The sequence below is a fragment of the Aeromonas sp. ASNIH1 genome (assembly GCF_002934285.1).
In the GTDB taxonomy this organism is placed as follows: Bacteria; Pseudomonadota; Gammaproteobacteria; order Enterobacterales; family Aeromonadaceae; genus Aeromonas; species Aeromonas caviae.
In genome coordinates, this window is record NZ_CP026228.1 from 3135855 (window position 1) to 3363714 (window position 227860).

The following is a 227860-nucleotide window of genomic DNA, read 5'->3' on the forward strand; positions in this document are numbered from 1 at the left end:
TGGCGGCCTTGAGTGCACAACTGATCCAACCCGGCCAGCCGGCCACCCTCACCAAGGAGAACTCCATGAATGAACTGCTGAAAAAGCTGCTGGCCAAGCTCGGCATCGAGCTGACCGGTGACCCGACCGACGAGCAACTGCAGAAGGCGCTCACCGAGCTTGACAGCCTGCAGGCCAGTGCCAAGAAGGCACCGGAGCTGGAGGCCGCGCTCTCGGCCGAAAAGGCCTCGCTGGCCGCGCTCAAGGCGCAGCCGGGTGGCCAGGTTGACCTGGCGCAATACGTGCCGGTGGCGACCTATAACGCCCTGGTCGCCCAGGTGGCGGCCCTGACCGCCCAGGTGGACACCACCGACGCCGCGACCCTCATCAAGGAGGCCCGCACCGCAGGCAAGGTGGTGGCGGCCGAAGAGGAGTACCTGACCGCCTTCGCCGCCCAGAAGGGGGTGGCCGCCCTCAAAGCCCTGCTGGACCCGCGTCCGGCCATCGCCGCGCTCACGGCGAGCCAGACCGCCGCCGTCACCCTGCCGGAGAAGAAGGGCGAGGCCGTGCTCTCGGCCGAGGACAAGTACGCCGCCGACCAGCTCGGCATCAGCCACGAGGACTTTGCCAAGGCCAAGGCCTGAGCAAGCCCCGTTTCACGCGAAGGCAGTTCCGTTTAACCAGAGAAGGAATAGACCATGGCCATGATTACACCCGCGCTGCTGCAGTCCCTCTTCACCGGCTTCAAGAAGAACTTTGAAGACGCCAAGAGTGAGGCGCCGAGTCAGTACACCAAGATCGCCACCGTGATCAAATCGACCACCAAGTCCAACACCTATGGCTGGCTCGGCAAGTTCCCGTCCCTGCGCAAGTGGATCGGGGATCGGGTGATCGAGTCGATGAAGGCGCACGGTTACCAGATCGTCAACGAAGACTTCGAAGCCACCGTGGGGGTCGATCGCAACGATATCGAGGACGACGAGCTGGGTATCTATGCCCCGCTGTTCGCCGAGATGGGGCGCTCGGCCGGGGTGCATCCCGACGAGCTCTGCTTCGGCCTGCTGGGGGCTGGCTTTACCACGCCCTGCTACGACGGCCAGTATTTCTTCGACACAGACCACCCGGTCTACCCCAAGGCCGATGGCACCGGTTCCCCGACGATGGTGGCCAACCTGGTGGTGGATGGCGCCTATACCGGCGAGGCCTGGTATCTGCTCGATACCAGCCGCGCCCTCAAGCCCGTGATCTTCCAGGATCGCAAGTCGCCGCAGCTGATCGCCATGACCAAGGTCGATGACGAGGCGGTGTTCACCCGCAAGGAGTTCCGCTACGGGGTGGATTGCCGCGATGCTGCCGGCTTTGGCTTCTGGCAGCTGGCGTTCGCCAACAAGCGGGCGCTGACTCCCGACAACCTGTGGGATGCCTTCAGCCGGATGCGGGAGTTCCAGGCGGACGGTGGCCGCAAGCTCGGCATCAAGCCGACCCTGTTGGTGGTGCCGGCGTCGCTTGAGAAGCTGGCGACCCAGATGCTGGAGCGCGAGCTCTCCGAGAGCTCCAGCAACGAGCTCAAGGGCAAGCTGGAACTGGTGGTGGCTGACTACCTGTAAGCGCTGTTTAACGGCGGGGTTAAACGAGCGCAGTGCGGGCGTTTAACCCCCGTTTAAACCGGATCCTGGATGGAACGAGACAGAGGGAAACATGAGATGGAACACGAGATGGAACAGGCTATTCGAGTTGGCATCACATCAACAGTTCGTCAGCTCTATTATCGCGCGGGCCTGGCGATTGCACCTGGTAAGTCTGAATTGGCTGTGTCGCCTGTGCAGTGCGAGACCCTGGAGGCCGATCCGCGCCTGGTGGTCACCCGCCTGGGTCAAAACGTCGCCCTCGCGCCGGCTGATGCACCGCAGACGGACGGGGATCTGGACGCAGCAGTGGGCGGCCTGACCGGCTCGGGCTACCTGGCGGGCGTCGCCACGCTGGATGGCAAGGTCACCCCGTTGGTCGAGATGAAGGTCGATGAGCTGCGCGAACTGGCCGTGGAGATGGCGATCCCGGGCGCCGCCAGCATGAAGAAGGCCGAGCTGGCGGCTGCCATTGCGGCGACCGAGGTGCAATACCCGGTCAAGGACGAGGCTGGCGCTACCACCGAGCCGCCTGCCGACCCTGTGGCCGAGGGCGCCTGATATGTACGCCAGCGTCAGCGATATGGTGACCCGCTTTGGCGAGGCGGAGCTATTGCGCCTCGCCATGACCCCGGCCGGCGAGCTGGACAGTGCGGCCATCACCATCGCACTGCAGGACGCCGGCGCCCTGATCGACGGCTACCTGGCGGGGCGCTATCCGCTGCCACTGGCTCATGTCCCGAGCGCCCTGGTGCCCATCTGCGCCGACATTGCCCGCCACCGCCTCTATGGCGAGCAGGCGCCTGAGCAGATTGCCAAGCGTAACGAGGCGGCCCTGGCCTTCCTCAAATCGGTGGGCAAGGGGGAGCTGGCGTTGGGGCTGGCGGCCGATGGCGAGCAGGTGGAGAGCCAGAATCTGGCCCAGCTGCAGTCTGATGGTCGGGTGTTTGGCCGGGGAACTGGGGGCTTCCTATGAGTGCCCCCACGCCTGAACTCGACTACCTGGCGGCGGGGGAGCGGCTGCGCGAGCTGCTGCTGCCCTTGAAAGCCCAGGGGCTCAAGGAGGTGTTTGTGGCCACCGACATGGCGGCCGCCGCCAACCTGGCGCAGCACACCCCGGCCATCCATGTGATTTACCAGGGAGAGCGAGAGAGCGAGACCAGCCAAAGTGGGCGGCAAAGCGCGTTCGATCAGGTTTGGCTGCTGGTGTTGGTACATAGAGCCACCCCCAAGGAAGCCAGTGCCGGGGTGTGGCTGGGGCGTATGTTGCAGGCCGTGGCCGGTCGGGCCTGTGGTGACAGTGCCTTTCGGCGTGAAACCGCACCGGTCAAGCCGAGTTACAAGGGGGGGGTGGTCTATCTGCCCCTTGCCTTTAAGACGACAGTGAAATTCAAGGGAGAACGGTTATGAGTGAAACACTGCACCTGGAAGGGGATCTCTATATCGAGACCTTCACCAACAACGCCTCGAACGGGGTGATTGGCCCGGTGGACGTCAACAGCCTGGAAGTCAAACCGGACAGCGAGAAGATCAGTATCCCGAGCAAGCGCAAGCACAAGCTGGGTCAGGCGCGAGAGAGCTACTTCGTGGCCAAGCCCGCCACGGTCAACATCAAGACCAGCGAGATCCCGCCGGTGTTGCTGGCCGCCGCTTTTATGGGGCTGGAGAGCCCCATCAACCAAGGGGCGGGGACGCTGACTGAGGTGCCGGTGACCCTGCTGGCGCACCCCAAGTGGGTGAGCCTGGGCAAGACCAACCTCTCGGCCACCGGCCTGGTGGTGAAGGAGGGGGCCACCTCCTTGGTGCTCGGTACCGATTTTGAGATCAACTATGCCCTGGGGCTGCTGCGGGCCACCAAGGCGGGGGCGGTGGCAGATGGCGGCCCGGTGACCGTCAGCGCCAGCTATAACGCCATCACCGGCACCCGCATCGCCGGCAACGTGCAGCCGGAGGTGAAGGCGAAGCTGACCCTGGATGGGCGCAGCGTGATCAGTGGGGAATCCATACTGCTGACGGTACCCCGCGCCAGCTTGTCCCCCAAGAAGGCGGTGGACTTCCTCAGTGACAAGCCCATCGAGATCGAGCTGGAAGGGGAGCTGCTGGCCCTGGATGGTGAGGATGCGCCTTTCTACGTGGACCGGCCGGAGACGGTGTAAGGGGTGGATAGCAGAACGGCGGGGAGACCCGCCATTTTCCATTTTTAGCAGTGAGTGTTGGGCCCATAAAATGGATCTGGTTCAGTGTTGCACTTCACAATTGAATCCAACATTCTGTCAGTGACACAAGTTTGGTGATCAAAAGGAGTGTGCGCAGTGACAAAGTTCGAGAGTAAATTGATCAACGGTTTTTCAGCCAGTGAAGTGACTAACCTCCGGCTCAAAAAGGAAATGGGTATAACGTCGAATGCTATGGCGCAGTATATGGTCTATAAAACCAAGCTTGACGGAAAAACCTACTATTGCTGCTGGTCTGGAGGGAGGCTTGTTGATGGTGATGCTAGCTTGACTCAAGTCGGTCGGGCAGCGCTTGAAACACTCATCAGTCTCCCTGTGGGAAATGATACTTTGGTACTGCAAGAACTCCGGGTAGGCCAGACTGAATTGCGAGACAAGGTAAAAGCTACTTTTCGTAAGTTGCCATCAGGTTCGAAGGTATGTTTCTTCGGAGATATGGCTGGGGAGTTAGATGGGAAAATGCACCAAGCATTTAATGTCACTGGCACTATTGACATCAGTGAATAGCAGAGTTGCTTGATTGAAATATTTGTTGTACGCCTGTGAAACATACAGTAATTCACAATAAATCCTCCTAATTTGCCATCCCTTTACCATGGGGCATATCTGAATCTCTCAGGAATGCCCTATGTCCACCTCTTCCACCCTCAAACTCGCCCTGGAGCTGGCGGCCAAGGTCACCGGCCGCGAGGATCTGGCCGCGCTGGCGGGGCAGGTGGAGGAACTGGGGCCCCTCTCGACCGAGACCGCCGCCGAGACCGAGCGCCTGGCGCAAACCCTGGAAACCCTGACTCAGCAGCGTGACCTGATCGCCCAGTTCGAGGCCAGTGGCCGCGCCCTGACCCAGCTCGAATTGGCCACTGTGCTCTCCCGTGACCGCTTGGCCGAACTGCGCCGCGAGCAGCAGGGGGCGGCGGGTAGCGCTCGCCAGCTCACCGACCAGGAACGGCTGCTGGCCTCCGAGGTCAAGCAACTGGAGCGCCAACTTGTCGCCCAGGCAGCCAGCCATAGTCGCCTGCATGCAGGTCTCTCCCAAGCCGGGCTCGATACCCGCAACCTTGCCCAAGAACAAAACAGACTGCAGCGCGAACTGCGCGAGAGCGCGGCCCAGACCGAACGGCTGGGGCGTTCCCTGGTGCAGGGAGCGCAAGGCGCTGGCGGCTTCCAGGGAGCCATAGGTAGCCTGACCGGCCGCCTGGTGGCCATGGCCGGTACCTGGTTCGGTATCCAGACCCTCACCACCCAACTGATGGCCATGTTCCAAACTGGCGATCAGGCCGAGCGGCTCAGTGTGCAGCTCAAGGCGGTGATGGGGTCGATTGCCGGCGGCAAAGAGGCGTCTGCCTGGATCCAGGACTTCGCCAAGAACACCCCGCTGCAGCTCGACGAGGTGACCCAGGTCTTCGTGCGCCTCAAGGCCTTTGGCATCGACCCCATGAATGGCGCCATGCAGGGCATCGTCGATCAGGCCTACAAGTTGGGCGGCGGCTTCGAGGAGGTGCAGGGTATCTCCCTGGCGCTGGGCCAGGCCTGGGCCAAGCAGAAGCTGCAGGGCGAAGAGATCCTGCAATTGATAGAGCGCGGTGTGCCGGTGTGGCAGCTGCTGGAGCAGGTCACCGGCAAGAATACCGCCGAACTGCAGAAGCTCTCGGAAGCGGGAAAACTCGGCCGGGACACCATCCAGGCCCTGATGAACGAGATCGCCGCCCAGTCGAGCGGGGCAGCGGCCAACAACATGAGCCTGCTCTCGGGGCTTATCTCCAACGCCCAGGACAACCTGGCCAAGTTCTACCGCATGGTGGCGGAGAACGGGGCGCTGACCTGGCTCAAGAACCAGCTGGCCAGCCTCAACCGTGAGTTCGACCAGATGGCCCAGGATGGCCGTCTGCAGGCGTGGGCCCAGCGGCTCTCCGATGGCATCGTTGGGCTTGGGGAGTCCATCAAGGCCTTTATCCAGACCGTCTATGCCTGGCGGGATGCCCTGCTGGTGATGGCCCAGGCCTGGTATGGCCTGAAAATCGCGGGCTGGATTGCCGATCTGCGAGGCCTCTATGGCCAGTTCATCGCCCTGCCGGCGGCGACGGCCACGGCGGCGGGGGGCATGACCACGGCAGGGACGGCGGCGGCCGCCGCCTCTATCGGGGTACAAGCCCTTGGGATGGCGATCAAGGGGTTGCTGGCCGCCGTCACTGTCGAGTCGATATTCCAGATCATCCGCCTGGCCACCGCCCTCAAGGAGTGGATGCAGGCCGAGCTGGCGCTGCGAGAATCCCAGGCGTTGCGTGCGCAGACTCAGGCCCAGCTCAATGGCCAACTGGCGGCACTCTCTGCCGAGCTGGGGGTGGCCATCACCAGCATGGCAGACCTCGATCGCCTGGTCGCCGAGGGCAAGGTGCATTACGACGAGGCGACCGGCAGTTGGCGAGCGGGGGCCGCCGCCGTCCAGGCGCTCGGTACCGAGGCCAAGCAGACCCGCGACTACCTGGATGAGATCAACGCCGTCGCCAGGAAAACGGCGGCAGAGCTCCCCGCCACGCTGGGCAAGGCAGCCCAGACCCTGGGGCTGGACTTCGAGCGGGCCAATGGCCGCATCGGCGAGAGCTTCAAGGAGACCCTCGGCGCCCTGGATACCCTGGTGCAGCACAGTGGCTCCAGTTCGGCGGCCTGTGAGGAGTACCTGGCGGCGGCGTTCAACCAGGCGAAGAACAAGGCCGAGATCGATGCGGTGATCGAGCGTATGCAGGCGATGGCCAAGCAGGGTCAGCTCACCGGGGATGGCATCACCCGCTCGATGGCCATCGCTGCCGACGCCATGAGCAAGGTGAAGGGAGGCAGCGGCGATGCCAAACAGGCGGTGGCGGCGATCGGCGATGGCTTCGACACGGCGGCCGCCAAGGCCAAGAATGCCACCGATGCCATGCGCTCCGGCCTTCGCGGCGTGCAGAAAGAGGCAGAGCAGACCGGTAATGCCGTGGCCTCGGCAGGTGGTGGGGGCGGTGCGGGCGGTGGCCGGGGGGAGGTGACCCGCAGCGTGGGCGCCGGCTCGTTCTTCTACAAGACCGTGGACATCAACAACTTGCGGGGCAATGCCGATGCCCTGGCCAACACCCTCGCCGGCGTGGAAGAGGAGCTGGCCCGCTACAGCCAGAAGGTCAGGGACATCCCTGCCTATAGCGAGTGGAGCAAGTGGTACGCAGAGAAGTTCCAGAAGGAGATGGAGGCCATGCGCACCAAGCTCCAGCAGGAACTGAGCAAAGCCCAGGCCAAGGAAGCAGAGAAGGCGCAGACCACCACCTCGGCCGCCAGTCAAGCCGGGCCATCTTCCCAAACCTCGTTCACCCAGGGGCAGCCCCAGCGGATCATCATCGAGCTGAGATCAGGCTCCGCCCGGGCCGAAGTTCAGGCCGATGAGGCCAATGCTGCCGCCCTTATCAACCTCCTTAAACAGCAAGGATTGCGCTCATGAACGTCACCTTAAACGGGCTGCTCCTGCCCGATGATCTCGTTTGGCGCGACGAGTTCGATTGGTCGCCCGTCGAGCAGGTTGTCACGCCGACGCTCTCAGGCGCTCTCCTGGTCGAGGAAACGGCCACCCCGGAGGGACGCCCCATCACCCTGGTGGGCCATGCCCCCCGCACCACGGTGCTCTTGCTTAAAGCGCTGGAGGCGCAGGTGGCCCAGCTGATGACCCTCACTTTGCTCGATGGGCAGCAGCGGGAGGTGGTCTGGCGGCGGCCTGGTGTCGTGGCTACCCCCCTGATCGAGATGGCTGACCCCGAGGCGGGTGAGCCCTATGCCCTGACTCTTAACTTCACCGAGGTGATCCGATGACCATTCATTCCGGCGACATCAAACTGATGGCCAGTCAGCGGTTGACTGACACCACGGACGGCGGTGGCCGGGTGACCGGCCGCGAGATCGTGAGCGGTGAGCACAACAGCCTGTTTCCCGATGTGAGCGATCTAGACCGCGCCTATGGGGATGTCAGCCTGCGCAAGGCGTTCCTGACGGTGCAGACCGACAACACCGACACCTACTACGGCGCCAACACCACGGTGCTGCTGCCGCCGAGTGACCCCAGCGTGGGCCTGTGCCTGATGAGCACCGGGGATCACCACGATACCCGCGCCGAGGCCCGCGACGTGCTGGAGCGCTACCTGGCCAGGGGCCCGAAGTGGCGCGGCTTTCTGTACGACACCCAGTTGGAAGGGCAGCGGGCGATCCGCTTCTTCCAGCGGGTCGAGGTGCGCCTGCCGGAGGTGGGGGAGACCCTGGTGCTGGTCGGCAACGAGGGCAAGGCCGGCGAGTTCGAGCAGTACGTGCGAGTGCTGGAAGTGACCCAGCAGCTGGCCAAGTTCCAGGTGCCCAACGTGCCCGAGTTCACCCGCAACGTGGTGACCTGCAAGCTGGCGGATCCGCTGCGCTACACCTTCGAGGGGGAGCAGCCGACCCCCTATGACGTGGTGACCAACGTCAAGACCGCCCTGCGCGAGACCGTGGTGGCCGATGCGGCCAACTACTTCGCCACCACCAAGCTGGCCGAGGCGGTGAACCTGGGGGCCATGCAGGTGCGGGCCAAGACCATCTTCACCCAGCTGGTGCCGGCGGCCCGCAGTGAAACCCCGGCGGTGGACCTTACCGCCGCCGGCGAGCTGGCCAGCCTGGTGGATTCCGGCAAGGGGCTGGTCACGTTCAATACCGTGGTCAGCATCGCCCCGAGCCGGGGCCTGTTCCTCGGCACCGGCGTGAAGCCGGGCACCCTGACCATCACCATCGGCGCCGCCGTTATCACCGACAAGGGCGGCGAACTGGTGGTGGCGGGGTCGGTGATCGGGTCCATCGACTACGGCCGGGGGCAGATGGAGTTCAACGCCCAGTGCCCGAACTACGGCGCCGCGAGCAAGGCCGTCAGCTTCTGGCCGGCGGCCCGCCCGTCGCGCATCGCCGACACGGCCCAGATCGAGATCAAGGCCAACAACCGGGGCTATGCCTACACCATCACCCTGCAGCCGACCCCGGCACCGGGCACCCTGACGGTGTCGTACATGGCGCAAGGCAAATGGTACGACTTGAAAGACAACGGCCGTGGCGAGCTGTTCGGGGCGGATAGGTCCTACGGGTCCGGCGTGGTCAACCACGCCACCGGATCGGTCATGCTGACCCTGGGGGCGCTGCCGGACGTGGACACGGCGATCCTGTTCAGCTGGGCCACCCCGGTCAACTACACCAACCGCAGCGGCCAGCCCATCAGCATCAGCAAGAGCGCCTGGCAGCTGCCCCACACCGGCATCACCCCCAAGAGCCTGATCCTGACCTGGGGCGCTGGCCTGACCGCCAACGATGCGGTGGGGGATGGGCGGATCCGGGGCGACATCACCGGCACCATCAACTACGCCGAGGGCATCATCGACCTGGAGCACATCACTCTGCCGGCGCTGGGCCAGGAGTACGTGGCTCAGTACCAGTACGGCGAGCCGGTGACCGAGCGCCACATCGAGCCGGGGCGCCTCTCTACCCCCGGCCAGGTGGGGCACCTCTCCATCACCCTGGACGGGGATGGCGGCGGCGCCCACAACCTCACCCCGGGGTCGGTGCGTGTCAAATTCAACGCGCTCTACGCCATCGTGGCAGCGTCTGAGCGGATCCTCTCCATCGAGAAGAAGGACCCCATCATCACGCTGCAGGACGATGGCCAGGGCAACCTGATGGACGCCAGCGGCAACGTGCTGGGGGCCATCGACTACAACGCCGGCACCCTGCATTTCATGCCGGACGGCACCGCCCTGCTGCCCGAACCCACCTATGCCTGGGTGCCGGCGGGCAGCCACCAGGATCCGGTGACAGGCACCTGGTATACCGACATGCGCTGGACCCTGACCGGGATCCAGTACGTCAACACCGCCTACACCTTCCCCGATGGCGAGGGGGGCTGGGTCGATGTGACCTACCGCAACAACAACAGCGCCCTGGCCCAGAATGCCACCCTGACCGCCCAGGCGCTGCGCATCGACGTGACCCCGGGATTCTCCGAGGCGATCCTGGAGGGATCGATGCGCTTCACCCTGGGCGGGTCCACCTACGTGGACCGGCAAGGGCTGCTCTACCGCGACCCGGATCCGGCGACCGGCGCCGGCATCCAGGCGGGCACCATCGACTACAGCAACGGGCTGGCGGTGCTGGCCGACTGGGCGGCGGGGCAGGGGGCCCAGCCGTCGCTGCAGTCCCTGGCCACCTCGTTCAATGTCCAGTCGGTGGATATGGTGACCTTCCGCACCCCGGGCGCCCCCGTGGCCCCGGGCAGCCTCTACATCAGCGCCAACACCGCCACCGGTCGGCGCATCGAGGCGACGGCGGATGGGGACGGCTATTTCACCACCGCCGACATGGATGGCCGGGTGAACTACCAGACCGGCGTGGTGACGGCGCGCTTTGGCCGCAAGGTAACGGCCGCCGGCAACGAGGCCGAGCCCTGGTATGACGCCGAACTGGTGGGGGAGGACGGCAAGATCTGGCGGCCGATCAGCGTGGTGGCCGACACCATCCGGTTCAACTGCGTGGTGTTCAGCTATCTGCCGCTCAATGCCGATCTCATCGGGCTGGATCCGGTGCGGCTGCCGTCAGACGGCCGGGTGCCTTTCATCCGCAAGGGCTACATCGTGGTGATCCACAGTACCCGCAAGGCGGCGTTCCCCATGGGGGTGTCGGCGGGGCAGCAGCTCAACACCGGTCGGGTGCGGCTGGCCTACGCCCATGTGGAGGACAAGGACGGCAAGCAGCTGGCCACGTCGCTCTACAGCGTCAACCTCGACAGCGGCGTGGTGACGCTGGCCAACCCGCTGAGCCTGACCGGCTACGCCGAACCCCTCTACGTGGTGCATCGCGTCGAGGACATGAGCCTGGTCACTGACGTGGAGATCTCGGGCCGCCTGCAGTTGGCCAGGCCCCTGTCCCACGACTACGACCCCGCCGACACCCTGGTGTCGAGCGCGCTCATCATCGGCGACTTGTGGGCGCGTTATACCGGCCTGTTCGATCAGAAAAGCTGGACCAATGTCTGGTCTGACTACCTCATCGGCGACCAGTCCACGGCGCAATACAACGACACCGACTACCCGATCCAGGTCACCAACCGCGCCACCCTGCAGGAGCGCTGGGCCATCATCTTCCAGACCAGCACCACCTTTGTCCTGGTCGGGGAGCATGTGGGCCAGATCGCGGTGGGGGATGTGAACACCGACCTGGCCCCCATCAACCCCAACAACGGCCAGCCCTATTTTCGGCTGGATCACCGTGGCTGGGGGGCAGGCTGGTCGAGTGGCAACGTGCTGCGCTTCACCACCCAGGCGGCGGCGTACCCGCTCTGGGTGATCCGCACCATCCTGCAGTCGGTGGCGGCGCAGGAGACCGACAAGTTCGAGCTGCAGCTGCGCGGCAACGTCAACCGTTAACCGGGTGGGGCAATCTGCCCCACCCTGATTAATCCAACTGGAGACCACCATGGCTACTTTTCCCGTGAAATGGTACGCAAGCGACATGCAAGGCGCCCCGAGTCTGGGCGATACCGCAGATGGCGCCCTGGCCGCGCTGCTCAAGGCGGTGCTGGTCACCGGCTTTGGCACCCTGACGATTAACGCCCTGTCGTTTGATGCCGCCAAGGGGTGGGCGGTGGCCACCTTTAGCGGCGGCCATGCCTATCTGCAAGATTCAGTTATCCAGGTCGATGGGGTATCGCCTGCCGCCTACAACGGCGAGCATCGGGTGATGCAGGTCAGCACCAACCAAGTATGGTTTGAGCTGGATAATGGCAACCCTGGCGCCCCAGGCACGGGCGCAGCCATGACCATGAAGGTGGCGCCGCTGGGCTGGACGATCACCCACGAAAGCGGGGACGGTAAGGTGTTTATTGTACGCCCCGCCAACGTCAGCGAGTCGGGGAACGTATCGTTTCGGATTGATAACACGGCCTTTACCGGATGGACAGGGACATATAGCAGCTCAACTCAATATCTGGCCAAAATAGCCATGGTTGAGGATGTGGTGGATATCAACACCTACACCACCATATACGAGCACCGTTGGCCCGCGACCCAGCGATATGCATCCAAAGTCTGGGATCTGATTGGTGATCAGCAGTTGTTTTACTGGTTGCCAGCTATTAGCAACTACAACTATCAAACCGTCTATTGCGCTGGCTATATCCGTTCTATCAGACCTGGCGATCGTTATCATGCGGTAATTTGTCACTACGCCACCACCAACGCCGCCGATCCGAATGCAGCTTGGTCAAACAGGGATATGAACAGCCCCAATAACTTGGGTACGTCACTCACCACCTTTGACCAGACAGGACAGCGAGCCATCGCCCGCCCCTATCACCAGCTGTTTGGTACAACCTCCTGGTGGTTAAAAGGGGTATTTGGCCGATTTGGGACTGGTTTACCGATCCCCAATGGCCCTGATAATGGATTCTACTTCTCTACCGACCCCTGCATGGTGCTGGAAAACGGCAGCCATCTGCGCGGTTATATGCCAGGGTTGATCGTTCCGTTTGCTGATGCCACTGCCTGGCACCGTAAAAACTTTGGCGACCTGCCCGCTTTGCCTGGCAAAAAGGCCCGCTTTATTCGTGGCCTGTATCAGTCAAACGTCTACACCACCGATCCGCGTTCACTGATTGGGTTTGATATCACCGGCCCCTGGAGGTAGTAATGTTTTTGCCAACAGCTGGCTATCTGATGGTGTCTATAGCCAACACGCGAGTTTACACGCCGTCACTTGATGTAAGCGCCACCGATGATCCAGGTTGGCCAGATAACTTTGCCCAGACCCAAGGTATTGGCTCATTCAGATATACGTTAAATACATCTGGTGCAGCTGATACCGGTTTGTGGGATGGTGCGCTAATTCCATTTCGCCCTTTGGGGTTCACCTTCTATCTGCGTGGCTGGTGCAACTGGTGGATGGGCGATGATGTCAGCATGGATTGGGAGTTTTTTGACAGTAGCAACAATGTGGTCGCCGCTTTGCGTATTAGAAAGGATGGCGAGCTAAGAAGTGGCTTATGGTATGGCCCATCGCTTAACTCGCTCACCAAAACAGCCCAGCGCGGTGCTTATCCCAATACATCCGGGGATGTAAAAATAAATGCTGACGGGATTGTGTTTACCCATCAGACATTAACGGATGGCGAGAACCAATCCTTTTCATTCCCCTGCAATATGGCGAGCGTAGTGGCAATGCGCTTCACCAATTTACGGGGAAAATCAACCTATACAACAGCAGGAAGTCCAGTAGGTGGATGCCACTTAAAAATAAAAGTGGCGCCGCCAGTACCTGATGGTGAATTGGCTGGGATAACGACCGAGCAATTCAACGCCCTTAACTACCCGGTTGTTTTGCCAGCAGGCGCGGCCATCACCCATCAAACAGGGGTAGGGGTAACAGCAACAGGGTCTGCCCCGGCCTACCTTGGTGCTAGTGGGGTTTTACCTGGGCAAACAGGGGTATGGCTTGATGGCGCAGCGGTTCTAGCCAGACTGACCTACTTGAATGGCGTGGCCAGCCTGACCGTGCAGGGTGAAACGGTATCGGCGGTCACAGATGCGCCATTTCTCTACATGACGGTGTTAAATACCCAATTACTGGTCTGTAGTGGCGACAAGGTTATTTTGCGCTCGCCAAAATTTGGCACCACCGCTCTGGGTGATTCATACGTTGAGATTGCCCCTGGTCAATCTGTGGCAAGGATCATCACCTCGTTTAACTTCATCCTCCCACAACTGGCGGTGTTAGCGCTCAGGATCCCCTGCACGGCCATCCCTGCCAACCAGGAGCCACGGAGCCAGTTCCAGCCGCAAGATGTGGCCTGGCGCGGCACACCGCCGATGTATGCGGGGCCGGTCAATCTAAGGCAACAGACCCAGTACCCACTCTGCAAGGGGCGGGATTACTACTGGATCCGCGATGGGGTGCGCAATGTGGAACAGGGCTATATCGAGAGCACGGTGACCATCAACGGGGTGGGGGTGCGGCGCCGGGTGCTCTGCTTTACCCAGGATGGCGAACTGGTTGGCGAGACCTACAGCCGCGCATCGGATGGGGTCTATCGGTTCGATCTGCTGTGGCTGAACAAGCGTTATATGCTGGTCGCCCAGGACGATCCGGCGTTCGGCCCCGCCGATTACAACGCCGTGGCGGCCGACTACCAGCTCCCCACCCCCTATGCCCCCGGTGAGGGGGTCGGCCTGGCCTGATAGGGCCGTACCAGGAGGTACTATGTTCACGTATGCAGATGCCCTGCGCACCAGCCGCGCCCAGCTGCTGGCCAGTGCCATCGACCAGGGCAGCGCGGGGCCCGCGACCCTCAAGATCTACACCGGCACCCGCCCCGCCCCGGGGGCGGCCGTCACCAGCCAGGTGCTCTTGGTGACGCTGCAGTTCACCTACCCTTGCGCCCAGAGCGTGACGGGCGGGGTGCTGACGCTCAAGCCCCTGGCCGAGCAGATGGTCACCGCCAGCGGGGTCCAGTCCTGGGGGCGCATCGCCAACCGGGACGGGGGCTTTGTGGCGGATCTCGACGTGGGGCCACCGGAGAGCGGTGCCGACATCGAGATCCCCGCCAGTGAGCTGTTCACCGGCGCCATGGTGCGCATCAACGACGCCATCTTTACCGAACCCTAACCGCTCCCCGTGAGCCACGAGGTCAGCATGGCCAGAACCGACGCCCGGCTGGAGTTGCAGAAGGCCCGCAAGGCCACCGCCGCGCTGGAGCTGAACCCGCTCCAGGTGCAGCGCTATGCGGCCGTGCTGCGGGGCACCAGTCTGCCGCCCAGCCTGACCTGCTCCCCGGGCCTGGTGCTGCCGAGCGCACTGCAGGGGACGGGGCCAGAGACCCAAGCCAGCCTGGTGGTGACGCCGGTTTACCCCGCAGCCATGCTGGCCACGGCCCCGCAGCCGGTGGTCGAGATCGGCGCCGCCGTGGTCATTGAGGCGACCCTGGCCAGCACGGCCCGCCCCCTGCTGCCTGCCATCGAGGCCGGCCACGACATCAACGTGTTTCGGGGGCCGAGCCACACCAGCGCCGACCATTTCGAGCGGGCCGGCTTGGTGACCCGGGCGGTGCAAAGCGACTGGCAGCAGCCAGCCCTCGTTTCTGCCCCCTGTCAGAACCATTGGCAAGAGGCCAGCCCCTTGCAGGCCGAGTGGGCCGGTCTGGCCGAACAGCTGCCCCGGGAGGATGGCACCGTGCGGGTGCCGTTCGACGAGGGGATGGCCCTCGGCGCAAGCAACGGCCATGGCTTCGACAGCCTGCCACCCGGCCATGCCGTGACCCGCTCGCTCTGGGTCGAGGGGGCGCCGGTGGGGCGCTGGCAGGTGAGCGGGTTTCGCAACCCCCCGCGCCAGGACAAGGAGTGGCAAGCCGACCGCTGGCAGGAGGCCACCCCGCTCGGTTTCACCCTGGGCGGCCAGCGCTGGCAGCTCGGCCTGCAGCTGCACAAGGGCTGGCTGTCGCGCTGGGAGGAGGCGATGCAGCCCCCCTGGGGGACCAGTCCGCCGCCCAAGCCGCCCATCAAGCCGGAGCGGCCAGATAAACGTACCAAGGCGCTGGTGTTTGGCCGACCCCGGGGGGATGCCTCCTTGGAGTTTGTTTGGTTCGGGCAGGCCCATATCGTTATTCCAACCCGGAGGGTTTACCTGGTGAGCAACGCAGCAAGCATTGTGCGAGTCAGGGATGGGACAGACATTCCCGCCACCTCGCTGAGCATTGAGCTCGATACCGACTCCTGGGCTTGGCAGTTCACGGCCCAGATCCCGCGCATTGCGGCAGCAGAAATGACGGACGAGGAGGAGGTGAGCATCCATGTCAACGGTCAGCAGTGGGACTGCGTGTGTGATGGCTGGCAGTCGAGCCAGAGCTTTGCCCGCGAGTCGGCCACCCTCACCGGGCGCTCTCGCACCGCCTACCTGTCGCCGACCCATGTATTGGCGCAATCGGTGAGCGAGAGCGCGGCGGCCACCATGGCCCAGTTGGCGGAGGCCCTGCTGCCGTTCGGCTGGACCCTGGACTGGCAGGCGCCGGATTGGCTGGTACCTGGCGGCTTCTTCAGCCTGGACAATCAGACTCCCATCGAGGCGATCAAGTACCTGGCCGAGGCGGCGGGTGGGTTCGTGCTGCCGCACCAGCGCGATCGGCACCTGATCATCAAGCCGCGTTATCCGACCGTGCCCTGGCAACTCGACGGAGCGCTGGCCGACGTGGCCATCCCCCGCGCCATCATCACGACGCTGGGCAGCGACTTCCAACCGGGGCAGGCGGCGAACGGCATCTATGTCAGCGGTGGTCATCAGGGCATCAGTGCCCGGGTGCTGCGCCAAGGCACGGGAGGGGAGCGACAGGCACCGGCCATCACTCACCCGCTGGTGTGCGATGTGGTGGCGGCCCGTGCCCAGGGTGTGTTGGGGCTGGCCAAGACCATGCCAAGGCGCACCCAGACCATCCAGCTGCCGTTGTCTGCCGATACGGGTCTCATCCTGCCCGGGGCGTTGCTCGCGGTGGATGGCTGGAAGGGCTTTAACCGAGGCGTCAGGGTCGCGGTTGAATTGCAGGGCCGGGCCATGACGGTACGCCAGCAACTGAGTGTGGAGCGATTTGTATGAACCTGTTCAAGCAGTTCCAGTCGCTGATCCCCGGTGCCGACCCGTTGCTGGTCGGTACCGTCAGCGCAACGACGGGTACCAGTACCACGCTGGAGACGCCAGGCGGGGGCGTGGTGATCGTGCGAGGGGGAGGGGTGGCCATCGGCCAGAAGGCGTTTTATCAGGGAGGCGCCATCATTGGGCCCGCACCTGATTTACCAACCTATGAAATCGAGGTTTAAACCCCTGTTAAACGTTGGCTTTTTCTGGCGATATGGCAATCAGTGGTTAGGCTTTATTTGTTCAAGGAGGATATCGCTATGAAGAATGTGAAAGGATTCACATTGCTTGAACTGATGATAGCGGTCAGTTTGGGCGTCATTTTACTCGGTATTGGGGCCCCGGCTTTATCCAGCTTGCTCAGCGGAAACGCTCTGCATTTCGAGTCCCGTAACATACTGAAAAACATGAGATTCGCTCGTAGTCAAGCAATTGACAATCAGACGGTAGTGACTGCGTGTTTGGCTGATGCCAACGACAATTGCGTAACGGCAGACCCCTCGCATTTCTTGGTGTTCATTGACGACAATGCAAATGACGTCCTGAACAATGGAGAGCAGGTTTTGGTAAGAAGTGCAGATTTCCCCAGCTCACTGACAGCAACTAACAGCATCACCTCTAAATAGCTGTTCCGAATAGTAGATCACCGGAGGAAGGGAACTCAGTCCAGTTTGTGCGATCTGATTAGTCGCTAAACAAAACAAGCCACACCCAAAGGACTGAGTTGATGCCTATCCTACCACCTCTGCCACGACCACAACGGCGCCGCATTCACAAAATCATCCATGCCACCCGTGATAAAGGACATGCTCGTCGCTTGATGGCCATCTTGCTGTTACATGAAGGACGCACGATCACCGATGTTCATCACCTTACCGGCGCTGCGCGCTCGACCATCGGTCGTTGGCTTCGGTGGTATCGAGATGAAGGCATAGATGCGCTAGAAGCCTTACCGGCTGGCCGTGCCCCAGTCTTACCTATCGCCAAGATTGTCACCCTACTGGTGCTGCTCATGCAGTTTTCTCCGCAAGATTTTGGTTATCAGCGCAGCCGTTGGTGTACTGAACTATTGGCTATAAAAATCAATCGGTTAACAGGGCTCAATGTGGCAGCCTCCACGCTCCGCCGATGGTTACCTCGTATGGGCATTGTCTGGCGCAGGCCCGTGCCGACCTTGCGGATAAAAGACCCAGCCTATCAGGAAAAAATGGCGAATATCGACGCCGCGCTGGCCCGCTGTGATGCCGATAATCCGGTGTTTTATGAGGATGAAGTCGATATAGACCTCAATCCCAAATTAGGAGCCGACTGGATGTTCAGAGCGCAGCAAAAGCGGGTTGTCACACCGGGGCAGAATGCCAAGCATTATCTGGCAGGCGTTCTCCACGCAGGCAACGGAAGGGTACTTTACGTCAGCGGGATCAAGAAAAACTCATCGCTGTTTATTGCCATGCTGGAAAAGCTGCGCCACCACTACCGACGAGCCAAAACCATCACGTTGATCCTCGATAACTACATCATTCACAAAAGCAAACAGACCGAGCGATGGTTGAAGAAGAATCCCAAGTTCTGCCTGGTGTTCCAGCCAGTTTACAGCCCTTGGGTTAATCACATAGAACGGCTATGGCACAAGTTACATGAAACCATCACGCGCAATCATCAATGCAGAGGGATGGCAAACCTGCTGGCCCGAGTGAAACACTTCATGGATACCGTGTCTCCTTTCCCGGGGAATGGCTATGGCACAGCGAAGGTGTAGCACTATTGGGATCAGTTATTTAGCACTTTCAGCCCGGATGGTACTCGGGATATCGATGATGAAGATGAACATTTCATCAGCCTCTGTATCTCAGGTAATGCACAGGTCAATCTTGTGACGCCACCAAGTGGCCGAACCCGTCAAGAAACTCAAGCATTCATCTGCCAATAGCATCTTTCATTCTCGGCGGAATCTGCATCGCCGAGAATGATAAATACCATGCTCCAGTCGATAGTCATTTTCCCCGTAAGAATTTCTCATTTTTCGCGGCGGGCTACACCTGGATATCCGCTGCCGCTTCCTGCAGGCAGCCCGCCCCCATCAGGTTGATTGCGGGAATGTAGAACTTGAATGTCGCCATGATGGACTCCGTATGATTAGCCATTAAGTGGTATTCGGGCGCCAACATAACAGCGTCGGAGGGGATGAGAAGGGGTCAATGGTATCTCGTTTGCAACTTTGTGGACTCGATCGCGCTCTTTAAATGGACGGTCGCTCAAGGCTTGAAAAGGGATGGGAGAGCAAAAGGAGCGTAAAAACGTTTTTCAAGAAATTCATCATCTTAGCAAACGTTTCGCGCCATTTTTGTCAGCTTTGAAGCGCAGAAGTGTGAGGCGCATCAAGGAATTGGAAAGCGCTTTCGACCATAGTTGGCGCCTCCCCGGATGAGGGGACACCGGCTTGAAAGTACCGTAAAGAATCACCTTAACTGCACTCGGCTGCCATGCGGCGGGGCGCAACCAGGAGTCCACTATGTCTGATGTATTTCACTTGGGTTTGAAAAAAGCGGATCTGCAAGGCGCCACCCTGGCGATCGTCCCCGGTGACCCCGAGCGCGTGAAGCGCATCGCAGAACTGTTGGACAACCCGGTGCACCTGGCCAGCCATCGTGAATTCACCACCTGGCGCGGCGAGATGGACGGCAAGGCCGTGATCATCTGCTCCACCGGTATCGGTGGCCCGTCCACCTCCATCGCGGTGGAAGAGCTGGCCCAGCTGGGTATCCGTACCTTCCTGCGCATCGGCACCACCGGCGCCATCCAGCCGCACCTGAACGTGGGCGACGTGATCGTCACCACCGGCTCCGTGCGCCTCGACGGTGCCAGCCTGCACTTCGCGCCGATGGAGTTCCCGGCCGTGGCCGACTTTGACTGCACCACCGCCCTGGTGAACACCGCCAAGGAGCTGGGCTCCAAGCTGCATGTGGGCGTCACTGCTTCTTCTGACACCTTCTACCCGGGTCAGGAGCGTTACGACACCGTATCCGGCCGCGTGGTACAACGTTTCCAGGGTTCCATGAAAGAGTGGCAAGCCATGGGCGTGCTGAACTACGAGATGGAGTCCGCAACCCTGCTGACCATGTGTACCAGCCAGGGCCTGCGTGCGGGCATGGTGGCCGGTGTCATCGTGAACCGTACCCAGCAGGAAATCCCGAACGCCGAAACCATGGCGAAAACCGAATCTGATGCCATCAAGATCGTGCTGGGCGCCGCCCGCAAGCTGATCTGATAGCACCACACCGAGTGGGGGGTGGGGGCCGTTGCGAAAGCGCGGCCCCTATCTTTATCCGCCGTTTGCCTCTTTTGCCTTCCTGGCCCTGCTTTCCCCCTTCTTCGTTACCCCTGTTGCCCCGTCATGGCCGCCAGTGCCTGCGCAAAGGGCGCTTCACAGCGGATCTGTACCGCTTCGCCGCTCACCGGGTGCACAAAACCGAGTTCACTGGCGTGCAGCATCAGTCTGAGGGCCCGTTCGCAGCCGGGCGGGAGCAGGCCGCCATAGAGATCGCATCCCAGGATGGGGTGGCCCAGCCACTGGCTGTGGATGCGCAGCTGGTGGGTGCGCCCGGTTTCCGGTACCAGCCTGACCCGGGTCAATGGCACCGGCTGGCCTGCCCCCTCCAGGGTGAGCCACTCCATCACCCGATAGCGTGAGCGGGCGGGTTTGCCGCTGGCGGCGCAGATGCTCATCAGCGGGAACAGCGCCGGATCCTTGGCGATGGATGCGTCGATGACGCCCTCATCCGCCGCCAGATGGCCGCAGAGCAGTGCCTCGTAAGCCTTGCTCACGGTGCGCTGGCTGAACTGGTGGCAGAGCAGGGCGTTGATGCTCTTGTTTTTGGCCACCACCATGACGCCCGAGGTGCCAAAGTCGAGGCGGTGCACCAGGGTGCAGTCGGGGTAATCCTGTACCAGCCGGTAATGGACCGAATCGAGGTTCTGCGGGTTCTTGCCCGAGAGGCTCAGCAGGCCGCTCGGCTTGTTGATGAGCAGCAGATGCGCATCCTCAAACAGGATCTCGATGGTGGCGGCGCAGGGCGGAGCAACAAAGGTGTCGATGATGGTGGACATGGGGCAACCGGACGATGAAGGGGGAGGGATCATACCCGAACGATGGCGGCGCGGCGAATCTGGGTGTCCGCTCCCAAGGCATATCGCCAAGTACTTGATCTCGTTGGTTGAGGCGTTTTGTGACTCCCTCCTGAGTTCATCTGCCCATCTCTTGCTAAGGTATGGCTCCCTGTCATGTTGTAAGGAGTCTGTCCATGGCGTTGCCCGTTATTCTCGATTGCGATCCCGGCCACGATGATGCCATCGCCCTCATTCTGGCGCTGGCGAGCCCCGAGCTGAAGGTGCTGGCGGTCACCACCAGCGCGGGCAACCAGACCCCGGACAAGACCCTCAACAATGCCCTGCGCATCCTGACCCTACTCGGCCGCGACGACATTCCGGTGGCGGCGGGGGCTGCCAAGCCTCTGGCCCGTGAGCTCATCATCGCCGACAACGTCCACGGCGAATCGGGGCTGGACGGCCCAGAGCTGCCGGATCCCGCCTTTGCTCCCCGGGCGATGAGCGCCCTTGAACTGATGGCAAGGTGTCTGCGCGAGAGCCCGGAGCCGGTCACCCTGGTGCCGACCGGGCCGCTCACCAACATTGCCCTCTTGCTGGCTGCCCACCCCGAGCTCAAGCAGAAGATCGCCCGCATCGTACTGATGGGGGGCGCCGCCGGTGCGGGCAACTGGACCCCCGCGGCGGAATTCAATATTTATGTGGATCCCGAAGCGGCCGATATGGTCTTCAAGTCGGGGCTGCCCATCACCATGTGCGGGCTGGACGTGACCCACGAGGCCCAGGTGATGGACGAGGATATCGAGCGGGTACGCGCCATTCCCAACCCGGTGGCGCAGTGCGTGGCACAGCTGCTCGACTTTTTCATGATCTATCATCGGGATCCCAAGTGGGGATTTGCTGGCGCGCCGCTCCATGACCCCTGTACCATCGCCTGGCTGCTGGCGCCCTCCCTGTTTCACGGGGTGGAGTGCCGGGTCGATATCGAAACCGGCGGAACCCATACCCTGGGCATGACGGTGGTGGATCGCTACGACCTGACCGGCAAACCGGCCAATGCCCTGGTGCTGCTGGGGCTCGACAGAGTCGGTTTCATCGAGTTGCTGGTGCAGCGACTGCGCTCATTTGGTTGACATCCTGGACATCGGATAAGGGGTTGGGAATGTGGAAAGGGACGTTGGCGCTGCTGACATGCATGCAACTGACGGGTTGCGCGACCCCGTTCGAGAAGATGTGGCAGGGGCTGGCGACCTGCGAGCTGGACACCCTTCATCTCGACATCGAGACCGGGCGCCCGGCCAATCCGCAGCTCGCCATGTATACCCCTGACAAGGTGAGCGAGGGCTTTGCCTGGTACAAGGTCCATCAGGAGTTGCACGGCCTGCCCATCGTCGGTTTCCTGGTGCCGGCCTCCACCTTCGAGGTACATGCCCTCTTCGTGGATACCCCCATCGCCAATGCCCGCAGGCTGACACATAACGCCTATGGCAGCGAATTTTCCGACGAGAGGCTGCATGACGAGGGGATGGCCCCCCTGTTGCTGCGCGACCCCAACAATCCCAAGCGCTCCATCATCGACTGCACCCGGGGTGAGTCGGCGGAGCCGCTGCCGGAAGAGTCTTTCGGCGAAGGGGAGTGAGCCCGGGGGAGGGCAACGGGATATCAGGCCAGACAAGAAAGGGGCCAGCCGCAAGGCTGGCCCCTTCTCTATGGGAGCAGACCCGGGTCCGGGGTGTCAGGGATACCCCAGGGTCTGCCTGATGACGGGAAGCTGCGCAGCAATCCAGGCCGGATTGATGGGCCCCCAGTCGCTGATGCGGTAGTGCCCCTGCAGATGGCGAGCCCCCTCGGTCTGCTCGAAGGCGCACTGGATGTCGAGCTCCGCCAGGGCGCTGAGGGTGTCCTGGGCGGTGCGGCGCGGCATGCCGGTCGCCTCCATGATGGCGGGCACGGTGTCCGTGCCCTGACTGATGAGGTGAGCCACGTAGAGCCGGCGATAGAAGCTGGTGCGGGTCTTGCTCGGCTCGCTCATATCTCGTCCTCGAGGCGATCGAAGTAGCGCCAGGTGGCGATGGCCGCCTTGCCCATCACCAGGGCCCAGACACCGAACCAGAACCAGCGGAAGAAGCTCCAGGTGGAGGCATCGGGCTCGGTGCTCGCGATCTTGGTGACGTTGGGGAACATGGAGAACATGTTCACGCGCCAGCCGTAGGAGGTGATGATGGCCAGGCGTTTTTCGAACTCCATGGACTTGGCCTTGGCCTGGACGTCGGCGGCGTTGAACTTGAAGTAGAAGGGCCAGCCCCATTCGGTGTCTTCATTGCGAAACACCCGGATCTTCTCGCCGGGGCGCTCGGTGTAGATGTAATAGACGTCGGTGGTGGGGCCGTCAGCCGGGTTCTTCTGGCTGATGGGGCCATCCTTGTCGGTGCGCTTCACCTCCACCCCGGTGATGGTGGCGATGGTGTGCTCCGGCAGATAGAAATCGAGCCAGAGTGCGGAGAGCAGGGCGATGAGGCCGAGCATGATAAAAGCGGGTTTCTTGAACTTCAGGCTCATGATGATCTCTCGATGAGGGGGAGTGACGTGCCTCTACCATACCCACATTTGCGAAGGCAGCCCAGCCCCCAATGACACCTTGATGGCAAAAACCCGTTTTAAACAGGAGGCGTGAAGGGGGAGGGGCAAGTGCGGGGCCTGCGCCGGGCCCCGCGGTATCGAAGAGATCCTCGCAGTATCAGAGCTGGAACTGGGCGAGCTGCCTGCGCTGCTGCTCGGCGAGCTGTGACAGTTCGTGACTGGCGGCGGCACTCTGGCTGATGCCGGCGGCGTTCTGGTTCACGATCTCGTGGATGTTGGTTAGGTTGCGGCTGATGTCGGCGGTGACGCAGGATTGTTGTTCTGCCGCGGTCGCCACCTGGGCGTTGGCACCGTTGATCTGGTTGACCGCATCCGTGATGCCCCCCAGCAATGCCTGTACCTCGGCGGAGAGCTGCTGGTTGTGGCCGAGGATCTCCAGGGTCTGCTGCACGCCGCTGTTGGCGGAGAGGGACTGGCTCTGCAGCTGCTCGATGATGGCCTGGATCTCCTTGGTGGAGTCCTGGGTACGGGCAGCCAGCAGGCGCACTTCGTCGGCCACCACCGCAAAGCCGCGGCCGCTTTCACCGGCGCGGGCCGCCTCGATGGCGGCGTTGAGGGCCAGCAGGTTGGTCTGCTCCGAAATGCTCTGAATGACTTCGATCACCTTGCCGATCTGCTCGGACTGGGACTTGAGCCTGGCCACCACAGTCGCGGCGTTCTCCAGACTGCCCGCCATGCGGCCGTTGGCCTCGATGCTTTCGGCAAACAGGGCCAGCCCCTGTTCGACCCGACTGTTGGCATCCCGGGCCAGCTCGTCGGCCAGGGCGGCGTTGTGGTTGACGTTGTCGGCGGTGCTGGCCAGCTCGGTGACGGCGGAGGCCACCTGTTCGGTCTCACCACGCTGCTGCTGGGCGTTGACCTCTGCCTGGGTCATCACAGCGGCAAGCTCGGTGGCGGCGGAGGCCACATTGCCGCTGATGCCGGTCAGGGTCTGGATGGTGTTGGCAAGCTGGCTCAGGGTCCGGTTGATATCGCTGGCGAGCTGGCCCAGCTCGTTGTTGCCTTCGGCATTGGCACGCACGTTGAAGCGGCCGAGGGCGACGGCGTGCATCACCTCCTGCAACTGGCCGATGGGCTGCACGATGCGCCCGGAGATCCACCAGCCACCCAGCAGGGCCGCGATCAGGGTGCCCCCCATCAGCAGCAGGGTGCGCAGCAGGGTCGCGCGGTAGTGGGCCTGCTCCTCGGCAATCTCAGTCTGGGTCAGCTGATTGATGTGGACGGACATGGCATCGATCTGCTTGATGAGCGCCTCCCCCAGATCGCGAAAGTGCAGGCGGGCCTGCTCATAGGCGGCGGGATCGCCACTGCCTTGGTACTTGGCGGTCAGCAGGGGCAGCATGCTGCTGCGGGTATGGCCGAGGTAGGCCTGCAGGGCGGCCGCGACCTGACGGTTGTCCTGCTCGGCACCGGTGACAACCAGTCTGGTCAGGATGGCGCCAATCTCCTGCTCGGCGGCGGAGAGCTGGGCCGGCAACTGGGCGAAGAGGGCCTCATCGTAGAGGCCGTAGATGGCGTTGGTGCGCAGCCGGTAGGTGGCGTGGATCAGGGCCGCGATGTCGTCCTTGTGGCGGGTGACGCTGGCGGTAGTTTCATTCATGTCCTGAATGGCACCGTCGATTTCCTGTTTGCTGATCACGGCCATCAGCAGCATCAACAGGCTGGCGAGCAGGAGAGGGATAAGCACTTGAAGACGAATGGACAGATTATTCAATGACATGAAAGATCCTAACCCGAAAGAGGAGTGAAGCGGCATCTTACACAGGCGCGACAATCCTTGTCACAGGGTTTTTAATGCTAAATTCTTGCTGAATGAAAAGGTTTTTCTTGTGTTAAAAGAGTGTGATAGGCAAGATCGTCTGCTTGTTACCCTGGAGGTGTAGTGTGTCCGACTGGATTGATCCCGCCATCTTGGCGCTCTTTATTCCCACGTTCTTTTTTGTCTCAGTAACCCCCGGTATGTGCATGACCCTGGCGATGACCCTGGGCATGAGTCTGGGGGTGCGCCGTACCCTGCACATGATGTGGGGGGAGCTTGTCGGCGTCGGCCTGGTCTCCGTGTTGTCGGTGGTCGGGGTGGCGGCAGTCATGCTCAATTACCCGGCCCTGTTCTCCGCATTCAAATATGTAGGTGGCGCCTACCTGGTCTGGCTTGGCATCCAGATGTGGCAGGCCAAGGGCAAGATGGCCATCCCGGCGGATCTCTCGGCGGGTCAGCAGACCAGCCCCATGGGACTGGCCGTGCAGGGTTTCGTGACCGCCATCGCCAACCCCAAGGGGTGGGCCTTCATGGTCTCCCTGCTGCCCCCCTTCATCAATGCGGCCAAGCCGATGGCACCCCAGATAGGGGCCCTGGTCGCGCTCATCCTGGTCATCGAGTTCTCCTGCCTGATGCTCTATGCCAGCGGTGGCCGCACCTTGCGCCATTTCCTCGCCAAGAGCGGCAATGTCACTCTGATGAACCGGATAGCGGGCTCTCTCATGCTGTTTGTCGGGGTCTGGCTGGCCTTCGGCTAAACACCCGCTCCATCTGCCGCCCTATGTGACGCCATGGGGCACCTGAAGAGACATCATGCAAAAAGGCCACCTCCCTGCCCGGGAGGTGGCCTTTTACATGGGCCCGTTTTTTCATGAACCCACTTTTCATGGACTCATGAGGTCAGTCGGTCAGGCAGTCCGGATCGAACACGTATTCCCCGGCCAGCCAGCGCAGGATCTCGTTCACGCAGGCCTGATCTTGGAACGGCAGGTAGCGGCTCTTGAGGTGGATGACCTGCTCGGGGGTGAGCTGGGCCAGACCGATGTCCTGGAAGAGCGGCAGGTCGGCCTGGATCATGGCGGAGATCTGCGGCCCGCAGGTAGCGTTGAGGGAGGCGTGCAGCGCCTTGTCAGGATCGTACTGCTTGCCGAGCTTGTAGCTCATGGGCAGGGTGGCGAGCGGCAGGGCAGAGAGGGCCGCCTGTTTCATGGGATTGACCGCATGGCCGCTCACGAGATCTGCCAGCTCTGCCGGACGGTTTTCGAAGGCGCGCAGGTGCAGGAAACTGCTCGCCTTGCTGCCGTCATTGACCGGATAGTTGTCCCACAGGAAGGGCTTGCGATGGAGCCAGTCGGCGGCCTGTTTGAGGTGGGCAGCCGGATACTCGGTGGAGCAGACTTTGGGGCCGGTCCAGAAGACATCGATGCGCTTGTCGAGCCCCTGACCCAGATCCTGCAGATAGTGGGGGGGCATGGCACCGAACACCTTCTCCAGCACCGGATCCGTGCTGTAGTAGCTGGGGCAGAACAGCAGGCGGCCTGCGTCGGTGTGGGCCGCGATGTCGTGGGCGATGGTGAGCTGCCAGTGGGCGAGATCCGGGGTGTCCCCCTTCATGTCGTCAAACAGGATCGCCAGGATATCGGGCTTGAGCGCCTCCTCGATGAGCCTCACCTTCTCCAGCAGGGCGGGTCGCTGGCGGGCATAGTCGTGATGGGCCCCCATGGGGCTCAGGCCCACCCCGAAGGCCAGACCGTTCTCCCGGCACTGGCGGGCGAGCTGGCACAGGGCTTCAAGCTGGTCGGCGGGCCAGGGTGTGGCCCAGTGCTTGCGCAGGTAGCCGTCTTCCTTGGGGGCGTAGAGGTAGCAGCCATAGCCGTGGCGGGGCAGCCACTGGGCGTAGCGGGCACGGGCTTCCCAGCTCCAGCCCTTGCCAAAGAAACCCTCGATGAGGCCAAGCTTGGGCGAGGGAGGATACAGACCGGACAACAGGGTTTGATAAGGCATGGTTCACTCCCTTCTCACACAAATGCGGGCTACGATGGCCGGCGCCTAGACGGGGTCTTCTTCCAGGAAGCGCACCCCTATCTTGCGGGGTTCACCCTCTTCCATTTCCGCCACCGTCCAGAGCAGTCCCTGCCAGGCGACATGGTCACCGACCACCAGATTATCGCCCAACTGATGGGCAATAAAATCGCCGAGGCTCTGATCCGCCACCTCGCTCACATCCAGCCCGTAGAGCGGGGCGAGATCCACCAGCCTGGCGTTGGCCTCCAGCAGGAAGTCACCGAAGAAGCGCGGGCCCAGATCCTGCTCCGGCGCCTGGCTGAAGAGCTGACCGAGGGCGGGCAGGTCGTGCTCGTGGCCGATGACGCAGAGGATGTCATCGGATTGCAGGCAGGTACTGCCCGAGGGGTGGAGCAGCTCCTGGCCGCGGAACAGGGCGCAGATGCGGGTGCCCTGAGGCATGCGCAGCTCCCGCAAGGGGGAGCCGATGCACCACTTCTCGGCGCTCAGGCGATAGACGAAGGTCTCCCACTGGCTGTCGAGATCGATTTCCAGCCCAGAGCGGTTGATGGGAGAGGGCGGTGCGGGCACCTCCACTCGCGCCAGCTTTGATGCCAGCGGCAGCGAGCTGCCCTGCAGGATCAGCGAAACCAGCACCACGAAGAAGGCGACATTGAAGTAGAGCTGGGCATTGGGCAGCCCTGCCATCATGGGGAAGACCGCCAGGATGATGGGCACGGCGCCGCGCAGCCCCACCCAGGAGATGAACCAGCGCTCGCGCGGCGCGAAGTTCTTGAACGGCAGCAGTCCAATCCAGACCGACACCGGACGGGCAAACAGGATCATCCACATGGCCAGGGCCAGCGCCGGCAGGGCGATGGGCAGCAGCTTGTGGGGCGAGGCGAGCAGCCCCAGCACCAGGAACATGCCGATCTGGCTGAGCCAGGTCAGGCCGTCCAGCACGGAGAGGGTGGTGCTGCGGCTGCGCAGGGAGAGGTTGCCAAGCAGCAGGCCGGTGAGGTAGATGGCGAGGATGCCGCTGCCCCCCACCGCCGTGGTGAGGGCGAAGATGAGCAGGCCGCCGCTCACCGTGAGCAGGGGATAGAGACCGGGGGCGAGCTTGGCACTGTTGATGAGCTTCCACAGCAGCCAGCCCCCCGCAAGGCCGATGCCAGCGCCCAGACCAAACTGCTTGACGAGTTGCAGCAGCAGGAAGCCGGCATCCAGCCCCTGCTGGGCGGTAGCCAGCACCTCGATCAGGGTGACGGTGAGAAAGACCGCCATGGGATCGTTGCTGCCCGATTCTATCTCCAGGGTGGCGCTGACCCGCTCGTTGAGGCTGCGCCCGCCGAGCAGGGAGAATACCGCCGCCGCATCGGTGGAGCCGACGATGGCACCGATGAGCATCCCCTGCATCAGGTTGAGGTCGAACAGCCAGGCGGCGGCGAGGCCCGTGAGGCCGGTGGTGATGGCCACCCCGACCGTGGCCAGCGAGAGCGCGGGCCAGAGCGCGACCCGAAAGGAGGAGACCCGGGTGCGCATGCCGCCGTCCAGCAGAATGATGGCCAGTGCCAGGTTGCCCACCAGGTAGGCGACCGAGTAGTCGGCGAAGTGGATGCCGCCGGGACCATCCTCACCCGCCAGCATGCCGACGGCGAGGAAGATGACCAGAATGGGGATGCCGACTCTGGAGGAGAGTGCGCTCAACAGGACACTGGCGCCCACCAACAGGGCACCGATGAAGAAGAAACTGTTGACGGTGGTGGCATCCAATGGCGAACTCCTTATGTCGGGCTGCAAAACAGGCACATTATATGCAGATTGACCCCCTTTGTGTGGCTTAATTGTGCATTGTTTTGCAGTTTTTTACGTTTGTTGCGCAGTTTTCAAGCAGGGCGAGGGCGGAGTGCCCGCGCGGGAAAGCGCAGGGAAAGGGGGCAATGGATGGGGCTTTCAGTGCAGGCCGAGGGGGGCGGCAGAGGGCGAAAAAATACCGTGGACGGGAAGGGGGCAGGAGCGCCGACGGGCTCCTGCGAGGGGGTCAGTCGTCGTCGTCCTTGACCTCCCGGATCTTGTCCTTGTACTTGGGCAGCTGTTTCTCGAGCTGCTTCATGTCCTTGATGGCGTTGAGAAACAGGCCGAGCAAAAACAGCAGCGGCAAGCCTATCCATAACCACAAGCTCATCAGAATCTCCTTTCGTGGTGTGCCGGGGTGACATAGCAGGCCAGGATCTCGTCGAGATGAGCCAGGATGCACTCCTTGCCTTCAATATCCGCCCGTTCCAGACAAAGCGCCAGCGCCGCCGGATCCAGGGCCAGCCCGTCGGATTCGGGCGCGAAGCTCAGGTGCCAGGGCTCGTAGGCCACCCCCTGATCCGGTTGCTCCCCTTTTGCATAGGGCAGGAAGAAGCCGAAGTCGTTCATGTGATCGTCCAGCCATTCGCGCAAATCGGCAAACCAGCCGCCCGCCTCGTACTCCCAGGGTTCCAGCGCGAGCCGGGTGCCGGCGGGCAGGCAGTCCGGATCGTAGATGTCGAGATCCGTGCCCCAGTGATGGCGGCTGGTGCCGGGCAGGGCGCTCCAGTGCAGGATGGCGTGCAGTCGCTCGGTCTCGCCCAGTTGCAGGGCATCGAGGGGCTGGTTGTGCGCATCCAGCAGAGGGCGCTCCCCGCGCCATTTGCCGTTCCAGATGGCGAGCTGGCGCTCGAAGCCGCGCCAGCTGGAGGCCGCCTGCAGGTTGAAACCGGCATGGGCGGCAGCCACCTGCATGTCGTTGAAGGCCGCCGCGGTGGCGGCGGTCAGACGATGGGGGCCGCGCCCCACCAGGATGAGGTGGCTCTCATCCAGCCCAAGCAGTTGATCCTGATTCATGGTCTGGTCTCTCTTGTCCGGAGCACCGCTCATGCCAGCAGTCGTGCCAGCACCCCTTGGTACATGTCCGCCAGCAGATCCAGATCGTCCGCCTTCACGCACTCGTTCACCTTGTGGATGGTGGCGTTGACCGGGCCGAGCTCGATGACTTCCGCCCCGGTGGGAGCGATGAAGCGCCCATCGGACGTGCCCCCCGTGGTGAGCAGGGCCGGCTGCTGGCCGTTCACTGCCGCCACGGCGGCGACGGTGGCTTCCAGCAGGGCGCCGGTGTCCGTCAGGAAGGGCTGGCCGGAGAGGGTCCACTTCAGCTCGAAGTCCAGGCCGTGACGGGTCAGCAGCGCCTCGACCCGCTCGCGGATAGCCGCATCGGTGAGCTCGGTGCTGAAGCGGAAGTTGAACTGGACCTGCAACTCCCCCGGAATGACGTTGGAGGCGCCGGTGCCGCCCTGGATGTTGGCGATCTGGAAGCTGGTGGGGGGGAAGTAGGCGTTGCCTTTGTCCCACTCGATGGCGGCGAGCTCCGCCAGCGCCGGTGCCGCCTTGTGGATAGGGTTGTCCGCCAGATGGGGGTAGGCGACGTGGCCCTGCACCCCGCGCACCAGCAGATCGCCGGTGATGGAGCCGCGACGGCCGTTCTTCACCACGTCCCCGACCTGGGCGGTGGAGGAGGGTTCGCCGACGATGCACCAGCGGATCTTCTCGTTGCGTGCCTCCAGGGTGTCGATGACGCGTACCGTGCCGTTGATGAAGGGCCCCTCTTCATCCGAGGTGATGAGAAACGCGATGGAGCCCTTGTGGTCCGGGTGCTCGGCCACAAAGCGCTCGGTCGCCACCACCATGGCGGCCAGGGACCCCTTCATGTCGGCGGCGCCCCGGCCATGGAGCATGCCGTCCTTGATGGTCGGCTCGAATGGCGGGGTGTCCCACTTCTCCAGGGGGCCGGCGGGTACCACGTCGGTGTGGCCGGCGAAGCAGAAGAGGGGACCCTCGCTGCCACGGCGTGCCCAGAGGTTGGTGGTGTCCTCAAAGACCATGGGTTCGATGACGAACCCCAGGCGCGCGAGGCGCTCCGCCATCAGGGTCTGGCACCCTTCATCCAGGGGGGTCACGGAGGGGCGGCTGATCAAATCCTTGGCCAGTGTGATGACGTCCGACATCGGTGTTCCTTAACAGAAAAAGTTAACGGGAGAAGAGGGATTGATAGAGGTCTGCCTTGAAGCCCAGGGTCAGGGTACCGTCCTGGTCCAGCAGCGGGCGCTTGATCATGGCCGGGTGGGCCAGCAGCAGGTCATGGGCCTTGGCGGTGTCGAGCCCCTGTTTTTCTGCTTCCGGCAGGGCGCGGAATGTGGTGCCACGGGTGTTGAGCAGGGCTTCCCAGCCCAGCTTGGCGAGCCAGAGATCGAGCTGTTCCGGGCTCAGACCGTCGGCGCGGTGATCATGAAAGCGGTAATCGATACCCGCCTCCTCCAGCCACTTGCGGGCCTTCTTGATGGTGTCGCAGTTCTTGATGCCATAGAGGGTGGTGGCCATGGGGGATCCTTTGTCTGCGGGCCGGCGGCCCTGAAATCGTGCAAGGGCCCGATTCTGGCATTGTGGCCCCCCCATGGCAACGCTCATGGCCGGATGGGCTGGTTTTACCAGTCAGGCCGAGTGGAGAAGGGAGGGGGCCGCGCGCCAGCACACGCTGGTCTGGGACGGGATGCGCTGCGGCATCAAAGGGGGAGACCGAGGGAGGAGGCCCTTATGCTGCACACCTGGCCGGATAGGACGACAGGGGGCAGGGAGCCTCACAGGGAAGCACACCTGGCCGGATGGGGCCGCTGGGGCCGGGGAAGAAACGGCGGGGGCCAAAAACCAGAACGCGCCTGCTGGTCTGGGCGCGTTCCGGATTCAGGGGGCGGCACTCAGTGCAGGGTGGTCCACTCGTGATCGAAGACCCGTGCCCGCTCCCAGGGGGCATCCGGCAGGCTGGAGGAGAGGCCGGCGTATTTGCCCACGTCATCCATCACGATGGCGGAGAGAATGGGCAGGTGATTTTCGGTGCAATACATGCGGATGCGTTGCAGCAGGGTACGCAGTTCATCCTGGCACTGCTCCAGCCCGGCCTGCCTGGCCAGTTTGGAGTAACGAATGGTGGTGCGTTCCTTTGCAGACTCGACGAGGATGTCCCACAGCTTGCAGTCGCAGGTCGGGGTGCCTGCGGTGGCTTGGTTTGTCATAACTCTCTCCGGTGCGAAATGGTCGCTCTGTGTCGACGGGCATCTTGGCCAGTTCACCCCGGCGGGATGTTGATCCAACGCAAACAAAGTGGCGGTTGTCGGTCAGGGATACCCTGGGGAGCATTCTAGATCCAGTTCCTTGATGTTAAATGTCGTTTTTAATTTTATTTTCGGAATAAAAATCTACAACCGTTTGCTTTTTCCATCTTTATTGATGGTGATCAAGAGGAAAGGGGAGATCCCCCACTAAATTGCGCTTCTCGATAATCTTGTCAGGAGTGCACCTTGGAACTCGTCTTCGTCTTGCTCGTGCTGATCGCCGTGGTCTACGGCATCGTCAAGGATTACAACCCGCAGGCGGTGTTGGCGCTGGCGGGCATGGCCCTCTTTGCGGTGGCCTACTGGCTGGGATTGCACCCATTCTGCCCGCTGACAAGAGCACCGGCTTCGCCCTGTTCGACCTGTTCGAGGTGTTCAAGGGGATCTTCTCCTACCGGGCGGCGGGCCTTGGCCTCACCATCATGGCGGTGGCGGGCTTTGCCACCTACATGTCCCATATCGGCGCCTCCCAGGCCCTGGTGCGGGTGGCGGTCAAACCGGTGGCGGGCATCCAGTCCAGCTACCTGATGCTGGCCATCTGCTACCTGGTGGCGGTCTTCGTCTCCCTGTTCGTCACCTCCGCCACCGGCCTTGGCCTGCTGTTGATGGTCACCATGTACCCTGTGATGCGCAACCTCGGCATCAGCCCGGCTTCCGCCTGCGGCGTCATCGCCACCTCCCAGGCGTTCGAAATCGGCCCGACCCAGACCAACGCCATCTTCTCCGCCGGTCAGTCCGGAATGGATCCCACCAGCTACTTCGTCGATTACCAGATCTGGCTGGTGGCCCCCATGCTGCTGGTGACCATGGTGCTGCACTTCTTCTGGCAGCGGCACTGTGACCGCCAGGAGGGCTGGGATCCGGCCCTGCATCGCGGCGAGCACGCGGAGCTTGACGAAAAAGGGGCGGACGAGGTGGCCGCGCCAACCTGGTACGGCCTGCTGCCCATCATCCCCTTCGTACTGATGATGACCTTCTCCAAGCTCCTGGTGACCAGCATCAGCGTCAGCGTGGAGGTGGCCATGCTGCTGTCGGTCTTTATCGGCATGCTGTGCGAGCTGCTGCGCACCCGCTCGGTGCGCACCGCCTTCGCGGGGCTCTCCAGCTTCCTCGACGGCATGGGCAAGGTGTTCGGCCCCGTGGTGGCGCTCATCGTCTGTGCCGAGCTCTTCGCCGAATCCCTCAAGGCCATCGGCGCCATCGATACCCTGCTGCACTCTGCCAGCAATGCCGGCATCGGCAGCGGCCTGATGACCCTGGTGATGGTGGGGCTCATCATGGTGGCGGCGGTCATCATGGGCTCGGGCAACGCAGCCTTCCTCAGTTTCTCCTCCCTGGCCCCCGCGGTGGCAGCCAAGTTTGGCGTGCCAGCGGTGACCATGCTGCTGCCGATGCAGCTCGCCTCGAGCATCGGCCGCACCGTCTCCCCCATCGCGGCGGTGCTCATCGCCTGTGCGGGCATCGCCAAGGTCTCTCCCTTCGTGGTGGTCAAGCGCACCAGCGTGCCCATGGCGGGGGCCCTGGTGACGGCGCTGCTCCTCAACTATCTGCTGTTCATGTAAAGGCTCTGGTGTAGTAGAGGCGGCGGCCAGTTGATCCACGCTGGCCGACCGCCGTTGACGAGGCGGCGTCGAGTGCCCGCCCACTCTTATCGTTGCAAAAACAGTCTGTGTTTTACGCAGATTGTTCCATGGAGAAGACAATGAACGACCTCACGCGCCCGTTTTCCCTCGATACCTATCTGGCGGATCTCGCCCCGCTCATCAACCTCGACTGCGGCACCCGCACCCCGGCCGGGGTGGCCCGGGTCGCCGACATCATGACCGAGAAATATGAGGCCATCGGCTGGCAGGTGACCCGCCACCAGTTCGCCGCCGAGTGCGGCCCCTGCCTCGAGGCAACCAATGCCCCGGGGGCGGATCACTACGACGTCATGCTGGTGGGCCACATGGACACCGTCTTCCCCGAGGGGACGGCGGCCAAGCGACCGCTGAAAATCGAAGGCAATCAGGCCTTTGGCCCCGGCGTCTCGGACATGAAGAGCGGCCTGCTCTCTACCTGGTATGCCTTGAAAGAGCTGGACCCGGCCGTGCTGGCCAGGCTCAAGGTGCTGGTTTGCTGCAACTGCGACGAGGAGATTGGTTCCCCCTGGTCCAAAGAATGGCTGGTGAAAAAAGCCAAACAGAGCGGCTGCGTGCTGGTGGCCGAGGCGGCCCGCCCGAGCGGGGATCTCATCAGCGCCCGTAAGGGCAATGCCAAGTACCGCATCACCTTCCACGGCAAGGCCTCCCACGCCGGTTCGGCGCTGACCGAAGGGGTCTCAGCCATCACAGAGCTGGCTCATTGGGTGCTCGCCATCAACGAACAGGTCAACCTCGACACCGGCACCAGCATGAACGTCGGCGTGGTACAGGGCGGTACCGGCGTCAACGTGGTGCCCGACTTTGCCGAGGCGATCGTCGATCTGCGCTTCTGGAGCAATGCAGAGGCGGCAGCGGTGCACGAGCGGCTCACCTTCATGGCCAAGAACCCCTTCCTCACGGGCTGTCGGGTCGAGGTGGATCGCCAGAGCTTCAAGCCCGCGATGCGCCCGAGCGGCGACACCGAGGCCCTGATGGCACTGGTGGAGGCGGCAGGCAGGGAGGAGGGAGTCCCCTTCACCTGGCTGGAGGCCGGTGGCGGCTCCGATGCCAACTTCACCGCGGCGGCCGGGGTGCCGTCCCTCGATGGCTTCGGCCCCATGGGGGGCGGCTTCCACTCGGAGGCGGAATTCCTGCTGCTGGAGAGCATCGAGCCGCGCATCCGCCTGCTTAAGCGGGTGCTGGGCAAGCTGGCCAAATAGGTCAACGTTAAGGACAAGCAAAACGGGAGGCCAGCGCCTCCCGTTTTTTATGTGTCGCCCTCGTGAGAGGTCATTCCTCGTCCTCCAGCAGATAGGCAAGGTGCTCCTGGCGCGCCACCTGCCAGTGGCCGAGCGTCAGCGGCGCCGCAAACCCGGGGCCGTCGGTCACCATGGTGTGGTACTCCCCCTGCTCGCCGCAGGCATCGAAGCCATCCCGATCCGCCAGTTGCTGCAAATCGCTGAGGGTGCCAGCATCGAGCCTGCGCCCCACCCACTCGGGGGCCAGCACCCGGGTATCGACGCAGGAGAGGTGGGCGACGATGCCGCGGGCCAGCATGTCCGCCAGCAATGCCTCGCGGGGTTGTTGCCAGAGCGGGGTGTGAACGGTGAGCCCCAGGGGGCGACAGCGCTCGCGGATCCAGTTCGGCGCGCCCCCCACGCTGTCGATGTCGCCGGTGACGACCCCATCGAGTTGCCACTCCTCTTTCAATGCCGCCAGGGCCCGCTCATAACCGAGATCGAAGGGCGCTTCGATGGTGACCAGCTGATGGGGCAGTGCGAGGGCCGCCGCCTGACGGCGAACCTGTGACAGGGGATGGGCGAGAAAGCGGGGTGCTGGCGGGGCAAAGGTGATCAGGGCCACCACCTGATGGCCCGCTTCCCGGGCGTGGCAGAGGGCCTGCATGGCATCTTTGCCGCCGCTCCAGAGCAGGATGACGCGAGACATGGGGGATTTCCGCAAAGAAAAGAGGGGCCATGCTACCCAGAGTGGGGGGCGATGGCAAAGCGCGGGTCGGAGATGCGGGGATAAAAAAGCGGCTCCCACGGGGGAGCCGCTCGCACTGGATGCCTGTTACAGCAGGATGCTGGTCAGGATGAAGCCCAGGGTACAGGAGGTCACCACCCCGATGAGGCCCGGAATGATGAAGCTGTGGTTGATGATGAACTTGCCGATGCGGGTGGTGCCGGAGCGGTCGAAGCCGATACAGGCGAGATCGCTCGGGTAGGTCGGCAGCACGAAGTAGCCGTAGCTCGCCGGCAGGAAGGCGATGAGCAGCTTGGGTTCGACCCCCAGCGCCAGCCCCATGGGGGCGATGGCGGTGAGCGCCGCGGCCTGGCTGTTCACCAGCTTGGAGATGAGGAAGAGCACCAGGGCGTAGGTCCAGGGCTGGGCCTGTACCACGTGGGCCAGGGTCTCCTTGAGCAGCGGCATGTGGGCCTGGAAGAAGGTTTCGCTCATCCAGGCGACCCCGAACACGGAGAAGATGGCGACCATGCCCGCCTTGAAGACGGCGCCGTTGGCGATCTCCCCCGGCTTGACCTTGCAGCGCATCAGGATGATGGCGCCGGCGATCAGCATCATCATCTGGATCACCAGGTTCATGGAGAGGGGGCCCGTCTTCTCCTTGATGGTGAAGACGGGGCGCAGCGCCTCATCGGCCCCCAGCAGCACCACGGCAGCGATGGCGGCGAAGAAGATCCAGGTGGACCAGTAGGCCTCTTTCGGGAACTTGGTGTTGAGCAGGGTTTCACCACCGCCGTAGATGAAGTCCCGCTGGGCAGGGTCCTTGATCTTGGCCTGGAACTCCTCGTCCTTGTCCAGATCCTTGCCGCGGCGCAGGCTCCACAGGGCCGCCATCATGACACCCATGAGAGAGGAGGGGATGGCGACCATCAGGATGTCGAGCAGACCGTAGGCCTGACCCACGCCGTGAGCCGCCGCCAGGATGGAGACCATGGAGACCACGGCCACCGAGACCGGCGAGGCGCAGATGGCCATCTGGGAGGCAACGGACGCCACTGCCATGGGGCGCTCCGGGCGGATGTTCTTCTGCAGCGCGATGTCGGCGATGATGGGGAACATGGTGTAGACCACGTGGCCGGTGCCGCACAGGAAGGTGAGGGTCCAGGTCGTGAGCGGCGCCAGCAGGGTGATGTACTGGGGGTGGCGGCGCAGCAGACGCTCGGCCACCTGCATCATCAGGTTGAGACCGCCGGCGGTCTGCAGGGTGGCGGCGCAGCCAATGACCGCCAGTATGGTCAGCATCACCTGTACTGGCGGCTCGCCCGGCACCAGGCCGAAGACGAAGGTCAGCAGGAACAGACCGATACCGCTGATAAGACCCAGCCCCATGCCCCCGAAGCGGGTACCCAGCAGCAAGCAGCCGAGTACCACCAAAAATTCCATCAAGATCATTCCATTACCTCGTGTGTTTTATCCATGTCCCCATCGGCCAGCTGCCCGGGATCCGCTGTCATCAATTACCCCTGAAGGGTTAATGGATATTTTGTCACCCCTAAAGGGGTAAAAAATTGCGTTGCTTCAACAACCGGCTTTTTTCCGATTTAAGTGCATAAAAACTACGGTTCAGCCCTTGAACAGGGGGCCGCTTCCTGGCCCACACCAGATAAATGACGGGAAAGATGGGGGAGCGCACAGGGTTGGGCATGCAAAAGGCGGGAATAACGGGGGCAGGAAGAGCGAGGCAGGTATAAAAAAGCCGACCCCGGGGGTCGGCTTTTGCACGGTGCGAGTGGGCGGGTCGCCTTAGAACTCGGCGGTGCGGGGAGTACGGGGGAAGGGGATCACGTCGCGCACGTTGCCCATGCCGGTCACGTAGACCACCAGGCGCTCGAAGCCCAGACCGAAGCCGGAGTGGGGCACGGTGCCGTAGCGACGCAGATCACGGTACCACCAGTAGTCTTCCTTGTTCAGACCCATCTCGGCCAGACGGGCATCCAGCACCTCGAGACGCTCTTCACGCTGGGAGCCGCCGATGATCTCGCCGATCCCCGGGGCCAGTACGTCCATGGCGGCAACGGTCTTGCCGTCGTCGTTGAGGCGCATGTAGAAGGCCTTGATGTCCTTCGGGTAGTTCTTCACCACCACCGGGGACTTGAAATGCTCCTCGGCCAGGTAGCGCTCGTGCTCGGAGGAGAGATCGATGCCCCAGGAGACCGGGAACTCGAAGCTCTTGCCGCAGTTTTGCAGCACGTCGATGGCGTCGGTGTAGTCAATCTGGGCGAAGTCGGAGGCGACGAAGCGCTCCAGACGGCCGATGGCGTCCTTGTCCACGTGCTGGGCGAAGAACTCCAGATCGTCGCGGCGCTCGGTCAGCACGGCGTTGAAGACGTACTTCAGCATGGCTTCGGCCAGGGCGGCGTTGTCTTCCAGATCGGCGAAGGCCACTTCCGGCTCCACCATCCAGAACTCGGCCAGGTGGCGGCTGGTGTTGGAGTTTTCGGCGCGGAAGGTCGGGCCGAAGGTGTAGACCTTGGACAGGGCGCAGGCGTAGGTTTCGACGTTCAGCTGGCCGGACACGGTCAGGAAGGTCTCCTTGCCGAAGAAGTCCTTGTCGTAGTCCACCTTGCCTTCGGGGGTGCGCGGCAGGTTTTCCATGTCCAGGGTGGAGACGCGGAACATCTCGCCGGCCCCTTCGGTGTCGGAGGCGGTGATGAGGGGCGCCGCGATCCAGAGGTAGCCCTGTTCGTGGAAGAAGCGGTGAATGGCCTGGGAGAGGCAGTTGCGCACCCGGGTCACGGCACCGACGATGTTGGTGCGGGCACGCAGGTGGCCCTGCTCGCGCAGGTACTCGATGCTGTGGCGCTTGGCAGACATGGGGTAGGTGTCCGGATCTTCGACCCAGCCCACCACCTTGACCTCGGTGGCCTGCAGTTCGAACGCCTGGCCGCTGCCCTGGGACTCGACCACGGTGCCGGTCACTTCGACGGAGCAAGCTGTGGTCAGACGTTGCACTTCATTCTCGTAATTGGCCAGGGTATTGGGGGCGACGGCCTGCACCGGATGGAAGCAGGAGCCATCGGAAACGGCCAAAAATGAGATCCCCGCCTTGGAATCGCGGCGGGTCCGGATCCACCCTTTCACAGTCAGGGTGGTGCCGACCGAATACTTACCGGCCAGCACATCAACTACGGATGCGTGCGTCATCGAAATATTGTCTCCAGCTTGTTCTTGCAGCGCTATTTGCAACACTAGGGGTCTGGCCCGGGCGCAGTTGGCCCACCATGGCAGACTAAGCCGTTCATCTTACCCGCGCAGGTTTGATAAACAAGCAAAAATGTCGGACCCTTGCGGGGATTTCCCCATGCATCGTGCATGGATCATGGCGGCTGGACGAGGGTGAGGGTGAAGGAGCGCAGGCGGGGGCCGGATGGCTGGATACGGGTGTTGCAGGGGCTGGTGATCCTCTGCTGGGGCGGCTTTGTCGCCCTGCTCTCCCTCTATCACTTCGCCCGGCCAGAGGTGGCTTACGGCTTTCTGGTCTATGGGGGCGTCAAAGTGCGCCAGAGCTGGGACCCCCTGCTTACCCCCTGGCTGGAGCGCGGGCTCTGGGGTTGCTGCCTGCTGACCCTGGTGGTGCTGGTGCTGGCCCGTGGCCGCAGCCGCCGGCAGGAAGATGCCCGCCACGTCAATCTCTTCATCCTGCTGCTGATCCTGGTGGCCTGCCTGCTGCTTTACTACCGGGGCTGAGGGCCGTCGCCGTCATCCATCCCCTGAGAGGCGGGGCGCTTGCCTATCTGGCGCTCCACGCTGTCGAGCATCTGGTTGTAGGCGAGCGCCACCCGGCCAATCTCGTCCCCTTCATCCCCCTCCAGCCTGTGGCCGAAGTCGTTGCGATCGGTGGCCTCCTCCATGGAGCGGGTCAGCTGGTTGAGAGGGCTGACTATCCAGGTGCGGATGACCCAGAGGGTGAGCAGGAGTCCCAGCCCGAAGATGAGGGTGAGGCTCAGGGCCGAGGTGAGGATGTTCTGCTCCACCCGGGTAAACAGGGTGTCGAGGGAGTAGTCAAAACGCACCGCTCCCAGTACGGTGTTTTCCGGCACCTGGTGGCAGCTGGTGCAGTCGGTACCGCGAAAATCCTTTCTGGCCAGCAGCGGGCGGGTCACCACCAGCCGGCTGTGCATGCCGTCATGCTCTACCTCCAGGCTCCCCTTGCCCGCCAGCGCCAGGGCATCGTACCTGTCCTTCGGGGCCTCGACGTCACGGCCCGGCCCGTACTGCTTGTTGACCGCCGCCCCGCGCACGATGCGGGCATCTTCCACGTGGGCGTGATGGAGAAACTTGGCGCGCAGGGTATCGCGGGCGTCCATCTTGCCGGTCAGCATCAGCATGTTGAGGCCGTCGAAGTAGGCCTCGGTCTGCTCGCGGCTCTGTTCCTTGATGAGGGTCAGGATGAGGTCACGCTCGCGCACCGCCTGATAGGCCGCAGAAAACACCAACACCATGGAGAAGATGAAGAGCAGGAAGAAGTTGATCTTGGCAGCAATGGAGAGGCGCATGGGACTGGTACATCTGTTGGGTAAAACCCGCGCAGTCTACTCTCCTCGCCGGACGGGTTTTGGTGTCTTGCTCACATTCTGATGAAAAAGCGCCGAAAGGCCCTGCGTTCTCATGCAGGGCCCGTTCATCCGGACTCAATATTCGCCGCTGGTGATGGCCTCGTGGATGGCGCCGGTCAATACCCGCAGCTCTTCAGGGGTGATGACGAAGGGGGGCATCAGATAGACCAGCTTGCCAAACGGCCGGATCCAGGCGCCCAGTTCGACGAACTTGCGCTGGATGCGCGCCACGTCCACCCGCTCCTTCATCTCCACCACCCCGATGGCGCCGAGTACCCGCACATCCGCCACCGCCGGGTGCTGGGTCAGTTCCACCAGTTCGGTTTTGAGTTGGTGTTCGATGGCTTGCACCCGCGCCTGCCAAGGTGAGGCGAGCAGCAATTCGATGGAGGCGTTGGCCACGGCGCAAGCCAATGGGTTGCCCATGAAGGTCGGTCCATGCATGAAGACGCCCGCCTTGCCGTCACACACGGTGCGAGCCACATGCTCGGTAGTGAGCGTGGCCGACAGCGTCAGGTAGCCGCCGGTGAGTGCCTTGCCCAGGCACATGATGTCGGGGCTGATCCCCGCCCAGTCACAGGCAAACAGCTGGCCGGTGCGGCCAAAGCCGGTGGCGATTTCATCTGCTATGAGCAGCACGCCGAACTCGTCGCACAGGGCGCGCACCCACTGCAGGTAGCGGGGGTGATAGAAGCGCATGCCGCCCGCCCCCTGGACGATGGGTTCGAGCACGATGGCGGCAATTTCCTCGTGATGATCCGCCACCAGAGTGGCCAGCTCCACCACGCTCTGCTCGTCCCACTGGGCGTGGAAACGGCAGCTGGGCGCTTCGACGAAATGGTGTTCGGGCAGGAAGCCCTGGTAGAGCTCGTGCATGCCGCCATCCGGGTCGCACACGCTCATGGCGCCGAAGGTGTCGCCGTGATAGCCGCCCCGAAGGGCAACGAATTTGGCGCGGGGCGTCCCTTTGGCATGCCAGTACTGCTGGGCCATCTTGAGGGCCACCTCCACCGCCACCGAGCCGGAATCCGCCAGAAAGACCCGATCCAGCCCCTTCGGGGTGATCTCCACCAGCTTGCGGCAGAGCTCGACCGCCGGGGCATGGGTCAGGCCGCCAAACATCACGTGGGACATCTTGCCGAGCTGGGCGGTGGCGGCCGCGTCCAGTTCCGGCACCTGATAGCCGTGAACGCAGGCCCACCAGGAGCTCATGCCATCCACCAGCTCGCGCCCGTCCGTCAGGGTGAGGGTCACCCCTTTGGCGCTGGCCACTTCATAGCAGGGCAGGGGATGGGTGAGGGAGGTATAGGGGTGCCAGACGTGGTGCAGGTCGAATTCTTGATTGGTCATTTTGTGTTCTGTTGTCAATTGATTTGATCTGGTCGGTGTTGACAGTCTACGCGTGCTCTCTACACTAGCCAACAATTTCAGCCACTTGGCTTCGCGCACGCCCTGGCGTCGCGCTGTCCAGCTGGCGGGTCTTGCGGCGAACGCTCTCTTGAGCGCGGCGCAGGATCCCACCAATAACAACCGGAAGCCATGTATGAATGCTCTTACCGCGGGTGCCCACGCCCTTCGTCACGACTGGACCCTGTCCGAGGTTCAGGATCTCTTTGCCCTGCCATTCAACGATCTGCTGTTCCAGGCCCAGACGGTGCACCGTGCCCATTTCGACCCGAACGAGGTGCAGGTGAGCACCCTGCTCTCCATCAAGACCGGGGCCTGTCCGGAAGATTGCAAATATTGTCCCCAGAGCGCTCGCTACCACACCGGGCTCGAGACCGAGCGGCTGATGGAGGTGGAAAAAGTGCTGGAGCGGGCCCGGGAGGCCAAGGCCAACGGCTCGTCCCGTTTCTGCATGGGGGCGGCCTGGCGCAATCCGAAAGAGAAGGACATGCCCTACATCCTGCGCATGATTGAAGAGGTGCGCGGGCTCGGCATGGAGACCTGCATGACGCTGGGGATGCTGACCGCCGATCAGGCGGCGCGTCTCGGGGCGGCGGGGCTCGATTACTACAACCACAACCTCGACACCTCGCCGGAGTTCTACGGCGACATCATCACCACCCGCACCTATCAGGACAGGCTCGACACCCTGGAGCATGTGCGCGGCGCCGGCATGAAGGTCTGCTCCGGCGGCATCGTCGGCATGGGGGAGCAGGCGAAAGATCGGGCGGGCCTCCTGATGGCGCTCGCCAATCTGCCCCGCCACCCGGAGAGCGTGCCCATCAACATGCTGGTCAAGGTGAAGGGGACGCCCCTGGAGAACCAGGAGAACCTGGACCCGTTCGAATTTATCCGCACCATCGCCGTGGCGCGCATCATGATGCCGGCCTCCCACGTGCGCCTCTCCGCCGGGCGGGAGAAGATGAACGAGCAGATGCAGGCCATGTGCTTTATGGCCGGGGCCAACTCCATCTTCTACGGCTGCAAGCTGCTGACCACCCCCAATCCGGACGAGAACAGCGACATGCATCTCTTCAAGCGCCTTGGCATTCGCCCCGCCCAGCGGGCCCAGAAGCCGGATCAGGTTCAAGAGGAGGAGCTGCTGGCCGAGGTGAACCGCCAGAGCGAGCCGAGCGAACTCTTCTACGATGCCACCCGTTCCCGCGCTGATGTCCTCCGTCCATGATGACGCCCGTTGTTACCGGCCCCTTTGCCCTGGGGCAGGCGCTGGCCGAGCGTGAACAGGCCACCCTGCTGCGCCGACGCACCCCGGTGGAGGTGGCGAGCGGCGGGCGGATCCGGGTCGGGGGGCGCGATTACCTCAACGTCTCTGGCAACGACTACCTGGGCCTTGCCGGTCACCCCGCCATCAAGGCCGCCTTCACGGCGGGGGTGGCGCAATATGGCGCGGGGGCAGGTGCCTCGCCCCTGGTGACCGGCTACAGCCGCGCTCACCAGCAGCTGGAAGAGACGCTTGCCGACTGGCTCGGCGTGGAGGCGGTGCTGCTGTTCAACTGCGGCTTCTCCGCCAATCAGGCGGTGCTCAAGGCCCTGCTCGGCAAGGATCACCTGCTGTGGCAGGACAGGCTCAACCACGCCTCCTTGCAGGAGATGGGGAGCCAGCTCCCCTGCAAGATGAAGCGCTTTTGCCACAACGACATGGCGGCCCTTGAGCGGCTGCTTGAGCCAAACCGGGGCCTGATCGTCTCGGAAGGGGTCTTCAGCATGGACGGGGATCAGGCCCCCTGGGCTGAGCTGGCCACACTCGCATCCCGAAGCGGCAACTGGCTGATGATTGACGATGCCCACGGCCTCGGCGTGCTGGGTGCCGAGGGGCGCGGCACCCTGGCGGCCCAGGGGGTTGCTCCTGCCAGCGTGCACATCCAGATGGGGACCTTCGGCAAGGCGCTCGGGGTGGCCGGCGCCTTTGTGGGTGGCAGTCGCGAGCTGGTGGAGTACCTGGTCAATTTTGCCCGCCACTATGTCTACAGCACCCATATGCCCCCCGCCCAGGCGTGCGCCGTGCGCCAGAGCATCGAGCTGGTACGCGTAGCCGACGAGGCCCGTGCCCACCTGGCTCGCCTTGTCGCCCGGTTCCGGCAGGGGGCGCAGGCGCTAGGCTGGCGGCTTGGGGCAAGCGATACCCCCATCCAGCCGCTGCTGGTGGGGGAGAGCGTCGCTGCCCTGCAACTGGCCGAGCGGCTGCGGGAGTGCGGTGTCTGGGCCGGCGCCATCCGCCCGCCCACGGTGCCGGTCGGCACGGCGCGCCTTCGCATCACCCTGTGCGCCGCCCATGGCGAAGATGACGTGGATCGCCTGCTCGAGGCCCTGGGACCCCGCCCATCCACCGACGAGAGAGGGGGCGCCCATGGTGCATGAGCGTTTCCAGTCGGTGGACAAGGCACAGCTCGCCCGCCGCTTCGGGGCGGCGGCCCGCCACTATGACGCCCACGCCCGCTTCCAGCAGGAGGTGGGGCAGTCGCTGCTGGCGCGCATGGACGAGGGGGGCGTGAAAGAGGTGCGCTCAGGGGCCGGGCTGGATCTGGGCTGCGGTACCGGTTTCTTCCTGCCTGCCCTGGCGCCGCGCTGCGAGACGCTGACCGGGCTGGATCTCGCTCCCGGCATGCTGGCCCAGGCGGCCCTTCGCGGCAGCGGAGCCCGCCTGGTGTGCGGCGATGCGGAGGGGCTGCCCTTTGCCGACCAGAGCCTGGACTGGGTCTTCTCCAGCCTGGCCCTGCAGTGGTGCGAGCGGCCGGCCCAGGCCTTTGCCGAGCTCAACCGGGTGCTCAAACCCGGTGGACAGGTCTTCTTCTCGACCCTGCTTTCGGGGTCACTGTGGCAACTGCGGGAGGCCTGGCGGGCCGTGGATGGTCGTGACCATGTCAATCGCTTCCTGACGTTGCCTCAGTTGCAGCAGGCGGCCCGTGACGGGGGCTTCGAGGCCCCGGCACTCTGCCCGCTGACCTGGTCCCTCGCCTACCCGGCGCTCAGCGGACTGCTGCGCGACCTCAAGGGGATAGGCGCGAGCCAGGTCAACGACGAGCGGTCTGCGGGCCTGGGTCATCGCCAGCGCCTGGTGCGACTGGGGGAGGCCTACGAGCGCCACCGTCAACCGGACGGCCTGCTGGCCGCCAGCTACGAGGTCTGCCTCGGGCGCCTGGTGCGGCGCTGACACAAAAAGACCCGGCGCACCCACCCCTTCAGCGGCAGGACGCGCGCCTGCCTTTCACCATGGATATCGGGGCGCCTCTGCGCCCCTGCACTGCATCGAGGAATCATCATGGGGACATCCTATTTCATCACGGGCACGGACACCGACGTGGGCAAAACCCTGGTGGCCCGCACCCTGTTGCTGGCGCTTGCCGCCAGAGGCATTCGCTGCGCCGGGTACAAACCGGTGTCGGCGGGCTGCACCCGCACCCCGGAGGGGCTTCGCAATCTGGATGCCTTGCTGTTGCAGCGGGCGGCCACGGTTGCGCTGCCCTACGAGCAGGTCAATCCCTATGCCTTCGAGCCGCCCATCGCCCCCCATATCGCCGCCCGTGAGCGGGGGGCGAGCATCCCCTTCGAGGGGCTGTCCGCCGGCTTGCGGGAGATTGAGGGAGCTGGAGCCGATCTCGTCATTGTCGAAGGGGCGGGGGGCTGGTTCCTGCCGCTGGATCATCAGCGTCTGCTCTCGGAGTGGGTCGCCCAGGAGCGGCTGCCGGTGATCCTGGTGGTGGGGGCCAGGCTGGGCTGCCTCAACCATGCCCTGCTCACCGTCAGCGCCATTCGCCAGCAGGGGTTGACCCTGGCGGGCTGGGTCATCAACCGGGTGGATCCGCACATGAGCCGCTACGAGGAGAACCTGGACACCTTGAAAGCCATGTTGCCGGCCCCATTTCTGGGGGAGCTCCCCTTCGTGGACGCGGTGAATGAGGTGGATTTGCACCACTGTCTCGATGTGTCGCCCTTGCTCTGAGGCCAGACATTCAGCAAACATTCATCGAGTCTGTCTATTATCTGGGGCAAGTGTGGCATCGGTCGCCCCTGGGGCGCCCCGAACCATGCATCCATATCTCACAAGGAGTCAATATGAAGCGAATTATGCTATTCCTGGTGACCAACCTGGCCGTCATGCTGGTGCTGGGGGTGGTACTCAATATCCTGTTCTCGGTTCTGGGGATCAACAAGTCCAGCATTTCCGGTCTGTTGGTGTTCTGCGCCGTGTTCGGTTTTGGGGGTTCCTTTATCTCCTTGCTGATGTCCAAGTGGATGGCCAAGCGCAGCTATGGCGTCCAGGTCATCGAGCAGCCCCGCAACGAGACCGAGCACTGGCTGGTGAGCACTGTTGCCCGTCAGGCCCGTGAGGCTGGCATCAAGATGCCGGAAGTGGGGATCTACGACTCCCCCGAGATGAACGCCTTTGCCACCGGCGCCCGCCGTGACGACTCCCTCGTCGCCGTCTCCTCCGGTCTGCTCTACAGCATGAGCCGCGACGAGGCGGAAGCCGTGCTGGCCCACGAGGTGAGCCACGTGGCCAACGGCGACATGGTGACCCTGACCCTGATCCAGGGGGTGGTGAACACCTTCGTGATGTTCTTCGCCCGCATCGTGGCCGGCGTCATCAGCAACTTCTTCAGCTCCAACAACGAGGAAGAGAGCAGCAGCACCGGCGGTTTCGCCTACATGATCACCGTGTTCGTGCTGGAGATGGTGTTCGGCGTGCTCGCCTCCATCATCGTCATGTGGTTCAGCCGTCAGCGCGAGTTCCGTGCCGACGCCGGTGCCGCCAAGCTGGCCGGCCGCGACAAGATGATTGCCGCGCTCCAGCGTCTCGCCCGCGGTGCCGAGCCGCAGATGGAGGGTTCCATGATGGCGTTCGGCATCAACGGCAAGCGCTCCATGAGCGAGCTGTTCATGAGCCACCCGCCCATCGAGCAGCGCATCGCCGCCCTGCGTGGCTGATAGCCAGTCATCTAAAGAAAACGGCTGCCCTCGGGCAGCCGTTTTGCATTCCGGGGACGGGGTTTTGCCCCCCGATCACCCTATTTGATCACCAGATCCGTCAGGGGCACGGCGCAGCAGGCGAGGATCTTGCCCTCGGCCCGCTCGGCGGCGCTGATGGCGGGGGCATCGGGGTGATCCACCTCGCCCGAGACCAGGGTCTGCTTGCAACTGCCGCAGATGCCGGCACGGCAGCTCCAGGGCAGCTCTACCCCCTGCTTGTTGGCCTGATCCAGCACGGTGCCCTGGTTGTTGCCCGCAAACTCCCGCTCGCCGATACGCAGTTGCACCGCCTGATGGGGGCGGGCCACCGAGAGCAGGGCCCCGCCAAAGCTCTCCTGCCGAATGCGTGCGGCCGGTACGCCGCGCGCTGCCACTTTTGCCGCCGCATCGGCCATAAAGCCGTGGGGGCCGCAGATGAACACCTCCCGCTCCTGCAAACCCCGGATCCGGCCCAGGTGATCGTCATTCAGACGGCCGCTGAGCCCCTGCCAGTGTTTGTCAGGCTGGCTCAGGATCAGGGTGAGGGTCATTCCCTGCTGCGCCATGGCGTGCAGCTCGCTGGCGGCAGGAATGTCTGCCTCGCTGCGACACAGGTGCATGAAGTGGACGTCACCGAGCTCCCCCCGTAGTGCCAGAGTGCGGGCAATGGAGAGCATGGGGGTGACACCGGATCCCGCCGAGAGCAGCAGCAGCCTGCGCTCGGACCCTAGGTGAAACTCGCCGGCCGGGGGGGCGGCCAGCAGGTGATCGCCCACGCGCAGCTCATGGTGCAGCCAGGGGGAGAGGCGGCCATCGGCCAGCTTCTTGACGCTGATGCTGTAACGTTCGGGCCGCTCCGGCGTGGAGCTCAGGGTGTAGCGGCGTTGAACCCGTGTGTTTTTGATATCGAGGCTGATGGGCAGGTGCTGGCCAGGCAGGTAGTCGGGCAGGGGCTCGCCGTCGGCGGCTTCGAACCAGAAGGTTTCCAGATCCCGGGCCAGGGGTTCCCGGGCGACGCACACCAGCTCCCGCTTTTTCGGGGCCGCGTTGGGGTAGACCGGCGCCCGGGCCCGCTCCAGCACCTCGATCTCGCTGCCCGCCTCAATCCACCCCTCGTTCAGGGCCACCAGATTCTGGCCGAAGTAGACCTCACCATCTTCGCCACGGCGGTAGCGGGTGAGGGTGGCCAGCGGCTCTTTCAGGGCATTGAAGCGCTCCGTGCCTGCCTCCACCGTGGTCATGATGCAGCGGCTGCACGGCTTGTCCACCCGAAACTCCACCTCGCCGATGCGGATCCGCTTCCAGCCATCCTCTTCGAAGGGGCGGGTGCCGCTCGCCACCAGGTTGGTACGAAACTGGCTCATCTGGTGCAAGGCATCGGATCTCAGGTTGAGATCCTCAAGGGAAGCCTGGCTGATGAGCAGCAAGGGGTAGCCGTCCGCAAAGCTCACCCGGGTGCCGGTCTTCTCCCGAAAACGATCGGATGCCTCCCCGAGCCAGAGCAGGCGCACCGGCTCCCTCGCCACCCGGCTCAGCCACTCATCGGCGTCGGGCCCGGTGTGCAGGGCGGTAAAGCGATCCCCCCAGACACCGGTGTGCTGAGGGGCGCGACTGAACGCCGCCTCCATGAGGGCAAGGGGGGGAAGACCTGGATAGCGCAGTTGCAGCCCCCCCTCGACAGGGGTGGCCACCACCTGCTGCAACTGGGGATGGGTGCGGGCGGTGATAAAGGTGCCATCCGGTTTGACCACCATGTAGCGGCGATCCCCGGCAAGTCCCTCCTGGGTCACCTGGGCGCGCTCCAGCGGCATGCCTGCCGTCGATTTGATGGGGTAGAGATGTATGCTGGCGAGGGTCGGCATGTCCTGGTCCTTGTGCTGTGGCGATTCCTGTGAAGAGGGGAAGATAACGATTCCTGTCCCGGGCGGCAATCTTCTCCTGCTGCCCACGTCGAGGGCGGCGAGGGGGCTCGGGCGACAGGCCCGAATGGCTGCGGGGTGTGACGGGGATCCGGTTGTGAAGGGGGCGACCCATAAAGCGCAACATTTATTGATCCTGATCCACCATGTCGTACAAAAAACGGCCCATCATCGAGCCAGCTTCCAGTTTCTGACGCTTTCGCTTCTTCCCTCTCCGGCCACCGTCTGCCCAGGCAACACGGTATCAAGCGCATTCGGATGGGGCCTGTCACACAAAAGAAGAAAGCAATGTATGAGCAAACAACTGGATATGACCCCACAGCCGGATCTCTCCCAGAAAACGGGAACAGGCCCGGTCCGTACCCGGCTGCCCGTCTGGCGGCCGGCCCTGCCACCTTGCAACCATGCCTGCCCGGCTGGCGAGAACATCCAGGCCTGGCTTGCCCTGGCCGAAGCGGGCCGCTTTGAGGCGGCCTGGCAGCGCCTCATCGAAGAAAATCCCCTGCCTGCGGTCCACGGGCGGGTCTGTTATCACCCCTGCGAAAGCGTCTGCAACCGTGCCCAGGTGGATGATGCCGTCTCCATCCACGCCATCGAGCGTTTCCTCGGCGACGAGGCGCTGGCCCGTGGCTGGCAGCCTGCGCCCCCCGCACCCGCCAGCGGCAAGAAGGTGCTGGTGATCGGTGCCGGTCCCTCCGGCCTCTCCTGCGCCTGGCACCTCAATCGGCTCGGCCATCAGGTGGAGATCCGCGAAGCGGGGCCGCTGGCGGGCGGCATGCTGCGCTTCGGCATTCCCGCCTACCGCCTGCCTCGCGATGTGCTGGATCGGGAGGTGGCCCGGATCCTGGCGGCCGGGGTGACCCTGACCCTCAACCACAAGGTGGAGGACGTGCTGTGCGAGCGCGACGAGGGGGGCTTTGACGCCGTCTTCATGGCCATCGGCGCCCATCTGGCCAAGCGGGTCGATATTCCGGCCCGGGAGGCGGGCAAGATCCTCGATGCGGTGAGCTTCCTAGAACAGGCGAGTCTGGCCGAAGAGAAAGGACTACCACCGCCCAAACTGGGGCGGCGGGTGGCCATCTACGGCGGTGGCAATACCGCCATGGACGCGGCTCGCACCGCCCGCCGCCTCGGTGTGGAAGAGGCGATGATCATCTACCGCCGCGACCGGGACCATATGCCGGCTCACGCTTTTGAAGCCGATGAGGCCGAGGAGGAGGGGATCAAGATCAACTGGCTGCGCACCATCCGCCAGCTCGACAGCACCAATATCGAGGTGGAGGTGATGGCGCTGGATGCAGAGGGCAAGCCGGTGCCCACCGGCAAGTTTGAAACCCTCGAAGCAGACTCCCTCATTCTGGCGCTGGGTCAGGAGGTCGACCTCTCTGTGCTGGAGAGCATCCCCGACGTGCGGGTCAACAAGGAGGGAGTGGTACAGGTTGGCGATAACCTGATGACGGACGTGCCGGGTCTCTTTGCAGGCGGCGACATGGTGCCCTCCGAGCGCACCGTCACCATCGCCACCGGCCACGGCAAGAAGGCGGCGCGCCATATGGATGCCTGGCTGCGCGGTCGCCTCTACCACAAGCCGCTCTCCCATTTGCAGGCAGGGAAGCCGCTGGTAGGGCCCGAGCAGTTGCAACTCTGGTTCCAGACCCACGCCCCGGCCAGCAGTCAGCCGGTCAAACCTCCCTCGGCGCGGGATGACTTTGGCGAGATCATCGGTGGGCTGGATGAGGTGGCCGCCCGCTACGAGGCTGCGCGCTGCTACTCCTGCGGCAACTGCTTCGAGTGCGACGGCTGCTATGGCAGCTGTCCCGAGCAGGCCATCGCCAAGCTGGGGCCGGGTCTGGGGTATCAGGTGGATGCCGAGCGTTGCACCGGCTGCGGTGCCTGCCATGACCAGTGCCCCTGCCACGCCATCCTGCTGCGCCAACCGGAGGAGTACCAATGAAACATGAACTGATCATGGTTGACGGCAACGAAGCCGCGGCCCGGGTGGCGTACCAGCTGAGCGAAGTGTGTGCCATCTACCCCATCACCCCGAGCTCGACCATGGCCGAACTGGCTGACGCCTGGGCGGCAGAAGGGCAGACCAACCTGTGGGGCAACATCCCCACAGTGGTAGAGATGCAGAGCGAAGGGGGAGCGGCCGGCACGGTGCACGGCGCCCTGCAGGCGGGGGCGCTCGCCACCACCTTCACCGCCAGCCAGGGGCTGATGCTGATGCTGCCCAACATGTACAAGATCGCCGGCGAGCTCACCTCGGCGGTGTTCCATGTGGCGGCCAGATCGCTCGCGGCGCAGGGGCTGTCGATTTTTGGCGACCATCAGGACGTGATGGCGGCGCGCAGCACCGGTTTTGCCATGCTTGCCTCCGGCTCGGTGCAGGAGGCGCAGGACCTGGCCCTGGTCGCCCACAGCGTCACCCTGCAATGCCGGGTGCCCTTTATCCACTTCTTCGACGGTTTTCGCACCTCCCACGAGGTGAACAAGATAGTCGCCCTGCACAAAGATGAAATTCGGGCGCTTATCGACAACGACTGGGTGCGTGCCCACCGTTCGCGGGCCCTCAACCCGGATCATCCGGTGATGCGCGGCACCGCCCAGAACCCGGATACCTATTTCCAGTCCCGCGAGAGCGTCAACCCCTTCTACGAGGCGGTACCGGCGCGGGTGCAGCAGTGCATGGAGAGCCTCGGCGAGCTGACCGGCCGCCACTACCGGCTGGTGGAGTATCACGGCGCGCCCGATGCCACCGATGTCATCGTGCTGATGGGCTCGGGGGCGGCCACCGCCCGCACGACGGTGGATTGGCTCAACCAGCAGGATCGCAAGACCGGGGTGCTGGTCATTCGCCTCTATCGTCCCTTCCCGGTGCAGGCGCTGCTCGACGCGCTACCGCAGAGCGTGCGGCGCATGGCGGTGCTGGATCGTACCAAGGAGCCGGGGGCAGGCGGCGAGCCGCTGCTGCTGGATGTGCAGAGCGCCCTCATCGACGGCTTGCAGCGCGGCCTTATCAAGCGGCTGCCGTGGCTCAGTGGTGGCCGCTATGGCCTCTCTTCCAAAGAGTTCACCCCTGCCATGTGCGCGGCGGTGTTCGAGGAGCTGGCATCCGACGCGCCGCGCCCGCGCTTTACGGTGGGGATTGTCGATGACGTGTCGGGCCTCAGTCTGGCTTGGCACCCCATCGGCGATCTGGAACCTGCCAGCCGGGTGCGCGCGCTCTTCTTCGGTCTTGGCGCCGACGGCACGGTGGGCGCCAACAAGAACAGCATCAAGATCATCGGCGAGCTGGAGGGCTTCCACGCCCAGGGCTACTTCGTATACGACTCCAAGAAGTCGGGTTCGCGTACCGTCTCCCACCTGCGCTTTGGCCCCGAGCCCATCGACGCCCCCTGGCTTATCGAGCAGGCGAGCTTTATCGGTTGCCACCAGTGGGGCTTCGCCCTGTCGGTCGATCTGCTGGAGCATGCCGCAGAAGGGGCGACCCTGCTGCTCAATGCTCCCTATGAGCCTGAGCGGGTCTGGGCCGAGCTGCCCGAGCGGCTGCGCGCCCGCATCCGCGCCCTCGATATCCGCCTCTACTGCATCGATGGCGATCGGGTGGCCGAGCGTAACGGCATGGGCAATCGCATCAACACCATCATGCAGACCTGCTTCTTCGCGTTGGCTGGCATCTTGCCGCGGGATGAGGCGATTGCGCTGATCAAGGAGAGCATCGAGAAAAGCTATGCCCGCAAGGGGCCCGAAGTGGTTGAGCGCAACTTCGCGGCGGTGGACGACACTCTGGCTCATCTCCATCAGGTGGCCATCCCGGCCGGTGATGAGCAGATCAGCGATTACCCGCTGCCGCTGGCACCGGGTGGCAGCGAGTTTGTCCAGCGGGTCACTGGCGAGATGCTGGCGGGGCGCGGCGATCGCATCCCCGTCTCCATGCTGCCGGTGGATGGCACTTACCCCACCGCCACCAGCCGCTTCGAGAAGCGGGATATCGCCCGCGAGATCCCGATTTGGCACTCCGATATCTGCATCCAGTGCGGCAACTGCGTCTTTGTTTGCCCCCATGGGGCGCTGCGGGCCAAGTTCTACCATCAGGACTGGCTGGCGAGCGCCCCCGAGGCGGCGCAGTCGGTGCCCGTCACCGCCAAGGGCTTCCCCGACAGCCGCTACACATTGCAACTCTATCCGGAGGATTGCACCGGTTGTGGCCAGTGCGTGCAGGCCTGTCCGGTGCGGGTCGGGGCGGATGAGAGCCATGAAGGCGAGCGCGCCATCACCATGATGGACAAAACGCCCCATCTGGCTGGTCAGAAGCAGGCCCTGCGCTGGTTCGAGAGTCTGCCCTGGCCTGCTCGCGAGCGGGTGGATTTCTCCACCGTGCGCGGCACCCAGTTCCTCGAACCCCTGTTCGAGTTCTCCGGCGCCTGCGCCGGCTGTGGCGAGACCCCCTATCTCAAGCTGCTGACCCAGCTGTTTGGTGATCGCATGCTGGTGGCCAACGCCACCGGTTGCTCCTCCATCTACGGCGGCAACCTGCCGACTACCCCCTGGGCCAAAAACGGTGAAGGGAAGGGGCCGGCCTGGTCGAACTCATTGTTTGAGGACAACGCCGAGTTCGGCTTTGGTTTTCGCCTCACCGCCGATCAGCACCACGGTCAGGCAGTGGCAGCCTTGCAGGCGATGAAGGGGGAGATCGGGGAAGCGTTGGTCGAGTCGCTGATCAGCGCCCCCCAGCGGCTGGAGTCGGAGATCCGCGCCCAGCGGGGCCGAGTGGCGCAAGTGCGGGAGCGGCTGGAAGAGGTGAAGTCCGGCAAGGCTCGCGAGCTGCTCTCCTTGATTGATCAGCTGGTGCGCCGTTCGGTCTGGATAGTGGGCGGCGATGGCTGGGCCTATGACATCGGCTCATCGGGGCTCGATCATGTGCTCGCCTCCGGGCGTGATGTGAACGTGCTGGTGATGGATACCGAGGTCTACTCCAACACCGGCGGCCAGATGTCGAAATCGACCCCGCTCGGTGCAGTCGCCAAGTTCGCGGCGGGAGGCAAGACGCTGGCCAAGAAGGATGTGGCGTTGCAGGCCATCTCCTACGGCAACGTCTATGTGGCCCGCATCGCCTTTGGTGCCAACCCGCAGCAGGCGCTACAGGCGTTGCGTGAGGCCGAAGCCTATCCGGGCCCGTCGCTGATCATCGCCTACAGCCACTGCATCGCCCACGGCATCGACATGGAGCAGGGATTGGCCCAACAGAAGCGTGCGGTCGATTCGGGCCACTGGCCGCTGATGCGCTACAACCCGGTACTGCGCAGCGCCGGGCAGAACCCCTTCAGCCTCGACAGCCTGCGCCCCTCCATCCCCCTTGCCGAATATCGGCAGCAGGAGACCCGTTATAGGGTGCTGGCCCAGAGCCATCCACAGGAGGCCGAGCGGCTGATGCAGGTGGCGCAACAAGTGGCGTGGCAGAAGTGGGCCACCTACGAGGAGATGGCCACCCGCGAGGCCAGCCATTTCCATCCGCCGGTGTGATCATGGGATGAAACAGGTAAGACAAAGCGGGCCATTGGCCCGCTTCGTTTTCCGGTGCCAAGGGAAGTGGCCGTTGCCGCGCCTTGGGGCGGCCAACAAAAAGCCCGGCGTCGGGCCGGGCTGGCAGGATAAGTTGCTTATCCAGGTATTCGTCGAGGCGTCTAGTGTGGATGTTGTTTGAGGATGTCGTATATCTCCTCTTTCAGTTTAAGTTTCTGTTTTTTCAGATCCTTCACCTCGGAGCTGTAGTCGCTGGCGTGGTGTTTCTCCAGCTTTCTGATCTCCGCATCCAGGTCGTTGTGCAAGTCAAACTTCTTCTGGAAATGGACATCACTGCTCTTCAGTTTCGAGATGAGATCTCTGTACTCCGGAAACATGTAATGAAGCCTCCTTGTTGTCGTTTGATTGTGCCTGCAAGACCAAAGTACCCCTTACTGCCGGGGAGAAACGTGATCCCGATCCAATTCGGGGCCACGGATTTGCTGCATGGGAAGGGCGATTTTTAACTGTTTGAATTACAAGATGATTGCCTGCTGACCCAGGGGCAGCAGAGGAAAGAAGCGGGATCCGCTTCACATTCGGGAGAGGGGGTCTGCAACGGGGCGGGCAACAGAAAGGGGCGCGAGGCCCCTGACTGGAAACGGGTGAGCCGTTTACTCTTTTTTCTTTTTCTTCTCGGGCAGGGGCTTGCCGTCTCTGGCAATCACCTTGCCTGCCTCGAAACCGATCTGCGCCGCCAGCTCTTCCAGATCCGGCGCCTTGGCCTCGTTGCCGATGGCGTACTGGTAGTTGGCGATGGAGATCTTCTCCGCCACCGGTGTGCCCGGGACGATGGGCTCGCGCCAGCCCTGGCCGATGTGGGCCACCAGGGTGCCGTTCATGATGAGCTCTCCGACGATCTCCTGGGTGGGGATGCCCTTGCCGTAGGTGAGGCCCTGCGGGTGCTTCTTGCCGACCAGGGGCTCTTGGCTTGCGGGCATCAGCTTGGTGCGGATCAGCCACTTGGGCGATTTGGTCTTGCCCACCGCCTTGCCGGTCTGGTACTCGTTGATCTTGATGGTCTTGATCATCTGGGCCGTGAACTCCTTGGTCAGGGCCTTCTGGGCTTCGCTGGTCTCGTCGATGACGATGGGGGCCACATACCAGGTCTGGGGAGCCTGCGCCTTGGGGGTCGCCGGGGCGGTTTGCGCCATGGCGAGCGGGCTGAGCAGGATGGCCGTCAACAAGAGTCCGATTTTCTTCATGGTGATTCCGCTTATGTTTCGACAAGAATTTTGTTTTGCCAGCGACGACTGCGCCAGCGCCAGAACATGGCCAGACCGCGCACCCACTCGTCGCAGGCGAGGGCCAGCCAGATGCCTACCAGGCCATAGCCCTGCATGATACCAAGGAAATAGGCCAGGGGAACGGCAATGCCCCACATGGAGACGAGCGCCATGTAGAGCGGGAAACGGGCATCCCCGGTGGCGCGCAGGGCGTTGATCACCACCAGATTGAAGGTGCGACCGGGTTCGAGGATGAGGCTGATGAGGAAGAGCTGCGCCACCTGGGTGATGATGTCGGCGTCGTCGGTGAACAGGCTGATGATGGCGCGGCCGTTGAGGGCGGCGGCGATGGCGATGACGGCGGTGACGATGAGGCCGAGTTTCAGGCTCTTCATCAGTTGGCGATAGGCTTGATCGAAGCGTCGGGCTCCCGCCAGGTGGCCGATGATGATCTCGTTGCCAAGGCCGATGGAGAGGCCGAACAGCAGGATGAACAGGCAGATCTGGAAGAAGTAGGACTGGGTCGCCAGCGCCTTGTCGCCGAGCAGGCCGACGAAGGCGGTCACCACCATGAACTGCAGCATCCAGGAGAGGTTCTCCCCCGCCGCCGGCAGACCGATGTGCAGTACCTTGTCCAGCATGGCGCGGCTTGGGCGGACGATCTCGGGCAGACGCAGCCGGATGCCGGTCTTGCGTGCCACCAGCCACACCAGCAGCACCACCCCGACGATGCGCCCGGCCACCGTGCTGATGGCGACCCCGGCGACCCCGAGCTGGGGCAGGCCGAACCAGCCATAGAGCAGCAGCAGGTTGCCGACGAAGGTGATGAGGTTGACGATGAGGGTCACGTACATCGCCTGACGGGTGTGGCCGTGAGCGCGCAGGGTGGCGGCCAGGCAGAGCGCCGCCGCTTCCGGCAGCAGGCACAGGCCGATGATCTGCAGGTAGAGGGTGGCATCGCTCATCAGGTTGGCGGGCAGGTTCATCAGCGCCAGCATGGTACTGGCCCCGGCGATGACGCCGACCGCGGCCACCAGTCCCACCAGCAGGTTGAAACCGATGGCGGTGTGGATGACGACGCGGGCTTTTTCCTTGTCTCCCGCCCCCAGATACTGGGTGATCACCACGCTGGTGCCGATGCTGACGAAGCTGAACAGGGTGATGGCGAGATCGAAGACCTGGTTGCCCACCGCGAGGGCCGCCACCCCCTGATAGGAGACGTGGCCCACCATGAAGGTGTTGAGGGCCCCGGTCAGAAAGTGAAGGGCCAGATCGATGAACAGTGGCCAGGTCAGGGCGAAGAGGGAGCCCGGGCCCGCGTGGGATTGAGTCTGCATGGGATATCCAGGTGCTGGCGATGGCCCTCGTCAGGGCCAACTGGAGGGGCATTTAACACCAAGCGGGGGCGGGGTGCAATCCTGGCCGCAGGAGGAGGGGACCTGCGACCAGGGGATGTGTCTCAGACCGGCGTGGCGCCGGCCTCCTGCTCGCTGGGGCGGGTGAGGCGCGCCGAGTCGGGCAGGTCGTCATCGTGCGGCCAGCGGGTGAGCAGGGCATCCGTGGTGCTCTCCACCCCCTCGTCGTCCCGGAACACCGGTTCCCGGTAGCAGCGGGTCATGCGCAGGGCCTGATACATGTCGGGGCAGAGGATGATGCCATCCTCGCCGACCCGGATCCCGGCCTGCTTGAGCCACAGGCTCATCTGGCCGTGGCGACCGGCCATCACCATGTGGATGCCGCGCCGTTTCAGATCCTTGTGCAGCTCCCCCAGCATGCTCATCACGCTGATGTCCTGATGGGTGAAGCAGGCCACCGCATCCACCACCAGGCATTTGGGGCTGTGGGGATCCTGCACCAGCAGCGCCAGTACCCGCCGTTTGAAGTAGGGGGCGTTGAAGTAGGTGAGCGGCGAGTTGAAGCGATAGACCAGGATGCCGGGAATGGCCTTGGCCTGCTCGTTGTCTCCCAGGGTGCGTACGACCCCTTCGTCGTCCATGCCGAGCAGCTGGTCGGTGGGGCGCATCACGTTGCGTAGGAACTGGAACAGCCCCAGCAGGACCGCGAGGGTGATGCCCGGAATGACCCCCATGGTGAGCACGCTGACAAAGGTCACCAGGGCGAGCCAGAAGGCGGCGCGGTCCGAGTCGCGCAGAGCCCAGAGGCCGCGAAAATCCGTGAGCGACAGGGAGGCCATCACCAGCACCACCCCGAGGGCGGCGGTGGGGATGTATTGCAGCGGCGCCGTCAGGTAGAAGGTGACCAGGGCGATGACGGCGGCGGCGATGATGGATACCAACTGGCTCTTGCCGCCGTTGGCGTCGTTCACCGCGGTGCGCGAATCCGCCCCGCTGATGGCAAACCCCTGGGAGGCGGCCGCCGCCAGGTTCGCCATGCCCAGCGCCCTAAACTCCTTGTCCGCATCAATCTCGTAGCCGTTCTTGGCGGCGAAGCTGCGGGCGGTGAGCATCATGGAGACGAAGCTCACCATGGCGAGGTTGAGGGCGGGCAGCACCAGCTCACGGATAAGCCCGGGGGGAAAGTCCGGCATCTGGAAGGCGGGCAGCCCCGAGCCGATGGTCCCCAGGGTGGCGATGTCGACGCGGCCGAGATTGAACAGCCACACCAGGGCCGCCGTCACCACCATGGCCACCATGGAGGAGGGCCAGGCCGGTCTGTAGCGCTTGGCCAGCAGCAGGGTGAGCAGAGCGGTCAGGCTCATGGCCAGGGTGGGCAGATGGGTCTGGGTAATGTAGCTGGTGCCGTTCAGGATCCGCTCTATCAGGTAGCGCTCGCTGAAGGTGAAACCGAAGATCTTGGAGAGCTGGCCCACCATGATGGTGATGGCCACCCCGTTGAGCAGCCCCATCAGGATGGGGCGGGAGAGAAAGTCTGCCAGCACCCCCAGCTTGAAGCGGCTAGCGATGAGGCACCAGAAGCCGGTCATGGCGGTCATGGTCATCACCAGTTGCCAGTGACGGGTGGGATCCCCGGCGGCGAGCGGCGTTACCACGGCGGCGATCACCGCGCAGGTGGCGGCATCCGGACCGACGATGAGCTGACGGGAGGTGCCAAAGAGGGCATACACCACCATGGGCAGGATGCAGGAGTAGAGGCCGACGATGGCGCCTACCCCGGCGAGCTCCGAATAGGCGATGGCCACGGGCAGGGCCACGGCCGCGACCGAGAGGCCAGCGCGAAGATCCGGCATCAGCCAGGCCCGCTGGTATTGCAGCAAGGCGGCGAGCCCCGGCAGCCAGCGCTCGAGAGAGAAGAAGTCGCGCATTATTTAACCCATTGAGTTACAAACATCTTTTTCTTAGTGTGCCCAAGGTCGTCGGCCCTTTGCAATCCGCTCATGGCCAGTTCACCACAAGGTCAGGCCAGATGCGTTGCCACTCCTTGGCCCTGACCCGTTCGCTAAAGATACGGCTCTCCTGGCGACAGCGCGGATTGGGGCTCACCACCAGGGACCAGTTGGGGGCAAAGCCGTAGGGGGCCAGCCACTCGAACGCATCATCTGCCAACAGGCGGACCCCGATGCAGGTGGGTATTTCCACCCAGTGGCTGAGGGCCGAGAGCGAGCTGGCAAAAGGAGGCACCTGCTGGCGCAGATGCATGCGGGCCTGGTTGCGCACCTCCCACAACTGGCCCGGCATCCTGGCGGCGAGCCAGGCTTCGTGATCGGCCTCCTTCAATCCAGTCGGATCAGCGCTGTCCAGATAGATAAGATCGATGTCGTTGAGCGGGGTGGGTTCGGCCTTGTGATGGAGGTGATCCCAGATGAGGTTGCGCACAAACCCCGCCCCCAGGGCCCAGTCGGGCAGCGCCAGCTCCCGCGCAGCCCGGAGGCAATCCATGCGCGGGTGATCAGCTCGCAGCAGGGCCTCGGTGCAGGCTCGCAGGTGCGCCTCCCGCAGCGGCCCGGCTTCAACCGGCATTGCGGCGCAACCAGACGTCGATGTAGCTGCAGCTCGGCACTATGGTGAGCCCCTCAGAGAGGGTCCAGTCGTAGAAGCGGCGGGCCAGCTTGTCGGCAATCCCCTGTCCGCGCAGCTCGGGGGGAACCTGGGTGCTGTAGGCGTCCACCGTGGTGGCGTCCAGCCGGCGATAGGCAAGGCGGGAGAGCTTGCCGTCCACGGTGCAGACAAACTGCTGCTGATCGGCCTGGTGAAGGATGTCGCTCATCGGGAGTCCTCTCTGGGTGAATGGGAAGATCAGAACATGGCGGACAGGGTTTGCCAACGCCATTCTTTGCGCCCATGGCGGGCTCGCTTACACTGGCCGGCCTGCGAATGGTCGCAAGGCAAGGTATAGAACATTGAGAGAGGATGGATCCGTCATGGCCTTCGCCACCCTGGACGAGCTGATAGGCAACACCCCGTTGCTGGCGCTGCGCCGCATCAATCCGCACCCCGGCGTCACCCTGCTGGTGAAGCTGGAGGGCAACAACCCCGCCGGCTCTGTCAAGGACAGGGCGGCGCTGAACCTCATCAGGCAGGCAGAGGCGAGTGGTCACTTAGCGCCAGGAGCCCGGCTCATCGAGGCCACCTCCGGCAATACCGGCATCGCGCTGGCCATGGTGGCGGCGTCCCGGGGTTACCGGATGCGACTCATCATGCCGAGCAACATGAGCCAGGAGCGGCGCGACGCCATGCAGGCCTACGGCGCCGAGCTGGTGCTGGTGGAAGAGGGCATGGAAGCGGCGCGAGACCTCGCCCTGGCCATGCAGGCGCGGGGGGAGGGGCTGGTGCTCGATCAGTTCAACAACCCCGCCAACCCGGATGCCCACTACCGCTCCACCGGCCCCGAGATCTGGCGCCAGAGCGGCGGGGCTGTCACTCACTTCGTCTCGGCCATGGGCACCACGGGCACCATCATGGGGGTCTCCCGCTACCTCAAGGAGCAGAACCCGGCGGTGGCGGTGATCGGCCTGCAACCGGCCGAGGGGAGCCAGATCCCCGGCATTCGCCGCTGGCCCGAGGCCTACCGGCCCGCCATCTTCGAGCCTGCGCGGGTCGATGGGGTGCTGGATGTGACACTGGAAGAGTCCCTCGTCATGATGCGCCGCCTGGCGCGGGAAGAGGGCATCTGCTGCGGCGTCAGCTCGGGTGGCGCCGTGGCCGGGGCCTTGCGGGTGGCGGCAGAGATCGGGCAGGGGGTGGTGGTGGCGATCATCTGCGATCGGGGGGATCGCTACCTCTCCACCGGGGTCTTCACCCCCGATGCCTGACGGGCAAGGGGCCTGCTACTCCCAGGCCCGCTCCAGCAGGACCAGCAACTGTTCCCTGTCTGCATCCTTGCGGTTGTAGAGCAGGGCGCCGTCGTTGATGGCGAGATCCCGGATCCCGGGCAGCAGCGCCTTGTCGGTGAGACCCGCCTCCCGCAGGGTGCGGGGCAGCTTGACCGTCTGCCACAGGGTATCGCGCAGTGTCTGCAACGCCTCGATGGTGGCCTGGGGTCTCCCCTCGGCCGGGGTCGCGGCAAAGCGCTCCGGCCCCACCAGGGGCAGCAGCAGGCGGGCGAGCTCGGGGTCGATGCCGGGCCGGTTGTAGTCGAGCACGGTGGGCAGGAAGAGGTTCATGCAGAGGCCATGGGGCAGGTGGCAGCGCGCCCCCAGACTGTGGCCAAGGGCGTGCACCAGCCCCACCATGGAGTTGGAAAACGCCATGCCCGCCAGGGTGGAGCCCTCCGCCAGTTGCAGCCGCAGACCCTTGTCTGTCGGGTGGGCCAGCACCCTGGGCAGGGCGGTGGCAATCTTCTCCACCGCCATCAGGGCCAGGGCGTCACTGACCGGGTTCTTGCCGTTGCCGATGAAGGCCTCGATGGCGTGGGTCATGGCATCCATGGCGGTGGCGGCGGTGATGGGCAGCGGCAGCCCCAGGGTGAAGCGGGGATCCAGCACCGCCAGCCGGGGCAGCAGGAAGGGGGAGGTGAAGGGCACCTTGCGCCCGCTCCCTTCATCCTTGATCACTGCCACCAGGGTCACTTCGGAGCCGGTCCCCGCCGTGGTGGGGACCACCGCCAGGGGGTTGAGGGGACGGGTCAGGCAATCCGCTCCGGCATAGTCGAGCAGCCGCTCGCCCCCCAGGGTCGCCAGTATGTTCACCGCCTTGGCGGTGTCGATGACGGAGCCGCCGCCAAGGGCCAGCAGGCTGTCACAGCCCAGCTCCCGGTAGTGGCGGGCGATCCGCTCCACCACGGCGGTGGAGGAGTCTGCAGGGATCTCGTCCCAGATGGCGGCGACCGGCAAGGCCCCTTCGGCCATCACATCGGCCAGCAGGGTGGCGAGCCCACTGCCGCTGACCCCCTTGTCGGTGAGAAGCAAGGGGCGGCCAGCTCCCAATCCCCTCAGGGCATCCGGCAACTGTTCCAGTGCCTGCTCCCCCGCCATCAGCTTGACCGGGCAGAAAAAATCGTAATAACGGCTCATCCCGTTCTCCTCGTGTTCAAGCGGTCAGCAGACCCAGATAGATGTGGCAGGCCCGCGCGAGCTTGCGATGCGGGTCCGGGTAGTGGCGAAGCAGGGGCCGCGCGATGAAGGCGGGCAGGATCAGGCTCTGCAACTGCTCAAGCGCCCGCACCAGGTGCATGGCCGCGTCGAGATCCCCCTCCACCAGCAGCCGGTTTTCGCAAAAGGCCTGGTTGATGCCGAGGCGAAAGCTGAGGGCGCGAAAGGCGACGGCGGGGTGCTTGAAGCGCACCCGCAGGGGGTGGGGGCCGTCATGGGCACAGGTCGAATGCGCCCTGCCAGCCTCCTCACCGCAGTGCCAGCGCCCCGCGAACTTGTAGAGACTCAGCCCCCGGGTCATGCCGTTTACCTCCAGCCTGATGGTGAGGCCATCCGGCAGGGGGGCAAGCTCGCGGCGCACCGCCTCGTCGACCCGGGCGGCGCGGCACAGGGTGCGGCCGATGATCCAGAGCAGGCTGCCAATCCAGAGGCGCCTGCCGGTGGCAAGCAGGGCGTCAGGGCGCATGAGAACCTCCGCTGATGGCGGACCAGAAGAGGGCGAAGGCGCTCTCCTGCCAGTGGGGGTCTTCCCCCAGTTCAGGCTGATCGACAAAGAGGGAGGCGCAGGCCAGAAACTGGCCCTGGCACACCTCCAGCATCAGGGCCGGCGGGGCCGACATCAGCTCGCCGCTGGCCTGGCCCCGGGCGAGCAGGCTCGGCAGAAAATGCAGGGTCTCCGCCAGGATCTGGCTGCGCAGGGGGCGGGCCAGCAGGGGGGAGTGGAAAAAGCCCAGCACGAACCTGAGCTCACGGGGGTGGGCCTGCATCCAGCCCATGGCCTGGTGCCAGTAGTGGCGGGCCTGCTCCTGGAGCGGCAGGGCGGCATCGGCCTCGGTGATGGCGGCGCCAAGGCGCAGCTTGATGTCCTGGTAGAGGCTCTGGATCAGCACCTCCTTGCTGGGAAAATGATGAAACAGGGTGCCATTGGCCACCCCGGCCGCCTTGGCGATGCGGGCGGTGGCGGCGCCCTGCAGGCCATCCTCCGCGCACAGGGCCAGGGCGGCATCCAGGATCTGGCGGCGTTTGTCGGTCATGGTCTCTCGCATCTCGCCTCCTAGCGCAGGAACAGGGCCATCATCAGCCGCTGGTACCAGCGCCGATAGGGGGGGTGAATGAGGGAGCCTGTGCTGAAGCGCCCGCGACGCAGCACGGTTTTCGCCTTGGAGAAGGTGAGAAACCCCTCGCGGCCGTGATAGTGGCCCATGCCGGAGGGACCGATGCCGCCGAAGGGGGCATCGTCCGCCGCCACCTGGAACAGACTCTCGTTGATGGCCATGCCCCCGGCGTGGGTCTCCCGGATGAGGCGGCGCTGCAGCGTCTCGTCCAGGCTCATCAGATAGAGCGCCAGGGGGCGGGGCCGGGCCGCCACATAGGCCAGGGCCTCCTCGATGTCGTCATAGGGCACCAGGGGCAGCAGGGGGCCGAAGATCTCCTGCTGCATCACCTGGCAGTGGCCGGGTACCTCGGTCAGCAGGTGGGGCACCAGTTTGCGGGTGGCGTCATCCCGGGCGGGCGTGACGCAGGGGTGGATCTGGGCACCGGCCTGCCTCGCCTCCTCCAGCCAGGCGGTGAGCCGCTCGTACTGGGGGGCGTTGATGATGGCGCCATAATCCGGGCTCTCGAGCCCTTTGGGGTAGAGGCGGCGAAAATGGGCCTGATAGGCCTCGATGAAGGCCTGCTCCTGCCCCCTCGGCAGCAGCACGTAGTCGGGGGCCACGCAGATCTGGCCGGCGTTGAGGCTCTTGCCGAAGATCATCCGCTCCACCGCCAGTGCCAGGGGCATGTCGGGAGCGATGAGACAGGGGCTCTTGCCGCCGAGCTCCAGGGTGAGGGGGGTGAGCTGGGGGGCGGCCGCGGCCATCACCAGCCGACCCACCGCCGTGGAGCCGGTGAAGATGAGATGGTCGAAGGGGAGGGCGCTGAAGGCGGCCGCGATCCCAGCATCCCCCTCGATGACCACCACCTCGTCATTGCCGAGGGCCTCATCGAGCAGGGTGCGCAGCACGGCGTTGGTGTGAGGGGTGAACTCGGAGAGCTTGATCATGGCGCGGTTGCCGGCGGCGAGGGCGCCGATGAGGGGCCCGAGGCTCAGCATCACCGGGAAATTCCAGGGCACCATGATGCCGACCACGCCGAGGGGCTGATAGTGCACCTCGACCCTGGCGGGGGCCAGCAGCAGGCCGGAATGACGGCGCTCCGGTTTCATCCACCCCTTGAGCCGTTTCTGGGTGTAGTTGATCTGCATGACGCAAGGGAGCACATCGGCGATCAGGCTGTCGTAATCGCTGCGCTGGCCGTAGTCCCGGGCCAGGGCCTGACACAGTGCCTGCTTGTGGCGCAGCAGCCCCTGCTTGAGGGCATCAAGTCTGGCACGGCGGGACGCCAGATCCGGCATGGGGGTGGCCTGGGTGGCCTGCCTGAGCCGATGCAGTTGCTCGGGGAGGGAGAACTTGTCCGGTGAGGCGGGGGTGACGGTGGTGTCCATGGCATGCTCCGCACGAAAAGTGACCGACTGATTAGTCGGTCCAAATCTAGCGATTCGTTGCCGACTTGTAAACCGGGTGAGGGCAGAGGGTGGCTGCCAGTGGGCAGCGTTGTCCGGAACTGTGTCCGGGCTCCCATTTTTGAGGCATCCGGATTGGTCTTCTATCCAATAAGGGGTAATTGTGGGGCACCAACTCGGAGGGAGAACCGCACATGACCAGGGAATTGCATAGCCTGCTGGCCCGGCTGGATGACGTGATCGCGCGCATGCCGGACAGTTTCAATACCTATGAGTTTGCCCAGAAGCTGGCGCTGCAACATCAGCAGGAGTATTTCGCCGCGGGCTACTCCCTGGCGGGCCAGGAGAAGAACCTGCTGCGCCTGCTCCACGAGAAGATTGCCCTGGCGCTGGCGAGCCATGAGGGCGTCATCGAGGGGGCCCTGCTGCCCTGCATGACCCCCTGGGGAGAGCGCGCCACCTCGCCCCGCTGGCACCGCAAGCACTGACCCGACAACAACATGAAAAGGCCCCTCGGGGCCTTTTCATGTTGGGGGTCGCACCTACTGGACCAGCCTGCGGGCCTGCCAGTAGCGGCTGTTCCAGTAGACGTTGTCGAGGCGCGAGCGGATCACGCCCTTGCTGGTGGAGGCGTGGATGAACTCACCTGCCCCGGTGTAGACCCCGACGTGGTACTGCTGCCAGCCGGTCTTGAAGAAGACCAGGTCCCCGTGTTGGAGACGGTATCTGTCCACCGGGCGGCCGAGGCTCGCCTGGGATTCCGTGGTGCGGGGCAGGGTGAAGCCCAGCACCTGGCTGTAGGCGAGCTGGGTGAAGGCGGAGCAGTCGAGACCGGCGCGGCTGGTACCGCCCATGCGATAGGGCACGCCGCGCCACTGCTGATAGAAGTTGTCGAATGCGCCGCTCTGGCGCACGGGAGGGGGAGGCTCCGGCGTGCTGGAGCAGGCGGCGAGAAGCAGGGCCAGCAGGGGCAGCAGGGGCAGCAGCAAGGTGCGAAACATCTCAACTCCTTGATAGGGCACGGGGTTCATCATAGACGATGATCCTGCCTGGAACCTGAATGACAACGGCATTGACGAGTGGCCGCCTGTGGGGGCAGCCACTGGATCACCCCGCCGGTTTGGGGGTAATGAGCGGCGTCAGCAGCTCGGCAATCTTGTAGAAGGTCTGCACCCGCGTGGTGCTGGGGCGCCACACCAGGCCTATCTCCCGATAGGGTTTCTCCCCGGGCAGGGGGATGGCGACCAGGTCCGTGTTGTCGAGGATGCCCGCATCTATGGCCATCTGGGGCAGGAAGGTGGTGCCAAGACCGGCCCCCACCATCTGCACCAGGGTGTGCAGGCTGGTGGCGGCGAACGGGTTGATCTTGCTCTTGTCCCGCAGCCGACAGGCGCTCACCGCGTGCTCCGTCAGGCAGTGCTCCCGCTCCAGCAGGAAGATGCTCTGGTTGGGCAGCTCCTTGTAGTCGAACGGCATGTGCAGGCCCGCAGCCATGTGGGAGGGCATCACCATGTGGAAGGGATCCTGGCCGACGGTTTTGCTGTGGAAGCCGCCGATCTCCACCGGCAGCGCCAGGATCAGCAGATCGAGCTGCCCCTGCTCCAGCTGCTTGAGCAGATTGGTGGTGGTGTCTTCCCGCAGCAGCAGCTCCAGATCCGGATAGGCCTTACCGCACACCTGCAGCAGCTTGCTCAGCAGGAAGGGGGCGATGGTGGGGATGCAGCCCAGGCGCACCGTGCCGTGCATGACGCCCCCCTGCTGCTGCCCCAGCTCCATCAGATCCCGGGCGTCGGAGAGCAGGTTGCGCGCCCGCGCCACGATTTCCATGCCGACCGGCGTCATGATGAAGCTCTTGTGATCCCGCTCCACCAGTTGCAGGTTCATCATGTCCTCCAGGGTCTGGATCCCGGTACTCAGGGTCGACTGGCTGACATGGCAGGCCTTGGCGGCGCGGTTGAAATTCTTGTGCTCGTCCAGAGCGACCAGATACTGGAGCTGCTTCAGGCTGGGCCAACGTTGCATAGGAGAAACCCGATCGATGCTATCTATTTGATTTGATTAATCTACCATCGAGAAGCCCCGTTGTCGTCGACAAATCGGTGCCCCCTGGCAGGCGCACTGCCTCACGCACATGGGGTGGCCTGCGCCGATGAGCTGGTCACCCCTCATTGGTCAGGAGCTTATCCCCTTGTGCCGCGCCATTGAAGGGGCGCCGCCATGGGATGTGACGGGGATCGGCCTTCGGGTGGGGCGCCCAGCGCGCAGGAGCGGCCATAAAAAAACGCGCCGGTGGGCGCGTTTTTGCAGAAGGGGGGCGGACTATTCGTCGAAGATACCGAAGTGATCCTTGGCGAAGTTGACCCGCTGCTCCACGTTCATCTTGACCTGACCCAGCTTCTCGATGGTCTTGAGGTTGGGCACCAGGCCGCGACCGTTGGCGATCTGGATGGCAAGGCCCGGACGGGCGTTGAGCTCCAGCAGCATGGGGCCGCGGAACTTGTCCAGCACCATGTCGGTCCCGATGTAGCCCAGACCGGACATCTCGTAGCAGGAGGCCGCCAGGTTGAGCAGGGTGTCCCAGTGGGGCACCTTCAGATCATAGAGATCCAGTCCGGTGTCCGGGTGGTGGCGCAGCGGGTTGCCAAACTGCACCGCCCGCAGGGCGCGGCCGGTGCGCAGGCACAGGCCCACCCCCACGGCGCCCTGGTGCAGGTTCGCCTTGCCGTCGGAAGCCGAGGTGGAGAGGCGCATCATGGCCATCACCGGGAACCCCTTGAAGATGATCACCCGGGCATCGGGGACCCCTTCGAAGGAGTAGCCGTCGAACACGTCGTCGAAGTTGATGAGGCCTTCGACCAGCGCCACGTCGGGTTTGCCGCCGAGGGAATAGAGCCCCGCCAGGATGTTGGAGACATGACGCTCCAGATCCTGGCCGTTGGCGGCGCTGCCGTTGGGCTTGTAGAAGAGGCCGTCCTCCTGGCGCAGGATCACCAGGATCCCCTTGCCGCCGGAGCCGCGGGCCGGCTTGATGCAGAAGCCCGGCCAGTCCTTCACCAGCTCGGTGATGCGAGTCACGTCGTGCTGCTCGCGGATGGTGCCGATGAGTTCAGGCACCGTCACCCCCGCATCCAGCGCGATGCGCTTGGTCTTGAGCTTGTCATCCACCAGCGGATAGAGGCGGCGCGGGTTGTAGCGGCTGATGTAGGAGTGGTTGCGCTTGTTCATGCCGAGGATGCCTGCCTTGGACAGGCTCCACGGACTGGTGTATTTCTGCCAGAACCACATCTGTTACTTGTCCTTACCCGGGGTGGCACCAGACTTCATCTCGTCCACCAGCGGCTTGAAGCGCTTGAGCTCGCTCAGCTTGTAGCCGGTGTAGTTACCCATCAACAGCACGGTCGCCATCAGCACCAGCTGCAGGCCGAGGAAGTTGAAGGTGAGGTGACGAATGAGCTCGTTGTCCATGGCCAGGTAGGCGATGACCGCCACCAGCAGGGAGCCGCCGCCCTGGCGGAACACCTCTTTGGGACCCTCTTCTTCCCACAGGATGGACATGCGCTCGATGGTCCAGGAGAGGATGATCATCGGGAAGAAGGTGATCTTCATGCCGTCGGTCAGCCCCAGCTTGAAGGCGAACGCAGAGAAGATGCCGATCATCGAGATCACCATGATGATGATCGCCGATATTCGGGCCACCAGCAGCAGGTTCAGCCTCGAGAGGTAGGAGCGGATCACCAGGCCGGTGCCGACGATCAGCAGGAAGCCGATGAGGCCGGTGACCAGCGAGGTCTGGATGAAGGCGACCGCGATCAGCACCGGCATGAAGGTGCCGGAGGTCTTGATCCCCACGATGACCCGCAGGAACACCACCATCAGCACGCCGATGGGGATGAGCAGCAGACCCTTGAACAGGGCTTGCTCTTCCAGGGGCAGGCTGTGGATGGAGAAGTTCATCATCTCAGATTTTTCGAACTTCTGGGCCAGGGCCACGTTGACCGGTTGCTCCTGCTCGATCATCGAGAAGGTGACGCGGGAGTTGTGACCGCCGGTGACGTCCAGGAGGGCGCCGGAGTTGTACTCCCACAGCAGCAGGTTGGCCGGTTGACCCTGTTCACCGCTTTGCGGGTTGAACAGCTTGTAGTCGGTCGGGCTGTTGAAGACCTGCAGGTAATCCACCAGCTCCTGACGGCGACGGCCGTCTTCCAGGCTGAGGGCGTGAACCACCCGGGCCGGGACGTCCGCGTTGTTGAGCAGCTCGGCAATCAGATTGGCGCGGCTCTTGTGGGACTTGAGCAGCTCGGCGTTCTGTTCCTGCTTCTCGATCTCCTTGATGATCTCGCGGGTCAGGGTGTAGCCGTCGGCGGAGCGCTCCTGGGCGCGCTCCAGGATCTGCTTCATGGCCGTGGCGTAGGGCTCGCTCTCGATCTGCTTCTCGATGGCGGGCGGCTGCGGGTTGGCGGCGGGCTTGGCATGGGCATCGGCCATCATGTCGACCCGGTAGTAGAGCTCCTGACGGCCGGAGGCGGTGCGGATGGACCACTCGGCGCGGGCATCCCCGTCTTTTTCCACGAACGACAGGCCATAGCCCGGGCTCGCGGCGTTCTCGTTCATCAGGGTGAAGCCGGGCTGGGTGCCCGGAATGGCCAGGGAGGCGATCACCGGCTCGCCGGTGGCCTCGAATTCGAGCTTGGCTTCGATGGACCAGATCTGGCGCTTTTCACCCGGCGTGAGCGGGACGTCCAGCGCGATGTGATGATAGAAGGTCATCCCCAGGCCGACGATGTAGAGCAGGGCGACCAGCAGATAGAACGGCTTACGGGAAACCATGGATTATTTCACATCCTTGAGCTTGGGTTTGGGTTGGATATATTCGCGGGCCACGTCGACCACGGCGATGTCTTTGAGGAATTCACGGCCCAGCAGCACGGGGAAGGTCATGTCGCTGCGGTCCTTCAGGGTAAATTCGGCCTTCTCGGTCATGTCGCCGATGCGCACGGCGAGGCGGACCACGGGGCGACGGTCGAGATCGTCGGCGGAAGCCTGACGGACCCGCACGTGACGCACCAGGGGCGCTTCAATCTGGATCTTGTCGTCCATCTCCTGGTGGCTCAGGAAGAAGCGCACCCAGTTCTTGCCGTTGCGCTCGAAGATGGTGATCTCCTGGGCGCTGATGGAGGAGGTGGTGGCGCCGGTGTCGACCCGGGCCTGGAAGGCGTCGTTGGCGGCGTCAACCCAGATCCACTCCGCTTCACCCACCAGCAGCTTGCCATCGACGGTGTGGCCCTGGCTCGGCGCCGGGCACTTCTCGGTGGGAATGGGCATGGCCTTGGGCGGCTCGGGAGGCAGGGTAGCCAGCTTGCTGTCGACTTTCTTCACGGACTCTTTCATGTTGGTGACATCGGTGTTGAGCTGAACCAGCAGGTGCTGTTGCTGCACATACTGCTTCTGTTGCTGTTCCATGGATGTTTGCAGACGTTGCTCGCTCAACGAGATCTCGTTGCGCAGCTCGGCCAGCGTCAGGGTCGGGGCCGGGGGGGCTTTTTCCATACTGACACACCCGCCGAGACTGAGCAGGGAGAGCAGGGTCATTCCTTTTAATTTGCTTTTCATGTCATTCATTTAACTGTGCTTCCTGGAATTGGGTCAGTGTAACTTCCACAGCCGCCATCGGCTAGTCTTTGGCCTTTCTGGCGATCAGTACGGCACGTTTGGGTGCCGGGTATCCTTCGACCGTGAGTGCAGGATTGTGTGGATCCAGATAGTCACTCAGGGACTCGTTAATCATCCAGTCGGTACGACGCTGTTCGTCGGTGCTGGTCATATTCTCGTCGACGATGCGCACATCGGTGAACCCGCAGCGCTCGACCCAGCGTGTGAGGGCCGCGCTCGAGGGGAGGAACCAGACGTTGCGCATCTTGCCGTAGCGATCGGAGGGCATCAGCACCTGGTTTTCGTCGCCGTCCACCACCAGGGTCTCGAGCACCAGCTCCCCATCGTCTTTGAGCTGGTTGCGCAACTGCTCGATGTGCTCGATGGGGGACTTGCGATGATAGAGCACCCCCATGGAGAAGACGGTGTCAAAGGCCCGCAGATCCGGCAGCTCCTGGATACCGAGCGGCAGCAGGTGGGCGCGCTGGTCGTTGCCTGCGAAGTGGCGAATGGCTTCGAACTGGCAGAGGAACAGCGGGCTCGGGTCGATGCCGACCGCCAGTTTCGCCCCTTCCCCCACCATGCGCCAGAGGTGGTAGCCGCTGCCGCAGCCCACGTCCAGCACGTAGCGGCCCTGGAGCGGGCTGATGTGGGGCAGCACCCGATCCCACTTCCAGTCGGAGCGCCACTCGGTGTCGATGTGGATGCCGTGCACATGGAAGGGGCCCTTGCGCCAGGGCATGAGCTGGCGCAACAGGCTCTCGGTCTTCTTGCGCTCACCCTCTCCCAGGCTATCGGGGCCGCCGATGGCGACCCGCTCTTTGAGCTCTATCCGGCCGGGGGCCACGACGGGCAGCTTGGCGAGGGCGCGGTTCCAGCGCGGCAAATCCCCGTGCAGGTTGTCGTGCTGCCAGGCGTGCAGCTGGGCGGGCAGGGTGTGCAGCCAGTGGCTCAACCTGTTCTTGGCGATCAGTTGATAAAAATGGGCGAAATCGATCATGGCTTAGTTGGTGTCGCTGGCTTTGATGGCAATCATGGAGCCGAAGTTGAAGCACTGGAACCAGAGGTCCAGGTGGGTGAAGCCGGCGTCCCGCAGGCGCGCCTGATGGACCGCCAGGGTGTCGGTGCGCATCACGTTCTCAAGGGCGGTGCGCTTCTGGCTGATTTCCAGTTCGCTGTAGCCGTTGGCCCGTTTGAAGTCGAGGTGCAAGTCGATGAGCAGCTCGTTGACCTGCTCGTCATCGAAGCGGAACTTCTCGCTCAGGATGAGGATGCCGCCGGGGCGCAGGCCGTCAAAGATGCGCGCGATGAGGGCGGCCCGCTTCTCGGGGGCGACGAACTGCAGGGTGAAGTTGAGCACCACCACGGAGGCGTTCTCGATGGGGATGTCGCAGATGTCCGCCTCCACCAGCTCCACCGGCACCTCGGACTTGAAGCCCGAGAGGTGAGCGCGGGCCCGCTCGATCATGGGGTGGGAGAGATCCACCGCCGTGATCTGGCAGCCGGGCTGGGTGACGTGGCGGCGCATGGCCTGGGTCGCGGCGCCGAGGGAGCAGCCGAGATCGTAGAGGCGGCTCTGGGGCTGGGCGTAGCGGGCGGCCATCATGCCGATGGCGGAGATGATGTTGCTGTAACCGGGCACCGAGCGCTGGATCATGTCGGGGAAGACATCGACGACCTGCTCGTCAAAGCAGAAGTCTCCCAGACGGGCGATGGGGGCGGCAAAAATCTGATCGTGCATGCTGACGCAACCTGACAGCCGGTGTGGTGGGCGGCTGTTTTATTCAATTGAATCTTGGGTGGACGGGCATCGAAATGGCGTCGTCACCGGTTGACGAACGGGGCGGCTTGCTCCGGGATCCTTCGGGCTGCCCCTGTTCGCAACGGGCCATGGTCCGGGCCCTCAGGGTGCCGGGCTGGGGTGGGCAACGCATTGCCATGCACCCAGGCCCGGGACCTTACTTGGGGCGCTAGTGTAGAGGAAAGGCGGGCGTTTGTCTTGACGCCAACCCCGGTGGGACCACAAAAAAAGCGGCTTTTTTTGGGGACGGAGAAGGGGCGGGGAGGGGGCCGCTCAAAAGGGCAGCACCCCCTGGCGGGCGCGATCGTTTTCTCCTGGCCAGGGGGCCATCTCCTGGTCGAGCAGGCGGCTGATCTGCCGTGCGAGTTCGGGGGCCAGGGCATTGTCGGCGGTGTGAACAAAGAGGTAGAGATCCTTGCCCTCCTGAAGCCATTGTTTCCAATGTGGCAACCATGGTGGCAAAAATGGGTGATTGTCCTCGATTTGAGGCAAACCAATCAGGCGCACCACCGGGGCACCCCCCGTGGCCAGCAGATGGACCGGCAACCTGGGTTTCTTGCCCTGGGCATCGATCATGGCGGCCGTGGTGGCGGGCACCGAGAAGAGCGGGCGGCTGTCGAGCATGATGCGATTGATGCCCCGCGCCATCAGCATCCGGTTGAGGGCCCGTTCCGCCTCCCCCTTGGCGAAGAAATCGGGGTGGCGCACCTCGAGGGCATAGGTGAAATCCTGGGGCAGCCGCGCGAAGAAGGCATCCAGACGGGGCAGCCCCTCTGGCCCGAAGCGGGCGGGCAGTTGCAGCTTGAGCAGCCCCAGCTTGTCATGCAGGGGGGCCAGCAGGCGGATGAAGGCCGTCACCTGTTTGTCCGCGCTCACCAGATCGCTCTGGTGGCTGATCTCCTTGGGAAACTTGAAGCTGAAGCGAAAGTGGTCGGGGACCGCATCGGCCCAGCGCTGCACCGTCTCCGGGGTCGGCGAGGCGTAGAAGGTGGTGTTGCCCTCCACGGAGTTGAACACCCTGGCATAGTCGGCGAGGTGCTCGGCGGGCCTGGTATTCATCCCCAGCAACTGGCCGGGCCAGGCCGGGTGTGACCACTGGGGCAGGCCCAAATAGAGGCTCATGATGGTTCCTGTTGGCAGGTTGGCGCACTTTTGCCCTCCTTTTTGCGCCAGAACAACAAAAAACAGGGTAAAGGGGGCTGCGGGCCATTTTACCCAAATGGAGGTTTTCCTCTATAATGCCAACCCTTTTGTTTGCCACATTGTCGTAATGCGCGCGACCGAGCCCCCGGGTGACGATGATCGCGGCCCGGCAGTGGCCAGACAACGACGCCAGCCGATACCCCGGCGCCCACTCGTCATCCCGGTCGGGAGCGGGGGCATGCCTGGGGCGGCGGCAAGAATCCGGCTCGGGGAGCCGGATGACCCGAGACAGATTTCAAACCGGGCAAGAAGCAGGATCTGGCCAGCTGTGAGACAGACGGTGCTTGCCAGTCGTGCCCGGCGACCCAGGATGAACCGTCTCTCTACCATTTCGAAGGAAGAAGTCCATGCGCTCTATCTATTGCGGACAGGTCAATGAGGCCCATGCCGGGCAGACCATTACATTGTGCGGTTGGGTCCATCGTCGTCGTGATCTCGGCGGCCTCATCTTTATCGACATGCGCGACCGCGAGGGCATCGTGCAGGTGTTCTTCGATCCGGACAAGCCGGACGCCTTTGCCCTGGCCTCGGAGCTGCGCGGCGAGTTCTGCATCCAGGTGACCGGTGTGGTGCGTACCCGCCCCGACTCCCAGCGCAACAGCGACATGGCCACCGGTGCCATCGAGGTGTTCGCCCACGAGCTGACCATCATCAACCGTGCCGAGCCGCTGCCCCTTGACTTCAACCAGGTCAACAGCGAAGAGGTGAGCCTCAAGTACCGCTACCTGGACCTGCGTCGCCCCGAGATGGCCAAGTACTTGAAGACCCGTGCCAAGGCCAGTGCCTTCGTGCGCCGCTTCATGGACGAGCACGGCTTCCTCGACATCGAGACCCCGATGCTGACCAAGGCGACCCCGGAAGGGGCCCGTGACTACCTGGTGCCGAGCCGCGTGCACAAGGGCAAGTTCTACGCCCTGCCGCAGTCCCCCCAGCTGTTCAAGCAGTTGCTGATGATGTCCGGCTTCGACCGCTACTACCAGATCGTCAAGTGCTTCCGCGACGAAGACCTGCGTGCCGACCGCCAGCCGGAATTCACCCAGATCGACGTGGAGACCTCCTTCATGACCGCACCCCAGGTGCGTGAAATCATGGAAGAGATGATCCGCAAGCTCTGGCTGCACATCCTGAACGTGGACCTGGGTGACTTCCCCATCATGACCTTCGACGAGGCCATGCGCCGCTTCGGCTCCGACAAGCCTGACCTGCGCCTGCCCATGGAGCTGGTGGACGTGGCCGATCTCTTGACCGAGGTGGAGTTCGCCGTGTTCGCCGGCCCCGCCAAGGATCCGAAAGGCCGCGTGGCGGCCCTGAAGGTACCGGGCGGCGCGGAGCTGTCTCGCAAGCAGATCGACGAGTACACCAAGTTCGTCGGCATCTACGGTGCCAAGGGCCTGGCCTGGATGAAGGTCAACGAAGCCGGGAGCGGCCTCGAGGGCGTGCAGTCCCCGGTGGCCAAGTTCCTCTCTGACGCCATCGTGCGCGAGATCCTGGCCCGCACCGGCGCGATGGATGGCGACATCATCTTCTTCGGCGCCGACTCCAAGAAAGTGGTGTGCGATGCCATGGGCGCCCTGCGCCTGAAGGTGGGCCGCGATCTGGGCCTGATGGAGAACGTCTGGAAGCCCCTGTGGGTCATCGACTTCCCCATGTTCGAAGAAGATGGCGAAGGCGGCCTGGCGGCCATGCACCACCCCTTCACCGCCCCGAGCAACCTGGGCCCGGCCGAGCTGAAAGCGAACCCGGTGGGCGCTTACGCCAACGCCTACGACATGGTGATCAACGGCTACGAAGTGGGTGGCGGTTCTGTCCGTATCCACAACAGCGAGATGCAGTCCACCGTGTTCGACATCCTGGGGATCACCCCGGACGAGCAGCGCCTGAAGTTCGGCTTCCTGCTGGATGCCCTGAAATACGGCACCCCGCCCCACGCCGGCCTGGCCTTCGGTCTGGACCGCCTCAGCATGCTGCTGACCGGCACCGACAACATCCGGGATGTCATCGCCTTCCCGAAAACCACGGCGGCCGCCTGTCTGATGACAGACGCCCCGAGCTTTGCCAACCCGGCCCAACTGGGCGAGCTGGCGATTGCGACCACCGTCAAGGGTGACGAATAAGCCGTTATCGGCAACAAAGGCCGCAGCGATGCGGCCTTTCCCGTTTCCCCCTGGTCGATACCAGTGTTACTGAAATTTCCAACTATAACGGAGAGTCCCTATGGCAGGTCACAGTAAATGGGCCAACATCAAACACCGCAAGGCGGCGCAAGACGCCAAGCGCGGCAAGATCTTCACCAAGCTGATCCGCGAAATCACCACCTCCGCGCGTCTGGGTGATGCGGATCCTGCCAACAACCCCCGCCTGCGTGCGGCGGTGGCGGCAGCCCTGACCAGCAACATGACCCGCGACACCATCAACCGCGCCATCCAGCGTGGCGCCGGCGGCGGTGACGGCGAGCAGCTCGAGACCATCGTGTACGAAGGGTACGGCCCGGCCGGTTCCGCCGTCATGGTGGAGTGCCTGACCGACAACCGCAACCGTACCGTGGCCGAAGTGCGCCACGCCTTCAGCAAGTGCGGCGGCAACCTGGGGACCGACGGCTCCGTGGCCTATCTGTTCACCAAGAAGGGGGTGCTGACCTTCGTGGGCGCCGATGAAGACGCCCTGATGGACGCCGCCCTGGACGCCGGTGCCGACGACGTGGTGACCGAAGAAGATGGCACCATCGAGGTCTACACCACCCCGAACGACTTCGGCACCGTGCTGGACGGTCTGGAAGCGGCCGGCTTCAAGCCCGAGAGCGCCGAAGTGACCATGATCCCCTCCACCGAGGCGGAACTGGATGCCGAGACCGCGCCCAAGCTGATGCGCCTCATCGACATGCTGGAAGATCTGGACGACGTGCAGGAGGTGTACCACAACGGCTCCATCTCCGACGAGATCGCCGCGACCCTGTGATCCCCCAGGGCAAAGGGGAGGGCGACCACAACGGTCCTCTTCCCTGGCTCCGACGAGATCGCCGCGACTCTGTGATCCCCTAGGGCAAGGGGAGGGCGACCACAACGGTCCTCTTCCCCGGCTCCGACGAGATTGCCGCGACCCTGTTCAGGTTCGCGAACACACAGGTGCGACACCTTGTTTACCTTCGCAAACACGGCAGCCCGGGCTGCCGTTTTTTTATGTGCCAGACCGCGCACCTCCCCTTGTGGTTCGATTTCCTCTCTTAATGTTCGCTTAAGTTTGCCGTCCTAGGATGACCCCGTATCTGGACCTCCCTGGCTCTTGTCCTGTTTTTCAGGGCCGAGCGCCGGGATGGTCACCACGAAGCCTGCTGGCAGGTTGTTAGTTCCACTGGTTTGTCGGAGTCTCTCTATGCGTCTCACTCTGGGAGTGATGAAGGTCAATCTGTTGCTGGTGCTGCTGTTTGCACTGGTCTTCAACTGGCCCATTTTCCTGCACTTTTATCGTATTCTCAGCGCCCTTGAACACGTCAAGGCGGGGTTTGTCCTCTCCATTCCCCTGGTACTGGTGGCGGCCCTCAACGCGGTGTTCCTGCCCTTTACCTTCCGTTATCTGCTCAAGCCCTTTTTCGCCTTGCTCATCCTGACCGGCTCCCTGGTCAGCTACGCCATGCTCAAGTACGGGGTGATCTTCGACATGGGCATGATGCAGAACATCATCGAAACCAACAGTGGGGAGGCGGGCTCCTACCTCAACGGCTCCGTGGTGCTCTGGTTCCTGCTGACCGGCCTGCTGCCGGTGCTGGTCCTGCTGTGGGTGAAGATTGAGTATCCCCGTCCCTGGTACAAGGGACTGGGTCTGCGCCTCGGTTCCATCGCCCTCTCCTTGCTGTTTCTGATGGGGGCTGCCGCCCTCTATTACCAGGATTACGCCTCGGTCGGGCGCAACAACAAGTCCCTCGGCAAGGAGATAGTGCCCGCCAACTATGTGCACGGGCTCTACAAGTACGCCAGGGATGTGGTCTTCGCCACTCCCATTCCCTACCAGCAGATCGGCACCGATGCCAGGGTGATCGGCCAGCATGAGAAGCCGACCCTGATGTTCCTGGTGGTGGGGGAGACGGCTCGCAGCCAGAACTACTCCCTCAACGGCTACAAGAAGGAGACCAACGGCTTCACCGAGAAGGAGGCCAATGTGGTCTCGTTCAGGGACGTGCGCTCCTGCGGCACCGCCACGGCGCTCTCCGTGCCCTGCATGTTCTCGAACATGACCCGGCGCGGCTATGACGAGGCCAGGGCCCAGTCCCAGGACGGCTTGCTGGACGTGCTGCAACATGCCGGGATCTCGGTGCTCTGGAAGGAGAACGACGGCGGCTGCAAGGGGGTGTGCAAAAACGTCCCCACCATCGAGATTGAGCCCAAGGCATTCCCCGCATACTGCTCCGGCAATGCCTGTCATGACGAGGTGCTGTTGCAGGGGCTGGATCAGCAGATCGCCGACATGCAGGGCAAACAGGGCAGCAAGCTGGTGGCCTTCCACCTGATGGGCAGCCACGGTCCGACCTACTATCGCCGCTACCCGGCCGCCGATCGCGTCTTCCTGCCGGACTGCCCGCGCAGCGACATCGAGAACTGCAGCAACGAAGAGCTGGTGAACACCTATGACAACACTATCCGCTACACCGACAAGGTGCTGGCCCAGCTCATCGACAAGCTCAAGAGCCTGGAGAGCCAGTACAACGTGGGGCTGGTCTATCTGTCGGATCACGGCGAATCTCTCGGCGCCATGGGGCTCTATCTGCACGGCACCCCCTACAAGTTCGCACCGGACGATCAGACCCGGGTGCCGCTCCTGACCTGGTTCTCTCCCCAGTTGCAGGCAGACCGTCAGCTCAATCTGGATTGCCTGCAACAGGAGGCAGCCAGCAAGCGCTTCTCCCACGACAACCTGTTCCACTCCATGCTCGGTATCATGGACGTGCAGACCCAGGTCTATGACGGCAAGCTGGATCTCTTCAAACCGTGCCGGGCGGGGTGAATGGGCCCGAGCGGTTGAGCGGCACGACAACCTGTTGCCCCGCACCATGCTCGGCATCATGGACGTGCAGACCCAGGCCTATGACGGCAAGCTGGATCTGTTCAAGCCGTGCCGGGCGGGGTGAATGGGCCAGAACGGTTGAGCGGCACGACAACCTGTTGCCCCGCACCATGCTTGGCATCATGGACGTGCAGACCCAGGTCTATGACGGCAAGCTGGATCTGTTCAAGCCGTGCCGGGCGGGGTAAATGGGCCCGAGCGGTTGAGCGGCACGACAACCTGTTGCCCCGCACCATGCTCGGCATCATGGACGTGCAGACCCAGGTCTATGACGGCAAGCTGGATCTGTTCAAACCGTGCCGGGCGGGGTGAACCTGCGAAAACAGACCATAAAAAAACGGCAGCCACTGGCTGCCGTTTTCGTATCCGAAGGGGTGGGCCTACTTTTGCTCCATGATGATCTGCAGCAGATCCCCTTCCAGCAGGGAGCGCTTGACCAGGGCGAAGCCGCCGATGGTGGGCTGGTTCTGGAAGCGCGCCTTCACGATGGGCAGGCCGCGATGGAAACTTGGCAGAGACTGGTGCTCGACACAGCGGCGGATGGCCGGGATCAGGATCTCTTCGGCGGCGGTGATTTCGCCGGCGATGAGCACCTTCTGGGGGTTGAACAGGTTGACCGTGATGGCGATGGCGCGCCCCAGGTGCTCCCCCACGTTCTCGATCACGCTGCGGGCCAGCTCGTCACCGGCCACCGCCGCCTTGCACACCTCCTGGATGGTGATGTGCTTCTCTTGCAGCGAACTCAGGTGACCGCGGCTGATGAGCTCCTTCACCTTGTCGACGATGGCCTCGTTGGAGGCGATGGTCTCGAGGCAGCCGAAGTTGCCGCAGTGGCAGCGCTTGCCAAGGGGTTCGACCTGGATGTGGCCTATTTCGCCGACGTTGCGGTTCTGGCCGAGAAACACCTTGCCCTTGGTGATGATGCCCGAGCCCGTCCCCTGGTGGACACTCACCAGGATGGAGTCCATGCAGTCGCGGGACTCGCCGAAGAAGTGCTCGGCCAGCGCCAGCGAACGGGTGTCGTTGCCCACGTAGCAGGGGAGGTTGAAGTGGTGCTCCAGGAGCTTGGCGAGCCCCAGGTTGCGGATCTGGTAGGTGGGGGTGTAGATGACCATGCCGGATTCCGGGTTGACCAGACCCGGCATGGTCAGCGCGATGCTGATGAGGTTGCGGCTGCGATCCTGATTGGCGTCGATGAAGGCGCCAATCTCCCGCAGCAGCATGTCCACCACGGGTTGCTGCTCGATCTCGGTCACCTGGGTGATGTGCTGATCGAGCTCCTTGCCGTCGAGGTCATACAGGGAGAGCTGCAGGTAGCCGCGACCCAGCTTGGCGGACACAAACTGGAAGCGATGCTTGATGGTGGTCAGGGAGATGGCGCGGCGCCCGCCAGTGGAGGCTTGCGGCGAGGTTTCCCTGATGAGGCCGTGCTCGATCAGTTGCCGGGTTATCTTGGTCACGCTGGCCGGGGCCAGCTGACTCAACTCGGCAATTTTGACCCGCGAGATGGGCCCCTGCAGGTCAATGAGGCGATAGACGACCGCACTGTTTACCTGCTTGATAAGATCTACGTTTGCTATTTGTCCGCCAGTCATAGTGTCACTGTGTTGTGTAGTGTCCGTTAACCACGGTCCCGCAGACCGCGAAGGCCTGATCAAAGACGGTGAGGTTGGCAATTTTTCCGACCTGGATACTACCGAGACGCGAGTCCCATCCAATGGCGCGAGCGGGGTAAAGGGTGGCCATTCTCAGTGCTTCGTCGAGCGGCAATCCGACCTGTTTGACCAGATTTTCCACCCCTTCGATCATGGTGAGGGCGGAGCCGCCGAGTGTACCATTCTCATCGACGCACTGACCATCGCGGAAATAGACGGTTGCGCCGCAAAAATCAAATTTCTCAAAGCCTTCCGGTGCACCTGCCGCCGCGGTTGCATCGGTGACCAGCACCAGCCGCTCCCCCAGCATCCTGTGCGCCAGACGCACGTTGGCCCAGTGTACGTGGTGGCCGTCGACGATGATGCCCGCATAGACATCCTTGCGATCGTAGATGGCGCCGACCACGCCGGGCTCGCGACCATTCAGGGTCGGGGTCATGGCGTTGTAGAGGTGGGTGGCAAAGCGCATGCCGTTGTCAAAGCCCGCCATGGCCTGGTCGTAGTTGGCGGCGGTGTGGCCGGCGGAGACCAGGATGCCGGCTTCCACCAGACGGCGGATGTGTTCGGGCTTGTTGCGCTCCGGCGCCAGGGTGATCTTGGCGATGGCGTCTGCGTTGTCGCAGAAGAAGTCGATCATCTCGTCGGCGGGCTGGCGGATCTGTTCGGCCGGGTGGATCCCCTTGCGCTTGAGGTTGGTATAGGGCCCTTCCAGATGGACGCCAAGCACCTCGTTGGGGTGGGCGGCCATGTAGTCGCGGGTGACGGCGACGGCCTGCTTCATGTCCGCATCCGGGCTGGTGATCAGGGTCGGCAGGAAGCTGGTGGTCCCGGATTTCAGGTTGGCCGCCTGCATGGTGGCCAGGGTCTCGGTGGTGATGTGACCGTTGAACATGACGCCACCGCAGCCGTTGAGCTGGACGTCGATGAAGCCGGCGCTGAGGTTGGCGCCCTGGAGGTCAATCTGCTCGATGCCGGCGGGCAGTTCTGCCTGGCGGGAGATGGCGACAATCTTGTCGCCATCGATGACCACGCCATAACCGGTCAGCACGCAGCTGCCGGTGTAGAGAGTGCAATTAGTCAGAGCGTACATGGGAGCTCCTCAGAGGTGCTTGATATTGTCGGCTTCCAGTTGCTGGAAGTAGCGCACCGTCTTGACCTTCAACTCCATGGTGGAAGGTTCGTCGCACACCACAATCCCTTTCGGATGCAGTTGCAGGGTGGAGATGGTCCACATGTGGTTGACGCAGCCCTCCACGGTGGCCTGCAGGGCCTGGGCCTTGGCGTGACCGACCACCAGGATCAGGATCTCTTCGGCGTCCATCAGGGTGCCGACACCCACGGTCAGGGCCAGCTTGGGCACCTGCTCCATGTCGCCGCCAAAGAAGCGGGAGTTGGCGATGCGGGTGTCTTCGGTCAGGGTCTTGACCCGGGTACGGGAAGCCAGGGAAGAGGCCGGTTCGTTGAAGGCGATGTGGCCGTCATTGCCGACGCCGCCCATGAACAGGTGGATCTTGCCGTAGGACTTGATCTTGTCTTCGTAACGCTGGCACTCGGCCACCAGATCCTCGGCGTTGCCATTGAGGATGTTGATGTTTTCCGGGCGAATGTCAACGTGATTGAAGAAGTTGTTGTGCATGAAGCTGTGGTAGCTCTCCGGATGTTCCTTGGGCAGCCCCACGTACTCGTCCATGTTGAAGGTGACCACGTTCTGGAAGCTCACCTCGCCGGCTTTATGCAGCTCAATCAGGCGCTTGTAGGTGTTGAGCGGGGTACCGCCAGTGGGCAGACCCAGCACGAAGGGGCGCTCGGCAGTGGGCTTGAACGCATTGATGCGGTCAACGATGTAACGGGCAGACCAGAGACCCACCTGGCTGGCAGACTTCAACGGGATCAGGCGCATTCTATATACCTCAGTACGGTTGCCGCACAGGGAGTGACGGCAAGGGACCAGACACGGATTCAAGTTGTTTTATAGCGTAAATAAAGATTGCGAACTAAGCCACATCTATCGGCTACCTTTATCTCTGTTGAGTGATAATGATCACGAAAGCTGGTTTATTAATTTGCGCAGCGAAATAAAACACATAGACTGCCAATCAAGCCTTGATGGCTTATGCGTCGAACGTGATAAGCACTTAATTTCTAGAAAAACACCAACTAAGGAGAGGAACCGTGAACATTCTCGGTTATTTGCAAAAGATCGGCCGTGCCCTGATGGTGCCGGTAGCGGTATTGCCTGCCGCCGCGATCCTGATGGGGATTGGCTACTGGATTGACCCGAACGGTTGGGGTGGCGGAAGCCCTCTGGCTGCGTTTCTGATCAAGGCGGGCGCCGCCATCATCGACAGTATGCCCATTCTGTTCGCCGTCGGCGTCGCTTACGGCATGTCCAAGGATAAAGACGGTTCCGCCGCGCTGGCCGGTCTGGTCGGCTTCCTGGTGGTCACCACCCTGCTGAGCCCGGGCGCCGTGGCCCAGATCAAGGGTATCCCGGCCGACCAGGTGCCGGCAGCCTTTGCCAAGATCAGCAACCAGTTCGTCGGCATCCTGTGTGGTGTCATCGCCGCCGAGCTCTACAACCGCTTCAGCAGCGTGGAGCTGCACAAGGCGCTGGCCTTCTTCTCCGGTCGTCGTCTGGTGCCGATCGTGACCTCCGTGGTGATGATCGTCGTCTCCTTCATCCTGATGGCCGTCTGGCCTGTCATCTATGGTGGCTTGGTGAGCTTCGGTGAATCCATCGTCAGCATGGGCTCCACCGGTGCCGGCATCTACGCCTTCTTCAACCGTCTGCTGATCCCGGTCGGTCTGCACCACGCCCTGAACTCCGTGTTCTGGTTCGACGTGGCCGGCATCAACGACATCCCGAACTTCCTGGGTGGCCAGTCCTCCATCGACGCCGGCAAGGCTGTCGTGGGTGTGACCGGCATGTACCAGGCCGGCTTCTTCCCCATCATGATGTTCGGTCTGCCGGGTGCCGCACTGGCCATCTACCACAGCGCGAAGAAAGAGAACAAAGAGAAGGTTGCGTCCATCATGATCGCTGCCGCCTTTGCCGCCTTCTTCACCGGGGTGACCGAGCCGCTCGAGTTCTCCTTCATGTTCGTGGCGCCGGTACTGTACGTCATCCATGCCCTGCTGACCGGTATCTCCGTGTTCATCGCAGCCTCCATGCACTGGATCGCCGGTTTCGGCTTCAGCGCCGGTCTGGTGGATATGGTGCTCTCCAGCCGCAACCCGCTGGCGACCCAGTGGTACATGCTGCTGGTACAGGGTCTGGTCTTCTTCGGCCTCTACTACGTGGTCTTCCGCGCCGTGATCGCCAAGTTCAACCTGAAAACCCCGGGTCGTGAAGATGACGAAGCCGTACCGGTACAGGCTCAAACCACCGACCGCACCGAGCTGGCCAAGCAGTATCTGGAAGTGCTGGGTGGTCAGGAGAACCTGGTGACCATCGATGCCTGCATCACCCGTCTGCGTCTGACCCTGAAAGACCGCAGCATCGTTGACGAGCGCAAGCTCAAAGCTCTGGGCGCGGCCGGTGTGGTCAAGCTCGGTGAGCAGAACCTGCAGGTGATTCTGGGCCCATTGGCCGAGATCATCGCCGGTGAGATGAAAGCCCTGCGTTAATCGAGCGACTCGCTCACCTCAAGTCTAAGTCCATTGTTGACATAACTAAGGGCCCCGCCTCGGGGCCCCATATAAAAAAAGCCAAGAAAATCCAACCTTTACTTCAAATGAGAGCAGCAGTTATGAACTTGAAACATTCTCTGTTAGCCATTGCCATGTCTACCGTTTTCGCCGGTCCCGCACTTGCAGCCGATGCTGCCAGGCAAGCGGTGGTCGACGCCCTCGCCAGCAACCTCGTCGTCAAGTACGAAGTCGTCACCAATGACGGTGCCGGCGCCGGTCTTGACTGCCAGGCGCTGGGCTCCGAGTGGGCGAGCTGCGGCGTTGCCAAGCTGCACCTGACCAACACCGGTGCCGACGTCACCTCCAAGGACTGGAGCATCTATGTCTCCTCCATCCGCCGCATCCAGCGGGTGGACAACGACCAGTTCACCATCACCCACCTGACCGGCGACCTCTATCGTTTGACGCCGACCGAGAAGTTCCAGGGCTTTGCCAAGGACGCCACGGTCGAGGTGCCCCTGGTGGTGGAATACTGGGTATTGTTCGAATCTGACATCATGCCGAACTGGTATGTCGCCAGTGAAGGGGCCGAGCCGAAAGTGCTGGCCAGCATGAGCAACATCGACGATGCCAGCACCTACGAGAAGCCGATGCCGGCAGATGGCTGGAAGCGCACCAAGGATGACAACAACATCCTGATGAACAGCGAGACCCGTTTCGCCGCCAACCAGACCAGCACCCTGCTGCCTGCCGGCAAGATTGACGACCGCATCCTGCCAAGCCCGATGAAGCAGGTGGTCAAGGCCGGCCCGCAAGTCGACTTCTCCACCATCAAGCTCAATGCCCTTGACCTGCCGAGCGATCGCGCCGAGGCCCTGAAGGCGCAACTGACCAAGCTGGGTGTTACCCTCTCCGACACCGGCTACCCGGTCACCATCAAGCTCGGCAGCAAGCTCAAGCAGGCCGAAGGCTACGACATGACCATCGGCAAGAAGGGCACCGTCATCCAGGGGCACGACGTTGACGGCGCCTTCTGGGGCGCCCAGTCCCTGATCTCTCTGCTGGGTGTTGACGACAAGCTGGTGAGCCAGATGAGCGTCGAGGATGCGCCGCGCTTTGAATACCGCGGCATGCAGACCGACGTGGCCCGTCACTTCCGAAGCCCCGAGACCATGAAGAAGCTGGTTGACCAGATGTCCGCCATGAAGCTCAACGTGCTGCACCTGGGGCTGACCAACGATGAAGGCTGGCGTCTGGAGATCCCGGGCCTGCCGGAGCTGACCGACGTCGGCAGCCAGCGTTGCCATGACGAGTCCGAAACCAAGTGCCTGATGCCGCAGCTCGGCTCCGGCCCCACCAGCGACAACCAGGGCTCCGGTTTCTACAGCAAGGCGGACTACATCGACCTGGTACGCTATGCCAAGGCCCGCGGTGTGACCGTGATCCCCGAGATCAACATGCCGGCCCACGCCCGTGCCGCCGTGGTCTCCATGGAGGCGCGCTACAAGCGTCTGATGAGCGAGGGCAAAGAAGCCGAGGCCAACCAGTTCCGTCTGACTGACCCGGCCGATACCTCCAACGTCACCTCGGTGCAGTTCTACGACAAGATGTCCTTCATCAACCCCTGCCAGCCGGGTGCCGCCACCTTCGTTGCCAAGGTGATGGACGAAGTGGCCCAGATGCACCAGGCCGCCGGCCAGCCGCTGACCGCCTGGCACTACGGTGGTGACGAGGCGAAGAACATCATGCAGGGCGGTGGTTACCAGGATCCAGCCGTCACCAAGAAAGAAGATCTGGTGGCCTGGAAGGGCAACGTCGACTCCAGCAAGCAGGACAAGCCGTTCGGCAAGTCCCCCATGTGCCAGAAGATGATCGACGATGGCAAGATCAAGGACGTGGCCGAGCTGCCGGTCTACTTTGCCAAGGAAGTGAGCGAGATGGTCAAGGGCCACGGCTTCTCCACCCTGCAGGCGTGGGAAGATGGCCTGAAGTACGCCACGGATGCCAGCGTATTCGCCACCGACAAGACCCGGGTCAACTTCTGGGAAACCCTCTACTGGGGTGGTTTCAACGAGGCGATGAAGTGGGCGCACAAGGGCTATGACGTGGTGCTCTCCAACCCGGATTACCTCTACTTCGACTTCCCGAACGAGGTACACCCGGCCGAGCGCGGCTACTACTGGGCAACCCGCTTCAACGACACCCGCAAGGTGTTCGCCTTCTCCCCGGAAAACCTGCCGCAGAACGCCGAGACCTCGGTTGACCGCGACGGCAACGCCTTCGTGGCCAAGGGTGACCAGGATCCGGTCAAGTTCAAGGGGATCTCCGGTCAGCAGTGGAGTGAAACCGTGCGCACCGATGCCCAGTACGAATACATGGTCTATCCGCGCATCTTCTCCGTGGCCGAGCGCGCCTGGCACAAGGGCGGCTTTGAGCTCGATTACGTGAAGGGTCGCGAGTTCTCCGGCACCACCAAGCATGTGAACAAGGCCACCCTTAACAAGGAGTGGAACCAGTTTGCCAACGTGCTGGGTCAGCGCGTGCTGCCCAAACTGGACCAGGCCGGTGTTGAATACCGCCTCTCCGTACCGGGTGCCAAGGTGGTGAACGGTGTGCTGGAAGCGAACGTGGATCTGCCGGGTCTGCCCATCCAGTACAGCCTGGATGGCAAGAGCTGGAGCGCCTACGACGCTGCCGCCAAGCCGACCGTGGATGGCAAGGTCTACCTGCGTACCACCAGCTTCGATGGCAAGCGCACCAGCCGCGTCACCGAGCTGAACTGATAGCTAGCCTTCAATCCATAACGCAAGGTGGGTCGCAAGACCCGCCTTTCCCAAGGGCGATGGCCATCGGGTTTGGGAAAGGTTGACTCTGCGTGTGAACCTTTGTTGTGTGTGTTTTGTCTGTTTTTCATCACTTGAGACCCCGCCCCGTGCGGGGCTTTTTTTGATCAGGATCTCTGCAATTTCTCCCGTTTCGCCGTTTTTGGTGCGCCAATGACCCGAATTGGCCAAATTCAGGTTGAGGCAGGGCGCGTAATGAGGGATCATACCCGGCTTGACGGCGGGGGTATGAGGGTGCCAGCCGGCACAACGTCCGCCAGTGACGCATTTTTGAGGTGAGCCATGAGTCAGGCGAACAGCCCAACTAACTTTATTCGTCAGATCATTGATGAAGATCTGGCCAGCGGTAAGCACAGCAGCGTGCATACCCGTTTCCCGCCGGAGCCGAACGGTTATCTCCATATCGGCCACGCCAAATCCATCTGCCTGAACTTCGGCATCGCCCGCGACTATCAGGGTCAGTGCAACCTGCGTTTCGATGACACCAACCCGGCGAAGGAAGACATCGAGTTCGTGGAGTCCATCAAGCAGGACGTCCAGTGGCTGGGCTTCCAGTGGAGCGGCGAGATCTGCTACTCCTCCGACTATTTCCACAAGCTGCACGGCTACGCCATCGAGCTCATCGAGAAGGGACTGGCCTATGTGGACGAGCTCTCCCCGGAGCAGATGCGCGAATACCGCGGCACGCTGACCGCCCCTGGCAAGAACAGCCCGTTCCGCGATCGCAGCGTGGAAGAAAACTTGGCCCTGTTCGCCAAGATGAAGAACGGTGAGATGGCCGAAGGGAGCGCCTGCCTGCGCGCCAAGATCGACATGGCATCCCCCTTCATGGTGATGCGCGATCCCGTCATCTATCGCATCAAGTTTGCCCACCACCACCAGACCGGTGACGAGTGGTGCATCTACCCGATGTATGACTTCACCCATTGCATCTCGGACGCCCTGGAGGGGATCACCCACTCCCTGTGTACCCTGGAGTTCCAGGACAACCGTCGCCTGTATGACTGGGTGCTGGACAACATCAGCATCGACTGTCACCCCCGTCAGTACGAGTTCTCCCGTCTGAACCTCGAATACACCGTCATGTCCAAGCGCAAGCTGAACCTGCTGGTGACCGAGGGGCACGTGAACGGCTGGGATGATCCGCGCATGCTGACCGTCTCCGGTCTGCGCCGCCGTGGTTACACCCCGGCCTCCATCCGCGAGTTCTGCAAGCGCATCGGTGTGACCAAGCAGGACAACATCGTTGAGATGAGCATGCTGGAAGCCTGCATCCGCGACGATCTCAACGAGAACGCCCCGCGCGCCATGGCCGTGCTGCACCCGGTGAAGGTGGTGATCGAGAACCTGGCGGCCGACGAAGTGCTGACGGCGCCTGCGCACCCGAACAAGTCGGAGATGGGGACCCGTGAGCTGCATTTCTCCCGCGAAATTTTCATCGATGAAGCGGACTTCAAAGAGGAAGCCAACAAGCAGTTCAAGCGACTGGTGCTGGGCAAGGAAGTGCGCCTGCGCAATGCCTACGTCATCAAGGCCGAACGGGTCGAAAAGGATGCGGACGGCAAGGTCACCTGCATCTACTGCTCTTACGACCCCGAGACCCTGGGCAAGGATCCGGCGGACGGTCGCAAGGTGAAAGGGGTGATCCATTGGGTCAGCGCCACTCACTCCCTGCCAGCCGAAGTGCGTCTCTATGACCGTCTGTTCAAGGTGCCGAACCCGGGCGCCGAGGATGACTTCGAAGCGGCCCTGAATCCGGAATCCCTGGTGATCATCGAAGGGGCCCGGGTGGAGGCTTCCCTGAAGGATGCCAAGCCGGAGTTTGCCTACCAGTTCGAGCGTGAAGGTTACTTCTGCGCCGACAACAAGCTCTCCAGCGCCGAGCGCCTGGTGTTCAACCGCACCGTGGCCCTGCGTGACGTCTGGGGCAAGGCCGAGGCCTGATAGAAGAGGGCAGGGGAGACCCTGCCGCTTCTGGTCCGGATTGCGGACACAAAAAAGCCAGCATCATGCTGGCTTTTTTATTGCGCTGACCCGGCCGAATCAATCGTCGTGCTTGCAGTCACCGTTGGCGCAGTGGCCATACAGGTAAAGGCTGTGGTTGGTCAGGCGGATGTTGTGCGCCTTGGCGATGTCGCGCTGGCGCTGTTCGATCACCTCGTCGGAGAACTCGATCACCTTGCCGCAGTCGAGGCAGACCAGGTGGTCGTGGTGCTCCTGGGTGGCCAGCTCGAACACCGACTTGCCCCCTTCGAAATGGTGACGGGTGACGATACCGGCATCATCAAACTGGTTGAGAACGCGATAAACGGTAGCGAGACCAATCTCCTCGCCCTGATCGATCAGCCGTTTGTACAGATCTTCCGCACTGGTGTGCTGGCAGTCCGGCTGTTGCAGGATTTCCAGGATCTTGACACGGGGCAAGGTGATCTTGAGCCCGGCCTTTTTTAACGCTTGGTTGTTGTCTGCCATTTCTATTTATTCGCATTCTCGAAGGTGTGGTTATTCTGATTGACTGCCGCTGTAATGGCAACCACGAACTCGCTTGGCCTGTCATTATAGGTCGTAGCCAAGTTAAAAATAAACCCAGCAATTCAAGGGCTTTAGCTCATCAAGCCCGTCATGGGAATATTCAGGCCCGCTTGCTCGACCAGAGAATGTTGATACTATGTGACTTCTTTATAGTCTGGTCGGATGAGATCCATGGATTGGCTTTTCGGCAATGCCGCCTGGGTGCGCTGCGCCCTCAACGCCTGGCCCCCCTTCTGGGGTGCAGGCATCAAGATAGAAACCCTGAGCCCCGATTTTCGCTTCTGCCGGGTCACTCTCAAGTCCCGCTGGTGGAACAAGAATGCCAACCGGACCCAGTTCGGTGGCAGCATGTTCGCCATGACGGATCCCATCTACCCGTTGATGCTGATGGGCTATTTCAAGAACCGCTACTACGTGTGGGACAAGGCGGGCAGCATCAATTTCATCAAGCCGGGCAAGGGCAAACTGGTGGCGGAGTTCACCCTGAGCGACGCCAAGCTGGCATCGATCGTGGCGGCGACCGAGGGGGGAGAGAAGCACTTTCCCGAGTTCGAGGTGCAGGTGCAGGATGGCCAGGGCGAGCTGGTGGCCCAGGTGAAGCGCACCCTCTATGTCAGATCCAAGCCCCAGCACAGGGGGGGCTGAATGCCTGCTGCAGATGCAACAAGGGCCCCGTCGGGGCCCTTGTTGCATGAAGAGGGAGGGAGATCAGATCACTCCAGCTCGCCCAGGCACATCTCTTCGTGCAGCTGTTTGCACCAGCCCTTGACGCGCTCTGCAGTCAGCTCGGGTTGGCGATCTTCGTCGATGCCCAGGCCCACGAAGTGCTTGTCATCCACGAGCGCCTTGGAGGCTTCGAACTCGTAGCTCGCGGTCGGCCAGTGGCCGATGATGATGGCGCCCTTGGCTTCGACGATGTCACGCAGGGTACCCATGGCGTCGAGGAAGTACTCGGCATAGTCTTCCTGATCGCCGCATCCGAAGATGGCCACCAGCTTGTTGTTGAAGTCGATCTCTTCGAGTTCGGGGAAGAAGTCGTCCCAATCGGCCTGGGCTTCGCCGTAGTACCAAGTCGGGATGCCGAACATCAGCAGATCGAAGCTGTCTATGTCGGCCTTGCTGCTCTTGGCAATGTCACGGACTTCAATCAGTTGTTTGCCCAGTTCTTTCTGGATCATCTTGGCGACAGCTTCGGTATTACCGGTATCACTGCCGAAAAACAGACCTACACTAGCCATAGTGTTTCGTTACCCGTATCTGGTGTTGATGCTTGACGGTTCAGATTGCGATGCCTGCTGCATGAGCAGACTCGATCTGTTGCTTCAGGATAGATTGGATCAGCTCGGCTCGGCTGACGTTCTGTTGCAGCGCAAGTTGGTTCAGGCGCTCCAGCAACTCGGCTTCCACCTTTAACTCGACCCGTTTCAGCCCGTTCTCACGATCGCGCTTGAGCTGGTTGCGCTTGTTGATCTTGAGCTGGGTCTCGCGGGGGAGTGGATTGGTCTTTGGCCTGCCGGGGCGCTTCTCAGTTGCGAACAGATCCAGTGTTGTTCGATCAGTTTGCTGTTTGGCCATACATCACAGATGAAAAGTAGTTAGCCGATCCCTGAGCCTTCCCAGCCCATTTCGATCAGCCCCTTGGCGACAAAACCCGCGCAACCCAGAAACAGCACCAGCCAGACGATGAAGCGGCCGAAGCGGGGCACATTGCCCCGTTTGAGCACGTCCTGAATGGCCAGACCAATCAGCAGGAAGATGGCCACGAAGAACAGTTTCAGGCCCAGACTCTCGATGAGATCGATGTGTTCACTCAGCATGGATTGCGCGCACTCCTTAAGACGGGCGCACTATATCACAAAGGATTTGAAACTGTTAACCGCCTGTCGACAGGAAATCCACAACCAGTTTGTTGAACAAAACCGGCTTTTCCGCGTGCAGCCAGTGATCCGTGCCGGCGATGACGCGGGCCTTGGCGGCCGGGAACTGAGCCATCGCGGCCCCGGTGTATTCGGGCAGCATATAGTCAGAGTCTCCCCCCTTGATGAAGAGTGTCGCGCCTTCGAAGCGGCGTTCATCGTCGGGCCAGCCCATGATGTTGGCGTAGTTGCGCTCAAGGGCCGGCACGTTGAAACGCCACCCCCATCCAGACTCCCCTTTGGCGAAGGATTTGAGCAGGAACTGGCGCACCCCGGCGATCTCGATGTGCTCGGCCAGCATGGCTTCCGCCTCGCTGCGGCTCTGGGGGGGCGTGGCCAGCGTGGCATTGAGCCCGGCAAACACGTTCTTGTGGCGGGCGTGGGGATAGGCCACCGGGGCGATGTCCGCCACTACCAGCTTGCTGACCCTGTGAGGGGCCTGCTTGGCGACCTGCATGGCGACCTTGCCCCCCATGGAGTGACCCACCAGGGCCACCTGTTCAAGTCCAAGATGGTCCAGCAAGGCCAGGATGTCCTCCGCCTGGGCCGGGTAGCTCATCTCGTCCGAGTGAAAGGAGGCGCCGTGATTGCGCAGATCGACGCTGATGACCCGGTATTGTTCGCTGAGGGGGCGTGCCAGCAGGCCGAGGTTGTCCAGGCTGCCAAAGAGGCCATGGATCAGCACGACAGTCGGGCCTTCGCCCTGATCCTTGAAGTTCAATCGTGGGTATTGTTGCAAAATGACACCTTATCGGTCGTGGGCTCTATCGCCATAATTTTTAACACACTGAAAGAAAAGGATTTCATTCCTGGTGGGGGATTTTTTTGTGGTTTTTTTTCAAAAATATCTCCCCGGGATCGGCTATCAGTGCGGGGGATCACACACTTGGCCCGTCATTATGCCGTATTCTCAAGGAGATTCATGCACATCTGTCCGCCCCTTGCTTGGGCTGCCGGGTCTGCCTATGTATAATCGCCGCATCCGAATTTCGACGAGTCCAGCGCATCCCTATGAAAACCATCGAGCTTGATGACGATCTCTACTTCTTTATCGCGAGCCAGACCCGGCACATCGGCGAGAGTGCGTCCGATATCCTGCGTCGCCTGCTGGAGCAACCCGCCCAGGCCGGCACGGCAACCGTGGCGGCCGCGCCTGCGATGCAACCGCAACCCGTGGCCGATGCCATGGGGCTGGAGGCACTGCTGGATTCCGGCGAGCTGCAGAAAGAAGAGAAGTCCATCAACCGCTTCATGCTGGTATTGAGCACCCTCTATCGGGACAACCCGGAAGGCTTCACCCAGGCGACCGAGATAAAAGGGCGCAAGCGCGTCTACTTCTCCCGTGACCCGGAAGCGCTGCGTGCCAGTGGCAGCACCACCAAGCCCAAGCCGGTACCGGAGACCCCGTTCTGGGTGATCACCAATACCAATACCAGCCGCAAGCAGAACATGGTGGCCCAGCTCATGAACAGCATGGGTTATGACGAGGATCTGACGGCTCGGGTGTGCGGCGCCGTTTAACCCATCAACGACTTCAGGCCTTGCCGGGCAAGGCTCAGCTCAAGGAAAACGCCATGGCACAGCATTCCCACGCCGGTCAGCCGGCTCGTCTTTGCGATCTGACCAACATTCCCCGTCTGGTCAGCGCCTACTACCTCAACAAGCCGGACATGAGCCGCCCTGAGCAGCGGGTCGCCTTCGGCACCTCCGGTCACCGCGGCAGCGCCCTGCACAGCGCCTTCACCGAATCCCACATTCTGGCGGTGACCCAGGCGCTGGTGGAGTACCGCCAGCAGGCCGGTATCACGGGGCCGCTGTTTGTGGGCATGGATACCCATGCTCTGTCCGAGTCCGCTTTTGCCAGCGCGGTGGAAGTGCTGGCGGCCAACGGTGTCGAGACCCGCATCCAGGCCGGCCTCGGCTTCACACCGACTCCGGTCATCTCTCACGCCATCCTGCGCCACAATGCAGGCAAACCGGCGGCCCTGGCGGACGGCGTGGTGATCACCCCGTCCCACAACCCGCCGGAAGACGGTGGCTTCAAGTACAACCCGCCCCACGGCGGCCCCGCGGAAGGGGAGATCACCAAGTGGGTGGAAGACCGCGCCAACGCGATTCTGGAAGCGAACCTGGCCGGCGTGAAGCGCATGCCGTTCGCCGAGGCCCTGGCGAGCGCGTTCGTGGTGGAACACGACTATGTCACCCCCTATGTGGATGATCTGGAGAACGTGCTGGACCTGGCCGCCATCAAGAAAGCAGGCATCAAGATCGGGGTGGACCCGCTCGGCGGCTCCGGCGTCGCCTACTGGGACGTCATCGCCAAGCGTTACGATCTCGACATCGAGGTGGTGAACTACAAGGTGGATCCCACCTTCTCCTTCATGACTCTGGACAAGGATGGCAAGATCCGGATGGACTGCTCCAGTCCGTTCGCCATGGCGGGTCTGATCGCCCTCAAGGACAAGTTCGACATCGCCCTTGGCAACGATCCGGACTACGACCGTCACGGCATCGTCACCCAGGCTGGGCTGATGAACCCGAACCACTACCTGGCGGTGGCGATCCAGTATCTGTTCACCCATAGAACCGGTTGGGCGAAGGAGGCGGCCGTCGGCAAGACGCTGGTCTCCTCTTCCATGATCGACCGGGTCGCCGGCGAGATTGGCCGCACCCTGAAAGAGGTGCCGGTCGGCTTCAAGTGGTTCGTGGATGGTCTCTACAGCGGCGAGTTCGGCTTTGGCGGCGAGGAGAGCGCGGGCGCTTCCTTCCTGCGCAAGGACGGCACCGTCTGGACCACCGACAAGGATGGTTTCATCCTGGCGCTGCTGGCCGCCGAGATCCTGGCCGTCACCGGCAAGGATCCCCAGGCCCATTACGACGCCCTGGAAGCCAAGTTCGGCCGCTCCAGCTACCGTCGCATCGACGCCCCGGCCAACAGTGCCCAGAAAGCGGTGCTCTCCAAGCTGGATCCGGCGCTGGTGGAGGCTTCCATGCTGGCGGGTGACCCCATCACCGCCAAGCTGACCAAGGCCCCCGGCAACGACGCCGCCATCGGCGGTCTCAAGGTCGTGACCGAGCATGGCTGGTTCGCGGCGCGCCCCTCCGGCACCGAGTCCATCTACAAGATCTACATGGAAAGCTTCAAGGGGGAGGCACACCTGGACCTCATCCAGCAGGAAGCCCAGCAGATTGTCTCCGCTGCCCTGGCCAAGGCCGGCGTCTGACCCTTCTGGCATCAACCCAAGTGAAAGAGGAGCCCTGGTGGCTCCTCTTTTTTTATGTCGGGTTGACTGCGGATCAGCCGTTGTCGACGCCGCCGGTGGCGGCCTTGCGGTTCTGCCAGCTCTTGAGGAAGGGGCGGGCCGGCAGCTTCATCAGGAAGAGGGAGAGCAGGATCACCGCGATGCCGAGCCACTGCCGGCCGTCCAGTGTCTCGCCCACCAGCAGCACACCGCCGGAGACCGCCACCATGGGGTTGGTGAGGGCCAGCATGCCCATCACCTCGGGGCCATGGCGTTTGAGTCCCCAGAGCCAGGCCCAGTAGGCCAGGGCCGTGTTGAGGATCACCAGCCAGATAAGCCCGGGAGTGGCATCAGCCCGGGGCAGGGGCATGGGGCCGGCCAGCCACCAGGCCAGCGGGATCAGCATCAGGCCGCCCAGCAGCAGCTGCCAGGCGGTCAGGGCCAGCAGATCGTCCACCGGCCAGCGTTGCATCCAGCGGCTCGACTGGCCGATGAGCAGTGTGGCGAGCAGGGCGCACGCCACGCCGACGGGATCCAGATTGGCAGAGGGATTGAGCAACAAGAGCACCCCGACGAGCCCCATCACCCCCAGCAACAGCCACTTGATCGTCGGTCTGACACCGTCTTGCAGCCAGGCCAGCCCCATCAGGATGAGGGGCAGCGTCGCTCCCAACGTACCCGCCACGGCGCCGGGCAGGCGAAACGCCGCCACGAACAGCAGGGCGAAGAAGGCGGTGATGTTGCAAAACGCCAGCAGGAACTGCCTGCTCCAGACGAGAGGCGGTCTGCGGGGATGGAGCAACAGCAGCAGCACCCCGGCGGGGAGGGCGCGCCACACGGCCACCCAGTAGGGGGAGTAGTCGGTCAGGTAGAGACTGACGACGGCATAGGTGCTGCCCCAGAGCAGGGGGGCGAGCAGGGCGATCAGCAGCGGCATGGTTATCTCGTAACAAAGTATCTTTAAGTAAAGATACATTAGCCGCGAGTTGGTTTATTATCAAGTATCTTCATGTAAAGATAATGGAGCCCGAATGGAGAGTGATCATGTAGATCAGCTGCTGGCCCAGTGGGCCCGGCAGCGCCCGGACCTCGACTGCACCCCCATGGGGGTGCTGGGGCGGGTGGCGCGCATGGCGGCGATCGCCGGGCGCGAAGTGAGCGAGACCCTCAAAGAGTGCGGTCTGTTGGGGTCCGATTTCGATATCCTGGCGACCCTGCGTCGGGCCGGTGAGCCGCTGACCCCGACCGCGCTCTACCAGTCCGCCATGCTGAGTTCAGGGGCCATGACGGCCCGGCTCGACAAGCTGGAGCAGCGTGGCCTGATAAGACGTGAAGCCTCCCCCGATGACAGGCGCAGCCTGCTGGTCTGCCTGACGGAGCCGGGGCGGGAGCTGGTTGACCATGCGGTGGAACAGCACGTGGCAAACGAGCGCCGCCTGCTGGCCCCATTGACCTTGGCCGAACAGGAGCAGCTGGCCGCCCTGCTCAAACGCTGGCTGCTGGAAAACGAATAAAAAAAACGGGCCCATCGGGCCCGTTTTCGTTGGCATTGAGGCTGGCTCAGTAGCCGCCTCTGGCATCCCTGACGGCAAGGCCAAGCTGCCATACCGCCATGGCGTAGTGGGTGCTGTGGTTGTAGCGGGTGATGGCGTAGAAGTTCGGCAAGCCGTACCAGTACTGGTAACCGGTGCCGACATCCAGACGCAGCAGGCTCGCCTCCTTGTGATTGCCAAGGGAGCCGGTGGGAGCCAGCCCGGCACCGCGCAGGGTGGCCACCGGGTAGCGGGTCTGGAAGCCGTGCTCATAGCCCGGCAGCTGTCCCTGGCCGCGTACTGCCACCGGCTGCCCTTTCTCCCAGCCGTGGGCCTTGAAGTAGTTGGCCACGCTGCCGATGGCATCCACCGGATCCCACAGGTTGGTGTGGCCGTTGCCGTTGAAGTCCACCGCGTAGTTGCGAAAACTCGACGGCATGAACTGGCCGTAGCCCATGGCCCCGGCATAGGAGCCCTTGGGTTCGGTGGGGTCCATCCCCTCATCCCGGGTCATCACCAGGAAGGCTTCCAGCTCGCCGGTGAAGAAGTCGGCGCGGCGCGGGTAGTCAAATGCCAGGGTCGCCAGGGCGTCGAGAATGCGGGTCTTGCCCATCACCCGACCCCAGCGTGTCTCCACCCCGATGATGCCGACGATGATCTCGGGTGGCACCCCGTAGATCTGCTGCGCCCGGTTGAGTTCACTCTCGTATTCACGCCAGAAGTTGACGCCGTTCTGTACGTTGTCCGGGGTGATGAACTTGGCGCGGTAGCGGTTCCAGGCGCCGGTCGGGCCGGTGGGCGGTCTGGTGGTGGGGGCCTGGGCGTCCATCAGCTTGATGATCCAGTCATAACGCTCGGCCTGGGCCAGTACCCGGTGCAGCTCGGCGCCGTCGAAGCCGTGCTTTTGCACCATCCGCTGCACGAAGTTGTCCACGTTGGAACGATTGGCGAAGTCCCCCTTGCTGACCCCGGGCTGGCTCACCTGCCCGTAGAAGGGTTTGCTCGGCGGCGTCTGGTTGATGAAGGCGCTGTTGGGTTGGGGTTTGACCACGGGCTTGGGCGCCGGCGTGCTGCTGCAGCCGTAGATCAGGGGAAACAGGGAGAGGACACAGACAAGGCGACGCATAGGGTTCTCGTGAGCCTGAAAAAGAGTGCCGTCATGGTAAAACATTGGCGTGCAGGCGCAAGTGCTCCGTGCCGGCGCGCCCTCCGGGATCCCGTCAGCGCAGGGTGTGGTAGCCGCTCCAGATCCGGGTCAGGGTCGTGATGGCACAGAGCAGGGCGAAACCGTAGGCCAGTGGCACGAAGGCGGCGGGCCAGAGGCACATGAGCACGAAGAGGGCGATGGTTTCGCTCCCCTCGGTAAGCCCGCCCAGATAGTAGAGGGATTTGTGGTGGTAGACGGGGCTCTCGATGCCCCGTTTGCCGGCCATGATGGCAAAGGCCAGAAAGCTCGATCCCGTGCCCATGAAGGCGAACAGCAGGGTGGCGGCGGCCAGGGAGTTGGCCGGGTCGGCGAGGGCAAAGCCCAGCACCACGGCGGCGTAGAAGATGAAATCCAGCGTGATGTCGAGAAACCCGCCGCAGTCGGTGATGCCCGTTTCCCGCGCCACGGCGCCATCCAGCCCGTCCAGCAGCCGGTTGAGCAGAATCGCCGCCAACGCCCACTGATAGCAGCCAAAGGCCAGCAGCGGCAGCGCCAGCATGCCGATGAGAAAGCCGGCGAGGCTCACCTGGTTGGCGCTCACCCCGGCCCGGCACAGGGGGCGGGCGAGCGCGGCGAGGGGGCGGCGGATAACCGGGATCAGGTGGCGATCAAACAAGGTGGTGCTCCTCTTCTGGGATGGCTGGGGGGATCAGTTGCAAGATGGTGCCCGGCGCATCCTCTTCGTCGTGGGTCACCAGCAGGGCGGGGATGGCCTGCGTGCGCAGGCGCTCGAACACCAGGGTTCTGAATGCCGCCCGCAGCGGCTTGTCGAGGCGGGAGAAGGGTTCGTCCAGCAGCAATGCCCTGGGCTCGGCCAGCAGGGCACGCAGTAGGCTGACGCGGGCTTTCTGGCCACCTGAGAGCGCCCCGGGCAGCTTGTCCGCCTGAGCCTCCAGCCCGACCTCGGCCAGCGCTTCGCGGGCCCGGGTCTGCCTTGCCGCCATCCCCTTGAGATGCGCCGGCATGCCGAACATCAGATTTTCGGCCACCGTCAGGTGGGCAAACAGCAGGTCATCCTGAAACAGGATGCCGACGCCCCTCTCCTGGGGGGGCAGCGGGGTGAGGCGATGTGCGCCGAGCAGGATGTCCCCGGTCAGCCGGATGGGCCCCCCGGGTGGCAGCACTCCCGCCAGGGCCGCCAGCAGGGAGCTCTTGCCACAGCCGCTCGGTCCCATCAGGGTGAGCACCTCGCCCGGGGCCACCCTGAGGGGGGGGAGCGTCAGCAGGGGGGCACCGTCGAGGAAGAGGGTGAGTGTGGAGGTGTGCAGCATCGGGTCAGGGCCTCAGGGCGGGGTTGATGCGCCGCGGCAGCCAGAGCGCCAGGGCATAGATGAAAAGGGGCAGCAGCAGTTGCAGCAGGCCGTAGAGCCCCGCCAGCCGCCGGTTGAGGCCGCTGCCGATGGCCACCGCCTCCGTGGTGATGGTGACGACCCGCCCGCCGCCGAACAGCAGGGTCGGCAGGTATTGGGCCAGGCTCACCGCCGCCCCGACACCGAAGGCGAACAACAGGGGACGGGCGAGCAGGGGACCCTTGACTCGCCACCAGGCCCCCCAGGGGCTGGCCCCGAGCGTGAGGGCCACCCGGGTGAGGCGCTCGTCGAACTGGCGATAGGGGCCGTGCAGGCAGAGATAGACGTATGGAAAGACGAAGATCAACTGGCTCCAGAGTACCCAGCCAGGGCCTATGCCAGTGAATCCCAGCCCGTCGGTCTGAAGGCGCAATCCAAACAGCAGGCTGGCCTGGGGCAGCAGCAGAGGCAGGCAGACAAGCCAGAGGGTGCGTGTGGCGCGGCGCGCAGGCAACGCCTCGAGGCAGAGCACCGCCAGCAGCAGGGAGAGCGCGGCGCAGAGCAGGGCCAGCCACAGACTTTGCCACAGCAGCGGGCCCAGGCTCGGCAGCAGAGCCAGCCAGTGGTGGCTGCTCCATTCGCTCGGCCAGAGGGCGGGAAAAGACCAGCGCCGGGTCAGGGACCAGAGCAGCAGGGCGGCGAGCACCAGCAGATTGGTCAGAAGCAGCCCCCACACGCCGATGCGGGCAATGAGTTCGGGCCAGGGCGAGGCGGGGGCGCGTCGCCCATCCAGCCAGCGTGCCTTGCCGAGGGTGAGGTGGGCCCGCTCCAGCAGCCTGAGGGCGCCAAGCAGCAGCAGGTTGAGGGCGAGCAGCAAGAGGGCGCCGCTGGCACTGGCGCCGCGCCAGGCGGGGTCGGCATCCTGATACCAGAGCCAGAGTCGCACCGCCAGGGGCGGCGGGGCATCCGGCCCCAGCAGCAGGGCGAGATCCACCACCGCCAGACCATAGGCGGCCACCGCGTAGAGGGGCAGTCGCAGGGCGGGCCAGAGGGAGGGTAGCAGCAGGCGCCACCAGATCCGGGGGGCGCTGAAGCCGAGGCTGGCCCCCAGCCACTGCTGGCGCGCCACCTTGGCGGGATCCAGTGCCGCCAGCGCCATCAGCAGCAGGAAGGGGGTCTCCTTGAGGATGAGCACCACGATGAGGCCAAGCCCCCAGGGATCCTTGAGGGTTTGCCAGTCCGGGGGTTGATGGGTGAGGTCAAGCAGGGGGGCGACGAGGCGCAGCAGCCAGCCAGAGGGAGCGATCAGAAAGGCGATGCCGATGGCAAAGGCGACGTGGGGAAGCGCCAGCAGGGGGGAGAGCAGGCGGCGCAGCCAGCGCATCCAGGGACGCCCGTCCCCCTGGGCGAGCAGCAAGGCGGTGGCGCCGAGAGCCCCCAGGGTGGAGGCGCCCGTCACCCAGAGGCTCAACCCTGCGGAGTGCCAGAGTCCGGGCTGGGGGAGCAAGAGGGATAGATTGGCGGGGGAGAGCCCCTCGATGACCAGCCACAGCAGGCCCCCGGCGAGCGGGATCCCCAGTAGCAAGGCTCCCAGCATCAAAAAGGGCAGCAGGAGGAGAAGAGGGGCGCGCGCCTGCATGATGGATCAGTGGCCGTAGCGCTCGGCCCAGGCCGCTTCCAGCCGCGTCTGCCAGCTGGGGTGGGGCTCTGCCACCCCCTTGAAGCGCAATGCCGGACGGGTCTGGCCTGGCAGCGCCTCCTGGCGCAGCACGCTGGGATCCCCCCAGAAGGCGGGGTCACTCTTGCGCGCCTGGGCGGCGGGGCTCAGCAGGAAGTTGACCACCACCTTGGCCCCGGCCCGGGCGGAGGCATTGAAGGGAATGGCGAGGAAATGGCTGTTGGTGAGCGCCCCTTTTTCCATGGCGATGGCCTGGACGGTGGGGGGCAGGGTGCCGTTTTGCACCGAACTCTGGGCTTCCCCCGGGTTGAAGCTGATGGCCATGGCCAGCTCGCCGTCATCGAGCAACTGTCTGGTCTCGGCGGCGCCGGTAGGGAAGAGCCTGCCCTTTCGCCAGAGCGCGGGGTGAAGCTGGTCGAGCCAGGCCCAGAGCGGGGCGGTGATGCGAAGGAAGTCGGCATCGGTCGCCTCCCGATAGAGGGGCGCCGGATCTGGTGTCAGCTCCAGTAGGATCTGCTTGAGAAAGCTAGAGCCGTGAAACTGGGGAGGCTTGGGGTAGGTGAAGCGGCCGGGGTGAGCCTTGGTCCAGGCCAGCAGGGCGGCCGCCGAGGTGGGAGGAACGTCTACCTGGTCGCCATCTACCATCAGATTGAGCTGGCCTATGCCCCAGGGGGCCTCCCGCCCCTCGACCGGCACGGTGAAGTCTTCACTCACCGGCAGGGCGGTGTCCACCAGGGCCATGTTGGGCAGCTCGTCGGTAAAGGGGGCCCCCAGCAGCCCCTGCTCCTTGAGCGCCTTGAAGTTCTCGCCGTTGACCCAGAGCAGGTCGATGGGGCCGTTCGACGTCTTGCCAGCCTGCTTGCCGGCCAGCAACTGGCTCACGCTCTGGGCGATGTCATCCACCTTCACCTGCACCAGCTCGACCTGGTACTGGCGAGCGATCTCCTGCCTGGCCCACACCAGGTAGGCGTTGATCTCGGGGCTGCCCCCCCAGGCGTTGAAGTAGACGGTCTGTCCCCTGGCGGCCAGCAGGGTCTGCTGCCACGATGCGTCATTTGCGTGGAGCGGGGAGGCCAGCAGCAGGGGGACGGCGGCCATCAGGGGACGGAGCAGGGCGCGAAGTCGGGTCGTGAACATGATGGTTGCCTCGTCAGAGTCAGGCGCCGCGGCGCCAGCGGTGATAACGGGCCAGCAGCGCCAGCAGGCGCCCGGGCTGGCGGGCACGGCGCCAGGCGCCAGCCACGTACTTGTTCCCCTCCATCAGGGTGGGGTAGGGGTGAACGGTGGCGAGGATCTTGCCAAGTCCCAGGCGGTGGCGCATGGCGAGGGCAAACTCGGCGATCCGCTCGCCGGCGTGAGCACCCACTATGGTGGCCCCGAGTATCCTGTCACGGCCCGGCACCGTCAGCACCTCGACAAAGCCCCCGGACTCGCCATCGGCGATGGCTCTGTCCAGCTCGGCCATCTCGAAGCGGGTCGACTCGAAGGGGATGCCTCGGGCCCGAGCCTCTCTCTGGTTGAGGCCGACCCTGGCTATCTCCGGACTGGTATAGGTGGCCGCCGGCATGACCCTGTAGTCTGCCCGAAAGCGCCTGAACTGGCCAAAGAGGGCGTTGATGGCGGCATACCAGGCCTGATGGGCGGCAAAATGGGTGAACTGGTAGGGGCCGGCAACGTCCCCCACCGCCAGGATGCTGGGGTAGTTGGTGGCGAGGAAGCCGTCGATGGCCAGGGTGCCGCCGGGGGCCAGTTCAACCCCCAGCGCCTCCAGCCCGAAACCGCTCACGTTGGCCTCCCGGCCAAGGGCCAGCAGCAGCTGGTCCCCCTCAACCACCAGCGTCTCGTCCCCCCGGCGCAGGTACAGCCGGATGGGCAGGTTGGCGCCTTTACCGTCCATATACCCGGCCGAGGTAGCCTGCCAGCCGAGGTGCAGGGTGACGCCGTCGTGCTCCAGCTGTGCGGCCAGGGCCCCGGCGACGTCCCTATCTTCCCGGGGCAGCAGCTGAGGGCCTTGCTCCACCAGGGTGACGGGGATACCGAGCAGGGCCAGGCTCTGGGCCAGCTCGCAGCCGATGGGGCCTCCTCCCAGCACCAGCAGATGGCGGGGGGGCTCGCGCAGTCGCTGCCAGAGGGTGTCGGAGGTGAGGTAGGGAACCCTGTCCAGCCCCGGCAGTGCGGGCACCCGGGGGCGGGCGCCGGTGGCGATCACAATATGACGGCTGGTCAGGCGCTTGCCGTTGACCTCCACCTCCCAGGGGGAGGTGACTCGCGCCCGCCCCTGGATGCACTCCACCCCGAGTCCTTCATAGCGCGCCACCGAGTCGTGGGGTTCTACCTCCTCGATGACCCGGGCGACCCGCGCCATCACGGCGGCGAAGTCGGCGCGGCTCTGGCTCGGGGTAAAACCAAGCTCTGTGGCCTTGCGCTGTTCAAAGGCGAAGCGGGCGCTTCGGATCAGCGCCTTGGAGGGGACGCAGCCGGTATGGAGGCAATCCCCCCCCATCCTGTGCTGCTCGATGAGGGCCACTCTGGCTTTCACCGCGGCGGCGATGTAGCTGGTGACCAGGCCTCCGGCGCCGGCGCCTATCACCAGCAGGTTGTAGTCAAAGCGCGCCGGCTTGCGGTAGGGGGCGTGCAACCGGTAGAGGGCGAGACGGCGCTGAAAGGCACGCATCAGCCAGGGCATCAGGCCGAGCAGGGTCAGGGCGGCCAGCAGGCCGGGGGAGAAGAGGTTGCCTGTGCCGGTGAGGGTAGCCAGCTCGCTCCCCGCCAGCACGTAGACGAGGGTGCCCGGCAGCATGCCGAGCTGGCTGACCCAGTAGTAGGTGCTGACTCTGATGGGGGTGAGCCCCATCACCAGGTTGACCAGAAAGAAGGGGAAGAGGGGGATGAGGCGCAGGCTCAGCAAATAGAAGTCCCCCTCCTTTTGCATGCCGGCCTGAACGCTCGCCAGCTTGTCGCCAAAGCGCGTCTCGACCCAGTCCCGCAGCAGGAAGCGGGCACTGAGAAAGGCCAGGGTGGCGCCGAGGGAGCTGGCAAAGGAGACCAGCAAGAGCCCCCACAGGATGCCGAAGACGGCGCTGCCCGCCAGGGTGAGCAGGGCCGCCCCCGGCAGGGAGAGGGCGGTGGTGAGCACATAGATCACCAGAAACAGCAGGCTGGCTGCGACAACATGGCGGTCGACCCAAAGGGTCAGGCGCGCCTGGTGTGCCTGCAACTGGGTGAGGCTCAGATAGTGGTCAAGGTCGAGGGCAAAGAAGGTGCCGACCAGGGCCCCCATCGCCAGCAACAGCAGCAGGCGTGCCCGGTTCATCCCTGTCCCTTGTCGAGGGGGCGCTCGGGTTGCACCGGCAACTGGCAGAACCCCTGGGGAGCGATGTCGAGAGCGGCATTGAACTTGGCGGACATGTTCTGGAAGGCGATGAGGCCGGTGAGCTCCACCAGGGCGTCGTCATCGAACCAGGGCTTGAGGCGGGCGGCCTGCTCGTCGCTCACGCCATCCAGCCCGGTCATGGCCTCGGCATAGTCCAGCACGGCCCGTTCCCGCTCGTCGAACAAGGGGCTGTCGCGCCACCGGGCTAGCGCCTCCACCTTGTCGCTGGAGCCTGCCCGCTTGACGAGGGTCATGGCGTTGATGTCGACACAGAAACGACACCAGTTGAGCTGGGAGACCCGCACCGTCACCAGAGAGCGCAGCACGGGGTCGATGGGGGAGCGCTTGCGGTTGATGACGCCGTAGAGGGTGGCGACCGCGGCGAACAGCCTGGGGGAGCGCCCCCAGCACTTGCCCGGGATCAGCACCTGACCGTAGTTGCGTTTCTGCAGCCAGAAGAAGGGATGGATGAACCAGGCGTAGGCCCGGTCCGGTTTGACCTCAATGCGCATCTTGTTCCTCTTTGAGCTTCTCCATCTTGGGCTTGTAGGCCCCGCCCAGACGCTCGTTCAACCGATTCAGGAAATCGATGATCCGTGCCCGGTTGACCCCCAGATCGCTGCGCCCCTGGCGCGAGGCGGAGCGCATGTCGATACGGGTCTCTTTGGGCCCGATAAAGACCCGCAGGGCCACGTCATCCTGAAACCCGAACCAGCCGGTGGTGACGACGGCATCGATACCCTCGCTGCCCGGATGAACCTGCCAGCCCAGCTCCGTCATCAGTTCCTCGGCTTCCGCGAGCACTTCGACCGGGGATGCCCGGGTATAGAGAGGACCGGGGTTGCCTGGAAATAGTTGCAGGGGCGGGGGGGAGATCGGGAGATCCTCCGGGCTTCTGAGCAGCTCGGCCCACTGGAGCCGTGGCGGATGGTAGGGATCCGTGCTGACGTCGTTGGTGAGGGGGGAGCGCAGCGCCTGGACGAGAAACAGCAGGGGCAACAGCAGGGGAGTTATGCCCCAGATATCCGGCCAGAGGTTGGTGGTGCGGCGATAACGCCAGGGCAGGCGCAGCAGCAGCACGAGGCTGAGGAGGGCGCTGGCGAGACAGAGGATGAAGCCGAGCCACCAGGGCCAGAGATGGGCGCGGCTGCCAAGGGCCCCGCAAAGGGGCAATAGCCAGGTCAGCAGCGGGCACCACAAAGAGCTGTGCATATGAGGGATCCACGGGTCAGGATGGAACTATGCCCAGAAGGATAAACTTAATTGCCTGATAACGTTAGTAAATGATCATCAATCCCGGGCGTGCGGCTCAGAGAACCGATGGCCTCGTCGCCCTGGATCAGTTGCGATAGAGCACCTTGATGAGGTGGAAGCCGAACTTGGTGCGCACCGGCCCCAGCACGGTCAGCAGCTCCCCCTTGAACACGGCATCGTCGAAGGACTTGACCATGTCCCCCTTGGAGAACTCTCCCAGATCGCCGCCACGCTTGCCGGAAGGGCAGGTGGAGAAACGCTTGGCCATCTGGCTGAAATCGGCGCCCTTGGCGAGCTTCTCCTTGATCTCCAGACACTGTTTCTCGGTCTTGACCAGGATGTGCTGGGCACAGGCTTTTTTCATCGGAATGCTCCTCGGCGAGGGGAAAGGGGGCGCAAGATTACTGCAATTGCGCCTCCGCGTCAGCCCCTCGGGCGCGAGACCCGGCTCCGGGGGCCGGCGGCCAGGGGGACCCTGGCCCGGGATTGCCAGAGGATCTCCAGCCCCAGCAGGGCATAGAGGCTCCAGATGGCCAGGGGGTTGAGCCAGTTGCCTCCCATCTGCAGGGTGGCCAGGGCTGCGCTCACCAGCAGCAGGACTATGCCGGGCAGGCGCCAGTGGGCAGACAGGGGGGCGAGCAGGGCCATGCCCAGCAGCAGGGCCAGGCCAAAGGGCAGATTGAGCGCGGTGAAGGCGAGGGCCTGCTGGCCGTTCATGCCGGTCAGCAGGGCCAGCAGGGCGCTGCAGCAGGCCAGGAAGGTGATGAACTCGAGTCGGTCGGCGATGTAGTCAGCCAGTTGTTCGCTACGTAGGTGCATGGGGTCTCTCCTGCGATGATTGAGATCAGTGTGGGACAGGCAGGAGCGCAGGGGCAGCGGGATAAATCGATTGAATTGAACGAAGCTTTAGTGACATCTATTCAAGTGATTGATTTAAAATTATTTTCCTGTTCAATAGCAGGCAGGGTGGGGAAGAGGGCACGGAGCAAGTCGAGGGGGACGGGTTGACGAAACCCGCCGGATGCGGGGTGTCCGACAAGGGTTGTCGCGACGAGCCGGACCCTGCTGCCAGCCCAAGGCCGCCAGGGGAGATCCGGCGTGGCGGGGTCGGTGGTGGCGTTTTGTTCGCCCCTTGCCCGGATTGTGCGCAGTTTGGCTCCTTACACACGGCTGGCTCCTTGCAGGGCCGAAGCGATCCCCGCACCGGGGGTGGCAGAGCGGCACGCAAAGGGGCCCCGAGCGTGGGATTTCGCCGTCGCGATTATGCTAGGATGAGCGGCACTCGCCCGGGATGAGTCTCGGTATCGTACTAAATAACACAATCTTTAAATCATGTTATTCGGGGAAACTGACGTTTGACAGGATGCTATCCTACTTTTCTCACCGGGAGCACTTCATCCGGGCGATCCCGTCGCCCCGGGCCCGGTCTCTTGCTGCTCGCCCTCGCTCTCTGGCTGATGGCGATGCCCGCCATGGCGGCCAAGTTGACCTACCAGATCAAGGGGGTCAGGGGAGAGCAGAAAGACAACGTCGAGGCCTACCTCAACGCCCTGCCCGTCTACCAGGAACGCCAGTACCGCCCCGCCCGCGCCAAGATCACCGAGAGCGTACAGAAGGCGCTGCAGGTCTATGGCTACTACCAGCCCAAGATCACCCTGAACCGCGACAAGAAGGCGCCCGCCAAGGTGGTGATCGAGATTGAGCGGGGGGAACCCGTGATCATCTCGCGCCTCGACATCCTGCTGGAAGGGGATGCGGGGAGCGACGAGGTGTACAGCGAGCTGCTGGACAAGCTGCCCCTCAAGGAGGGAGATCCCCTCAACCACGGCAAATATGAATCCATCAAGGCGGATCTCGGCAGTCTGGGGCTGGCCCGCGGCTATTTTGACGCCAAGATCAGCAAGAGCCAGGTCAAGGTTTTCCCGGAACAGGGCAAGGCGGAGATCTACATCCTGTTTCGCTCCGGCCCGCGCTACCATTTCGGCGAGATCCGCTATGACGCGACGCCGGAGGCACTGCACCTTATTCGCCCGCTCATCAACATCAAGAGTGGCGACCCCTATCTGGCGATCCGTCTGGCGGAGATGTCCCAGGATGTCTCTTCCACCAAGCTGTTCAAGCAGGTGGACATCAAACCCCTGATCAGCCAGGCCGAGGGCAACCGGGTGCCGGTGCAGGTGACCCTCTCCAACCGGGTCGATCACGAGATTGAGACCGGTATCGGTTATGCCACGGACGTGGGGCCGCGCCTGAGTGCCACCTGGGAGAAACCCTGGGTGAACCGCTATGGTCACCGCCTCTCCAGCACCGCCAAGATCTCGGCGCCGGAAGCGGAGCTCAGCTTCGACTACCAGATCCCGGTGGGCAACCCGCTACGGGATTACTACTCCCTGCAGGCGGGCTATCAATACACCGACAACAACGACACCCGCTCCGATCTGGCCACCTTCGGGGTGCACCGCTGGACACGCCGACCGGAGAGCTGGGACAGAGACGTCTTTGTGCGCCTGGAGAACGAGCGCTACGTCCAGGGTCAGGACGAGGGGAACAGCCTGCTGCTGATCCCCGGCGTCTCCTGGTCACGGCTGCGGGTGCGCGGCGGTCTGGTGCCGGATTGGGGGGATCGCCAGCAACTGACGATGGAGTTCTCGAGTCCCTATTGGGGGTCCGACATCAGCTTCATGCGGGTGTGGGGGCGTAGCAAGTGGCTGCGCACCCTGGGCGAAGATCACCGTTTCCTGATGCGGGCCGAACAGGGGGCCATCGTCGGGGATGATTTCTCCCTGGTCCCCCCCTCCCTGCGCTTCTTCACCGGCGGCGATCAGACGGTCCGGGGCTACGGTTACGAGACCATTTCGCCACGGGGGGACGATGGCAAGCTGACCGGCGGACGTTACGCCAGCGTCGGCAGCCTGGAGTACAACTACCGCTTCAGCGAGAAGTGGCTCGGCGCCCTGTTCGTGGACGCCGGGACCGCCACCGTCGACTACAGCGAGGCCTGGAAGATAGGCACCGGGGTCGGGGTGCGCTGGGTCACCCCCATCGGTCAGGTCAGGCTCGATCTGGCGGTGGGCATCTCCGAGGAGGACAAGCCGCTGCGGCTGCACTTCGCACTGGGGCCGGAACTATGACCCGGCAACCAGGCGCACATCCTCTTCTTTCTCTTTTCTGGCCGCTGCGGCTGCTTTCCTTGCAGGGGTCTGCATCGTGATCTGGGTAAAACGCATTTTCTTATGGCTCATGGGCCTCTTCTTCCTGCTGCTCATCGGCGTCAGCCTGCTGGGCTTCACCCATCAGGGCAACAAGTGGTTGTGGCAACAGGCCAGAGCCGCGCTGCCCTCCCTCAAGGGGGAGCTGGTGGCGGGGCAACTCGGTTATGGCTGGACCTTCGAAGGGGTTGGCTGGCAGGACGAGCTGGTGGATGTCACCGTGGAGCGGGCCGTGCTGGACTGGGATCTGGGCAAGCTCCTGCAGGGCAAGCTCTGGATCAAGTCTCTGGCGGTGACTCGCCCCGTGGTCCGGGTGGCGGAGTCCGAGCCGGTGCCGGAAGAGCCGTCGGAGCCCTTCGTCTGGCATCCGTTGCCGCTCAAAATCCAGGTCGACAGCCTCAAGGTTGCCGATCTCGATGTGGCGGTGCCCGGCGTGACGATCACCCTCAAGGATCTGGACATTGGCGCCGCCCTGGATCGCGCCGGGCTCATCGTGCGCGGCCCCGTGCTCGATGGCCTGAACGTGGTGCTGGCACCCTCCCCGGTGGAGGCGGCCAGTGACAAGGGCGCCAAACCGGCGGATGAGAAAAGCGCCACCCTGGCGGTCGGCGAGGGCAAGGCTGCCCCCGGTGACAAGACGCAGGCCGCAAACAAGCCCGAGTCCATGGTGCTGCCGGCGGTGCGACTGCCTTTCCCCATCCAGCTGGAGGGGCTGAAAGCCACGACGTTCCGTTATCAGCAAGGTGAGCTGGTGGAGGGGCTAGACAACCTGTTGCTGTCGGCCACCGCCGAGGAGGAGCGCATCGACATCCGGGAGCTCTCCCTGCGCCATGCCATGGCAGATCTGGCCTTGCGTGGTCAGGTGCGCCTGCACGAGGATTACCCCCTCGCCCTGACCCTGGATGCCAAGGCGCGTCAAGGGCTGCTGGACGGGGAGCTCAAGGGGGAGCAGGTCAATCTCGTCCTGGACGGTTCTGTGGGCAAGCTTGGGCTGGCACTCAAGGCCAAGGGGCCGGTGGGCGCCAATCTCAAAGGATCCCTCGCGGCCCTCGACCCGGATCTGCCCTTCGATCTGGCGCTGGACTGGAAGAGCCTCTCCTGGCCCCTGCACAAGCCCGCCAAGGATGAGCCCAGCTATCGGCTGGACAAGGGCACCCTGAGCGCCAAGGGCAAGCTCTCCGGTTACCAGTTTGCGCTCAACACCGCCGGCAAGGGGACCGATGTGCCCCCCTTCAAGGTGGCGCTCTCGGGCAAGGGGGATCTCAACCAGCTGAGCCGCATCGAGCTGCTGCTGGGGGCCCTCAAGGGGGAGCTCAAGGTCGACGGCAAGCTGGCCTGGAGCAAGGGGGTCCAGTGGCAGGGGACGACCGAATTCAAGGGGATCAACCCGGCGGAGCTGGTGCCCGAGATCAAGGGGGTACTGGCGGGCAAGATCACCAGTCGCTTCGATCTGGATGAGGCGGGCCACTGGCAGCTGGCCCTGCCCGAGCTCAAGGTGGATGGCAAGCTCAACCAGTATCCCCTGGCCTTGCAGGGCAGGCTCAGCGGCAACGACAAGATGGAGTGGACCATCCCGGCCCTGGCGCTGCAAAGCGGCCCCAACCGGCTGCAGGCCAAAGGCTCGCTCACGACCCAGGCCTGGAAGCTGGATGCGGATCTGGATGCGCCCAAGCTTGGGGGTATCTACCCGGGTCTGGGAGGGGACATCAAGGGCCAGGTGCGCGTCACCGGCAACCAGCAGGCGCCGCGCGTGAATGCCGATCTGGTGTCGGGCCGACTCGCCTACGCGGGCACCGTCCTCAAGGAGACCGTCATCAAGGCCAACGCCCTGGTCGGGGAGAAGCCCGCCGGTGAGGTGGCGGTGACGGTGGCGAGCCTGGCGCAGGGGGAGACCAAGCTCTCGCATATCGCCCTGAACCTGAGCGGCGATCTCGAGCGCCACGGGCTCACCTTGACCATGAAGGGGGATCCCCTGGCGGCAGACCTCAGCCTGAATGGCAGCCTGCGCGGTGACCACTGGCGTGGCGCCCTTGCCGAGCTGAAGCTCAAGACCCCCCTCAAGCGCTGGGCGCTGGCCGCCCCCTGGTCTCTTGACCTGGATCTGCCGAAACAGCAGCTGACCATGGGGGATCTCTGCCTCGCGTCCCAGAAGGCCAGTCTCTGCGTCAAGGGGAGCCGGATAGCCCAGTCCCAGGGCAATCTGGAATTTGCCCTGAACGAATTTGATCTCAAGCGGCTGCGCCCCTGGTTGCCGAACAATTTCCGCTGGCAGGCGGTGCTGTCGGCCGACGGGCGCGCCAGCTGGCGCGGCAACCAGCCGACCCTGCACGCCACCGTGCGCACCACGCCTGGGACCTTTGTCGCTGACGAACTCAAGACCGACTACCAGCGCCTCAAGCTCGGGATCGACTTCGAGCGCCAGCAGGCCGCCATCCGGGTCGATTTCGCCTCCGAGCAGATAGGCAACATCGACACCGATCTGCTGATCCGGGATCCCGCCGGCCGCGGCAACCTCGGCGGTCAACTCAGGTTTGACGATCTGAAGCTGGCGACCTTTGCGCCCCTCATTCCCGAAGTGCGCTCCCTGCAAGGGGTCATCTCGGCGGATGCCCGCTTCGACGGTACCCTGGCTGCCCCCCTGCTGTATGGCGAGCTGAACCTGAAGGAGGGGGAGGTTCAGACCCACTCCGACATGGTGACCCTCTCCAAGCTGGTGACCCGCCTCAAGATAGAAGGCAACCGGGCCGAACTCGACGGCTCCATGATGGTGGGCAAGGGCCCCCTGGTGCTGGGGGGCTGGCTGAGCTGGGCCCAGCAGCCGGTGACCGGCAGCCTCACCATTCAGGGCAAGGAGCTGGAAGCCCAGTACCCGGGCATGGGTCGGGTCAGGGTGACACCTGACATCGCCATCTCTCTCGGGGAGGAGACCAGGGTGACCGGGCAGGTGGACATCCCCTGGTCGCGCATCCTGGTCAAGAGCCTGCCAGACAGCGCGGTAGCGGTCTCCGATGATGTCACCGTCATCTACGACGATCTGCCGCCGGTCCCCAAGGCGGCACCGCTGCCCATGGAGATCAGGCTCGCCATCCGGCTCGGGGACGACGTCCGCCTCGAAGCCATGGGACTCAAGACCAAGGTGGGAGGGGCCCTCAACATTCGCCAGGATCCCTCCAAGCCGCTCTCGGGCAACGGGCAACTGGAGCTCAGGGACGGGCGCTTCAAGGCCTATGGCCAGAACCTCATCATCAAGGAGGGGCGGATCCTCTTCTCCGGCCCCATTGATCAGCCCTATCTCAACATCGAGACCTATCGGGATCCGGACACCATCGAGGACAACGTGACCGTCGGGGTGCGGGTGACGGGGCCAGCCGCCAAGCCGAAGATCACCGTCTATTCCGAGCCGCAGATGGCGCAGTCCGAACAGCTCTCCTATCTGTTGCGGGGCAAGGGATTGCAGACCAGCGGCGAGGATGGCGGCTTCAACGGCCTGCTGGTGGCGGGGGCCGTGAGCCAGGCGAGCGGCGTGGTCTCCAGCATCGGGGAGTCCCTCGGCATGAGCGACGTGGCCCTCGATACTGCAGGCAGTGGCGATGACACCCAGGTGACCCTGTCGGCCTACCTGCTGCCCGGTTTGCAGTTCCAGTACGGGGTCGGGGTGTTCAGCCCCATCGCCGAATTCAAGCTGCGCTACGAGCTGATGCCAAGGCTCTATCTGCAGGCCATGAGCGGGGTGGCCCAGGCGGTGGATATCTTCTATCGCTTCACCCTGTAAGGGGGGCGGATGACAACACAGATGCCTGGGGGGACGCTTATCCCCCTCTGCCTGACCTGCCGATGACTGCTGTCGTAGGCAGGTTCGGGGTGAGAGCGTGCATATATTGACGGGAGGCCTGGCCTCCCGTTTTTTTGTAGAGAAGAAGGGGATTTGTGGAAGGCAGAAAAGCGAAAACCCGGCACAAGGCCGGGCTTTCTGAAAGATGGTGGAGGGAGAAGGATTCGAACCTTCGAAGGCAGAGCCGTCAGATTTACAGTCTGATCCCTTTGGCCGCTCGGGAACCCCTCCACGGGGCATGACCTGATTGTGCGCACTTGAATGGTGGAGGGAGAAGGATTCGAACCTTCGAAGGCAGAGCCGTCAGATTTACAGTCTGATCCCTTTGGCCGCTCGGGAACCCCTCCCCAAGTGCGAGGCGCATACTAACAGATCTGTCGCGCTTGTGAACCCCTCTGCCGGGATTTTTAATGCTTAAAGGATCGGGTTGATGGCCGATAAGCAATGAAACCTTCATTTCCAAGATTTATCTCATGCTGCCCAGTGCGATTCGTGACCGCTTGCTCGTGGATGAGGCCCAGTTGGGCCAACGGCTCAACCAGGATCTCCGTGCGGGGGACCGTGCCGACTTCAGGCTGCATCTGGCGCTGCTGACCGATGCGGTGGAAGAGCAGCCCTGGTTTGATGCCCCGCCCAAGCCTGCGTCGGGTGAGCTGGATTGGCGCTCCCGTTTCGGTCTGATGCCCCGGGCGTCCCTGCAAGGCGGGGTGGAAGAGAGCGATGCCACCAGCCTCAACGAGCGTCTGCAACAGGGCGGGTGCATGACGGATGTGAGACTCTGGCTGGCGCTGCGCTCCCCGCCACTGGTGAGCCGAACGCCCGCGCTGGATCCCGCGGTGTACGACAACCTCTCGGCACTGGGTCGTGAGCGATGGCAGGCCCGACCTATGGGCGCTGACCCCAGGGAGGAGGCTCCGCTGATGATGCTGCCGCTGCTCGATGAGCTTGCGCAAGGGGTGGATGCCAGGCTGCGCTGGCTGGGGTGACGGCACGGTAGAATGCAAAAAGGCGGGATAACCCGCCTTTTGCTTTATGAGTGGTGAACCTTGTCAGGCGTCTGCTTCGTCCGGTTGGGGCACTTCCTTGCCGGCGGCACGACGGGCGATGGGTTTTTCCGTGTGACGGTTGAGCTGGCGTTCCAGCTTCTGGCCCAGGTCCGTGATGGCAGCATAGAGATCCTCATGCTCTGCCTGCGCAAACAGTTTGCCGTTGGGAATGCCGATAGTGGCTTCGACGATATACATCAAACGCTCTTTGGAGATGATCACATGGGGTGTGATAAGAGGCACCTGAAGACGCTCGAGCTTTTCAAAACGGGATTCAATGCGCTCGCGGATGGCTGGGGTGATGTCGATGATTTTACTGGTCATTTCGATTTTCATAATGGCCCCCTTCGGGTCGTCTTGCTTGTGTCTTCACCTCCAGATTACCCATGTCGCCAAATCAAAATGTGATCTGTGTCACGAAAAATCCCCTTGGGAATCCCGCTGTCCATAAATTGTGAGCTTTTCCCGTTTCATGCCAAAAACCGCTTGAGCTCAGTGAAACAGGCAGGCAGTATCAGCAAATAGGATCGTTTCTGTCCCCCCTCGGCAGCGCCTTGTGTCGGCCCGATGTTTGGTTTTTGCCGCATAGTCTCGAATTTTCTCCACCCACATCGCCTCATCGCATCGCAAAATCATTGCCATGCGCCGGTGGAGATATGCGCGCAAACGGATATGCTTTTCTGCAGGAGTCGGGGTGGATAACGTGGTTGTAGTGGTTGGAGTCGTAGATGAAGCAGCAAGCCACCCAGATGATGTGGTTTTATGATCGGCAGCATGGGCAATGGAGCCTGTCTGATCATGTCTCTTGTGAACCCTGGGCAGGGGAGGGAACCCACCCCTGGGCCACCCAACTTGAGCGGGAAGATGAAGCGGGTTTCGCCGATTTTCTTGCAAGACTCCACGATTCCGGCCAGCCTGGCCAGTTCATCGGTCACCTGCGCGATGAGGACGGCAAGGTACACCATGCGCTCTGGTACGGTCAGTATGTGCCTGCACAGGGGCTCTGTTGTGGCTGGCTTGCCCCCCTCGAAATGATGCATCGCGAGATGGATCGCGCCGATTCCCCCGCAGGCGTGACACCGCCGCTTCCCATGTTGCAGGCCCCCTTGCTGGCCAAGCTGGCGCAGGCGCTCTCCGCCAAGACGGGGCTCGATTTTTGCCAGACCCTGGTCAACGAGCTGGCCCATATCCTGGGAGCCACTGCCGTCTGGCTGACGGAGCGGGTCGGTCTCGACAGGCTCAGGGTGCTGGCGAGCCACGGCATCGACGTCAAGGAGTATGCTCTCTGTGACATGCCCTGCCAGCAGCTCTATCGCCAGGGGCCCTCCAGCGCGGTCCCCGTGAGTGAACCCCTGACCGGGTATCCTGACCTGCCCCCGGGCCAGCACTATTACGCCCAGCCGCTGCTCGATCGCAACGGTCAGATCCTGGGTCATCTCGCCCTGCTGTTCCCGAGCCAGACCCGGACCACGGATCTGGACTCCGTCCTGACCATCTTCTCGGTGCGCATGGTGGCCGAGCTGGAGCGCCTGCAGAGCGATGCCCTGATGCGGCTGTCTGCGGTGGCCTTTGAAACTCACGAAGGGATCATCATCACGGATCCCGAGTTCAAGATCCTGCGGGTCAATTACGCCTTCAGCCAGATCACCGGTTTTGACAACCAGGGGGTGATTGGTCTGCATCTTGGCAACGATCTCTGGTCGGGGCTGGGAGGGCTGGGTTACGAGCTCAACGCCCTGGATCGCTGGCAGGGGGAAACCCTGCGCCTGCACGCCGACGGTCACGCCTATCCCCAGTGGGAGATCGTCACGCCGGTGCAGGATGAGAAGGGGGGGATCAGCCACTATGTCATTTTCTTCGAGGATATTTCCGAGCGCAAGGCGGCGGAGCGCCGCATCCAGGATCTCGCCTTCTATGACGAGCTGACCGGCCTGCCCAATCGCCGTCAGCTGCACGAAACTCTGACCCAGGCGTTCACCGATGCAAATCGCAGTCACCTTATCGGGGCCCTGCTGTTCATCGATCTCGACCACTTCAAGACCATCAATGATTCCCTGGGTCACGCCACCGGCGACTGGCTGCTCAAGGAGGTGGCCAGCCGTCTCAAGCGGCTGGTGCGCCAGGGGGATTGTCTGGCCCGTCTCGGCGGCGACGAGTTCGTGTTGTTGCTGCCAGCGCTCTCCATCAGCCCGCCCCAGGCGGAGATGCAGGCCGACCTCATCGCGGAGCGGCTCATCGGGGAGATCGCTGCCCCCTATGATTTCAGAGGCCAGGTGCTGCACATCGGCGCCAGTGTCGGCATCACCCTCTTCCCCGGTCGGGAGCAGGAGGCGGGGGATCTGCTCAAGCAGGCTGACACCGCCATGTATCAGGCGAAATCGGCGGGCCGCAAGACCCGGCGCTTCTTCGATGCCTCCATGCAGTTGCAGGCCGACCGGCGTCTGCACATTCACAACGAGCTGCGCAGTGCCCTCGACAATGGGGAGCTGACTCTCCACTACCAGCCCCAGCACATGGTGGCGGGGGGGGAGATCATCGGTGTCGAGGCGCTGATCCGCTGGCAACCCCCTGGGCGTGCCCTGGTGTCGCCTGCCGAGTTCATCCCCATTGCCGAGGAGACGGATCTCATCGTCGACATCGGCAACTGGGTATTGCACGAAGCCTGTACCCAGTACGTCTCCTGGGAGGAGAACGGGATCCACGTCCCCCAACTGTCGGTCAACGTGAGCGCCAAACAGTTCCATGCTCCCGACTTCGTCGATCGCATTCACGACGTGCTGGCGGCCACCGGCATGGATCCCGCCTGCCTGAACCTGGAGATCACCGAGTCGGTGGTGCTGGGTCATGCGGAAGACACCATCAGCAAGATGGCGGAGCTCAAGACCCTGGGCATCAGCTTTGCCATCGATGACTTCGGGGCGGGGTACTCTTCCCTGAGCTACCTCAAGCGGCTGCCGGCTGACGAGCTCAAGATCGACCGTTCTTTCATCCAGGACATTCCCAAGGATGGTGACAACATGGCCATCGTCGAGGCCGTGATCGCCATGGCCCGCCACATGGGGTTCAACGTGACGGCTGAGGGAGTGGAGTCCCGCCAGCAACTGGAGTTTCTGCAGGCGCAGGGCTGCCATTTCTTCCAGGGATACCTCGCCTCCAAGCCGCTCCCTGTTCCCTACCTTGAACGCTATGTCAGCCGCCAGGTACGCGGTGATCGCCCCGTCTGCACCGATAAAAATAGTGTGGCGTAGCCCCCGTGCTTAGCGGGTAGAATGAAGGTATGTCACCACCGCCCTTTGGCGGTGGTTATGCCTTCAAGGGGAGAATGCCATTCGTGAAAGTCGTGCAGGGAATCATCTTGTCTGCGCTCTGGATGCCGGGGCTGTTGGCTCCTACCTTCGCGCAGACCATGGAGCAGTCTCTCTATCGCCAGGCCCATGAGGCCGTGCGTGCCAATGATCAGGTCAAATTCAGCCAGCTTCGGGCACGCCTGATCCACTATCCACTGCTGCCCTATCTGGATTACTACCAGCTTGCGTTCCGTCCCGGGGCGGCAGACTACAACGATGTGACCCGCTTCATCCGCCAGCACGGGGACACCCCCCAGTCCAACCGGCTCGAGCGCAGCTATCTCACCTATCTTGCCCAGAGCCAGCAATGGTCCCAGTTCCTGCGCTTCTATCCGGCCAAGCCAAGCTCCACCGATCTGCTCTGTCAGCACTATCAGGCCCGCTACTACACGGGGCACAAAAGTGAAGCCCTGCAGGAGGCAGGCAAGCTCTGGTTGAGCGGTCAATCCAGGCCCGATGCCTGCGATCCCCTGTTCCAGCTCTGGCAGCAAGCGGGTCTGCGCACCCAGGAGAAGATCTGGGAGCGCATGAACCTGGCTTTCGAGGCCCAGAACCCCAACCTCATTCGCCACCTCGGGGCCCAGCTCGGCAGCGGCATGAAGGGGTATGGCGATCAGATGATCGCCCTGTATGACCAACCCGTGCGGGCGATGAATCCTGCCAACTTCACGGCGGCGCCCCCGTCGCGGCATCTGCTCTCACTGGGGCTGGCCCGCTATGCCAACCAGGAGCCCGACGCGGTTCTGCGCCAGCTGGGGGAGATGACCCGTCGCTTCGGCCTGAACCATGCCGAGGTGAGTCGGGTGGAGAAGGCGGCCGCCCGCCGCCTGTTGCTGGACCGATCTTCTGACCAGCGCGCCTGGCTGGATACGGCCCTGGTGCGGCTCAAGGATCCGGAGCTGGTGGAGCTGCGGGCCCGTCTTGCCATCTGGGAGCAGGATTGGCGCGGCCTCGAAGGCTGGGTCAAGCGGATGCCCATGGGGCTGCAAAAAGAGGATCGCTGGCGTTACTGGATGGCGCGTTCGCTGGAGAAACAGGGGCGGCAGAAACCGGCGCGGGACCTCTATCTCGAGACTGCGAGCCTGCGCGGCTTCTACGGCTTCATGGCGGCCCAGCGCACCGGTGTGCCCTATCGCATGAAGAACCAGAGCGTGGCGCACAAGGTGCCGGACTGGCAAAGTGCCAGCCGCCGCTGGCCCTTCCTGCTGCGGGTGCGTGAGCTGCTGGCGATGAACGAGATCACGGCGGCCCGCTCTGAGTGGATCCACAACATGGATCGCAACAGCGTGGCCCAGCGCCTGGAGTTTGGCCACATCGCCCTCAACCAGGGCTGGCACGAGCTGGCGATCCTCTCCAGCATCCGTGCCGAGGCCTGGGATGCGCTGGACCTGCGCTTCCCGCTGCCCCTCAAGCGCACCTTCTCCCAGATGGCACAAGAGCGCACCATGAACACCAGTCTGCTCTACGCCATCTCCCGTCAGGAGAGCGCACTCTATCCCCTGGCCCAGTCACCGGTCGGGGCGAGGGGGTTGATGCAGCTGATGCCTGCCACCGCGAAAGAGACGGCCGGCAAGCTTGGGGTGCCCTATCGCAACGAGCAGCAACTGTTCGACCCGGCCATGAACATTCGTCTTGGCAGCGCCTACCTCAAGCGCCTGCTGGATGTGTATGACGGCAACCGGATCCTGGCGGCGGCGGCCTACAATGCGGGTCCTGGCCGGGTCAAGCGCTGGCGCGAGCAGAGCGACAACAAGCCGATGGATGTCTGGGTGGAGAGCATTCCCTATCGGGAGACGCGCAACTATGTCCAGAACGTGCTCTCTTTCGATCTCATCTATCAACACAAGCTGCAGCAGCCCTTGCGTTTCATGTCGGAACGCGAGCTGAATCACGCCTATTGAGTTCGGGGGCAGTCGTTGTCGCGGCTGCCTCCCATTCTTGCCCCAGAATGGTTATCATCCCTTAAGCTTTGTTACAAAAGGAAACCTGCCAGGTGATCGGGCGCCGCGTCTTGGTCTGTCAGGTTCGATACAATGCCCGATCATCACTGACAGGCTTTTCCAACAAAGGAATCGAGAGTGGCAACGATCAAAGATGTGTCTCAGCTGGCGAATGTCTCCATTTCGACAGTGTCTCGAGTGATCAACAACACGGCGCAGGTGGCGCCCGAGAAGCGCGAGGCTGTCCTCGCGGCCATGAAGGAGCTCAGCTTTCGTCCAAACAGCTTCGCCCAGGCCCTGGTGAGCAAACGCTCCAACTGTATCGGTGTGCTGGTGGGGGATCTGTGTGGCGGCCCCTTCTTCGCTCAGATGATGCGCGGCATCGAAAGCATGGTCGACAAGGCGAACAAGTTCACCATCGTGGTGTCCGGAAACCACGACGCGACCCGTGAGCGGCACGCCATCCAGGCGCTGCTGCAGCGCCAGTGCGATGCCCTGATCCTGCACAGCAAGGCGCTGCCTGACGAAGAGCTCAGCGAGCTTGCGTCGGGCACGACCCCCATCGTCTTCATCAACCGTCAGGTGCCAGGCTGCGAGGATCGCTGCGTCTGGCTGGACAACCAGGCCGGCATCACCACGGCTTGCCAGCATCTGCTGGACGCGGGACATCGCAAGATTGCCTTCGTCACCTCCGATGACGAGGAGTTTGTGGATGGTCAGCAGCGTATGGCCGGCTATCGCTTCGCCCTGCAACGGGCAGGTATCGAGCTGGATCCTGCCCTCATCGGCCGTGCCTATGCCGATGAAAAAGGTGGCTATGTGGCCATGAGCGAGCTGCTGGCGCGCGGCGTCGAGTTCAGCGCTGTGCTGGGTTTCAACGATGCCATGGTGGCGGGGGCCATCTCCTGTCTGCTGGAGCGGGGTTACAAAATCCCCCAGCAGGTCTCTGTGGTTGGTTTTGATGACATCCCCTATGCCCGATACATCTATCCCAAGCTCACCACGGTACGTTACCCCATCGAGGAGATGGGAGAGCGGGCCGCTGAGCTGGCCCTGAGGCTGCTGGATCACAAGCCGGTAGAGGGATTGGCGCTCAAATTCGAAGCCGAACTGGTACGGCGGGAATCTGTGGCCTGAGTCATGAAGTTGGCCCCGTGCGGGTCGACTTTTTTGCAAAACAGTGAAAGCGCTTTCAGAAATCCTTTTCAACTGTGATCCGCTTCAAAGCTTTTTGACCGCGCTGCCACTAGGATAGGCCCACGAATTAGGAGCGTGCGCTCCCGATTTTCCCGCTGTGGGAGGTAACCGGTTAATCCGGCTATTTCCTTCGTTACTTTCGACGGTCATCATTGGATGGCCGTTTTTTTTTGTCAGGATCCGGGTATGACGAACGAATTTGAGTATCAGACGGGTATCGTGGGCGCCGGCTGGCTGGGGTTGCCCCTGGCCAGGGCATTGCAAGAGCAGGGGCAATCTGTCGCGGTGACGGTCAGTACGGCCGAAAAGGCTGAACGGCTGCGGAGGGAGGGTATTGCCGCCTGGCCGCTGTTGCTTACCCCTGACATGGGATCACTGCCTTTTCGCTGTCATGACCTGGTGATCTGTGTGCCCCCCAGCAAGACCGGTGATTACCCGGCGTCCGTGGCCAGCCTGTGCCGACAGGCGAGGGAGGCGGGTGTTCAGAGGGTTCTGTTTATCAGCGCGACTTCGGTCTGGGGGGCCGGACAGGGGGAGGAGGATACGCCCGCTCCAGCTCATGACAGAGGCTCGCGGATGCGGGCGGCCGAGCTTGCCGTACTGGAAGGGCATGTTGACTGCGCCATGATCTTGCGCCCGGCCGGACTCTATGGTCCTGACCGTCACCCCGGCCGTTTTCTGGCGGGCAAGACGCTGGCCGGGGGAGGCCAGGCTGTGAACCTGGTGCATCTGGACGACGTGGTGGCCGCCTGTGAGCTGATGCTGGCCCGGGGGCAGGATGGGGATGCCTACAATCTGAGTGCCCCCGTTCACCCGCGCCGGGAGCAGCTCTACCCCTTCGCGAGCCGCCTGCTCGGGCTGGTGCCGCCGCAGTTCGTCGAGCCGGCGGGGGAGTTTGCTCCCATCGAAGGTCAGCGCATCTGCCAGCAGCTTGGTTTCGTCTATCGCTGGCCGGATCCGGCCCACTGGTTTGCGGACGGGGCGGCCTTGAAGGGTTGAACGGGTCGTCGCCATCCGGGCCCCGGAGTCGGTCATCTGGCGTGCAAACCAGATACGGCGCGCGCTCCGGGACAATTGAGGTTTGCCAAGGGGGGGATCGCCCCCTATCATGCCGCCATCCATGATAAAGAGAGCGGTAATGATGGAAGAGACCAAGCGCCACCCCGATGGGGAGCTGTTGCTGAGAACTCTGGCAATGCCAGCCGATACCAACCCCAATGGCGATATCTTCGGCGGGTGGATCATGTCCCAGATGGATATAGGTGGGGGCATCATGGCCAAGGAGCTGGCAAAAGGGCGCATCTGCACCGTCTCGGTGGAGGGGATGACCTTCCACAGCCCGGTCAAGGTGGGTGACGTGGTGTGCTGTTACGGTCGCTGCCTCAAGATTGGTCGCAGCTCCATGCGACTCAAGCTGGAGGTCTGGGTCAAGCCGGTATTGCGGGAGAACGAAGCCCAGCGGTACTGCGTGACCGAGGGCGTCTTCACCTATGTGGCCATCGACGATCAGGGCAAATCCCGCCCCGTCCCGGTCTGAGTCTGCTCAGATGAGCCGGGCATTGATGATGGATATTTCCTGCTCAAGCCCGGTTTTTTGCCGTATCATGCGCTCCAGCATCTCTTCCGACCCCACGCACTGCCGGGTGTCGAACAGACAGAGATCACATTGGGGATCCCGCCTGATTTGATAGACGGTGGAAAGCTCCACTTGATGACAGGTTCCCTGTTGATCGTAAAATGTCACGCGGTACTGGTGCTGTCTCGCCATCGTTGAATTCCCTCTGGATGAGTCGGGCCGGACACGAATAATGAGACTAGTCGGCGACCGTGGCCTGTGTGAGGGCCATGTCGTCTTGCAGAGGCAGGTGATTGTTAGCCAATGAAAAATAGTTATCGGATTCTGGGAACGTCCCTGCTGACGTTGGGGCTGGTCGGTTGCTTCGAGGTACCGGATCAAGATCATCTGGTGACTGCGGCAGGTATCATACCTGGCGCAAGCTGTGACAGACCGCCTCTGGTGGCGCTCGCCTCCACGGCCTTGCCGAGGGAGTTTGGCATCACCGTCTGGAACCTCTACAAGGGACAACGCAAGAACTGGCGGGAAGGGCTGGATGAGTATGCCAAGTCCCAGGATCTGGTGCTGCTGCAAGAGTCGGCGACCCGGCCCGAGATGCTGGACTGGCTGAAGAGAGGGGATTTCCAGTGGCAGCAGTTGCAGGCCTTCACCCAGGGAGGTGTCTCCTTTGGCGTGATGACGGTGGCGAAAACGCCGCAGGCGTTTGTCTGTGGCGTCCGTTCCCCCGAACCCCTGCTGCGTATCCCCAAGTCAGGTCTGGTCAGTCTCTATCCTTTGCAGGGGGATCCTGACGGCGTGCTGGTGGTGAATCTCCATGCGGTCAATTTCGAGCTGGGCATGGCGACTTTCCGCGAGCAGCTCAACGATCTGACTGCGTTGATCCATCGCCACCAGGGGCCGGTCATCCTGGGCGGCGATTTCAACACCTGGAGCGACAAGCGCGCGTTCTGGTTGAACAAGCTGGTGGGCGAGCTTGGCCTGCAGGAGGCCATACCTGTGCCTGATCTGCGTCGCACCGCTTTTGGCCGCCCGCTGGATCACCTCTACTATCGCAATCTGGATCTGGTGGAGGTGAGTTCACCGGCTACCGATGCCTCTGACCACAACCCCATTCTGGCGCGCTTTGCGGCCCAGGCCATCACTCCCTGAGTCATCCCTCAGGGGAGAGCGGCGTAGCCGCTGGTTCATGCAGACAAAAAAATACCCCGCATCAAGCGGGGTATTTTTTGGATTGCGACGAGCGATCAGCTGTTGTTCTTCACGAACAGAGTCAACTCCTGACCCGGCTTGAGATAGTCACTCTTGCCGAGCTGGTTCCAGCGCATCACATCGTTGACGGCGACCTGGAAGCGGGCTGCGATGGAGGAGAGGGAATCACCGCGGCGCACCTGATAGACCATGGACTTGTTGCTGCTCTTGCCCTGCTTGGGCCAGACCACCAGCTTCATGCCAGGCTTGAGGGCCGACTTGGCGTTCAGGCCGTTCCACTTGGCCAGGTCGGCGTGGGTGACCCCGTGTGCCTGGCTGATGCTCCACAGGTTGTCACCGGAGCGCACCTGATAGTTCACCTTGCCACCACTGCGGCTGGCGAGCTGCTGCGGCTTGCTCTGGACAACCTGGGTTGCGCGCCCACCATTGGGGATTATCAGGCTCTGGCCACGGCGCAGGTTGTTGCCGCGCATGTTGTTGGCCAGCTTGAGCTGTTGCACGGTCACCCCGTGATTCTGGGCGATCCGTGACAGCGTATCACCACTGGTGACCTGATAGGAGCGCACACCACGGGTACGTTCACGCTGGGGCAGATCGGCCAGGGCCAGCTCCAGGGTGTCGGCGTACTCGACGGGGACCAGCAGGTTGTAAGGGCCCTGCGGCGAGGTCATGCCACGCTTGAGCGCAGGATTGAGCGCCTTGAGCTGGGAGGCGGAAACGCCAGCCAGCTGGGCGGCCACGTTCAAATCAATCTGACCTCCGGTATTGATGGTTCGCAATTGCGGCTTGTTGGCCAGCACCGGCAGGGTGACATTGTATTTGTCCGCATTGCGGATCATGTCGGCCATGGCCAGGATCTTGGGCACATACATCCGGGTTTCGCGGGGCAGGTCCAGCGACCAGTAGTCGGTCGGACGACCAGCCCGTTCGTTGCGGGTGATGGCGTTGCGCACCCGACCTTCACCGGCATTGTAAGCGGCCAGGGTCTGCAGCCAGTCACCGTCGAAGAACCGGTTCAGGTACTCCAGGTAATCCAGTGCGGCATTGGTGGATGCCAGGACATCGCGTCGACCGTCGTACCAGTTGTCGTGGCGCAGGCCGAAATTCTTGCCGGTTGCAGGAACGAACTGCCAAAGACCGACCGCATTGCTGCGGGAGCGGGCATTGGGATCGAACATGCTCTCGATCATGGGGATGGTAATAAGCTCCATTGGCAGCTCACGCCGTTCGATTTCCTCTACCATCAGATACAGGTAGGGCTCAGCCCGGCTGGCAATGGTCGCCATATGCTTATCATTGCGCAACAACCAATCACGCTGTTGGCGAACCCGGGCATTATCGTGCGAGTCCAGCTGCATATCATCGCTGATACGCACCCACAGGTTATCAGTGTCATCCAGCTCTTCTATCTGTTCGTCGCCGAACAGCATCCGCGAAGAGTGTTTTTTGTACGTTTTCTTGCTGACTTGGGGGGATTTGATCGGCTCGATTGCCGTTACCGCCCGGTCATCCTGATGGCTCAGGTTTTGACAGCCGCTGAGAAACAGCGCTGCCAATAAGGCCGTTCGTAGCTTCATCTCGCTCAGGTCATCTGTGGAAAAACAGCTCGCATCATAAGGGGCAATGCCCCCCTGATCAAGGTTTGTTCAAAAAACGTCCTTCCAGGCCCGCAGAACAGCGAAGGTATCCTCTGGATTTTCCAAGCATTTAAGGGCGTATTTCTCAGCAGAAAATTTTACCGAGTCCTGCTCGCAGCGCAGAAAAACATTGAAATTCCGCTCATCTCCCAGCCGGGAGGGGAGACTCGGGAGGCCCTGCTGACGCAGTTTGCTGATCACGCCGATCTGCCGCTGGATCGCCAGGTTGTCGGGCTCGACCGCATGGGCGAAACGCAGGTTGGAGAGCGTGTATTCATGGGCACAATAAAGGAGGGTCTCATCGGGCAATGCCGCGAGCCGTTGCAGGGAAGTGTGCATCTGTGCCGGGGTACCTTCGAACAGACGGCCGCAACCGGCGCTGAAGAGGGTATCGCCACAAAACAGCATGCCCTGGCCGTAATAGGTGATGTGCCCCAGGGTATGACCGGGCACATGGAGGACATCCAGACTCAGGCCATGCCAGTTGATCTGATCCCCATCGTCGAGCCACTGGCCGTGATGGTCCGGCATGGGGTCATGCTTGGGACCATAGAGACGAGCGTGGGGGAAGTGTTGCAGCAACTCGGATACGCCCCCGACGTGATCGCGGTGGTGATGGGTCAGGAGGATGGCATCCAGCACCAGATCCAGCCCAGCCAGCCGTTCCAGCACGGGAGCGGCCTCGCCCGGATCGACGACCAGACAGTGATTTTCATGACGGATCAACCAGATGTAGTTGTCGCTGAAGGCGGGAACTGTGATGACGGTATACATGGGTCGAGGTCTCTTGTGTTCTCTTTAAGGAAGGGATCTTATATAACTGGATGGCATTCGCCCCCGAGTTGGTCCCATTATGCAGCTGGCACGTACCGAACAACAGATCGCGCTTCCGACCAGTTGGTCCGCACTGCCCATGGGGGACTGGGTGGCCGCCGAGCTTCAGGAGCGCCTCGACAACTGGTGCCCCCACCTCTTTGGCTATCACTTGCTCAAGATAGGTGCCCTGAGCGCCGAACTCTCCTGCGGTTGTTCCACCATTCGCCATCAAATCGGTGTCGCCCCCGGCGGACGGCTGCTGGACATCCAGGGGGATCCGCTCGCCTTGCCGGTGCGATCGGGGAGCGTGGATGCCTGCCTGCTGGCTCACTGCCTCGATTTCTCGCCGGATCCTCATCAGGTGCTGCGGGAGGCAGAACGGGTGCTGACCGACGATGGCTGGCTCATTGTCAGCGGTTACAACCCGCTCAGCCTGGTGGGGCTGGGTCACTATCTGCCCTTCATGCGGCGGCATCTGCCCTGGTCTGCCCGCATGTTCACGCCCGCACGGGTGACCGACTGGCTGCAACTGCTCGGCTGCGAGGTGATGTTCGACGAGCGGTTCGGTTTCTCCTTCATGGGCAGGCATAGCAAGATCGGCTGGTGGCGGGAGAGTCTGGGGCGGGACTATTGCCGCTCCCTGGCGTCTGTTTACGTGATTGCCGCCCGCAAGCGGCGTTTCCCCGTGACACCGGTGCGTCGCCGCTGGCGGCTGCCGGAGTCGATGGCCGCGCCAGGAATGGCGCGCCAGGGCGGCTAGCGGGCATCAGGGTTGGTAGCCGCTGTCTTCGGCAAGCTGCTTGCCGCTGGCGGCCTCACGGGCCAGCTCGTCACAGCGTTCGTTTTCCGGGTGGCCCGAGTGTCCTTTCACCCAGAGCCATTCGATCTGGTGACGGGCCACTTCCGCATCCAGGGCCTGCCAGAGATCGACGTTCTTGACCGGCTGACGGTTGGCGGTCATCCAGCCCTTCTTCTTCCAGCCGATGATCCATTCGGTGATCCCCTGGCGCACATACTGGCTGTCGGTGGTGAGCCGCACCTGGCAGGGTTCGTTCAGGGTCCGCAGCCCCATGATGGCAGCCATCAGCTCCATCCGGTTATTGGTGGTCAATCGAAAACCGGCGGAGATCTCCTTGCGATGCTTGCCATAGACCATGACGGCACCATAGCCGCCGGGGCCCGGGTTGCCTAAGCAGGAGCCATCCGTGAATAAATCAATCTGTTTCAACATGAGCAATCAATCTGTTTTAGCGAGAGGCTTGGGGTAAACTAGCGAGTAAAACCGAAGTTTGACATGGATTTGATCATGAGCACACCCCAACTGAATCGCCAGATCATTCTGGATACCGAAACCACCGGCATGAACACCGCGGGCGGCCCTGTCTATCTTGGGCACCGCATCATCGAGATCGGCTGTGTGGAGGTGATCAACCGCAAACTCACCGGCAACCATTTCCACGTCTACATCAAGCCGGATCGGCTGGTGGATCCCGAGGCCATCGCCGTGCACGGCATCACGGATGCCTTCCTGGCGGACAAGCCCTCTTTTAGCCAGATAGCGGACGATTTCATCGAGTTCATTCGCGGCGCCGAGCTCATCGCCCACAACGCCCCCTTTGACGTGAGCTTCATGGACTATGAGTTCAGCAAGCTCGGTCTGAACTTCAAGACGGCGGATATCTGCGGCATCACGGATACCCTGGCGATGGCGCGGGATCTCTTCCCGGGCAAGCGCAACAACCTGGACGTGTTGTGCGATCGCTACGGCATCGACAACTCTCACCGTACCCTGCACGGCGCCTTGCTCGATGCGGAGATCCTGGCGGACGTCTACCTCCTGATGACGGGTGGCCAGACCAAACTCAATCTGGCGAGTGAAACCAGCGAGAGCGAGACCAGCCAGGATACCGGCATTCGTCGTCTGGAGAGCAATCGCCCGCCGCTCAGGGTGGTGCGCGCGAGCGACGAGGTGGCGGCTGTCCATGAAGCGAGGCTGGATCTGGTACAGAAAAAAGGAGGTGCCTGCCTGTGGCGGCAATGAGATCGCTTTGGGGGCTGCTGCTGCTGGCCTCCCTCCCGGCCGCGGCCAACGAGGTGTTTGCGCCTTCCGACATTCCTCTGCTCGACAACCGCTTTCGCATCGATTACGGCGTGAAGGAGATCACCTTCATCATCAAGCGCAAGCCGGGGACGTCCTCGGTGATCCTGGTGCGACCCGATGGCAGCAAGCTTTATGTGGGCAAGGTCAAGCCGCCCGACGTGGGCTGGTTGCCCCTCAAGGATCAGGATCTCATCACCATCCGCGACCCCATGCCCGGCCCCTGGCAGGCGATCGGAGAGGTGGACCCCGACAATCGGGTGCGCCTGCTCACCGACATCCAGGTCGAGAGCGAGCCGCTACCGGCCCGCCTCTATCAGGGTGAGCGGGTCAAACTGCAATCCCGTCTGCTGATCGATGGCGCGGCGCCTGGAGCGGGTTACTACCTCACCGATCTGGGCATGACCGTCAAGCTGCAGCAGTTCAACGATGCCAGCCAGAGCGGCGATCCCGTGTTCGAGGAGACCCTGGGACGCTACATGGATGATGGCAAGGGGGTGGACGAAGTGCCGGGGGACGGTATCTTGACCGCCGAGGCGGTACTGGACATCCCTGCGGGAAAATACCGAGCCCTCTTCAGCACTGGCAATGAGGTCTTCTCACGAGCCCAGTCACAGCAGGTGCTGCTCTACCCCTGGCCGGTCAGCTATTCCCTGAATCCCCCCTCCGGGGAGGGGGGAGCCAAGCTCTCTCTGGTCATCGATGTGGATGAACTGGATCCCGCCTCCGTGGTCATCCAGGGCAAGGCCATCGACGGCGGCGGCAGTAGCATGACGTTCAACGAGGTGGCGACAGCGCCGCGTTTTGGCGTGGATCTCTCCGCCCTCAAGGCGGCAGGGCAGTACAAGGTGGAGGCCACCCTCTTTGGAACAACCCGGCTCGGTCGCGAGGTGCAACTGCAATTGCCGGCCAAGTCGTTCACCATAGCACCGCCTCCCCCCCCTCCCGCACCCTCTGCGGCCATGCCCGCATCCGCCGCCACCCCCGACCGGTTCGAGGAGCGGGAGAGTCCGGTCTGGCTGCCCTGGGCGTTGGGGGGAGGTGGCGTGTTGCTGCTCTTGCTGGGGGCCGGTGGTTTCATTCTGCTGCAAAAGCGCCGCACCCTGCACAAGGCGATGGCGGCGCAGAAGGCGCAACTTGAAGAGACGCCAGCAACCCCCAAACTGGATCTCAATCTGCCGGAGCAATAATTCCGCGCACATTGCAAAGAAGCCGCCCAATGGGCGGCTTCTTCATGGTGGCAAGTGGATGGGGTGAATCCGATATCAGTGAGCGCCGATATAGATGTCTTTGTACTGCTCGCGAATATCGAGGAACTTTTCCAGATTGGCCAGCATCAGGTCCACCAGGAGGGGGTCGAAGTGCTCTCCTTTCTCCTCCTTGATCAGCGCCAGCACCTGATCCAGCGGCCAGGCCTGCTTGTAGCAACGATCCGAGCCCAGGGCATCGAACACATCCGCCAGGGCGACGATGCGTCCTTCCAGCGGAATGTCCTCTCCCTTCAATCCGCGGGGATAGCCGCTGCCATTCCACTTCTCGTGATGGTTGCCCGCGATGGTGGCGCCTATCTGGAACAGTGCCAGATCACTGCCGGAGAGCATGTCCTGCCCAAGCTGGGCGTGGGTTTTCATGATCTCCCACTCCTCGGGAGTGAGTTTGCCCGGTTTGTGCAAGATGGCGTCCGGGATCCCCACTTTGCCGATGTCGTGCAGGGGAGAGGCCCGCTTGATGAGCTCGCACCTGTCCTCATTCATGCCGAGCAGCTTGCAGAACAGTTCGGTGTAGAGGGCCACCCGCTTGACGTGCAAGCCGGACTCCTTCGAGCGGCTCTCCACCAGTTCGCCGATGCGATAGATGATCTCTCGCTGGTTGTCACCGATCACCTCGTTGAGCCGGATATTCTCCAGCGCCACTATGATGTTTTCGGTGAACAGGCTGAGCAGCCCGGTATCCATCTGGCTGAGCGGGCGAGTGGTCTCGATGTGGAACAGCAGGTGATGACGGGCATTCTGGCAATAGAGCACCATCTGGTTGCCATCGTAGACATTGGCTCCCTTGGCCATGGCACAGCGCAGGATTTCCGGCGCATCGACGAGGCGCAGCATGGGACCATCGCTGAGCAGAGGCTCGAGCACCTGATCCCGCACCTCATACGCCAGGTGCTTCACATCGTAAATCTGGGACTCTTCCAGATTGGCAGGGCGCTGAGCTGGGTCTGGGCTCCTTCGACGAACTGGCGCAGGGCACGCTGCTCGAAGATCCCCTTGGACGCCTCGATGACCTTCTCCAGCCCCTGTCGATTGCTCTCAAGGGTTCGGATGTCCCGGTAAGAGCGCAGGCTGGCGCGCAGCAGGGTGCGCAGTTTCTGGGAGGTAAGCTCGGTCTTGTCCTTGTAGTCGTTGATATCGTAGTTGGTCACCACGTCATCTTCCGGGGCCTGGCCGGGCTGACCGGTTCGCAGCACGATGCGCACCATCTTGTTTTGCAGCTCGTCGCGCACGAACTTGACCACCTCGAGACCGGCATGATCGACCTCCATGACGACGTCGAGCAGCAGCAGGGCGACATCCGGGGTGAGGGCGAGCAAGGCTTTGGCTTCAGCCGCAGAGTAGGCGTGCAGAAAATCGATCGGCTTGCCGTCGAATTCAAACTTGTTCAGGGTGATTTTGGTGATGCGATGCACTTCGGGTTCATCGTCCACTATCATCACCTTCCAGCCGGCGGGACGCGGTGCTGATTGGGGAAGATCTTCATCATCAATAATCAGGATTTGATCATCCATTATGCAATCCTGTGTGTGATCCTGTGCTTACCTTAACCGCTTCATTCAATATAGGAAACGGATTGATATCCAAAATATGATCCAGTCGGTTTCTCTTTCTTCGTATCGAATGCCATCCACCAGCCCTTTCATGAAAAACGCCTCCACAAGGGAGGCGTTCTGGCATCAGAGGCATCAAGCTGCCCTGTGATAAGCGGAGGCTTCAAACAGTGCCTTGTTGGCCACCAGGTCGACGGGATCGAAGTCATCGACGTTGATGGTGCGAAGGCGACTCTCCTCGGCGCGCCGCAGCAGGTCCGCTTCGGCCTGGTTGATGACACCGAGGCTCAGGCCCGCCTCTGCCACCTTGTCGAGCTGGGTGAAGGGGCGTTTGCTCCCTTCGGCTTTGCACACCTTGTCAAACAGCGGCTCTGCGGTCAGCACATCGTCCAGCGCTTGTTCCAGCAGCCCGAAGGGGTTGCCCTCCTCGCGCGTCAGATATTGACCCTCGGCCAGACGGCTGCGCGTGGCACTTGGCACCTGGAGCAGGCGGGCCACCTGGCTGTCGAGCTTGTCGGAGGGACGCTTCAGGTCGCGACCAAGGGGTAGCACGATGACGCGCAGGGCCAGACCAATCCAGCGATTCGGGAAGTTGCGCAGCAACTCGTCGATCGCTTCCTGAGCCTTGAACAGAGCGTCTTGCAGTGCCCAGTGCAGCAGCGGCAGGTCGGCTTGCTGGCGTCCTTCATCTTGATAGCGCTTGAGGGCGCTGGATGCCAGATAGAGCTGGCTCAGCACGTCGCCGAGGCGGGCAGAGACCCGCTCTTTGCGCTTGAGCTCGCCACCCAGGGTGCCCATCGCCATGTCTGACAGGAAGGCAAGGTTGGCGGAGAGGCGAGAGAGCTGCTGATAGTAGCCCTTGGTCTGATCCTTGTAGGGTGCGGCGGCGAAGCGGGCACCGGTCAGCCCCAGCCAGAAGCTGCGCACCAGATTGCTGATGGCAAAGCCCACGTGGCTGAACATCGCCTTGTCGAAATCTTTCAGCGCCTGCTCTTTGTCGGGGTGGCTGGCTGCCAGCATCTCCGGCAACACGTAGGGATGGCAACGGATGGCTCCCTGACCGTAAATGATCATGCTGCGGGTCAGGATATTGGCTCCTTCGACGGTCACGGCGATGGGCGCCCCCTGATAGCCACGGGCCAGATAGTTGTTCGGCCCCATGCAGATGGCCTTGCCGCCATGGATGTCCATGGCATCAATGATGCACTTCTGGGCGCGGTCGGTGAGGTGGTACTTGACGATGGCGGAGATGACCGAGGGTTTTTCACCGAGATCGATGCCGGTGACCGTCAGTTTGGCGGCGGCGCCCATGATGTAGGCGTTGCCACCCAGGCGTGCCAGCGGCTCTTCAATTCCTTCCATCTTGCCAATCGGCAGCTTGAACTGGCGACGGATGCGGCTGTAGGCACCAGTGGCCAGGGCCAGCATCTTGACGCCGCCCGTGCTGTTGGAGGGCAGGGTGATGCCGCGACCGACGGAGAGACACTCCACCAGCATGCGCCAGCCCTGACCGGCCATGGCCGGACCGCCGATGATGAAGTCGAGCGGTACAAACACGTCCTGGCCGCGGGTCGGGCCGTTCTGGAACGGCACGTTGAGCGGGAAGTGGCGGCGACCGATGTCGACTCCCTTGATGTGGGTCGGAATGAGGGCGCAGGTGATGCCGAGCTCTTCTTCCTCACCCAGCAGGTGGTCAGGGTCACGCAGCTTGAAGGCGAGGCCGAGTACGGTGGCGATGGGAGCCAGGGTAATGTAGCGCTTGTTCCAGGTCAGGCGCATGCCGAGCACCTCTTCCCCTTCCCACTCGCCTTTGCAGACGATGCCGAAGTCGGGAATCGAGCCCGCATCAGAACCCGCTTCCGGGCTGGTCAGGGCGAAACAGGGGATCTCTTTGCCGACGGCCAGACGGGGCAGATAGTAATCCTTCTGCTCGTCAGTACCGTAGTGTTGCAGCAGCTCACCCGGCCCTAAGGAGTTGGGAACGCCGACGGTAGAGGCGAGCACGGCGCTGGCGCCGCACAGCTTTTGCAGCACGCAGGACTGGGCGTAGGCGGAGAACTCCAGCCCGCCATATTTCTTCTTGATGATCATGGCGAAGAACTTGTTGTCCTTCAGGTATTGCCACACCTCGGGAGAGAGATCGGCACGTTCGTGGGTCACTTCCCAGTCGTTGACCATGCGGCACACTTCTTCAACCGGGCCGTCCATGAAGGCCTGCTCCTCGGCGCTGAGGGTGCTCACCGGAATGGCGTGCAGCTTCTTCCAGTCCGGGTTGCCGGCAAACAGATCCGCTTCCCACCAGGTCGTCCCCGCTTCGATGGCTTCCTTCTCGGTTCGGGACATCTCCGGCATGATGGACTTGTAGATCTTGAACAGCGGCTTGGTCAGCTGGTTGCGGCGAAACTCCACCAGATTGAGGGGCAGGGCTATCACCGCGAACAGCGCCCACACCAGCAGGGGAACATGGCCATAGAAGGTGCCGGCGACCAGGGCGGCGGCCGTGGCAAGCGTGGCGGTGAACAGGGACGCACGGCGATAGGCCATGGCGCCGATCACCAGGATCACCCCGAGCAGAGTGAGGGTCGTCGTCATTGTTTGCTCCTTGCATGAATTGCCGAGGTTGGGAAATTGGCGTTAACTGATCCAGAGGTCTGACCTGTTGGATATGGCCCCTGTTGTAATTCATACGCACAAACTTATCAAGCTGTTTACAAGCCCGTTACCTTGGCTCTGTGATCGGCATAACGCGCTGCCCGCCCCATCTTGGCGGGCGGGGGGCGACGATTGGACTGGCTTGTGCGACAATGCCGCCACCCTATGTTGGACGACGAGATTTCAAGAACCATGTACCAAGAACTGATCCGCAACGAGTTGACCGAAGCTGCCAGCGTGCTTCAGGCGTTCCTGGCAGATGAGCAAAATCTGAAAAACATCGAGGCGGCGGCCAAGCTGCTCGCCGACTCCTTCAAGCAGGAAGGCAAGGTACTCTCCTGCGGCAACGGCGGCTCCCACTGCGATGCCATGCACTTTGCCGAGGAGCTGACCGGTCGTTATCGCGAGAACCGCCCAGGCTATGCCGGCATCGCCATCTCCGATCCCAGCCACCTCTCCTGCGTCTCCAACGACTTTGGCTATGACTATGTCTTCTCTCGCTATGTGGAGGCCGTCGGCCGCCGTGGTGACGTGCTGCTCGGCATCTCTACCAGCGGCAACTCCGGCAACATCCTCAAAGCCATCGAGGCGGCCCGTGCCAAAGGGATGAAGGTGATTGCCCTGACCGGCAAGGACGGCGGCAAGATGGCTGGTCTGGCCGATGTGGAGATCCGAGTGCCGCACTTCGGTTATGCCGACCGCATCCAGGAAGTGCACATCAAGGTGATCCACATCCTGATCCAGCTGGTTGAAAAAGAGATGGCCAAGTAATCAACGATCCGGGATTGAGAGGGGGGGATGGGTGACCATGTCCGGCCCTCTCGACCAGCCGTGACGGTTGATTGACGAAACCAGAGTCAAGACATTCAGGGAGTGGATGGTATATGTGCGAACTGCTCGGCATGAGTGCCAATGTGCCGACCGACATCTGCTTCAGCTTTACCGGGCTGATGCTGCGGGGCGGCAAGACCGGTCCCCACAAGGATGGCTGGGGGATCACCTTCTATGAGGGGCGGGGTTTTCGCACCTTCAAGGATCCCGAACCCAGTGCCCAGTCTCCCATCGCCAAGCTGGTCCAGGCACTGCCCATCAAGAGCCGTGCCGTGGTCAGCCATATCCGGCAGGCGAACCGGGGGTGTGTCTCCCTGGAAAACACCCACCCATTTACCCGAGAACTGTGGGGCCGTTACTGGACCTTTGCCCACAATGGCCAGTTGACCGGTTACAAGAGGCTGCCCACGGGGCGGCACCGCCCGGTAGGCGACACCGACAGCGAGCACGCCTTCTGCTGGCTGCTCGACAGGCTGGAGCACAAGTACCCCAAACGGCCGGCAAATTTCCCCGCCATGTTCCGCTACCTCGTGACCCTGTGTGACGAGCTGCGTGGGCTCGGGGTGTTCAACATGCTGCTGTCGGACGGAGAGTTCGTGATGACCTATTGCAGCAACAACCTTTACTGGTTGACGCGCAGGGCTCCCTTTGGCGAAGCCCGTCTGCTGGATGAGGATGTGGCCATCGACTTTCAGAGTGAAACCACGCCGAACGATGTGGTGACCCTGATCGCCACCCGGCCGCTCACCGGCAACGAGAATTGGGTGAAGATGGTGCCCGGGGAGTTCTGCCTGTTCAGGCTGGGCGAGCTGGAATATGGCAATGCAGCCAACTTGTTGAACCAGAAATAAAAAATACCAGGGTAGATGTCTACCCTGGTTCTTCGCAGCAGCCATACAGGCAAAAAGGGATGAGAGAGGTGTTGCTGAGCCGCATCATTCTCATGGGTTACATTGTTACTTTAATGTTAATTTTGTGACAACCTTTATCTCTCTCCATTCTGGCTGACATACCGATAACTTGAAGCTGCTCACATTCTGGTGTCGCAAGAGCATCCGGAGCGATACGGGCATGCCCGAAGGACGGGTGACAGCGGGGCTGTGGGTCCGCTATATTGTGGTCTGTTTGAATACCATCATAGGGAAGAGAAGATGGAGTGGCTGGATCAGAAAGTGCTGCGACAACTGGCAGATGACATCGGTCACGAGATGATGCCGGTCGTCATCTCGGTGTTTGTCGAAGAGGTAGGCGAGCAGTTGGCCCAATTAAGGCCGCTTTTTGAACAGCGGGACTGGTCAGCCCTGGCGCGTCTCGCCCACAGCATGAAATCGTCCTGTGGCAGCTATGGCGCCAAACCCAGCTATCAGCAGGTGATGGATCTGGAGTCCGCCTGTCGCCGGGAAGATGAGCAAGAGGCCGGCAGACTGCTGGCTGAGCTGGAGCACTCCCTGCCCCAGGTCTTCACCCATCTGGCCCAGTTTCACTGATCCAGAAGGGCATCAGCCCGCCATGTCGCGCTCGCCAAGCCTGCTCAGGATCACGGTGTCGAGTGCCAGCCGCAGCTTGAGGCGGTCGTGGCGGTGGGGGAGGGCCGCTTCACCCAGCTCGGCCCGAACGAGGCAGTGCTGCAGCTCGGGTACCTGGGGACCCTCGGGAGCCAGAATGGCATCGATCCGGCCGCTGCCTATCCGCTCTTCCAGCCAACGATGCTGACTGGACAGTGACAACTGGCCAGCCGGACCCTCTTCGTCCACCAGATTGCTGATGAACACGACGATGGCGCGGCTGCTGCGGATCGCCTCCGCAATCTCGCGCAGCAGCAGAGGAGGCATGATGGAGGTGAGGAAGCTGCCTGGCCCCAGGATGATCATGTCGGCCTGGCTCAGCGCCTCGACCGCTTCGCGCGTGGCGGGCACGACCGGTTTCAGGCTCAGGGCCCGTGGCGGCGTGGTGAGCTGATCGATGGAGACCTCCCCCAGGATCTGATCGCCACAGACGGTGTGGGCGCACAGATCGGTGGGATGCTCGGACATGGGCAGCAGATTGGGTTCAATTTCCAGCATGTCGCTGATGAGCCGGATGGCATCCAGGGGGCGCACGCAGAGGTTGTCGAGGGCCAGCAGCATCAGGTTGCCGAGGTTGTGGCCCGCCAGCTCGCCGCGGCCGGTAAAGCGGTGCTCGAACAGCTGGCTACCGATGCTGGGGGTGGTCACCAGCTGGTTGAGGCAGTTGCGCAGATCCCCCCAGGCGATGCACTCCTGGCTTTTGCGCAGGCGTCCGGTGGAGCCGCCATCATCCGTGGTGGTGACGATGCCCGTCAGCCTGGATCCCAAGAACGACAGGGAAGAGAGCACCCGGCCCATACCGTGCCCGCCGCCGATGGCGACAACCCGGTCGAAGTCATTGATATTTTTCTGCCACATGCAGTGATCCCGTGGGAGGCCAGTGAGCACCATTCTAGTCTCCATGGCCAGGTAATTGTTTGATAAGGGTATGATTTTTGCTTGATGCCAGCATCCTGTACCCCTAGGAGACGATGTTGAACTTCCTGACGGCTCACTCGCTTGCCGAGACGACCCCACTGGCCGCCCAACAAGTTACAGAGCGGTTGCATGCCCAGTCATCCCATGTTCCATCGCTGTTGCTGGTCTATTTTACCCAAGCACACGAGGCGGCGGAACTGCGCCGTGCGCTCAAGGCACGTTTTCCCGATACCCGGCTGATCGGTTGCAGCTCCTGCGGCGGTATCCTGACCCAGGATGGCCATCATGGTCGGCATGGCTGGAGCCTGTCGGTCGCCGCCCTTTATGATGACAAGGGGGCCTATGGCGTGGCTGGCCAGATGGGGGATCAACCGGATGTGCGGGCATTGCTGCGCCGCGCCATCGCCGATGGTGGCCGACCGGGAGAGCTGCCGCAGCTCGTGTTGCTGCACACCAGCCCGGGGCTGGAGGAGGTTGTGCTCGCGGGGATCGACGCCGAGTTTGGCGCGACCGTTCCCGTCGTCGGCGGGTCGGCGGCAGACGACGGCGTGGCCGGGCAGTGGCAGCTGTGCTGGGACGAAGGGGAGGGATCACAAGGGTGCGTGTTGGCGGTGCTTTACCCCGATTGCCAACTGGCGTTCCAGTTTCATTCAGGCTATGTACCCACCGAGTGTCGCGGCATCATTACCGGGATAGACGGGCGGGAGGTGCTGACCATCGATCACGAGCCGGCGGCCCGGGTCTATGGTCGCTGGACCGAGCGTGCGACGCCCTGGCCGGTGGGCCCCATCCTCAGGGAGACGACGCTCTCGCCACTGGCCCGTCAGGTCGGCATGCTCGATGACCTGCCCTACTACAAGCTCTCCCATCCCGAGGCGGTGACGGCGCGGGAGGGGCTGCGCCTCTTTACCGAAACCCGACTGGGAGAGCGGCTGCTGCTCATGTACAGCAGCCAGGAAGGGTTGTTGCAGCGTAGCCTGAATGCGGTGAATATCGAGCCTGAATATGGCATGGCGAGCAATATGCGCCCCTTTGGCGCCCTGGTGGTGTTTTGTGCCGGTTGTCGGCTGGCACTGGGGGACAGGCTGGGGGACATCGTCAGTCAATTCAGTCAGAGGCTGGGTGAGATCCCCTTCATCACGCCCTTTACATTCGGTGAACAGGGACGATTACCCCATGGTGAGCTGGCACACGGCAACCTCATGGTGTCGAGCGTAATCTTCCTCGAGAGCTGACACTGTGCTGGATTCAAGATGATAGGCAATAGCGAACTCGAAACCTTGGGCGACAAACTGCAAACCACGCTGGTGGAGCTGATGCGTTGCCGGGAGCGGGAGGCCAGATATCGGGAGGAGTCCCAAGCCCTGCTGTGCGGGGTGGCGACCCTGGCACAGGCCCAGAGTCTGGAGCAGGTACTGGAGAGTCTCATTCTTGCTCTCAAGCCCTTTATCGGATTCGAACAGGCGGACGTGGTCGCCTGGGAGGCCGTGAGGGGCAGCACCCATCTGAGCACCCAGCCGGACGAGGTGGGCCGGACCTGGTCGCTGACACCGCTCTTCTCCAGGGCCATCGAGGGGGAGACCCTGGTGATCTATGATCCCGCCCAACTGCCTGAGCTGGCGCCGCTGGCGGGGGCGCCGGGCTGGGCCAGCGTCATGATGACAGGCTTGCAGGGACCGGGGTTTTCCGGTGTGCTCATCTGCCGGCACGGCGTGGCGGGCACCTTCGATCTCAAGAGCAAGGCGGCGATGCAGCGTTGTCGCCCGCTCATCTCCCAGGCCCTGGTCAATATCGCCTATCGGGCTCGCCTGCAAGAACAGGTTGACCTCAAGACCCTGGCCCTGCAGGCCAGCGAACAGCGTTTTCGCAGTTTTGCCGCCATGGCCTCCGACTGGTTCTGGGAGACCGATCCCCAGCACAGGCTCAGCTATGTCTCTGCCCCTGGCTATCAGGGGGAGGTGTTGGCCCGCCAGACGGGGAGAAGCCTCTATGATTTTGCCCACGACAAGCAGGACCCGGCCTGGAGCCACTACCGGCACCTGATCGCCCACCATCTGCCGGTGCGGGGAATGCGGGCCCAGGTGATGCTGGCGGGCGGGCCTTGCTGGATGGAGATCAATGCGGAGCCTTGCCATGATGCCGGTGGCCGCTTCCTCGGCTATCGGGGCACGGCGCGGGAGATAGGTAGCCAGATCCGCCGCGAGCAGGAGCTGGCGCGGGCGCGGGACGATGCCGAGACGGCCAACCGTGCCAAATCCCAGTTCCTCGCCATGATGACCCACGAGATCCGCTCTCCCATGAACGCCGTGCTGGGGATGCTGGATCTGCTGCAGCACGGCCGACTCGACACTCCGCAACAGACCCTCATCGGCCATGCCACCCACTCTGCGCATCTGTTGCAGACCATCATCGACGACGTGCTCGATTTCTCGAAAATAGAGTCACATACCCTGACCCTGCACTGTGAACCCTTTCAGCCAGCCGAGCTGTGCCGTGCCCTGGTGGAGCCCTTGCAGGCACAGGCCAGTGCCAAGGGCATCACACTGCACTGGCATCTGGATGAGACGCTCCCTGAACGCCTTCAAGGGGATGCCGTCCGCCTCTCCCAGGTGATAGGCAACCTGCTTGGCAATGCCGTGAAGTTCACCTCCGCCGGCAGCGTGCGTCTGGCGTTGACCTGGGAGGAGGAAAAGTTGGGGGTCATGGTCAGCGACACGGGGATCGGCATCTCCACCGAGGATCAGGCGTTGCTGTTCGAACCCTTCTATCAGGTCGACAGTTCGGCAACCCGCCGCTTCTCCGGCTCGGGGCTCGGACTAGCCATCTGCAGGCGGCTGGTGCAGCTGATGGGGGGAGACATTTGCGTGCAGAGCACGCCTGGGCTGGGAAGCTGCTTCTGGTTCGAGCTGCCCGGGATGGCCTCTCCCTGTGCTCCGACCGCCGCCCCCGGCAGTGAAGAGTGCGCCAGACTGGAGCTGGATGTGTTGGTGGTGGAAGATAGTCCGGTCAATCAACTGGTGGTATCCCTGATGCTGCAGAAGCTGGTGTGCAGGGTGAGGCTGGCAGGCAATGGTCTGGAAGCCCTGGCACAGGTGGCGAAGCAGCAGCCGGACCTTGTCCTGATGGATATGCGGATGCCGCAGATGGATGGGCTGGAGGCGACCCGGCGCCTGCGGGACATGGGGTGCGAGGTGCCCATCGTCGCGTTGACGGCCAATGCCATGATGGAGGACAGGGCCCGCTGCCTTGCCCAGGGCATGAACGATTTTCTGGCCAAACCCATCAGTCTTGCCAGGCTGCGAAGCTGCCTGCTCCGCCATTGCAGGTGATGTCGGCTGATTTTGGGTAAAAAAAATGGTCAACCTGGTGGTTGACCAATTCTTCAGCAAATACTGAAGAGAGCACGGGATAAATCGGGTTGTACGGTTTTATATGAAAAAGTCGTGCCAACTTTTCAAAACCTGTTATTTGCGGCCTGTAGCTGAATTGTGTGTTATTTATCGCTACCGTGATTGCAAAATGCAATTCTCATTTTTTCATTATAAGAATGCAGTGCCGAGAATTCGCGTTTTGCAAACCAACCGTTGACTCACTCTTTGACTCACTGTGCGATCAGTCGGCGCAAGAACTGGCGCGCCGCTTCACTGTTCTGCTTGGCAATCAACATCTGTTTTTCATAGATCGGCATGGGCAGGATCTCGAGCCAGCGTTGGCAGAGCCAGGCTGCATCGTCGAACTGCTTGTCCGGGTAGAGCTCATCCAGTTCCGGGTATTGTGCAAAGACCTCTCTCAATCGGCTGACCAGCTGGTTGTCGCTGACATCAGAATCCGCACTCGGCCAGTTGGGCAGTGGCTCGACCTGGGCGTGCCTGAGGCCTGCGTCATCCGTTTCCATCTCGTGGATGCAGAAGCGTTCAAGGCCGAGCACGGTGACCCCGAGCAAACCGTCGTTGAGGGTATAAAAATCAGTCACCTTGACGCGGGTTCCGACCGGGAGAATCCGTCCGCAGGTGCCCGTGCTGGTGGTCTCTTCCATCACGATGCCAAAGCCACGATCCTCGAGGAAGGACTCCTTGAGCCGTCATTCCGCACCTGATTTTGCTATTTTCAGTGCTTGACGGCGATCGGCCGTTCTGATCTATTACTCTCTTTTGCAGGTAGATCATCATGGCCGCACCCGCTATCTCGATCCGTAACCTCGATCACCTTGGTTTGGTCGCCGCACTCTGCCAGGAACTGGGCATTGCCCGCATGATCGATGCCTTGCTCCCCAAAACCCCGCCTTTCAAGGTCTCACATGGTGAAGCCTTGGTCGCCATGATAGTGAACGGCCTCGGCTTTCACAGCAGCACCCTGCACATGTTCCCGCAATTCTTCGCTAACAAGCCGGTTGAGCGCCTGATTGGCCCCGGGATCTGTGCTGATGACCTCAATGATGATGTGCTCGGTCGCTGTCTCGATGCCCTCTTTGAGGCCGATGTCAGCGCCTTGTATCAGGTGATGGCGGCGCAAGTTGTCGAGCGGCTGGGGCTCAAAAGCACCGCAGTGCACCTCGATATTACCAGCTTCCACGTCGATGGCGCCTATGACTGTGCCGATGGGGATCTGGTCGGTAAGCTGCAACTGGTGCGTGGTTATAGTCGTGATCACCGGCCAGAGCTGAATCAAGTGATCCTTGAGCTCATCTGTGAAAATCAGGCCGGCCTACCTGTCTATATGCAGGCCCTGAGCGGCAATAGTAATGACACCAAAGCCTTTGCCCAGACCGTTCGTCGCCATTTGAGCAGTCTCAAGGCCGCGCAGGAGTGCCGTTATCTGGTCGGCGATGCCGCACTGTACTGCGCCGATACCTTGCAATTACTGGCGCAACAGCAGCAACTATTTGTGACCCGGGTGCCCGTCACTCTCAATGAGGCAAAGCAGGCCGTGGCAACCATAGGTGCACAACCGCTGACCGCTCTGGGCAATGGCTATCATGGCCGTTGGCAACACGCGAATTATGCCGGGGTCGCGCAACGTTGGTTGCTGGTGCGCAGCGAACAAGCCAGCCACCGCGAGCAGCAGACATTGGCCAAAAACCTGCTCAAAGACAGTACCCGCGAGCTCAAAGCCTTCGCCAAATTGTGTGCCCGACGCTTTGCTTGTGAGGCGGATGCCCAAGCTGAGTTGAGCTGTTTTACCGCCAGCTTGATGCTGCTGCAACTGGATGCCGAAGTGGTAGGTGAACCCGTTTATACAGGACGTGGCAGACCCAAGCGTGGCGAAGAGCCAATTGGCCATCAGTTTCAAATCACTGGGTTGGCGGCAACTAGCCTGGCTTGCGTTGAAGAGGCCCACAACCAGACCGGGGTGTTCATCCTGGCGACCAATGACCACAGCGATACGCTGACCATGGCCGAACTTTTGGCCACCTATAAAGCGCAGCAGAATGTCGAACGGGGCTTTCGTTTTCTCAAGAGCCCGGAGTTTTTAACCTCCTCACTGTACCTGAAAAAGCCGGAGCGGATTGAAGCGTTGCTCATGGTGATGACCTGTAGCCTGATGATTTACGCAGCGTTGGAGCACCGGATCCGGCAGGGATTAGTGGAGCAGAATCGCAGTGTGGCGGATATGAAAAAGAAACCGACCCAGCAGCCGACGGCCCGTTGGATCTTTTTGCGCTTTGGTGGCATCCATGAATATCGACTGGGAGAAGCTCCGCCACAAGTAACGGAGCTAACAGGAGACCAGCAGATCATTTTGGAGGTATTGGGTGAGCGCTATCGGCAAATTTATTCCTAAATCAGGTGCGGAATGTCGGCTTGAGCATCTGCAGGTGGCGCGGCTCGAACAGGCGAAGGGGGAGCTTGCCACCGGGCAGAATGTGGGACGGCAAGGGGAACAGTGCCAGTTGTTGAAGTTTCATGTTCCATCCTCCTAATCACTCATTGCTGAATGTGACAATGCAGTGACCGTGCCAGAGAGAGGTGGCGTGGCGAAGGGGTGAGCCATTTCCCGTGGTTATTTTTAATATCCATTTAAAATCAATCTATTGTGATTTTGTATCACGAACGCAGGCAAGGTAGTGCGAAAGGGATTCAGGTGAGGTGTTAGGGCGCCGAACATACCCCGTGTGCAGAATGAGTCTATTTTCGCATATTGCAAATTTGATTCATGCAAAATGCCTGTTACAGACCCATTCAGCGATTGGAGACCAAGGCTAGGGGATCAGGTGGTGAATTCGGTGTGCTGTGTCATGCCGTCCAGCATCAGGGCGGCTATTTCGTCATACATCTGCGACCAGGCCTGTGCCAGTGCCAGTGCCGGGGTAAAACCACTGCCGAGACGCCGTGCCAGTACCTGGGTCAGCGCCTGTTTGAGCAGCGCATTGAACGTTGAATCGCTGGTGACGCCTGCCGAGATCGCGAATGATGAAACCCAGTGCATCCAGCTGGGAGAGGCTGGTGATGACGGTGTTCAGGGTGTCCGACACCTTGGCAACGGGCAGCTCCTGATGTGGGGGAAAGAGGGCCCTGAGTTCGGGGGGCAATCTGAACAGCTCTTCATACACCTCCTGGACATAGCTGTTGTTCAGGGCGCTCACCCTGCCCCAGGCTTTCTGGACCAGCTCTATCTGCTCAAAGGTCATGTCGATGTTTCCTTCCCGTTCGATGTCATGAAAATAATAATCCATCTACTCAATAGAGCACCGGGTTCCGCGCCATTTGGGGAAAAGGAGAGGGGGCCAGCAAGGAGGCACGGATGGTGACCCCTTGCTGGCAGGAGGCCGGGACCTCAGTTGCGCTGTTCCAGGTACATGACGGCTGCTTCGACGCGGCTTTGGGCCTCGAGCTTTTTCAGCAGGCTCTTGACGTGGACCTTGACGGTTCCCTCGGAGATATGGAGCACGGAGGCGACCTGCTTGTTGGACAACCCCTTGGCGATTTCACGCATGATCTGCATCTCGCGTCGGGTCAGGCTCTCCAGCTTCTGCTGCAGGTGGTCCAGCTCGTAGATGTTCTCGAGATAGGGACGTAGCGGCTCGCTCAGGATCTGCTTGCCGGTCATCACGTCAGCCAGCTGGGCCAGCAGCATGTCAGGCTCGGTGTCCTTGAGCAGATAGCCGTCCGCGCCTGCCTTGAGCAGGGCAACCACATCCTGGCGGGCGTCAGAGACGGTCAGGATCACCACGCGGGAAGTCACCTCTTCGGCCCGCAGCGCCTTGAGGGTATCGAGACCTGACAACCCCTTCATGTTGAGGTCGAGCAGGATAAGGTCCGGTTCGGACTCCTTGGCCATGGCCACGGCGTCGGTGCCGTTGGAGGCCTCGCCAACCACGTCGATGTGATCTTCCAACTCCAACAGTTGCACAATTCCCTTGCGCATCAGGGGGTGGTCGTCCACGACCAGAACACTGTATTTCATCTCGTCCATCAGGCGTCTCTTGTTAGGCTGGTGGGAAAGGTCAGGTGTATGCGGGTGCCCCCGGAGGGCGGTTCACTGATGGTCAACTGGCCGCGCAATTTGCTGGCGCGTTCATTCATGATGCTGAGACCGTAGTGATTCACCGCCGAGCTTGCGCCCCTTATTCCAACACCATCGTCTGCAATCTGAACCTGGATGTTACCATCAGCCAGGGTCTCACAGCTAACGTCAATGTGCCGCGCACTGGCATGCTTGATGGCATTGAGCACTGCCTCACGGATCAGCTGCAGGATGTGAATGTGCTGCCCTGCTTCAAGGTCGGTGTCCGTCAGTCCGTACTGGAGCCTGATGTCGGCGTGCGTCTGGGGTTTGAGCTGCTCGAGCATGACCGCGATGGCTTCACCCAGGTTGGCATCGCCGATGCTGAGGCGGAAGGTGCCGAGCAGTTCGCGCAACTGGGTATAGGCATTGCTGAGTCCCTCGTCGATCTGCTCCATGGCTGCCTCGGTCTTGGCCCTGTCTCCCTTGGCGAAGGAGCGTTTGAGCAGCGTGGCCTGGATCTTCAGGTAAGAGAGGGCCTGGGCGAGGGAGTCGTGCAGTTCACGGGCGATGACGGCGCGTTCTTCCATCAGCAGCAGGCGCTGGTGCTGCAGCAGGGTCTGATCCTTGTGCAGCACCTGGGCCAGCAACATGGAGAAGTTCTTCATCAGCCGCTCGTCGATGGGGTGGTCGCTTATCATGTCGAGCCGGCCATACTCCTCGTCATCCATCTGCAGGTAGAAGCTCACCACGGCGTCCAGATCCCCCGGCCACCCCTTGCGACCTGTGATGTAGACCGGCATCGCATTGTGCTCGAAGCGGGTGAGGCGGATGTACTCGATGTGCTGGTGGGCGGCGGCCCGCTCCAGCAGCTTTTGCAGGGTGCGGCGGCTGAGGGGCGCCGCGTGCAGTTTCTGGGCGGTAGAATAGAGGAAGGAGAGGGTGTCGTTGGCCTGTTGCAGCTTGGCCGTTTTCTCCTCCACCTTGCTCTCCAGCTCCCGGTAGAGTTTGCCAAGCTCGTCGGCCATGGTCGCGAACGCCCCCGATAACTCTCCCAGCTCGTTTTCACAGTGGGGGGGCAGGGTGAGATCGAACTCCTGGCGCTGGATCTGGCGTGCGCAATAGACCAGCTGATTGAGGGGCGCCACCACCTGCTGGCGGGTGAAGCGCACCGTGCACCAGGCGATGGTGATGATGGCGAGCAGACCCAACCCCTCTGCCAGGGCCAGCATGCGAACCTTGAACTCCACGTGGTACTGCATCTGGTTGACGAAGTCATCGATGGCGGCGACGAACTGCTCCGTATTGTCGGTATAACGGCTGGGAGTGGCATTCTCGATGTGTTCGCGCATCACTTGCCATTGCAGCAGGACTTCACCATAGGTGCGGCGCAGGGAGGCGGGCGTGATCCAGCGCTGGGTCTCCTGCAGCTCGGGGGCATGAAGGGTCTGTTCAAACTGGGCGAGCCGACCGAGGACGACCTGATCCTTCTCGATTTCATAGGCCATGCGGTAGGCCTGCATGCGCAGGGAGCCCGACAGATTGATGGCCTTGGCATCGGGAACCGAATAGAAGAGGGTGACCATGGCCACCACGGCGATCAGGCTGGCCATGAACAGGATCAGCACCATGGAGCGACCGATGGCGCTGCTGACCGACTGCACTCTGAACCATTTTCCCATGCCGACCGGCTCCCTTTTCACCCACAAAGACCCCACAAAGTAGCATGGGAGTGTACTCCAAGTTGTGCTAGCATCGAAAAACTAGATGAACTCCGAGCGATTTTGCCTAAGTCATTGAGATAGGGGGAGATCGCCGTCAGCCGATGCTCGAGCTGAAAGGGTCAGGAAAGAAATGCCCTGGCCTCCCGTATTTGGAAAGGTGTTTATGTTGCCACTTGAAGATGGTTTTTCCCGTCGCTTTTACTATTTGCGTCTGTCGGTCACCGACGTCTGCAATTTCCGCTGTACCTACTGTCTGCCGGACGGCTATCACCCGCCGAAAGGAGATGGTGAGGGGCGCCAGTCCTTCCTCTCCCTGGAGGAGATCCGTCGCGTCGTCTCCGGGTTTGCCGCCATGGGGACGCGCAAGGTGCGTCTGACCGGAGGCGAGCCCTCCCTGCGCCGCGACTTCACGGCCATCATCGAGACCGTGGCCAATACCCCCGGCATCGAGAAGGTGGCCATGACCACCAACGGGTATCGCCTCAAGGAGCGTGCCCGCGAGTGGTTCGATGCGGGGCTGACGGCCCTGAACGTCAGCGTCGACAGCCTGGATCCCCGTCAGTTCCACCAGATCACCGGCGAGAACAAGCTGGCGGAGGTGATGGCGGGGATAGACGCCGCCCTGAGTGCCGGTTTCCGGTCGGTCAAGATCAACGCCGTGCTGCTCAAGGGGCTCAATGATCATCAGCTCGAGACATTCCTCGCCTGGATCCGGGACAAACCCATCGAGCTTCGTTTCATCGAACTGATGCAGACCGGCGAGATGGACGCCCTGTTTCGCGATCACCATACCAGCGGTGAACTCATCAAGCAGCGCCTGCAAGAGAGCGGCTGGGTGCAGCAACTGCGCGGCCTGGATGATGGCCCAGCCCAGGTGTTCACGCATCCGGACTCGAGGGGCGGGGTGGGACTCATCATGCCTTACAGCAAGGATTTTTGCGCCGGTTGCAACCGGCTGCGGGTCTCCTCCAAGGGCAAGCTGCACCTGTGTCTCTTTGGCGACAACGGGGTGGAACTGCGGGATCTGCTCACCGATGACAGCCAGCAGGAGGCGCTGCAATGGCGTATTCGCCAGGCACTGACCGGCAAGGCCGCCACCCATCGCCTCCATGAAGGTAATGCAGGCATGACCCCCCACCTGGCCTCCATCGGCGGCTGACAGCCGCCGTGCACCTCAAATAACCTTCGATTAATTATCAATCCTCACATAGGGGTAATTTACCTTGCCCCTGCTGTGTCTAATTGCGCCAAGGGTTTGATCCAGCGCAAGAATCCCCCCTGTTTATCTCCCTGGTGGTATATCCCCTGACTTGTCAGGGCCGCAATATACACCCACGCTTATAATTGGTATTGAAAATGCCAGTCACGGGATCCGCGCGGGGGCATCCGCCCCCGAAAAGAGGAGTCGATATGACCGATGGGGTCAACTTGTCACGCAGAGGCCTGTTTCGGGGACGCCTGAGCGCCCCCAAGGCTGGGATCCAGTTGCCCTGGTCCGTCTCCTGGGACGAGTTCGTGGCCGGCTGTACCCGCTGCGGCGACTGTCTGGCGGCCTGTCCGGAGCAGACCCTGATCAAGGGAGACGGGGGCTTCCCCACGGTGGATTTTCACCGCGGCGAGTGCACCTTCTGCACCGAGTGCGTCAGCGCCTGCCAGGCGCCTGTGTTCAGGCCGACAACCCAGACACCCTGGGAGTATGTGGCCCATATCGAGGCGGGCTGTCTGGCCACGGCCCAGGTGTTCTGCCAGCGCTGTCAGGACAGCTGCGAGCAGCAGGCCATCCGCTTTTCCCCCCTGCTGGGGCGCGTACCCACCCCCAGCATCCATGCCGAGTCGTGCAACGGTTGCGGGGCCTGCGTGGCGGATTGCCCGGTGGGCAGCATCAGCATCGGTCTGTCTCGTGGCGAGGCTTCGCGATGACCCAAGAGACGAACAAGTTGGAAAACGGTGATATGACGCGAGAAGAGTTCCATGTATCCAGCCTGGTGGTGCTGACCCAGCCCGATCTGCGCCACGCCCTGGCAGAGCGGATTGCGACCCTGGATGGGGCCGAGATCCACGCCGTCAGCGAGGAGGGCAAGCTGGTGGTGACCCTGGAGGGGCCGAGCCAGCGCCCCATCATGGCGGCCATCGACACCATTCAGGGGTTGCCCGGGGTGCTCTCTGCGGCCCTGATCTACCACCAGTTCGATGAAATGGGCGCCGAAGATGGGGAATAAGGCGTCATGTGGCAGAAGCGCAAGAGTCGTTCGCTGACCGCCACGGCTAATACACGGGATGCCGGGTCTGTTGTCTGCGTTCGATGAACGAAAAGCCCAGAGCAAAGGAATAAAGCGCCATGGAGCTGAGCCAGCGCGGCTCGTTACAATGGCTGTCATTGATGTGATTAAGCAATGCGAGGATATGTCATGAAGCTGAGTCGACGCGACTTTATGAAGGCCAATGCGGTGGCGGCAGCCGCTGCCGTGGCCGGTGTCAGTGCCCCCACTCTGGCGGCGAACCTGATCACCAGTACCGACAAGACCGCCATCACCTGGGACAAGGCGCCGTGCCGCTTCTGCGGGACCGGCTGCTCCGTGCTGGTGGGCTCCCAGGCTGGCCGCGTCGTGGCGACCCAGGGGGATCCCGATGCACCGGTCAACCGTGGCCTGAACTGCATCAAGGGCTACTTCCTCTCCAAGATCATGTACGGGGAGGATCGCCTGACCCAGCCCATGCTGCGCATGACGAACGGCAAGTTCGACAAGAACGGCAACTTCGCCCCCATCAGCTGGGATCAGGCCTTCGACATCATGGCCGAGAAGTTCAAGGCGACCCTGAAAGAGAAGGGCCCGACCGCCGTCGGCATGTTCGGCTCCGGCCAGTGGACCGTCTGGGAAGGTTATGCCGCCGCCAAGCTGATGAAGGCGGGCCTGCGCTCCAACAACCTGGATCCCAATGCCCGTCACTGCATGGCTTCCGCGGTCGTGGGCTTCATGCGTACCTTCGGCATGGATGAACCCATGGGCTGCTACGACGACATCGAGCAGGCCGACGCCTTCGTGCTGTGGGGCTCCAACATGGCCGAGATGCACCCCATCCTCTGGTCGCGCATCTCCGATCGCCGTCTGTCCCACCAGGATGTGCAGGTGCACGTGCTCTCCACCTTCGAGCACCGCAGCTTCGAGCTGGCGGACAACGGACTGGTGTTCACCCCCCAGACCGATCTGGCGATCCTCAACTACATCGCCAACTACATCATCCAGAACGACAAGGTGAACTGGGAGTTCGTCAACAAACACACCCAGTTCCGCAAAGGGGTGACCGACATCGGCTACGGCCTGCGTCCCACCAATCCGCTGCAACAGAAGGCCAAGAACCCGGACAGCGGCGACTCCACCCCCATGAGCTTCGACGATTTCGCCAAGTTCGTGGCGGATTACGATCTGGAGTCCGTCTCCAAGCTCTCCGGTGTGCCCAAGGACAAGCTCGAGAAGCTGGCCCAGATCTATGCGGATCCGGACAAGAAGGTGGTCTCCTACTGGACCATGGGGTTCAACCAGCACACCCGTGGCGTCTGGGCCAACAACCTCTGCTACAACATCCACCTGCTGACCGGCAAGATCTCCCAGCCGGGCTCCGGCCCCTTCTCCCTGACCGGCCAGCCCTCCGCCTGTGGTACCGCCCGTGAAGTGGGTACCTTCGCCCACCGTCTGCCGGCGGACATGGTGGTCACGGATCCCAAACACCGCGCCATCGCCGAGAAGATCTGGAAGCTGCCGGAAGGCACCATCCCGGAGCAGGTGGGCTACCACGCGGTGCTGCAAAACCGCATGCTGAAAGACGGCAAGCTCAACGCCTACTGGGTGATGTGCAACAACAACATGCAGGCCGGCCCGAACATGAATGAAGAGGCGCTGCCCGGTTATCGCAACCCGGCCAACTTCATCGTGGTCTCCGACCCTTATCCGACCGTGACCGCCCAGGCGGCTGACCTCATCCTGCCCACCGCCATGTGGGTGGAGAAAGAGGGGGCCTACGGCAACGCCGAACGTCGCACCCAGTTCTGGCACCAGCAGGTGAAGGCACCGGAAGGGGCCAAATCCGACCTGTGGCAGCTGATGGAGTTCTCCAAGCGCTTCACCGTGGAAGAGGTGTGGCCGGCCGAACTCATCGCCAAGATGCCGGAAGTGAAGGGCAAGACCCTGTTCGACGTGCTCTATGCCAACGGCCAGGTGAACCAGTTCCCGAAAGAGCAGAGCAAGGGGGCCCTGAACGACGAGGCCGAGCACTTTGGTTTCTACGTCCAGAAGGGGCTGTTCGAGGAGTACGCCTCCTTCGGTCGCGGCCATGGCCACGACCTGGCGCCGTTCGATCAGTATCACGAAGCCCGTGGCCTGCGCTGGCCTGTGGTGGACGGCAAGGAGACCCTGTGGCGCTATCGCGAAGGGTTCGACCCTTATGTGAAAGCGGGGGAGGGGGTGCGTTTCTACGGCAAGCCCGACGGCAAGGCGGTCATCTTCGCGTTGCCCTATGAGCCGGCTGCCGAGGCACCGGACAAAGAGTACGACATGTGGCTCTCCACCGGTCGCGTGCTGGAGCACTGGCATACCGGCACCATGACCCGCCGGGTCCCCGAGCTCTATCGCGCCTTCCCGGATGCGGTGCTGTTCATGCACCCGGAAGATGCCAAGGCTCGCGGTGTGCGCCGTGGGGAAGAGGTGATCGTCTCCTCCCGCCGGGGCGAGGTGAAGACCCGGGTCGAGACCCGGGGCCGCAACCGTCCGCCCAAGGGACTGGTGTTCATGCCCTTCTTCGACGCGAGCCAGCTGGTCAACAAGCTGACCCTGGACGCTACCGATCCGCTCTCCAAGGAGACGGATTACAAGAAGTGCGCCGTCAAGGTCATGAAGGCCTGAGGCGGGGGAGCGCGAGATGAGTCGTAGTCGGCGCCAGTTTCTGGCCGACATGGCCAAGGGGGCCTGTGGTGTGGGCCTGCTTGGTGTGGGGCTCGGCGGAGTGGCGCGCCAGCAGGTGCAGGCTTTGCCTGCCCAGGCGCTGCGCCCGCCGGCCGCCCTCGACGAGGCCGAGTTCCTCGGCGCCTGCGTGCGCTGCGGGCTCTGCGTCGAGGCATGCCCCTACGACACCCTCAAGCTCGCCCGGCTGTTTGAACCCGTGACCACCGGCACCCCCTACTTCAAGGCGCGCGCCGTCCCGTGCGAGATGTGTGACGACATCCCCTGCGTGGTGGCCTGCCCGAGCGGGGCGCTGGATAGGGCCATGACCGACATCGATCAGGCGCGGATGGGAGTGGCGGTGCTCATCGATCACGAGACTTGCCTCAACTACCTGGGGCTGCGCTGCGACGTCTGCTACCGGGTCTGTCCCCTCATCGACAAGGCCATTACCCTGGATCTGCAACACAACCCGCGCACCGGCAAGCACGCCATGTTCCTGCCCACGGTGCACAGCGATCTCTGCACCGGCTGCGGCAAGTGCGAGCACGCCTGCGTGCTGGAGGAGGCGGCCATCAAGGTGGTACCTCGCCAGCTTGCCAAGGGGGAGCTGGGTCACCACTACCGGCTCGGGTGGGAAGAGAAGGAGAAGGCGGGCAAGTCCCTCATCGGTGAACGACTGACCCTGCCGACCCGCAAACCGGAGGGTCTATGAGTCGGTATCCGGGAGCCGAGGCCACGGCCAGGCTGGGGTGGTGGCGTGCCCACCGCTTCCTGCTGCTGCGCCGGCTCTGCCAGTTCGGGGTGCTGGGGCTGTTCCTGCTGGGGCCGCTCGCGGGCATCTGGATCCTCAAGGGCAACCTCTCCAGCTCCCTGCTGCTGGAGACGGTGCCCCTCACGGATCCCCTGACCCTGTTGCAGTCGGTGGCGGCGGGCCAGTGGCCCATCTCCACCCTGTGGCTCGGGGCCGGGCTGGTGCTCGCGGGTTACTGGCTGGTCGGGGGGCGGGTGTTCTGCTCCTGGGTCTGTCCGGTCAACCTGGTCACCGATGCCGCCGCCTGGCTCAGGGGGCGGCTCGGGCTCAAGGGCAATGGTCAGTTCAACCGCGCTACCCGCTACTGGCTGCTGGCCATGGTGCTGGTGGCGCCGGCCATCACAGGCGTGCTGGTGTGGGAGCTGGTCAATCCGGTGTCGCTCACCCTGCGGGGCCTGCTGTTTGGCATGGGGGCGGGCTGGGGCCTGCTGGCGGTGCTGTTCCTGTTCGACCTTTTTGTGGTGGAGCGGGGCTGGTGCGGCCACCTCTGTCCGGTGGGGGCCTTCTACGCCCTGGTCAACCGGGTCGGGTTCATCAAGATTGCAGCCTCGGGGCGCGAGCGGTGCAGCAACTGCATGGATTGTTATGCGGTCTGCCCGGAGCGCCCCATCCTGCGCGGCCCCGTTCATGGTGCCAGGCGTGGTCACGGGCCCTTGATTGCGGCTCAGGAGTGTACCAACTGCGGCCGTTGCATCGATGTCTGCGCGGAGCAAGTTTTTGAAATCACTGTAGGTTTTGCCGTCAAGGCAGAGAAAACGTCGGAGAACACATAATGAAGAAGCTGATTGGAGCAATGCTGGCCTGCCTGATGGCGGGTTCCTTGATGGCGGCCGTCCCTGAGATCACCAACAGCACGGGGGGCATCAAGTCGGAGCGGGGAAGCACGGATCTGGTGACGGATGCCGACGCGGCCCCCATGAAGAACTTTCGCAAGGATGGCGACCTCTACGATCGCCAGTACATGCACCAGCCCCCGCTGATCCCCCACGACACCCGCAACTATGAAGTGGACAACAAGGTCAACAAGTGCCTGGCCTGTCACAGCTTCAAGAACGCCAGTGCCATGAAGGCCCCCAAGATAAGCCCCACCCACTTCGAGACCCGCGACGGCATGACCCTGGGCGAAGTCTCGCCGCGTCGCTACTTCTGTCTGCAGTGCCACGTGCCGCAAGCGGATGCCAAGCCGCTGGTGAACAATACCTTCAAACCGGTTGAAGCGCTGAACTGAGGAACCCATAGATGAAATTACCCGGCTTTGTGAAGCGTCTGTGGACCACCTTCAAGTCACCGTCGAAGGCGGCCCTCTGGGTCATCCTGCTGATGGGCTTCTTCGGTGGCGTCATCTTCTGGGGCGGGTTCAACACCGCCATGGAAGCGTCCAACACCGAGGCCTTCTGCACCGGTTGCCACGAGATGAAGGACAACGTGTTCGTGGAGTACCGCGACACCATCCACTACGCCAACCGCTCCGGCGTGCGGGCCAGCTGCCCGGATTGCCACGTACCCCACGAGTGGACCTACAAGATCATCCGCAAGGTGCAGGCCTCCAAGGAGCTGTGGGGCATGATCACCGGCAAGGTGGATACCCGCGAGAAGTTTGAATCCCACCGGCGGGAGATGGCCGAGCGGGAGTGGCAGCGGATGAAGGAGACGGATTCGCGCGAGTGCCGCAACTGCCACAACTTCGAGTACATGGACTTCTCCCTGCAAGGGCGTCGGGCCGCCCAGATGCACTCCACCAACCTGGCAAGCGGGGCCAACACCTGCATCGACTGCCACAAGGGGATTGCGCACCAACTGCCTGACATGAAAGGGGTGCCAGGCTTCTGATGGGAAGGCCGCCGGATCCCCGGGATCCGGCGGCCTTCGAGATTAATGGGCAATGACGCCCCCCAGCCAGACATCTTTTGATAGAATCCCTTCCCGGCAACGCGGCGCCCACCGGCTCCTTTCATGGCTGGCACCACGGTGCGGCGCGTTCACCTCATCCTCTCGTGGTCAATGATTGACAGGAATGGCCCCAATGGCACCCAAACACAGCGAATTCATCCCTCTCAAGATCGCCGTCCTGACGGTTTCCGACAGTCGCACCGCTGCCGATGACAGCTCGGGGGACTATCTGGTCGAGGCCCTGACCCAGACCGGCCACGTGCTGGCCGACCGGGCGCTCTGCCCCGACAACCTGTTTCGCATCCGCGCCCAGGTGAGCGACTGGATTGCCGACGAGGGAGTCCAGGTGGTGCTCATCAATGGCGGCACCGGCTTCAACGAGCAGAACCGGGTGCCCGAGGCGGTCGGCGTGCTGTTCGAGCGCACGGTGCAGGGTTTTGGCGAGATGTTCCGCCAGCTCTCGTTTGCCAAGATAAAAGGCTCCGCCATGCAGAGCCGTGCCCTGGCAGGGCTCGCCAATCGCACCCTGATCTGCTGCCTGCCCGGCTCCACCGGCGCCTGCCGTCTGGGTTGGGAACTGCTTATCCGGGATCAGCTCGACGCCCGTACCCGGCCGTGCAACTTCGTGACCCATCTGTGATCCCGGGAGTAAACCCGGATCATCCATCTTATTTTTCGATAGGGGCATAGATGAACCTGACCCATCTCAACCAGAGCGGCGAGGCCCACATGGTGGATGTCACCGACAAGCTGGTGACCGAACGCGAGGCCCGCGCCGAGGCTTTCGTGACCATGGCCCCCGAGACCCTGGCGTTGATCCTGAGCGGTCAGCACCACAAGGGGGACGTCTTCGCCACCGCGCGCATCGCCGGCATCATGGCGGCCAAGAAGACCGCCGACCTCATTCCCCTGTGCCATCCCCTGGCTCTGACCCGGGTGGAGGTAGAGATAGAACCCCAGGCGGCGCACAATCGGGTCCATATCCGCACCCTGTGCAAGCTCTCGGGCAAGACCGGGGTGGAGATGGAGGCGCTCACCGCCGCCTCGGTGGTGGCCCTGACCATCTACGACATGTGCAAGGCGGTGCAAAAGGACATGGTGATCGAGCAGGTGCGTCTGGTGGAGAAAAAGGGCGGTAAATCCGGTCATTTCCAGCTGGGTGCGACCAAAGGAGAGCAGGCATGATCAAGGTTCTGTTTTTTGCGCAGGTGCGTGAGCTGGTCGGCTGCGACGAGCTCAGCCTGCCTTGCGACTACGTCAGTGCCGATGTCCTTCGCGCCGCCTTGAGCGAGCGAGGTGACAAGTGGGCGCTGGCGCTCGAATCCGGCAAGCTCCTAGTGGCGGTCAACCAGACCCTGGTGCCGCTGGATACCCCCCTCCATGACGGGGATGAGGTCGCTTTCTTCCCGCCGGTGACCGGAGGCTGATGATGAGCGAGACAACCATGACAGATCGCATTCTGGTGCAGCGGGATGACTTCTCGCTGGCCGACGAATATGCCCGCCTTGCTGCCCGGCAGGACACAGGCGCGATTGTCAGCTTTGTCGGCAAGGTGCGCGACTTCAATCAGGGGGAGCATGTGAAGGGGCTGGCCCTCGAACACTACCCCGGCATGACCGAGAAGGCGCTGACGAACATAGTGGCCGAGGCCCGCAGCCGCTGGCCCCTGCAGGAGTGCACCCTCATTCACCGCATCGGCGAGCTGCTGCTCGGGGATCAGATCGTGCTGGTGGTGGTGAGCAGCGCCCACCGCGAGGCGGCTTTCGAGGCCTGCCACTTCATCATGGATTTCTTGAAGACCCGGGCGCCGTTCTGGAAAAAAGAGCTGACCGCCGACGGGGTGCAACGCTGGGTCGAGGCCAGGGCGAGCGATGACGCCGCCCTGGCCCGCTGGCAACAAGGGGAGTGAGCCTCGGGCTCGCGTCAATCGATCCGGCCGTGCCGGAACATAAGGAGCAATGGAATGAAGAGATGGGTATCCCTGTTGGTGCTGGGCGCCGGCGCCATGTACAGCGGCGCTGTGCTGGCTGACGAGGTCAAGGTGGCGGTGGCGGCCAACTTCAAGGGCACCATAGAGCGCATCGGCAAGGAGTTCACCGCCAAAACCGGCCACAGCGTCGTCATCAGTTCGGCGGCCACCGGCGTGCTCTATACCCAGATCACCCACGGTGCGCCCTTCGATCTCTTCCTCTCGGCCGACGTGGCGACCCCTCAAAAGCTGGAGTCGGAAGGCAAGGGGAGCGAACGCTTCACCTATGCCATCGGTCAGCTCGGCCTCTGGCAGAAGGGGGGACCTGCCCCTGACGAGGCCACCTTGCGCCACTGGCAGGGGGAGCTGGCCATCGCCAACCCCAAGACAGCGCCCTATGGCGCCGCCGCCATGGCGACCCTGGCTCATCTCAAGATCGATCCCAAGCAGTATCGGGTGCTGACCGGCACCAACATCAGCCAGACCTGGCAGTTCGTCGACACCGGCAATGCTAAGCTGGGCTTCGTCGCCTGGGCCAATCTGGTGGAGGCGGGCAAGACCGGCGAAGCCTGGGCGGTGCCGGCCAGCTTCTATCCCCCCATCGAGCAGCAGGCCCTGGTGCTGAAGAAAGGGGCGGCGGTGGATGCCCTGGTCGCCTGGCTCAAGGGGCCGGGACAGGCGCAGATCAAGGCGGCGGGTTACGCCCTGCCGCAGTAAGCGCCCGGCGTCTGCCGGCCAGCCCCGTGCTGGCCAGATCCGGTGCCTGATGTGTCCCAAGGCGGCGTCCGTCATGACGGCGCCCTGTTTTTTATCGACACCCGAGAGGGGACCCTATGAGTGAAGGGGATCTGCTGGCGGTCTGGCTGACCCTGAAACTGGCGGCCAGCACCACTGCCATCCTGCTGCTGCTGTCGCCGCCGCTCGCCTGGTGGCTGTCTCGCAGCCAGCACCGGCTGCGCCCCCTGGTGGAGGCCATGGTGGCCCTGCCGCTGGTGCTGCCGCCCACCGTGCTCGGCTTCTATCTGCTGCTGGCCTTCTCCCCGGAGTACGGCCTCGGTGGCTGGTGGCGGGAGACCTTCGGGGCCCCGCTCGCCTTCAGCTTTCTCGGCCTGCTCATCGCCTCCGTCATCTATTCGCTCCCCTTCGTGGTACAGCCCCTCACCTCCGCCTTCGTCAACATGGGCAACAAGGAGCTGGAGGCTGCCGCCACCCTGGGGATGGGCCCGTTTGAGCGCTTCTTTCGCATCATCCTGCCGATGACGCTGCCCAGCTTCGTGATGGCGGCGGCGCTGGGCTTTGCCCACACCCTGGGGGAGTTCGGGGTGGTGCTGATGATCGGCGGCAACATTCCCGGGGAGACCCAGGTGCTCTCCATCGCCCTGTTTGATCACGTGGAGGCGATGGATTACCAGAATGCCCATATTCTGGCCGGCGGCCTGATGGGCTTCTCCCTGGTGATGCTGGTGCTGGTCTACGGCGTGCTGCAACGTCGGCAACGGAGGCTGTTCGGATGAACCTCTACCTCAAGGCCAGACGTGATTTCGGCCCCTTCACCCTGGCGTGCGATCTGGCGCTGCCCCCCAGCCGCATCCTCGGCCTGTTCGGTCCTTCGGGCTGTGGCAAGAGCACCCTGTTGCGCATCATCGCCGGGCTCGACAGGGCCCCGGGCGATGCCCTGCGCTGGCAGGGGCGCGAGCTTGCAGCCCTGCCCCCCGAGGCGCGGCGCATCGGGCTGGTGTTTCAGGATGCTCGTCTCTTCCCCCACCTGAGCGTGCTCGGCAACCTGCAACTGGCGGCTCGCAAGGGGAGGGGGCGCTGGCAGCCAGAGGATCTGGCTGCGCGCCTCGGCTTTGCCGAGCTGCTGGGGCAACCGGCCCACGGCCTCTCCGGCGGTCAGCGTCAGCGGGTGGCACTGGCCAGGGCCTTGCTGGCCGAGCCCGACTTGCTGCTGCTGGATGAACCCTTCTCTGCGCTGGACAGGCGCAGCCGCATCCATCAGGCCCACGTGCTCAAGGGCTTGCAGCAGGAGAGCGGCATCCCCATGATCTTCGTCAGCCACGCCATGGAGGAGGTGAGCCTGCTCTGCGATGGCCTGGTGCTGCTGGCAGAGGGACGGGTGGAGGCCCAGGGCACCCCCGAAGAGATCTTCTCCCGCACCGACCTGTCGCTGGCCAGTCGCGACGACGTCGGGGTCATGCTCTCGGCGACCCTGGCCCACTACGACGAGCACGAGCAGATGGCGACCCTGCGACTCGGGGAGCAGACCCTGATGGTGACCATGGAGCATGCCCCCGATGAAGCAGGCCCCTTGCAGATCAAGGTGGCGGCGCGGGATCTGGTGATCGCCACCGAGCCCATCGCGCACTCCAGCCTCTCCAACTGCCTCGAGACCCGGCTGCTGGAGGTGCGGGAGGTGCGACCCGGGCAGACCCTGTTGCAGTTGGCGCTGGGGCAGCAGATACTGCTGGCCCGGATCACCAGCCGCTCCGCGCAGCGGCTCGCCCTGACGCCGGCCATGCGCCTCTACGCCTACATCAAGGCGGTGAGCCTGGTGGGAGAGGGGTAGACAGGGGACCGGAGTACGGATTGGCTGGCCCTGAGTGGCCGGCATGGCGTCGAGAAAGGGGGGACGGGTGCGTCGCAATCAGGTAATGAAATCCCATGGCTTGGCCCTGCGCAGTGCGGGGGAGGGGCCCTTGCTGCTCTTGCTGCACGGGCTGGGCTCTTCCAGCCTCGACTGGCAGGCGCAGATCGAGCGTTTTTCCGAGCGCTACCGGGTGGTGGCCATCGACTTGCGCGGCCACGGCCAGAGCATGCAGGAGGGGCCCTTTGACGTGCCCACCCTGGCGGCGGACGTGGTCCGTTGGCTCGACGAGCAGCCCGAGCCTGCCTGGGTAGTGGGGTTGTCGCTCGGTGCCATGGTGGCGCTGGAGCTGGCGCTGCAACTGCCCCACAAGGTGCAGGGGCTGGTGCTGGTCAACGGCTTCAGCGAATTTCTGCTGGAGACGCCAAAGGAGCAGGAGCGCTATGCCATGCGCCTCAAGTGGCTGCGCTGGTTCGGCATGCGGCCGCTGGCGTGGTGGCTAGGTCGTGAGCTCTTTCCCGGCCCCGATCTCGCCCAGGTGCGCCACACCTTCCGGGGGCGCTTCGTGCGCAACAAAAAGAAGACCTACAAGGCGCTGCTGGAGGCGCTGCCCGGCTGGTCGGTGCGGGCTCGTCTCGGCACCCTCTGGCAGCCGGTGGCTATCATCTCCACCAGTCACGACTATCTGCCCCTGGCGCGGCGGGTGGAGCAGTTCGCCTCCCTGCCCAATGCCACCATCCACACCCCGGATGGTCACCACGCCTGGCCGGCGGAAGATCCTGCCGGGTTCAATCATTTGCTTCACCGGATTTTAGAAACCCATTAGACTTGTCGCCTTTTGACCTTGATCCCCCGTGTATGTATTGGTCCGATCGCCTTGCCAGTGGCAGATGGCAAGGCAATCGGACCCATCTTGCCCTATTGAACAGGTATTTCCTCATGTCTGAAGTAATGAAAATGGCCATCGACGATGGTTCAACCAACGTCAAGGTGAGCTGGATTGAGAACAAGGTGCTCAAGACCATCATCTCCCCCAACTCCTTTCGCAAGGATTGGAAGAGTGCCGCCTTGCGCAAGGACAAGAAGATCTACAACTACGAGATAGGCAATACCAAGTACACCTACGACGCCACCTCCGACAAGTCCCTGGCCACCACCCACGTGGAGTACCAGTACGACGATCTCAACCTGCTCTCCGTGCACCATGCCCTGCTGCAGACCGGCGTGACCCCCTGCGATGTGGCCATCACCGTGACCCTGCCCATCACCGAGTTCTACAACCCGGATGACTGTCAGCGCAACGAGGAGAAGATCGAGAAGAAGCGCCGCAACCTGATGCGGGCCATCAGCCTCAACAAGGGCGAGCTGTTCAACATCGTCAGCGTGGAGGTGATGCCGGAAAGCCTGCCGGCGGCACTCTCCCGCCTGATTGGCTCGGGCTGCAACGAGTTCACCAAGACGCTGGTGATCGACTGCGGTGGCACCACCCTGGACATGGGGATCATCGTCGGCGAGTTTGACGACGTTTCCGATGTGTATGGCAACAACGAGATCGGCGTCTCCATGGTAACCGACGCGACCCGCAAGGCGCTGGCGGCGGCAGACAGCGATTCGAGCTATCTGGTGGCCAACGAATTCATCAAGCGCCGCCACAACATGAGCTTCGTGCGGGACGTGGTGAACGACGAGAGCCAGATCCCGAAGATCCTCGAGAAGATGCAGAACAAGATCGACGAGCTCGGATCCCAGGTGGCCCACGAGGCGAAAAAGTTCGCCAAGAACCCGAACCGGATCTATCTGGTCGGTGGCGGCGCGTCCCTGATCGTCGATGCCATCAAGGCTGCCTATCCGACCCTGGGGGAGCGGGTGGAGCTGCTGGACGATGCCCAGTCCGCCCTGGCGCGGGAGATCTGCCTCTACACCACGGAAGAGGAAGAGGTGTACCGTGAGGCGCCCGTGATGGCCGAGGTCGGCGATGAGTAGTCAACTCAAGCGCATGACCTTCTCCATCTTCATGGATCCGGGTGCGCTGGAGTCTGATCGCTATGCGGCCGGGATCTTGCAAAGCTGGTATCAGCGGGCGCGCAAGATCCAGGACGATGTGGAGGAGTTCGACTTCTCCAAGAGCCGTTTTCACAAGGACATCTACCTCAGCGGCATGTTCCTGTACGTGCTGGCACCGAGCCTGTGCAAGGGGATGGCCAATGCCTTCGGCCCGGAGCAGGTGAACCTCTCGACCCTGCGCCATGTCTTCGCCAGTTGCGGCTTCAAGCTGGGGGAAGGGAGTGCGCCCGTGGCGACCGATACCCTGATCGATGAAATCGTGGCCAGGCTGGCTCCCCAGCTGGGGCAGGGAGACAACCGGGGGCTGGCGGATGAAATCGTTCAGCGTCTGGGTCAGCAGGCGGCGGCGCCACTTCCGGACAGCCTGGTGGACGAGATTGTAAGCCGCATCGGCGAGCAGCAGCCCACCGGGCTCTGGGACGAGCTGAAGCAAGGGTTGCCGGCTCCGCTCGATCACGATTTGCTGGCAGAGGCCATCGCGGGCAAGCTGCCGACGGCGGGGGGAGAGGCGGATCTGGCCCCCCTTGCGGGCAGCATCCAGCTGCTTTCCCGCCAGTTGGAGGAGCAGTCCCGGCTCATTCGCGAGCAGCACCGCCTGATCCAGCGCCTGGCCAGTCAGCCCGCCCGCGGGGCTGGCTCGTCCGAGCTGGCCGAGCCCCTCATCGAGGATCTCTCGAACCAGGTGGCGAGCATGAAGAAGGTCAAGGCGAAGGGGATCTTCTAGGCCCTTTGTGACGACCCACAGCCCAATGAAAAAAGCCGAACCCCGGGGTTCGGCTTTTTTGTGGGTGCCGCTCAGGGCCTTGAGCAGACCGGGCAGTCGGGGCGCTTGGGCAGTTTCAGCTCGCGAAAGCTGCCACCCAGACCGTCGATCATCAGCAGGCGGCCACTGTAGCTTTTGCCCATGCCCGCCAGCAGCTTGATGGCTTCGAGCGCCTGCAGGCTGCCCACCAGCCCCACCACGGGGGCCAGCACCCCCGCCTCGACACAGGTGAGGGCCTGATCGCCAAAGAGGGCGCTGAGACAGGCGTAGCAGGGTTCATCGTCCTGCCAGGTGAAGCTGCACAGCTGCCCCTCCAGCCGGATGGCGGCGCCGCTGACCAGGGGCACCTTGTGCTGGCGGGCACGCTGGTTCAGGAGGTTGCGGATGGCGACGTTGTCGGTGCAGTCGAGCGCCAGCTGATGGCCTGGCAGCAGGGCATCGAGCAGCGCCTCGTCGGCGAGGGTGGCGTGGGTCTCCACCTCGAGCCAGGGGGTGAGGGCGCGCAGGGACGTCGCCGCGGACTCCACCTTGAGCTGGCCGATGCGCTCGTCGCTGTGCAGCACCTGGCGCTGCAAATTGGAGAGCTCCACCCGATCGAAATCCACCAGGGTGAGGTGGCCGACCCCGGCCACCGCCAGATACTGGCTGGCGGCGCAGCCCAGGCCCCCGGCGCCGATGACCAGCACGCGGGATTGCTTGAGCGCCTCCTGCCCCTCGAAGTCGAAGGATTTGAGCACGATCTGGCGGTTGTAGCGAAGGAGCTCGGCGTCGCTCAGGATCTCGCTCACAGCAGCAGCCCCGAGAAGGGCTCGACGGTGACCGTCTCACCGGCGGCCACCTTGCCGCGCTCCTGTTCGAGCACGATGTAGCAGTTGGCCCGGGACAGGGAGCTGAACACCCCGGAGTCCTGGGAGCCGGTGCTGCGTACCTCGAGGCCATTGGGGCCCACGCTCAGGATGCCGCGCTGGAAGTCCAGGCGCCCCGGGCTCTTCTTGAGCGGCTCTGTCGCCAAGGCCTGGAGGGGGTGCGGGCGTGCAAACTGCTGACCGGCCAGTCTGGCCAGGGCCGGTTGCACCAGCTGATCGAAGGTGACCATGGCGGAGACCGGGTTGCCCGGCAGACCGAAGAACCAGGCGTTTGGCAACCGGCCAAAGGCGAAGGGTTTGCCCGGCTTGATGGCGAGCTTCCAGAAGCCAATTTCCCCGAGCTCTTCGAGCAGTTGTTTGGTGAAGTCCGCTTCCCCCACCGAGACTCCCCCGGTGGTGATCAGGGCATCGGCCTCGCGGTCGGCCTGCAAGAAGGCGGCGCGCAGGGCAGCCGGATCGTCGGGGATGATGCCAAGGTCCAGGCACTCACAGCCCATGCGGCTCAGCATCGCCTTGACCCCGTAGCGGTTGGAGTCGTAAATGTCTCCGTGCTGGAGCGGGGTGCCCAGAGGCTTGAGCTCGTCCCCTGTGCTGAAGATGGCGACCCTGAGGGGACGGCGCACCGTGACGTTCGCGATGCCAAGGGAGGCGAGCAGCGGCAGCTCTCTGGGGCTCAGGCGAAGGCCGCTTTCGAGCACCCGGGCGCCCTGCGCCAGGTCCTCGCCGCGGCGACGGATGTTCTGGCCAGCAACGGGGCGGGTCAGGAAAGTGATCCCGTTGTCGCCGGCTTGCGTTTCTTCCTGCATCACCACAGCGTCCGCACCCAGGGGCACAGGGGCCCCGGTCATGATGCGGATGCAGTGGCCGGCGGGCCACTCCCCCTCATAGGGCTGGCCCGCAAAGGCCTTGCCCGCCACGGGGAGCGGCACCCCGGCGGCGAGATCCGCCAGGCGCACGGCATAGCCGTCCATGGCGGCGTTGTCGAAGGGGGGGACGAAGAGGGGAGAGCTTATCTCCTCGGCCAGGATCCGATCCAGCGCCTGGGGCAGGGGCAACCGCTCCGTCTCGCAGCAGCAGGTGAGTTGTTCCAGCATCCCTTGCAGGGCCTTGTCCAAGGGGAGGAGTGCACCGGTATCGAATCCCATCATCATGACCTCTCTGGTGTGTAGGGGGCGGATTATCCCAAAAATCCGCTCCGATGGGCAGGCCGAAGGTGCGGTAATGGGGGGCAGATGCCCCGGTGTGATCGGATGATAGGGCGCTATCCCGTTGAATTACCTCCTGATGGGTAACCAGGGCGAGGCTTGCGCGGGATTGCAGGTGGGGAAGAGGCGGCACGGCCGTGCGCCTTGCCCCCGAATGGGCAGGCCGGTGCGGACAAAACGGGGTGGTTTGGCATAAAGTCGGGCACCGGGCTTGAGTTAGACAGAATTATGACAATAATCGCCCTGTAAGATTGCGCCGCGGCACCATGCCGCAGGCCAGCACAGTCCCTGAGCGTGGGAGAGAAACACGATGACGAGCTTAAGCCAGGAAGCCCTGTTGGTCAGGGCGGCGCTCGAGGCCGAGGGCCTTGAGACACCTCTGGTGGCCACTGAATTGAGCGGCCAGCAGAAAAAGGAAAAAATCGAAGGTCATATGCGCGCCATCATGGAGACGCTGGGACTGGATCTGGCCGACGACAGTCTGGCCGAGACCCCGCACCGCATTGCCAAGATGTACGTGAACGAGATCTTCTCCGGCCTCGACTATGCCACCTTCCCCAAGGTGACGGTGATCGAGAACAAGATGAAGGTGGACGAGATGATCATGGTGCGGGACATCAGCCTCACCAGCACCTGCGAGCACCACTTCGTCACCATAGACGGCTTTGCCCACGTAGCCTACATTCCCCGCGGCAAGGTGATTGGCCTGTCGAAGATCAACCGCATCGTGCAGTTCTTCGCCCGTCGTCCCCAGGTACAGGAGCGGCTGACCCAGCAGATCCTGCTGGCGTTGCAGACCCTGCTTGGCACCAGGGACGTGGCCATCAGCATCAAGGCGACCCACTTCTGCGTGAAGGCCCGTGGCGTGATGGACTCCACCTCCTACACCACCACTACCTCCCTGGGCGGGGTGTTCAAGACCCAGCCCGATACCCGGGCCGAATTTCTGGGCGGCCTGCGCGGATAAGATGGCGGTTGTTTTGTAACCGCCTTGCTGAATAAACGAGACGCCAGCAGCCATTGCTGGCGTTTTTCATTGGTCCCGGATGAGAGTGGCGGCCTGCAACGGCTTGACCCGCGCGGCTTGCCTTATGCAAACGTTATGCATTTTTCCGATTTATTCATCTGAGCGGTATATTTAATCGAACACGAAAAACCCCTCGTTTTCACCTTACAAAAAGTAACCGGGCAGACTCTTTCCGAACCGTCACAATCCGGTTACTCTAGCGCCCCCTCACGGCTCTCGCTGCCGCTCATGGAATTCAGAGATATTCATCAAGGTTGGATGGTGGGCCACTGAACAGGTGGCCAGATAGTTCATGCTAGGAGGGCGTGAACCGGACGAGTGCTACGAATTTAACGACCACCAGGATATCCCATGAATACCAGTTCCATGACCATAGGCAAAAAACTCACCGCCGGCTTTGCCGTGCTCGGTTTGATGGTTGCCTTTATCGGCGGTTTTTCCCTTGTCCAGTTTGGCAACATGAATGATGTTGCCATCCGGTTTACCGACAGCATCTTGCCAGCGGTCAATCGCACCAGCGCGATCGGGGATTCTCTCGGTGAGTTGCGTCGTTATGAGCTGGGTTATTTCGTTGTGGCCGCCGAGCCGCTGAAAAGGGCTGAATATCGGAATATTGCCAGTCAACAGCTTAACTCGATCGCGCAGCAGCTGATTGCCCATGACAAGACGATCTGGCCTGAGGATGTGGCGGAGCGCCGTACCTTCGATGCGGTGAAATCTGACTGGGATCGTTACGTCGCCCTGCACCAGCGAGTCCAACAACTGCAAGACAGCGATCAGCTTGCCGAAGCCCAACAGATCTTCCTTGAGGAGGGGGTTCCCCTTTATACCGCGCTGAGCAAGTCAGTGGCCTCCCTTATCCAGATTAACCATGGTTATGCGTCTGAATCCCGCAGCGATATTGTCGACTCTTATCAATCCGCCAATCTGAGTGTCACCATCGCGCTGGTGATCGGTTTGATCCTTGTGGTGGTGCTCTCCGTGGTACTGACCCGCCAGATCCGCGATCCGCTGATCATGCTGGCCCGTCAGGCCCAGCGCATCGCGAGCGGCGATCTCGGTCGGGGCGAGCTGCAGGAGTGGGTCCGCGGCAACCGCTTCAACCGCGACGAGCTGGGTCAGCTGGGGTCGGCCATCGACCGGATGCAGGGGGCACTGGCAGAGCTGGTGAGTGAAATCTCCGGCTCGGTGAGCCAGCTCAGCAGCGCGGTAGAGGAGGTGAGCGCCATCTCCGAGCAGTCCGCCAAAGGCATGGCAAGCCAGCAGGGAGAGGTCTCTCAGGTCGCCACCGCCATGAACGAGATGCAGTCCACCGTCAATGAGGTGGCTCGCAACACCACGGACGCCATGGGGGCGGCCAAGCAGGCTTCCCGCACCTCCACCCAGGGCAACCAGGTGGTGCGCAGCGCCATCGGCAGCATAGAGCAGGTCTCCCGCCAGATAGAGCAGGCCGGGAGCGTGGTGCAGCAACTGGAGACCGACAGCGCCAGCATCAGCATGGTGCTGGACGTGATTCGCGGCATCGCCGAGCAGACCAACCTGCTGGCCCTCAACGCGGCCATCGAAGCGGCCCGGGCTGGCGAGCAGGGCCGTGGCTTTGCGGTGGTGGCGGACGAGGTGCGCAGTCTGGCCCAGCGCACCCAGGCGTCCACCGCCGAGATCAGCAAGATGATCGAAGTGCTTCAGGAGCGCACCGCCGAGGCGGGCAGCGCCATGCAGCTGAGCCGTCAGCAGATGCAGGAGAGCGTGGAGCTGGCGCGGGAAGCGGGGAGCAGCATCGACAGCATCAATGGCGCCGTCACCCAGATAACCGACATGAACACCCTGATCGCCACCGCCACCGAGCAGCAGAACGCGGTCACCGAGGAGCTCAATCGCAGCATCGTCAAGATCCACACCGCCGCCGACGAGAATGCCCAGGGGGCGCAGCAGACCGCCCAGGCCTGTGTCGAGCTGAGCAAGCTGGCCAATACCCTGCACCATATGACCCAGCGCTTCACCCTCTGAGTCTTGCTGCCACCCGGCACAGCGCAGAAGGCCCCGCCAATCGGCGGGGCCTTGTCGTTTCTGGCTGGACCTGGGCGCCGTCAGCTCAGGCCGACAATCTCCCCGTCATCGTCGATGTCGATATGGTGTTCAGGGACGGCAGACTGCCAGCCTGTACGTCAGCTCAGGCCGACGATGTCGCCGTCATCGTCGATGTCCATATGGTGTTCAGGGACGGCAGGCTGCCAGCCTGCGCGTCAGCTCAGGCCGACGATGTCGCCGTCATCGTCGATGTCGATATGGCGATAGGCCGGCAGGCTGCCCAGGCCCGGCATGGTCATGATGGGGCCCGCCAGGGCATAGACGAAGCCTGCCCCCGCGCAGAGTTTCACCTCCTCGATGGGGACCTCGAAGTCCGTCGGCACGCCCTTCCTGGCCGGGTCATGGCTCAGGGAGAGCGGCGTCTTGGCCATGCAGACGGGCAGGTGATCCTGACCCTCTGCCGAGAGTCTGGCCAGTTGCTGGCGTGCCTTGTCCGAGAGGGTGACGCCCCGGCCGCCATAGCCGCACTCCACCAGGGTGGCGAGCTTGGCGACAAGGCTCATCTCATCGGGGTAGAGCAGCCTGACCTCACTGGGCTGCTTGCAGGCCGCCACCACGGCGTGAGCCAGATCCGCCGCACCCGCGCCACCGTCAGTGAAGGCCCGGGAGAGGGCGACGCCACAGGCACCGGCCTGGCGCGCCGCCGCCTCCAGCAGGGCCAGCTCGGCGTCGCTGTCGGTGGGGAAGCGGTTGATGGCGACCACCACGGGCACCCCGTAACGGCGGGCGTTGTGAATATGCCAGGCGAGGTTGGCGCACCCCGCTGTCAGGGTGGGCAGATCTTCCCCTTGCAGGCTGGCCGGCAGCGGCTGGCCCGGCCGGATGTCGAGCAGGCCGCTGTTGGCCTTGAGGCCGCGCACCGTGGCCACCAGCACCACGCAGGCGGGGGGAAGGCCGGACTGGCGATACTTGATGTTGAAGAACTTCTCCAGCCCCATGTCGGAGCCAAAACCCGCCTCGGTCACCACATAGTCGGCAAGACCCAGCGCCATGCGATCGGCGATGACGGAGGAGTTGCCGTGGGCGATGTTGGCAAAGGGGCCGGCGTGGACCAGCACAGGGGTCTGCTCCGTGGTCTGCATCAGGGTGGGCTTGAGGGCCTCTTTGAGCAGCACCGTCATGGCCCCCGCCACTTCCAGCTGCTCGGCGGTGATGGGCTTGCCGCGCTGGTCGAGGGCGAGCTGGATGCGGCCGATACGCGCGCGCAAGTCCTTGAGATCCCTGGCCAGGGCCAGAATGGCCATCAGCTCGGAGGCGGCGGTGATGACGAAGCGATCGGGGCGCTCGACACCATCGGCAGCGCCGCCCTGGCCGAGGGTGAGGTGGCGAAGCGCCCGGTCGTTCATGTCCAGGGTGCGGGGCCAGAGGATGTTGGCCGGGTCGATATCGAGCCGCGCCAGACCGGTTCTGGCGCTGAACTGGTCACCGAGTTTGCGTTCATGGAACAGGCGGGCATCGAGGGCGGCAGAGGCCAGGTTGTGGGCGGCGGTGAGGGCGTGAAAATCCCCGGTGAGATGGAGGTTCATCTCCTCCATCGGCACCACCTGGGCCATGCCGCCCCCGGCGGCGCCCCCCTTGACCCCGAAGACGGGGCCGAGGCTCGGTTGGCGAATGGTGGCGATGCTAGGCTGGCCGATGTGGTTGAGCCCCATGGAGAGGCCGATCGTGGTGACCGTCTTGCCCTCCCCAAGGGGGGTGGGCGTGATGGCGCTCACCAGCACCAGCTTGCCGGGCTCGCGGGCGGGGGCGTGATGGAGCAGCGCGAGGTCGAGTTTGCCCTTGTAATGGCCGTGGGGGTGGAGATGGGCGGCCGCTATGCCGAGCTGTGCTGCCACCTCGGCGATGGGCAGGCGGGGGGACTGGCGGGAGATCTCGATATCGCTTAGCATCAGCACCTCGTTGGCATGTCAGGTCAAATATGCGGCGAAGTCTAGAGGAATCAACAGGGTAATCCAATGAGCAATACTATTTTATCCGGCAGTCGTGAGCCCCATCAAAGCCCCATCCTGCTGGATCTCAACGCCCTCTATCACCCGCCCAAACGGCCCCTCACCGCCCTTGGCATCGTCAGCGCCTTCATCCCGCTCTTTGGCTACGGCTGGCAGGCGATGACCCAGGATCCCGAGACCCACTTTCGCCACGAGCTCGGCAAGCGCATCAACAAGCACAAGAGCGACGAGGCGAACCTCGCCCTGATGATGCAGTTGGCGGCCATGCTGGATTGCCACTGCCTGCACGTCACCCTGCCCTATGCGCTGGGGGAGGCCGAGCTCGCCGCCTTGCGCCAGCGTCTGCCACGCTGGCAGATGAGCCAGCAGGATCACCTGCTGGTGGCCGAGCTGATGCCCACCCCCTGAGCCCGGGCTCAGGTCTCCCTGTCCCAGTAGTGGGGCGCCAGGTAGCGCTCCTGCACGAACTCGATGAAGCAGCGCACCTTGGCCGACACGAAACGGCGGTGCGGATAGAGGGCATAGAGCCCCACCTGCCCCTTCTCCCACTCCAGCAACAAGGGGACCAGCGCCCCCGAGCGCAGCGCATCCCCCACGATGAAGGTGGGCTGCAAGATGATGCCCTGGTGGTCGCAGGCGGCCCGGGTCAGGGCCACCCCGTTGTTGGCGCGAAGGGGCCCCTGGGGGCGGATGCTGTGCTCCTCCCCATCCCGTTTGAAGACCCAGTCTGGCTGGGTCAGGGTGTAGATGAGGCAGTCGTGCTGCTTGAGATCCTCCGGGGTCTTCGGCCTGCCCCGGCGGGCCAGGTAGTCGGGGCTGGCGCACACCACCATCTTCATCATGGCGAGCGGCTTGGCCACCAGGGAGGAGTCCGGCAGGTTGCCGATGCGCAGCGCCAGATCGAACCCCTCCTCCACCAGGGCCACCCGCCGGTCGCTGTACTCAATCTCGAGCTTCAAGTCCGGGTAGCGCTCGCGAAACAGGGGCAGGGCGGGGGAGAGGTGCAGGTAGCCGAAATCCATGGGCACCGAGAGCTTGAGGGTGCCCTGGGGCTGCTGGTTGTTGTGGGTGAGCTGGCTGTGGGTCTCTTCCAGCTCCGCCAGCAGGGCCAGGGAGCGCTGGTAGTAGAACTGGCCCGCCTCGGTGGGGTTGACCTGGCGGGTGGTGCGCGACAGCAGTCGGGTGGAGAGGGACTCCTCGAGCTGCTGCATCAGCTTGGAGGTCATGGCGACCGAGATCCCGAGCTGATGGGCGGCCTTGGTGAAGCTCTGGCACTCCACCACCTTGATGAAGGTGCGCATGGCGGCTATCTGATCCATATTCCACTCTCGGTTGATAATTATTTTAATAAATCGATGATTATCTATTCTCGATAGGAGGTTAGCATTTTGTTCACCGTTGTGAACCCCCAATGAAGGAACGATCGGAATGAAAATGACCAAGGCCCTGCTGGCCTCCTGCCTGTTTATGGCGGCTCCCCTGATGGCTGCCGATTACGATGTCGATGCAGCGCACACCACAGTCCAGTTCAAGGTGGGCCACCTCGGCTTCTCCGAACTGGTCGGCCGGTTCAACACCTTCAGTGGCACCTTCAGCATGGACGACGCCAACCCGGCGGCGGCCAAGGCGAGCTTCGAAATCGATGCCGCCAGCGTGGATTCCAACCACGAGGCCCGCGACAAGCACCTGCGCAGCCCCGACTTCCTGGACGTGAAGCAGTACCCCAAGATGACCTTCGTCAGCACCGGCTATGAAGGCACCAAGGACAAAGGCGTGCTCAAGGGCACCCTGACCCTGCACGGCGTCTCCAAGGACGTTGCCTTCGACCTGGTCCACATCGGCGAGGGCAAGGATCCCTGGGGCGGCTACCGCAGCGGCTTCAACGCCACCACCACCATCAAGCGCAGCGACTTTGGCGTGAACTACATGGTGCCGAACATCCCTGACGAGATGACCATCAACCTGTTCGTTGAAGGCGTGCGCAAGTAATGGGCGCAGCACTCCTGCTTCAAACCCTGGCGGCTCCTTTAGGGGCCGCTTTGCTGTCGTGGCGCTGGCCGCGGCTGGGCTATCTGTGGGGCGCCCTGGGGATCTGGCTGGTGGGCTGCCTGCTGGGCGGTGCCTATGGCCTGCCGGTCAAGGCGTGGCAGTGGCTGCCGCTGACCCTGCTGGTGCCCGCTCTGACCCAGGGTACCAACAAGGGGATCGCCCTCGCGCTTTTCGGGGGGCTGGGCGCCCTGGTGTGGTGGCAGGGGCTGGCCTCCGTGCTGGCGAGCGAGCCCGGGATCTGGCTGGCCCTGTTGCCCGCCATCCTCTGGTCTGGCTGGATGAGCTGGCGCGGTGACAGCGAGGAGGGGCTCGGCTTCGCCCTGGCCTTCATCTGGCTGGCGCTGGTCATCGGCATCGATGGCAGCCTGCTCATCGCCCAGCTGACGGGGGCCCTGGCCGCGTTTGCCGGATTCCGTGCCCTGCTCGGCGCCTTTGCAGGGGTCAAGGTGACCCCGGCCGCCCTGGGGCTGGCACTCGCCTTCGTGCAGATGCTCGCCTGGCAGTACGTGGAAGTGCCCCTGCTGGTGCTGCTGCCGGTCTGGCTGTTGCCGCTGCTGGAACGTGCCCTGCACGGGCGCCCGGGACTCTCTCGCTGGGGGGGCTTGATCCTGGTGGCGGCCGTTGGTGCCGGAGTGAGTCTGTGGTGGGTATGGCCAGAGGCGTCACTTTACTGATTTCTGCATGAAAAACAGGCTATTACCTTAGAAATTGATGGGCTTGTCAAAGTCTGGACAGATAAAGATTGAGACCCATGGTGCTTTCGGATAAAAAGGATTTTCAATTATCTGGATACACACAGAACCCGGCTATGCCGGGTTCTGTTTGCCTGCTTTCCCGCGGCATGCTAAGGAGGCCACAGTTGCACAGTCAGGGATCTGAGCATCTGTTTTTTCGCCATTTCACCGAACAGGGATGTCTTGGGGATCTCTGCATCCTGCTGGTGACCCACCTGCTTCCCGACAGACCCGACTTCATCCAGGTGCTCGATCGGGTGGGCCGGGTCGGCGCCATCCTGCCCAAACCCAAGTCCGTGCACGGGCCGACGCTGGCCTGGGCCCAGCAGCACTACCCCGTGCTTCCCCTCAATCGCCACTGGACCTCGGATCCCGGTGAGGTGATCGCCCAGATTGCCCCCCTGGTGATGTCCCACGAGCGGCTCATCATCCTCGACATCGGCGGCTACTTCGCCAAGAGCCAGGCGGTACTGGCCGAGCACTTTGGCGCCCGCTTCATCGGGGTGGTGGAGATGACCGAGAACGGCCATCAGCGCTACGAACAGGAGTCCCTGGCGGCCCCCATCATCTCGGTGGCCCGCAGCCCCCTCAAGCAGGCGGAAGATATCCAGATCGGCCTGAGCGTGGTCTACTCCGCGGAGTCCCTCGCGCGTACCCTGAGGCGTACCTTCAATGTCTGCCAGGCCGCCCTGTTCGGCTATGGCAAGGTGGGGCGCAGCATCGCCCGGGAACTGCGCTGTCGCAACCTGCATCTGGAGCTGGTGGAGACGGATGCCCTGCGCCAGGTGGAGGCGCTCTCCCACGGCTTCAAGCTGGTGAACAAGGCCGAGGCCCTGGGCCGCGCCGAGCTGGTGATCTGCTCCACCGGCAATGGCTCCCTCGACATCACCGATATGCAGGCCCTGCGCCCCGGCGCCATGCTGGCCTCGGTCACCTCCGCCGACGACGAATTCGCCTTCAGCCTCGCCCAGCTGCCCTGGCCGAGCGAGGAGGTGTGTCCCCATGTGCTGGCCTTGACCCGGCCGGACGGCAGCACCATCTTTTTGCTCAACCGGGGGGAGGCGGTCAACTTCGTCCACGGCGCCGTCATCGGCGAATATGTCTACCTGGTGCTGGCGGAGATCATCGAAGGGGTGCACCAACTGGCCCATCATGCATCCACCCCGGGCCTTCACGAACTGCCCCAGGCCACCATGCAGCGCATCGCTCGCCACTGGTTGACCGATTTTCACGGAGTCACCCCATGACAGACACCCATTTGCCCCTCGCGAAACCGCGCATCGAAATCCGTTACTGCACCCTCTGCCGCTGGATGCTGCGAGCCGCCTGGCTCGCCCAGGAGCTGCTCTCCACCTTCGACGGCGAACTGGGAGAGGTGGCCCTGGTGCCCGCCAGCAAGGGGGAGTTTCGTATCCTGGTGGACGGGGTGCTGGTGTGGGACAGGGTGGCCGACGAGGGCTTCCCCGAGGCCAAGGAGATCAAGCAGCGGGTGCGGGATGTCATCGCCCCGGAGCGGGATCTCGGCCATGCGGATCGCAAACCCGCAGCCGAGTAGGCGGCATCACCCATGATGTGAAAGAGGGAGGCGCAGGCCTCCCTCTTTCGTTGCAGCACCCGGTCAACGGTCGCCAGATGTGGCCGGCGCTTCCCCGGCGGGGAGGCCGATATAGCGGGCCCGCTTGTGGGGCTTGATGCGGCTCACGTCCACCCACACCAGGCCGTCGATGCAGTGGTTGAAGTCCGGGTCGATGCCAAAGTCCATGAACTGCACGCCCCCCGGCTCGCACAGCTCGGCGTACTGCTTGTAGAGGGTGGGAATGGCGCAGCCCAGGTTGTCGAGCCCGGCCTTGAGCACCTTGAGGTCGTCCCCGTAATCGCGCCCCTCGAACAGCGTCGGCGTGGCGGGATAGGGGCGGCGGGAAGGGGCGAGGGCAAGGGTGGGGGCGAAGTGCTGGCGATAGAAGCTCACCAGCAGATCCTTGGCCGCCGGCGGCAGGCTGCCGGAGAGGGTGACGGGCCCGAACAGGTAGCGGTATTGGGGATAGCGGGCCAGATAGGCCCCGATGCCGAACCAGAGGTAATCGAGCCCCCGCTTGCCCCAGTAGGCGGGCTGGATGAAGCTGCGGCCAAGCTCGATGGCCTGTTCCAGCCGGGGCAGCAGCTTCTCTTCGAAGCCGAACAGGGTGTGGCTGTAGAGGCCATCCAGCCCCTTGCTGGCCAGCCGTTCGGCCACCGGGGCGAAACGGTAGGCGCCGATGATGTCGAGGCGGGCGGGATCCCAGAGGATGAGGTGGTGATAGTCATCGTCGAAGGCATCGAGATCTCGCCGCTTGCCCGAGCCTTCCCCCACCGCCCGAAAGGCAATCTCCCGCAGGCGCCCCAGCTCACGCAGGATCACCGAGTGGCTCTGCTCGTGGCGGCGATAGAGCAGGATGCGCTGGCCGTCCGGGGTCTGGCCGAGCAGCTCGCACCCGTCGATGGCCTGTTTCAGCAGGCGGCGATCCTCCGGCAGGGCGATGGGGGCCTCGGTCTGCAACCGTCCCGCCTTGCCTCGAGCGATTCGGTAGAGGTGGCCGCGCACCAGCCGGGCTGCCGTCTTGGCCGGCAACTCCTGAAAACTGGCGAGGGGAATGCGCGCCCCTATGGTCACCGGCAGCGTCCGCCCCTGCTGGCGAAACAGCTGGCGTACCAGCAGCAGGGCGGAGGCGGGCTTGTTGAGCCAGGAGGCGAGATAGAACCAGAGGCTGTTGCGCCCTCCCAGGTGAATGGGCACCAGGGGCGTTCGGCTGCGCTGGGCCAGCTTGATGAAGCCGGCCTGCCAGGTGCCATCCTTCACCCCCTTGGGGCCGAGGCGGGAGACCTCGCCTGCGGGGAAGATAACCAGGGCCCCGTCGGCGGCGAGGTGTTCATTCATGGCGAGGATGGCCTGCCTGTCGGTCTTGCCCCCTATGTTGTCCACCGGCAATAGCAATGGTCGCAGCGGCGCGAGCTGGGCCAGCACCTGGTTGGCCACTATCTTGACGTCGGGGCGGATGTGCCCGATGAGGCGCAGCAGGGCCAGCCCGTCCAGGGAGCCGATGGGGTGGTTGGCGACAAGAATGACCCGGCCGCTGGCGGGAATGTGCTCGAGCTCGGCCTCGCTCACCCGGTAGTCGAAGTGGAGCTCGGTGAGGGCCTGCTCGACGAAGTCCAGACCACGCAGGTGGGGATGGCGCGCGGCAAAGCGGGTGAAGGCCTCCTCGTGCAGCAACCAGCTCAGCCCCTGCCTCATCAGGGGACGGAGTAGGGGCTGGCTGGCGAGGCGGGGCAGGTGCTGCCTCAGCAGGGTATCGACGTCGAACATGGGCAAGGCTCCGCTGAACTTTGCCTCAGCTTGACGCCCCTGCGTGCCTTTCGTGTGTCGGTTGGGTGACGGTTTGATGACGGGGCGAGCCCCGTCCTTGCCCCCTTACTCTGCCCGCCAGGCAGAGGTGAGGCGCACCAGCGCCACCAGGGTGGCGACCGCTTTTTCCATGGATTGCAGGGGGATGAACTCGTGCTTGCCGTGGAAGTTGTGGCCGCCGGTGAACAGGTTCGGGCAGGGCAGCCCCATGAAGGAGAGCCGGGCGCCGTCGGTGCCGCCGCGAATGGGTTTGATCTTGGGCACCACGTCGGCGGCCTCCATGGCGGCTTTGGCCAGCTCGACGATGTGGGGATGGGGCGCTATCTGGCTGCGCATGTTGCGGTAGTTGTCCACTATTTCCAGGGTGATGCGCGCCTTGGGTGCGTCCAGCTGAAGGGAGGCGACCCGCTCCTTGAGCTGGGCCTTGCGGGCGGCGAAGCAGTCATCGTCGAAGTCGCGGATGAGGTAGTGCAGGGTGGTCTCCTCCACCGTGCCCTCCATCCGGGCCAGGTGGAAGAAGCCCTCATACCCCTGGGTGCACTCCGGGGTCTGTTCGGCGGGCATGGCGGCATGGAAGCGGGCGGCCAGGGTCTGGCTGTTGATCATGCTGCCCTTGGCGGTGCCGGGGTGGACGTTGTTGCCTGTGATGCGCACCGTGGCGCTGGCGGCGTTGAAGTTCTCGCATTCGAGCTCGCCGAGCTCGCCGCCATCCACCGTGTAGGCCCACTTGGCCGGGAAGCGGTCCAGCGGGAAGCGGTCGGCACCGCGCCCTATCTCCTCGTCCGGGGTAAAGCCGACCCAGACATCGCCACGGGGGATCTCGGGGTGAGCCTGCAGGTATTCCACGGCGGTGAGGATCTCGGCGATGCCCGCCTTGTCGTCGGCACCCAGCAGTGTGGTGCCGTCGGTGGTGATGAGATCCTGCCCCAGGTAGTTTTTCAGGAAGCGGTACTGGCGGATGGCCAGCACCTCGTCCCCTTTGCCAAGGCAGATATCGCCCCCCTGATAGTTCTCGACTATCTGGGGGACGACGCATTCGGCCTCGTAATCGGCGGTGTCCATGTGGGCGATGAGCCCGATGGCGGGGGCATCCGGCTGGTTGCCCGGCAGGCAGGCGGTGAGGTAGCCATGCTCGTCCAGGGTGACCTGGCTTAGCCCCATCTGCGTTATTTCGTCGCACAGGGCCCGGGCGAAGAGGCGCTGTCCCTCGCTGCTGGGGCAGGCAGGATTGGTCGCATCGGAACGGGTATGAAAGGTGAGGTAGTGGAGAAAGCGCGAAAGCAGGGTGTTCATGGGCAAGCCTCGGGTCACGAAAGAGGAGTCATTGTGGCCAAGACGGCGGCGCCGCTTATTGCGTCAGCGCAGTTTTTGATGACTTTGTGGGGGAGAGGAGGGCCATCGAGGGGGAGGGGCGGGGATCATCGCTTGGCACCTTGCATAAAAATTCCAAAATAAAAACTGGTTAAGCAATTGCGAAAAAGCTGAATTTCCCCTCGGCCCAGCGCTGGCAAGGGGTGACCCCAAATGCGTGACGTGTTGGTTATTTTCATCGCCTCGCCCACGCACTCCCATCCCCCGCCATCCCAGAGCCCGCCTTGCTGGCAGCGAGATTTTGCCCCCCGATGAAAACCCGTTTTTTAACACGATTTTTTATTGTCACTGGCTGCGGTAAGTGTGTACACTCCGCGCCGATCCGAGGGCAACCCTGCGCAGGCCGTGTCCGCCAGACCCGCAGGATCATGACGCCTATAGGGCGAGGCACGCAGAAACGACAGACACTGCTGGGGAATGGTTTCTTTAATACCGGTTAGGCTCCGGTATCAGGGAGAACAACGGACTCTCATCTTTCAGCTGACCGAGTGGGCTTCGGGCTCATCATCTCCCTTGTCATGGGCGGTCACTGGCGTTGAGCGGGTCGTAGTGGTTGTCGTCCATCAACACGATGCGTGCTGACGTCTTCCCTTCTCTTCCTTGAAACCCTCTCCTGTCCGTCGGGGTGGCTGCCGAATGATGAACAAACGGCGTGGCTGATGCCGATTGTCATCAAAGTACCGCGGTACGCCGGCAAGGTGTTACCGCATACCGTTGAGCTTGATGTAAAGCCACCAGCCCCACATCAAGACTCGTTACTTCCCAAGATCCACCAGGCAGCCTTGGCTTGCCGCGATGTGCAATGAACAGGATGTGGCGGAGCATGCTCCGTTGCGGGTCCAGCGTCAGCAGGCCGCTCTGGCTTGCCGCATTTTGCAATCAATGGTCTGGATGTGATTGAGGGTAACGAAGGCGGCCCACGGCCGCTCATTTGCGAGGCATAGCCCATGACTAACTGGTCCAGCAAGGACTCCTTGAAGGTCTACAACGTTCCCTACTGGGGTGCGGGTTTTTTCAATATCAATGACGCCGGTCATGTGACCGTCTCTCCCGACAAGTCTCGCCCCGAGGCTCAGATCGTGCTGTCCGAGGCCATCGAGCAACTGCGCCAGTCCGGGCTGACCACGCCGGTGTTGCTGCGTTTCCCCGACATCCTCAAGAGCCGGGTCGATGCGCTGTTCAACGCCTTCGGTCAGGCCATCGAAAAGTCAGGCTATGAAGGGGATTACCTGTGCGTTTACCCGATCAAGGTAAACCAGCAGCGCCGCGTCATCGAGACCATCAGTCAGTCCTACAGCGACAAGCCCCGGCTTGGGCTGGAAGCGGGCTCCAAGCCCGAGTTGCTGGCCGTGCTGTCCCATCATCATGAGCAAGGGTCCGTGATCGTCTGCAACGGTTACAAGGACCGCGAATACATCCGCCACGCCCTCCTGGGCAACCTGATGGGTCACAAGGTCTACATCGTGGTGGAGAAGCCCTCCGAGCTGGAAATGGTGCTCGACGAGTCAGCTCGTCTCAACATCAAGCCCAACATCGGGGTGCGCGCCCGTCTGGCGTCCACCGGCTCCGGCATGTGGGAATCGAGCGGCGGTTCCATGTCCAAGTTCGGTCTCTCCGCCTCCCAGATCCTGGCGCTGGTGGAGCGTCTGCGCAGCCTCGGCAAGCTGGACTGCCTGCAACTGCTGCACTTCCACCTGGGTTCCCAGATCGCCAACATCCGCGACATCCAGGGCGGCATCCGCGAGTGCGGCCGCTTCTACGCCGAGCTGTGCCGTCTTGGCGCCAAGGTCGAGGTGGTGGACGTGGGCGGCGGCCTGGGTGTGGACTACGAGGGCACCCGTTCCCAGAGCCACTGCTCCGCGAACTACAGCCTCTCCGAGTACGCCAACAACGTGGTCTGGGGCATCGGCGATGTCTGCCGCGAGTTCGACCTGCCGCACCCGACCATCATCAGCGAGTCCGGCCGTGCCCTGACTGCACACCACGCCGTGCTGGTCACCAATATCATTGGTGCCGAAGGGGTGGAGGTGAACGACATCAGCGCCCCGGACGAGGACGCGCCCACCATCTTGCAGAACATGTGGAAAGGGTGGCTGGACCTGCGCGGGGAAGATCCCTCCCTGCTGGAGATCTTCCACGACTCCGTGGCGGATCTCGGTGACGTCAACGCCCAGTACACCATGGGCCTCTTGAACCTGGAGCAACGTGCCTGGGCCGAGATGCTGCACCAGAACACCTGTCTGGCGCTCAAGGAGCTGCTGAACCCAGTCAACCGCAACCACCGCGCCCTGGCCGACGAACTCTCCGAGAAACTGGCTGACAAGTGCTTTGCCAACTTCTCCCTGTTCCAGTCCCTGCCGGATGCCTGGGGTATCGGTCAGGTGTTCCCGGTGATGCCGCTGGCCGGCCTCGAGCGTCCGCTCACCCGCCGCGGCATCCTGATGGACATCACCTGTGACTCCGACGGTCAGGTGGAGCACTACGTCGACGGTCTGGGGGTGGAAAGCACCCTGCCGATGCCGGTCTACGGTGAGCACGAAGAGTGCCATGTCGGCTTCTTCCTGGTGGGTGCCTATCAGGAGATCCTGGGGGATCTGCACAACCTGTTCGGTGACACCCACTGCGCGGAAGTGTGGCTGGATGAAGAAGGCAAGATGGACATCCGCAACGTGGTGCGTGGTGACACCGTCGACCAGCTGCTGCGTTACGTCAACATCGACCCATCCGTGATCCGCGAGAACTACCAGCGCATCGTCTCCCACCCGGCGCTGGACGACGAGACCCGCAAGGCCCTGCTCGACGAGCTGGAGCTGGGTCTGCAAGGCTACGCCTACCTGGAAGACGAATAAGCCAGCGGCTTGTTCCCCGTCGGTCAAATGACGGACATGAAAAACGGCGCCTTCGGGCGCCGTTTTTGTTGCGCTGTTGCCTGGCTGGGGCCGGTTGGTGGGCTCTGTCATCCGGGCTGGCGACATCCGGCCCCGGCCAGATCCGGCCACTGCCCGCTTCTGCCCGCCACCTCCCTTGATCCAGGTCAAGGGGGACTCGGGCCGCTTATTTTACGGTCAAGGGTGATGTTGGTGAATGACACATAAGGATGTGCGTATGGAACTCAAGAAGGACCCGAGATGCTATACCGACGTTTGTATCGACGGTAAGTGGTATCACTACGATCACTGTAGCACTCACGTTTATATGCTGATGGGGGGCGCCGCCCCCAGCCTGCAGCTTGCCCATGAACCCGGCAGTGAAGAGGAGCTGGTGGAGATGCTCCGCCAGCACCCTCAACGCTGACTGCCTGCGGGCCATCGGGGGTATCGTCCCGGCGGCCCGCCTTGCTCAGCCCGCCTTGCGGCCCAGGATCTTCTTGCCCATCTCCAGCAAGGCCGTTGCCGCCGCATAGGCCTCGTCTGACTTGCCTATCTCGTCCGCCACGTAGAGAAAGCCGGATCTGTACTTCTCCACCGCCTCGCGGGGAGTGGCCGCGTCGATGAAATCCTCTTCCACCTCGAATCCTTGCGTTAGCAGCGCCTCCTTCTCCGTGAGGAAAGTGGGGGAGGCCATGTCGACATAGGTATATTGCTGACGGCGGGAGGCGGGGACGCTGAAGAACTGGTATCTGGCCATGGATGTGGCTCCTCTGAACGGGTGATCTGCCATGGGGGGCGCTCGATGCGCCCGGCAAAATAAAGGAGCATTCGAGTCTTGCAGCAGACTACCTTGAGTAGTGAAGGGACGCAATCGGGCTGGTGATGACCCTGGCGACACGGGCGCTGCGCCTCACCTGCTTGTCAGGCAAGCACACCTTCCAGCACCCGTTGGGGAGTCTCGGGAGCGCAGTGGACAAGCAGTTGCTCCCCGGTCATGGGGCGTCCGAGCAGGTAGCCCTGCAAGGTGTCGCAGCCCAGCTCGGTGAGCAGGTCCCGCTGCTCCGGGGTTTCCACCCCCTCTGCCACGATGCGCATCTCCAGGGCCTGACCCAGGGCGATGATGGCGGCGATGATGGTGGCATCGTCGCCTCCCCGCTCCAGGGTGGTGACAAAGCCCCGGTCAATCTTGAGCTCGTTGGCGGGGAAGCGCTTGAGGTAGAGCAGGCTGGAGTAGCCGGTGCCGAAGTCGTCGATGGAGATGCCAAGGCCGAGCTCGGCCAGACGGTTGAGGATGGCGAGGCTCTCCTCGGCCTTCTGCATGGCGGTGGATTCGGTGATCTCCAGGGTCAGGTGACGGGCCTCGAGCCGATGGCGGGCGAGGGCGCCCTGCACCTCCTCCAGCAGCCCGGGGCTGGCGAGCTGGATGGTGGAGAGATTGACCGCCACGCTCCAGTCGTGATGACCCGCCGCCCGCCAGGCGCTCATCTGGCGGCACGCCTCGTCGATGACCCAGTTGCCGATGGGGATGATGAGCCGGCTCTTCTCCGCCAGCGGCAGGAAGCTGGCCGGCGAGACGGCACCATGCTCCGGGTGCTGCCAGCGCAGCAGGGCCTCGGCGCCGACCACCTGGCCGCTGCGGGCACAGTATTTGGGCTGGTAGTGCAGGGCCAGCTCCTCCCGCTCCAGGGCGTGTTGCAGCTCCTTGTGCAGCAGGAACTGCTGGTGGGCGTTGGCGTTCATGGCGCTGTCGAAGTAGTAGTAGTCGTTGCGCCCCTGCTCCTTGGCGTAATACATGGCGGCATCGGCGTTGAGGGTCAGCTCGTGCAGGCTGGTGCCATCCTGGGGATAGACGGCAATGCCGATGCTGGCGGTGATGTGCAGGCTGTGGTGCTCCCACTCATAGGGCTGGGCCAGGGTGGCCAGCAGCCGCTCGGCAAAGGCCGTGGTCTGGCTCACATCCCCCGGCGCCAGTGCCAGCACGAACTCGTCCCCGCCAAAGCGCGAGGCGGTGTCGCTGGCACCAAGCAGGCCGGTGATGCGCTGGGCCACCTCGGCCAGCAGCAGATCCCCGGTGTGGTGGCCGTGGGCATCGTTGATGATCTTGAAGCCGTCGAGATCGAGAAACAGCAGGGAGAAGCTGCGCTGGCTGTGCTGACACTCCTGGATGCGCTGCTCCAGCCGGTCGGCAAACAGCAGCCGGTTCGGCAGCCGGGTCAGGCTGTCATGGAGCGCCAGCTTGAGCAGCTCGTCGTGGGCCTGGTGCAGGGAGGTGGAGAGCCTGGCGGCGTGGGCATCCAGCATGGAGAGCACGAAGGCGATGGCGAACACCGTCAGGGTCACTATGATGACCACGGTTGCCAGCCACTGGGTATTGAGACCGGTGTAGAGGGCCCCGCACAGGCTCTTTGCGGGGAACTGGGCCGCCGCCATGCCGGTGTAGTGCATGCCCATGATGGCGGCCCCCATCACCAGGGAGGCGAGGGCCTTGCTGAAGAAGGCGCGGGGCGAGCTGTTGCGCAGGCGAAACGCTATCCAGAGTGCGGCCCCCGAGGCGAATACCGCGATGAGGATGGAGAGGATGAAAAGCCCAGGCAGGTAGTGGATGCCGGGCGCTATCTTCATGGCCGCCATGCCGATGTAGTGCATGGTGGCGATGCCGGCACCCATCAGCACGGCCCCGAACAGGATCTGGTGCCAGGGGAGCTGGGGACGACTCACCAGCCAGAGCGCAAAGGCCGAGGAGCCGATGGCCGCCACCAGGGAGAGACCGGTGAGGGTCAGATCGTATCCCAGCGCGATGGGCAGGTTGAAGGCGAGCATGCCGATAAAATGCATGGACCAGATGCCGAGCCCCATGGCGAAGGCTCCCCCCGCGAGCCAGAGCACGGCGGCCCGTCCCCGGCTCTGGCTCACCCGGCTGGTCATGGTCAGCGCCGTGTAGGAGGCGAGCACCGCCACCAGGATGGAGAAGAACACCAGATCCTGGCTGTAATAACTGTCGAGCATGGGGTGGGTTGGGGTCACGTTCATTTACTCTGGGGTACATCAGGGCCTGAGCCTGGGCCGGGTCAGGGGAAATCGGGTGGCAGATTGTACACCAGGCGTCCCTGTCGTGAGCCAGAGATACGTACCAAAATGGCCCCCGGATCAGAGCAAAAACTCTGTCTTTTCTGGCATTGGCCGCCATCCTGTGACCGATAAACCGGCACATCCCCATTTTATCCCGTCTGAACAACAAGATAGGGGAGCATGGGGCGCTTGCCACGGCGCGCCGGGCCCGTGGCGAAGGCGTGTGGTATGCGCACAAGGCGCCTGTGCGATAAAGGCTCGCAGCCCCTGTCACCCCTTCACGATAGCCGCAGGCCATGCGCTCAAGGAGTCAGCACAAGCCTGCATCCTCCGGGTCTTGGTTGACCCGGTACATCTGTTATCATCTTCCCCCTGTTTTCTTATCTCGTTGACTCTGCTGGAGAAACCATGTCTCGAACCCTCTATTTGCTGCGCCATGGCCAGACCCGTTACAACGCCGAATTGCGGTTGCAGGGGCGTTGCAACTCCGAGCTGACCCCCAGGGGAGAAGCCCAGGCCCTCGCCATGGGGGACCGTCTGGCCAAGCTCCTGACCGAGCCCACCGACTGGACGATCTACGCCAGCCCCCTCGGCCGGGCACGGCAGACGGCGGAGCGGGTGTGTCAGCAGCTTGGCTTGGACCAGGAGCGCATCATCTGGGACGAGCGGCTGGTGGAGCTAGGGATGGGGGAGTGGGAGAGTCGCCGGGTGCCCGAGCTGCTGGCGGCCTACCCCGAGCTGGATCTGGAGGAGCCGGACTGGTATCTGCGGGCCCCCCATGGCGAGAGTTTTGAGAGCATTCAGCGCCGGGCCCGGCAATGGCTTGAGGACGAGCACATTGCCGAGCAGGCCATCGTGGTTTCTCACGGTCTCTTTGGCGCCATGCTGCGCGGCGCCTATGTGGATCTGGACTACACCACCACCTGGCTTCAGGAGCTGCCTCAGGATGCCTTCTTCAAACTCAGTGGCGGTCGCATAGAGCGGATTGCCTGCTGACCACACGAAGGCGGCCCGCCGTGGGTGGGCCTTGTTGTGATGGGTCGCTCAGCCAACTGCCAATTTGGCCGCTTCTTTCCACATAAAAGGCGGCATCGGAGTAGTGAGACGCCATTTAATGTTCATCGGTTGGCTACCGCTGTGGGAGATGTACTCCACCTCACCGAAGTTCACAAAGCCAAGGGTGCGGCCAAATTCATCTTTGCTCTGCTCACGAACGAACAGAAACAAACGCTTACCTTCTGCTCTGTGGTTTATGTAACTCAGCCCCTTACCTCGCTCTGGGCGAGCGCTGTTTTGGCTCTGCCAATGGAACAGCGACTCGTTGATGGCGTAGTCGTGATAACGGGTGGTGGGGGAGAAGTGCTGCTCCGTTTTGTTCAAGGTCACGAACAGCAACTCGATATTGTGCTCTGCGATGACATATACCCCTTCGCGAGCCGAGGGCTGTTGCGTGAAGGTGGTTGCCCCAAAGCCAACCAGCACCTGCTCTCTGGCATAACGGGCATGCAGTTGCAGTGGATTGCCGGGAAGATCCGGCATGGCTCTTTGTTCGTGCTGCACCCGGTTGATCAGCATAGGCAACAGATCTGCCAGCTCGGCCCTCAACTCAAGTTGATTGAGTTGTTTCAGGCTGTGCGCCAACGTTCTAAAGCCTGCGTTGGGGCCGCTTTGTTGCCAGAAGTCGTAATGGCACATTAAGGCCATCCGCTCATCGTGTTCAGCCGTTAAGGTAAAGGCGCTTTCCACCAAGGTTTGTAAGAAGTTCAAGTAATGGAGCGCATCACAGCCCAATAGCCGGGTTTTGATGGCCCGGGTGTAGAGGGTCGACAGCTTCTCATCGCTCATTTCAGAAACGGTATGGTTGTGGGCCTGTTTGACCAAGGCGCTCCAATTGCCGCGCTTGTAGATCTCCTCAAGGCTGATATGAGGGTAGAACTTCAGAAAATTCGCCAGTGTCAGCGGTAAATCGCAATCCTGTGAGAAACGGCGGATCAGGCCTATGAGGCGCGATGTATTGAGAGTCGCCTTTTTGATATTGCTCAGAATTAACTCTTGGGTCTGTTTTGAGAGCTCGATACGGCAGCCCAAGGGGGCGTGAGGGAAGCCCTGTTTGATCTCGTGGCTGATCGCCTTATTGGTTTTACCCACCAGTGCCCGGAATTTCTGGGCAAAGTCATACTCCGCACGGGCATTCCCAACAAAGTCCAATACGGTGCAGCACTCTTTATCGCTCGCCAGTCGCAGTCCGCGCCCCAATTGCTGCAAGGGAAGGTGCGAATAAGCGGGGAAATTCTTCTCGGCTGACGCAGTCATTTCATTTCTTCATGTTTGAGCCGATTTTTTCTCCCGTAAATGCCTTGAATCAGCCTATTTAGACCGTTTCTTCGCCATTTAAGGCGTTATTCCCAGTTTTTAGTTAGATCTCTCCCACTGACGTATCATTTGGTCCGCCCGAAACAGATTGGCCAGGGTGAATAACATCGCCAGTTGGCTATCGTTTTTCAGCAACCCCTTGTATCTGGCTTTCACGAAGCCGAACTGTCGCTTGATGATGCGAAATGGGTGCTCCACCTTGGCCCGGATGCTGGCTTTCATGTATTCGATGTTGATGGCCGTTTTGTTCTTGCGTGGATGCTGTTTCAAGGTTCTTACCTTGCCGGGGCGCTCGGCGATCAGCCAGTCCACATCCACCTCGGCCAGCTCCTCGCGCTGTGGCGCCCCTTGGTAGCCGGCATCGGCTGAGACAAATTGCTCCTCTCCATGCAGCAGATTACCCAGCTGATTGAGGTCATGCTCGTTGGCCGCGGTGGTGACTAGGCTGTGGGTCAGGCCACTCTTGGCATCGACACCAATGTGGGCCTTCATGCCAAAGTGCCACTGATTGCCTTTCTTGGTCTGATGCATCTGCGGATCGCGTTGCTGCTCTTTGTTCTTGGTAGAGCTGGGTGCCTCAATGATGGTGGCATCGACCAAGGTGCCTTGGGTCATCATGACGCCTGCTTCGGCCAGCCAGCGATTGATGGTCTTGAACAATTGGCGGGCCAGTTGATGCTGCTCCAGCAGGTGGCGGAAATTCATGATGGTGGTGCGGTCCGGCAAGGCGCTATCCAGGGATAACCGGGCAAACAGACGCATGGAGGCGATTTCGTACAGAGCATCTTCCATCGCACCATCGCTCAGGTTGTACCAATGCTGCATGCAGTGAATGCGTAACATGGTTTCCAGCGGATAAGGTCGCCGGCCATTACCAGCCTTGGGGTAAAACGGCTCGATGACTTCCACCATGTTTTGCCATGGCAGGATCTGCTCCATGCGGGACAAGAAAATCTCTTTTCTGGTCTGACGGCGCTTACTGCTGAATTCACTGTCGGCGAAGGTAAGTTGATGACTCATGATGAACCCTTTTTCATGGCTCCAGATGACAAACATGATCTCATATCAGGGACTTGTTCGCACCTTCCCTAGCCATGGGTGGCGAAGATAGAGAAGGCGAACCACAGGGAGGTGGTGATGGATCCAATTTCTTATCTTTTTTCGGCTTATCTCAATCTGGTGCAGCAACAGGTGACGGATATCTATGGCACCGAGCTAAAAACGCTGGTAGTGCCCTATGAGGGAGAGCAGGTTCCCTTCTCTTTCCAGCTCTGGCAGATAAAACAGCAAAGTGTCTGCCGTCCCTACGAGCAAGATGTGCGGCGCTTCAGTCAGTGCACAGTCAAGGCGCAGGCACTGTTTGGAAAACTGTGCGATGACCTGACACGGCAAGACGACAGCAGTTGGCAGCTTCCCAAGTACCGCACCATGTACTGCTCGGCCGCCATCGGCTATCGCCCCATGATTGCGGAGATCGCCGATGCCCAGCCGAGCCCGAGTAAGCTCGCGGAGCGGGCCTGCAATCAGGCCATTCTGGCGGCCATGGGCAGTGATGACGAAACCCTGCTGGCCCAGCGTGACAAGGCGTGTGCCGCCGTGCGTTAAGGTATTTCCCTAGTCAAAATAAGTGGTTAGCCCCCTGTGCACCATGCCACAGTTTCTATTGAGGCGGGTGGGTATGATGGTGCGGCAATCACCATGACAGGGAGCAAGCATGATAAGCCATATCGACCATCTGGTATTGACGGTCAGCGACATTGAGCGGGCGATGGCGTTTTACAGCGGCGCCTTCAAGATGGAGCCCATCACCTTCGGGGCAGGCCGCCGGGCGCTGCGCTTTGGCAACCAGAAGATCAATTTGCAGTTGCTGGGGGAGGAGGCGCGCAACCGGGCGCAGGTGGGGTCGGGGGATCTCTGCCTCATCACCAGCTGGCCCCTGGATCAGGTGATGGCCCAGCTGGCGAGCCAGGGGGTCGAAATCGTGGAGGGGCCAGTGATGAAAAGCGGTGCCTGTGGTCCCATCGAATCGGTCTATTGCCTGGACCCGGATTAGAACCTCATCGAGATCAGCCGCTATTGCTGAGCTCCTGATACCTTGCGGTTTGTGTCATAGCTCCCTGGTGCGCCCCTTGCGCAGCAGGGGGAGCAAGCTGAGAGCCATGCCGGTGAAGAGCAGCAGATAGCCCAGGGGCAGCAGGGCAAAGGGCTCGTGCAGGAAGCCCTGGGCATCGAGGGTGGAGCCCAGCAGGTTGAATGCCAGGAAGCAGCCGAGCCCGGCCAGGATCAGCAGGGCGCCTGTGGTTGTCATCGGGTTCTCCTCGTTTGCACATAAAAAGAGAGATGAGGGTGTCATGGCCCGGTGAAGCGAGCGTGAAGTGACGCCGGGCAGGTAACCTGCGATGGCTCAGGTCAGCGCAAGGCGGTGCTTATGACAAACAGGGCAGCCATGGGCTGCCCTGTTGCATTCCGACGTCTCGAGCGCCGTGACTAGCAGACCCCTTGCGCCAGCATGGCGTCGGCCACCTTGACGAAGCCGGCAATATTGGCGCCGCTTTCGTAGTTCACATGGTCAGCATCCTGACCGTAACGGACACAGGTGGCGTGGATGCTGGTCATGATCCCCTTGAGGCGAGCGTCCACCTCCTCCCGGCTCCAGGAGAGGCGCTGGGCATTCTGGCTCATCTCGAGGCCCGAGGTGGCAACCCCGCCGGCGTTGGCCGCCTTGCCCGGGGCGAACAGCACCTTTGCTTCGTGGAAGAGGCGGATGGCGGCGGCGCTGGAGGGCATGTTGGCTCCCTCGGCCACCAACTGCACGCCGTTGGCAATAAGCTGCGCCGCATCTTCGGCATCCAGCTCGTTCTGGGTGGCGCAGGGGAGGGCGACGTCGGTCGCCAGGTGCCAGGGGGTGCGGCCGCTGAAGAACTCGAGCCCGAGCTCATGGGCGTAATCGGCGACCCGCTTGCGCTGCTCGTTTTTAAGCGCCATCAGGCGGGCCAGCTTCTCGGGGGTGAAGCCGTCCGGATCATAGACGGTGCCGCCGGAGTCGGAGGCGGTGATGACGCGTGCGCCGAGGGCCATCGCCTTCTCGATGGCGTATTGGGCCACGTTGCCCGAGCCCGACACCGAGACCCGCAGGCCATCGAGGGACTGGCCGCGATGGGCCAGCATGGCGTCGACAAAGTAGAGCAGGCCGTAGCCGGTGGCTTCCGGACGAATGAGGCTGCCGCCAAAGGAGAGTCCCTTGCCGGTGAAGACGCACTCGGCGCTGTTGGTGAGCTTCTTCATCATGCCCGCCATGTAGCTCACCTCGCGCCCGCCCACCCCGATGTCGCCCGCCGGCACGTCAGTGTTGGCCCCCAGGTGGCGATAGAGCTCCAGCATCAGGGCCTGGCAGAAGCGCATTACTTCTCCTTCGCTCTTGCCCTTGGGATCGAAATCGCTGCCCCCCTTGCCGCCGCCCATGGGCAGGGTGGTGAGGGCGTTCTTGAAGGTCTGCTCGAAGGCGAGGAATTTCAGCACCGAGAGATCCACCGAGGGGTGGAAGCGCATGCCGCCCTTGAAGGGGCCGATGGCGGAGCTGTGCTGCACCCGGTAGCCGCGGTTCACCTGCACCTGGCCCTGGTCATCCACCCAGCTCACCCGAAACTGCACCAGGCGCTCGGGTTCCACCAGTCGCTCCAGCAGGCCGTGTTGCAGGTAACGGGGGTGGCGCTCCACATAGGGCCAGATGGAGGCGATCACCTCGCTCACGGCCTGGATAAACTCGGGCTGGTGAGGGTTGCGGCTGGCGACCTGGGCCAGGAAGGCCTCCTGGGAGAGGGAATGACTCATCTTTAACTCCTGTCGTGAATGATGAAAGTGGCGTCCTGCCAGAGAGGGGACCATGCCCGTCTTCAGGGTTCGCGGGGCTCAAGGGGCCCGTTGTTGCGCCCCGATGGGGGTGTCATTTCCCGTCGTCGGCGGGTCAGAGCAGATAATTCGCGATGACCAAAATCTTTTTATGCATTTTTTCTGGATAAATATCAAGCGTTAGATCATCTGGCTATCTGCCGAAGGCCGCACCCTATCTTCGGCGGCGGGGGCCCGGCCCATGAAGTGAGCACCATGAAGTGAAAAGAGGCGGGGAGTGCGCGGTGCAGCCCAATCAGGGCCGCGGCGTCACCGCACGCTGGATAATGGGGGGCCTGCTGCTGCATCAGGGGCTGCACCCCCTGTGAGCCAGCGGCCAGGGTGCGACGGGGCCGGGCGCGTGCGCGTGCAATGTGCTACTGTAGCGGCGTTTTTTGCCGAACATGCAGGGCGCAGGCCCTTATTTCATGGAGTTGTATGCAGACGAACCCGACCACAGCGCGGCTGATCCAGCCAGCCATTCTCAAGGCCCATCCGACCGGGGAGGTGACCCATGCTGGCCGATGAATCCATGCGCCTGAACAAATACATCAGCGAGAGCGGCATCTGCTCACGTCGTGAGGCCGATCGTTTCATCGAGCAGGGCAACGTCTTCATCAACGGCAAGCGGGCCGGAGTGGGGGATCAGGTGTTTGCCGGGGATCTGGTCAAGGTCAACGGCCAGGTGATCGAGCCGCGCGAGGCCGACAGCCTGGTCTTCATCGCCCTCAACAAGCCGGTGGGCATCGTCAGCACCACGGAGGCGGGGGAGAAGGACAACATCGTCGACTTCGTCAACCACAGCACCCGCATCTTCCCCATAGGGCGCCTCGACAAGGACTCCCAGGGGCTCATCTTCCTCACCAACCACGGGGATCTGGTGAACAAGATCCTGCGCGCCGGCAACGATCACGAGAAAGAGTACCTGGTGACCGTCGACAAGCCGGTGACCGACGAGTTCATCCGCGGCATGGGGGCCGGGGTGCCCATCCTCGGCACCGTCACCAAGAAGTGCAAGGTGAAGCGAGAGGCGCCGTTCGTGTTCCGCATTACCCTGGTGCAGGGGCTCAACCGCCAGATCCGCCGCATGTGCGAGCACTTCGGCTTCGAGGTGACCAAGCTCGAGCGCATCCGCATCATGAACGTCAGCCTCAAGGGGCTGCCGGTGGGGGAGTGGCGCGATCTCACCGACGACGAGCTGATCGAGCTGTTCAAGCTCATTGAGGACTCCTCCTCCGAGGCGAAACCGGCCAAGGGGGCTCAGGTTGCCAAGCCCAAGGCGGCTGCGGCCGGCACCCCGGCCCAGGGCAAGAAGCCGCGGCGTAGCGACGATCACGAGATTGGCGGGCGGCCCAATGTGCCGGGGCCCGAGGCCTTCGAGAAGAAGAGCCCCGCAGGCAAGGGCGGGGCGGGCAAAGGGGCTGCCAGCAAAGGTGCAGCAGGTAAAAGCGCGCCCGGCAAGGGGGGCAAACCCGCCCCGGGCAAACCGCGGCCAGGGCAGGGCGGGCGCCAGAAGAAGGGGCGCTGAGCACCAGGCCTTCCCGCACCCAGAAAACACAACACCGGCCAAGGCCGGTGTTGTGCTTTCTGGCCCCCAAGGCCGGTGCACGCCGGATCAGGCTGGCTTGTGGCCTGCCGTCTGCACAGCCATGTCCTGCTCCGGGGGCAGGCCCATGGCCCCTGGGTAGTGGCGCGGGTTGAGACGCACCACCAGCAGGCTCATCAGGACCAGGGCGCCGAGCTGCCACTGCCAGGCGGCGGCGAAGTCACCGCTTGCATGGTGCAGGCGGGCCGCCACCCAGGGGCCGGTAGCCGCCACCATGAAGCCGACCCCCTGCATCAGGGCGCAGAGGGCGCCCGCCCGGCGCGGGTCGGGCAGGTGATCCAGCGCAATCACCATGATGAGGGAGAAGCTCCCCCCAAGCCCGGCGCCGCACAGCAAACACCAGAGCAGAGGGGCGGTCTGGGGAGCGAGCCAGAGGCCGCCAAAGCCCGCCAGCTGCATGGCGATGGCCAGCGCCATCCAGGGGCGGCGGTCCAGCCGACCGGCTGCCAGCAGGGGCAGGCCAAGGCCGCTCGCGGTCTGGGCCAGGGCGAGCCAGGCCACCAGCTCGCCCCCTTGCTGGGCGCTCCAGCCCGCCGCCATGTAGGCCGGGGCCAGCCAGGCCACGACGATGCCGTAGCCGCTGTTGATGATGCCAAAGCAGGCGATGAGCAGCCAGGTGCGGGGCAGGGGGAGCAGCCGCTGCTCCCCGGTGGGGGCGGGCGTGCTGGCCGGGGCAGGCAGGGGCACCCGCCAGGCCAGCCAGCCGAGGGCCAGCAGCACCGGCAGGCCCCAGAGCGCCAGCGCCCGAGACCAGTCCAGATACTCGGCAAGGCGCGGGGTGAGCACGGCCCCGAGCGCCCCGCCCCCCATCATGCAGGCGGAGAAGATCCCCATCACCAGGGGCACCTTTTGGGCGAACCCCTCCTTGATGAGGCCGGGCAGCACCCCCTGCACCAGGGCCGAGCCCAGCCCGCACAGGGCGGCGCTGGCGATGAGCAGGGCGCCACTCGCCAGGTCAACGCGCAGGGCGCTGCCAAGGGCGAGCAGCAGCAGGGCCACCCCGAGCAGGGGGCGCGGGCCCGTGCGACCCAGGAGCGCCGGGGTGAGCAGCACGCCGACCCCGATAAGCCAGAGGGGCAGCAGGGTGACCCAGGCCAGGGTATCTACCCCGAGGGCCAGCCTCGCGTCGATGCGAGGGGCCAGGGGGCCGATGGCGGTGAGGAAGGGGCGCAGGTTGAGGGCGATGAGGATCACCAGCACCAGCAAGGCGCCGCTGCCCGGGGGGAGGCGGCGCTTATGCATGGGGCAGGGGACCGTAGAGGGTTTCAGCCGCGATGGGGCTCGCCAGCTTGATGAGGGGCAGGGGCGGCGGACTCAGCGGCAGTCGCAGCGCCGCGTAGGCCGCGCGGCTGTCATAGCCGAAGGGGGCGGCATCGTCGTTGTCAAAGGCGTAGTAGACCGCCTGGATGCCGTTCATCACCAGGGCCGACAGGCACATGGGGCAGGGGTGCCCGCTGGCATAGACGATGGCCCCTGCCAGCGGCCCCTGGCGACTCCCTTCCCGCAGCGCTTCCAGCTCCGCGTGACGGGTGGGGTCCCCCGCCTCCAGCATGCGGTTGACGGCGCTCGCCACCAGCCGGTTCTCCCTCACCAGCAGGGCGGCGAAGGGGCGTCCCCCTTGCTGGCGATGGGTCAGGGCCAGGTGCAGGGCCTGCTCCAGCCACTCCTGATGGCTGGGGGCCGAGGCGGCGGTGAGGGAGTTGAGGAGGCGGGCACCGGACTGGGAAGGGGGTGGCATGGTCATATCCTGGCAAAAAAGGGGGAGGACAGCAGCCTAGAGGGTCGCCGCATCATTTGGAAATTAAATGATAAAATGACTTCCAGTGGTTTTATAAATGGAGATTGCCCATGGAGCGCCCCCTGCTGGACCCCCAATTGCTGCAGAGCTTCGTCGCCATCGTCGAAACCGGCAGCTTTACCCGCGCCGCCGAGCGTATCCACCTCACCCAGTCCACCCTGAGCCAGCAGATGCGCCGCCTGGAACAGCAGCTGGGCTGCACCCTGCTCGACCGATCCGGCCGCCAGGTGGTGACCACGGCCCAGGGGGAGACCCTGCTCGGGCTGGCGCGCCGCATCCTGGGGCTGCTGGCCCGGGCGGGGGAGCGGGTGAGCGAGGCGAGCCACCCCCTGCGCCTCGGGGTGCCGGAGGATTTTGCCGCGGGGGCCATGATCCCGGTGCTGGCCGCCTTCGCCCGCGCGCACCCTCAAGTGCGGCTGGAGGTACAAAGCGATCTCAGCCATGCCCTGTGGCAGGCATTCGAAGGGGGAGAGCTGGATCTGGCCCTCATCAAGCAGGGGCGCGGCCAGGGGGAGCCCATCGCCCGCTGGCGCGAGCCCCTGGCCTGGGTTGACAGCCGGCAGTGGCCCGCCGCCGGGCGCGACCCCCTGCCTCTGGTGGTGTTTCCAAGCGAGGGGCTCTACCGGCGCCAGATGACCGACGCCCTGGATGCCGAGGGGATCCCCTGGCGCATCGCCTACGTGAGCGGCAGTCTCGCCAGCCTGCAAGGGGCGGTGAGCGCGGGGATCGGGGTCAGCCTGCTGCCGGCGCGCCTGCTGCAACCGGATCAGGTGGTGCTGGCCCACTGGCCTGCGGTGCGCTCGGTGGAGCTGGCCCTGCACCAGGGGCCGGGCACGAGCGAGCCCCTCGCCCGGCTGGGGGAGGCGCTGATCGCGCTCTGTGACGAGGTGATGGGGCCGAGGTAGCCCGGGCGGCCAGGGGTCAGGCCAGGGCCTGTTTTGGTATCACGGCGAGCCAGATTTCCACTTCGCCGCTGCCGGTGGCGGCGTCAAAGCGGGCGCCGTAGCGCTCGAAATCCGGCTGCTGGGCAGATTGATAGTCCGATTGCGCGAGCCACGCCAGGGCTTGGCGCCAGGTGTGCGGCAGGGTCGCGACATGCCCCTGATGCAAGAAGATGGCGTAGGTCTGGGGGGCGATGCGCATGCGGCCAAGCCCGGGAGGCAGCACCTCCAGGGCGGCGACCTCCACCCCGCAGAGGTATTCGCAGTGGGTGTCGGTGGCGGCGCAGATGACGCCATAGGCGTGCTCCCCGAGCTGCCCCGGCAGGGGAAGCAGGGCGCTGAGGTCGCGCCACTGGCCGGCGAAGTCCCCCTGCTCGAAGGGGTGGTGACGGCGCAGCCCCCCGAGGAGCATGGCGCGGCCTTGTTCGATGCGAATGGGGGCTGACATGGTGCCTCCTGCGGGGGCGCTCAGGCCTCCCGACCTTCCTCGAGCTTGCGCTCATAATCCCGGCGAACGATGGCGAGTGCCGCCAGGGCCAGCGCGGGGGCGATGTGGTTGGTTTCCAGCAGTTCAATCAGATCCACCGCGAGCTGGACCTCGGGGGGGGCATTTTCCAGGGACATCTTGGGTTCTCAAGGGCAAGGGTGGTCGCCATTATAGCGCCCGGCGGCGCGAAGACACGCCCCGGCTGCCCGGGGCTGGACGGGTCACATGTGCTGGCGCATCTCCTTGTCCAGCTCCTCGCGCAGGGCCATCAGCTTTTTGGCGTACTGCTGCAACTGCAGATCGCTCTCGCTCACCGGCTGCCACTGGGGCACCGGAGTGGGTTTGCCCTGCTCGTCCATGGCCACGAAGATGATGATGCAGTGGGTGGTCTTGCGCCGCTCCGGGTCGGTGGGGTGGCGGCTGTAGACATCCACCGCCAGGTGCATGCTGGTGGTGCCGGTGTGGATCACCTTGGCGTGTACCTCCACCAGCTGGCCTATCTGGATGGGGCGCAAGAAGCGGATGCCCCCCACATAGACGGTGACGGCATAGCCGCCACACCAGCCGGCGGCGCAGGCGTAGCCGGCCTGGTCAATCCACTTCATCACCATGCCGCCATGGACTTTGCCGCCAAAGTTGACGTCGGCGGGTTCGGCGAGAAATTGCAGGGTCAGTTCACGGGCGCTCATGGTACTTCCTTATGTCGAGGCAAGGGGGGACTCCTTGGCTGTCCTCCGGGGACAATAGCAGTGGGCGGGGCCGACACTGATCCAACCAGCGCCTCTTCTTGTCTGCGCCGTCATTCACCTTGAGTTCAGCGCAGGCGGCCCAGCATGACTCATCACGCGAGGGAGGAGGCCCCATGAAACAGATGCTGGAGCAATTGATGGGAGCTGGCAAGGGCTGGCTCAACGACGGTGGTGACACGCGCAAGGCCCAGATGAAGGGCATGGCGCAGGGGGGATTGGCCGCCGGGGCCATGGCGCTGCTGCTTGGCAACAAGAAGATGCGCAAATATGGCACCAAGGTGGCGGCGGTGGGGGGCGCGGCGGCTCTCGGGGGGCTGGCCTACAAGCTCTATCAGGACTGGCAGACCCAGCAGTCCACCCCGGCCCAGCCGACCCAGCCCCTGGACACCCTGGAGGGCAAGGCCCTGGATGCCCGCGCCAATCTGCTGGTGCGCGCCATGGTGGCGGCAGCCCGGGCCGACGGCCACATCGATGCCGCCGAGCGCCAGAAGATCCAGGAGTACCTGACCGAACAGGGGGAGCGGGATGCGGCCCGCTGGATTGACGCCGAGCTATCCCGCCCCCTTGACCCCCATGTCCTGGCGCGAGAAGTGACCGACATGGAGCTGGCGACCGAGGTCTACCTCGCCTCCCTGCTCACCATCGAGGTGGATCACTTTATGGAGCGCGGCTATCTGGACGAGCTGGCGCGGGCCTTGAAGCTGGATGACAACCTCAAGGGGAGCATAGAGCGCCAGGTGGCCCAGCTGGGGGCGCCGGGCTGAGCCCGCATTGCCATCAGGATTGTCCACAAGGCCCCGTCATGGGGCCTTGTCGTTGCCGGGGGCTGTTGATTGCCGTGACGAGCCGATAAGATGCGGGTTCCAAAGGGTGACCGCCGAGCCTCTTTCCTCGCTGGCGACCCTCACTGCAAGGAGCATCAGGTGGACATTCGCAAGGCAACTGAACAGGATATCGACGCCATTCTGGCCCTGAACCGGCAGATAGGTCAGCTCCACTTCGAGCAGGTGCCCGAGGTGTTCTGCCCCCCGTCCCCGGAGGACAGGGCCTTCTTGCTCGGCGCCATTGCCGACGAGGCGCGTCTTTTCTGCGTGGCGGTGGTGGCGGGGGAGGTGGCGGGCTTTCTCACCGCCCGCATCGACCTCAACGAGAGCGTCCCCTTTCTCAGCAAGCTGCCCGTCTGCCGCATCACGACCGTGGTGGTGGATGAGGGGCAGCGCTCCCGGGGTATCGGCCGGGCGCTGATCGCCCACGGTGACCAGTGGGGCAAGGCACGGGGCGCAAGCCAGCTGCGCCTGGAGGTGATGGCTTTCAACGAGCGGGCCAGGGCCCTCTACGAGCGATTGGGCTTCAAGGCCCAGTCACAGACCATGGCCAGGTAAGGCGCACTCGCTTGCAAAAGGGCCCGTTACGGGCCCTTGTCGTGTGAGGCGTCAGGGGGGCTCTGCCAGGTTTCCCGTTGCCGGGCGATGAGGTCCGCAAGCCGGTTGAGCGCCGCGTCCAGCTGCGGGCTCCAGGGATGGGAGCTGTTGAGGCGCAGGCAGTGGTTGTGCTGGCCCTGGCTGGAGAAGAGGGCCCCGGGGGCGATGGAGACGCCCTGCTCGATGGCGCTGGCATAGAGCGCCCGGCCATCGAGGCGGGCGTCAAATTCGAGCCAGAGAAAGTAGCCCCCGTCGGGGGAGGAGATACGCGCCTCGGGGAAGAGGCGCATCAGGGCTGCCCGCATCTGCTGCTGACGCTGGGCCAGGGTGTGGCGCAGGCGGCGAAAGTGGGCGTCGACCCCGCCCTGGCGCAGCATGTCGGCCAGCGCCAGCTGACTGGGCACATTGGTCGACAGGGTCGACATCAGTTGCAGCCGCTGGATGCGCTCTGCGTGGCGTTTCGCCACCACCCAGCCGACCCGAAAGCCGGGCGCCAGACACTTGGTCCAGGAGCCGCACAGCAGGCTCTCTCCCCGCGCATCCCAATGGGTGATGGGCCTTGGCCGCTCGCGCCCGACATAGAGCTCCGCATAGACGTCATCCTCCACCAGGGGGACCCGGTGGCGGTTGAGCAGCCCCATCAGCGCCTGTTTGTGCTCATCCGGCATGGTGTGGCCGAGGGGGTGCTGCACATTGCCCATCAGCCAGCACGCCTTGACGGGGCGCTGGGCGAGGGCCTCCTCCAGCAGGGCGAGATCGATGCCGACCCCTGGGATCACCGGGATCTCCACCACCTTGAGCTTGAGCCGCTCGATGGCCTGCAGGGCGCCGTAGAAGGTGGGGGACTCCACCACCACCCAGTCGCCGGGCTCGGTCAGCACCTGAAGGCTGAGGGAGAGCGCCTCCATGGCCCCCGTGGTGATGATGATCTGCTGGGGATCCACCGCCATCCCCTCGCCGGCGTAGCGCCGGGCGATGGCGCGGCGCAGTGCCTCGTTGCCGGGGGGCAGATCTGCAACCGTGCTGAAGGGATCGAGGCGGCGCATGCAACTGCCGAGGGCCCGACCGAGCTGGGGGTGGGGGAAGAGGGTCGGGTCCGCCACCGCCATGCCAAGGGGCACCAGCTCCCGTGACTTGCTCGCCTGCAGCACCTCGAACACCAGATCGTTGATGTCCACCGAGCCGCTGTAGCGGGCCTGCTGGGGCTGGCTCTCCCGCCGGGCCGTGCTTGCGGCCTTGACGTAGTAGCCGGACTGGGGCCGCGCCAGGATGAGGCCCCGGCTTTCGAGCAACTGATAGGCCTGGAGCACCGTCATGGGGCTGAGGCCGTGGGTCTTGCAGCTCTGGCGGATGGAGGGGATGCGCTCCCCCGGCTGCCAGAGGCCGCTCGTGATCTGCTGTTGCAGCTGGTCTGCCAACTGGCCGTAGCGGGACATGGTGGGCCCAAACTGTTATAGGTGTTTTTCACTATAACTGCATCTGTTATAGGTGTCATGGACCATGGTGTACTTGGCGGGCGAAAACCTGTCCGTTAAATGCAACATAGAGAGTCATGCATGATAAGCCTGGATGATGTGGTCAGCCTCTCCCGAATACAGTTCGGGGCGACGGCGATGTTCCACTTTCTGTTTGTGCCCCTCACCCTGGGGCTGTCCTGGATCCTGGTGATCGCCGAGTCGGCCTACGTGATGACCGGCAAGGTGATTTACAAGGACATCACCCGCTTCTGGGGCAAGCTGTTTGGCATCAACTTCGTGATGGGGGTGACCACCGGGATCACCCTGGAGTTCCAGTTCGGGACCAACTGGGCCTATTACTCCCACTATGTCGGCGATATCTTCGGCACGCCGCTGGCGGTGGAGGGGCTGATGGCCTTCTTCCTCGAGTCCACATTGGTGGGCCTCTTCTTCTTCGGCTGGGACAAGCTCTCCCGCGGTCAGCACCTGCTGGTGACCATGCTGGTGGCGCTCGGCTCCAACCTCTCCGCCCTCTGGATCCTCATCGCCAACGGCTGGATGCAAAACCCGGTCGGTGCCGAGTTCAACCCCATGACCATGCGCATGGAGCTGGTGGACGTGGCCGCGGTCATCTTCAACCCGGTGGCCCAGGTCAAGTTCGTCCACACGGTGGCGGCAGGCTATGTGGCGGCCTCCCTGTTCGTGATGGGGGTGAGCAGCTGGTATCTGCTGCGCGGCATGGAGGTGCGCTTCGCCCTGCGATCCTTTGCCATCGCCTCGGGCTTTGGCCTCGCGGCCATCCTCTCGGTCATCGTGCTCGGGGACGAGTCGGGCTATCGCTCGGGGGAGGTGCAGAAGGTCAAGCTCGCCGCCATCGAGGCGGAGTGGGAGACGGAGCCCGCCCCGGCTTCTTTCACCCTGTTCGGCCTGCCGGATCAGCGTGCCGAGACCACCCACGCGGCCATCAAGATACCCTATCTGATGGGCATCATCGCCACCCGCTCCCTGGATGAACAGGTGACGGGGCTCAAAGATCTGAAAGCGCAGCACGAGGCGCGCATTCGCAGCGGCATGCTGGCCCACGAGGCGCTCGAAGCGATGCGGGCAGATGGCAGCAACCAGGCGGCCCGCGCCACCTTCGAGCGCCACCGCAGCGATCTGGGCTACGGCCTCTTGCTCACCCCCTATGCCAAGGAGATTGGCAAGGCGGACGAGGGGGCCATCGCCAAGGCGGTGGAGGACTCCATCCCCCAGGTGGCGCCGCTGTTCTGGAGCTTTCGCCTGATGGTGGGCATCGGCGTGGCGCTGCTGGCGCTCTTTGCCGCCGCCTTCCTGCAACTGTGCCGGGGCAGGCTGGTGCAATCCCCGCGGCTGCTCAGGGCCCTGCTCTGGTCTATTCCGCTGCCCTGGATTGCCATTGAGGCGGGCTGGTTCGTGGCGGAGTTCGGTCGCCAGCCCTGGACCATCAGCGACGTGCTGCCGGTGTCGGCCTCCGTCTCCCTGCTGCAACCGGGGCAGCTCTGGTTCAGCCTCATCGCCATCTTCCTCATCTACAGCAGTCTGCTGGTGGTGGAGTTGTTCTTGTTGCGTCATGTGATCCGCAAAGGGCCTGCCAGCCTGCAGACGGGTCGTTATCAAGGTGAAGTGTTGCAAAACGGGAGTCCTGCCTGATGGATTACGAAACCCTGAAAGTGATCTGGTGGGGGCTGGTGCTCTTCCTGCTGGTCGGCTTCGTGGTGATGGATGGCTTCGATCTCGGGGTCGGCATGCTGCTGCCCGTGGTCGGCAAGACGGATGACGAGCGGCGGGTGCTGCTCAACAGCGTGGGGCCGGTGTGGGAGGGCAACCAGGTGTGGCTCATCGCCGGTGCCGGCACCCTGTTTGCCGCCTGGCCCCTGGTCTATGCCGCCGCCTTCTCGGCGCTTTACGTGCCCTTCATGTTCCTGCTGTTCGGCCTCTTCCTGCGCCCGGTGGGCTTTGACTATCGCAGCAAGCTGCCGGACCCGGTCTGGCGCCGCTGGTGGGACCGCGCCTTGGTGGTGGGCGGTCTGCTGCCGACCCTGGTGTTTGGTGCCACCCTTGGCCTGGTGCTGCAAGGGCTGCCGTTTCGCTTCGATGCGGCCCTTCGCATCCACTATGGCGCCTTTGCGTTCCACTGGCCGCTGCTGTTGACCGCCATGGGGACGGCGCTGGCGCTGCTCTTGCTGCACGGTGCCAGCTTCCTGCAGTGCAAAACCCAGGGGGCCATAGCGGCGCGCAGCGCCCGCCTCGCCCTCTGGCTCGGCCCCCTGGCGAGCGTCCTCTTTGCCCTTGGCGGCGTCTGGCTTGGGGAGATGGCGGGGTATCGCATCACGGCCATCGGCGATCTCAACGGCGCCCTCACTCCGCTGATGAAAGAGGTGGTGGCGGTGCCGGCGGGCTGGCTTGGCAACTTTGTCGCCCATCCGGTGCTCTGGGCCGTGCCTGTGCTCGGGCTCCTGCTGCCCCTGGTGTGCGCGCTGGCAAGCCGCCTCGGCAAGTCCGGGCTGGCGCTCGTGGCCAGCGGCGGTGCCTGCGCCGCCATGATGCTGACCGTGGCCATCGCGCTCTTCCCCTTCGTGCTGCCCTCGTCCCTGGATCCGGCCAGCAGCCTGACCCTGTGGGACAGCACCTCCAGCGAGCGCACCCTGCTTATCATGCTGGGGATCGTCGGAGTACTGATGCCGGTCAACATCGGCTACACCCTCTGGGTCTACCGGGTGGTGCGCGGCAGGGTCAGCGCCGAGCAGGTGCGCCAGCACGGCCACAGCCTCTACTAATCCGCTTCAACATAAGGATCAACGCGATATGTGGTATTTCACCTGGTTGCTGGGGCTGGGGTTTGCCCTGCTCTGCGGGCTGGTCAATCTGCTCTGGCTGGAGGCGCGCTGGGCTGCCGATGAGGATCTCAAGGAGCCCTGAGCCTCGCATCTTGCCCATGAAAAAAGGCCGACACAGGATGTCGGCCTTTTGCTTGCCCGGGGTCAGGCAAGGGCGGCGCGGCGCTCGCCCGCTTCGCTGACATGGGTGAGGCCGTAGGCCAGCAGCACGATGAGGGCGCCAATCCAGGGGGTGTGCATCAGGCCGAGGTGCTCCACTACGAAACCGCCGACCACGGAGCCCAGCGCAATGCCGACGTTGAAGGCGGCGATGTTGAGGCCGGAGGCCACATCCACGGCATTGGGGGTGTGGCGCTCGGCCTGTTTCACCACCAGTACCTGCAGACCCGGCACGTTGCCAAAGGCGAAGGCGCCCCACACCAGCACGGTCAGTACCGCCAGCACCGGGTGCGGCGCGGTGAAGGTGAGCACCAGCAGCACCACGGCGAGCCCGGCGAACAGCAGCTTGAGCGCAGGCAATGGGCCCATCCGGTCGGCGAGCTTGCCGCCCCAGATATTGCCGACCGCCACCGATACCCCGTACACCAGCAGGATCAGGCTCACCGCACTGGCGCCAAAGCCGCTCACCTGTTGCAGGATGGGGGCGAGGAAGGTAAACGCCGTGAAGGCACCGCCGTAACCGAGCGCCGTCTTGGCGTAGACCAGCAGCAAGGGCTTCCTGGTGAGCACCGAGAGCTGCTCGCGAACGCTGGAGGCGGCCCCCTTCGGCAGGTTCCCCGGTACCAGCAGCAGGCTGCCCACCATGGCGACGAGGCCGAGCAGGCTCACCACCAGGAAGGTCTCGCGCCAGCCAAAGACCTGACCAATCCAGGTGCCAAGCGGGACGCCGGTCACCAGGGCGACCGTGAGGCCGCTGAACATGATGGCGATGGCGCTGGCCGCCTTCTCTTTGGCCACGAGACCCGTGGCGATGGTGCTGCCTACCGAGAAGAAGACCCCGTGGGCCAGCCCGGTGAGGATGCGGGCCACAATCAGGCTCTCGTACCCGGGGGCCTGCCAGGCCAGCAGGTTGCCGACGGTGAAGAGGGCCATCAGCCCCACCAGCAGCCACTTGCGCGGCAGCTTGCCGGTGAGCGCCGTGAGCACGGGGGCGCCGATGGCCACCCCAAGGGCATAGAGGCTGACCAGCAGGCCCGCCGAGGGGAGCGAGACATTGAGCTGCTCGGCGATGGTGGGGATGAGCCCCACGATCACGAATTCGGTGGTGCCTATGGCAAAGGCACTTAAGGTGAGGGCAAATAACGCCAGTGGCATAACAACTCCTTGGATTGGGACTCCCGACGGGAGAATGGCGCCAGTATGCCGAGGGTGTTTGTTGGTAAAAATGACGGCAACGTCAAATTACTTTTGCCAAATCAGCAGCAATGGGGTCGTGAAATGGGGTATTGGGAGTGGTCGAGGCCGCGAAGACACACACGGCCATGCAGCACAAGTGAATGCAGAGGCAAAGCCTGTAGAGGCAAGGCGTATAGAGGAAGCTGGGGACAAAAAGGCAGGGGCACAAAGAGGAAAGGGCAAGGGAAGGTGGCAGTCGCGCCCGGTATTGAGACAAAAAAACGGGAGGCACTGGGCCTCCCGCTGGTGTTCTCGTCGACGGTGTCGGGTTTTCTTTGCTCCCTTCTCCCCTTGCGGGAGAAGGGCTGGGGATGAGGGGGATCAGTCCCAATTCGGCGCAAAGTCCGGGTTGGCGCAGCGCTCACCCCGATCCAGGGTGGCGATGGCGGCCATCTCATCGCGACTGAGTTGCACCTTCAGCGCAGCCAGGTTGGCGGCCAGATTCTCCCGTTTGGTAGAGCTCGGGATCACCGTCATGCCCTGGGCCAGCAGCCAGGCCAGCGACACCTGGGCCGCCGAGACGCCGTGGCGCTGGCCGATCTCCATCAGCAGCGGCTCGGCGAGCACCTTGCCATAGGCAAGCGGCATGTAGGCGGTGATGGCGATACCGTGGGCTTTGCAGAACTCCACCACCTTGCGGTTTTGCAGCAGGGGGTGGATCTCCACCTGCTGGTGGGCGATGGCGCCCGGCCCCAAAATCTCGATGGCCTGTTTAAGCTGGGCCACGGTGAAGTTGGAGACCCCGATCTCCCGGGTCAGGCCCCGGGCTTTGGCCTCGGCCAACTGCTCCAGATAGACCGCCATCGGCACCTCATCCTGGGGGGAGGGCCAGTGAATGAGCGCCAGATCCAGATAGTCGGTGCCGAGTTTTTCCAGGCTCACTTCCAGGCTCGGGATCACCTTGCCCGGACCGAACTCGCTGGTCCACACCTTGGTGGTCAGGTAGATATCCTGGCGGGGAACACCGCTTTCGCTCATCAACTGGCCGACGTCGGCCTCGTTGTCATAGATCTGGGCGGTGTCGATATGGCGGTAGCCAAGTTCCAGCCCCTGGAGCAGGGAGTCGCGAAGGGGCTGATCTTTCAGGCGGAAGGTTCCAAGACCCAGGTTGGGCATCTTCATCATCAAATTCCTCAGGTTAGTGTTTCTACGCTCAAATGATGGGCTTTGCCTGCGCCGAGGGCGGAGGCAGTCAGGCGCGCCGGTAGCGGCTCACGACCCGGTTGGCAAACCAGGGGGAGGCGAGGCTGGCAAAGGCGATGTAGTGGGGCTGCTGCTGGTGGGCGAGCAGGGCGGCTTCACTCTCCCACTCCTCGTACAGTATCCAGCTGTGGGGGCTCTCCAGGCTCTGGTGCAACTGGTAGCGAAGGCACCCCGGCTCTTGCAGGGTAGCGGCGATCAGCGGCTCGAGGGCGGCGCGAAACTGGGCGGCGAATTCGGGTTTGGCGTCAAGCTGGGCAATCACAATCAGGGGGGATGGCATCTGAACCTCCTTGCAATATCGGCGGTCAGTATGCCCGCCACAGACTGGGGGAAACAGGGCAGCAGTAGCAAAACACTATTGAGATAAGAGCAGCAATGGGGCACATAAATGCCACCGACAAAGGGCGGTGTCAGGTGATAGCTAGGGAAGGTGCGAACAAGTCCCTGATATGAGATCATGTTTGTCATCTGGAGCCATGAAAAAGGGTTCATCATGAGTCATCAGCTCACCTTCGCCGACAGTGAATTCAGCAGTAAGCGCCGTCAGACCAGAAAAGAGATTTTCTTGTCCCGCATGGAGCAGATTCTGCCATGGCAAAACATGGTGGAAGTCATCGAGCCGTTTTATCCCAAGGCTGGTAATGGCCGGCGACCTTATCCGCTGGAAACCATGCTACGCATTCACTGCATGCAGCATTGGTACAACCTGAGCGATGGCGCGATGGAAGATGCTCTGTACGAAATCGCCTCCATGCGTCTGTTTGCCCGGTTATCCCTGGATAGCGCCTTGCCGGACCGCACCACCATCATGAATTTCCGCCACCTGCTGGAGCAGCATCAACTGGCCCGCCAATTGTTCAAGACCATCAATCGCTGGCTGGCCGAAGCAGGCGTCATGATGACTCAAGGCACCTTGGTCGATGCCACCATCATTGAGGCACCCAGCTCGACCAAGAACAAAGAGCAGCAACGCGATCCGCAGATGCATCAGACCAAGAAAGGCAATCAGTGGCACTTTGGCATGAAGGCCCACATTGGTGTCGATGCCAAGAGTGGCCTGACCCACAGCCTAGTCACCACCGCGGCCAACGAGCATGACCTCAATCAGCTGGGTAATCTGCTGCATGGAGAGGAGCAATTTGTCTCAGCCGATGCCGGCTACCAAGGGGCGCCACAGCGCGAGGAGCTGGCCGAGGTGGATGTGGACTGGCTGATCGCCGAGCGCCCCGGCAAGGTAAGAACCTTGAAACAGCATCCACGCAAGAACAAAACGGCCATCAACATCGAATACATGAAAGCCAGCATCCGGGCCAAGGTGGAGCACCCGTTTCGCATCATCAAGCGACAGTTCGGCTTCGTGAAAGCCAGATACAAGGGGTTGCTGAAAAACGATAACCAACTGGCGATGTTATTCACGCTGGCCAACCTGTTTCGGGCGGACCAAATGATACGTCAGTGGGAGAGATCTCACTAAAAACTGGGAATAACGCCTTAAATGGCGAAGAAACGGTCTAAATAGGCTGATTCAAGGCATTTACGGGAGAAAAGATCGGCTCAAACTGAAAAAATGAAATGACTGAGTCAGCCGAGAAGAATTTCCCCGCTTATTCGCACCTTCCCTAGGGACAACGGCTGGCTTGGTATATGGGGGTGGGGCTGAATTGTTTCTCGCCCCCCCTCGCCATCAGGCCGCCGGTTCGGACCAGACCGCAAACTCGTTGCCGCTGGGTTCCACAAAGTGGAAACGGCGGCCACCGGGAAAATCGAACAGGGGGCGCACTATGGTGCCCCCTGCGCCGGCTACCTTGCTCTGGGTCGCCTCGATATCGGCGCTGTAGAACACCAGGAGCGCCCCGCCCTGAGCACTCTGGCTGCACAGTTCGGCGCGGTAGAAGCCGCCATCCAGCCCTTCTCCCTCGAAGGCGCAATAATCGGGGCCGTAGTCGGCAAACTGCCAGCCAAAGGCGGCGGTGAAGAAGGCCTTGGTGGCGGCAAGATCCCTGGCCGCAAACTCCACATAGTTCAGTTTTTCATGGGCCCTGGTCATAAGGCGCTCCTTGTCGATATCGGTGGTTATTTCGGTTGCCAGCGCTTTTGCGTGGGGCTCGTGGAGTGGGGCAAGGCGTCCCAGGGGGTCAGCTTGAGCTGCTTGCGCCGAAACCAGAACCAGGTCCCCATCAGCAGACCGAGCCCGATGCCAAACAGCAGGCTCTGGCGCAGGGCAAACCCCGGGCTCACCTCATCCTGCCAGCCGAGGCACCACATCAACACCCCCCAGATAGCGCCGATGGGGAGTCCCAGGGCAAGAACGTTGATCATAAAGCGTTCGTAGTGGGGCGGCCTGATGGTGAACCCCGCCTTTCGCAGCAGCCAGATGATCGGCGGGTTGTAGTTGAGCGTTTGCACGCCCTTCTTGGCCAGCTCCCGATGGGCGGCGGCCAGCCTGTTGTCGAATGTCATATCATCGTCCCTGTCATGGTGTGGCGCCATACGGTGCCGGTTGGCGGCATTGTACTGGCAAGGGCGCAGATAAAACAGGTGGTGCGTCACGATACGAAGCGACGCCTGTCTTGCCAACTCCCGGCCATTGCACCTATAAAGACCCATTACTCTTGCCAGGATGACAACAATGAAGACCCATTCCGATGAATTGACCCTGTTTGTGGCGGTGGTGGAGGCGGGCAGCTTTCGCCAGGCGGCGGAGAATCTCGGCATGGACAATTCCGTGGTGAGCCGCGGCATCAAGCGCCTCGAAGAGAAGCTCGCCACCGTGCTCCTCAACCGCACCACCCGCCGGGTCAGCCTGACCGAGGAGGGGAGCTGGTTCTATCAGCGGGCGGTGAAGATCCTGACCGAGATGAGCGAGGCGGAAGGGTTGCTGCTGATGCGCCGGGAGCAGCCGGAGGGCATATTGCGGGTGGACGCCGCCACCCCCTTCATCCTGCATAGATTGGTGCCCATCATCGGCGAGTTTCGCCGCCGCTACCCCGCCATCGAGCTGCAACTGCACAGCTCCGAGGGCTTCATCAACCTGATGGAGCGGCGGGTGGACATGGCCATTCGCATCGGCGAGCTGACGGACTCCTCCCTGCGGGCCCTGCCCCTTGGCCGCTCGCGGCTGCGGCTGCTGGCCTCCCCCGACTATCTGAAGGCACGCGGTACCCCGCGCCAGCCGGCTGACTTGCTGGCGGGCCACGAGCTGCTCGGTTTTTTGCACCCCGATCACCTCAATCATTGGCCCCTATTGAGCGAGGAGCAGGGGGACAGGTTCGCCATCACCCCGACCCTGCGGGCCAGCAGCGGGGAAACCTTGCGTCAGCTGGCGCTGGCGGGGCAGGGGATCGTCTGCCTGTCGGACTTCATGACGGGGGATGACAGGGCGAGCGGGGCGCTGGTGGAGGTGCTGGCCCGCAGCAACAGCGGCGCCTCGCGCCCCATCCATGCCGTCTTCTACTCCGATGCCCAGCGGGACATCCGGCTGCGGGTCTGGCTCGATTTCCTGAAAGAGCAGCTCGGTGCTGAGGCGTTGTAGAGGGCATGTCGACAGTTCCAACCCCCTCCACGAGGGGGAGGGGTCATTTTCTTCCACCCCTTGGCAAGGGAAGGGTTGGGGTCGGGGGCGGTCAGAACAGTCGTGCTCGCCAATAAAAAGAGGCCGACATTGCTGTCGGCCTCTTTGCTTTTTTCATCTCAAGGACGCGTCGGTTACCCCATCACTCCTCTTCGGCCCAGCGGCGTGAACGTTCCACCGCCTTCTTCCAGCCGCTGTAGCGCTTGGCGCGATCGTCACGGTCCATCTGCGGAATGAACTCGCGGTCCACGCTGAACTTGTCTTCCAGCTCGTCGGAGCTCTTCCAGAAGCCCACGGCGAGGCCGGCCAGGAAGGCGGCGCCCATGGCGGTGGTCTCGATGCGGGTCGGACGCACCACAGGGGTGTGCATCATGTCGGCCTGGAACTGCATCAGGAAGTCGTTGGCCACGGCGCCGCCGTCCACCTTCAGGGCTGCCAGCTTGATGCCGGAGTCCTGCTGCATGGCATCCAGTACGTCGCGGCTCTGGTAGGCGATGGATTCGAGCGCCGCACGGATGATGTGGTTGCGGTTGGCGCCACGGGTCAGGCCGACCATGGTGCCGCGAGCATACGGATCCCAGTAGGGGGCGCCCAGGCCCACGAAGGCCGGTACCAGGTAGACGCCGTTGGTGTCGCCTACCTTGCTCGCGAAGTAGTCGGTATCGCGGGCATCGTGGATGATCTTGAGCTCATCGCGCAGCCACTGGATGGTGGCGCCGCCCATAAATACCGCACCCTCGAGGGCATAATTCACTTCCCCTTTCGGGCCGATGGCGACCGTGGTCAGCAGGCCGTTGCTGGAGCGAACCGGCTCGTTGCCGGTGTTCATCAGCATGAAGCAGCCGGTACCGTAGGTGTTCTTGGCCATCCCTTTTTCGAAGCAGAGCTGGCCGAACAGGGCGGACTGCTGGTCACCGGCGATACCGGCGATGGGGATGCGGGCGCCGCCGCCACGGGTGGTGTAGCCATAGACCTCGGAGGAGGGTTTGACTTGCGGCAGCATGGAGGCGGGGATGCCCAGCTCGTCCAGCATGCGCTCATCCCACTTCAGGTCGCGGATGTTGTAGAGCATGGTGCGCGAGGCGTTGGTCGGGTCGGTGACGTGCACCTCGCCGTTGGTCATCTTCCACACCAGCCAGGTGTCGATGGTGCCGAACAGCAGCTCGCCGTTCATTGCCTTCTCCCGGGCCCCTTCCACGTTGTCCAGGATCCACTTCACCTTGGTACCGGAGAAGTAGGCATCCAGCACCAGGCCGGTGTTTTCGCGCACGTACTCTTCAAGGCCGCGGGCCTTGAGCTCTTCACAGATGGCGGCGGTGCGGCGGCACTGCCAGACGATGGCGTTGTAGATGGGCTTGCCGGTGGCCTTTTCCCAGACGACGGTGGTTTCACGCTGGTTGGTGATGCCGATGGCGGCGATCTGCTCGCTGTGCAGGCCGCTCTTGGCCAGCACTTCGGTGAAGACGGAGGACTGGGTTGCCCAGATCTCCATGGGGTCGTGCTCGACCCAGCCCGCTTTCGGGTAGTGCTGGGTGAATTCGCGCTGGGAGGTCGCGACGATGTTGGCGTCCTGATCGAAGACAATGGCACGGGAGGAGGTGGTGCCCTGGTCCAGCGCAACGACAAATTTCTTTTCAGCAGACATGATGTTCTCCACGTTTTTATTTTCCACGTTGTTACACGTTGGGGAGGGCCGCTCTCAGGCGGCGGCCTCTTCTTTGTTAGACAGCTTGGAGGCTTCTTCGGTGGCGACGCGGTTGCCCGGGACGCAGGGAGCCAGCACTTTCACATACAGGGCGGTACCGATCTGGGCGCCGACGATGGGGCCAAGGATGGGGACCCAGAAGTAGGGGTTGTCACGACCACCGGTCAGGGCCACGTCACCCCAGCCAGCCACGAAGGCGAACAGTTTGGGGCCGAAATCACGGGCCGGGTTCATGGCAAAGCCGGTCAAGGGGCCGAGGGAGGCGCCGATCACCGCGATCAGGATGCCGATGAGCAGGGCGGCGGCGAAGCCTTTGGGGGCGCCGTTGTTGTTGTCACCCAGTGCCATGATGCCCAGCATCAGGACGGCGGTGATCACCATCTCGACCGCGAAAGCCTGCATGTTGGAGAGCAGGGCATTGGGGTAGGTGGAGAAGATGCCTGCGGTGCCGAGGCTCTCGACGCTGCCGCGCACCACGTTGTGGGTCAGCTCCCACTGGGTGAACAGGTTGCTGTAGAGGGCGTAGACCAGGGCGGCGGAGGCGAATGCCCCGGCTATCTGGGCGATGATGAAGGGCACCACCTTGCGCTTGTCAAAGCCGCAGAAGGTCATCAGCGCCAGGGTCACGGCAGGGTTGAGGTGGGCACCGGAGATGCCACCGGTGACATAGATGGCGATGGCGACACCCAGGCCCCAGGTAATGGAGATTTCCCATTGCCCGAAGTTGGCGCCAGCCAGCACCAGGGCGGCCACACAGCCGACGCCGAAGAAGATCAGCAGGCCGGTGCCGATAAACTCGGCGAGGCACTCGCCAAGCAGGGTATTGGGTCTTTGTATGCTCATAGTTGTTATTCCTTATATCCACCCACAGTAGGTTTGATGTTCCGTTTTGTTATCTTTCATTCCCATTCATTGCGCCCGAAAACGTTTCTTCTTGTTTTTTGAGCTTGCGCAAACGTTATGCTCGTTTGCGCTCGTTCTTGGACGAGAGAGAAAATAAACCTTCTGCGTCAATTCACCATACCCCCGCCACCGGAAATGTGGGCAAGATCCCATTCATTGCTAAGAAAATGTGACGAAAAGCAACAGTTGTGGGCCATATTACTCCTTAGTGAGTAGCCAAAAGCCACGCCATGCGTGGGCTGACCCTGGATGCGCGTTCACTCACTGCGTCACAATTTTTGTAATAAAACTGCAATAATTTAGCGCTCATCACAGATTAAATGTTCACAAATGAGCACAATAGGCTCGCTTGCGAATCAAGACGCGTCTGATCGCCGGCATGAGCGGGGCGTCCTCAACCGCCCAGAACAACAATAAAAGGAAGCAGAACATGCTTAGTCTCTTCAGGCCTGCACCCCATATCGACCGGCTGCCGGCCGACAAGGTGGATCCCTTCTACAAACGCATGCGTTGGCAGGTGTTCTTCGGGATTTTCTTCGGGTATGCGGGTTACTACCTGGTACGGAAAAACTTCAGTCTGGCGATGCCCTACCTCATCGAGCAGGGCTTCTCCCGTGGGGATCTGGGTCTGGCGCTGTCCGGCGTCTCCATCGCTTACGGTCTCTCCAAATTCCTGATGGGGAACGTGTCGGACAGATCCAACGCGCGCTACTTCCTCTCCGCCGGTCTGCTGCTCTCGGCAGGCATCATGTTCATGATGGGGACCATGCACTGGGCTACCTCCAGCATTGGCATCATGTTCGTGCTCCTGTTCCTGAACGGCTGGGCACAGGGCATGGGCTGGCCTCCCTGTGGCCGTACCATGGTGCACTGGTGGTCACAGAAGGAGCGGGGCGAGATCGTCTCGGTCTGGAACGTGGCCCACAACGTGGGCGGCGGCATGATAGGCCCCCTGTTCATCCTCGGCATGGGCTGGTTCAACGACTGGCGCAGCGCCTTCTATGTGCCTGCGGCGGCGGCGGCGGCCATCGCGGTGATCGCCTTCTTCGTGATGCGCGATACCCCGCAATCGGTCGGTCTTCCCCCCATTGAGGAGTACAAGAACGACTACCCGAAGGATTACAACGAAAGCCACGAGCAGGAGTTCTCCGCCAAGGAGATCTTCATGAAGTACGTGCTGCACAACAAGCTGCTCTGGTACATCGCCATCGCCAACGCTTTCGTCTACCTCATCCGTTACGGCGTGCTGGACTGGGCGCCCACCTATCTGAAAGAGGCCAAGGACTTCAGCGTGGATCACTCCTCCTGGGCCTACTTCCTCTATGAGTGGGCGGGGATCCCGGGCACCCTGCTGTGCGGCTGGATCTCCGACAAGATGTTCAAGGGCCGCCGCGCCCCGGCAGGCATCCTGTTCATGGTGCTGGTGACCCTCTCCGTGCTGGTCTACTGGTTCAACCCGGCGGGGAACCCGACCATCGACATGATGGCCCTGGTCGCCATCGGCTTCCTCATCTATGGCCCCGTCATGCTGATCGGCCTCTACGCCCTGGAGCTGGCGCCCAAGAAGGCGGCCGGTACCGCGGCGGGCTTCACCGGCCTGTTCGGTTATCTGGGTGGCGCCGTGGCGGCCAACGCCATGCTGGGCTACACCGTTGACCACTTCGGCTGGGACGGCGGCTTCATGGTGCTCACCGTCTCCTGCGTGCTCTCCATCATCCTGCTGGCCATGACCCTCAAGCACGAGAACGAGTCGATTGCCGCCAAGGCGGCTGCCCATAAGGCATAAAACGTGATCCTGCCCTTATCGATTGGAAAAGGGATCAGGTACACTGCCAAAGGCCCCGCACCTGCCGGGGCCTTTTTTCGTCTCATCTGCGGAGTGCAAGCGTGAAGCAAACCCAACGACATCTGGAGATCCTGGACGTCCTGACCCGGCAGGGTTTCGTCTCGACCGACGATCTGGTGACCCATTTTGACGTCAGCCCCCAGACCATTCGCCGGGATCTCAACGATCTCGCCGAACAGAACAAGATCCGGCGCCATCACGGCGGGGCCTCACTGCATTCGAGCACCGTCAACACCGCCTACAGCGCCCGCAAGGTGATGCAGCTCAAGGAGAAGGAGCGCATCGCCCGGGAAGTGGCCGCCAACATCCCCGACGGCTCGTCGCTCTTTATCGACATCGGCACCACCACCGAGGCCATCGCCCGGGCCCTGCTCGACCACCGGGAGCTGCGCGTGGTCACCAACAACCTGAACGTCGCCAGCATCCTGACCGCCAAGGATGACTTCACCGTCATCATCGCCGGCGGCGAGATCCGCAACCGGGATGGCGGCATTGTCGGGGAGGCGACCCGCGACTTCATCGGCCAGTTTCGCATGGACTACGGCGTCATCGGCATCTCGGGCATCGACAGCGACGGCTCCCTGCTCGATTTCGACTATCACGAGGTGAAGATCGCCCAGGCCATCATCGCCCACTCCCGCCAGGTGTTCCTGGCCGCCGACCATACCAAGTTTGGCCGCAACGCCATGGTCAACCTCGGCAACCTCAACCAGATCCACGCCCTGTTCACGGATCAGGAGCCACCGGAAAAACTGATGCGACTGATGTCCCAGCATCAGATCGCCTGCCATATCTGCTGAGCTTCCCCGCACAGGCATCAGGCCGCCTCGGGGCGGCCGCTTTTTTTCCTGCCCCCTCCCGGCCTGCGGCGTCTCCCTTGCGGCGCCTAAGAGGCCAGTTCCTGGCGCTGACACACCTTCTTTGACCCCTGATGTTGCCCCCGCACTCGGGCGCCAGGTTTGCACCGACGCTAGGCGCCTGCGAGGAATTCACGCCATCGCCTTCATCACCTTGCCCCATGGGCACCCCCATCCGGCACTCTTTGTTCTCCTCCCTGCCCGAAATGGCTGTTTCCGACATGCCGTAGCCTTGCCAGGCCGTCACCGACTGGCAGCATTTTTAGCATTGTGAAAACAATCGCGATCACATTTCTCTCACGAAATGTTCGTTTATTGGTTTTTCATGTTCTAATATGAGCGAAATCAAACATTGCTGTCATGGCAAACACAAAATAAGAAAGTAGGTGAACATGAGCGAACATTATGATCTGGTCGTCGTCGGCGGCGGCATCAACGGGGTCGGCATCGCGGCAGATGCGGCGGGGCGGGGGCTGAAGGTGGCGCTGTTCGAGGCGAGCGATCTCGCCTCTGCCACCTCGTCCAACTCCAGCAAGCTGATCCACGGCGGCCTGCGCTACCTCGAACATTACGAATTCCGGCTGGTGAAAGAGGCGTTGGCGGAGCGGGAGGTGCTGCTCGGTATGGCTCCCCACATCGCCCGTCCCATGCGTTTTCGTCTGCCCCATCGCCCGCACCTGCGTCCGGCCTGGATGATCCGAGCCGGTCTCTTCCTTTATGACAACCTGGCCAAGCGGGACAAGCTCAAGGGGAGTTGCGGTCTGCGCTTCCTGCCGCAGGACGGTCTCAAGAGCGGCATCAACAAGGGCTTTGAATACTCGGATGCCTGGGTCGACGACGCCCGGCTGGTGGTGCTCAATGCCATGCTGGCGCGGGACAAGGGCGCCGATGTGCAGACCCGTACCCGCTGCGTCAAGGCGGTGCGCGGATCCAAGCACTGGACCCTGACGCTGGAGCGGGAAGGGGGCGAGCAGTTCACCGTCAGCTGCCGTGGTCTGGTCAATGCGGCGGGCCCCTGGGTCAAGACCTTCTATGACGAGAGCCTGAGCGAGAAATCCCCCCGCGGCATTCGCCTCATCAAGGGGAGCCACATGATAGTGCCGCGCATCCATGAGCGCGAAGAGGCCTACATCCTGCAAAACGAGGACAACCGTATCGTCTTCGTCATCCCCTACCAGCAGGACTATTCCCTCATCGGCACTACGGACGTGGAGCACAAGGGCAGCCCGCGGGAAGCCAAGATCAGCGATGCCGAGATCAACTATCTGTGCAAGGTGGTCAATGCCCACTTCACCAGGCAGATAAGCCCGGAAGACGTGGTGTGGACCTATGCCGGGGTGCGCCCCCTGTGTGACGACGAGTCCGATTCACCCCAGGCGGTGACCCGGGACTACACGCTCGAGCTCAGTGGTGAATCCGACGGCGCGCCGCTGTTGTCGGTGTTTGGCGGCAAGCTCACCACCTACCGCAAGCTGGCCCAGGCCGCCTGCAACAAGCTCAAGCCCTGGTTCAGCCAGATGGGAGAGGACTGGACCGCCTCCTGCCGGCTGCCCGGTGGCGAGTTCGACTGCTCGGTGCGTGAACTGGCGCGTGCCTTTGCGCTGGAATTCGACTGGCTCGACGATCGCAGCGCCCTGCGCATCGCCGAAGCCTATGGCGCTCATGCCCGCCTCTGGCTGAAGGAGGAGCGCGGCCAGCACTTTGGCGCCGGGCTGTATGAATCAGAAGTGCGCTATCTCATCGCGCGCGAATGGGCTCACTCCCTGGAGGACATCCTGTGGCGCCGCAGCAAGCTGGGGCTGCGCCTGTCGGAGTCCGAACAGCAGCAGCTCGGTGCCTGGCTGCTCGAGCACCACCACGCCCTGCCCGAAGCCTGCTGATGACCCTGGCGGGCGGCCTTTGCCGCCCGCCGTCAAACTGCAATAAATCCCTGCTATAACAATTACCTGCATCCTACACACCATAACAACGAGACCTCTTGATGAAGCAACCTCACCGTACCCTGATAGCCCTTGGCCTCGGGGCCGCCCTGGCGCTGCCCGCACTGGCGGCCGACGAAGGCAAAATCGTGATCGCCCACCGTGGCGCCTCCGGTTACCTGCCGGAACACACCCTGGAGTCCAAGGCCCTGGCCTATGGCATGGGCGCCGACTATCTGGAGCAGGACCTGGTGATGACCAAGGATGACCAGCTGGTGGTGATGCACGATCACTTCCTCGATGGCATCACGGACGTGGCCGAGCGCTTCCCCGGCCGGGCCCGCCCGGATGGTCGCTACTATGTGGTGGATTTCACCCTGGACGAGGTGCGTTCCCTGCGCATGACCGAGCCGTTCCAGCTGGTGGACGGCAAGCAGGTGCCGGTCTATCCGGCGCGCTTCCCGCTGTGGAAGTCGAGCTTCAGGATCCATACCTTCCAGGAAGAGATCGAGATGATCCAGGGGCTCAACAAGAGCACCGGCAAGCACATCGGCATCTACCCGGAGATCAAGGCTCCCTGGCTGTTCCGCCACGAAGGCAAGGACATCTCCAGGGCGGTGCTCCAGGTACTGAAGGAGTACGGCTACACCAGCAAGAACGACAAGGTCTATCTGCAGTGTTTCGATGCCAACGCGCTCAAGCGCATCAACAGCGAACTGATGCCCGCCATGGGTATGGACTTGAAGTTGGTGCAGCTGATGGCCGAGACCGACTGGAACGAGACCATGGTCTATGACGCCAAGGGCAAGGCGACCCCCTACAGCTATGACTGGATGTTCAAGCCGGGGGCCATGAAGACCATCGCCACCTATGCCGAGGGAATCGGTCCCTGGAAACCCATGGTGGTGACCGAGCCGGGCACTCCCGGCAAGCCGGTCTTCACCGGCATGGTGAAAGAGGCCCACGCGGCCGGTCTCAAGGTGCATCCTTATACCTTCCGTCAGGATGAGGGGCAGATCCCGGCCTATGCGAAAGACTTCACCGACCTGCTCAACATCTTCCTCTATCAGGCCGATGTGGACGGGGTATTCAGCGACTTCCCCGACAAGGCGGTCGAGGCTATCAAGGCCCACGGCAAATAATAAAAGAAGAGCAACACGGGAATGCAAGCGGGGCCAGGTGCCCCGCTTTTTTGTGCCCGGCATTATCGCCGGGATGAGGGGCCGGATAAGGGGTCATGAGAGGGGGCAGAGAGATGATATTGAAATGGATGTGTGTAATTTAATGTTTACGATTTGGGGCGGATTTGGCCTTGCGAGTCGCTACTTTTGAGTTGTTTCACTCTGCTTTCTTGGTCATTTATCCATCTGTCAGCGTGCAAAGACGCTATTTTCACTTGATTGTTTGTTTTTCCTTGGTAAGGTGGGGGCGGTTGCGTAAAAAAGTGCTGACTTGTGTAAATATAAATGAACGATCAGCACCCTTGGCTTGAAACAGTAGAGAGAATGAGAAGATGCAAAGAGATCCCCTGAACAACATCCATATCCAGTCCGAACAAGTGATGATCACGCCTGCCCAGCTCAAGGAGAAACTGCCCATCTCCGATCGCGCGCTGGCATTCGTGCAAGGGGCCCGCAATACCATCGCCGACATCATCCACCGTCGCGATCACCGCTTGCTGGTGATCTGTGGTCCCTGCTCCATCCACGACATGGACGCTGCCAAAGAGTACGCAACCAGACTCAAAGCGCTTCATGACGCCTATCAGGACTCTCTCTACATTGTCATGCGGGTCTACTTTGAGAAGCCGCGCACCACGGTCGGCTGGAAGGGCTTTATCAACGATCCGAACCTGGACGGCACCTTTGACGTGGAACTGGGTCTGCACCGCGCCCGCGAGCTGCTCTGCTGGCTGGCCGAGCTGGAGTTGCCGCTGGCGACCGAGGCGCTCGACCCCATCAGCCCGCAGTACCTGGCGGAGCTCTTCTCCTGGTCGGCCATCGGTGCCCGCACCACCGAATCCCAAACCCACAGGGAGATGGCGTCCGGCCTCTCCATGCCGGTCGGCTTCAAGAACGGCACCGACGGCAACCTCGGCACCGCCATCAATGCGCTGCAGGCCGCTTCCAGCCCCCACGCCTTCATGGGGATCAACCAGCAGGGTCAGGTCGCGCTGCTGCAGACCCAGGGCAACCCGGATGGTCACGTGATCCTTCGCGGCGGCAAGCACCCGAACTACGACTCGGTCAATGTGTCGCTGGCGGAAGAGGCGCTGGAGAAGGCGGGCCTGCTGCCCGGTCTGGTGGTGGATTGCAGCCACGGCAACTCCAGCAAGGATCACCGGCTGCAGCCCAAGGTGGCCGACAACGTCATTCACCAGATCCAGGAGGGCAACCGCTCCATCATCGGGGTGATGCTCGAATCCAACCTGTTCGAAGGCAACCAGTCCAGCGAGCAGCCCAAGTGCGAGATGCGCTACGGCGTCTCCATCACCGATGCCTGCATCGACTGGGAGACCACGGATGCGCTGCTGGCCCGCTGCCACAGCCAGCTGGCGGCACCACTTTTGGCCAGAACATCGGCATAAGCCGTGGTATCTTGTTGTAACTGATTGAACCATCGAGGTATCACTGCCCACGCAGTGATACCTTGTTGCCTCTTGAATGACAGGGCGTCGCTGCGGGCGGCGCCAGCAGGGACTGGACATGGCGGAAGAGTTGAATGCCCTCAGGGACAAGATAGATGCGGTGGACAAGCAGCTGATTGATCTGCTGGCCGCCCGTCTCGCCCTGGTGGGGGAAGTGGGGGAAGTGAAGAGCCGGCACGGCCTGCCCATCTACGCGCCGGATCGGGAGGCGAGCATGCTGGCCCGCCGCCGCGCCGAGGCCGAGGCACTGGGGGTGCCGGGGGACCTTATCGAGGATGTGCTGCGCCGGGTGATGCGCGAATCCTATATTCTGGAGTCCGCCAGCGACAAGGAGCACCACTTCAAGTGCATGAAGCCTGAGCTCGGCAAGGTGGTGATCATCGGTGGCCAGGGGCAGCTTGGCCGCCTGTTCGGCAACCTGTTCAGCCTCTCGGGCTACCGGGTCGAAACCCTGGGTCAGGCCGATTGGCCGCGCGCCGACGAGATCCTGCACGGCGCCGGGCTGGTGATGGTGGCGGTGCCCATCGACGTCACCTGCCAGGTGATCGACCGGCTCGGCAACCTGCCTGAGAACTGCCTGCTGGTGGACGTGACCAGCGTCAAGAGTGAACCGCTTGCCCATATGCTGGCGGTACACCAGGGGCCTGTGCTGGGGCTGCACCCTATGTTCGGGCCGGACGTGGCGAGCCTCGCCAAGCAGGTGATCGTCTGCTGTCAGGGACGCGATCCCGCCGCCAGCCAGTGGCTGCTGGAACAGATGACCATCTGGGGGGCGCGTTTGCAGCAGGTGGAGGCCAGGGCCCACGACGAGGCGATGACCTTCATTCAGGCGCTGCGCCACTTTGCTACCTTCGCCTACGGCTGGCACCTCTCCCGGGAGCAGGCCAACATCGACCGCCTGCTTGCCTTGAGCTCTCCCATCTACCGGCTGGAGCTGGCCATGGTGGGACGGCTGTTCGCCCAGGATCCCCATCTCTACGCCGACATCATACTGTCGTCGCCGCAGAACCTCGCGATGATCCGTCGTTACTACCAGAACTTCGGCGAGGCGCTGGGCCTGCTGGAGCGGGGAGACAGAGAGGGCTTCATCGAGGCCTTCAGCCAGGTCTCCGGCTTCTTCGGCGAGCGGGCGGAGGAGTTCCTGCGCGAGAGCCGCACCCTGCTGGCGCAGGCCAACGATCGTCGTCATCACGGCTGATGCACAAAGATATCCATACAAAAGGGGCCTGATGGCCCCTTTTTCATGTTGTTTGTGCTGCACCGATAACTACGGTAGATGAAAACACAGGTCTGGGCGTGAAATCGCCCTCTTTCATTCGGCAGGCGGTTGACGCAAGTCGGCGTCATGCCAGCCCAGCGGCAGGGTGAGCAGCTGATCGATCAGCTCCCGGCGGTCGGATTTCTCCAGATAGGCGAGGTAGAGCGGGCGGCTCAGGGATTGGCCCCCTTCCACCAGATGAAGCTGCCCCTGCTCCAGGAAGGGGCTCACCATGCGCCTTGGCAGGTAGGCGGCGCCGCCGTTGGCCAGCACGAATTGCAGGGCCATGCTGGCGGAGCTTGAATGCAGCACTGGGGTCTTCTGCAGGCTCTGCAATCGGCTCGATGGTGGTTCGAAGCTGGTGCCCCAGTCGAGATGAATGTGGGGCATCTGCATCAGGCTGTCGGCGTTTGCGGCCGGCTCCCGGCTCACCAGTTCGAACACCAGCTCGCCGATGGGGTGCAGGGCAATCTCGTCGATCTTGGTCGGCTCGGAGAGCAGGGCCAGATCGAGGGAGCGCTCCAGCAACTGGCGACAGAGGTGCTCGCGGGAGGCCGTTTCGAGACGCACCGCGAGGCCGGGGGCCAGGGCATAGACATGGTTGAGCCAGTCGTTGAAGTCGAGCTCCCAGAAGACTGCGGGGGCACCGATGGCAAGCTGCTGGCTGAAACCGGGGGAGAGGGCCACGTCCTGCTTGGCGCGCCCCAAAGTATGCAGAATGGCGTCTGCGTAGGGCAGCAGACGCTCACCGGAGGCAGTCAGGCGGATGTTGTTGCGATGACGGGCAAACAGGCTGACCCCGAGTTGCTGCTCGAGCTGGCGGATCCGGAAGCTCACCGCCGACTGGGTCAGGTAGAGATTTTCAGCCGCCCGGCCAAAGTGCCTGGTCTTGCTGACCTCGATGAAGGTCCGAAGCAGCTCGGTATCCATTAATCGAGGGACTCGTCGCTGCCGCCACCGCCGCCTTCAAAGCTGCCACCCGCATCTTCATTGGCACCGCCAGCGACGGTGCACAGACGGTGCACGCGCTTGGGACCAATCACCTTCAGGTATTTGAACCACACCTTGGCGTGGGGGTTGTTGCCGGCTGCGCCGGATTTGACCTGTTCGATAAAGGCACTTTCTACGTCATCGCGCGGGGCCAGGTTGCCCTGATAGAGCGCCAGCATCACGGTGCCATATTTCTCCAGACTGTCCGCTTCGGCCACGGTGAATTCGCCACTGCGACGCAGGCCACGGGGAAAATGTTTGAAGTCGTTGAAACGCTTGTCTGATTCGAAGCTCATAGTGCTCTTGTTCTGGTTAGTTTGACCTTTGCGGGCAAGTATCATCAGGCCGTCGCAGAGTGCAAAATCAATTTTCTTACTATGTTAATAAATATCTTTTATCGAACAGGGTTTGTCGCATCTCGAGGGGGCATTTTGCGGCGCGCTGCACAAAAAAGCCTGAAAAATAGTGGAGTTATGTCAGATTTTGTACAGGGAAAACCGCTCAAAAACGGGCTCGGAAGCTAAAAATAAGGCGCCGTATGGCGCCTTCTTATCATCATGACTGAGCTGAACCCGAGTGCGCGGCACTCACTCAATCATGGCTGGCTGTGCCAGGTTGTCGGCACGCCACAGACGATAGCGCACCTCGTACTCCTGAGGCACATAGATGACGAAGGGCAGCTTGGAGTTGTAGTTCACGAAGAAGCCCTGACCGTAGATCTGGACGAAACTCTCCTTCTTCTGGCCGTCTGGGCAGGCCATCAGGGTGCTGACGGGGCCGGTGACCTGGCCCAGGGTCAGGTAGTTGTAACCCCAGCCCTTGACGCTGTGCTGTTCCAGATTGCCCGCGAAGCGGGGCAGGTTGCAGTCGACCAGCATCTTCTTGCCGACTTGCAGCTCGACCATCATGTCGGCTTCGTTCTCGACTTCCGGCAGACGGATCACGACACGTTCCTGGTTCACTTCGGCGGCGGGGAACATGCTGATATCAAATTTTTTCGGTTCGGCGGCGAAGGCATGGCCACCCAATAACAAGGCGCCCAGCAGGCTAAAACGCAACACGGTTTTCATCTGTACCTCTTGGGATTGGTTCAACGCCGCTAGACTAACCGCTCTGCCGGTTTCATGCCAGCGCTGCGGCGTGCAAAACCGCCCTGAACAGGCATCACATGACGCAATTTGATGCTTTTTTGACGGTCAGGGTCACCCTGGCGCTTCTTGCATCGTGTCAAACAGGGGGCCGGGTGGCCCCCATGTCCAGGCTGTCACCTCACCAGCAGGACCTGTTTCGCCCAGGCGCGGGGGGCGCGCTGGGCGACGGAGCCGCTGGTGATGTCCAGGTAGGCGACGCCCTGAAGGGCCGGCACCGGGGTGGAGGACCAGAGATAGACATAGCCGTCGTTCACCTCCTTGCCATCCCCGGCCATGGCGCGGGGGAAGATGGTTTCGTTCAATGCCGGTTTGTAACAGGCGGACTCCAGAATGCTGGCGAGCTCCTTGATGGTGGGCAGGCGCCAGTCGTGATGACCACCAAAGCCATACAGGGCATGGCTCGGTTCGGTGCGGATCCGTTCCGCCGTCTGCAGTGCCTGTTGCCAGTAGAGGCGGGTGGGTTCCCCCTCGCAGCTCTGGTTGCGCCAGGTCTGGCCGAGCTGGCAGCGCATCCAGGTCAGACCGGTGCCCCTGTCGGTGACGGTGCCGTTGCCGTGATCCTGGAAACGGGCGGTGGGGCTGGTACGGGGCAGGGCGTCGTCGCAGATGGCGATGGCCAGTGCCAGGGGGCTGCACAGGGTGAGCAGCAGGGTCAGAAGATACTTGTTCATCGGGTTACCTCGGCCACAAGGCGCAGTTGTATGGCATTGATTTCATTTTCGTTCTGGACGCCATAGGGGTAATCGGTGCCCGCATCCTCCCCCAGGAACTGAGGGCTGATGACGGCGATGGGGACGCTCTCGAGGCGCCGGGATGGGGTCAGGGTCTGGGTCCAGTAGCTGCCATCGAAGTCGCCGCTCGAGGGACCGACGTCGGGGAAGTAGCGCACATCCAGGGTGACGAGCTGGCCATCCTGGCGGGCGAGGGAGCCGTAGTGTTGCAGGCTGCCTAGCTCCTGGGCCGTGGGCAGGCGCCAGTGCCCTATGCCGCAGAGTCGTTGTCCATTTAGCCATTGGCGATACTGCTCGGTGGAGCAGATAGCTTCCCCCTCGGGGCAGGCATAATCCAGCTCCGCCTGACTGGGGTGATAGTTGCCAAACTCCCAGGCGAAGACTTTGTGCAGATCCCGCGGACTGTCCGGATCATCGAGCTTCTTCTCCCAGACGAGGCCGGTATTGAGATCCTCCACGCACTCCCACTCGTCGGCATTGTCCGCCAGGGGTTGCCCCTTGCCGTCCAGCTTGCGATAGCGCAGGGGCGCCTGGCCCAGGCTCGCCTCCTGGCCCGGGTGATCCGCAGGCTCCTGGGTCAGCAGGTAATCCACCCCGTCCGTGTAGGTGGTGACGCCGCTGGCGGTCACCAACGCCCTAGGTTGCTGCTGCATCAGCACGGCGGCGAGTCTGGCCTGCTGGCTCAGTAGCTCGGGGCTGGCGGCAAAGTGCCGGGCGAGCTCGGGCAGCAGGGTGACCAGCCCCTGCCAGATCTGCAGGCGGCGTTCGCTGGCGGCCAAGGTGGGCAGGGTGGCCTCGTCATCGAAGGCGGCGAGGGCCAGCTCGGCGAGGGCGCGGTTGAAGTCGCCCAGCTGCGCCAGTGCCGCCAGATCTGGGCCGGGGTGAAGGGGGGCCAGGGCGAGCAGCACGTCCGTCAGGGCCTGAGCCGGTGGCAGCCCGTCCGAGATACGCGTCTGCAGCAGGGTGCTGAGGGGGCTGGGGGTGAGGTGCTGGTTGTCCTGGCGCGCCGCCGGGTGGGCCAGGGGCAGGGCGGCGGGATCCGCCGGAATGAACAGCAGAGGAGTGGTGAGCAGATCAGGGTGGCGCCGGGTCAGGGAGTGGGCACCGGCCTCGCCGCTGACGGCGGGCTCATTGGCTTCGCAGCCGTCGTTCTGGTTCAGGTTGATGCACAGGGTGCCCGCAGCGGGCAGGCTGACCGTCAGGCGGTAGTCCGGCGCGGTCAGGGGAGCCTCGTCCGAACCGCCGCCACAGGCGCTGAGCAGGGGGGCCAGCAGGCAGACGATCGGGGTCATTCTCATGGTCATGGTGTGTCCTTGGAGGGGCCTTGGCCCCTCTCTTCTTTATATAGGGAGAGTCAGAGGCGACGCAGACGGCGCCACAGGGCCAGCGGCAGCAGCCAGAGCAGGGGGAAGGCTCCCCCGCCACTGCTGTCCGAGGTATCGAAGCGGATGATGCCGTCATCCGGCACGGGCACGGTGTTGCCGCACTGGGCGCCGGTACGCTGACTGATGCTCCACCCGTTCAGGAAACCCTGATTGCCCGGTTTGCTGTCCACCACCTCCAGGGTCCAGCGACCGGCCAGGGGTTCTCCTTCGAAGGCGCTGAAGGGTTGCAGGGACTGCAACTCGGTGGGGAAGACCCCTTTCAGGCTCGGCAGGGGGCTGTAACCCTTGTCCCAGATCTGGACCCGGGTGCCGGCGGGGGAGCTGAGCCAGATCTCCAGCTCATCCAGCGCCTCGTGCTGCAGATCCAGGCTCAGTTGCAGCCTGTCGCTCACACGGGCATCGCTCTTCTCCAGCAGCAGGCTGGTTTCGCTCAAGCCGCGCACCTCCTCGCTCTGGGCATCGTTCAGTCGCTGTGACCGACCACTGGCCCGGCTGATGACGGGGGTGCCGATGGGTAGGGTCAGGGATTGCTGCCACTGGCGCTCGGTGGGGCTGGTACCGCTCATGGCGAGATTCACCGAGAGGCTCGCCTCGTCGCCGCAGGCGAGCGGGCTCTGGGCCAGCAGGCGCAGGGTGGTGGTCATGCTGGCACCGGCGGCCAGGGTTGCTGGTTGCCAGCTGTCAGGATCGGCCTGCAACCCGGTTGGCAGGGTGAGGGCCAGCTCATTGAGGGTCACTTCCCCTTTGCCCGGGTTGCTGAGGGTCAGCTGCACCGACTGGCGCTGCCCCAGCGGGATGGCGCTCCCCTCGGCGAGGGCAATATTGACGGGAGCTTGCAGCAGCCCGTGCTGGCGAAATGCCTGCTCCAGCAGACGGGCATAGGCTCGCGTCGGGTAGAGACGGGCTGCAGTATCCACGGTGATCCGGGCCAGTTGCGGCATGCGAATGGCCGGCCCCAGGCCGAAGTGGGATTCGATGATGACGCGATCAAACTCGTCCCTGGCCGCCTCACCGTGCTCGGCCACCGCCGTCAGCAGGGCCTGGAACAGCGGGGTGCCCCAGAGCTGATCCCCGTTGCTGCCGTTGATGGTGCGGTGGGCCGGGTAGCGGTAGTCCGGATGGTAGCGGGCGCGCAGATCGTCGAGCTGGCGCGGGGTGCGGTCGGTGAAGCGGGCATCCCAGTTGAACACCATGGCGGGTTCGAATTGGCGACCGGCTTCGCTGCGCTGGCGTTGACTGGCGGCCAGGTAGTCGCCAAAGCCCTCGCCGATGGCTCCCCAGTCACCCTCTTCCCCGAGATCCGGCAGGATGTGGTGCTGTACCCCGTGGCCGAACTCGTGCCAGATGACCATGGGATCCTCGGCATCGGGCACGCCGCTGCGACCCAGCTCCAGCCTGCGTTCGAACGGATCGTAGAGGGAGTTGTCCTGATAGCCCGCGTCCGTGTCGATGTCGAGCGCCCCGGGGATGAGCTCGGTGAAGCCGAGCGCCTTGAGGTGGCGCTGGGCGAGATCCAGATGGTAGTAGGCGTTGATGTCCGCAAAGCCGCGATCGTCCCGGGTCAGGCGAAAACCCTGCACGTCACTGCTGCTGTAGGGGGCCGATTCGGGGGCCATGACATCCACCACCCTGGCATGGGGGCCGCTCAGGCGATACTGCCCGGCTTGCAGGCTCACCGGCAGGGGAACCGGATCCTGGTAGGCGGCCTGTGCCAGCACCAGCTCATCGTGCCAGACCAGGCTGGCGTCCTGCAGGCGGGTGCGGGGATCGGGGTCGAACACCCGTGCCTGAACCTTCATATCGCCTGCATCGGCGACATGCAGAGGGTGGGTAGTTGCCTGATCCCCGAGACGGCCAAGCTCCTGCTCCCCGTCGCAACGGGCAAACAGCTGCACCTGGCTGGCCTTGGCATTGCCTGCCTTGTGCTCGCGCACCCGCTGGCGCAGGGCAGGCACCAGGGTATCGCCGTCTCGCCAGTACCAGGCTTCGACCGGCCCCAGCGTCTCTATCTGGTTGTCGTCGGTGCGCAGGGTGGCGAGCAGGGGATCCAGGGTGCCGCTGGCATCGCAGCCGGGCGCTGTGCTCTGCAAGGGGCGCAGGTTGTGATAGAGGCGCCAGGGGCGGCCGTCCCCGTCGACACTGACGGCGGCCTGGGTGGTGGCCACCGGCAGGCCGTTCACCAGCTGGCGAAAGCTGTAATGGTGGCCGAGCAGGCTGGCCCTGTCGTAATCGGGGGCGAAGAGCACACCGAGGCGCTGCTCGAGCCAGCGCTTCGGCGTCGTGGTCAGGGGTAGTTCATCGACAAACTGCAGATCGGCCGCCAGCAGCGGTGATGAGATCAGGGTTGCCACCAGCCAGAGGGCCAGAGAAGAGGGTTTCATGGTTCACTCCAGAAAAAGAGGGCAAGGTGTCAGTGATTGACGCCCGCCAGGGTGAGCAGGAAGGCAAACTCCTGCGCCGCACGCAGCGCCGCCGTTCGGGGGGCGCCCAGATGGCCGCCGTCGAGTTCGGTGCGCAGCAGATAGGGGCCTGTTCCCGTGCTATGGGATCGCAGGCGGGCTATCCACTTGAGGGGTTCCCAGTAGGGCACCTGACTGTCGTACAGGCCGCCCGTCACATAGACGGGGGGATAAGGGGCCTTGTGCAGGTTGTCGTAGGGGCTCAGGCGGCGCATCGCGGCATAGTCACCCGGGATGGCCGGATTGCCCCACTCGGCGTACTCCTGCCGGGTGAGGGGGAGCTCGGGATCCTGCATGGTGCCCAGCAGGTCGACGAAGGGAACTTGCAGCACGGCCCCGGCGAAACGGGTGGGCGCCTGGTTGAGTGCCGCTGCCACCAGCAGGCCGCCGGCGCTGCCGCCCATGGCAAACAGCCGGGCGGGATCGATGGCGGGATCCCGTGCCAGGGCATCGGCTACGGCGAGAAAATCATCCACGCTGTGCTGTTTGTCACGGCCACGACCCTCCCGGTACCAGGATTCGCCGAGCAGACCGCCCCCGCGCACATGGGCGATGGCGTAGACAAAGCCGCGATCCAGCAGGCTCAGCACCCGGGGCTGGTAGTAGGGGCGCATGGGGGTGCCGTAAGCCCCATAGCCGTAGAGCAGCAGTGCCCTGGGGTGGGTAATGCCCTTGCGCCAGACCAGGGAGACAGGCACCTTGACCCCGTCCTTGCCCGCGATCCAGCGCCGCTCGCTCTGATAGGGGGAGGTGTCCCTGCTCTCGGGTGTCCCCTCCCAGGCGCCGGAGGCGAGATCCAGCCAGCGCTGGTGAGGTGGCTCGGCCATCCCCTGGCGGCGAATGAGCACCTTGTCGCTGGCCGGTTCCTGGCTGCCCTGGATCCAGGCCGTGCCTGCGCCATCGGTGAGCGGCAGGCTGTGGGTCAACGCACCCTTGGCGTCCAGCACATCGAGCCAGTCATCCCCTTCCTTGCGGTATTGCAGCACGGTGTGCCGGGCAAAGAGGCGCCACTTCTCGAGTTCCCGGCCCTCGCCGGACCAGAGCCGTTGCCACTCTCCCTTCGCCACCAGGCTCAAGTCGGCCACCTGATAGAGGCCGAGGGCGCCGTCCCGGTTGCTCTTGAGCAGCACCCTGTCCCCCAGGGTATCCAGGTAGTATTCGAGGCCGCGCTCGCGCCCCTTGAGCAGGTCGGCCCGACCCGCGTCCAGCAGGTATTGCTCCGAGCTGTCGTGGTTGTTGCTTTGCAGCACCAGGTGGCGGCGATCCGTGGTGCGATAGAGGCCGAGCAGCCAGGCGGGATCGCGCTCCTCATACACCAGGGTCTCCTTGCCATCCTGCCAGGCCAGCAGTTGCCAGGGGCGCAGGGTCTGGCGCTCGTTGGCGAGGGTGTAGAGGGTCTTGCCATCCAGACTCCAGAGCAGATCGCCGGCGCGGTGAGGCAAAGAGGCCTGTGTCTCGCCGCTCGCCAGATCCAGCAGGGTGATGCGGTAGTCCCGATCTCCCCTGCGGTCTTCGGCCAGGGCAAGCAGTTGCCCGTCCGGGTGCAGGGCCCAGGCGGCGAGCTCGTAATACCCCTCGGCCGGCTGGCGGGGAGCCAGCCGCTTTCGGGGAGCGTCATTGGCGTCGCTGCGTTGCCACAGGCTGCCGTCCGCCTCCATGCGCCACTGGCTGCCAGCCTGGCTCAACCAGTCGTCCGGCACGGGTTCGCCCCGCTCCCGGCCCTGCCACTCCGTCTGCAGGCGCTGCACCAGTGGCGCCTGGCCGGCGAGCTGCCGCTCGGTCCAGCGGTTCTGCTCGCGCAGCAGCGTCAGGAGGGCGGGATCCTGGCGGCTGTCGTCACGCCAGCCACCATAGGGATCGAGGCGGGCTATCTCCCCCTTCATCAGTTGCGGGCGCTCGGGGATGAGGGGCGCGGCCTTCAGGGTTGCCTCAGGCAGGGGAGAGGCGGGGGCCGGCGTGGCCAGCAGGCTGGCCAGGATCAATAGGCTGTGCATCAGATCCCCACGAAGGTGTAGCGCAGGCTGGCACTCAGGGTGCGGCCGCTCTGGGTGAAGAGGGAAGCATCGGTCCCGGCTTCCAGCCCGGCCACATCCTGATAGCGGGTGTAGCGGGTGTCGAACAGGTTGTCGAGCTTGAGGTTGACCTTGAGGGCGTCGGTGACCAGCCAGTCGGCCGTCAGGGCGAAACTGAGCCAGCCGGCACTTTCGAGGCAGTCCCCCTGGCGGCCGGTCAGGCTGTTGCCGCAGGTGGGCACCCGGCTCATGGCAGCGGCATAGTCCGCCTGAATGCCCAGACTCCACTCATTGGCCTGATAGCTCAGACGGGTGTTGCCCTCGAGGGGCGTCAGGGTGCGCAGCGCTTCACCTTTGTTGTCCTCGCCATCGACCCAGCCGAGTTTGGTGGCGAGCTCCCACTCCTGGGTCAGCCAGTAGCTGGCGGCGAGTTCGGCCCCCCAGGTTTCGGCCTTGGCGACGTTGCGATATTGGCGCAGGATGACGCCATCGCTCAGGCGCAGCCCCACCTCGCGCCAGTCGATGAAGTTGTAGTAGCGGTTGTAGAAGAGCGCTGGCTTGATGCTCCAGTTGTCCCCCTCGCCACTCAGTCCCCACTCGATGCTGTGGCTGGTCTCCTCCTTGAGCCCTGTGTTGGCGATGATCTCGAAGGGTGGCAGAGCGAAGTAGTGGGGGATGTTGCCGTACACCTTGTCGTAGGAAGGTGCCCGGAACCCGTTGGCATAGCTGAGCCAGCTGCGCCACTGGTCGTTGAAGCGGTAGCTGGTGGCCAGGCTCGGGGAGAGGTGCCAGCTGTGGTTGCTGTCGTGGCTGCCGTCCAGCGGCGTGAGCCACTGGTGATCCATGCGCAGGGTGGGGGTGAACTGCCACTGGCCCAGGCTGGCCACGTCGCCGAGCCAGACTCCGGCCCTGTCGGTACGGGCGCGGCTGAAGGGGGCGGACTGGCCGGGTTGGGGAATGCCAGCCTCCAGACTCAGCTTCTCCACCGGCCGCTCGTGGGTGGTGCGCTCGAGCTCGATGCCGTAACTGAGCTGATGGGCGAGAGGGCCGGTGGCGAGATCCCGGCGCACATCCAGCTCGGTACCGATCCTGTCTTCGGTGAAGGTGGCGAGTTCCCGTTCGCTGCGATAGCGCGGATAACCGCTCAGCAGATCGTTTTGCAGCAGGCTGCGCTTGTTGGCGGTGTTTTTCGAGTGATTGCCGTAGGCACTCCAGGTGAGGCTGTCAGCCAGTATTGTGTCGAGGTTTCTCGCTTCCCAGGCCAGCTTTCCCCCCTGGGTGCGTTGGCTGCCCTGCTCGTGGTACTGGCGCACCTGCCACTTGCCATCGGGCTGGGGCACTTCGCGCGGCCCCTGATCCCGCTCGGCGTTGTCCTCGAAGTAGTCGAGTTCGAGGCGCAGCAGATGATGTTCGTTCAGCTGGATGCGAGAGCTGGTGGAGGCGCTGAGGCCATCCAGATCCGCCGGGATGCGGCTCTCGTCGTAGTTGGCGGTCTCATGTCCCTGCCAGCCGGAGAGGCGCAGCAGGTGTTCGGTATCCCGTATCCGGGCGGCGCCGGTGGCGCTCAGCTTCTGCTTGTCACTGCTGCCATCGTGCAGCACCTTGCTGCTGAGATAGGCATCCTGGCCCTGAAGGTAATCTTCCGGCTGCTTGGTGCTGATGACGATGGTGCCGCCGATGGCATCGGAGCCATGGAGGGAGGAACCGGCTCCCTTGGCCACCTCTATCTGTTTGACGTCGTCGAGATCGAAGCTGAAGCGGCCCACCTTGTCGTTGAGGTCGTCGGCGCCAAAACCGTCGCTGACCCGCACCCCGTCCTTGATGATGAGCACCCGGTTGCCGCCCATGCCGCGGATGATGATGTTCTGGGGGCGGCCGGCGGAGCCGGTCACCGAGACGCCGGGTTCGTTCTTGAACACATCGGTGAGCTCGGTGGCAACCTGGCGATCCAGATCCTCCTCCGTGATGACGGTGATGGAACCGGACACGTCGGAGAGCTTCTGCTCGATGCGCTGTCCCTTGACCACGATGGTTTCGCGCCCCTTGAGTTCGGGGTGCATGTCCGTTGTGTCGACCCCGGCGGGATCGCTGGCAGCCAGCGCCGTACCGGACAGCAGCATGGGCCAGTAGTGAAGAAGTCGAATTTTCATATTTGAGAATAATTATTATTTAAGCCTGAGGGCGCGGATTATTGCAGAGGGAGTCAAGCAGATCAATAAATGACAATCATTATCATTTTGTTTTTATGATATTGATCGAATTGAATTTTTTGAGAGATAAATCAGTAAGGTGGTGGCATACGTTTGCGAATGACGCCATGAGAAACAGGAGTATGGGTGTGGTGCGGGCAAGAAAAAGCCCGCCATAGGGGCGGGCTCAAGGAGGTGTGCTGGCGCTGATCAGGGGGCGCGATAGAAGCGATTGAGCTCGTTCATCACCTGGATCAGGGTGCCCATATCCGGGGTGCCGTGCTTGATGGGGCGATAGGTGTCGCGGTCCAGCAGCTCGAAGTCCCCCTGCTTGTTGAACTGGGTGATGGTGTTGCCCTGATAGATGGCGAAGTCATTCTGATCCCCCGCCAGCAGCCAGGTGCGTGTACTGGCTTCGAACAGGTTGCGCCCCGTGCTGTAGTCACGATAGGGGTTGCGTACACCCAGCATGTTCTTCATCAGGGTCGGTACCAGATCCAGGTGGCTGCTCGCCTGCGCCTGGGGCGCAGGTTCGGCACCAGGCCAGGCCAGCACCAGGGGGACCTGCACCTGATAGGTCGAGTAATTGCTGCCATAGCCCCAGCTGTTGCTCTGGGTCTCGTTGAACTCCTGACCGTGGTTGGAGGTGACCACGACGATGGTTTGCTCATCAAGCCCCTGCAATTGCAGTTGGGTCAGCATCTGCTCCAGCAGTTGATCGGTATAGAAGACCGCGTTCTTGTAGCGGTTCTCCAGCTTCTGCAGGTTCTCGGGCCGATAGGCAGTGGCCGGGTTGAAGCGGGTCAACTCGGGCTGGAAGGGACCCTTGATGCTGGCGGGCACCTGATAATCCCCCGGGCTAGAGAGATAGACCAGAGAGAACCAGGGTCTGTCCGCGGTGCGCGTGCCAAGCCACTGCTGCCAGTCGTCGATGAGCCTGCGGTCATCGGTCTGGCGGGAGACGAAGACCTGTTTGCGCAGACCCGCAAGCAGACTTTGGCGATACTGCTTGGCATCTTCCAGTGCACCGAACAGGCCGAACTGGTAGTCCTGACGCAGCATCTCGTCGAACAGCACAGGGGGGCGCTTGTCGGCCCGGATGTCCCCGTAATAGTGGCCGGGCAGCCCGTAGAAGAGGCTGAACATCCCCATGGCTTCATCATTGCCACCACTCATGTGCTGGCGGAAATTGAAGTGGTTGTCCGCGTAGCGTTGCAGATTGGGCATGTTGATGTTGTTGAGCATGTCGGCTCGCAGGGAGTCGACCACCACCACCAGCAGGTTCTTGTGATCGCTGGGTGCGCTCACGCTGAGGGGGCGCAAGGGATAGAGCAGACGGTGCTCAGCGCTTCCCTGATCTTCGGCCTTCTTCTCATACTGCTCGAGGTCGAGCCAGCCATGCTTGGCCAGGAAGCTCCTGGCGGTCATGGGGTAGGAGAGGGGGAAGTTGGCGCGCTGCATGGTGATGGGTTGATACAGGGTCGCATCCGCCCAGCTGTTGACCAGATGGGTCAGGATGAAGCAGACCAGCAGGGCCAGCCCCACCTGATTACCATACTGGCGGCGTTTGCGCTTGTTGATCTTGCGCCACACATAGGCCGACAGCAGCAGTTGCAGCAGGAAGATGGCGGGCACCGCCACGAAGATGATGCTCCAGATAGAGCCCTCTTCGGTCTGCGCCTGATCCAGCAGCAGTTGCCACACCTGGCCATTCAAGTGGAACTTGAACAGCTGGAACACCTGGGTGTCGATAAGCAGCAGCACCAGCGCCAGGGTGGCGATGATGGATGAAATGAAGCGCAGCGGCTTCTCCCTGGGCAGGATGAAGCTCAAGGGGAAGATGGTCAGCAGATAGGTGACGAAGCTCAGGAACGAGAAATGACCTATCCAGCTGATGACGAGATAGGTCACGCCGAGCGTGGTCGATGGCCAGCTGATGGCGCCCAGGTAACGGGTCGAGATCAGCATGGCCAGGATGATGTTGAAGAAGGAGAACCAATGCCCCCAGGTGATCAGGCGAGAGACATTATCGCGATAGGGGTTGCCGGTTTCGACCATAATGATCCATCTGCTTGAAAAACATCAAAGAATGCGAAGAAACTCAGTGCGCATCGTGGCGATGGCCCACCGAGGCGGTGAGTGCCT

General features: G+C 63.0%; 204 protein-coding genes, 2 tRNA genes, 5 pseudogenes and 1 riboswitch (2 of these 212 only partly in view). Of the genes and pseudogenes, 107 read left to right on the forward strand and 104 right to left on the reverse strand.

Annotation, left to right across the window (positions count from 1 at the left end; all coding sequences use genetic code 11):
• From C2U37_RS15520 to udp, 18 genes are all read left to right on the forward strand, one after another.
• Positions 1 to 623 carry the 3' portion of a phage protease gene (locus C2U37_RS15520; protein ID WP_104452631.1) on the forward strand. The gene continues 508 nt to the left of window position 1, outside the view, so the window shows 623 of its 1131 coding nt (coding positions 509-1131); its start codon lies beyond the left edge, outside the window; its stop codon occupies positions 621 to 623.
• A gap of 54 nt (positions 624 to 677) precedes the next feature.
• Positions 678 to 1586, forward strand: coding sequence for a Mu-like prophage major head subunit gpT family protein (locus C2U37_RS15525; RefSeq protein ID WP_104452632.1), 909 nt, complete (start codon positions 678 to 680; stop codon positions 1584 to 1586).
• A 108-nt stretch (positions 1587 to 1694) separates the two neighbouring features.
• Positions 1695 to 2165, forward strand: coding sequence for a Rho termination factor N-terminal domain-containing protein (locus tag C2U37_RS15530; RefSeq protein WP_442778410.1), 471 nt, complete (start codon positions 1695 to 1697; stop codon positions 2163 to 2165).
• 1 nt (position 2166) lies between these two features.
• Positions 2167 to 2580, forward strand: coding sequence for a gp436 family protein (locus C2U37_RS15535; protein WP_104452634.1), 414 nt, complete (start codon positions 2167 to 2169; stop codon positions 2578 to 2580).
• On the forward strand, positions 2577 to 3014 hold the full coding sequence (locus C2U37_RS15540) for a phage tail terminator protein (protein WP_104452635.1): 438 nt from the start codon (positions 2577 to 2579) through the stop codon (positions 3012 to 3014). Before C2U37_RS15535 ends, C2U37_RS15540 begins: the two co-directional genes overlap by 4 nt.
• Positions 3011 to 3760, forward strand: a complete 750-nt coding sequence (locus C2U37_RS15545; RefSeq protein ID WP_104452636.1) for a hypothetical protein — start codon at positions 3011 to 3013, stop codon at positions 3758 to 3760. Before C2U37_RS15540 ends, C2U37_RS15545 begins: the two co-directional genes overlap by 4 nt.
• A gap of 156 nt (positions 3761 to 3916) precedes the next feature.
• Complete coding sequence (locus tag C2U37_RS15550) at positions 3917 to 4345, forward strand: hypothetical protein (protein WP_104452637.1); 429 nt, start codon at positions 3917 to 3919, stop codon at positions 4343 to 4345.
• Between the two features lie 121 nt (positions 4346 to 4466).
• Positions 4467 to 7304: a tape measure protein gene (locus C2U37_RS15555; protein ID WP_104452638.1), complete on the forward strand. Its 2838-nt coding sequence runs from the start codon at positions 4467 to 4469 to the stop codon at positions 7302 to 7304.
• Positions 7301 to 7669 (forward strand): hypothetical protein, encoded by a 369-nt coding sequence (locus C2U37_RS15560; RefSeq protein WP_104452639.1) that lies wholly within the window; start codon positions 7301 to 7303, stop codon positions 7667 to 7669. Before C2U37_RS15555 ends, C2U37_RS15560 begins: the two co-directional genes overlap by 4 nt.
• Positions 7666 to 11286, forward strand: a complete 3621-nt coding sequence (locus C2U37_RS15565; protein WP_104452640.1) for a curculin (mannose-binding) lectin protein — start codon at positions 7666 to 7668, stop codon at positions 11284 to 11286. The genes C2U37_RS15560 and C2U37_RS15565 overlap by 4 nt, the downstream gene beginning before the upstream one ends.
• Positions 11287 to 11335: 49 nt before the next feature.
• Complete coding sequence (locus C2U37_RS15570; protein WP_104452641.1) at positions 11336 to 12544, forward strand: hypothetical protein; 1209 nt, start codon at positions 11336 to 11338, stop codon at positions 12542 to 12544.
• Between the two features lie 2 nt (positions 12545 to 12546).
• Positions 12547 to 14091, forward strand: coding sequence for a hypothetical protein (locus C2U37_RS15575; protein WP_104452642.1), 1545 nt, complete (start codon positions 12547 to 12549; stop codon positions 14089 to 14091).
• 22 nt (positions 14092 to 14113) lie between these two features.
• Complete coding sequence (locus C2U37_RS15580) at positions 14114 to 14518, forward strand: hypothetical protein (RefSeq protein WP_104452643.1); 405 nt, start codon at positions 14114 to 14116, stop codon at positions 14516 to 14518.
• 27 nt (positions 14519 to 14545) lie between these two features.
• Positions 14546 to 16495 carry a hypothetical protein gene (locus tag C2U37_RS15585; protein ID WP_104452644.1) on the forward strand — a complete coding sequence of 650 codons (1950 nt, stop codon included), beginning with the start codon at positions 14546 to 14548 and terminating at the stop codon, positions 16493 to 16495.
• Positions 16492 to 16716: a hypothetical protein gene (locus tag C2U37_RS15590; protein ID WP_104452645.1), complete on the forward strand. Its 225-nt coding sequence runs from the start codon at positions 16492 to 16494 to the stop codon at positions 16714 to 16716. The genes C2U37_RS15585 and C2U37_RS15590 overlap by 4 nt, the downstream gene beginning before the upstream one ends.
• A gap of 78 nt (positions 16717 to 16794) precedes the next feature.
• Positions 16795 to 17160, forward strand: a complete 366-nt coding sequence (locus C2U37_RS15595; RefSeq protein WP_104452646.1) for a GspH/FimT family pseudopilin — start codon at positions 16795 to 16797, stop codon at positions 17158 to 17160.
• A gap of 101 nt (positions 17161 to 17261) precedes the next feature.
• Positions 17262 to 18293 carry an IS630-like element ISAhy2 family transposase gene (locus tag C2U37_RS15600; RefSeq protein ID WP_001809438.1) on the forward strand — a complete coding sequence of 344 codons (1032 nt, stop codon included), beginning with the start codon at positions 17262 to 17264 and terminating at the stop codon, positions 18291 to 18293.
• A gap of 753 nt (positions 18294 to 19046) precedes the next feature.
• Positions 19047 to 19802, forward strand: coding sequence for a uridine phosphorylase (gene udp, locus C2U37_RS15610; protein WP_010674037.1), 756 nt, complete (start codon positions 19047 to 19049; stop codon positions 19800 to 19802).
• Positions 19803 to 19909: 107 nt separating this feature from the next.
• On the opposite strand, the gene C2U37_RS15615 is transcribed toward udp, so the two are convergent.
• Positions 19910 to 20641, reverse strand: coding sequence for an RluA family pseudouridine synthase (locus C2U37_RS15615; RefSeq protein WP_104452647.1), 732 nt, complete (start codon positions 20639 to 20641; stop codon positions 19910 to 19912).
• 194 nt (positions 20642 to 20835) lie between these two features.
• Here C2U37_RS15615 and rihA point away from each other — a divergent pair, with 194 nt between their 5' ends.
• A complete protein-coding gene (gene rihA / locus C2U37_RS15620; RefSeq protein ID WP_010674039.1) occupies positions 20836 to 21771 on the forward strand; it encodes a pyrimidine-specific ribonucleoside hydrolase RihA in 936 nt (311 codons plus the stop codon).
• Between the two features lie 29 nt (positions 21772 to 21800).
• Positions 21801 to 22277, forward strand: coding sequence for a hypothetical protein (locus C2U37_RS15625; protein WP_029314217.1), 477 nt, complete (start codon positions 21801 to 21803; stop codon positions 22275 to 22277).
• A 96-nt stretch (positions 22278 to 22373) separates the two neighbouring features.
• Here the strand turns inward: C2U37_RS15625 and C2U37_RS15630 are convergent, their stop codons facing one another.
• The 3 genes from C2U37_RS15630 to C2U37_RS15640 all read right to left on the reverse strand — a co-directional run bounded on the left by C2U37_RS15630 (position 22374) and on the right by C2U37_RS15640 (position 24998).
• Entirely contained in the window at positions 22374 to 22670 is a 297-nt protein-coding gene (locus tag C2U37_RS15630) for a winged helix-turn-helix domain-containing protein (protein ID WP_039039881.1), read from the reverse strand.
• Positions 22667 to 23197 carry a DUF1523 family protein gene (locus tag C2U37_RS15635; protein ID WP_010674042.1) on the reverse strand — a complete coding sequence of 177 codons (531 nt, stop codon included), beginning with the start codon at positions 23195 to 23197 and terminating at the stop codon, positions 22667 to 22669. Before C2U37_RS15635 ends, C2U37_RS15630 begins: the two co-directional genes overlap by 4 nt.
• Before the next feature lie 178 nt (positions 23198 to 23375).
• Positions 23376 to 24998 (reverse strand): methyl-accepting chemotaxis protein, encoded by a 1623-nt coding sequence (locus tag C2U37_RS15640; RefSeq protein WP_104452648.1) that lies wholly within the window; start codon positions 24996 to 24998, stop codon positions 23376 to 23378.
• A gap of 164 nt (positions 24999 to 25162) precedes the next feature.
• On the opposite strand from C2U37_RS15640, the gene C2U37_RS15645 reads away from it, so the two are divergent.
• On the forward strand, positions 25163 to 25795 hold the full coding sequence (locus tag C2U37_RS15645; RefSeq protein ID WP_039039878.1) for a LysE family translocator: 633 nt from the start codon (positions 25163 to 25165) through the stop codon (positions 25793 to 25795).
• Between the two features lie 142 nt (positions 25796 to 25937).
• Here the strand turns inward: C2U37_RS15645 and C2U37_RS15650 are convergent, their stop codons facing one another.
• From C2U37_RS15650 to C2U37_RS15680, 7 genes are all read right to left on the reverse strand, one after another.
• The gene (locus tag C2U37_RS15650) at positions 25938 to 27041 is read right to left on the reverse strand and encodes a beta-N-acetylglucosaminidase domain-containing protein (protein WP_104452649.1); all 1104 of its coding nucleotides are present in this window, start codon (positions 27039 to 27041) and stop codon (positions 25938 to 25940) included.
• Positions 27042 to 27086: 45 nt separating this feature from the next.
• Positions 27087 to 28814, reverse strand: coding sequence for a potassium/proton antiporter (locus C2U37_RS15655; RefSeq protein ID WP_010674047.1), 1728 nt, complete (start codon positions 28812 to 28814; stop codon positions 27087 to 27089).
• A 268-nt stretch (positions 28815 to 29082) separates the two neighbouring features.
• Complete coding sequence (locus C2U37_RS15660) at positions 29083 to 29226, reverse strand: hypothetical protein (RefSeq protein ID WP_104452650.1); 144 nt, start codon at positions 29224 to 29226, stop codon at positions 29083 to 29085.
• Positions 29226 to 29912 carry a M15 family metallopeptidase gene (locus C2U37_RS15665; protein ID WP_104452651.1) on the reverse strand — a complete coding sequence of 229 codons (687 nt, stop codon included), beginning with the start codon at positions 29910 to 29912 and terminating at the stop codon, positions 29226 to 29228. Before C2U37_RS15665 ends, C2U37_RS15660 begins: the two co-directional genes overlap by 1 nt.
• 29 nt (positions 29913 to 29941) lie before the next feature.
• The gene (dapE, locus tag C2U37_RS15670; protein WP_039039875.1) at positions 29942 to 31069 is read right to left on the reverse strand and encodes a succinyl-diaminopimelate desuccinylase; all 1128 of its coding nucleotides are present in this window, start codon (positions 31067 to 31069) and stop codon (positions 29942 to 29944) included.
• A gap of 22 nt (positions 31070 to 31091) precedes the next feature.
• A complete protein-coding gene (locus tag C2U37_RS15675) occupies positions 31092 to 31442 on the reverse strand; it encodes an ArsC family reductase (protein ID WP_104452652.1) in 351 nt (116 codons plus the stop codon).
• A gap of 374 nt (positions 31443 to 31816) precedes the next feature.
• Entirely contained in the window at positions 31817 to 32131 is a 315-nt protein-coding gene (locus C2U37_RS15680; RefSeq protein WP_010674057.1) for a hypothetical protein, read from the reverse strand.
• Positions 32132 to 32416: 285 nt separating this feature from the next.
• Between C2U37_RS15680 and dcuC the strand changes: the two are divergent.
• Both dcuC and C2U37_RS15690 read left to right on the forward strand, forming a co-directional pair.
• A pseudogene (gene dcuC, locus C2U37_RS15685) lies at positions 32417 to 33792 on the forward strand (C4-dicarboxylate transporter DcuC).
• A gap of 140 nt (positions 33793 to 33932) precedes the next feature.
• On the forward strand, positions 33933 to 35072 hold the full coding sequence (locus C2U37_RS15690; protein WP_104452653.1) for a M20 family metallopeptidase: 1140 nt from the start codon (positions 33933 to 33935) through the stop codon (positions 35070 to 35072).
• A gap of 70 nt (positions 35073 to 35142) precedes the next feature.
• Here the strand turns inward: C2U37_RS15690 and C2U37_RS15695 are convergent, their stop codons facing one another.
• From C2U37_RS15695 to asnS, 3 genes are all read right to left on the reverse strand, one after another.
• Positions 35143 to 35799, reverse strand: coding sequence for a hypothetical protein (locus tag C2U37_RS15695; RefSeq protein WP_104452654.1), 657 nt, complete (start codon positions 35797 to 35799; stop codon positions 35143 to 35145).
• A 126-nt stretch (positions 35800 to 35925) separates the two neighbouring features.
• A complete protein-coding gene (locus C2U37_RS15700; RefSeq protein ID WP_041215561.1) occupies positions 35926 to 37269 on the reverse strand; it encodes an anaerobic C4-dicarboxylate transporter in 1344 nt (447 codons plus the stop codon).
• A 351-nt stretch (positions 37270 to 37620) separates the two neighbouring features.
• Entirely contained in the window at positions 37621 to 39021 is a 1401-nt protein-coding gene (gene asnS, locus C2U37_RS15705) for an asparagine--tRNA ligase (protein ID WP_039039869.1), read from the reverse strand.
• Between the two features lie 240 nt (positions 39022 to 39261).
• Between asnS and C2U37_RS15710 the strand changes: the two genes are divergently transcribed.
• Positions 39262 to 39564 carry a hypothetical protein gene (locus tag C2U37_RS15710; protein WP_010674063.1) on the forward strand — a complete coding sequence of 101 codons (303 nt, stop codon included), beginning with the start codon at positions 39262 to 39264 and terminating at the stop codon, positions 39562 to 39564.
• On the opposite strand, the gene C2U37_RS15715 is transcribed toward C2U37_RS15710, so the two are convergent.
• Positions 39552 to 40373, reverse strand: a complete 822-nt coding sequence (locus C2U37_RS15715; RefSeq protein ID WP_104452655.1) for a HAMP domain-containing protein — start codon at positions 40371 to 40373, stop codon at positions 39552 to 39554. The two genes, C2U37_RS15710 and C2U37_RS15715, sit on opposite strands and share 13 nt — an antisense overlap.
• 135 nt (positions 40374 to 40508) lie before the next feature.
• Positions 40509 to 41783 carry an adenosylmethionine--8-amino-7-oxononanoate transaminase gene (gene bioA / locus C2U37_RS15720; RefSeq protein ID WP_104452656.1) on the reverse strand — a complete coding sequence of 425 codons (1275 nt, stop codon included), beginning with the start codon at positions 41781 to 41783 and terminating at the stop codon, positions 40509 to 40511.
• Between the two features lie 193 nt (positions 41784 to 41976).
• On the opposite strand from bioA, the gene bioB reads away from it, so the two are divergent.
• The 5 genes from bioB (at position 41977) to htpX (ending at position 46826) form a co-directional block, all read left to right on the forward strand.
• Complete coding sequence (gene bioB, locus C2U37_RS15725; RefSeq protein WP_104452657.1) at positions 41977 to 43065, forward strand: biotin synthase BioB; 1089 nt, start codon at positions 41977 to 41979, stop codon at positions 43063 to 43065.
• Positions 43062 to 44258, forward strand: a complete 1197-nt coding sequence (bioF, locus tag C2U37_RS15730) for an 8-amino-7-oxononanoate synthase (RefSeq protein WP_104452658.1) — start codon at positions 43062 to 43064, stop codon at positions 44256 to 44258. The genes bioB and bioF overlap by 4 nt, the downstream gene beginning before the upstream one ends.
• A complete protein-coding gene (gene bioC, locus C2U37_RS15735) occupies positions 44248 to 45051 on the forward strand; it encodes a malonyl-ACP O-methyltransferase BioC (RefSeq protein ID WP_041212694.1) in 804 nt (267 codons plus the stop codon). Before bioF ends, bioC begins: the two co-directional genes overlap by 11 nt.
• Before the next feature lie 108 nt (positions 45052 to 45159).
• Positions 45160 to 45840, forward strand: coding sequence for a dethiobiotin synthase (gene bioD / locus C2U37_RS15740; RefSeq protein WP_039039863.1), 681 nt, complete (start codon positions 45160 to 45162; stop codon positions 45838 to 45840).
• A 113-nt stretch (positions 45841 to 45953) separates the two neighbouring features.
• Positions 45954 to 46826 carry a protease HtpX gene (htpX, locus tag C2U37_RS15745; RefSeq protein ID WP_010674070.1) on the forward strand — a complete coding sequence of 291 codons (873 nt, stop codon included), beginning with the start codon at positions 45954 to 45956 and terminating at the stop codon, positions 46824 to 46826.
• Positions 46827 to 46906: 80 nt separating this feature from the next.
• On the opposite strand, the gene C2U37_RS15750 is transcribed toward htpX, so the two are convergent.
• Positions 46907 to 48709 (reverse strand): hybrid-cluster NAD(P)-dependent oxidoreductase, encoded by a 1803-nt coding sequence (locus C2U37_RS15750; RefSeq protein WP_104452659.1) that lies wholly within the window; start codon positions 48707 to 48709, stop codon positions 46907 to 46909.
• 349 nt (positions 48710 to 49058) lie between these two features.
• Between C2U37_RS15750 and C2U37_RS15755 the strand changes: the two genes are divergently transcribed.
• Both C2U37_RS15755 and nifJ read left to right on the forward strand, forming a co-directional pair.
• On the forward strand, positions 49059 to 50720 hold the full coding sequence (locus C2U37_RS15755) for an NAD(P)-binding protein (protein WP_104452660.1): 1662 nt from the start codon (positions 49059 to 49061) through the stop codon (positions 50718 to 50720).
• A complete protein-coding gene (gene nifJ, locus C2U37_RS15760; RefSeq protein ID WP_104452661.1) occupies positions 50717 to 54292 on the forward strand; it encodes a pyruvate:ferredoxin (flavodoxin) oxidoreductase in 3576 nt (1191 codons plus the stop codon). The genes C2U37_RS15755 and nifJ overlap by 4 nt, the downstream gene beginning before the upstream one ends.
• Before the next feature lie 161 nt (positions 54293 to 54453).
• Here nifJ and C2U37_RS15765 read toward each other — a convergent pair whose 3' ends face one another.
• From C2U37_RS15765 to C2U37_RS15790, 6 genes are all read right to left on the reverse strand, one after another.
• Entirely contained in the window at positions 54454 to 54669 is a 216-nt protein-coding gene (locus C2U37_RS15765) for a YdcH family protein (protein WP_005313020.1), read from the reverse strand.
• Between the two features lie 276 nt (positions 54670 to 54945).
• Complete coding sequence (locus C2U37_RS15770; protein WP_039039859.1) at positions 54946 to 55536, reverse strand: hypothetical protein; 591 nt, start codon at positions 55534 to 55536, stop codon at positions 54946 to 54948.
• An 11-nt stretch (positions 55537 to 55547) separates the two neighbouring features.
• The gene (locus C2U37_RS15775; RefSeq protein ID WP_104452662.1) at positions 55548 to 56894 is read right to left on the reverse strand and encodes an MATE family efflux transporter; all 1347 of its coding nucleotides are present in this window, start codon (positions 56892 to 56894) and stop codon (positions 55548 to 55550) included.
• A 122-nt stretch (positions 56895 to 57016) separates the two neighbouring features.
• Complete coding sequence (locus C2U37_RS15780) at positions 57017 to 58840, reverse strand: SulP family inorganic anion transporter (protein WP_104452663.1); 1824 nt, start codon at positions 58838 to 58840, stop codon at positions 57017 to 57019.
• A gap of 70 nt (positions 58841 to 58910) precedes the next feature.
• The gene (locus C2U37_RS15785) at positions 58911 to 59495 is read right to left on the reverse strand and encodes a nucleotidyltransferase family protein (RefSeq protein ID WP_104452664.1); all 585 of its coding nucleotides are present in this window, start codon (positions 59493 to 59495) and stop codon (positions 58911 to 58913) included.
• Positions 59485 to 59742, reverse strand: a complete 258-nt coding sequence (locus C2U37_RS15790) for a GNAT family N-acetyltransferase (protein ID WP_041212700.1) — start codon at positions 59740 to 59742, stop codon at positions 59485 to 59487. Before C2U37_RS15790 ends, C2U37_RS15785 begins: the two co-directional genes overlap by 11 nt.
• A gap of 154 nt (positions 59743 to 59896) precedes the next feature.
• Between C2U37_RS15790 and cysM the strand changes: the two genes are divergently transcribed.
• Positions 59897 to 60787 (forward strand): cysteine synthase CysM, encoded by an 891-nt coding sequence (cysM, locus tag C2U37_RS15795; protein ID WP_104452665.1) that lies wholly within the window; start codon positions 59897 to 59899, stop codon positions 60785 to 60787.
• 15 nt (positions 60788 to 60802) lie between these two features.
• Here cysM and C2U37_RS15800 read toward each other — a convergent pair whose 3' ends face one another.
• From C2U37_RS15800 to C2U37_RS15815, 4 genes are read right to left on the reverse strand one after another with little or no spacing between them, the layout of a single operon-like run.
• The gene (locus C2U37_RS15800; RefSeq protein ID WP_104452666.1) at positions 60803 to 61987 is read right to left on the reverse strand and encodes an iron-containing alcohol dehydrogenase; all 1185 of its coding nucleotides are present in this window, start codon (positions 61985 to 61987) and stop codon (positions 60803 to 60805) included.
• 16 nt (positions 61988 to 62003) lie between these two features.
• Positions 62004 to 62531, reverse strand: a complete 528-nt coding sequence (locus C2U37_RS15805; protein WP_104452667.1) for a hypothetical protein — start codon at positions 62529 to 62531, stop codon at positions 62004 to 62006.
• Positions 62521 to 63111 (reverse strand): TetR/AcrR family transcriptional regulator, encoded by a 591-nt coding sequence (locus C2U37_RS15810; protein ID WP_043155215.1) that lies wholly within the window; start codon positions 63109 to 63111, stop codon positions 62521 to 62523. The genes C2U37_RS15805 and C2U37_RS15810 overlap by 11 nt, the downstream gene beginning before the upstream one ends.
• A gap of 8 nt (positions 63112 to 63119) precedes the next feature.
• Positions 63120 to 64550 (reverse strand): coniferyl aldehyde dehydrogenase, encoded by a 1431-nt coding sequence (locus C2U37_RS15815; protein WP_104452668.1) that lies wholly within the window; start codon positions 64548 to 64550, stop codon positions 63120 to 63122.
• 212 nt (positions 64551 to 64762) lie between these two features.
• On the opposite strand from C2U37_RS15815, the gene C2U37_RS15820 reads away from it, so the two are divergent.
• Positions 64763 to 65056: a hypothetical protein gene (locus tag C2U37_RS15820; protein ID WP_104452669.1), complete on the forward strand. Its 294-nt coding sequence runs from the start codon at positions 64763 to 64765 to the stop codon at positions 65054 to 65056.
• A gap of 54 nt (positions 65057 to 65110) precedes the next feature.
• Here the strand turns inward: C2U37_RS15820 and C2U37_RS15825 are convergent, their stop codons facing one another.
• The 8 genes from C2U37_RS15825 to C2U37_RS15860 form a co-directional block, all read right to left on the reverse strand.
• On the reverse strand, positions 65111 to 65569 hold the full coding sequence (locus tag C2U37_RS15825) for a C40 family peptidase (RefSeq protein WP_102948184.1): 459 nt from the start codon (positions 65567 to 65569) through the stop codon (positions 65111 to 65113).
• 106 nt (positions 65570 to 65675) lie between these two features.
• Positions 65676 to 66590, reverse strand: coding sequence for a hydrogen peroxide-inducible genes activator (locus C2U37_RS15830; protein ID WP_010674086.1), 915 nt, complete (start codon positions 66588 to 66590; stop codon positions 65676 to 65678).
• 297 nt (positions 66591 to 66887) lie between these two features.
• On the reverse strand, positions 66888 to 67853 hold the full coding sequence (locus C2U37_RS15835; RefSeq protein ID WP_104452670.1) for an alpha-L-glutamate ligase-like protein: 966 nt from the start codon (positions 67851 to 67853) through the stop codon (positions 66888 to 66890).
• Between the two features lie 3 nt (positions 67854 to 67856).
• Positions 67857 to 69395 carry an inactive transglutaminase family protein gene (locus C2U37_RS15840; RefSeq protein ID WP_010674088.1) on the reverse strand — a complete coding sequence of 513 codons (1539 nt, stop codon included), beginning with the start codon at positions 69393 to 69395 and terminating at the stop codon, positions 67857 to 67859.
• A gap of 3 nt (positions 69396 to 69398) precedes the next feature.
• On the reverse strand, positions 69399 to 70187 hold the full coding sequence (locus C2U37_RS15845) for an ATP-dependent zinc protease family protein (protein WP_039039848.1): 789 nt from the start codon (positions 70185 to 70187) through the stop codon (positions 69399 to 69401).
• A gap of 52 nt (positions 70188 to 70239) precedes the next feature.
• A complete protein-coding gene (gene cmoB, locus C2U37_RS15850; RefSeq protein ID WP_104452671.1) occupies positions 70240 to 71217 on the reverse strand; it encodes a tRNA 5-methoxyuridine(34)/uridine 5-oxyacetic acid(34) synthase CmoB in 978 nt (325 codons plus the stop codon).
• Positions 71218 to 71220: 3 nt separating this feature from the next.
• The gene (gene cmoA, locus C2U37_RS15855; RefSeq protein WP_010674091.1) at positions 71221 to 71958 is read right to left on the reverse strand and encodes a carboxy-S-adenosyl-L-methionine synthase CmoA; all 738 of its coding nucleotides are present in this window, start codon (positions 71956 to 71958) and stop codon (positions 71221 to 71223) included.
• Positions 71959 to 72291: 333 nt separating this feature from the next.
• The gene (locus C2U37_RS15860) at positions 72292 to 73140 is read right to left on the reverse strand and encodes a DUF72 domain-containing protein (RefSeq protein WP_104452672.1); all 849 of its coding nucleotides are present in this window, start codon (positions 73138 to 73140) and stop codon (positions 72292 to 72294) included.
• 428 nt (positions 73141 to 73568) lie between these two features.
• On the opposite strand from C2U37_RS15860, the gene aspS reads away from it, so the two are divergent.
• The 3 genes from aspS to C2U37_RS15880 all read left to right on the forward strand — a co-directional run bounded on the left by aspS (position 73569) and on the right by C2U37_RS15880 (position 78216).
• Positions 73569 to 75335: an aspartate--tRNA ligase gene (gene aspS, locus C2U37_RS15870; protein WP_104452673.1), complete on the forward strand. Its 1767-nt coding sequence runs from the start codon at positions 73569 to 73571 to the stop codon at positions 75333 to 75335.
• A 100-nt stretch (positions 75336 to 75435) separates the two neighbouring features.
• Positions 75436 to 76176, forward strand: a complete 741-nt coding sequence (locus tag C2U37_RS15875; RefSeq protein WP_104452674.1) for a YebC/PmpR family DNA-binding transcriptional regulator — start codon at positions 75436 to 75438, stop codon at positions 76174 to 76176.
• 414 nt (positions 76177 to 76590) lie between these two features.
• Entirely contained in the window at positions 76591 to 78216 is a 1626-nt protein-coding gene (locus C2U37_RS15880; RefSeq protein WP_104452675.1) for a phosphoethanolamine transferase, read from the forward strand.
• Between the two features lie 440 nt (positions 78217 to 78656).
• Here the strand turns inward: C2U37_RS15880 and nagC are convergent, their stop codons facing one another.
• From nagC to nagB, 3 genes are read right to left on the reverse strand one after another with little or no spacing between them, the layout of a single operon-like run.
• Positions 78657 to 79871, reverse strand: a complete 1215-nt coding sequence (nagC, locus tag C2U37_RS15885; RefSeq protein WP_010674096.1) for a DNA-binding transcriptional regulator NagC — start codon at positions 79869 to 79871, stop codon at positions 78657 to 78659.
• Positions 79872 to 79875: 4 nt separating this feature from the next.
• Entirely contained in the window at positions 79876 to 81021 is a 1146-nt protein-coding gene (gene nagA / locus C2U37_RS15890) for an N-acetylglucosamine-6-phosphate deacetylase (RefSeq protein WP_104452676.1), read from the reverse strand.
• Between the two features lie 9 nt (positions 81022 to 81030).
• The gene (nagB, locus tag C2U37_RS15895; protein ID WP_043155198.1) at positions 81031 to 81831 is read right to left on the reverse strand and encodes a glucosamine-6-phosphate deaminase; all 801 of its coding nucleotides are present in this window, start codon (positions 81829 to 81831) and stop codon (positions 81031 to 81033) included.
• Positions 81832 to 82103: 272 nt separating this feature from the next.
• Between nagB and nagE the strand changes: the two genes are divergently transcribed.
• The 3 genes from nagE to glnS all read left to right on the forward strand — a co-directional run bounded on the left by nagE (position 82104) and on the right by glnS (position 88348).
• A complete protein-coding gene (nagE, locus tag C2U37_RS15900) occupies positions 82104 to 83558 on the forward strand; it encodes an N-acetylglucosamine-specific PTS transporter subunit IIBC (RefSeq protein WP_039039841.1) in 1455 nt (484 codons plus the stop codon).
• Positions 83559 to 83680: 122 nt separating this feature from the next.
• Positions 83681 to 86344: a beta-N-acetylhexosaminidase gene (locus C2U37_RS15905; RefSeq protein ID WP_104452677.1), complete on the forward strand. Its 2664-nt coding sequence runs from the start codon at positions 83681 to 83683 to the stop codon at positions 86342 to 86344.
• A 342-nt stretch (positions 86345 to 86686) separates the two neighbouring features.
• Positions 86687 to 88348: a glutamine--tRNA ligase gene (gene glnS / locus C2U37_RS15910; protein ID WP_104452678.1), complete on the forward strand. Its 1662-nt coding sequence runs from the start codon at positions 86687 to 86689 to the stop codon at positions 88346 to 88348.
• Between the two features lie 99 nt (positions 88349 to 88447).
• Here glnS and fur read toward each other — a convergent pair whose 3' ends face one another.
• The gene (gene fur, locus C2U37_RS15915) at positions 88448 to 88876 is read right to left on the reverse strand and encodes a ferric iron uptake transcriptional regulator (protein WP_010674102.1); all 429 of its coding nucleotides are present in this window, start codon (positions 88874 to 88876) and stop codon (positions 88448 to 88450) included.
• 231 nt (positions 88877 to 89107) lie between these two features.
• Between fur and C2U37_RS15920 the strand changes: the two genes are divergently transcribed.
• Complete coding sequence (locus tag C2U37_RS15920) at positions 89108 to 89581, forward strand: DUF4442 domain-containing protein (protein WP_010674103.1); 474 nt, start codon at positions 89108 to 89110, stop codon at positions 89579 to 89581.
• Between the two features lie 68 nt (positions 89582 to 89649).
• On the opposite strand, the gene fldA is transcribed toward C2U37_RS15920, so the two are convergent.
• From fldA to C2U37_RS15940, 4 genes are read right to left on the reverse strand one after another with little or no spacing between them, the layout of a single operon-like run.
• Entirely contained in the window at positions 89650 to 90174 is a 525-nt protein-coding gene (fldA, locus tag C2U37_RS15925; protein WP_010674104.1) for a flavodoxin FldA, read from the reverse strand.
• Positions 90175 to 90214: 40 nt separating this feature from the next.
• Positions 90215 to 90511 (reverse strand): LexA regulated protein, encoded by a 297-nt coding sequence (gene ybfE / locus C2U37_RS15930; protein WP_005325670.1) that lies wholly within the window; start codon positions 90509 to 90511, stop codon positions 90215 to 90217.
• 20 nt (positions 90512 to 90531) lie between these two features.
• Entirely contained in the window at positions 90532 to 90753 is a 222-nt protein-coding gene (locus C2U37_RS15935; protein ID WP_010674106.1) for a DUF2788 domain-containing protein, read from the reverse strand.
• Positions 90754 to 90808: 55 nt separating this feature from the next.
• Positions 90809 to 91573, reverse strand: a complete 765-nt coding sequence (locus C2U37_RS15940; protein ID WP_104452679.1) for an alpha/beta fold hydrolase — start codon at positions 91571 to 91573, stop codon at positions 90809 to 90811.
• A 290-nt stretch (positions 91574 to 91863) separates the two neighbouring features.
• Between C2U37_RS15940 and seqA the strand changes: the two genes are divergently transcribed.
• Together seqA and pgm are read left to right on the forward strand one after the other, a co-directional pair.
• Positions 91864 to 92373, forward strand: a complete 510-nt coding sequence (gene seqA, locus C2U37_RS15945; RefSeq protein WP_010674108.1) for a replication initiation negative regulator SeqA — start codon at positions 91864 to 91866, stop codon at positions 92371 to 92373.
• Positions 92374 to 92426: 53 nt separating this feature from the next.
• A complete protein-coding gene (gene pgm, locus C2U37_RS15950) occupies positions 92427 to 94076 on the forward strand; it encodes a phosphoglucomutase (alpha-D-glucose-1,6-bisphosphate-dependent) (protein ID WP_104452680.1) in 1650 nt (549 codons plus the stop codon).
• 73 nt (positions 94077 to 94149) lie between these two features.
• On the opposite strand, the gene C2U37_RS15955 is transcribed toward pgm, so the two are convergent.
• Complete coding sequence (locus C2U37_RS15955) at positions 94150 to 95031, reverse strand: DMT family transporter (RefSeq protein WP_104452681.1); 882 nt, start codon at positions 95029 to 95031, stop codon at positions 94150 to 94152.
• A gap of 94 nt (positions 95032 to 95125) precedes the next feature.
• Here C2U37_RS15955 and C2U37_RS15960 point away from each other — a divergent pair, with 94 nt between their 5' ends.
• Complete coding sequence (locus C2U37_RS15960) at positions 95126 to 95608, forward strand: MarR family winged helix-turn-helix transcriptional regulator (protein WP_104452682.1); 483 nt, start codon at positions 95126 to 95128, stop codon at positions 95606 to 95608.
• 46 nt (positions 95609 to 95654) lie between these two features.
• Here the strand turns inward: C2U37_RS15960 and mltB are convergent, their stop codons facing one another.
• From mltB to C2U37_RS16010, 10 genes are all read right to left on the reverse strand, one after another.
• Entirely contained in the window at positions 95655 to 96752 is a 1098-nt protein-coding gene (mltB, locus tag C2U37_RS15965; protein WP_045525304.1) for a lytic murein transglycosylase B, read from the reverse strand.
• A 94-nt stretch (positions 96753 to 96846) separates the two neighbouring features.
• Positions 96847 to 97449, reverse strand: a complete 603-nt coding sequence (locus C2U37_RS15970; RefSeq protein WP_104452683.1) for a CDP-alcohol phosphatidyltransferase family protein — start codon at positions 97447 to 97449, stop codon at positions 96847 to 96849.
• Positions 97442 to 98104: an ATP-binding cassette domain-containing protein gene (locus C2U37_RS15975; RefSeq protein WP_104452684.1), complete on the reverse strand. Its 663-nt coding sequence runs from the start codon at positions 98102 to 98104 to the stop codon at positions 97442 to 97444. The genes C2U37_RS15970 and C2U37_RS15975 overlap by 8 nt, the downstream gene beginning before the upstream one ends.
• A 4-nt stretch (positions 98105 to 98108) precedes the next feature.
• The gene (locus C2U37_RS15980) at positions 98109 to 99761 is read right to left on the reverse strand and encodes an ABC transporter permease (RefSeq protein ID WP_104452685.1); all 1653 of its coding nucleotides are present in this window, start codon (positions 99759 to 99761) and stop codon (positions 98109 to 98111) included.
• 6 nt (positions 99762 to 99767) lie between these two features.
• A complete protein-coding gene (locus C2U37_RS15985; RefSeq protein ID WP_104453256.1) occupies positions 99768 to 100937 on the reverse strand; it encodes an ABC transporter substrate-binding protein in 1170 nt (389 codons plus the stop codon).
• A gap of 19 nt (positions 100938 to 100956) precedes the next feature.
• Entirely contained in the window at positions 100957 to 103113 is a 2157-nt protein-coding gene (locus C2U37_RS15990) for an FAD-dependent oxidoreductase (protein ID WP_104452686.1), read from the reverse strand.
• On the reverse strand, positions 103110 to 103685 hold the full coding sequence (locus C2U37_RS15995; protein WP_104452687.1) for a carboxymuconolactone decarboxylase family protein: 576 nt from the start codon (positions 103683 to 103685) through the stop codon (positions 103110 to 103112). Before C2U37_RS15995 ends, C2U37_RS15990 begins: the two co-directional genes overlap by 4 nt.
• Positions 103675 to 104385, reverse strand: a complete 711-nt coding sequence (locus C2U37_RS16000; protein ID WP_104452688.1) for a DUF1499 domain-containing protein — start codon at positions 104383 to 104385, stop codon at positions 103675 to 103677. Before C2U37_RS16000 ends, C2U37_RS15995 begins: the two co-directional genes overlap by 11 nt.
• A gap of 127 nt (positions 104386 to 104512) precedes the next feature.
• Complete coding sequence (locus C2U37_RS16005) at positions 104513 to 104791, reverse strand: peptidylprolyl isomerase (protein ID WP_039039827.1); 279 nt, start codon at positions 104789 to 104791, stop codon at positions 104513 to 104515.
• Between the two features lie 59 nt (positions 104792 to 104850).
• Positions 104851 to 105246 (reverse strand): hypothetical protein, encoded by a 396-nt coding sequence (locus C2U37_RS16010; RefSeq protein WP_043154193.1) that lies wholly within the window; start codon positions 105244 to 105246, stop codon positions 104851 to 104853.
• 536 nt (positions 105247 to 105782) lie between these two features.
• Here C2U37_RS16010 and tamA point away from each other — a divergent pair.
• Both tamA and tamB read left to right on the forward strand, forming a co-directional pair.
• Positions 105783 to 107558 (forward strand): autotransporter assembly complex protein TamA, encoded by a 1776-nt coding sequence (gene tamA, locus C2U37_RS16015; protein WP_104452689.1) that lies wholly within the window; start codon positions 105783 to 105785, stop codon positions 107556 to 107558.
• A 76-nt stretch (positions 107559 to 107634) separates the two neighbouring features.
• Complete coding sequence (gene tamB / locus C2U37_RS16020; protein WP_104452690.1) at positions 107635 to 111408, forward strand: autotransporter assembly complex protein TamB; 3774 nt, start codon at positions 107635 to 107637, stop codon at positions 111406 to 111408.
• 206 nt (positions 111409 to 111614) lie between these two features.
• On the opposite strand, the gene C2U37_RS16025 is transcribed toward tamB, so the two are convergent.
• Both C2U37_RS16025 and C2U37_RS16030 read right to left on the reverse strand, forming a co-directional pair.
• A tRNA-Tyr gene (locus tag C2U37_RS16025) sits at positions 111615 to 111699 on the reverse strand.
• Between the two features lie 31 nt (positions 111700 to 111730).
• Positions 111731 to 111815, reverse strand: a tRNA-Tyr gene (locus C2U37_RS16030).
• 126 nt (positions 111816 to 111941) lie between these two features.
• Here C2U37_RS16030 and C2U37_RS16035 point away from each other — a divergent pair.
• Positions 111942 to 112454, forward strand: a complete 513-nt coding sequence (locus C2U37_RS16035) for a VC2046/SO_2500 family protein (RefSeq protein ID WP_041215524.1) — start codon at positions 111942 to 111944, stop codon at positions 112452 to 112454.
• 63 nt (positions 112455 to 112517) lie between these two features.
• Here the strand turns inward: C2U37_RS16035 and hpf are convergent, their stop codons facing one another.
• A complete protein-coding gene (gene hpf, locus C2U37_RS16040; RefSeq protein WP_010674126.1) occupies positions 112518 to 112850 on the reverse strand; it encodes a ribosome hibernation-promoting factor, HPF/YfiA family in 333 nt (110 codons plus the stop codon).
• A gap of 392 nt (positions 112851 to 113242) precedes the next feature.
• Between hpf and C2U37_RS16045 the strand changes: the two genes are divergently transcribed.
• The 5 genes from C2U37_RS16045 (at position 113243) to yciA (ending at position 120535) form a co-directional block, all read left to right on the forward strand.
• Entirely contained in the window at positions 113243 to 115762 is a 2520-nt protein-coding gene (locus C2U37_RS16045) for a putative bifunctional diguanylate cyclase/phosphodiesterase (protein WP_048207315.1), read from the forward strand.
• An 83-nt stretch (positions 115763 to 115845) separates the two neighbouring features.
• A complete protein-coding gene (locus tag C2U37_RS16050) occupies positions 115846 to 117762 on the forward strand; it encodes a transglycosylase SLT domain-containing protein (RefSeq protein ID WP_104453257.1) in 1917 nt (638 codons plus the stop codon).
• 177 nt (positions 117763 to 117939) lie between these two features.
• A complete protein-coding gene (locus C2U37_RS16055; RefSeq protein ID WP_039038828.1) occupies positions 117940 to 118938 on the forward strand; it encodes a LacI family DNA-binding transcriptional regulator in 999 nt (332 codons plus the stop codon).
• Positions 118939 to 119184: 246 nt separating this feature from the next.
• On the forward strand, positions 119185 to 119997 hold the full coding sequence (locus C2U37_RS16060) for an NAD-dependent epimerase/dehydratase family protein (RefSeq protein WP_104452691.1): 813 nt from the start codon (positions 119185 to 119187) through the stop codon (positions 119995 to 119997).
• 139 nt (positions 119998 to 120136) lie between these two features.
• Complete coding sequence (yciA, locus tag C2U37_RS16065) at positions 120137 to 120535, forward strand: acyl-CoA thioester hydrolase YciA (protein ID WP_029314261.1); 399 nt, start codon at positions 120137 to 120139, stop codon at positions 120533 to 120535.
• A gap of 6 nt (positions 120536 to 120541) precedes the next feature.
• Here the strand turns inward: yciA and C2U37_RS16070 are convergent, their stop codons facing one another.
• Entirely contained in the window at positions 120542 to 120766 is a 225-nt protein-coding gene (locus C2U37_RS16070; protein ID WP_010674132.1) for a hypothetical protein, read from the reverse strand.
• A gap of 111 nt (positions 120767 to 120877) precedes the next feature.
• On the opposite strand from C2U37_RS16070, the gene C2U37_RS16075 reads away from it, so the two are divergent.
• The gene (locus C2U37_RS16075) at positions 120878 to 121723 is read left to right on the forward strand and encodes an endonuclease/exonuclease/phosphatase family protein (protein WP_029314263.1); all 846 of its coding nucleotides are present in this window, start codon (positions 120878 to 120880) and stop codon (positions 121721 to 121723) included.
• A gap of 95 nt (positions 121724 to 121818) precedes the next feature.
• Here C2U37_RS16075 and C2U37_RS16080 read toward each other — a convergent pair whose 3' ends face one another.
• Positions 121819 to 123069: a LysM peptidoglycan-binding domain-containing protein gene (locus tag C2U37_RS16080; protein ID WP_227656657.1), complete on the reverse strand. Its 1251-nt coding sequence runs from the start codon at positions 123067 to 123069 to the stop codon at positions 121819 to 121821.
• Here C2U37_RS16080 and C2U37_RS25120 point away from each other — a divergent pair, their 5' ends adjacent.
• Positions 123070 to 123342, forward strand: a complete 273-nt coding sequence (locus tag C2U37_RS25120) for a hypothetical protein (RefSeq protein ID WP_010674135.1) — start codon at positions 123070 to 123072, stop codon at positions 123340 to 123342.
• A gap of 87 nt (positions 123343 to 123429) precedes the next feature.
• Here C2U37_RS25120 and gloB read toward each other — a convergent pair whose 3' ends face one another.
• Positions 123430 to 124194 (reverse strand): hydroxyacylglutathione hydrolase, encoded by a 765-nt coding sequence (gene gloB, locus C2U37_RS16085; protein ID WP_104452692.1) that lies wholly within the window; start codon positions 124192 to 124194, stop codon positions 123430 to 123432.
• A 79-nt stretch (positions 124195 to 124273) separates the two neighbouring features.
• Between gloB and C2U37_RS16090 the strand changes: the two genes are divergently transcribed.
• Positions 124274 to 124996 carry a class I SAM-dependent methyltransferase gene (locus C2U37_RS16090; protein WP_104452693.1) on the forward strand — a complete coding sequence of 241 codons (723 nt, stop codon included), beginning with the start codon at positions 124274 to 124276 and terminating at the stop codon, positions 124994 to 124996.
• A gap of 6 nt (positions 124997 to 125002) precedes the next feature.
• Here C2U37_RS16090 and rnhA read toward each other — a convergent pair whose 3' ends face one another.
• Positions 125003 to 125467: a ribonuclease HI gene (gene rnhA / locus C2U37_RS16095; RefSeq protein WP_104452694.1), complete on the reverse strand. Its 465-nt coding sequence runs from the start codon at positions 125465 to 125467 to the stop codon at positions 125003 to 125005.
• Between the two features lie 75 nt (positions 125468 to 125542).
• Between rnhA and dnaQ the strand changes: the two genes are divergently transcribed.
• Positions 125543 to 126277: a DNA polymerase III subunit epsilon gene (gene dnaQ / locus C2U37_RS16100; RefSeq protein ID WP_041212726.1), complete on the forward strand. Its 735-nt coding sequence runs from the start codon at positions 125543 to 125545 to the stop codon at positions 126275 to 126277.
• Positions 126274 to 127524 carry a TIGR03503 family protein gene (locus C2U37_RS16105; RefSeq protein WP_104452695.1) on the forward strand — a complete coding sequence of 417 codons (1251 nt, stop codon included), beginning with the start codon at positions 126274 to 126276 and terminating at the stop codon, positions 127522 to 127524. The genes dnaQ and C2U37_RS16105 overlap by 4 nt, the downstream gene beginning before the upstream one ends.
• Positions 127525 to 127599: 75 nt before the next feature.
• On the opposite strand, the pseudogene C2U37_RS16110 reads toward C2U37_RS16105, so the two are convergent.
• Together C2U37_RS16110 and fadE are read right to left on the reverse strand one after the other, a co-directional pair.
• Positions 127600 to 129116 (reverse strand): annotated as a pseudogene (locus C2U37_RS16110) (HD domain-containing phosphohydrolase).
• Between the two features lie 174 nt (positions 129117 to 129290).
• Positions 129291 to 131747, reverse strand: coding sequence for an acyl-CoA dehydrogenase FadE (gene fadE, locus C2U37_RS16115; protein WP_104452696.1), 2457 nt, complete (start codon positions 131745 to 131747; stop codon positions 129291 to 129293).
• A gap of 252 nt (positions 131748 to 131999) precedes the next feature.
• Here fadE and lpcA point away from each other — a divergent pair, with 252 nt between their 5' ends.
• The 3 genes from lpcA to C2U37_RS16130 all read left to right on the forward strand — a co-directional run bounded on the left by lpcA (position 132000) and on the right by C2U37_RS16130 (position 134125).
• Positions 132000 to 132578, forward strand: coding sequence for a D-sedoheptulose 7-phosphate isomerase (gene lpcA / locus C2U37_RS16120; RefSeq protein ID WP_039038837.1), 579 nt, complete (start codon positions 132000 to 132002; stop codon positions 132576 to 132578).
• 113 nt (positions 132579 to 132691) lie between these two features.
• Positions 132692 to 133489: a class II glutamine amidotransferase gene (locus tag C2U37_RS16125; protein ID WP_104452697.1), complete on the forward strand. Its 798-nt coding sequence runs from the start codon at positions 132692 to 132694 to the stop codon at positions 133487 to 133489.
• A gap of 300 nt (positions 133490 to 133789) precedes the next feature.
• Positions 133790 to 134125, forward strand: a complete 336-nt coding sequence (locus C2U37_RS16130) for an Hpt domain-containing protein (RefSeq protein WP_010674144.1) — start codon at positions 133790 to 133792, stop codon at positions 134123 to 134125.
• A 12-nt stretch (positions 134126 to 134137) separates the two neighbouring features.
• Here the strand turns inward: C2U37_RS16130 and C2U37_RS16135 are convergent, their stop codons facing one another.
• Positions 134138 to 135061 carry a gluconeogenesis factor YvcK family protein gene (locus tag C2U37_RS16135; protein ID WP_029314269.1) on the reverse strand — a complete coding sequence of 308 codons (924 nt, stop codon included), beginning with the start codon at positions 135059 to 135061 and terminating at the stop codon, positions 134138 to 134140.
• A gap of 113 nt (positions 135062 to 135174) precedes the next feature.
• On the opposite strand from C2U37_RS16135, the gene C2U37_RS16140 reads away from it, so the two are divergent.
• Complete coding sequence (locus C2U37_RS16140; RefSeq protein WP_041201554.1) at positions 135175 to 136356, forward strand: FIST signal transduction protein; 1182 nt, start codon at positions 135175 to 135177, stop codon at positions 136354 to 136356.
• A gap of 18 nt (positions 136357 to 136374) precedes the next feature.
• Positions 136375 to 138450 (forward strand): ATP-binding protein, encoded by a 2076-nt coding sequence (locus C2U37_RS16145; protein ID WP_041212729.1) that lies wholly within the window; start codon positions 136375 to 136377, stop codon positions 138448 to 138450.
• Between the two features lie 272 nt (positions 138451 to 138722).
• Here C2U37_RS16145 and C2U37_RS16150 read toward each other — a convergent pair.
• Positions 138723 to 139199: pseudogene (locus tag C2U37_RS16150) on the reverse strand (LON peptidase substrate-binding domain-containing protein); the annotation flags it as partial.
• A gap of 89 nt (positions 139200 to 139288) precedes the next feature.
• Between C2U37_RS16150 and C2U37_RS16155 the strand changes: the two are divergent.
• Positions 139289 to 140902 carry an IS1634-like element ISAs25 family transposase gene (locus tag C2U37_RS16155; RefSeq protein WP_049636888.1) on the forward strand — a complete coding sequence of 538 codons (1614 nt, stop codon included), beginning with the start codon at positions 139289 to 139291 and terminating at the stop codon, positions 140900 to 140902.
• 10 nt (positions 140903 to 140912) lie between these two features.
• Here C2U37_RS16155 and C2U37_RS16160 read toward each other — a convergent pair.
• The 4 genes and pseudogenes from C2U37_RS16160 to narQ all read right to left on the reverse strand — a co-directional run.
• A pseudogene (locus C2U37_RS16160) lies at positions 140913 to 141026 on the reverse strand (LON peptidase substrate-binding domain-containing protein); the annotation flags it as partial.
• A 360-nt stretch (positions 141027 to 141386) separates the two neighbouring features.
• Complete coding sequence (locus C2U37_RS16165; protein ID WP_233768405.1) at positions 141387 to 141794, reverse strand: globin domain-containing protein; 408 nt, start codon at positions 141792 to 141794, stop codon at positions 141387 to 141389.
• 101 nt (positions 141795 to 141895) lie between these two features.
• Entirely contained in the window at positions 141896 to 142534 is a 639-nt protein-coding gene (narL, locus tag C2U37_RS16170; RefSeq protein WP_104452698.1) for a two-component system response regulator NarL, read from the reverse strand.
• Positions 142534 to 144246, reverse strand: coding sequence for a nitrate/nitrite two-component system sensor histidine kinase NarQ (gene narQ, locus C2U37_RS16175; protein ID WP_041215515.1), 1713 nt, complete (start codon positions 144244 to 144246; stop codon positions 142534 to 142536). The genes narL and narQ overlap by 1 nt, the downstream gene beginning before the upstream one ends.
• 78 nt (positions 144247 to 144324) lie before the next feature.
• Positions 144325 to 144464, forward strand: a riboswitch (molybdenum cofactor riboswitch).
• Here narQ and moaA point away from each other — a divergent pair.
• The 18 genes from moaA (at position 144452) to C2U37_RS16265 (ending at position 159267) form a co-directional block, all read left to right on the forward strand.
• Positions 144452 to 145447, forward strand: a complete 996-nt coding sequence (gene moaA / locus C2U37_RS16180; RefSeq protein ID WP_010674152.1) for a GTP 3',8-cyclase MoaA — start codon at positions 144452 to 144454, stop codon at positions 145445 to 145447. Its footprint overlaps the riboswitch before it by 13 nt.
• Before the next feature lie 251 nt (positions 145448 to 145698).
• A complete protein-coding gene (napF, locus tag C2U37_RS16185; RefSeq protein WP_104452699.1) occupies positions 145699 to 146208 on the forward strand; it encodes a ferredoxin-type protein NapF in 510 nt (169 codons plus the stop codon).
• Positions 146205 to 146507 carry a chaperone NapD gene (locus C2U37_RS16190; protein WP_199770461.1) on the forward strand — a complete coding sequence of 101 codons (303 nt, stop codon included), beginning with the start codon at positions 146205 to 146207 and terminating at the stop codon, positions 146505 to 146507. The genes napF and C2U37_RS16190 overlap by 4 nt, the downstream gene beginning before the upstream one ends.
• Before the next feature lie 189 nt (positions 146508 to 146696).
• Entirely contained in the window at positions 146697 to 149186 is a 2490-nt protein-coding gene (napA, locus tag C2U37_RS16195; RefSeq protein ID WP_041212735.1) for a nitrate reductase catalytic subunit NapA, read from the forward strand.
• A 16-nt stretch (positions 149187 to 149202) separates the two neighbouring features.
• Entirely contained in the window at positions 149203 to 149937 is a 735-nt protein-coding gene (gene napG / locus C2U37_RS16200) for a ferredoxin-type protein NapG (RefSeq protein WP_104452700.1), read from the forward strand.
• Positions 149934 to 150809 carry a quinol dehydrogenase ferredoxin subunit NapH gene (napH, locus tag C2U37_RS16205; RefSeq protein WP_104452701.1) on the forward strand — a complete coding sequence of 292 codons (876 nt, stop codon included), beginning with the start codon at positions 149934 to 149936 and terminating at the stop codon, positions 150807 to 150809. The genes napG and napH overlap by 4 nt, the downstream gene beginning before the upstream one ends.
• Positions 150809 to 151264, forward strand: a complete 456-nt coding sequence (locus tag C2U37_RS16210) for a nitrate reductase cytochrome c-type subunit (protein ID WP_029314277.1) — start codon at positions 150809 to 150811, stop codon at positions 151262 to 151264. The genes napH and C2U37_RS16210 overlap by 1 nt, the downstream gene beginning before the upstream one ends.
• 11 nt (positions 151265 to 151275) lie before the next feature.
• Positions 151276 to 151866, forward strand: coding sequence for a cytochrome c3 family protein (locus C2U37_RS16215; protein WP_010674159.1), 591 nt, complete (start codon positions 151276 to 151278; stop codon positions 151864 to 151866).
• Between the two features lie 193 nt (positions 151867 to 152059).
• Positions 152060 to 152566 (forward strand): molybdenum cofactor biosynthesis protein B, encoded by a 507-nt coding sequence (gene moaB, locus C2U37_RS16220; protein ID WP_104452702.1) that lies wholly within the window; start codon positions 152060 to 152062, stop codon positions 152564 to 152566.
• A gap of 50 nt (positions 152567 to 152616) precedes the next feature.
• A complete protein-coding gene (gene moaC, locus C2U37_RS16225) occupies positions 152617 to 153111 on the forward strand; it encodes a cyclic pyranopterin monophosphate synthase MoaC (protein ID WP_104452703.1) in 495 nt (164 codons plus the stop codon).
• Positions 153108 to 153353 (forward strand): molybdopterin synthase sulfur carrier subunit, encoded by a 246-nt coding sequence (gene moaD / locus C2U37_RS16230; protein ID WP_041215509.1) that lies wholly within the window; start codon positions 153108 to 153110, stop codon positions 153351 to 153353. Before moaC ends, moaD begins: the two co-directional genes overlap by 4 nt.
• A gap of 2 nt (positions 153354 to 153355) precedes the next feature.
• A complete protein-coding gene (gene moaE, locus C2U37_RS16235) occupies positions 153356 to 153835 on the forward strand; it encodes a molybdopterin synthase catalytic subunit MoaE (protein ID WP_104452704.1) in 480 nt (159 codons plus the stop codon).
• Between the two features lie 54 nt (positions 153836 to 153889).
• A complete protein-coding gene (modA, locus tag C2U37_RS16240) occupies positions 153890 to 154612 on the forward strand; it encodes a molybdate ABC transporter substrate-binding protein (protein ID WP_042017460.1) in 723 nt (240 codons plus the stop codon).
• Positions 154613 to 154728: 116 nt separating this feature from the next.
• Positions 154729 to 155409, forward strand: a complete 681-nt coding sequence (gene modB / locus C2U37_RS16245) for a molybdate ABC transporter permease subunit (RefSeq protein ID WP_010674165.1) — start codon at positions 154729 to 154731, stop codon at positions 155407 to 155409.
• Positions 155406 to 156461 (forward strand): molybdenum ABC transporter ATP-binding protein, encoded by a 1056-nt coding sequence (modC, locus tag C2U37_RS16250; RefSeq protein WP_104452705.1) that lies wholly within the window; start codon positions 155406 to 155408, stop codon positions 156459 to 156461. Before modB ends, modC begins: the two co-directional genes overlap by 4 nt.
• A 67-nt stretch (positions 156462 to 156528) precedes the next feature.
• Positions 156529 to 157305 (forward strand): alpha/beta fold hydrolase, encoded by a 777-nt coding sequence (locus tag C2U37_RS16255; protein WP_041212743.1) that lies wholly within the window; start codon positions 156529 to 156531, stop codon positions 157303 to 157305.
• A 113-nt stretch (positions 157306 to 157418) separates the two neighbouring features.
• The gene (parM, locus tag C2U37_RS16260) at positions 157419 to 158462 is read left to right on the forward strand and encodes a plasmid segregation protein ParM domain-containing protein (protein WP_233768406.1); all 1044 of its coding nucleotides are present in this window, start codon (positions 157419 to 157421) and stop codon (positions 158460 to 158462) included.
• Positions 158455 to 159267, forward strand: coding sequence for a hypothetical protein (locus C2U37_RS16265; protein ID WP_233768407.1), 813 nt, complete (start codon positions 158455 to 158457; stop codon positions 159265 to 159267). The genes parM and C2U37_RS16265 overlap by 8 nt, the downstream gene beginning before the upstream one ends.
• A gap of 71 nt (positions 159268 to 159338) precedes the next feature.
• Here the strand turns inward: C2U37_RS16265 and moeB are convergent, their stop codons facing one another.
• Positions 159339 to 160094 carry a molybdopterin-synthase adenylyltransferase MoeB gene (gene moeB / locus C2U37_RS16270; protein WP_104452708.1) on the reverse strand — a complete coding sequence of 252 codons (756 nt, stop codon included), beginning with the start codon at positions 160092 to 160094 and terminating at the stop codon, positions 159339 to 159341.
• On the reverse strand, positions 160091 to 161317 hold the full coding sequence (gene moeA / locus C2U37_RS16275; protein WP_041215939.1) for a molybdopterin molybdotransferase MoeA: 1227 nt from the start codon (positions 161315 to 161317) through the stop codon (positions 160091 to 160093). Before moeA ends, moeB begins: the two co-directional genes overlap by 4 nt.
• Before the next feature lie 370 nt (positions 161318 to 161687).
• On the opposite strand from moeA, the gene folE reads away from it, so the two are divergent.
• Both folE and C2U37_RS16285 read left to right on the forward strand, forming a co-directional pair.
• Complete coding sequence (gene folE, locus C2U37_RS16280) at positions 161688 to 162344, forward strand: GTP cyclohydrolase I FolE (RefSeq protein WP_104452709.1); 657 nt, start codon at positions 161688 to 161690, stop codon at positions 162342 to 162344.
• A gap of 411 nt (positions 162345 to 162755) precedes the next feature.
• The gene (locus tag C2U37_RS16285; protein WP_104452710.1) at positions 162756 to 164411 is read left to right on the forward strand and encodes a methyl-accepting chemotaxis protein; all 1656 of its coding nucleotides are present in this window, start codon (positions 162756 to 162758) and stop codon (positions 164409 to 164411) included.
• 236 nt (positions 164412 to 164647) lie between these two features.
• Here the strand turns inward: C2U37_RS16285 and C2U37_RS16290 are convergent, their stop codons facing one another.
• A complete protein-coding gene (locus tag C2U37_RS16290; protein ID WP_104452711.1) occupies positions 164648 to 166381 on the reverse strand; it encodes a formate--tetrahydrofolate ligase in 1734 nt (577 codons plus the stop codon).
• Positions 166382 to 166447: 66 nt separating this feature from the next.
• Here C2U37_RS16290 and C2U37_RS16295 point away from each other — a divergent pair, with 66 nt between their 5' ends.
• The gene (locus C2U37_RS16295) at positions 166448 to 166849 is read left to right on the forward strand and encodes a hypothetical protein (protein ID WP_010674174.1); all 402 of its coding nucleotides are present in this window, start codon (positions 166448 to 166450) and stop codon (positions 166847 to 166849) included.
• 8 nt (positions 166850 to 166857) lie between these two features.
• Here C2U37_RS16295 and C2U37_RS16300 read toward each other — a convergent pair whose 3' ends face one another.
• Positions 166858 to 167760, reverse strand: a complete 903-nt coding sequence (locus C2U37_RS16300; RefSeq protein WP_039038856.1) for a LysR family transcriptional regulator — start codon at positions 167758 to 167760, stop codon at positions 166858 to 166860.
• Between the two features lie 109 nt (positions 167761 to 167869).
• Between C2U37_RS16300 and C2U37_RS16305 the strand changes: the two genes are divergently transcribed.
• The 4 genes from C2U37_RS16305 (at position 167870) to C2U37_RS16320 (ending at position 170779) form a co-directional block, all read left to right on the forward strand.
• Positions 167870 to 168430 (forward strand): YceI family protein, encoded by a 561-nt coding sequence (locus C2U37_RS16305; protein ID WP_039038857.1) that lies wholly within the window; start codon positions 167870 to 167872, stop codon positions 168428 to 168430.
• A complete protein-coding gene (locus C2U37_RS16310) occupies positions 168430 to 169164 on the forward strand; it encodes a hypothetical protein (protein ID WP_104452712.1) in 735 nt (244 codons plus the stop codon). The genes C2U37_RS16305 and C2U37_RS16310 overlap by 1 nt, the downstream gene beginning before the upstream one ends.
• Positions 169165 to 169349: 185 nt before the next feature.
• On the forward strand, positions 169350 to 170471 hold the full coding sequence (locus C2U37_RS16315) for an adenosylhomocysteinase (RefSeq protein WP_104452713.1): 1122 nt from the start codon (positions 169350 to 169352) through the stop codon (positions 170469 to 170471).
• Positions 170468 to 170779: a SelT/SelW/SelH family protein gene (locus tag C2U37_RS16320; protein WP_010674179.1), complete on the forward strand. Its 312-nt coding sequence runs from the start codon at positions 170468 to 170470 to the stop codon at positions 170777 to 170779. Before C2U37_RS16315 ends, C2U37_RS16320 begins: the two co-directional genes overlap by 4 nt.
• Positions 170780 to 170842: 63 nt before the next feature.
• Here C2U37_RS16320 and C2U37_RS16325 read toward each other — a convergent pair whose 3' ends face one another.
• Both C2U37_RS16325 and pepT read right to left on the reverse strand, forming a co-directional pair.
• Positions 170843 to 172567 carry a lysophospholipid acyltransferase family protein gene (locus tag C2U37_RS16325; protein ID WP_104452714.1) on the reverse strand — a complete coding sequence of 575 codons (1725 nt, stop codon included), beginning with the start codon at positions 172565 to 172567 and terminating at the stop codon, positions 170843 to 170845.
• 105 nt (positions 172568 to 172672) lie between these two features.
• Positions 172673 to 173899, reverse strand: a complete 1227-nt coding sequence (gene pepT / locus C2U37_RS16330; protein ID WP_104452715.1) for a peptidase T — start codon at positions 173897 to 173899, stop codon at positions 172673 to 172675.
• 1025 nt (positions 173900 to 174924) lie between these two features.
• On the opposite strand from pepT, the gene speA reads away from it, so the two are divergent.
• Positions 174925 to 176826: a biosynthetic arginine decarboxylase gene (gene speA / locus C2U37_RS16340; protein ID WP_042882536.1), complete on the forward strand. Its 1902-nt coding sequence runs from the start codon at positions 174925 to 174927 to the stop codon at positions 176824 to 176826.
• A 256-nt stretch (positions 176827 to 177082) separates the two neighbouring features.
• Positions 177083 to 177271, forward strand: coding sequence for a hypothetical protein (locus C2U37_RS16345; RefSeq protein WP_043154249.1), 189 nt, complete (start codon positions 177083 to 177085; stop codon positions 177269 to 177271).
• A gap of 45 nt (positions 177272 to 177316) precedes the next feature.
• Here C2U37_RS16345 and C2U37_RS16350 read toward each other — a convergent pair whose 3' ends face one another.
• Positions 177317 to 177604, reverse strand: a complete 288-nt coding sequence (locus C2U37_RS16350) for a hypothetical protein (RefSeq protein ID WP_041212754.1) — start codon at positions 177602 to 177604, stop codon at positions 177317 to 177319.
• 164 nt (positions 177605 to 177768) lie between these two features.
• Positions 177769 to 179877: a putative bifunctional diguanylate cyclase/phosphodiesterase gene (locus C2U37_RS16355; protein WP_233768408.1), complete on the reverse strand. Its 2109-nt coding sequence runs from the start codon at positions 179875 to 179877 to the stop codon at positions 177769 to 177771.
• A 447-nt stretch (positions 179878 to 180324) separates the two neighbouring features.
• On the opposite strand from C2U37_RS16355, the gene C2U37_RS16360 reads away from it, so the two are divergent.
• Positions 180325 to 180912, forward strand: coding sequence for a histidine phosphatase family protein (locus C2U37_RS16360; protein WP_104452717.1), 588 nt, complete (start codon positions 180325 to 180327; stop codon positions 180910 to 180912).
• 48 nt (positions 180913 to 180960) lie between these two features.
• On the opposite strand, the pseudogene C2U37_RS16365 reads toward C2U37_RS16360, so the two are convergent.
• Together C2U37_RS16365 and C2U37_RS16370 are read right to left on the reverse strand one after the other, a co-directional pair.
• A pseudogene (locus C2U37_RS16365) lies at positions 180961 to 182181 on the reverse strand (DUF3427 domain-containing protein); the annotation flags it as partial.
• 147 nt (positions 182182 to 182328) lie between these two features.
• On the reverse strand, positions 182329 to 183309 hold the full coding sequence (locus C2U37_RS16370; protein ID WP_233768410.1) for an IS5-like element IS5 family transposase: 981 nt from the start codon (positions 183307 to 183309) through the stop codon (positions 182329 to 182331).
• 117 nt (positions 183310 to 183426) lie between these two features.
• Here C2U37_RS16370 and C2U37_RS16380 point away from each other — a divergent pair, with 117 nt between their 5' ends.
• Positions 183427 to 183894 (forward strand): hypothetical protein, encoded by a 468-nt coding sequence (locus tag C2U37_RS16380; RefSeq protein ID WP_052815663.1) that lies wholly within the window; start codon positions 183427 to 183429, stop codon positions 183892 to 183894.
• A 109-nt stretch (positions 183895 to 184003) separates the two neighbouring features.
• A complete protein-coding gene (locus C2U37_RS16385; protein ID WP_104452719.1) occupies positions 184004 to 184342 on the forward strand; it encodes a VOC family protein in 339 nt (112 codons plus the stop codon).
• 54 nt (positions 184343 to 184396) lie between these two features.
• On the opposite strand, the gene C2U37_RS16390 is transcribed toward C2U37_RS16385, so the two are convergent.
• Both C2U37_RS16390 and gdhA read right to left on the reverse strand, forming a co-directional pair.
• Complete coding sequence (locus C2U37_RS16390; protein WP_104452720.1) at positions 184397 to 184597, reverse strand: DUF3955 domain-containing protein; 201 nt, start codon at positions 184595 to 184597, stop codon at positions 184397 to 184399.
• A gap of 179 nt (positions 184598 to 184776) precedes the next feature.
• Positions 184777 to 186120 (reverse strand): NADP-specific glutamate dehydrogenase, encoded by a 1344-nt coding sequence (gene gdhA / locus C2U37_RS16395; RefSeq protein WP_104452721.1) that lies wholly within the window; start codon positions 186118 to 186120, stop codon positions 184777 to 184779.
• Positions 186121 to 186691: 571 nt separating this feature from the next.
• Here gdhA and rluF point away from each other — a divergent pair.
• A complete protein-coding gene (rluF, locus tag C2U37_RS16400) occupies positions 186692 to 187705 on the forward strand; it encodes a 23S rRNA pseudouridine(2604) synthase RluF (protein WP_104452722.1) in 1014 nt (337 codons plus the stop codon).
• Between the two features lie 87 nt (positions 187706 to 187792).
• On the opposite strand, the gene C2U37_RS16405 is transcribed toward rluF, so the two are convergent.
• Positions 187793 to 189025, reverse strand: coding sequence for an MFS transporter (locus C2U37_RS16405; RefSeq protein ID WP_104452723.1), 1233 nt, complete (start codon positions 189023 to 189025; stop codon positions 187793 to 187795).
• Positions 189018 to 189527, reverse strand: coding sequence for a nucleoside deaminase (locus C2U37_RS16410; protein ID WP_041215485.1), 510 nt, complete (start codon positions 189525 to 189527; stop codon positions 189018 to 189020). Before C2U37_RS16410 ends, C2U37_RS16405 begins: the two co-directional genes overlap by 8 nt.
• Before the next feature lie 116 nt (positions 189528 to 189643).
• On the opposite strand from C2U37_RS16410, the gene C2U37_RS16415 reads away from it, so the two are divergent.
• Entirely contained in the window at positions 189644 to 190486 is an 843-nt protein-coding gene (locus C2U37_RS16415) for a LysR family transcriptional regulator (protein ID WP_104453261.1), read from the forward strand.
• Between the two features lie 16 nt (positions 190487 to 190502).
• Here the strand turns inward: C2U37_RS16415 and C2U37_RS16420 are convergent, their stop codons facing one another.
• The 3 genes from C2U37_RS16420 to C2U37_RS16430 all read right to left on the reverse strand — a co-directional run bounded on the left by C2U37_RS16420 (position 190503) and on the right by C2U37_RS16430 (position 191698).
• Positions 190503 to 190970 (reverse strand): GyrI-like domain-containing protein, encoded by a 468-nt coding sequence (locus tag C2U37_RS16420; RefSeq protein ID WP_104452724.1) that lies wholly within the window; start codon positions 190968 to 190970, stop codon positions 190503 to 190505.
• Positions 190971 to 190990: 20 nt separating this feature from the next.
• Positions 190991 to 191146, reverse strand: coding sequence for a pleiotropic regulatory protein RsmS (rsmS, locus tag C2U37_RS16425; protein WP_010674200.1), 156 nt, complete (start codon positions 191144 to 191146; stop codon positions 190991 to 190993).
• 84 nt (positions 191147 to 191230) lie between these two features.
• Positions 191231 to 191698, reverse strand: a complete 468-nt coding sequence (locus C2U37_RS16430) for an acyl-CoA thioesterase (protein ID WP_041212767.1) — start codon at positions 191696 to 191698, stop codon at positions 191231 to 191233.
• 173 nt (positions 191699 to 191871) lie between these two features.
• On the opposite strand from C2U37_RS16430, the gene C2U37_RS16435 reads away from it, so the two are divergent.
• Positions 191872 to 192522 carry a tellurite resistance TerB family protein gene (locus tag C2U37_RS16435; RefSeq protein ID WP_042015902.1) on the forward strand — a complete coding sequence of 217 codons (651 nt, stop codon included), beginning with the start codon at positions 191872 to 191874 and terminating at the stop codon, positions 192520 to 192522.
• A gap of 159 nt (positions 192523 to 192681) precedes the next feature.
• The gene (locus tag C2U37_RS16440; RefSeq protein WP_039038605.1) at positions 192682 to 193140 is read left to right on the forward strand and encodes a GNAT family N-acetyltransferase; all 459 of its coding nucleotides are present in this window, start codon (positions 192682 to 192684) and stop codon (positions 193138 to 193140) included.
• Positions 193141 to 193166: 26 nt separating this feature from the next.
• Here C2U37_RS16440 and C2U37_RS16445 read toward each other — a convergent pair whose 3' ends face one another.
• Complete coding sequence (locus C2U37_RS16445; protein ID WP_104452725.1) at positions 193167 to 194615, reverse strand: aminotransferase-like domain-containing protein; 1449 nt, start codon at positions 194613 to 194615, stop codon at positions 193167 to 193169.
• A gap of 120 nt (positions 194616 to 194735) precedes the next feature.
• Between C2U37_RS16445 and C2U37_RS16450 the strand changes: the two genes are divergently transcribed.
• From C2U37_RS16450 to C2U37_RS16460, 3 genes are read left to right on the forward strand one after another with little or no spacing between them, the layout of a single operon-like run.
• On the forward strand, positions 194736 to 196307 hold the full coding sequence (locus C2U37_RS16450) for a cytochrome ubiquinol oxidase subunit I (protein ID WP_048207353.1): 1572 nt from the start codon (positions 194736 to 194738) through the stop codon (positions 196305 to 196307).
• Positions 196307 to 197434 (forward strand): cytochrome d ubiquinol oxidase subunit II, encoded by a 1128-nt coding sequence (cydB, locus tag C2U37_RS16455; RefSeq protein WP_041215481.1) that lies wholly within the window; start codon positions 196307 to 196309, stop codon positions 197432 to 197434. The genes C2U37_RS16450 and cydB overlap by 1 nt, the downstream gene beginning before the upstream one ends.
• Positions 197435 to 197462: 28 nt before the next feature.
• A complete protein-coding gene (locus tag C2U37_RS16460; RefSeq protein WP_010674207.1) occupies positions 197463 to 197576 on the forward strand; it encodes a CydX/CbdX family cytochrome bd oxidase small subunit in 114 nt (37 codons plus the stop codon).
• Between the two features lie 62 nt (positions 197577 to 197638).
• On the opposite strand, the gene C2U37_RS16465 is transcribed toward C2U37_RS16460, so the two are convergent.
• From C2U37_RS16465 to C2U37_RS16475, 3 genes are all read right to left on the reverse strand, one after another.
• A complete protein-coding gene (locus C2U37_RS16465; RefSeq protein ID WP_103243395.1) occupies positions 197639 to 198808 on the reverse strand; it encodes an MFS transporter in 1170 nt (389 codons plus the stop codon).
• 402 nt (positions 198809 to 199210) lie between these two features.
• Positions 199211 to 200014, reverse strand: coding sequence for a 2,5-didehydrogluconate reductase DkgB (dkgB, locus tag C2U37_RS16470; protein WP_104452726.1), 804 nt, complete (start codon positions 200012 to 200014; stop codon positions 199211 to 199213).
• A gap of 67 nt (positions 200015 to 200081) precedes the next feature.
• On the reverse strand, positions 200082 to 200372 hold the full coding sequence (locus tag C2U37_RS16475; protein WP_042015909.1) for a putative quinol monooxygenase: 291 nt from the start codon (positions 200370 to 200372) through the stop codon (positions 200082 to 200084).
• A gap of 213 nt (positions 200373 to 200585) precedes the next feature.
• On the opposite strand from C2U37_RS16475, the gene C2U37_RS16485 reads away from it, so the two are divergent.
• Positions 200586 to 201566, forward strand: a complete 981-nt coding sequence (locus C2U37_RS16485; protein ID WP_026141915.1) for an IS5-like element IS5 family transposase — start codon at positions 200586 to 200588, stop codon at positions 201564 to 201566.
• Between the two features lie 210 nt (positions 201567 to 201776).
• On the opposite strand, the gene C2U37_RS16490 is transcribed toward C2U37_RS16485, so the two are convergent.
• Both C2U37_RS16490 and C2U37_RS16495 read right to left on the reverse strand, forming a co-directional pair.
• Positions 201777 to 202139: a VOC family protein gene (locus tag C2U37_RS16490; protein WP_042015911.1), complete on the reverse strand. Its 363-nt coding sequence runs from the start codon at positions 202137 to 202139 to the stop codon at positions 201777 to 201779.
• A gap of 26 nt (positions 202140 to 202165) precedes the next feature.
• Positions 202166 to 202552: a DUF6404 family protein gene (locus C2U37_RS16495; RefSeq protein ID WP_042015913.1), complete on the reverse strand. Its 387-nt coding sequence runs from the start codon at positions 202550 to 202552 to the stop codon at positions 202166 to 202168.
• A gap of 169 nt (positions 202553 to 202721) precedes the next feature.
• Here C2U37_RS16495 and C2U37_RS16500 point away from each other — a divergent pair, with 169 nt between their 5' ends.
• The gene (locus C2U37_RS16500) at positions 202722 to 203624 is read left to right on the forward strand and encodes a LysR family transcriptional regulator (RefSeq protein WP_041212776.1); all 903 of its coding nucleotides are present in this window, start codon (positions 202722 to 202724) and stop codon (positions 203622 to 203624) included.
• 181 nt (positions 203625 to 203805) lie between these two features.
• On the opposite strand, the gene glpK is transcribed toward C2U37_RS16500, so the two are convergent.
• Both glpK and C2U37_RS16510 read right to left on the reverse strand, forming a co-directional pair.
• Positions 203806 to 205308 carry a glycerol kinase GlpK gene (glpK, locus tag C2U37_RS16505; RefSeq protein ID WP_104452727.1) on the reverse strand — a complete coding sequence of 501 codons (1503 nt, stop codon included), beginning with the start codon at positions 205306 to 205308 and terminating at the stop codon, positions 203806 to 203808.
• A gap of 54 nt (positions 205309 to 205362) precedes the next feature.
• Positions 205363 to 206211, reverse strand: a complete 849-nt coding sequence (locus C2U37_RS16510) for an MIP/aquaporin family protein (protein ID WP_042880435.1) — start codon at positions 206209 to 206211, stop codon at positions 205363 to 205365.
• A gap of 490 nt (positions 206212 to 206701) precedes the next feature.
• On the opposite strand from C2U37_RS16510, the gene glpT reads away from it, so the two are divergent.
• The 6 genes from glpT to tyrA all read left to right on the forward strand — a co-directional run bounded on the left by glpT (position 206702) and on the right by tyrA (position 214738).
• On the forward strand, positions 206702 to 208057 hold the full coding sequence (gene glpT / locus C2U37_RS16515) for a glycerol-3-phosphate transporter (protein ID WP_041212777.1): 1356 nt from the start codon (positions 206702 to 206704) through the stop codon (positions 208055 to 208057).
• Positions 208058 to 208158: 101 nt separating this feature from the next.
• Positions 208159 to 208917 carry a DeoR/GlpR family transcriptional regulator gene (locus tag C2U37_RS16520; RefSeq protein WP_010674233.1) on the forward strand — a complete coding sequence of 253 codons (759 nt, stop codon included), beginning with the start codon at positions 208159 to 208161 and terminating at the stop codon, positions 208915 to 208917.
• A 449-nt stretch (positions 208918 to 209366) separates the two neighbouring features.
• On the forward strand, positions 209367 to 210854 hold the full coding sequence (glpD, locus tag C2U37_RS16525; RefSeq protein WP_104452728.1) for a glycerol-3-phosphate dehydrogenase: 1488 nt from the start codon (positions 209367 to 209369) through the stop codon (positions 210852 to 210854).
• Between the two features lie 101 nt (positions 210855 to 210955).
• Positions 210956 to 212035, forward strand: a complete 1080-nt coding sequence (glpQ, locus tag C2U37_RS16530; RefSeq protein ID WP_104452729.1) for a glycerophosphodiester phosphodiesterase — start codon at positions 210956 to 210958, stop codon at positions 212033 to 212035.
• A gap of 371 nt (positions 212036 to 212406) precedes the next feature.
• The gene (locus tag C2U37_RS16535; RefSeq protein ID WP_010674236.1) at positions 212407 to 213480 is read left to right on the forward strand and encodes a 3-deoxy-7-phosphoheptulonate synthase; all 1074 of its coding nucleotides are present in this window, start codon (positions 212407 to 212409) and stop codon (positions 213478 to 213480) included.
• A gap of 118 nt (positions 213481 to 213598) precedes the next feature.
• Positions 213599 to 214738, forward strand: coding sequence for a bifunctional chorismate mutase/prephenate dehydrogenase (gene tyrA, locus C2U37_RS16540; protein ID WP_041215471.1), 1140 nt, complete (start codon positions 213599 to 213601; stop codon positions 214736 to 214738).
• 114 nt (positions 214739 to 214852) lie between these two features.
• Here tyrA and hdfR read toward each other — a convergent pair whose 3' ends face one another.
• The 10 genes from hdfR to C2U37_RS16590 form a co-directional block, all read right to left on the reverse strand.
• Positions 214853 to 215728, reverse strand: coding sequence for an HTH-type transcriptional regulator HdfR (hdfR, locus tag C2U37_RS16545; RefSeq protein WP_039038620.1), 876 nt, complete (start codon positions 215726 to 215728; stop codon positions 214853 to 214855).
• Positions 215728 to 216084, reverse strand: a complete 357-nt coding sequence (locus tag C2U37_RS16550; protein ID WP_010674239.1) for a DUF413 domain-containing protein — start codon at positions 216082 to 216084, stop codon at positions 215728 to 215730. Before C2U37_RS16550 ends, hdfR begins: the two co-directional genes overlap by 1 nt.
• A 291-nt stretch (positions 216085 to 216375) precedes the next feature.
• Positions 216376 to 216858, reverse strand: coding sequence for a serine protease inhibitor ecotin (eco, locus tag C2U37_RS16555; RefSeq protein WP_010674240.1), 483 nt, complete (start codon positions 216856 to 216858; stop codon positions 216376 to 216378).
• Between the two features lie 194 nt (positions 216859 to 217052).
• Positions 217053 to 217610 carry an Lcl C-terminal domain-containing protein gene (locus C2U37_RS16560; RefSeq protein WP_043155288.1) on the reverse strand — a complete coding sequence of 186 codons (558 nt, stop codon included), beginning with the start codon at positions 217608 to 217610 and terminating at the stop codon, positions 217053 to 217055.
• Positions 217607 to 218974, reverse strand: a complete 1368-nt coding sequence (locus C2U37_RS16565; protein WP_103858821.1) for an Lcl C-terminal domain-containing protein — start codon at positions 218972 to 218974, stop codon at positions 217607 to 217609. Before C2U37_RS16565 ends, C2U37_RS16560 begins: the two co-directional genes overlap by 4 nt.
• A gap of 50 nt (positions 218975 to 219024) precedes the next feature.
• Positions 219025 to 221436: a proprotein convertase P-domain-containing protein gene (locus C2U37_RS16570; protein ID WP_104452730.1), complete on the reverse strand. Its 2412-nt coding sequence runs from the start codon at positions 221434 to 221436 to the stop codon at positions 219025 to 219027.
• 29 nt (positions 221437 to 221465) lie between these two features.
• Entirely contained in the window at positions 221466 to 223508 is a 2043-nt protein-coding gene (locus C2U37_RS16575) for a prolyl oligopeptidase family serine peptidase (protein ID WP_104452731.1), read from the reverse strand.
• On the reverse strand, positions 223508 to 225646 hold the full coding sequence (locus C2U37_RS16580; RefSeq protein ID WP_162540900.1) for a TonB-dependent hemoglobin/transferrin/lactoferrin family receptor: 2139 nt from the start codon (positions 225644 to 225646) through the stop codon (positions 223508 to 223510). The genes C2U37_RS16575 and C2U37_RS16580 overlap by 1 nt, the downstream gene beginning before the upstream one ends.
• 279 nt (positions 225647 to 225925) lie before the next feature.
• A complete protein-coding gene (locus tag C2U37_RS16585; RefSeq protein WP_041212785.1) occupies positions 225926 to 227773 on the reverse strand; it encodes a DUF3413 domain-containing protein in 1848 nt (615 codons plus the stop codon).
• Between the two features lie 43 nt (positions 227774 to 227816).
• Positions 227817 to 227860, reverse strand: the end of a protein-coding gene (locus C2U37_RS16590; RefSeq protein ID WP_039038627.1) for a YejL family protein. It continues 184 nt past the right edge of the window; only the last 44 of its 228 coding nucleotides appear in the window; its start codon lies off the right edge, out of view; the stop codon is at positions 227817 to 227819.

Coding starts and splice junctions, on each gene's coding strand:
- C2U37_RS15525 (WP_104452632.1), top strand. CDS start 678: ATGGCCATGATTACACCCGCGCTGCTGCAGTCCCTCTTCACCGGCTTC.
- C2U37_RS15530 (WP_442778410.1), top strand. CDS start 1,695: ATGGAACAGGCTATTCGAGTTGGCATCACATCAACAGTTCGTCAGCTC.
- C2U37_RS15535 (WP_104452634.1), top strand. CDS start 2,167: ATGTACGCCAGCGTCAGCGATATGGTGACCCGCTTTGGCGAGGCGGAG.
- C2U37_RS15540 (WP_104452635.1), top strand. CDS start 2,577: ATGAGTGCCCCCACGCCTGAACTCGACTACCTGGCGGCGGGGGAGCGG.
- C2U37_RS15545 (WP_104452636.1), top strand. CDS start 3,011: ATGAGTGAAACACTGCACCTGGAAGGGGATCTCTATATCGAGACCTTC.
- C2U37_RS15555 (WP_104452638.1), top strand. CDS start 4,467: ATGTCCACCTCTTCCACCCTCAAACTCGCCCTGGAGCTGGCGGCCAAG.
- C2U37_RS15560 (WP_104452639.1), top strand. CDS start 7,301: ATGAACGTCACCTTAAACGGGCTGCTCCTGCCCGATGATCTCGTTTGG.
- C2U37_RS15565 (WP_104452640.1), top strand. CDS start 7,666: ATGACCATTCATTCCGGCGACATCAAACTGATGGCCAGTCAGCGGTTG.
- C2U37_RS15570 (WP_104452641.1), top strand. CDS start 11,336: ATGGCTACTTTTCCCGTGAAATGGTACGCAAGCGACATGCAAGGCGCC.
- C2U37_RS15575 (WP_104452642.1), top strand. CDS start 12,547: ATGTTTTTGCCAACAGCTGGCTATCTGATGGTGTCTATAGCCAACACG.
- C2U37_RS15580 (WP_104452643.1), top strand. CDS start 14,114: ATGTTCACGTATGCAGATGCCCTGCGCACCAGCCGCGCCCAGCTGCTG.
- C2U37_RS15585 (WP_104452644.1), top strand. CDS start 14,546: ATGGCCAGAACCGACGCCCGGCTGGAGTTGCAGAAGGCCCGCAAGGCC.
- C2U37_RS15590 (WP_104452645.1), top strand. CDS start 16,492: ATGAACCTGTTCAAGCAGTTCCAGTCGCTGATCCCCGGTGCCGACCCG.
- C2U37_RS15595 (WP_104452646.1), top strand. CDS start 16,795: ATGAAGAATGTGAAAGGATTCACATTGCTTGAACTGATGATAGCGGTC.
- C2U37_RS15600 (WP_001809438.1), top strand. CDS start 17,262: ATGCCTATCCTACCACCTCTGCCACGACCACAACGGCGCCGCATTCAC.
- udp (WP_010674037.1), top strand. CDS start 19,047: ATGTCTGATGTATTTCACTTGGGTTTGAAAAAAGCGGATCTGCAAGGC.
- C2U37_RS15615 (WP_104452647.1), bottom strand. CDS start 20,641: ATGTCCACCATCATCGACACCTTTGTTGCTCCGCCCTGCGCCGCCACC.
- rihA (WP_010674039.1), top strand. CDS start 20,836: ATGGCGTTGCCCGTTATTCTCGATTGCGATCCCGGCCACGATGATGCC.
- C2U37_RS15625 (WP_029314217.1), top strand. CDS start 21,801: ATGTGGAAAGGGACGTTGGCGCTGCTGACATGCATGCAACTGACGGGT.
- C2U37_RS15630 (WP_039039881.1), bottom strand. CDS start 22,670: ATGAGCGAGCCGAGCAAGACCCGCACCAGCTTCTATCGCCGGCTCTAC.
- C2U37_RS15635 (WP_010674042.1), bottom strand. CDS start 23,197: ATGAGCCTGAAGTTCAAGAAACCCGCTTTTATCATGCTCGGCCTCATC.
- C2U37_RS15640 (WP_104452648.1), bottom strand. CDS start 24,998: ATGTCATTGAATAATCTGTCCATTCGTCTTCAAGTGCTTATCCCTCTC.
- C2U37_RS15650 (WP_104452649.1), bottom strand. CDS start 27,041: ATGCCTTATCAAACCCTGTTGTCCGGTCTGTATCCTCCCTCGCCCAAG.
- C2U37_RS15660 (WP_104452650.1), bottom strand. CDS start 29,226: ATGAGCTTGTGGTTATGGATAGGCTTGCCGCTGCTGTTTTTGCTCGGC.
- C2U37_RS15665 (WP_104452651.1), bottom strand. CDS start 29,912: ATGAATCAGGATCAACTGCTTGGGCTGGATGAGAGCCACCTCATCCTG.
- dapE (WP_039039875.1), bottom strand. CDS start 31,069: ATGTCGGACGTCATCACACTGGCCAAGGATTTGATCAGCCGCCCCTCC.
- C2U37_RS15675 (WP_104452652.1), bottom strand. CDS start 31,442: ATGGCCACCACCCTCTATGGCATCAAGAACTGCGACACCATCAAGAAG.
- C2U37_RS15680 (WP_010674057.1), bottom strand. CDS start 32,131: ATGACAAACCAAGCCACCGCAGGCACCCCGACCTGCGACTGCAAGCTG.
- C2U37_RS15690 (WP_104452653.1), top strand. CDS start 33,933: ATGAACGACCTCACGCGCCCGTTTTCCCTCGATACCTATCTGGCGGAT.
- C2U37_RS15695 (WP_104452654.1), bottom strand. CDS start 35,799: ATGTCTCGCGTCATCCTGCTCTGGAGCGGCGGCAAAGATGCCATGCAG.
- C2U37_RS15700 (WP_041215561.1), bottom strand. CDS start 37,269: ATGATCTTGATGGAATTTTTGGTGGTACTCGGCTGCTTGCTGCTGGGT.
- asnS (WP_039039869.1), bottom strand. CDS start 39,021: ATGACGCACGCATCCGTAGTTGATGTGCTGGCCGGTAAGTATTCGGTC.
- C2U37_RS15715 (WP_104452655.1), bottom strand. CDS start 40,373: ATGCGCCTCTCCATTGCTGCCAAGATCAACTTCTTCCTGCTCTTCATC.
- bioA (WP_104452656.1), bottom strand. CDS start 41,783: ATGACCAATCAAGAATTCGACCTGCACCACGTCTGGCACCCCTATACC.
- bioB (WP_104452657.1), top strand. CDS start 41,977: ATGAATGCTCTTACCGCGGGTGCCCACGCCCTTCGTCACGACTGGACC.
- bioF (WP_104452658.1), top strand. CDS start 43,062: ATGATGACGCCCGTTGTTACCGGCCCCTTTGCCCTGGGGCAGGCGCTG.
- bioC (WP_041212694.1), top strand. CDS start 44,248: ATGGTGCATGAGCGTTTCCAGTCGGTGGACAAGGCACAGCTCGCCCGC.
- bioD (WP_039039863.1), top strand. CDS start 45,160: ATGGGGACATCCTATTTCATCACGGGCACGGACACCGACGTGGGCAAA.
- htpX (WP_010674070.1), top strand. CDS start 45,954: ATGAAGCGAATTATGCTATTCCTGGTGACCAACCTGGCCGTCATGCTG.
- C2U37_RS15750 (WP_104452659.1), bottom strand. CDS start 48,709: ATGCCGACCCTCGCCAGCATACATCTCTACCCCATCAAATCGACGGCA.
- C2U37_RS15755 (WP_104452660.1), top strand. CDS start 49,059: ATGAGCAAACAACTGGATATGACCCCACAGCCGGATCTCTCCCAGAAA.
- nifJ (WP_104452661.1), top strand. CDS start 50,717: ATGAAACATGAACTGATCATGGTTGACGGCAACGAAGCCGCGGCCCGG.
- C2U37_RS15765 (WP_005313020.1), bottom strand. CDS start 54,669: ATGTTTCCGGAGTACAGAGATCTCATCTCGAAACTGAAGAGCAGTGAT.
- C2U37_RS15770 (WP_039039859.1), bottom strand. CDS start 55,536: ATGAAGAAAATCGGACTCTTGTTGACGGCCATCCTGCTCAGCCCGCTC.
- C2U37_RS15775 (WP_104452662.1), bottom strand. CDS start 56,894: ATGCAGACTCAATCCCACGCGGGCCCGGGCTCCCTCTTCGCCCTGACC.
- C2U37_RS15780 (WP_104452663.1), bottom strand. CDS start 58,840: ATGCGCGACTTCTTCTCTCTCGAGCGCTGGCTGCCGGGGCTCGCCGCC.
- C2U37_RS15785 (WP_104452664.1), bottom strand. CDS start 59,495: ATGCCGGTTGAAGCCGGGCCGCTGCGGGAGGCGCACCTGCGAGCCTGC.
- C2U37_RS15790 (WP_041212700.1), bottom strand. CDS start 59,742: ATGAGCGACATCCTTCACCAGGCCGATCAGCAGCAGTTTGTCTGCACC.
- cysM (WP_104452665.1), top strand. CDS start 59,897: ATGGCCTTCGCCACCCTGGACGAGCTGATAGGCAACACCCCGTTGCTG.
- C2U37_RS15800 (WP_104452666.1), bottom strand. CDS start 61,987: ATGAGCCGTTATTACGATTTTTTCTGCCCGGTCAAGCTGATGGCGGGG.
- C2U37_RS15805 (WP_104452667.1), bottom strand. CDS start 62,531: ATGCGCCCTGACGCCCTGCTTGCCACCGGCAGGCGCCTCTGGATTGGC.
- C2U37_RS15810 (WP_043155215.1), bottom strand. CDS start 63,111: ATGCGAGAGACCATGACCGACAAACGCCGCCAGATCCTGGATGCCGCC.
- C2U37_RS15815 (WP_104452668.1), bottom strand. CDS start 64,550: ATGGACACCACCGTCACCCCCGCCTCACCGGACAAGTTCTCCCTCCCC.
- C2U37_RS15820 (WP_104452669.1), top strand. CDS start 64,763: ATGACCAGGGAATTGCATAGCCTGCTGGCCCGGCTGGATGACGTGATC.
- C2U37_RS15825 (WP_102948184.1), bottom strand. CDS start 65,569: ATGTTTCGCACCTTGCTGCTGCCCCTGCTGCCCCTGCTGGCCCTGCTT.
- C2U37_RS15830 (WP_010674086.1), bottom strand. CDS start 66,590: ATGCAACGTTGGCCCAGCCTGAAGCAGCTCCAGTATCTGGTCGCTCTG.
- C2U37_RS15835 (WP_104452670.1), bottom strand. CDS start 67,853: ATGTGGTTCTGGCAGAAATACACCAGTCCGTGGAGCCTGTCCAAGGCA.
- C2U37_RS15840 (WP_010674088.1), bottom strand. CDS start 69,395: ATGGTTTCCCGTAAGCCGTTCTATCTGCTGGTCGCCCTGCTCTACATC.
- C2U37_RS15845 (WP_039039848.1), bottom strand. CDS start 70,187: ATGAATGACATGAAAAGCAAATTAAAAGGAATGACCCTGCTCTCCCTG.
- cmoB (WP_104452671.1), bottom strand. CDS start 71,217: ATGATCGATTTCGCCCATTTTTATCAACTGATCGCCAAGAACAGGTTG.
- cmoA (WP_010674091.1), bottom strand. CDS start 71,958: ATGCACGATCAGATTTTTGCCGCCCCCATCGCCCGTCTGGGAGACTTC.
- C2U37_RS15860 (WP_104452672.1), bottom strand. CDS start 73,140: ATGAGCCTCTATTTGGGCCTGCCCCAGTGGTCACACCCGGCCTGGCCC.
- aspS (WP_104452673.1), top strand. CDS start 73,569: ATGCGCTCTATCTATTGCGGACAGGTCAATGAGGCCCATGCCGGGCAG.
- C2U37_RS15875 (WP_104452674.1), top strand. CDS start 75,436: ATGGCAGGTCACAGTAAATGGGCCAACATCAAACACCGCAAGGCGGCG.
- C2U37_RS15880 (WP_104452675.1), top strand. CDS start 76,591: ATGCGTCTCACTCTGGGAGTGATGAAGGTCAATCTGTTGCTGGTGCTG.
- nagC (WP_010674096.1), bottom strand. CDS start 79,871: ATGACTGGCGGACAAATAGCAAACGTAGATCTTATCAAGCAGGTAAAC.
- nagA (WP_104452676.1), bottom strand. CDS start 81,021: ATGTACGCTCTGACTAATTGCACTCTCTACACCGGCAGCTGCGTGCTG.
- nagB (WP_043155198.1), bottom strand. CDS start 81,831: ATGCGCCTGATCCCGTTGAAGTCTGCCAGCCAGGTGGGTCTCTGGTCT.
- C2U37_RS15905 (WP_104452677.1), top strand. CDS start 83,681: ATGAACTTGAAACATTCTCTGTTAGCCATTGCCATGTCTACCGTTTTC.
- glnS (WP_104452678.1), top strand. CDS start 86,687: ATGAGTCAGGCGAACAGCCCAACTAACTTTATTCGTCAGATCATTGAT.
- fur (WP_010674102.1), bottom strand. CDS start 88,876: ATGGCAGACAACAACCAAGCGTTAAAAAAGGCCGGGCTCAAGATCACC.
- C2U37_RS15920 (WP_010674103.1), top strand. CDS start 89,108: ATGGATTGGCTTTTCGGCAATGCCGCCTGGGTGCGCTGCGCCCTCAAC.
- fldA (WP_010674104.1), bottom strand. CDS start 90,174: ATGGCTAGTGTAGGTCTGTTTTTCGGCAGTGATACCGGTAATACCGAA.
- ybfE (WP_005325670.1), bottom strand. CDS start 90,511: ATGGCCAAACAGCAAACTGATCGAACAACACTGGATCTGTTCGCAACT.
- C2U37_RS15935 (WP_010674106.1), bottom strand. CDS start 90,753: ATGCTGAGTGAACACATCGATCTCATCGAGAGTCTGGGCCTGAAACTG.
- seqA (WP_010674108.1), top strand. CDS start 91,864: ATGAAAACCATCGAGCTTGATGACGATCTCTACTTCTTTATCGCGAGC.
- pgm (WP_104452680.1), top strand. CDS start 92,427: ATGGCACAGCATTCCCACGCCGGTCAGCCGGCTCGTCTTTGCGATCTG.
- C2U37_RS15955 (WP_104452681.1), bottom strand. CDS start 95,031: ATGCCGCTGCTGATCGCCCTGCTCGCCCCCCTGCTCTGGGGCAGCACC.
- C2U37_RS15960 (WP_104452682.1), top strand. CDS start 95,126: ATGGAGAGTGATCATGTAGATCAGCTGCTGGCCCAGTGGGCCCGGCAG.
- mltB (WP_045525304.1), bottom strand. CDS start 96,752: ATGCGTCGCCTTGTCTGTGTCCTCTCCCTGTTTCCCCTGATCTACGGC.
- C2U37_RS15975 (WP_104452684.1), bottom strand. CDS start 98,104: ATGCTGCACACCTCCACACTCACCCTCTTCCTCGACGGTGCCCCCCTG.
- C2U37_RS15980 (WP_104452685.1), bottom strand. CDS start 99,761: ATGCAGGCGCGCGCCCCTCTTCTCCTCCTGCTGCCCTTTTTGATGCTG.
- C2U37_RS15985 (WP_104453256.1), bottom strand. CDS start 100,937: ATGTTCACGACCCGACTTCGCGCCCTGCTCCGTCCCCTGATGGCCGCC.
- C2U37_RS15990 (WP_104452686.1), bottom strand. CDS start 103,113: ATGAACCGGGCACGCCTGCTGCTGTTGCTGGCGATGGGGGCCCTGGTC.
- C2U37_RS15995 (WP_104452687.1), bottom strand. CDS start 103,685: ATGCGCATTGAGGTCAAACCGGACCGGGCCTACGCCTGGTTCATCCAT.
- C2U37_RS16000 (WP_104452688.1), bottom strand. CDS start 104,385: ATGCACAGCTCTTTGTGGTGCCCGCTGCTGACCTGGCTATTGCCCCTT.
- C2U37_RS16005 (WP_039039827.1), bottom strand. CDS start 104,791: ATGAAAAAAGCCTGTGCCCAGCACATCCTGGTCAAGACCGAGAAACAG.
- C2U37_RS16010 (WP_043154193.1), bottom strand. CDS start 105,246: ATGCACCTACGTAGCGAACAACTGGCTGACTACATCGCCGACCGACTC.
- C2U37_RS16035 (WP_041215524.1), top strand. CDS start 111,942: ATGCTGCCCAGTGCGATTCGTGACCGCTTGCTCGTGGATGAGGCCCAG.
- hpf (WP_010674126.1), bottom strand. CDS start 112,850: ATGAAAATCGAAATGACCAGTAAAATCATCGACATCACCCCAGCCATC.
- C2U37_RS16045 (WP_048207315.1), top strand. CDS start 113,243: ATGAAGCAGCAAGCCACCCAGATGATGTGGTTTTATGATCGGCAGCAT.
- C2U37_RS16060 (WP_104452691.1), top strand. CDS start 119,185: ATGACGAACGAATTTGAGTATCAGACGGGTATCGTGGGCGCCGGCTGG.
- yciA (WP_029314261.1), top strand. CDS start 120,137: ATGATGGAAGAGACCAAGCGCCACCCCGATGGGGAGCTGTTGCTGAGA.
- C2U37_RS16070 (WP_010674132.1), bottom strand. CDS start 120,766: ATGGCGAGACAGCACCAGTACCGCGTGACATTTTACGATCAACAGGGA.
- C2U37_RS16075 (WP_029314263.1), top strand. CDS start 120,878: ATGAAAAATAGTTATCGGATTCTGGGAACGTCCCTGCTGACGTTGGGG.
- C2U37_RS16080 (WP_227656657.1), bottom strand. CDS start 123,069: ATGGCGACCATTGCCAGCCGGGCTGAGCCCTACCTGTATCTGATGGTA.
- C2U37_RS25120 (WP_010674135.1), top strand. CDS start 123,070: ATGCTTATCATTGCGCAACAACCAATCACGCTGTTGGCGAACCCGGGC.
- gloB (WP_104452692.1), bottom strand. CDS start 124,194: ATGTATACCGTCATCACAGTTCCCGCCTTCAGCGACAACTACATCTGG.
- C2U37_RS16090 (WP_104452693.1), top strand. CDS start 124,274: ATGCAGCTGGCACGTACCGAACAACAGATCGCGCTTCCGACCAGTTGG.
- rnhA (WP_104452694.1), bottom strand. CDS start 125,467: ATGTTGAAACAGATTGATTTATTCACGGATGGCTCCTGCTTAGGCAAC.
- dnaQ (WP_041212726.1), top strand. CDS start 125,543: ATGAGCACACCCCAACTGAATCGCCAGATCATTCTGGATACCGAAACC.
- C2U37_RS16105 (WP_104452695.1), top strand. CDS start 126,274: ATGAGATCGCTTTGGGGGCTGCTGCTGCTGGCCTCCCTCCCGGCCGCG.
- fadE (WP_104452696.1), bottom strand. CDS start 131,747: ATGACGACGACCCTCACTCTGCTCGGGGTGATCCTGGTGATCGGCGCC.
- lpcA (WP_039038837.1), top strand. CDS start 132,000: ATGTACCAAGAACTGATCCGCAACGAGTTGACCGAAGCTGCCAGCGTG.
- C2U37_RS16125 (WP_104452697.1), top strand. CDS start 132,692: ATGTGCGAACTGCTCGGCATGAGTGCCAATGTGCCGACCGACATCTGC.
- C2U37_RS16130 (WP_010674144.1), top strand. CDS start 133,790: ATGGAGTGGCTGGATCAGAAAGTGCTGCGACAACTGGCAGATGACATC.
- C2U37_RS16135 (WP_029314269.1), bottom strand. CDS start 135,061: ATGTGGCAGAAAAATATCAATGACTTCGACCGGGTTGTCGCCATCGGC.
- C2U37_RS16140 (WP_041201554.1), top strand. CDS start 135,175: ATGTTGAACTTCCTGACGGCTCACTCGCTTGCCGAGACGACCCCACTG.
- C2U37_RS16145 (WP_041212729.1), top strand. CDS start 136,375: ATGATAGGCAATAGCGAACTCGAAACCTTGGGCGACAAACTGCAAACC.
- C2U37_RS16155 (WP_049636888.1), top strand. CDS start 139,289: ATGGCCGCACCCGCTATCTCGATCCGTAACCTCGATCACCTTGGTTTG.
- C2U37_RS16165 (WP_233768405.1), bottom strand. CDS start 141,794: ATGGATTATTATTTTCATGACATCGAACGGGAAGGAAACATCGACATG.
- narL (WP_104452698.1), bottom strand. CDS start 142,534: ATGGACGAGATGAAATACAGTGTTCTGGTCGTGGACGACCACCCCCTG.
- narQ (WP_041215515.1), bottom strand. CDS start 144,246: ATGGGAAAATGGTTCAGAGTGCAGTCGGTCAGCAGCGCCATCGGTCGC.
- moaA (WP_010674152.1), top strand. CDS start 144,452: ATGTTGCCACTTGAAGATGGTTTTTCCCGTCGCTTTTACTATTTGCGT.
- napF (WP_104452699.1), top strand. CDS start 145,699: ATGACCGATGGGGTCAACTTGTCACGCAGAGGCCTGTTTCGGGGACGC.
- C2U37_RS16190 (WP_199770461.1), top strand. CDS start 146,205: ATGACCCAAGAGACGAACAAGTTGGAAAACGGTGATATGACGCGAGAA.
- napA (WP_041212735.1), top strand. CDS start 146,697: ATGAAGCTGAGTCGACGCGACTTTATGAAGGCCAATGCGGTGGCGGCA.
- napG (WP_104452700.1), top strand. CDS start 149,203: ATGAGTCGTAGTCGGCGCCAGTTTCTGGCCGACATGGCCAAGGGGGCC.
- napH (WP_104452701.1), top strand. CDS start 149,934: ATGAGTCGGTATCCGGGAGCCGAGGCCACGGCCAGGCTGGGGTGGTGG.
- C2U37_RS16210 (WP_029314277.1), top strand. CDS start 150,809: ATGAAGAAGCTGATTGGAGCAATGCTGGCCTGCCTGATGGCGGGTTCC.
- C2U37_RS16215 (WP_010674159.1), top strand. CDS start 151,276: ATGAAATTACCCGGCTTTGTGAAGCGTCTGTGGACCACCTTCAAGTCA.
- moaB (WP_104452702.1), top strand. CDS start 152,060: ATGGCACCCAAACACAGCGAATTCATCCCTCTCAAGATCGCCGTCCTG.
- moaC (WP_104452703.1), top strand. CDS start 152,617: ATGAACCTGACCCATCTCAACCAGAGCGGCGAGGCCCACATGGTGGAT.
- moaD (WP_041215509.1), top strand. CDS start 153,108: ATGATCAAGGTTCTGTTTTTTGCGCAGGTGCGTGAGCTGGTCGGCTGC.
- moaE (WP_104452704.1), top strand. CDS start 153,356: ATGAGCGAGACAACCATGACAGATCGCATTCTGGTGCAGCGGGATGAC.
- modA (WP_042017460.1), top strand. CDS start 153,890: ATGAAGAGATGGGTATCCCTGTTGGTGCTGGGCGCCGGCGCCATGTAC.
- modB (WP_010674165.1), top strand. CDS start 154,729: ATGAGTGAAGGGGATCTGCTGGCGGTCTGGCTGACCCTGAAACTGGCG.
- modC (WP_104452705.1), top strand. CDS start 155,406: ATGAACCTCTACCTCAAGGCCAGACGTGATTTCGGCCCCTTCACCCTG.
- parM (WP_233768406.1), top strand. CDS start 157,419: ATGTCTGAAGTAATGAAAATGGCCATCGACGATGGTTCAACCAACGTC.
- C2U37_RS16265 (WP_233768407.1), top strand. CDS start 158,455: ATGAGTAGTCAACTCAAGCGCATGACCTTCTCCATCTTCATGGATCCG.
- moeA (WP_041215939.1), bottom strand. CDS start 161,317: ATGGGATTCGATACCGGTGCACTCCTCCCCTTGGACAAGGCCCTGCAA.
- folE (WP_104452709.1), top strand. CDS start 161,688: ATGACGAGCTTAAGCCAGGAAGCCCTGTTGGTCAGGGCGGCGCTCGAG.
- C2U37_RS16285 (WP_104452710.1), top strand. CDS start 162,756: ATGAATACCAGTTCCATGACCATAGGCAAAAAACTCACCGCCGGCTTT.
- C2U37_RS16290 (WP_104452711.1), bottom strand. CDS start 166,381: ATGCTAAGCGATATCGAGATCTCCCGCCAGTCCCCCCGCCTGCCCATC.
- C2U37_RS16295 (WP_010674174.1), top strand. CDS start 166,448: ATGAGCAATACTATTTTATCCGGCAGTCGTGAGCCCCATCAAAGCCCC.
- C2U37_RS16300 (WP_039038856.1), bottom strand. CDS start 167,760: ATGGATCAGATAGCCGCCATGCGCACCTTCATCAAGGTGGTGGAGTGC.
- C2U37_RS16305 (WP_039038857.1), top strand. CDS start 167,870: ATGAAAATGACCAAGGCCCTGCTGGCCTCCTGCCTGTTTATGGCGGCT.
- C2U37_RS16310 (WP_104452712.1), top strand. CDS start 168,430: ATGGGCGCAGCACTCCTGCTTCAAACCCTGGCGGCTCCTTTAGGGGCC.
- C2U37_RS16320 (WP_010674179.1), top strand. CDS start 170,468: ATGACAGACACCCATTTGCCCCTCGCGAAACCGCGCATCGAAATCCGT.
- C2U37_RS16325 (WP_104452714.1), bottom strand. CDS start 172,567: ATGTTCGACGTCGATACCCTGCTGAGGCAGCACCTGCCCCGCCTCGCC.
- pepT (WP_104452715.1), bottom strand. CDS start 173,899: ATGAACACCCTGCTTTCGCGCTTTCTCCACTACCTCACCTTTCATACC.
- speA (WP_042882536.1), top strand. CDS start 174,925: ATGACTAACTGGTCCAGCAAGGACTCCTTGAAGGTCTACAACGTTCCC.
- C2U37_RS16345 (WP_043154249.1), top strand. CDS start 177,083: ATGGAACTCAAGAAGGACCCGAGATGCTATACCGACGTTTGTATCGAC.
- C2U37_RS16350 (WP_041212754.1), bottom strand. CDS start 177,604: ATGGCCAGATACCAGTTCTTCAGCGTCCCCGCCTCCCGCCGTCAGCAA.
- C2U37_RS16355 (WP_233768408.1), bottom strand. CDS start 179,877: ATGAACGTGACCCCAACCCACCCCATGCTCGACAGTTATTACAGCCAG.
- C2U37_RS16360 (WP_104452717.1), top strand. CDS start 180,325: ATGTCTCGAACCCTCTATTTGCTGCGCCATGGCCAGACCCGTTACAAC.
- C2U37_RS16370 (WP_233768410.1), bottom strand. CDS start 183,309: ATGAGTCATCAACTTACCTTCGCCGACAGTGAATTCAGCAGTAAGCGC.
- C2U37_RS16380 (WP_052815663.1), top strand. CDS start 183,427: ATGGATCCAATTTCTTATCTTTTTTCGGCTTATCTCAATCTGGTGCAG.
- C2U37_RS16385 (WP_104452719.1), top strand. CDS start 184,004: ATGATAAGCCATATCGACCATCTGGTATTGACGGTCAGCGACATTGAG.
- C2U37_RS16390 (WP_104452720.1), bottom strand. CDS start 184,597: ATGACAACCACAGGCGCCCTGCTGATCCTGGCCGGGCTCGGCTGCTTC.
- gdhA (WP_104452721.1), bottom strand. CDS start 186,120: ATGAGTCATTCCCTCTCCCAGGAGGCCTTCCTGGCCCAGGTCGCCAGC.
- rluF (WP_104452722.1), top strand. CDS start 186,692: ATGCTGGCCGATGAATCCATGCGCCTGAACAAATACATCAGCGAGAGC.
- C2U37_RS16405 (WP_104452723.1), bottom strand. CDS start 189,025: ATGCATAAGCGCCGCCTCCCCCCGGGCAGCGGCGCCTTGCTGGTGCTG.
- C2U37_RS16410 (WP_041215485.1), bottom strand. CDS start 189,527: ATGACCATGCCACCCCCTTCCCAGTCCGGTGCCCGCCTCCTCAACTCC.
- C2U37_RS16420 (WP_104452724.1), bottom strand. CDS start 190,970: ATGTCAGCCCCCATTCGCATCGAACAAGGCCGCGCCATGCTCCTCGGG.
- rsmS (WP_010674200.1), bottom strand. CDS start 191,146: ATGTCCCTGGAAAATGCCCCCCCCGAGGTCCAGCTCGCGGTGGATCTG.
- C2U37_RS16430 (WP_041212767.1), bottom strand. CDS start 191,698: ATGAGCGCCCGTGAACTGACCCTGCAATTTCTCGCCGAACCCGCCGAC.
- C2U37_RS16435 (WP_042015902.1), top strand. CDS start 191,872: ATGAAACAGATGCTGGAGCAATTGATGGGAGCTGGCAAGGGCTGGCTC.
- C2U37_RS16445 (WP_104452725.1), bottom strand. CDS start 194,615: ATGTCCCGCTACGGCCAGTTGGCAGACCAGCTGCAACAGCAGATCACG.
- C2U37_RS16450 (WP_048207353.1), top strand. CDS start 194,736: ATGATAAGCCTGGATGATGTGGTCAGCCTCTCCCGAATACAGTTCGGG.
- cydB (WP_041215481.1), top strand. CDS start 196,307: ATGGATTACGAAACCCTGAAAGTGATCTGGTGGGGGCTGGTGCTCTTC.
- C2U37_RS16460 (WP_010674207.1), top strand. CDS start 197,463: ATGTGGTATTTCACCTGGTTGCTGGGGCTGGGGTTTGCCCTGCTCTGC.
- C2U37_RS16465 (WP_103243395.1), bottom strand. CDS start 198,808: ATGCCACTGGCGTTATTTGCCCTCACCTTAAGTGCCTTTGCCATAGGC.
- dkgB (WP_104452726.1), bottom strand. CDS start 200,014: ATGATGAAGATGCCCAACCTGGGTCTTGGAACCTTCCGCCTGAAAGAT.
- C2U37_RS16475 (WP_042015909.1), bottom strand. CDS start 200,372: ATGCCATCCCCCCTGATTGTGATTGCCCAGCTTGACGCCAAACCCGAA.
- C2U37_RS16485 (WP_026141915.1), top strand. CDS start 200,586: ATGAGTCATCAGCTCACCTTCGCCGACAGTGAATTCAGCAGTAAGCGC.
- C2U37_RS16490 (WP_042015911.1), bottom strand. CDS start 202,139: ATGACCAGGGCCCATGAAAAACTGAACTATGTGGAGTTTGCGGCCAGG.
- C2U37_RS16495 (WP_042015913.1), bottom strand. CDS start 202,552: ATGACATTCGACAACAGGCTGGCCGCCGCCCATCGGGAGCTGGCCAAG.
- C2U37_RS16500 (WP_041212776.1), top strand. CDS start 202,722: ATGAAGACCCATTCCGATGAATTGACCCTGTTTGTGGCGGTGGTGGAG.
- glpK (WP_104452727.1), bottom strand. CDS start 205,308: ATGTCTGCTGAAAAGAAATTTGTCGTTGCGCTGGACCAGGGCACCACC.
- C2U37_RS16510 (WP_042880435.1), bottom strand. CDS start 206,211: ATGAGCATACAAAGACCCAATACCCTGCTTGGCGAGTGCCTCGCCGAG.
- glpT (WP_041212777.1), top strand. CDS start 206,702: ATGCTTAGTCTCTTCAGGCCTGCACCCCATATCGACCGGCTGCCGGCC.
- glpD (WP_104452728.1), top strand. CDS start 209,367: ATGAGCGAACATTATGATCTGGTCGTCGTCGGCGGCGGCATCAACGGG.
- glpQ (WP_104452729.1), top strand. CDS start 210,956: ATGAAGCAACCTCACCGTACCCTGATAGCCCTTGGCCTCGGGGCCGCC.
- C2U37_RS16535 (WP_010674236.1), top strand. CDS start 212,407: ATGCAAAGAGATCCCCTGAACAACATCCATATCCAGTCCGAACAAGTG.
- tyrA (WP_041215471.1), top strand. CDS start 213,599: ATGGCGGAAGAGTTGAATGCCCTCAGGGACAAGATAGATGCGGTGGAC.
- hdfR (WP_039038620.1), bottom strand. CDS start 215,728: ATGGATACCGAGCTGCTTCGGACCTTCATCGAGGTCAGCAAGACCAGG.
- C2U37_RS16550 (WP_010674239.1), bottom strand. CDS start 216,084: ATGAGCTTCGAATCAGACAAGCGTTTCAACGACTTCAAACATTTTCCC.
- eco (WP_010674240.1), bottom strand. CDS start 216,858: ATGAAAACCGTGTTGCGTTTTAGCCTGCTGGGCGCCTTGTTATTGGGT.
- C2U37_RS16560 (WP_043155288.1), bottom strand. CDS start 217,610: ATGAACAAGTATCTTCTGACCCTGCTGCTCACCCTGTGCAGCCCCCTG.
- C2U37_RS16565 (WP_103858821.1), bottom strand. CDS start 218,974: ATGACCATGAGAATGACCCCGATCGTCTGCCTGCTGGCCCCCCTGCTC.
- C2U37_RS16570 (WP_104452730.1), bottom strand. CDS start 221,436: ATGAAACCCTCTTCTCTGGCCCTCTGGCTGGTGGCAACCCTGATCTCA.
- C2U37_RS16575 (WP_104452731.1), bottom strand. CDS start 223,508: ATGCACAGCCTATTGATCCTGGCCAGCCTGCTGGCCACGCCGGCCCCC.
- C2U37_RS16580 (WP_162540900.1), bottom strand. CDS start 225,646: ATGCTGCTGTCCGGTACGGCGCTGGCTGCCAGCGATCCCGCCGGGGTC.
- C2U37_RS16585 (WP_041212785.1), bottom strand. CDS start 227,773: ATGGTCGAAACCGGCAACCCCTATCGCGATAATGTCTCTCGCCTGATC.